Source organism: Paraburkholderia unamae (assembly GCF_003096875.1).
GTDB lineage: Bacteria > Pseudomonadota > Gammaproteobacteria > Burkholderiales > Burkholderiaceae > Paraburkholderia > Paraburkholderia unamae.
Map to the genome: position 1 here is coordinate 344,940 of NZ_QEOB01000004.1, position 180,880 is coordinate 525,819.

A 180,880-nucleotide genomic window follows, 5' to 3' on the forward strand; every position below is an offset into this window, starting at 1 on the left:
CAATGAGATGGGGCCGGTCCCATCTCCCTTCAAAACCCGGAACTACCGCTTCCGTGCGAATGAGCGTGCGGACAGCCGTTTCCAAGTCGATGTTGACGTGAGCTATGTGGAGCCACCGGACAACGCGCCAGCAGGTACGCAGCCTACGCTCTGGATGGTCGATATTACCCGCGCCTATCCGTACCTCACCCCCGAGATGCGCAAGAAAAAGCGTGAGGAAGAGCAGTTCAAGAAGCGCGAGAAATACGGCTACATGAACCTGCGTACCGGCATGACGTGTCCCGAGACGGGATTATGGGAAGGCTGGACGAAGGAATGTGGCGCGACCGACATTCTTCAGTTGGAGAAAGGCCAGAAGTTCGACATGGTGCGCACGGTGCCGGTGTACAAGGACCGCTCATCGTGTCCGATGGTCGAAGGCCAATGGATGTGGCTGTGCTCGCTGGCGGAGTTAAGCGGGTTCTCCTGGTACGGGATCACGCTCAAGAGCTAGACGGATGACTCCCCGTTCCAGCAGGGCAGTTTCAATCATCCCTGGTTTGATATTCAGGAAAGGAAATCAATATCCAGATGAAAGGAGAGAACGTAACCCACGAGGACATGTCGAATTTCTCAGCCCCCCGACTGGGGCTCGCCCGTTATTCGCGCGAAGCGGCCGGCCCACGTACAATCGATATCAAGTCAAACAATATCCCATTAGTCCCTGACACTGCGGGCTACTTCGCGCCGGTCACTACCTTGAGTGGGATGTGACGTACACCTATCCAGCGCTCAGGACGGCGTTGGATCACTGAATCGGGCGATGGCGGACCCGGCGAACGCCTCGCATATCGCACTCTTTGACGCCGAAGCCATGGCGTGGCGCATGGTGACTCGACCGCGATATTTGTGGTCGTGCCGGAAACGAATTCCCCCTTCACACGGCCTGCAAAGCCTCGCCGGTGAAGGCGCTGCGTGCGCCAAACAACGAAAGCCCGCGCACTTTTCCACAAAAAAGACAAACCCACCCCCCCCACCGTCCGTTTCTCACCAAATTCCGCAAAAATCCGTCAGGAAAGACGAATGCCGCCGTAAGCCCTAGGAAATGTCGTAAGGGTTTGTTAGTATCGCGCGCTGAGTGAAAATGAGAATGCTTCTCATTGAGAAATTCCGCGAGACGACCCTTCCCAAAACGACATGAACCATCGAGAACCCGCGCGCCGCGCGCGCCGCACGCTGCATCGCCCGTTGCATATTGCCGCCTGGCTGACTTTCGCGGCGGCCCAGGCCGCCGTTGCCCAGACCTCGACGCAGGACGGCGGGGCCCAGAAAACGCCGTCCCAGAACACGAGCGCCACGGGCAACGGTGCCGCGGGCACCGACCAGGCGCTGCCCGCGGTGAGCGTGAGCGCGAGCACGGTGCCGAACTCGCCGCTGAACCTGAGCGCGCCGGTGAACAGCGGCGCGCTCGGCACGCGCTCGCAGCTCGACACGCCGTTCTCGACCACGGTGGTCACGGGTGAGGATCTCGCCGACCGCCAGGTCTACAAGCTCGGCGACGTGTTCGCGGGCGACGCCTCGGTCACCGACAACAGCAACGCCTATAGCGCCTGGGCCACCTACATCACGATTCGCGGCCTGCCCATCGACTGGCAGAACGGTTTTCGCATCGACGGCAATCCGTTCATTTCGTACGGCATCACCATGCCCTACGAACAACTGGAGCGCGTCGAACTGCTCAAGGGCCTGGGCGGCTTCATGTACGGCTTCGCGCAGCCGGGCGGGCTCGTCAACTACGTGACGAAGCGGCCGGGCAAGGACCCGGTCACGAGCCTCGACGTGGGTTATCGCATGGACGGCCTGCTGAGCACGCACGTCGACCTGAGCCGCCGCTTCGGCCCCGACGACATGTTCGGCGCGCGCCTGAACTATACGAAGGAAGCGGGCAAGACCTATAACGCCGGCGACTACAACCGCAACTCGGTTTCGCTCGCGCTCGACGGCCAGCTCACGCGCGACCTCCAGGTGTGGTTCAACGCGCTCTACCAGACGATCCGCTCCAGCGGCCAGACGCCCGCGATCTACACGGGCAGCTACACGGCGTCGAGCCTGCCCGCCGTGCTCAGCGGCGGAACCAACTGGCTCGGCAGCACCGACCAGCATCTGAACACGAACCTGCAACTCTACACGGCGGGCGTGCGCTACCAGATCGCACCCGACTGGTCGTTCACGACCTCGGGCAGCTACAGCAAGTCGGCGCGAGATCGCAACGAAAGCACGCTCACACTGCTCAATCAGGCCGGCGACTACCAGGACGCGCGCTGGAACGGCGACGAAGGCCACCAGGACATCTACTGGCAGGGCATGTTCGAAGGCAAGGTGAAGACCGGGCCGTTCACGCACCAGCTCGTGATTGGCGGTGCGTACCAGCATCAGACCAACGACTACTCGTCGGTCTCAGTCTATAACGTGCTCGGCATCGGCAACCTGTACCAGCCGAATCCGTTCCGCTACTACTCGGGCAGCGGGCTCGAAACGTACCGCGCGAGCGATATCACGCAGACATCGGCGTTCGTGAGCGACACGATGGAGATCACGAGCCGCTGGTCGCTGCTCGCGGGCCTGCGCTACACGAACTATAGTCAGAACACCTATTCAACCACGGGCGCGAAAACGGCCGCGTACAGCCAGAACGGCGTGGTCACCCCGACCGCCGCGCTCATGTACAAGCTGGAGCCGAACACGACGCTCTATGCGAGCTACGTCGAGGCGCTGGAGCAGGGCGCGATCGTGGACAGCATGTACGCGAACGGCGGCTCGTTGCTGCGCCCGCTGCGCTCGCGCCAGTACGAGCTGGGCGTCAAGAGCGAGCACGAGCGCTGGAGCGCGACGGCGGCGCTGTTCCGCATCGAGCGCGGCGCGGCCTATGCCAATAGCGACAACGTCTACGTGCAGGACGGCGATTCGATCTACGAAGGGATCGAGGCGGGCGGCAGCGTGCGCCTCGGCCGTAGCTGGCAGGTGGCGGGCAGCGTCACGCTGCTCGATACGTGGTACGCGAAGGGCCAGTCCTTCAACGGCAACCGCGTGGCGGGCGCGCCGAAGTTCGTGGCGGCGGGTCGCGTGACCTATGACATGCCGTACGTGCCGGGCCTGCAACTGTCCGCCGACGCGAAGTTCACGGGCAACACGGAAGTGCGACCGGCCGGCAATCTCCAGACGGGCGGCTACCTGCTCATGAACGTCGGCGCGAACTACTTCACGCGCATTGGTGGCCACGACGTCACGCTGCGCGCGGCGATCGACAACATCACGAACCGCCGCTACTGGATGTTCCAGTACTCGGACTACATCGCGCCGGGCGATCCGCGCACGGTCAGCCTGAACGCGAAGATCGACTTCTAAGCGTTCAAGCGGCTTGCCGTAAGCCGCGCCGCGAGCGGGCGCATTCCGTTGACCGGGATGCGCCCGTTTTGCGTTCAGGAGATCGGTTGCGAACCCGGCGCGGGGTTGCCGAGATCGTCGGTCGGCACGTATTGCTGGTCGAACGCCGCCGCATACAGGGCCCATTCGGGCTCGCCGAGATCGACGAGCAGCGCGCCGTCCTGCCAGATGTCGTTGTGGTCGTTCGAGTCGTCGCCCGCGTGGTGAATGAATTCGCCCCTCGATCCCTGATTCATGTGGACGTCGTGCACGCCGTCGCCTTCGCTGTAGAAGCGGCCGAACACGTACACGTCCAGCGAGGATTGTTGCGCGCGCAACAGAAGGCGCTGCAACGAGGCGACGGGCTCGACCTGGTCGGAGCCGTCCATTACGTCGCTGTTGCGCCACGCGCCGGTCTTGGCGAGGAAGTCGCTGCGCAGGAAGTCGAGCGCGGGCAGCGCATCGGTGCCCGTGAGGTCCGTCGATCCGGGCGACGTGCTCTTGAGTGTGGTGAGCACGCTGTGGCGGAAGTCGAAGACGAGCTGGTACTTGAGCAGATCGTCGGCGTCGGTGGTGCCCACGTTCACGGCAATGTCCCACGGCGCGCCGTTCACGGTGATGCCGAAGTGCAGGTGGTACTGCACTTCATGGGGCCGCCGCGTGGACTTCAGTTGCGGTGTGGAAACGATCTTCGCCTTGACGAAGCCGTAAGGAAGGGCCATCGCGCGCTCCTTGCAGTTCAGGTGGAGCGGCTCATTGTGCCGCCCGAACGTGAATATGCGCTTACAGCGAGGCCGGGCCGCGCGCCCGTGCCTGGCTTCTTGCGCCGCGTGGCTTGTGCGCCGCGCGCTCGACGAGATGCTCGACCATGCGCTGGGCCGCGGGCTGGAGCGCGTCGAACGCGCGAAAGCAGACGATGAAGCGCCGCCGCGCCCAGGCGTCGGTAAGCGCGATGGTGCGCACGTCCATGATGCGCCCGTATGTGTTGCCCACTTCCTCGGGCACGACGCTGATGCCGAGATTGGCGGCCACCACGCGAAAGGACGCGTCGAAATTCGACACCACGGCGCGATAGGTGACGGTGCGCCCGCTGCGCGCCGCCGACTGGCGCAGCATCGTATGAACGGCCGTGGAAGGCGGCAGCCCAACGTGCTCGTAATCGAGCGTTTCTTCGAACGAGATCGAGCGGCGCTTCGCAAGCGCGTGCTCGGGATGCACGGCGAGCACGAGCCGGTCTTCGCGCCAGGGGCGCGCTTGCAGCCCGCCAAGCTCCACGTTGTCCCAGCACACGCCGAGCGAGGCCGCGCCGTCGCGCACGCGCTCCACCAGTTCGCGCGAGGTGCGCTCCTCCACGTTCACGCGAATGTTCTGGTGGGCGGGCAGCCGCATGAAGGAGGCGAGGTCGTCGAGCAGCGCCTCGGCGATCGCGGAGGCCGAGGCGCACACGCTCACGCTGCCGGAAAGGCCGCTGCCCAGTGCCGCGATGTCGCTCGCCGCGCGCTCCAGCGTGAAAATCACGCTGCGCGCGTGCTCGACGAGCGCGAGTCCCGCCGCCGTGGGCTGCACGCCGCGCCGCGAGCGCGTGAGCAGCGGCACGCCGAATTCGCTTTCCAGTTGGGCAATGCGCTTGCTGATGGCCGAGGGCTCGATATGCTCCTCGCGCGCGGCGCGGCCCATGTTGCCGTGCTCGCACACGCTCACCAGCAGGCGCAGGGTTTTGAGGTCGATGTCGCGCACGGCGTCTCCTTTCTGTGTTTCCGGTTTGGAATCTTGAAGCTTCCAAAATACCGCTTTATGTATTTCATGGAATGCCTAAAGTTAGCACATCGCTGGAGACAAAAACGGAGACACCTTCATGCCCCCATTACCCCTGCGGGCCCAGATCCGCGAGGTCGGCCTGCGCGACGGCCTGCAAAGCATCCAGAGCGTGCTGCCCACCGCGCACAAGATCGAATGGATCCGCGCCGCGCACGAGGCCGGCCAGCGCGAGATCGAAGTGGGCTCGTTCGTGCCCGCGCGCCTCTTGCCGCAACTCGCCGACACGGCGGAACTCGTGGCCTTTGCGAAGACGCTGCCGGAACTGTTCGTTTCGGTGCTCGTGCCCAATCTCAAGGGCGCGGAGCGCGCGCTGGAAGTGCAGGCGGACCTGATGCTCGTGCCGCTGTCGGCAAGTGAGGCGCACAGCCTCGCGAACCTGCGCAAGACACCCGATGAAGTCGTGGCCGACGTGGCCCGCATGCGCGCCGCGCGCGACGCGAGCGGCGCGAAGACGCTGATCGAAGGCGGCATCGGCACGGCGTTCGGCTGCACGCTGCAAGGACGCGTGGAGCCCGCGCAGGTGCTGCGCTGCATGCAGGCGCTGCTCGACGCGGGCGCGGACCGCGTGAGCCTCGCCGACACCGTGGGCTACGCGAACCCCGCCGCCGTGCGCGAACTCTTCGAGGCGGCGCGCAAGATCGCGGGCGAACGCCTCTGGTGCGCGCACTTTCACGACACGCGCGGACTCGCGCTCGCCAACGTCTACGCCGCGCTGGAAGCCGGTGTGACGCGCTTCGACGCCACGCTCGGCGGCATCGGCGGCTGCCCGCATGCGCCGGGTGCGAGCGGCAACGCCGCGAGCGAAGACCTCGCGTTCATGCTCGCCGACATGGGCATCGACACCGGCATCGACATCGAAGGCCTGCTCGCGCTGCGTGCGCGCGTGGCGCAATGGCTGGAAGGCGAAACGCTGCACGGCACGCTCTGGCGCGCCGGCCTGCCGAAAACTTTCGGCGCCGCCGTCCATCACGCTTTATCTGTTTGAGGTCCTTATGAATACTGCCAACCGGCTCCCGCTCGAAGGCGTGCGCGTGATCGAATTCACGCACATGGTCATGGGCCCGACCTGCGGGATGATCCTCGCGGACCTCGGGGCCGAAGTCATCAAGATCGAACCGCCCGGCGGCGACAAGACGCGCAATCTGCCGGGCCTCGGGATCGGCTTCTTTCGGTCGTTCAATCGCAACAAGAAGAGCGTGGTGCTCGACATCAACACCGCGGCGGGGCAGGCTGCCGCCGTCGAGCTGATCGGCCAGTGCGACGTGATGCTCGAAAACTTCCGGCCCGGCCTCATGGAAAAGCTCGGCCTCGATTACGCCACGCTCGCGCAACGTTATCCGCGCCTCATCTACGTCTCGCACAAGGGCTTCTTGCCCGGTCCGTACGAGAAGCGCCTCGCACTCGACGAAGTCGTGCAGATGATGGGCGGCCTTTCGTACATGACGGGGCCCGCCGGGCGTCCGCTGCGCGCGGGCACGTCCGTCAACGACATCATGGGCGGCATGTTCGGCGCAATCGGCGTGCTTGCCGCGCTGCGCGAGCGCGACGCAACCGGGCGCGGCCAGGAAGTGCAGAGCGCGCTGTTTGAGAACTGCGTGTTCCTGAGCGCGCAACACATGCAGCAGTACGCGATGACGCACGAAGCGCCGCCGCCCATGCCCTCGCGCGTTTCGGCGTGGAGCGTGTACGACGTGTTCACGCTGGCGGACGGCGAGCAGCTTTTCATCGGCGCGGTGAGCGACAAGCAGTTCGTGACGCTGTGCGATGTGATTGGCTGCCCGCAGCTTGCCGACGAACCGCACTTCGCGAACAACGCACTGCGCGTGGCGGTGCGGCCCGAACTGCTGGAGCGGCTCGCGCAGGTGCTCGCCACGCACCAGGTGGCCGAACTCACGCCGCGCCTCGAAGCGGCCGGCATTCCCTACGCGCCTATCGTGCGCCCTGACCAACTGCTGGACGACCCGCACCTGAAGGCGAGTGGCGGACTCGTGCCCATGCAGACCGACGACGGCGGCACGACCGAAGTCGTGTTGCTGCCTTTGCTGATGGGCGGCCGCCGCCCCGGCGTGCGCCAGCCGCTCGCGCGCGTGGGCGAGCATACCGAAGAGGTGCTGGCGGGCCTGAAGGCGCACGCCTCGCCCTGAAGCACGGGCGAAGCGCACGTTAGCGGTTCCAGTGCCGAGGTAGTCGGATCGTGGCGCGCGCAACGCGTTGCGCGCCGCGCGGACACGCTCGGCTTTTCAGAAGAAAGACGCCTAACGAGGCGTCATCACGGAGACAAGCATGCAACGAACCCTGGGCGCGGACGATCCGCTCGACGCTGTCACGGCCATACCCGTTGGCAATCGCGCGGCGGCGGCGCTTTCCGCGCGCCTCGACCGGCTGCCCGCCACGCGGCAGCTCTGGATGCTGGTGCTGCTGATATCGCTGGGCGGTTTCTTCGAGGTCTACGACCTCATTTTCACGGGCTACATCGCGCCGGGCATGGCGAAAAGCGGCATGCTGCAAACCACGACCTCCGCGTTCTTCGGCTTCAACGGCATTGGCGCGTTCGTGGCCGCGACGTTCGCGGGGCTGTTCATCGGCACGTTTTGTCTCGGCTGGCTGCCCGACCGGTTCGGACGCCGAAGCGTCTTCACGTTCTCGCTGCTCTGGTATTCGGTGGGATCGGTGGTGATGGCGTTCCAGCACAGCGCGGAAGGGCTGATTCTCTGGCGCTTCATCACGGGCATCGGCGTGGGGATCGAGATCGTCACGATCGACAGCTATGTGACGGAGATGGTCCCGCAGCGCATGCGCGGCCGCGCGATGGCGTTCAATCAGGCCATCATGTTCTCCGCCGCGCCCATCGCGGCGCTGCTCTCGTGGTGGCTCGTGCCGCTGGCGCCGTTCGGTCTCGACGGCTGGCGCTGGGTCGTGCTCGCGGGCTCGCTTGGCGCGGCGCTCGTGTGGTTCGTGCGCCGCGCGGTGCCGGAAAGCCCGCGCTGGCTCGTCTCGCACGGCCGCACCGAGGCGGCGGAGCGCGTGATCGCGCGCATGGAGGAGCGGGCCGTGCGCGAGAGCGGCAACGCGCTGCCCGAACCGACGCCTTCGCTCGTGCTGCCCGCGCACCGGCGCGCTTCGCTCGCTGAATTGTGGCAGCCGCCGTACCGCTCGCGCCTCATCATGCTGATCGCGTTCAACCTGTGCCAGGCCGTTGGCTACTACGGCTTCGCGAACTGGGTGCCGACGCTGCTGATCGGGCAGGGCGTGACCGTCACGAAGAGCCTGCTCTATGCGGTTGTGATCGCCGTCGCGCTGCCTTGCGGACCGTTGCTCGCCATGCTCGTGGCCGATCGCATCGAGCGCAAGTGGCTCATCGTCGGCTCGGCGTTCGCGGTCGTGGTGTTCGGGCTGCTGTTCGCGCAGGCGCGCGGTCCCGTTGCGCTCATCGCGCTCGGCGTGCTCATCAGTCTCGCGGGGCAGACCATTTCGGTGTGCTATCACGCCTATCAGGCCGAACTGTTTCCAACGGCCGTGCGTTGCAGCGCCAATGGCATCGTCTATTCGGCGAGCCGGGTGGGCGCGATGATGTCGGGCTTCATCATCGCCGCGCTCTTGCGCGACTTCGGCGTGAACGGGGTGTTCGCGGGCATCACCGTGTGCATGCTCGCGGTGATGATCTCCATAGGCGGCTTCGGACCGCGCACGAATGGCGTGCGGCTCGAGGAGCTTTCCGGGTGAGCGGCGGGTTGCTCTACTTATTTGCGCTTCATGTCGCCGGGCGCGCGCGGATCGAATTCCATGAAGCGCGCGGCCAGCATGGCATAAAAGAATTGACGCAGGCGGGTGGCGAAGGGCGTAGGCATGGCGGTTTCGAGTGAATGCATGAGCGGGTGGGTAGACCTGCATGCCAACGCAATTCGTATGCCATTGGCCTGGCCCGCCTTGCGCGTGCCTTCGCGCCCGCATTGAATGCACGTGATGCCCCGTCACGGTGCTTGACCTCGCAACGTGGTGCACGCGCTGCACTGCGATTGCGCGCACGCGGCGCCCTGAAGCCCGCGTGGCCCGCCATCTCGCGCCGCTACGGCGCATGCAGCCTCGTTCATCCCCATTCGCAGCACGCCTGGCACAGAACTCGCTAATTAGCCTGGCGAGAGGTGCGAAGCAATTTGCATCATCTTAGGATCGCTAGGGTTCCGGTCGGCGTAATGCACGAGTCCGTGCGGCGTGTTCGATGCCTGGTCCGAGAGCAATCCGGTCTCGTCTCCCACCTTGCCTGCAAGGCGGCGATGAGGCTCCACGGAGGGATAAAAGCCCGGGAGGTCGCGATGTCGTTCGGTCGCCCTCTCACGCCCCATCCCTTCGCAACCAGGAGCCCTCATGCCGTCAAGCTTCTCTTCCGCCACCGCGCAGCCTGATCTGCCGCCCGTCGACGTGTTGTGGGAAACCGTGATTCCCGCGGGCACGCACTGGTCGGGCATCCTGCGCCGCGGCCTCGCGCTGCGCGTGATCGACCTCGAAGGCGGCGCGAACCTCGCCGCCGTGTTTCACCGCCAGGAAGATCCGCTCGAACGCTACAACATGGCCGACACGCTCAAGGCGCAGCACACGGCCCATCTCACGCGCGGCCATGCACTCCATACCGACATGGGCCGCGTGATCGCCTCGATCACGGCGGATACGCTCGGCTGGCACGACCCGCTCGGCGGCGTGGGCGACGCGGCGCTGTTCGCGCGCAAGTATGGCGAGAAGCGCTACCAGGCGCATCGCAACGAGATGATCCGCAACGGCCGCGACAGCCTCGTGCTCGAACTCGCGAAGTACGGCCTCGGCGCGCGCGACCTCGTGGCCAACGTGAACTTCTTCAGCAAGGTGGCCGTGGGCGACGACGGCGCGCTCGAATTCGTGCCGGGCCACTCGCGCGCGGGCGCGGCGTTCGACCTGCGCTTCGAAATGAACACGCTGGCCGCGTTCTCCACGGCGCCGCATCCGCTCGACCCGCACGGCGAGTACACGCCGAAGCCGGTCAAGCTCGTGGCATGGCGCGCCTATGCGGCTGACGCCAGCGCGAGCGCCGACGACCTGTGCCGCAACGCCTGCGCGGAAAACCAGCGCGGCTTCATCAACACCGACCGTCTGTTCGCCTGAGCGCAAGGAAGCCGTCATGCCGATCATCGAAAGCGCGCTCGACGCGTGCAACGCCCATACCGATTTCACGCTGCCCGCGGGCGAACCGTGGATGCACGACATGAAGCGCGGCGAAACGCTGCGCATTGTCGATCTGGAAGGCAACCAGGCCGTGGACACGCTGTTCTACAGCAGCGCCGACCCCACGGAACGCTATAGCGCGCAAGACACCATCCGTGCGCAACGCAACCTCTACCTGAGCGCGGGCAGCGTGCTGATGTCCAATCGCGGCGCGCCGCTGCTCACTATCACCGCCGATACGTGCGGCCGCCACGACACGCTCGGCGGCGCTTGCGCGGCCGAGAGCAATACCGTGCGCTATGCGCTCGAAAAGCGCCACATGCATAGCTGCCGTGACAGCTACCTCAATGCGCTCGCGCACTGCACATGCGGCGTGGGCGCGCTGCTCGGCAAGCGCGACATCGTCAGCAACATCAACTTCTTCATGAACGTGCCCGTGACGCCGCTTGGCAAGCTCACCTTCGAAGACGGCATCTCCGCGCCCGGCAAATACGTGGAAATGCGCGCGGAGCAGGACGTGACGGTGCTGATCTCGAACTGCCCGCAACTGAACAACCCGTGCAACGGCTATAACCCGACGCCCGTGCGCTTGCTGGTGTGGGGGGCATGACGATGGCGTTCGACAAGATCCTCATTGCCAATCGCGGCGAAATCGCCTGCCGCGTGATCCGCACGCTCAAACGCCTGGGCATCGCCTCGGTCGCCGTGTATTCGGAGGCGGACCGCCACGCCATGCACGTCACGCTCGCGGACGAAGCCGTCTGCATCGGCCCCGCGCCCGTCGCGCAAAGCTACCTCAATGCCGAAGCGATACTCGCGGCGGCGCGCAGCACGGGCGCACAGGCCGTGCATCCGGGCTACGGTTTTCTTTCGGAGAACGCAGCGTTTGCGGGGGCGTGCGAGCGCGCGGGCATTGTGTTCATCGGCCCGCGTCCCGAGCAGATGACGGATTTCGGCCTCAAGCACACGGCGCGCGAGATCGCGCGCGCCAACGACGTGGCGCTGTTGCCCGGCACGGGCCTGCTGCCCGATGTCGCGAGCGCGCTCGAAGCCGCCGCCACGCTGGGCTACCCCGTGATGCTCAAGAGCACGGCGGGCGGCGGCGGCATCGGCATGTCGCTGTGCCGCGACGCCGCGCAACTGGAAGCCGCGTTCGCCTCGGTCGCGCGCCTGGGCGAAACCAATTTCGCGAATGCGGGCGTGTACCTGGAAAAGTTCGTCGAGCATGCGCGCCATATCGAGGTGCAGGTGTTCGGCGACGGCCGGGGCGAGGTGATCTCGCTGGGCGAGCGCGACTGCTCGGTGCAGCGGCGCAACCAGAAAGTGATCGAGGAAACACCCGCGCCGGGGCTGAGTGACGACGAGCGCCGTGCGCTGCATGCCACCGCCGTGCGGCTCGCGAAGGCGGTGAGCTACGCGAGCGCGGGCACCGTGGAATTCGTGTTCGACACGCAAACGCGCGCGTTCTACTTCCTGGAGGTGAACACGCGCCTCCAGGTGGAGCATGGCGTGACGGAGGAGGTGTACGGCGTCGATCTCGTCGAGTGGATGATTCGCCAGGCCGAAGGCACGCTCGCGCCGCTCGATACGCTCGCGCCGGCCAATACGCTTGCGCCGCGCGCGGCGAGTATCCAGGTGCGCGTGTATGCGGAAGATCCGAACCGCCAGTTCCAGCCAAGCTCGGGCCTGCTCACGCATGTCGAGTTTCCCGCCGACGCGCGCGTGGACACCTGGATCGACGCGGGCACCGAAGTCAGCGCGTTCTACGACCCGCTGCTCGCCAAGGTGATCGCCACGGGCGCCACGCGCGAAGCCGCGCTCGCGAAGCTCGGATCAGCGCTCGCGCGCACGCAGCTTTACGGCATCGAAACGAACCTCGACTACCTGCGCGCGATCGTTGGCTGCGCAACGTTCGTGGCGGGCGAGCAGACCACGGGCTTTCTCGGCCGCTTCCTGTTCGCGCCGCACACCATCGACGTGCTCGACGGCGGCGTGCAGACCACCGTGCAGCAGACGCCGGGGCGTCTGGGCTACTGGGACGTGGGCGTGCCGCCGTCGGGCCCGATGGACGACCGCTCGTTCAACCTCGCGAACGCATTGCTCGGCAACGCGCCCGACGCGGCCGGGCTCGAATTCACGATGGTCGGCGCCACACTGCGCTTCAACATGGAAACGCTGTTCGTGCTGGGCGGCGCGCCGCTGGCCGCGACGCTCGATGGCGCGCCGGTGCCGTACTGGGAAGTGGTGCGCGCGGGCGCGGGCATGGTGCTCAAGCTCGGCGGCGTGACGGGTGCAGGCGTGCGCGCGTGCCTCGCGGTGTTGGGCGGCTTGCAGGTGCCCGACTATCTGGGCAGCAAGGCGACCTTTACGCTAGGCCAGTTCGGCGGTCATGCGGGCCGCGCGCTGCGCAAGGGCGACGTGCTGCATCTCGCGCCCGGCGCGGGCAAGGGCGAGGCGGGCGCGAAGCTCGCGCAGGAGCGCGTGCCCGCGCTCACGCACGAGTGGGAACTGGCGGTGCTGGACGGCCCGCACGGCGCGCCCGATTTCCTCACGCGTGAAGACATCGCCATGCTTTACGAGGCGCGCTGGACCGTGCACTACAACTCCAGCCGCACGGGCGTGCGCCTGATCGGCCCGAAGCCGCAGTGGGCGCGCACGGACGGCGGCGAAGCGGGCCTGCATCCGTCGAACATTCACGACAACGCCTACGCCATCGGCGCGGTGGACTTCACCGGCGACATGCCCGTGATTCTCGGCCCGGATGGCCCGAGCCTGGGCGGCTTCGTGTGCCCGGTCACGGTGGTTGGCGAGGAGTTGTGGAAGCTCGGGCAACTGCGGCCGGGCGATACGGTGCGCTTTGTGCCGAAGTTGCCCGCCGCTGCGAGTGAAAACGCGCACGAGTGCGTGCTTTACCGCGACGACGCGGCCGACGTGAGCGTGGTTTACCGCCGCTCGGGCGATCGCAATCTGCTGATCGAATATGGCCCGTCCGTGCTCGACCTGAAGCTGCGCTTTCGCGTGCATGCGCTGATGAACCGGCTCCTTGAGCATCGCCTGCCGGGCATCGTCGACCTCACGCCGGGCATCCGTTCGCTCCAGGTGCATTTCGATCCGGCCGTGCTCACGCTCGATCGCCTGATCGCTCATCTTCAGGATGCCGAAGCGGTGTTGCGCGCCGTCGACGCCATGCGCGTGCCCAACCGCATCGTGCATTTGCCGCTCTCGTGGGACGACCCGTCCACGCGCGTGGCCATCGAGCGCTATATGCAGTCGGTGCGCCCCGACGCGCCGTGGTGCCCGAGCAATATCGAGTTCATCCGCCGCATCAACGGGCTCGAGAGCATCGACGACGTGAAGCGCATCGTGTTCGACGCGCGCTATCTCGTGCTCGGTCTCGGCGACGTGTATCTGGGCGCGCCTGTCGCGACGCCCGTCGACCCGCGCCATCGCCTCGTCACCACCAAGTACAACCCGGCGCGCACCTGGACGCCGGAAAACGCCGTGGGCATCGGCGGCGCGTACCTGTGCGTGTACGGCATGGAAGGCCCCGGCGGCTATCAGTTCGTGGGCCGCACCGTGCAGATGTGGAACCGCTATCGGACGACGGCCGAGTTCACGCCGGGCAAGCCGTGGCTGCTGCGCTTTTTCGACGAGATCCGTTTTTACGAAGTGAGCGAGGCCGAACTCGCCGAATGGCGCAGCGAATTCCTCGCGGGGCGGCGCAGCCTGCGCATCGAGGAATCCGTGTTCGATCTCGGCGCCTACGAGCGCTTCCTGCGTGACGAGGCCGCCTCCATCGCGGCGTTCAAGACCACGCAGCAGGCTTCGTTCGAAGCGGAGCGCGAACGCTGGCGCGAGGCGGGGCAGGCGGAGTACGTGGCCGAAGGCGCGGCGGACGATGCCGCGAGCGCCGCGCGCGCCGCCGAGGCGCTGGACGAAGATTGCCGCGCGATTGGCGCCGATGTCTCGGGCAGCGTGTGGAAACTGCTCGTCGCTGAGGGCGAACGTGTGGAGGAAGGCCAGGACGTCGCGATTCTGGAGTCGATGAAGATGGAAGTGACCGTAAGCGCGGGCGCGAGCGGCGTGATCGAGACGCTCGATTGCGCGGCGGGCGACGCCGTAACGGCAGGGCAACGTTTGATGGTGATTCGTGTGGCATCCGAAGCATCGGCGCACGCCTTGCAAGCAACCGCCGTGAGCGGCGAGGAGGCGGCATGTCAATGAATCCGCACAACGACGATCTGCCGATGACGATCGAGGCGCTACGTGCGCGCTACCTCGACGGCAGCCTCACGCCCGCGCAACTGGTCGAGCGCATTGCCGCGCGCACCGGCGGCGACGATCCGCATCGTGTATGGATTCGCGCCCTGACGCGCGACGAGATGATGCGTTACGCCAATGCGCTGGCGGACCGCGATCCGGCCACGCTGCCGCTCTATGGCGTGCCCTTCGCGATCAAGGACAACATCGACCTCGCGGGCGTGCCGACCACGGCGGCTTGCCCCGCCTATGCGTATACGCCGCAGCGCAGCGCGCCCGTGGTCGAGCGCTTGATCGCGGCGGGCGCGATTCCCGTTGGCAAGACCAATCTCGACCAGTTCGCCACGGGACTCTCGGGCCAGCGCTCGCCTTATGGCGCGTGCCGCAACGCGCTCGACCCGGCGTATGCCTCGGGCGGTTCGAGTTCGGGCTCGGCGGTGGCGGTGGCGCTTGGCCTTGCCGCGTTCTCGCTCGGCACCGACACGGCGGGCTCGGGCCGCGTGCCCGCCGCTTTCCACGGGCTCGTGGGGCTCAAGCCGACCAAGGGCGTGCTGAGCACGCTGGGCGTCGTGCCCGCGTGCCGCTCGCTCGATTGCGTCTCGATCTTCGCGCAGACGGCCGACGACGCGCAGCGCGTGTTCGAGAGCGCGCGTGGCGTGGCGCAGGACGACCCTTACGCGCGCGCCTGGCAGCCCACGGGTCGCGCTCGCGCCTCGCTCGCCGGTGTGCGCCTCGGTGTGCCGCGTGCGACCCAGCTCGAATTTTACGGCGATGATTCGTATGCCGAATCATTCTCCGCAGCGCTGGAAAAACTGCGTGAAGCAGGCGCGGAACTCGTGGAAATCGATTTCGAGCCGTTTCTCGCCACGGCGCGGCTGCTCTACGAAGGACCGTTCGTCGCCGAGCGGCTTGCCGCGATCCGCGCGTTCTTCGAAGCGCAGCCCGAGGCGCTGCATCCGGTCACGCGCGAGATCGTGGGCGGCGCGGCGCGCTGGAGCGCGGCCGATGCGTTCGCGGCGCTCGACCGCCTGGCTGCGCTGCGCATGGAGAGCGAGCGCGTGTGGCCGCATATCGACGCGATCGTCACGCCCACGTCGCCCACCACGTCCACGGTGGCCGAACTGGAGGCGGACCCCATCGGCGTGAATGCGCGTTTTGGCTATTACACCAACTTCGTGAACCTCCTCGACCTGAGCGCGCTTGCCGTGCCGGCGGGCCAGTGCGCCACGGGAACCCATGCGGGCAAACCTTTCGGTATCACGTTCGTTGCGCGTGCACACGACGACGCGTATCTGCTCGATCTGGCCCGCGCATGGCTTGGCGAAACGCAAGCGCCTGCGCGCGACGCTGCACCATCAACCGTGCGCGTGGCCGTGGTCGGCGCGCACTTGAGCGGCGAACCGCTCAACGTGCAATTGACCGAACGCGGCGCGCACCTCGTCGAAACCACGACGACCGCGAACGCCTATCGCCTTTACGCACTACCGCAAGCGCAACCCCAGGCGCCCGCCAAGCCCGGCCTCGTGCGCGTGAACGAAGGCGGCTCGGCAATCGAAGTCGAAGTCTGGGAGATGCCGACTGCCGCGTTCGGCTCGTTCGTCGCGGGCATACCGGCGCCGCTTGGCATCGGCACGCTCGAACTCGCGAGCGGGGCCACGGCGCTCGGCTTTCTCTGCGAGAGCGCCGCGCTTGCCAACGCCCGCGACATCAGCGCCTTCGGCGGCTGGCGCGCCTATCGTGCCGCGGGTGCCGCTGGTACCGCTGTTGCCGAGCGCGCAGAAGCATGAAACCCCACGCCATCACATCAAGCAAACCGTTGCACCTTTACTCCTGGAGATCCGCCATGAAGACGATGCCCCTCTCGTTCGCAAGCGAGCCCCACGCCACCACGCCGCTGCGCCGCTGGGCGCTGCGCGCCGCCAGCGCGCTTGCGCTCGCCACCGGCCTGTTCGCGGCAGGCGTGCAGGCCGCGAGCGCCGCGCCGCTGCGCATCGGCTATAGCGACTGGCCGGGCTGGGTCGCGTGGCAGGTCGCGATCGACAAGGGCTGGTTCAAGGAAGCGGGCCTCGACGTGAAGTTCGACTGGTTCGACTACGCGGCCTCGATGGACGCCTTCGCGGCCAACAAGCTCGACGCCGTGCTCGTGACCAACGGCGACGCGCTGACCATGGGCGCGAACGGCGCGAAGAACGTGATGGCGCTCATCACCGACTATTCGAACGGCAACGACATGGTCATCGCCAAGCCGCCCGCGCGCAAGATCCAGGACCTCAAGGGCAAGAAGATCGGCGTGGAGTTCGGCGTGGTCGATCACCTGCTGCTGCTCGACGCGCTCCAGCGCGCGGGCATGAAGGAGAGCGACGTCACGCTCGTGAACGCCAAGACCAACGAAACGCCGCAGGTGCTCGCCTCATCCGACGTGGCCGCCATCGCCGCGTGGCAGCCCAACGCGGGCGAAGCGCAGCGCGCCGTGCCGGGTGCGCGCCCCGTGTTCACCTCCGCTGACGAGCCGGGCCTGATTTACGACGTGCTCGCCGTGAACCCCGTGAGCCTCGCCGCGCACAAGGCCGACTACGAAAAGCTCGCGAAAGTCTGGTATCGCGTGGTGAAGTACATCGACGACCCGGCCACGCAACCCGACGCCGTGAAAATCATGGCCGCGCGCGTGGGTCTCACGCCCGCGCAGTATCTGCCGCTCCTCAAGGGCACGAAACTGCTCACGCTGCCCGAGGCGCAACAGGCCTACGTGAAGGCCGACGGCTTTCGCTCGCTCTACGGTTCGAGCCGCGCCGCCGACGCGTTCAACGTGAAGTACCAGGTCTACAAGAGCGCGCAGGACGTGAGCGCGTACGTGGACCCGTCGCTTACCGGTGCGCTGAAGTAAGCGGCCTTTCCCGACCGTCGATGCGTCGATACGTCGATACGTCGTCATCCAGCAGGAGAACATCATGGCCGAAATCAGCCAGACCGGATGGTTCGCGGTGCGCCGCGAACTCTCGCCGCGCGGCAAGTGGATGTTGGGCCTCGGCTCGTTTTTGTTGCCGGTGCTCGTGTGGTGCGTGGTGAGCTACGTGCCATTCGTGTGGCATCCGCAGGTGTTGATCACGCAGCCGGGCAGCGTGGACTATTTCCAGTCCGGCATGCGTGTGGACAAGGCCGTGTTCGCCGACGAACTCGCGCATGCGCGCGAGACCCACGCCGCGCTGCCGGCGGGCCAGCCCGCGAACCCGGTGTATCTGCCCGCGCCGCACGAGGTGCTGCGCGCGTTCTACACCGCGTTCGCGACGCCCCCCGCCGCGCAGGACGGCATGTGGCTGCACCAGAGCCTCTGGCACAGCGTGCAGATCATCTTCTGGGGCTTCGTCGTTTCCTCGCTGATCGGCGTGCCGCTCGGCGTCGTGTGCGGCACCTATAGCGCGCTCGCGCGCTTGCAGGAGCCGTTTTTCGAGTTCTTCCGCTATTTGCCCGCCCCGGCGTTCGGCGCGCTGATGGTGGCCGTGCTCGGCATTTACGATGCGCCGAAGATCGCCATCATCGTGATCGGGACGTTGTTCCAGCAGGTGCTCATCATCGCCAACACCACGCGCAAGCTCGAATACGGCTTGCTGGAAGCGGCGATGACGCTCGGCACCTCGCGCCTGCGGCTGCTCACGCACGTGGTCGTGCCCGGCATCCTGCCCGACCTCTACCGCGATCAGCGCATCCTGCTCGGTTGGGCATGGACCTACCTGATCGTGGCGGAACTGGTGGGCACGAGTTCGGGCATCACCTGGTACATCACGCAGCAGGCGCGCTACCAGCATTTCGACAACGTCTACGCGGCGATCATGATGATCGGCATCATCGGCCTTGGCACCGATCTCGTGCTCGCGTTCCTCGGGCGCAAGCTGTTCCCGTGGGACCGCACGCTCAAGGCGTGACGTTTTTACCCGCGTTCGCCACATTCGCCAGCCTTCGTCCGCCTCGAAAACGCATCCGGTAAATCAAGGACCGCATCATGTTCAATCCGCAAACCGTCCCCGACTATCTCCTCCAGTCCGATGCGGTGCGCGCGCGCTTCGAACGCCTGAAAGCGCGCGAGCCCATTCTCGAAGTGCGCAACCTCACGAAGCGCTTCGTCACGCCGCAAGGCGAGCACACGGCGCTCGCCGACGTGAGCTTCACCACGCACCGGCGCGAGTTCGTGTGCGTGATCGGACCTTCGGGCTGCGGCAAGTCCACGCTCATCCGCATTCTCGCCGGGCTCGAAGCGCAAACCTCGGGCGAAGTGCGCGTGAACGGCAAGACCGTGAACGGTCCAGGCGCGGACCGCGGCATGGTGTTTCAGGGCTATACGCTTTTCCCCTGGCTCACGGTCAAGAAGAACGTGATGTTTGGACTGCGAATGAATGGGCAGGGCAGCGCGCAGGCCGAGCGCGAGGCGCTGCAATGGCTCGATCTCGTGGGTCTGGAGAAGTTCGCGAACGCGTACCCGCATCAGCTTTCCGGCGGCATGAAGCAGCGCGTGGCGATTGCGCGCGCACTCGCCAACCGGCCGGGCATCCTGCTCATGGACGAGCCGTTCGGCGCGCTCGACGCGCAAACGCGCGCGAAGATGCAGGCGCATCTGCTCGACATCTGGCGCAACGTCGACATCACGATCTTTTTCATCACGCACGATCTGGACGAAGCCATCTATCTCGCCGATCGCATTCTCGTGCTCAAGCCGCATCCCGGCGCGGTGCAGGAACTGATCGAGGTGCCGGTGCCGCGCCCGCGCAGCTACGCGCAGTTCAACTCGCCCGAGTTCCTCGCCACGCGCGCGCGGCTCGACGCGCTCATTCATCCGCCTGCGCAGGAGGAGCCCGAGGACGAAGCGCGCGTGCGCCCGCACATGATCCGCCTGACCGACGTGAACGACACGGTGGAGTGAACGGGCCGGGCGCGGATTTATCCCTCTGGGTGAGCGCTCCGACTCCCCCCGATACATAACCTTGTGTTATATGTTGCGGGATCAACGAGAGGGGAGCGCGCCATGCGCCTGCGCCATATCGAGGTGTTCCATGCGATCCGGCAGACCGGCTCGATCAGCCAGGCGGCGAAGCTGCTGGGCGTCACCCAGCCCGCCGCGAGCAAGGTGCTGCAACACGCCGAGCGCACACTGGGCTTCAAGCTGTTCGAGCGCGTGAAGGGCCGCTTGCATCCCACTGTGGAGGCGGACATTCTCTATGTCGAGGTGGACCGGCTGCACCAGGGGCTCGACCAGCTCAAGGCGCTCGCGGTGAACCTGCGGCGTTATCCCGAAGGGCGGCTGCACGTGGGCTGCCTGCCCAGCATGGGCCTGTCGATCCTGCCGCGCGTGATTCGCGCGTTTCGGGCGCGCTACCCGTCGGTCACCTGCGAGGTCGAGACCAATCACCTCGACGCGCTCGTTTCCGGCCTGCGCAGCCGTCAGCTCGATCTCGCGGTGATCTACGGCGAGGAGACGTTTCCCGATCTGCGCTCGCAGGCGCTCGGCGAATGCGAGCTCGTGTACCTCGGGCCACAGGCGGGCGGCGACTTCGCGCTGGAGGCGCTCGACGGCGAGGACCTGATCGGCATCGTGGCCAACGACAGCATCGGGCGCATCATCGCGGGGCGCTTTACGCAGCTCGGTGTGAAGCCAAAGCCGCAGATCGAGGTGCAAACTTATTACGTGGCGTGCGCGATGGCGGCCGAAGGGTGCGGGGCGACCATCGTCGACGAAATCACGGCGCGCAGCATGCAGCGCGAGGGCCTGCATATTCGCCCGGTGCGGCCCGCCATCACCACGCCGCTCGCCGTGCTCACGCACGAGCGCAACGTGATACGCGGGTTCTATGACGGTTTTACCGCGCTGCTTCAGCAGGTCGTGCTGGAGATTCAGGGCCCGGGCGCGCCGGCGCGAGGAAGGGGAAAAGACGGCCAGCGTTGCGGGCCGCCTTGAGCCCGGGTGCGCCGAGGCTTAAAGCCCGGCGAACCCGGTGAACCCGGAGCCCGGCTCAGGCTGCCGCGGTGACGTCGATGCGCAGCGCCGCGCCGCCCGAAGCGACTTCGAGCAGGCGGTCGACGTTCGGGTGCGCGCCGGGGCGGTTGCGCGCGTCGGCGGTGTGTTCGGCGAAAACGGCGAGGCCGTGCTCGGCGGCGTTGGCGTCGAGCGTGCCGAACGCTTCGCGCAGATAGTGGTAGACCGCGAGCGAGCCTTGCTTGCCGGGCTTGTTCTCGATGCTCGCCACGACGCTGCCCTGAGCATCCACGAGATCGATGCGCTCGATGCCGTCGATGCCCGGCAGCAGTGCGAGATTGTCCTTGAAGACGGCGCCCGGTTGAATTGCCTGAATCACTGAAAACACTCCGTTGGTTCGATAGCTGGAGCCGTATCTTAGCTGATGCGACCGGGCGGAGCCGCCGTCACCCCGCGCTCGCGCCCTCGAATGCCCTCTGCAACACGCCTTCGATCGCAGCCGCCACGCTCAGCACATGCGCATCGCTCTCCGCGAGTCCCGCCACGCTCAGGCCCACTGGCGCCGCGCCGCGCCGCGCGCACGGCAGCGACACCGCGCAGCCGTCAAGGAAGTTCACCACCGAAGGGTTGCGCAGCACGAGCGCGTTGGTTGCCGCGAAGTGCGCCGGGTCGGCTTCGAGCGCCGCGATGGCGGGCGGCGCGATCGGCACGGTCGGCATGAGGAAGGCGTCGAAACCGTCCAGCGCCGCGCGCGCTTCTTCGATCGCCGCAGCGCGCGCCGCGAGCAGGTCGATATAGTCGGCGGCGTTCGCCGTTTCGCCCACGCGAATGCGCGCGAGCACGCGCGGGTCGTAGCGCGACGCCAGCGCGTCGAGACGGCCGCGATGCGTGGCGTAGGCCTCGATCGGTGAGAAGCCGAAGCGGTTGATCGCGGGCAGCCGCTCCAGCAACGGCAGGCGCAGCGGCGTGAGCTGCACGCCCGCACGCGAGAGGCGCGCGAGCGCGTCGTCCCAGGCGCGCGCCACATGCGCGTCCATGCCTTCGGTCACGTAGTTCGAGAGCACCGCGAGGCGCAGGCCTTTCGGCGCGGCCGGGCGCACGCGTGCGGCGTCGCCGTCCACGGGCAGGCCCGCGAGCACGCGGTCGACGAGTGCGCAGCACGCCACGGTGGGCGCGATCGCGCCGGTGGAGTCGAGCGTGGTGGAGAGCGGGAACATGCCGCGCGTGGGCACGCGGTGCGCCGTGGGCTTGAAGCCGGTGAGGCCGCAGAACGCGGCGGGAATGCGCAGCGACCCGCCCGTGTCGCTGCCGAGGCCCGCCGCCGCCATGCCGCCCGCAACCGAAGCCGCCGCGCCCGACGAGGAGCCGCCCGCCACGCAGGCCTCGCCCGTCGCGGCGTCGCGCCACGGCGAGCGCGGCGTGCCGCGCCACGGGTTGAGGCCGAGGCCCGAGAACGCGAATTCGCTCATGTTGGTGCGCCCGAGCGGCACGGCCCCGGCGCGCCGCACGCGCGCCACGGCGGGCGCATCGGCGGCGGCGGGCGGCGCGTCGTCCAGCACGCGCGAGCCCGCGCGGGTGCGCTCGCCCGCCACGTCGAACAGGTCCTTGATCGAGAGCGGCAGGCCCGCGAGCGGCGAAAGCGTCACGCCCGCGCCGCGCAGCGCGTCCTGGGCGTCGGCCTCGCGCCGCGCGCGTTCGGCGTCGACGCAGATGAATGCGTGGCCGCCGTTGCCGCCCTCGGCGGCGATGCGCTCCAGCGCGGTTTCCACGAGCGCGCGGCTCGTCGAACGGCCCGCGTCGAGGTCGGCGGCCAGTTGCAGCAGGGGCGTGGCAGGGAGAAATGACATGGGGTTCCTTGCGTGAATGCGTGGGACGTTGGCGGCTTCAGGCGGCTTTATGCCACCACCGGCAGCGCGCGAATGACATAGCGTGCGCGCAGGCTGCGTTCGAGCACCGGGTCGTGCAGTTCGAGTTCGAACGCATCGCCCGATTCCATCGCGGCCATCTCGCCCTGCACGGCAAGCGTGCCGCTGTACATCGCGCTGCCCGGCGGCAGCACGCCCGCTTCGGTGTAGCGCTGCCACAGGTCGGCGGGCGGCAGCAGGCCGTCCACGGCGCCGCGCTGGTAGGCGCGCGTCGCGCCGTTCGCGCTCACGAGCGTGGCGCGCATCGTCAGGCGGTCCCAGTGGCCGGCCACGTCTTCATAGCGCCACGCCTCGCGGCCGAGCGGCTTCGGGCACACCTGCTTCGACACGGCCACGCTGTATGCCTCGGCCTTGCGGTCGGTGTGGTCGGAGCCGATTGTCACCAGCGTGCCCAGCGGGCTTGCGATGAGCACGCACTCGATCTCGCCGCTCGTGTGGGTGCCGAGCACGTCGACGGTGGCGTCCTGGTTGAGCTGCTCCGCGCCCACGCGGTAAAAAAGCGGTGTGCTCGAAGGCGGCGCCACGCCGAGCGCGGCGAGTTCGTCGATGTGATGCTGGATCGCGTGGGCGTCGCGGCCGGCCCAGCCGGCGATTACGAGCGTGTCGATGTCGAGCGTGAGCGGCGTGGCTGCGCCGCCGGCCGGAAGGACGGTGAAGGAAAGCGTCGTCATGATGGTGGTTCGATGAAGTGGGAGCGAACCCGGCGCGCGGCCGGGTCCGGTGCGCCTGAGCAGGCGCACCGGGGAAAAGCACAGGTCAGTCTTCGAGCGGGCGATGCGCGGTTTCGCGGGCGGCGAGCAGCGCAATGCCGGTGACGATCAGCGCGCCGCTCACGTAGAGCGAAACGGCCGTCGAGGCGTGCCACGAGCGGAACAGCGCGACGATGATGAGCGGCGCGAAGCCGCCGCCCAGAATCCCGGCGAGTGTATAGGCGAGCGAGGAGCCGGCGTAGCGCACGCGGGTGGGGAACTGCTCGGTCACGAAGGCCGCCTGCGGGCCGTACATCACGGCGTGAATCACGAGGCCGATGACCACGGCGAGCACGATCAGCGCGGGCTGCGAGGTGTCCATCAGCATGAAGAAGCCGAACGCCCAGACGATGGCCGCGAGCACGCCGCCGAGGTACACGGGGCGCCGCCCGAAGCGGTCGGAGAGCGCGCCGAAGAACGGCACGGCGATCGCGTTGCAGGCGGTGCCCGCGAGCACGGCGGTCAGCGCGAGCGAGCGCGAGAGGTTGAGCACCGTGGTCACGTAAGTCAGCGTGAACACGACGAGCAGCGCATAGAGCACGTCGGAGCCGATGCGCGCGCCGCCCGCCACGATGAGGCGGCGCCAGTGCAGCGAGAACACTTCGAGCACGGGCACCTTGGCCGTGGCGTGCGCTTCGCTCAACGCTTCGAACTGCGGCGTCTCGCCCACGCTGTTGCGCACCCACAGGCCGAAGCACACGAGCAGCAGGCTCGCGAGGAACGGCACGCGCCAGCCCCAGGAGAGGAAGGCGTCGGACGAAACCGAGAGCGTGATGATGGCGATGAAGCCCGTGCCGAGCAGCGTGCCGAACGAGGGCCCGACCTGCGCCCACGAGGCGTTCAGGCCGCGCTTTTTCTGGTCGCCGTGCTCGACCGCGAGCAGCACCGCGCCCGCCCATTCGCCGCCGAGCGCGATGCCCTGCACGAAGCGTAGCGCGACCAGCAGCATGGGGCTCAGGATGCCGGCCGTGGCGTACGTGGGCAGCACGCCCATCAGCGCGGTGGTGATGCCCATGAGCACAAGCGTGAGCATGAGCACGGCGCGGCGGCCGAGGCGGTCGCCGAGGTTGCCGAAGATAAAGCCGCCGAGCGGCCGCGAGACGTAGCCCACGGCATAGGTCGAGAACGCGAGCAGCGTGCCCGCGAGAGGATCGACCGAAGGGAAGAACAGGTGATTGAACACCAGCGCGGCGAGCGTGTTGTAGACGGTGAAGTCATACCATTCGAGCGAGGTGCCGATCATGCTGGCGCCCGCAAGACGGCCGCGTCCGGCGCGCGTGCGCCCGATCGTCGGGGCTTGGGCGAGAGAGTTCATCGGGTTCTCCATAATCGTTGAGCGGGGCGCGCGGCCGTGTGCGGTCCGCGTGCGGCCTCCGTACGTCAGGCCGCGAGGCGCCAGAGCATGTCGAAGCCGCGCACGGCGTCGCGCGCCACGCCGGCCGCTTGCGCGAGCTGTTCGGCCGCTTCGCGCGCCGCCGCGTTCGAGCTGCCTTCCACGAACACGACGGCGTCTTGCGCCGCGGCGCGCGCGTTGTCGTTATCGGCATCGCTGCCGTCGCCGCCGGTCGCGAGCGGCGCGGAAAGCGTGGCTTCCGTGCGGAACACGCGCACCGCGTGCACGCCGGGTTGGTGCGTGGCTTCGTCGGCGGCGTCGCGCCAGCCCGCGGCGGCGAGCGCCTGCGGCGCGGCCACGAAGATCGCGAGATGCGCGCCTTCGCCTTCGCCCGCTTCGAACGCCAGTTCGCCCACGCGGCGCTGCGTGTCGCTCATGCGCGAAAAGTTGCGCAGCGACCAGTCGGTCTGTGCAGTGAACGCCTGGTGGTAGGCGTCGCTGCGAAACACGTCGAGCGACTCGGTCACATAGAGCGCGAGATAGCGGCGCGCGTGGCCGTCGTTGGCGAGAAAGCGGCGCGCATGGCGAAAGCCGCGAATGCCCACGCGCTCCTGCATGTGCTCGCGGTCGTACCACGCGTTGAAATCGGCTTCGGCCTGCGGGTCGGTGTCGGTCCAGATGCAAAGCTGGCCGGGTTGGGCGTTCGTTGTCGTGCTCATCGGGTCTTCCTGCGCATATGGGGTAACGGATAGCGCAGTGTGGCGAGAGCGGGCCGCTTCGGTCCAACAAGAAAAAAAATACACAGTGAACAGGTTTTTTTATCGCTGCGTTTTTCGCTTCCTTGCAGGCCGCGCGGGCTTGCCCGCCGCCGTGCCTTCGAGTTCCGGCCCCAGTGCGAGCACGAACGCGCGCGCCTGCTCGGCCGCGAGTTCGGCGATGCGGGCGGGCAGCGGGTGGCTCTGTAGCCGGTAGCTCGCCACGAGCGGCAGCGGCGCGAAGCCGCTTTCCACGTCGAGCACTTCGAGCGAGCCTTCGCGCAACTCGCGCTGGATGATCGCGGGCGGCAGCACCGTCACGCCGAAGCCGTCGGCCACGAGCCGGATCATCGCCGCCACGGAGCTGATGCAGTTGATGCGCACCGGCCGCTCGACCGCGCGCGCGAACTCGCGCTCGAGCGCGATATGCGGCCCCGAATGCCGCGAGAAGCTGATGACGGGAAATTCGGCGAGCCGGCTCAGATCGACGCTTTGGCCCGACAGCCCGAGCACGGGGCTCGCGACCCAGCGCATGGGGAATTCGCAAAGCGCCTGGTTGGCGAATTCGCGGTCGCCGAGCGCCTCGGTTTGCAGGATCAGGTCCACGGCGTCGGCGCGCAGCAGTTGCGCGAGATGGATCGTGGTGTCGCTCGTGACCTCGATCTCCAGATGGGGAAAGCGCTCGCGCACGCACGCCATGAGCGCGGGAAACCAGCTATGCACGATCGACTCGACCACGCCGATGCGGATCAGGCCGCCGTCGCCGCTCGAGTCCTCGACTTCGCGGCGCATCTCCTCGCCGAGGTTCACGATGCGCTCGGCGTACGCGAGCATCTTGCGGCCCGCGGGCGTGAGCGTGGCCGAGCGCGAATTGCGGTCGAACAGCCGCACGTCGAAGCTCTCCTCCAGCGAGGCGATGCGGCTCGATACGGCCGCCTGCGTGGTGTGGAGCTTTTCCGCCGTGAGGCGGAAATTTTGCAGACGCGCGAGCCAGATGAATGTTTCGAGAAACCGGATATTCATGATTCTGTGTAGGGCCAGACGGCGAGGTCGCATGATAACGCGTTGTCACGGCTGAAGAATTCGCGCCCTGCGAGCGGCGCGCAAGCGGCTGCGCCGCATGCGTTGCCCGCGCGGCGATAACAAAACCTTTTCGGCACGAATTTATTTTCTTGTTGGACCGCTCCACCCCGGTCTCGCAACACTCTCGCATTCGACCAGCCAGGCATATCGATCGCCACCGCCGTGCGAATGCGCGTGCCCGTTTGCGCATTTGGATCGGCATGCTAAACAAAACGAGGAAAATAATTGAGGACGTCTCTCGCATCGCGCGGCGCGCTTCGTGGCGCCGCCGCAGCCGCATTCATCGCCTTCTCCACCTTCTCCGGCGCCGCACACGCGCAGTCGAGCGTCACGCTCTACGGCACCATCGACACCGCGCTCGTCTACGCTAACAACGCGGGTGGCAAGCACCAGGTGGAGATGAACAGCAGCAACGTGCTGGGCAACCGCTGGGGCCTGCGCGGCCAGGAGGACCTGGGCGGCGGCCTTGCCGCGTTGTTCCTGCTGGAAAACGGCTACTCGTCGAACACGGGCGGCTTCCAGCAGGGCGGCGACCTGTTCGGCCGCCAGGCATACATGGGGCTCGCGTCGAAGGAGGCGGGCACGCTCACGCTCGGCCGCCAGTACGATTCGGTGGTGGACTTCATCACGCCGCTCATCGCGGGCGCGCAATGGGCGACCTACCTGGGCGGCCACCCCGGCGACCTCGACAACACCAACAACGACTACCGCTCGAACAACTCGGTGAAGTACACGAGCCCCACGTGGAAGGGCCTGCGCATGAACGCGCTCTACAGTTTCGGCGGCGTGGCGGGGCAATTCGGCCGCAACGCGATCTGGTCAATGGGCGCGGGCTATACGAGCGGGCCGCTCACGCTCGGCGCGGCCTACGTGCACGTGAAGGACCCGAACTTCTCGTACTTCGGCAACAACGCCAACTCAAGCGCCACGGGCAACAACATGGCGGCCAGCCACGTGTATTCGGGCTACGCGTCGGCGGGCAACGAGCAGATCGTCGCCGTGGGTGGCTACTATGTGATCGGGCGGGCCACGCTCGGCGCGGTCTACACGAACACGCAGTTCCGCGACCTCGGCGCGCACGAGAGCCTCAATCCGCTGGGGTACAGCGGGGCCGCGAAATTCCACAACGCCGAGGTGAACGCACGCTACTTCGTCACGCCCGCGCTGCTGCTCGGCGCCGCATACGACTACACGCACGGCTATGGCGTGAACCGCGTGAATTATCAGCAGGGCGATCTCGGCGCGACGTGGATTTTATCGAAGCGCACGCAGGTGTATCTCGTGGGGCTTTACCAGCATGCCTCGGGCACCGATTCGACGGGGCAGCCGGCCGTGGCCAACCTCAACGGTCTTTCGGCTTCATCGTCGCCGAATCAGGTTGCGGTGCTGACGGGCATCACGCACCGGTTCTGAGCGGCCCGCGGCCTCACTCGTCGCCGACCGCCGAAAGCGGCGCGGCGACGTGCTCCAGCGACTTGCGCTCGGCATCCACGCCCCAGATCGCGGCAACGAGCCCCGCGCCGAGCATGAGCGCGGAGCCCACGAGATAGCCCGTGAACACCTCGCTGCGCTGGTGCGTATCGATCAGTCGTCCGAAGAAAGCCGGTCCGATGATGCCGCCCAGCGCCGTGCCGAAGGCATAGAACACGGCGATGGCGAGCGCGCGAATCTCCAGCGGAAACGACTCGCTCACGGTCAGATAGGCGGAGCTGGCCGCCGCCGAGGCGAAGAAGAAGATCACCATCCACGCAACGGTTTGCATGGTGACCGTGAGCACGCCCTGCTCGAACAGCCAGCCGCTCACAGTGAGCAGCACGCCCGAGAGCGCATAGGTCGTGGCGATCATCGTGCGACGGCCGATCACGTCGAACAGCCTGCCGAGCATGATCGGCCCGAGAAAGTTGCCGAGCGCGAACGGCAGCAGGTAGAGGCCCACTTCGCCGCCCGGCACGTGATAGAACTCCGTGAGCACGAGCGCGTAGGTGAAAAAGATCGCGTTGTAGAAGAACGCCTGGGCCGTCATGAGCGAGAGGCCCACCAGCGCGCGCCTGCGGTGGCGCACGAAAATGGCGTGCAGCACGACGCGCAAGGGCGTGTGGCTGCGCGCGTGCAGGCGCAGCGGGTCGCCGGGCGGCTCGTCGAGCGTGTGGCCCACGGCGCGAAAGCGCGCTTCGATGTCCTGCACCACGCGCTTCGCCTCGTCGTGCTCGCCGTGCGTGAGCAGCCAGCGCGGGCTTTCGGGAATCCAGCGGCGCATCGGCAAGATGATGAGCGCGAGCACCGCGCCGATGAAAAAGCACACGCGCCAGCCCACGTCGGCGGGCAGCAGATGCGGGTCGAGCAGCACGAGCGAGCCCGCCGCGCCGATGCCCGCGCCCACCCAGAACGTGCCGTTGATGCTCAGGTCGGTCCAGCCTCGCACGCGCGCGGGCGTGAACTCCTGGATGGTCGAGTTGATGGCCGCGTACTCGCCGCCGATGCCCGCGCCCGTGAGCGCGCGAAACGCCACGAAGCTCGCGAAGCTCCACGAGAGCGAGGTGGCGGCCGTGGCGAGCAGGTACACGGCGAGCGTGATGAAAAAGAGCTTGCGGCGGCCGAGCCGGTCGGTGAGCCAGCCGAAGCCCAGCGCGCCGCACACGGCGCCCGCAATATAAGCGCTGCCCGCGAGCCCCACCTGCGCGTTGTCGAGATGCAGCAGCGGACTCGTTTTCAGCGCGCTCGCCACCGCGCCGGCCAGCGTGACTTCCAGACCGTCGAGCAGCCAGGTGACACCCAGCGCCACCACGATCAGCACATGAAAGCGGCCCCAGGGCAACCGGTCGAGACGAGCGGGCAATGTGGTTTCGATTATGGCGGGTGAGGCGGGTGGCGCTGCGGTATGGTCTGGATTCATCGGCTTGGGCGGGTTTGCACGCGCGCTCTGGCTTGAGCCTGGCAGAAGTCTGCCGGGCAGCATGCGCCGTTCCCGAAGGACACACACGCATGAAAAACAGAAAAATCAGCCTGTGGGCGAAGGCCCTCGCTGACGTATCATCGTATTCATACAAAAGCGGTTGACCCGACGCGCAAGGAGTCCATGTTGCGAACCCGTCGTGACGGGCAGTGACGTGCGCGCGCAAGCCGTGCATTCGGTGTGCCCATGATAAATCGAGCCTCTCGTTCCCCCGCGCGCCACATGCGCCTGGCGGGCCTGAAGCCTACGTTCGCCCTCATCGCCATGCTGGCCTGCGCCGCCGGCGTGCTGCTCTGCGCGGTCGTGGCGGGCGTGCGCGAAGGCGCGCAGCAAATCCGCCAACGCGAGGGCCTGATCGCGAGCGACATGGTGTCGGCGGTCGAGCGCGTGCTCGAACGCGTGCGCAGTTCGCAAAGCGATGCGCTTGCCGCATTGCCGGGCCAACCGTGCGAGCGCGTTGCGTTGCCGTTCGCCGAATTGGGCACGCGTGTGAACTATGTGCGCGGCATCAATCTCGTCGCGAACGGGCGTCTCTATTGTTCGTCGGCGGTCGGTCCTGTCGACTTGCCGCTCGCGCCATTCTTCACGCACGAACCCGCAGCGACGGCGATCAACCTGATCGGCGGCTCGCCGTGGCAGCCGCGCGAGCCGGTGCTGCCGCTCTACGTGCCCACCGGCGAAAAGCTCGGCTTGCTCTACGTGATCGAATCGACCTACCTCACCGACGCGCTCGCGCACGGCGTGCGCTACGGCGCAGGGCGCGTGACGCTCTCGGTGCCGGGCGCGGCGGCGCTCGACGATCGCGGCGTACTGCTCGCGCAGGACGACCCCGCGAGGCATGCGGGCGCGCGCGCCACGTCGCCGCGCTGGGGCTTTTCGGTCGATGTGACATTCGCGCCGCAGGCCTACGCGCAGGCGCGCTGGCAATACGGCCTGATGTTCGGTGCGGCGGCGTTGCTCGTCGATCTGCTGATCGGCGCGACGTGGCTGATCGCGTTCGCGCCGCGCCGGCTGCTGCTCTCGGCGGTGCGGCGCGGGCTTCGGCACGGGCAGTTCCATGTCGTCTACCAGCCCGTGATCGAACTGGCCACGGGCCGCGTGGGCGGCGTGGAAGCGCTCATTCGCTGGACCCATCCGAAGTTCGGCGCGGTGAGCCCGGCCGTGTTCATGGCCGAGGTGGAAGGCAGCCGGCTGCTCGGGCCCGTCACGCGCTTCGTGCTCGAACGCGCGACCACGGAAATCGCGCAGGCCACGACCGTGCGTCCGTTCCATCTTGCGATCAACGTCGCGCCGCTGGACTTCGAGCGCAAGGACTTCGTCGCCGACGTGCTTGGCGTGGTGGAGCGCCTGCCGCCCTGCGTGATCCTGATCCTCGAAGTGACCGAGCGCTTCCTGCTGGAGAAGCGCGCGCATACCGAAGCGATCTTCGCGACGCTCAAGGCGCGCGGCGTGAAGTTCGCCATCGACGACTTCGGCACCCATCACAGCAACCTCGATCTGCTCGCACGCTTTCCATTCGATTACGTGAAGATCGACGGCCAGTTCGTGCGCCAGCTCGAAAAGCGCGGCGACCAGCTCATCAAGGGGATCGCGGCCGTGGCGAAGCACTTCGACATGGAGATCATTGCCGAAGGCGTGGAGACGGAGGCGCAGCACGAGATCCTATGCCGGCTGGGTATTCCCTACGCGCAGGGCTATTTCTACCGGCGGCCGGGGTCGGCGCAGAACGTGGCCGAGATGCAGCACGACGCCGGGCTTGTGCGTTACGCGTTGTCCACGCCGCTGGCGTCGCGTTAGCGCACGCACGTGCGCAATCCTGATTGATCCGGATTTAAATGACTCGCGAGCGATTAAGGAAATTCGCTCGCGGCCGGATAAAAGAACCGATAAAAAATCATGAATAAAAGCGCAATTAAAACCCATGCCGCACGGTAACGGTTGCCCCTGTGTCATGCGAATGGAGAATGGCGACGCGCGCCGTGGCGGAAAATACCCAGTCATCCACGGTCAGCGAGAGTCTGCGTTGTGGCTGCGCGCCAAGTGTGAGCGTGGCGTTGGGAATCTGCATGATCGAGATTTGCGGGGCCGTTGAGGGGCCCATCTGGAGATAATCGCCCGAGGGCGAAGCCTGCTGCGAAGGCGAATTGCCATTCGGCGCGGCCTTTACGAAATGATAGTGATAAGTGTCATTCGCCATTGGCGCGCTATAGAAGTGTTCGATTTGCGCGTAAAACGGCTTTTCCTGATCCTGCTGATATTCCATTTCATAACGGTGCAAATATGCCTGTGGTTCCGGCAGGGCGGGCACGACCTCCATGGGCATGGGCGAGATATTCGCCAGCGTCATGGTTTCGGGCGCGCTCATGGCGGTGCCATCGGCGAACGCATGGCCGCTCAGCATAAGAAAGACTGCACCGACAATCTTTTTGTTCAGGCATGTCATGAGCACACCTCCATGACTGGACTCTAAACGTCACACTCTCAAACGTTCTGGCCGAACAGACTGCCTTTGCTTCAGTTGCATCAATGCATTCTAGTACCTCATTTGTTTCCTGCTAGCCGAATGTGTGCAGAGCTTCGGCAGATCGATGCATTGTCCACCAGCGCTTGCCTCGTCTGCGGAATGCGTGTGAGTCATCGCGCATTTTGTTGTCTAACATGAGCGTCGATTTGACCGGTCGCGACGTGTCGCGACCAGTCCGTGACGGAAAAAATGGCGTACTGGGTAAACGCGGAGTCAGGCGCGCTAGATCGTGCCGAACAGCGCGCTTGGGCGGTCTTGCAGCGTGCGTGCGAGCACCTTCAATGCGCGCGCCAGTTGTTCGCGTGAAGTGGCGCATGCGAGATTGATTCGCACTCCGTGCTCCACGGTGGAGCGGTCCACGGCGAACGCGGAGGCGGGCATGGTGTTCACGCCGCGCGCGAGCGCGTTGGCGGCGAAGTCGTCGGAGCGCCACGGCGCGGGCACGCGCAACCAGACGAACATGCAGGCCGGGTCGCTGTTGAGCAATTCGCTCGGCGGTGGCAGGCGGCTGCCGGGCGGGTAAAGTCCGCGCGCATTCGCTTCACCGGATTGCGCGGGACTTCCAGGTGGCTCGAAGACATTTTGTCAGGCTATTGTCTTCCGCTTTGCCTGGTTGTCGTCGACTTTCATAGAAGTTACGCCTCCATACAAAACTCGATCGTCCGCCACGTCGTGTTCCTGTCACGGCACGCGGGCCAAGCGCAGCCCAGCCATCCTTCGCGCAATGGCTCGATGTATGCCAACGTGCCCGGCACTCGTGTGCCAGGGATATTCCTGGTCCTCACACTCGCTCTGCTTTGTTGCGGACAAAACGTCTGCGGTGTTCGAGGCGATACGCGGCAAGGGCAGGGGAAGCGTCTCAGGACGCCAGGCGGCAATGGCGTATGAGAGGGCGGTGCACGGGTTTAGCGCGCCGTCAGCAACTCGATCAGCGTTTTGAAATCCACCGGCTTGGTGAGATGCGAGTCGATGCCGCTCATGCGCGAGCGCAGCCGGTCCGCGTGCTGGCCCCAGCCGGTGAGCGCGATGATCTGCAAATCGGCGAAACTCGGATTCTGGCGGATCTGGCGCGCCGTTTCGTAGCCATCCATGCCGGGCATGCCGATGTCGAGCACCATGGACTGCGGCGTGCTCTGTTCGAGCGCACCGAGCGCGGCGGCGCCGTCGTAGACCACGCGCACCTGGGCGCCTTCGTTCGTCAGCACCATGGCGAGCGAGTCCGCCGCGTCGTGATTGTCGTCCACGATGAGAATGCGCTTGCCTTCCAGCGGTTTCGCGCCCTGCGCAACCACAGGCGACGTCTCTTGCGTTTGCGCCGGAGCCTGACGCGATAGCGGCAGCCGCACCGTGAACGTGCTGCCTCTGCCGGGGCCGTCGCTCGCGGCCTCGACGGTGCCGCCGTGCATGCGCACGAGATGGCGCACCATGGTGAGCCCGATGCCGAGACCGCCCTGGCTGCGCTCCGCGAGGCGATGCATCTGCGTAAACATTTCGAACACCTCATGAAGTTGTGCGGCCGTCATGCCGATGCCCGTGTCGCTCAGCGTGACGATGGCCCAGTCGCCCTCGCGCCGGGCGTCGAGCCGGATCTGGCCGCCCGTGTCGGTGTAGCGGGCCGCGTTGTTGAGCATGTTCGCGAAAACCTGGGTGAGGCGCACGCGGTCCGCGTCGAGCACGAGCGGCGCGCCGGGCAGCGTGACGGTGAGCTGGTGGCGCGCCTGGTCGATCACGGGGCGGCTCGTTTCCACGGCGTTCTCGACGATCTCGGCAAGCGCCACCGGCGCTTTCACGAGGCCGATCTTGCCGCGCGTGATGCGCGAGACTTCCATGAGGTCGTCGATCAGCCGCACCATGTGATGCACCTGGCGATCGAGCATGTCGAGGATCGGCATCGAGGCCGCCGGGAAGTCGCCACGCCGGACCAGATGCAGCGCATTGGCGATGGGCGCGAGCGGGTTGCGCAATTCGTGGGCGAGCGTGGCGAGAAATTCGTCCTTGCGGCGGTCGGCTTCCTTGAGCGCGTCTTCGGCGCGCACGGCTTCGGTGATGTCGATCGACACGCTCACGTGGCCGCGAAACTCGCCCCCGGCCGAGCGCCACGGCGCGCAGCAGGTTTCGAACCAGTGCCAGCTTCCATCCTTCACCCTCACGCGCAGGCGGATCTGGAACGCGCTCTGCTCGCGCTGTGCGTCCTGCATGCGCGAGAGAAAGCCGGGCAGGTCGAGCGGATGCACGATCGTGTGCCAGCCCGCTGCGAGTAACGCTTCCGGCGTGAAACCGGTGGCCCCGAGGTGGCGACGGTTCAGGTAGACCGTGTTGCCTTGCGTGTCGATTTGCCAGATCAGCGCGGGCGAGGCGTCGGCGAGCGCGCGAAAGCGCGCCTCGCTCTCGCGCAAGGCTTCCTGGGCGCAGCGCCGGTCGTCGACGTCGATGTTCATGCCCACCCACTTGCGGATCGTGCCGTCCGGGTCCCAGATCGGCGCGGCGCGCACGTTGGTCCACCTCCAGCCGCCCGTGGCCACGCGCAGGCGGAATTCGGTGTTCACCACACGTTGTGCCGCGACCGCTTCCTTCCACTGGCGCAGCGCCTGGTCGCGGTCGGCGGGATGCACGGCGTTGGCCCAGCCTTCGCCCAGCCATTCATTGCCGGGCTGGCCCGTGTAGGCCGACCAGCTCGGCGAGACCGCGGCGGTTTGCCCCTGGGCGTCGGCTTCCCATACCGCCTGGGCGAAGCCTTCCACGAGCGCGCGAAAGCGCTCCTCGCTTTCCACGCATTCGGTTTCCGCGCGCTTGCGCTCGGTGACGTCGAGCACGAACTCGGCGCACTTCGAGGTCATGCCCGCGCCCGAGAGCCGCGTGGGTGCGAAAAGGCCCCACCAACGCTTGCCGTCCTTGCGGATCAGTTGCCGCTCGTAAGGTTGCGTGCGCCCCGAAGTGGCGAGATCGGTGACCGCGCGCGTGGTGACGCCGAGGAATTCGAGCGGCACGAGCCGGTCCCAGTGCGTGGCGGAGCGCAGGTCGGCGCGGCTGTAGCCGCTCATCTGCTCGAATGCGTCGTTGGCGTCCACCATGCTGCCGTCGAGATTGAAGAACAGCACGCCCACGGTTTCGATGGAAATCGCCGCTTGCAGGCGCGCTTCGCTCTCGCGCAGCGCGTGCTCGATCTGCTTGCGTTGCGCGGCCTCGTCGCGCAGCTTCGTGTTGATGTCCTGCAAGATGCGCGTGCGATCGGCGACCTGCTGCGTGAGATTGCGGCCGGCGTTCTGGGCGTCGCGCAGCGCGTTCGTCATCTGCTGCGCGGCGCTCGCGCAGGTGGCGAGGCTTTGCAGCAGGCGCGCGTCTTCGGCGTTGAAGTGCCGGGCGGGGTCGTGCGCGTACGCCCAGACGGTGCCCACGGCCAGGCCGTTCACGCGCCAGGGCATATGCAGGGATTCGTGTATGGGCGGATCGATCTCCCGGCACGACGCGAAGCAGCGCGCCGGACGGTCGAACAGCAGCATGGCGTTGCGCTCCTGCGCGGCGCCGCTCGGGCAGTCTCCGGCGGGCATGGTGCGGCCGAGATCGCCGGCCAGTGCGCCTTCCACGGCGCACCAGCGGTACACGGCTGTCGCACCGTTGCCTTCGGGCAAGCTCACGCCCGCCGAACCGGCGCGGCACAACGTGAGCGCGAGCTTGGCCAGCATCGGCAGGACACCTGATGGATCGAGCGCCATTTCCTGCGACAGGGCCGCGAGCGCGCGGCTCTCGCCCTGGTAGTCGGGCAGGCGGTTCGGCCGGCTTTCGAGTGCTTCGTTGATGAGCGCCTCGTCGACACTGAGCGCGGGTGCGCCGTTGTCCTGCATGCTCCCTCCGCTTCGATCGTGGGCGTGGCTCGCGCCTCGCGTGAGGCCCGGGCGATACCAACCTTTCATGAGAGCAGCATTGCGTATGCCCGTTCGAAAAAACGTGGTGCGGCGCGCAAGTCGGTTAGGTCCCGTTTAGACCCTGTTTAGACCATCTGCGCGGCGAAGGCGCCGGGCATTGCGCTTGCGCGAATCCTGCACCATGTGCAGTACGCAATGCGTCTTACGCAGTGCAACAAGGAGGCGATCATGCCGCGCGCGATCTGGAAGGGCGCCATCAGTTTCGGGCTGGTCTACGTGCCGGTGGAGGTGATCCCGGCCACCCAGAGCGAGCGCACGGGGTTCAATCTGCTGGACCGGCGCACGCTGGACCCGGTCGGCTACCGGCAAATCAACAAGCGCACCGGCAAGCCCGTGGAGCACGACGACATCGTGCGCGGCTACGAGTACGAAAAGGGCGCCTATGTCGTGATTGCCGACGAGGAGATCAAGGCCGCGAGCCCCGAGGCCACGCAAACGGTGGATCTGCTCGGATTCGTCGAGGCCGCCCAGGTGTCGTTTCTTTATCTCGACACGCCTTACTGGCTCGCGCCCGACAAGCGCGCCGGCAAGACCTATGCGCTGCTGCGCGACGCGCTCGCGGCGAGCAGCAAGATCGGCATTGCGAACGTCGTGCTGCACAGCCGTCAGCATCTCGCGGCGCTCGTGGCGGCGGGCCCCGCGCTTGCGCTGCAAACGCTGCGCTGGTCCACCGAAGTGCGCGAGTTCGACGCGGTGCAGAGCTTGCCCGCAAGCGCGAAAGCGGCGGGCGTGAGCGCGCATGAGTTGCAGATGGCGCGCAAGCTCATCGACGACATGAGCACGGACTGGCAGCCCGAAGCGTATCGCGACACCTATCGCGACGCGATTCTCGAACTGGCGGAGCGCAAGGTGCGCGAAGGCAAGGCCCACGAAGTCACGCATGTGGAGGCCGCGACGCACGAGCGGCGCAGCGCCGACATTGTCGATCTTTCCGAACTGCTCAAGCGCAGTCTCGGCAAGCGCGGCGGCAGCCGCGGCCATACCGGCGAGACCCGCGACGGCGGCGCGCCGCCTCACGGGAGCACGCCGAAGCGCAGCCGCCGCGCGGCGTGACCCGCGCGTGCATCGACATGCGTGGAATCTGCGTGGAACAGGCATGGCCATGCGCGCACCCGCACAGGAGCGCCGATGAAACCCCGGTTGCAAGACTACGAAGCGAAACGCCGTTTCGACGTCACACCCGAACCGCGAGGTCGCGCCGCGCGATGGTCCGCGAGGCTCCCCGACGGCGCGGCGTCGTTCGTGATCCAGCGGCACGACGCACGGCGGCTGCACTACGACTTTCGCCTCGAACTGGACGGCGCGCTCAAGTCATGGGCCGTGCCGAAGGGGCCGAGCCTCGACCCGGCCGTGAAGCGTCTGGCGGTGCACGTGGAGGACCATCCACTCGACTATGGGACGTTCGAAGGGCGCATTCCCGAAGGCAGCTATGGCGCGGGAACGGTGGCGATCTGGGACCACGGCGTGTGGCGTCCCGAGGGCGGCTTGCGCGGCGCGCGCGAAGGCTATGCGCGCGGCGTGCTCAAGTTCATGCTGGAGGGCGACAAGCTGCATGGCGGCTGGGCGCTCGTGCGCAGCCCCATGCATGACGGCAAGCACGAAAACTGGCTGCTCATCAAACAGCGCGACGAAGAGGCCGTGAGCGAGGAGGTATTTCACGTGGTGGACGACGCGACGAGCGGCAGCGCGCATGCGGGCCGGGGAGCGAAAGCGAAAACAAAAATGAAGGCGAAAGCGCAGGACGCGCCGCTGCCGGCCACGCTCGCTCCGCAACTCGCCACCCCGGCCGAAGCCCTGCCTCACGGAGACAATTGGTTATACGAACTGAAGTTCGACGGCTACCGCGTTCTTGCACGCATCGAGCGCCAGGCGCGCGGCAAGCACGATGTGCGCATCTTCACGCGAACCGGCAACGACTGGACGGCGAAATTCCCGCGCCAGGTTCAGGCGTTGCACGCGCTCGACCTCGATTCGGCGTGGCTGGACGGCGAGGCCGTGGTGCTCGACGCGAACGGCGTGCCCGACTTTCAGGCGCTACAGAACGCCTTCGACGCGGGCCGCGCCGACGCCATCACGTTCTGGCTTTTCGATGTGCCCTGGCTCGACGGCCGGGACCTGCGCGGGGCGCCGCTCGACGTGCGGCGCGCGAAGCTCTCGGCGCTGCTGGCCGCGCAGCCGCACGACGCGCTGCGTTTTTCCGAAGCTTTCGAAGGCGAACCGCAGACGCTGCTCACGGCCGCCTGCGAGGCGAATCTCGAAGGACTCGTCGCCAAGCGGCGCGACAGCCGTTACACGTCCACGCGCAGCGCGGCCTGGCTCAAACTGCGCTGTGCGCGGCGGCAGGAATTCGTGATCGGCGGCTATACGGCGCCGAAGGGCGGCCGCGAAGGGTTCGGCGCGCTGCTCATCGGCGTGTACGACGGCGAGGGCGCGTTGCAGTACGCGGGCAAGGTGGGCACGGGCTTCGACGCGACGCGGCTCGATTCACTGGCGGCCGAACTGCGCAAGCGTGAGCGCAAACGCTCGCCGTTCGCGGCCGTGCCCGCTGCCGGGCAGCGCGCAGGCGCGCATTGGGTGCGCCCGGATCTCGTGGCTGAAGTGCGCTTCAAGACATGGACGAGCGCGGGCGTGGTGCGTCAGGCGTCATTCGCCGGGCTGCGCGAGGACAAGCCTGCGCGAAGCATCGTGCGCGAAGCGCAGGTGCAACCGGTGAGCAAGGCGTCGGGGGCAAGCAAGGGCGTTGGGAATGGGGCGAGTCACGCGCGCTCGCGCAGTCCAGGCCGCGCCGCGCACGATGAAGCCGAGGTGGCCGGCGTGCGCATCACCCACCCCGAACGGGTGATCGATGCGCGCAGCGGGCTGCGCAAGATCGACCTCGTTCGCTACTTCGAATGGATCGCGCCATGGTTGCTGCCGCAACTGAAAAGGCGGCCCGTCGCGCTTGCTCGCGCGCCCAGGGGCGTGGGCGGCGAGCTGTTTTTCCAGAAACACGCCAAGGCATTGCAGATTCCGCACGCCACGCAACACGCGGGCCTCGACCCTGGCCACGCGCCGCTCTTGACGCTGGACTCCGCAAGGGCGTTGGTGGGCGCGGCCCAGATGGACGCCATCGAACTGCACACCTGGAATGCGCTCACCACGAACATCGAGAAGCCCGACCGGATCGTGTTCGATCTCGACCCCGGTGCGTCGCTCGCCTGGGAGCGCATGCTGGAGGCCGCGCAACTCACGCATGAACTGCTCGAAGCGCTGGGCTTGCGCGCCTGGTGCAAGACGAGCGGCGGCAAGGGGCTGCACGTGGTCGTGCCGCTCACGCGCCACGCCGGCTGGGACGAGGTGAAGGACTTTGCGCGCGTGGTGGCGAACTACATGGCCGCGACGCTGCCCGAGCGCTTCAGCGCCAGGATGGGCGCACAAAACCGCAAGGGCCGGGTATTCGTGGATTACCTGCGCAATGGGCGCGGGGCGAGCACCATCGCGGCTTACGCGCCGCGCGCCCGGCCCGGTCTCGGCGTTTCCGTGCCGGTCGGATGGGACGAACTGCATACGCTCACGAGCGGCGACCAGTGGAACGTGGCGAACCTGCGCGAGCGGCTGGAGGGGCCGCGCGCCGATGCGTGGCGCGATTACGGCGCGGCGCGCCAGCGCATTACGGCTTCGATGTGGCGGCTGCTCGGAACGAAGTGAGCGACTTTGCAGCGAAGCACAACGCCGAGAGCCGACCGGCGCGCGCCGCCGCGAGGCCCGAAAGCCCGAGGGGGCGCGCGGCCGGACCAGCCGGTTGCGTCCCCCGTTTGCCTGGCTCCTGCTTTTCTCCCTTGACAACGTAAATTTGTCTTGAGACGGTATACAAAATACTATCGACCAAGGCAAAGCCATGTCCGAGTTCCTGGCCGCCGCCCGCCCCACGGGCGCGGCCCCGCAAACCCAGCCCGGCGCAGCGCCGTGGCGTCATGCCACGATTGCGGCCGCCGCTGCCGCGATGCGCCGTCAAGAGGTCAGTTCGAGCGCGCTGGTCGCCGCCTGCGAGGCGGCGTGGCGCGAGCAGAACCCGACCATCAATGCCGTCGTGGTCAGCGATTTCGAGCGCGCGCACGCCGTCGCGCGCGAGCGCGACGCCGAACTGGCGGCAGGGCGCTCGCGCGGTCCGCTCCACGGCGTGCCGTTCACGATCAAGGAGTCGTTCGACGTGGCGGGCTGGCCCACCACGGTGGGCGACCCGGCGTTTCGCGGCAATCTCGCCGCGCGCCACGCGAGCGTGGTGCAGCGCCTGTGCGACGCGGGCGCCGTGCTGCTCGGCAAGACCAACGTGCCGCTGTGGCTGCGCGACTGGCAGAGTTACAACGACCTCTACGGCACTACCCGCAATCCGCACGACCATGCCCGCACGCCGGGCGGTTCGTCGGGCGGCAGTGCGGCCGCGGTGTGCGCGGGCATGGCGTACTTCGACGTGGGCTCCGATATCGGCTCATCGATCCGCAATCCCGCGCACTATTGCGGCATCTTCTCGCACAAGAGCACGCACGGCCTCGTTTCGCTCGAAGGGCACGGCTTGCCCGGCGGCGTCGCGCTGCCCGACATCAATGTGGCGGGGCCGCTCGCCCGCAGCGCCGCCGACCTCGAACTCGTGCTGGCCGCCATCGCGGGGCCGGACGCCGAGGCCGCCTGCGCCGTGCACTACGCGTTGCCCCGTTGCGAGGCGATGGATTTGCGGCAGATTCGCTTCGGCATACTGAGCAATCATCCGGTGGCGGAAGTGGATGCGGAAGTGGAGCGCTGCATCGTCGCGCTGGGGCAGGCGCTGGAGCAGCGGGGCGCACGCGTGGTCTGGGACGCGCGACCGCAACTGGACGCCGCCGAGCTTTTGCGCACTTATACGTTGCTGTTGCGCGCCTCGACCTGCGGTTATCTCGGCGACGACGCCTACGCCGCCTCCGTGCGCGCGGCCGACGTCGCGCCGCCGCACGACACGAGTTACGCCTCGCTTCAGCATGTGGGCGCGGCGCTGCGCCATCGCGACTGGCTCAAGCTCCAGCCGCTGCGCGAGCGCTATGCCGCCGCGTGGCGCGCGCTGTTCGAGCACGTGGACGTGCTGCTGTGCCCGGCCGCCGCCACGGCGGCGTTCCCGCTCGACGAAGCGCTCGCGCCGTGGCAGCGCACGCTGAGCGTCAACGGCAAGCCGCAGCCGCTTACCACGCAACTCTTCTGGGCAGGGCATTCCGGCCTGTGCGGCCTGCCTTCGACGGTCGCGCCCGCCGGGCGCACGGCGCTGGGCCTGCCGGTAGGCGTGCAGATCGTGGCGCCCCGCTATCACGACCTGCGCTCGATTCGCGTGGCGAGCCTGCTCGAAGCCGCCGGCTACGCTTACGCGCCGCCCGCGTGCTGACTCCATTTCCCGACTGCTAACGGAGCTTACGCTCATGTCCTGGCTTACCTCACTGTCGAAAAACGAAAAACGGGCTTTCGCCGGCGCCTTCGTCGGTCATGCCGTGGACGTCTACGACTTCATGATCTATTCGTTCCTCATTCCCGTGCTGCTACAGACGTGGAACATGAGCAAAGCCACGGCGGGCAGCATCGTCACGTGGACGCTGATCGCCTCGCTCGTTGGCGCGATAGGCGCGGGGCTGCTGGCGGACCGCTACGGGCGCGTGCGCATCCTGCGCTGGACCATCGCGCTGTTCGCGATCTCGTGTTTCGCTTGCGGCTTCGCCAATTCCCCCACCCAGTTCGCGATCCTGCGTGCGGTGCAGGGGCTGGGCTTCGGCGGCGAGTCGTCGCTGTGCATGGTGCTGGTGACGGAGATGATTCGCAACCCGGCGCATCGCGGCAAGTTCTCGGCCTTCACGGCGAGCAGCTATTCGTTCGGCTGGGCCGCCGCCGCGCTCGCCTACAGCGCGCTATTCAACTGGCTGCCGCCGCAGTGGGCGTGGCGCGTGTGCCTGTTCGTGGGCATCCTGCCCGCGCTGCTCGTGATCTGGCTGCGGCGCAATCTACAGGAGCCCGAATCGTTTTCGCGGACGCTCGCGACGCGCCGCGCGGCCGGTCCCGGCAGTGCCTTGCGCACAGTGCTGAGCGGTCGCCTTGCCGCACGCACGTTCTGGTGCAGCCTGCTTTCGGGCGGCATGCTCGGCGCGTACTACGCCATCGCCACGTGGATGCCGATGTGGCTCAAGACCGAGCGCGGCCTTTCGGTCACGGGCACGGGGCTGTGGCTCGCCGTGACGATAGGCGGGTCGCTCGCGGGCTATGCGCTCGGCGCGTGGTGCACCGATCGGATCGGCCGCCGCCCGACCTACATCATCTTCGCGCTTGGCGCGTTCGTTCTGAGCATCGCCTACATGCAGGTCGACGCGCCCACGCCGGTCATGCTCGTGCTGGGCTTCCTGCTGGGCGTGCTCATGCAGGGCACGTTTTCGGGCGTGGCGGCAACCATCGCGGAGACCTATCCGCATGCGGTTCGCGCGACCGGCTATGGCGTCGCGTACAACGTGGGACGCGTGATCGGCTCCGTGTTTCCGTTCACGGCGGGCTGGCTCGCGAGCGGGCATTTCACGCTCACATTCGCAATACCGCTCGTGGCGGGGGTGGGCTACGTGTTCGTCGTCCTCGCCGCATGGGTGTTGCCCGAGACGAACGGGATCGCGCTCGACGACATCGAAGCCGTCGAGCCCGCCGAAGCCGAGCCGCATGCGCAGGCGGGCGCCCCGGCGGTCGCGCAAGCGGTGCCGAACGCGCCGCGCTGAACTTTCACGCAAAAGCCCGGCTAAGGCTTCGAACCGAAGCCTCAGCGCCGGCTTGCGCCGCGTAGAGTGTCGCCCGTTCGCGGTTGCGCCTTCCGCTGTCTCCCCCCGTGGTGCCAAAAGCGAAGTCTTTTTTTGTCGAATTGCGCTTTGCTTTTTTGTATACAGAATACTTATGAATGTGGAAGCGCCTTGGAGCGAGGCGCTTGCGTCCTGTTACCGCTCATCTTTCAACGAAAAAGGAATCCCGGATGAAAAGGACTTTCTGGCGTCAGGCAGGGCTCGCGTGCCTCGCGGCAACGCCGTTGGCGTCGACGACGGCGCACGCGCAGAGCAGCGTCACGCTGTATGGCTTGATCGATGTCTCGGCGATCTACACGAGCAATCAGGGCGGCGGCCGCTCGTACGCGATGGCGAGCGGCACCACGCGGGGCAGCCGCTTCGGCCTGCTCGGCACGGAGGACCTGGGCGGGGGCACGCGGGCGATCTTCCGGCTCGAAAACGGCTTCGACGTGACCGACGGCTCGCTCGGCCAGGGCGGCCTGATGTTCGGCCGCCAGGCGTATGTGGGTCTCGAGAACGATCGTCTGGGCCGCCTCACGTTCGGCCGCCAGTACGAGTCGATGGTCGATTACGTGGCACAACTCACGTCCGCCGACTGGTCCGTCTACATGGAGCACCCCGGCGACATGGACCTGACGAACCGCGGCGTGCGCGTGAACAACGCGGTGCGCTACGCCAACAGCTACGGCGGCTTCACGGGCAGCGCAATGTACAGCTTCGGCGGCGTGGCGGGCAGTTTCGGCAGCAACAGCATGTGGAGTCTTGGCGGCAGCTATGCGGACGGGCCGCTCTACGCGGGCTTCGGCATGACTTACGCGCGTCAGCCCGGCAACCTCTCGCCGGGCACGTTCTGGAAGGAGACGAACTCGGCCGTGGGCGAGTTCGCGCTCGCGGCTCACTCGTTCTTCACGGTGGGCGGCGGCGCCTCGTATCAGTTCGGCAAGGTGAAGCTGAGCGGCGACATCACCCATGTCGAATACAAGCAGGGCTTCGAAGGGCAGGACGTCAACTTCATGAACTACGAAGTGAACGGCATGGTGTTCTTCACCCCGGCGCTCTCGGCGGGGCTGGGCGTGACCTACACGGACGGCTCCGTGGACGCGAACGACGGCGACCCGCGCTACCTCCAGTACAACGCCGTGCTCAATTACGCGCTCTCGAAGCGCACGCAGCTCTATGCGTTCGCCACGATGCAGCGCGCGCTGGGCGACGCGCAGGTCGCACAGGTCACGCAGTTCATCGCAGCGTCGAGCAGCAACATGCAGTCGGCAGTCGGGATCGGCTTGCGCCACGCGTTCTAGCCGCACCTGGGATTTTTGCGGGGTTGGCTTTCCCAGAAATGTTGTATACAGTGTACTGAAACGAATCAAACCACTGATCCGCTGCCATTGCGCGGCGGATTTCCAACCCTGAACGAAGGAGTCACACATGGCAGAGCTGATGGACCGCGAGACCTTCCGCGCGGCACTCGAAGAGGCAATCAAGGGCAAGAGCGCCAACAAGGCGCCATTCAGCATCGCGTGGGCGAGCGGCAAGCTCACGCGCGCGCATCTCGCCCGCTGGGCCGAAAACCATTACCACTATGTCGGGCCGTTCGCCGACTACCTGGGCTACCTGTATGCGCGCACGCCCGACCACATGACCGAGGCGAAGGACTTCCTGCTCGCCAACATGTACGAGGAAGAGATTGGCGGCGACCGCCACACCGACTTGCTGATCCGTTTTGCCGAAGCGTGCGGCACGACGCGCGAGCGCGTAGTCGACCCCGACAACATGTCGCCCACCACGCGCGGCCTCCAGGGCTGGTGCTATTCGGTGGCGATGCGCGAGGACCCGGTGGTGGCGGTGGCGGCGCTGGTGGTCGGGCTCGAATCGCAGGTGCCGTCCATTTACCGTAAGCAGACGCCCACACTGCGCGACCTGTACAAGTTCACCGACGAGGAAGTCGAGTTCTTCGATCTCCATATCGTTTCCGACGAGATTCACGGCGAACGGGGTTATCAGATCGTGCTGGAGCATGCGAACACGCCGGAGCTTCAGCAGCGCTGCCTGAAGATCTGCGAGGTGGGGGCGCAAATGCGTCTGCTGTACACCACGGCGCTCTATTACGACTACGTCGAAAAGGAAATTCCGCTGCCGGAACTGGGCCTCGCGGCCTGAGCGCCACGCACGCGCCGGGGCGCCCACGCGCCGCGCCATTGCGGCGCGGGCAGCGGCGGCCCGCGCGCGGTCAAGACCTTAACTAGCAGGACCGTTGCATTCATGACTAACGTTCCCACGTTTCTGAACTACATCGACGGCGAATGGTGCGCGAGCCTCGCGGGCGCCACATTCGACAACGTCAACCCCGCCGACACGCGCGACGTGGTGGGCCGCTTTCAGGCCAGCACCGAAGCGGACGCGCTCGCAGCCGTGCGCGCCGCGTCTTCGGCTTTTGGCGCGTGGAAGCGCCTGGCACCGGCCGCGCGCGCGAAGATCCTGCTCGACGCGGCGGCCTACCTCGAACGCCACGCCGACCGCTTTGGCGAAGAACTCACGCGCGAGGAGGGCAAGCAAAAGGCGCTCGGGAAAGACGAATTCGTGCGTGCCGCGCAGACCCTGCGCTTCTATGCCGTCGAAGCGCAGTCATACGGCGGCGAAACTTATCCGAGCGACGACGGGGGCATGATGGTCTATACCGTGCGCGAACCGCTCGGCGTCGTGACCGTGATTTCGCCGTGGAATTTTCCGGTGTCGATTCCCGCGCGCAAGATCGCCCCTGCGCTCATCTGCGGCAACACCGTGGTGTTCAAGCCCGCATCGGACGCGCCGCTGAGCGGGCTGCGCCTCGCCGAGGCGTTCGTTGAAGCGGGCATTCCGAAGGGCGTGCTCAATTTCGTCACGGGCAGCGCAGGCGCGATCGGCTCCGCACTCGTCGGTGCGCGTGAAGTGCGGGCGATCTCCTTCACGGGATCGACGGCGGCGGGCGAGCAGATTCACCGCGCGGCCTCGCTCTCCACGCGCACGCAAATGGAGTTGGGCGGCAAGAATCCGCTCATCGTGCTCGACGCGGACGAGATCGACCGTGCCGTCGATCTCACCATCAAGGGCGGCTTTTCGCTCGCGGGCCAGGCCTGCACGGGCACGAGCCGCGTGCTGGTGGCGCGCGCGATCCGCGCCGGGTTCGTCGAGCGCCTCGCGGCCAGGGCCGCCGCGCTGGTGGTCGGCAACGGCATGACGCCGGGCGTGGACGTGGGCCCGCTCGCCACGGCCGGTCAGTTGCGCACCGTGCTCGACTATATCGCGGTCGGCAAGACGGAGGCCACGCTCGTGTGCGGCGGCGAGCAGTTCATGCACGGCGAATACGCACACGGCTATTTCGTTATGCCGACGATATTTTCCGGCGTGCCCCGCGACGCGCGCATTGCCCGCGAGGAGATCTTCGGGCCGGTGATCGCCGTGATCGACGTGGACGATTACGACGACGCCATTGCCGTGGCGAACGACAGCGAGTACGGGCTTGCCGCCGCGCTCGTCACGCGCGACGCGCAACTCATGCACCGCTTTGCGAACGACATCGAGGCGGGCACCGTGAAGATCAACCGCACGACCACGGGCAACCTCGTCAACGCGCCGTTTGGCGGGCTCAAGCGTTCGAGCACGGCCACGTTCCGCGAGTCGGGGCGCGACGGGCTCGAGTTCTACTTCCAGACCAAGACCGTCTATCGCGGCGTGTGACGGTGCGTCTGACACGGCGCGTCACTCTTTTTCTCATCGATATCGTTACCCTGCCATGAAAGCATTTTTCAAACTCGAACTGGCCGAAGCCCGCCACATGATCGCTGCGGCTATCGCACGCTCGCAGCAGATCGGCGTGCTGGAGTCGATCTGCGTGGTCGACGAAGGCGGCTTTCCGCTCGCGCTCGAACGCATGGACGGCGGCCGCATCACCGGTCCGCAGATCGCCTGGAACAAGGCCTTCACGGCCGCAGGCCACAAGCGCTCCACGCATTTGTTCACCACGCCGCCCAACGGCCCCGCGCTGCCCGGCAACGAGGCGTTCGGCATTCAATGGAGCTTCGAAGGGCGCTTTGCGGCCTTCGTGGGCGGCTTTCCGATTGTCGTGGACCAGCAGGTGGTGGGCGGCGTGGGCCTCTCGGGCGGCAACGGCGAGCAGGACACGCAGGCGGGTCTCGCCGCGCTCGGGGCGCTGCGCGACCTGTTGCGCGAAAGCGGCCGCGAAGTGCTCGTGCAACCCGACATCAAGCTCTGAGAAGCGAGGCCCGACGTGACGTCCACGAGCTTTCGTGTCACATGGATCGAGGCGCAAAGCAGTTTCGTTGCGTGCGCAACGGAAACGGTGCTTGAAGCCGCGCGGCGCGCGGGCGTGACGCTGCCGGCCGAATGCGAGTTCGGCGGCTGCGGCACCTGCCGCGTGAAACTGGTGCAGGGGAGCGTGCACTACGACGAGCCGCCGCTCGCGCTCGCACCCGAGGAGGCGGCGCAAGGTTACGCGCTCATGTGCCAGGCCCGCGCGCAAGCGGATCTGGCGATCAGCACCGAGCGCATGCTCGACGCTCCGGCGCCCGCGCGGCGCCGCCGCGCAACGGTGGTGCGCACGCAAAAGCTGTGCGGCGACGTCACGCGCCTTGTGCTCGCCTTCGACGATGGCGCGCCTTTCGTCTTTCGGCCTGGCCAGTATCTGAATGTGCTGCTGGGGGAGGCCGGCTCGCGCAGCTTCTCGATGGCCTCGCAGCCCGGCGACGCCCACGTCGAATTGCAGATTCGCGAGATCGAGGGCGGCTACTTCACGCAAACGCTGCTCGGCGCGCTGCGTGAGGGCGACGCGCTCGATGTCGAGGGACCGCTCGGCGGCTTCGGCTATCACGACGAGGACTATCGCCCGATCGTGATGGCGGCCACGGGCACGGGCGCGGCGCCGCTCGCCAGCATGCTCGCCGCGATCCTCGCCGCGGGCGACGCACCGCCAGTGGATCTTTACTGGGGCGCGCGCACGCAAGCCGACCTCTATTTGCACGAGCATTTCTCGCAACTGGCCGCGCGCCACGAGGACTTTCGTTATGTGCCCGTGCTCTCGCGCGCGGGGGAAGCGTGGGCCGGCGCGCGCGGCTATGTGCAGGACGCCGTGCTCGCCGATCACGCCGATCTCTCGGAGCACGCGCTGTACCTGTGCGGCTCGCCCGGCATGATCGCCGACGCGCGGCGCGCGTTTCTCGCGCATGGCGCGAGCGTGCGCTACCTGTACGCGGACAGCTTCACGTTCCAGCACCCGCAGCCCGCACCCGCCGGGATTTGACACACCGCGCGCGAAACACGAGGCACGCTTCACGAGGCGCGCTTCGCGCGGGCGCGCCTTCGAATAAACACAGTCCGCACGATTTTTCCGGCCGTTTTTTTGGCCACGATGCAATGCCCATAGTATTGAATCCACGCTCCATCGTCCCCGACACCATCACGAGCTGAGGCATCCCATGCATTCCATCGCAGTCCTGACGCCAGCCCACTTTTGCTATCTGGCTGGCGTCGTCGCGATCATCGCGACGATGATCTTTCGCGCCAACGTCGTCGTGCCCGCGATTCTCGCGACCTTCGCGGTGGCGTTCGCATGGTCCGGCAAGCTGCTCACCGGCTTTCAGGCCATCTTCATGGGCAGTCTGATCGCCGCTCACGAACTGTTCAATATCTTTCTCGTGATCGCGCTCATGACGGCGCTGCTCAACGGCCTGCGCGCGCTCGGCGCCGACGTGCGCATGGTGCGCCCATTCAAGCGCATCATGGTCAACGGGCATGTGGCGTTCTTCATTCTCGCGCTCATCACCTACCTCATCTCCCTGTTCTTCTGGCCCACGCCCGCCGTGCCGCTCGTGGGCGCGATCCTGATTCCGGCCGCCGTGTATGCGGGCTTGCCGCCGCTCGGCGCCGCGGCTGCCATCGCGATCGCGGGGCAGGGTATGGCGCTCTCGTCCGACTACGTGATCAAGGTCGCGCCCGGCATCAGCGCGAAAGCGGCGGGCGCCGACATGCTCGCCGTGGCGAACACCGCATTCGGCCTCTCGCTCGTGGTGGGCGCGGTCGCGCTCACGCTCACGTGGTTCTTCGTGGTGCGCGGCCGCGTGAATGCGCCCTCGGCGGCCAACCTCGTCGCATGGGAGGCGGAAGATGCGGTCGATGAAGCCGCTCAGGAGCATCAGGGCAGCTTCGCGAAGGCGGAACTGGCGCGCGGCACGAGCGGCGCACTCGAAGAAGATCGCGATGCTCTGGAAGATCGCGGCGGTCAGGATGCCCGTGACGGACATGCGCCGTTCAGGCACGGCGACGCCGCACCGGCGCTTGCATCGCTGTCGATCGCGCCCCAGGCGCTCGGCGGCGCGGCGCTCCAGATGACGCCCGTCGCCGCGGGCGTGCTGATCGATCGCCGCGAGTTGTGGTCGAAGGTGTTCGCACTCGTCACGCCGCTCGCCTTTCTCGCGGTGGTGGTGGTGATGATGCGCCCCGACATGATCGGCTCCGGTGCGATTCGCGGCGGCGACGCGGCGGCGCTGATCGGCGGCATGGCGGCGGTGCTCATGATGCTCGCCACGCTTTCGCACGGGCGCAAGGGCTTTCTCGACCGCACGGCCGAGCACATCATCGACGGCTTCGTGTTCGCGTTCAAGGCGATGGGCGCCGTGCTGCCGATCGCGGGCTTCTTCTTCGTGGGCGACGCGAGCACGGCCGGTCCGATTCTCGGCGTGGCCGCGGGCGCGCACGTGCCGTCGTTCCTGTTCGAACTCGTGCAGGCATGCAGCCAGGTCATACCGCAGAATCCGCTGTTCGTTTCGTTCGGTGTCCTGCTGATGGGCATGATTACCGGCATCGACGGCTCGGGTTTCGCGGGCCTGCCGCTCACCGGCTCGCTCGCGGGCGCGCTCGCGCCGATGGTGCATCTGCCCGCCGCGACGCTTGCCGCGATCGGCCAGATGGGCGCGGTATGGACGGGCGGCGGCACGCTCGTGGCGTGGTCGTCGCTCATCGCGGTCACCGGCTTTGCGCGCGTGCCCGTGCTCGACGCGGTGCGCGCGCTGTTCCTGCCCGTGGTGTGCGGTCTCGTGGTCGCGACGCTCGCGGCCGTCGCGTTCGCGTGAGGGCACGCTCCGATGCAAATGGCTGCACTCATGCAGGACCTTCCGGCGGATTTCGGGCATCACGCGCTCGCCGTGTTGCAGATCGTCTTCATCAACCTGCTGCTCGGCGGCGACAACGCCATCGCCATTGCGATGACATGCCGCTCGCTGCCGCCGCAGCAGCGGCGTGCCGGCGTGTGGCTCGGCACGGGGCTCGGCGTCGTGCTGCGCTTCGTGATGGTGTATGCGATCGGCTTTCTGCTCGCGATTCCGTATATGCATATCGTTGCGGGGCTGTTGCTCGCATGGATCGGCATGCAGTTGTTGCGCGAGGATCACGCAGCCGATGCACAGCCCGACGCCGCGCCCGGCGCGAAAGCACTCTGGCGCGCCGTCATGCTGATTCTTTTCGCCGACTTCGCGATGAGCCTCGATAACGGGCTCGCGACGGCCGCCGTGGCGCAGACCCTGCCGGAGGCCTCGCGCATGCCGATCGTGCTTGCGGGGCTCGCCGTGGGCGCGCCCGCCATCGTCCTCGGGAGCACGGTGATGCTGCGCGTGATCGAGCGTTTTCCGCTGACGATCTGGCTGGGTTCCGCGCTGCTCGGCTGGATCGCGGCCGACATGCTGCTCGCCGATCCTCATGTGGCGCAGGCGCTGCGCGCGGGGGCGGACGTGCTCGGCGACGGTGCCGGCAACGAGCGTTTCGCGCACTGGCTCCTGAGCATCGCGATGGCCGCGCTGGTGGTGTTCGTGCCGTTCGCGCAGCGCCTGGGCTTGCGGCGCTCGCGGGCGGGATGAGGGGGCGTTAGTGTGATCCAGGGCCGGCGGAAACCGCCGGCCCGCTGCTTTTCAATTTTTACTTCGCGCGCGCCTCAAAGGCGCGATACGCCAGCGCCGCGAGCGCCGCATCCTGAAGCCCGATCCCCACCGCCTTGTAGACGATGATTTCATCATCGCGCTGCCGGCCGCGCGCGGCGTTCTCCAGCACGTCGCCTAGCTCGGCGAGCTTCGAATCGTCCACCACACCCGGCGCGGCCAGCACGAGATCGCCGGCTTCCTCGCGCGCCTGATCGCGCAACTCCACCACGATACGGCTAGCGCGCGCGAGCGTCGTGTCGTCGAGTTCGCGAGCGTGCGGCAGGCTGGAGCCGATGGCGGCAACGAATGCGCCCGGCTTCAGCGCCCGGCCGTCGAAAAGCGGCGTGGTGGCGCGCGTGGCCGTGATGATGACATCGGCGTCGTCGAGGGCCTCGGCTGCGCATCCGGCTTCGATCGCGCGGGCCTGCACGCCTTGCGCGCCATAAGCGTCGTTGAGCGCGTGAGCCAGTTCGGCGTGGCCTTCCATGCCGACAATGCGCAGCGTCTTCAGATTCGTGAAGCGGGCAATCGCATGCGCGTGGGCGCGCCCTTGCACGCCGGTGCCGAAGATCGTCGCGGTTTGCGCGTCGGTGCGCGCAAGGCGCTTGACGGCAAGCGTGGTGGTGGCGGCCGTGCGCAAGCGCGTGATGGCGTTCGCGTCGAGCGTGGCGAGGCATTGGCCGTCGGAGGCGCGAAACAGCACGATCACGAAATTGAACTGGCCGCGAAGGGTCGTGTAGACCTTGGCGGCCGCCACATCGGCTTCGGGCAGCACCGCGCCCAGTGTGGAGAGCTTGGTCGCGCCCGCCTCGGTGCGCACGCGACGCTGTATCGCGGCTTTGCCACGGGCCTGCTCGCGAAAGGCGCTGGCGAGCGCTGGCATGGCTTGTTCGAAATCGATGAGTTCGTCGATCTGCTGATCGGTGAGGTGAATCATGGGGCGTGTCCTTGATGGTGGGTGAATAAAGCGTGCATCATGCGTGTAGATGAGTATACGGTATACGTAAATGGATTCACTGGCCAGAGGCCGTGGAATCCGGAGTGCTGATTTGCGTATCCGCGCCACTTTTATCGTGCGCACTCTGGCGTGTTTTTAAAACGGTATACAATGTTCAAAAATGAGTTACACTGCATTCATGGCCCGAGCAACGGTGCGAGAAGGCCAGCCGCTTAGGTCAGAGGAGGATGCATGCCAGTCGTCGTGTTCCACAGGAACGGGGAAGCCCACCGGGGGGAAGTCAAGGAAAACACCAATCTGGTCGTTCGCGCGGGCATCAAGCAGTTTCCGTTTCCGCATTTGCGCTACGAGTGCGGCATGGGCAAATGCGCGCGCTGCGCGTGTCGCGTGCTCTCCGGCGGCGAGCAGTTGCCGCCGCCCAACTGGAAGGAGAAAAAGCAATTGGGCGAGCGGCTCGAAGCCGGTTACCGGCTGGCGTGTCAGCTATGGATCGAACACGACATCGAACTGGAACAGGACGAACTGCCCGTCGAGGCCTGAGCGCCGGGCGCGCGGGCCCACAAGAACAGCGCAAGAGCGCAAAACCGGAGAGCACATGTATATCGTACTCACGAGCCGGCCCGGCCAGTACCACAGCGAGCCGACCGAGGGCATCACGCCGATCGAAACGCACGACTACTTCTACGGCGCGCGCCACGTGGCAGCGTTCATGGTGGCGCGGCTGGATGGCGAGGCGCGTGTGCGCATCGTCGAGGAATCCGCGCCTGGCAGCGGCGCGCAGGGCGTCAACCTCGTGCCCACCCGTTTCTTCGAGAAGTTCGCGAGCTTGCGCGAGGCGTTGGGCTCCATCCAGGATCTCACCGGACACGGGCACAACGAGGCGAAGCTGATTCGCCGTGAAAATTAAGGATTCCGGATTAGCAATGGTTCAGATTACTTTCCTGAGCAATGGCGGCAAGACGGTCGAGGCGCCGGAGAACAGCAACTTGCTGCGCGTGTCGCTGCGCGAGCAGGGCGGCATTCCGTTCAAGTGCGGCGGCGGCCTGTGCGGCACCTGCAAGTGCCGGGTCGAGGCGGGCCGCGAGCATACCGACGAGGTCAAGCAAAAGGAGCGGCGCCACCTGAGCGCCGAAGAACTGGCGAGCGGCTACCGCATGGCGTGCCAGACCTTCATCAAGGGCAATGTGAGCGTGTCATGGTGACAGACGATCGAGACGAACGAAGCGAATTCGCCGCGCACGAGCCGTTCAGCGCGCTGAGCGAAGCGCAGCGCAAGCAGTTGCTGGAACTCGGCCCGCGCTGGAATGACGACATCGTCGGCCACCGCAAGATCGTGATCGATTGCTATACGCCTGTCGTGGCCGCCGCGCCGAGGGCAGGCACGCAGGTGGAGCGCGAGATCGCCTACGGGCCGAATGCGCGTCAGGTGCTCGACGTCTTTGCGCCGGAGTACGCCGCGCACGAGGGCGGCGCACTGCGCGAGGCGGTGCTGTTCGTGCACGGCGGCGCGTTCGTGCGCGGCAGCAAGAGCGTGAACGGCGAGATTTACGACAACGTCTGCCACTGGTTCGCCCGCCAGGGCTGCGTGGCGGTGAACGTGGAATACCGGCTCGCCGACGAGGCCCCCTGGCCCGGCGGCGCGCAGGACGTGGCGTTGGCGCTGGCGTGGATGCGCGAGCATGCCGCGCGCTGGCGTATCGACACGTCGCGTATCTTCCTGATCGGCCATTCGGCGGGCGGCGCGCACGCGGCGAGTTGCCTGTTCGATCCCGCGCTCGCGCCCGGCGTGCCGCCGCAGAGCGTGGCGGGCCTCGTGCTCATCAGCGCGCGTTTGTTCGCCGATGTCGATCCGCGCAATCCGAACGCGGGCCCCGTGCGCCGGTATTTCGGCGACGACGAATCGCGCTATGCCGAGCGCTCGCCGCTCACGCATGCGGCCCGCTCCACGGTGCCCGTGATGATCGCCGTGGCCGAGTACGAAAACCGCTTCCTCGATGACTACGGGGCGGCGTTTTTCCTCGCGCTGCTGCGCCATCGCGGCGCGCCGCCGCGCTTCGTGCAGATGCGCGGTCACAATCACACGTCGATCGTCGCGCACTTCAATTCCGGTGAGGAGACGCTCGGGCGGGAGATACGCGCGTTCATGGCGTCGACGCGGCGCGCAACGTAAGTGGAAGAAGGAGAAAAAGCGGACCTCGCGTGCCGGCCCGCGCAAAATTGACGTCGCGCAGGCAGCGCGCGTTTCGTATCATGTGTACAGTCTACGAAAACCCGGGCACTGCTAGAATTGCGCCAACAGTGCGGGTGCAACAGCGCGAGTGCAACAGTCTGATCGTGGATCGTGGAGAAAGGAACATGGTGCGGGGAGCCGTCGGGGCAAACGGTGCGGGTGGGGCGGGCGGCCGCGAGCCGATCATGCACAAGCAGCTTTCGGAGCTGGTGATCGCCCGCCTGCGCGAGTCGATCACCTCGGGGCAGTACAAGCCGGGCGACCGGCTGGTCGAGGGCCGCATTGCCGAGGAACTGGACGTGTCGCGCGTGCCCGTGCGCGAGGCGCTGCGCGCGCTCGCCGCCGAAGGGCTGGTCGAGGTGCGGCCGCGCCACGGCGCCGTGGTCGCGTCGCTCGACCCGTCGGCGGCGCGCGAAATGGTGCAGATCCGCGCCACGCTCGAAGGGCTCAACGCGCGGCTCGCCGCCGAGCATTGCACGCCAGAACTGGTCAGGCAGATCGAAGAGGTGCTTCAGGCGGGCAACGCCAAGGTGGCCGCCGGCAATCCCGCGGGCCTGCTGGAATTGAACGCGCGTTTTCACGACCTGCTCTACGCGGCGGGCGCCAATTCCATGCTGTCGGACCTCATGCGCTCGCTGCGCGATCGCACGCGCATGCTGTTCGTCAACGCCACGGACGAAGAAGTGCGCCTCACCTGGGACGAGCACGCGGCCATCCTGCGCGCCGTGCAATCCGGCGACGCGGCCCTCGCGGCGCTGCTGGCCGAGCGCCACGTCACGCGCGCGGCGCAGTACTACCTCGACCACGTCGCCCGCTGAAGCGCAGCCTGCCCGCTGCTTTTCGCCGCCTTCCGCCGATTGTCCTGGGGCCGTTATTTTGCGTCCCGTTGTTGAGCGACCATGAGCGCTTGCGAATGAGCGGATCGCGACGGTGCGGCATGCCGCACGGCGACATCCTGAGTTTCGCGCCGCTGCTCGTCATGGCCCGCGCAGAAGCAGAGGAAATCGTGGGGATCGTCAAACAGGCTGTGTACGAGGTGGCCGAGCGCAACCTCGTCGCGGCGGGGTAAGCACCGCAAGCCGTTAGCGGTTAGCCGTCAGGCTGCTACCCGCAAACCCGACCGACCAGCGCGCAAACGATTCACGGCTTTGCACCACGCGCCGCCGCACGCCAGTGCGGCGGTTTTTTTGCATTCGTGCAACGGCTTCGGCGGTGTTGTTTTTTCGACATCTTGACCGCCGCTAAACCCCGCAAAACCGCCAAGTGACAAGACGCAATGCCCCCTCGTTCTGATGCGCGGCATTTTGCCACCACATTGACGCACGCGCATGGTGTGACAATGCGTCGAAATCTCAAAAAATGTTAAGGAAGGAGTCGTTCGATGCTGTCACCTCTCGCAGGATCCGCTATCGTCGTACGCCCGGCCAGTCGTGCTCCTATCGGGGGAACGCAACCCAATGCGCGCTGCTCGGGTTGCGCCATGCGTCATCTTTGCATGCCTCAGGGCTTGCCCGCCGAAGACCTGCCAAGGCTCGAGGCGCTGATCTGCGGCGCGCGCAAGGTGCGCCGCGGCGAAGCGCTGTATCGCTCCGGCGACCGCTTCGACAGCCTGTTCGCCGTGCGTTCCGGCTCGCTCAAGACGCTCATTGTCAACCGTGACGGCCGTGAGCAGATCACCGGCCTGCGCCTCGCCGGCGACGCGCTCGGGGTCGACGGCATCGCCACCGACGTGCACGCGTTCAGCGCGGTTGCGCTGGAAGACAGCTCGATCTGCACGCTTCCTTACGCCGCGCTCAAGACCCTCTGCCGCGAAAGCAGCACGATGCAGGACCGCCTGCACCGGCTCATGGGCGGCCAGTTCAACCAGGAAGCCTCGCAGATGATGGTGCTCGGCTCGCTCACCGCCGAGGAGCGCGTGGCCGCCTTCCTGCTCGATGTGTCGTCGCGCAACTGGGAACGCGGTTACTCGCAGGCCGAGTTCCGTCTGCGCATGTCGCGCGAGGACATGGGCAGCTATCTCGGCATCACGCTCGAAACCGTGAGCCGCATTCTCTCGCGCTTCCAGAAGCGCGGCCTCATCGACGCGCAGGGCAAGCTCATCCGTATCGTCGACATCGACGGCCTGCAAACGGTTTGAGTATTTGATGTGTTGAGCCGGGCGGGGCGCGCTTTTGGGTCCCTCGTGCGTCCCTCGTGTGTCGCTCACACGCTGGTCATGCGCCGGTCATGCGTCCGCTGCGCGAACGTCCGCCCTCGCAGGGCGCCCTGACTCCTGAGGGCGCCCTGCCTCTGCCACCTCCATGCATCTCGTGCGCATCGCGCTCAGCACGGCCTTACGCTGGCGGTCCTCCAGCTTCGCGCGTTCGCGCTCCTCGATAAAGCCCGGCGTGTTCCACAGGGCGTAAGCGATTGCGGTCAACGCGATGGCGGCCAGCGCTAATACGATTTGATGCACGGTATCCCCCGAGGTGTGGCTATTTAGTCTTTCATATAGCTTTCCATAACCATGCAATTCGCTATGTGGGTTGTCGCACGTTCATCGACAGTCATTTGTAAGCATCTGAGGAATAGCGGCGAGCCGCGTTGAAGCAACGCTCGGCCCATGCAGGCGAAAAGCCCGGCGCGAGGCCGGGCGGAACAGGGCGGCTCGTAGCGCGCCCCAGGGCCGAACGCGGTGCGGCGTTCGGCCTGGGACGACGAACGTCGCGCTTTAGCGTTCGAGACCGAGTCCCGGCAGCATGGGCGTGCCTTCGATCTGCACCGCGTGCAGCAGTTGCGGGTCGAGGTCGAGCGCGCGCAGGATGGTCGGGGCGACCTGGGTCGTGAAGACGTAGTGGTCGTCCGTGCGGCCGGCGTGACGGATGCCGGGGAACGACACGACGAGACCCAGATGGCTGTCGTCGGGCGCATTGCCGCCGTGTTCCTCATCCTTGCCCGTGCTCGACGTATAGATCACGCCGGGGTTCGGCTGCACGATGATGTCGGGCGTGCGGCCGTTCGAGGGGGAGCCGAACCAGTCGGTCAGGCGGTCGCCTTCGAGGATGTACGCTTGCGGGCCGTCCGCGCAGATGCCCGGCGCGTTGCAACCCAGGTTGGCCTTCAGCGTCTTCACCACGGCCGCCTTCTGGCTCGGGTCGCGCAGCCAGATCAGGCCGACGTCGTCGGTCTGCACGAAGCCCGTGCCCGGCAGGCCCGAGCCGTCGTTCAGGTTGCCCGTCTTCGTGTTGTTCTGGCCGAAGTTGCCGCCCGAGTCCAGATAGTTGCTGGTTTCGAGCAGTTTCGTGAGCGTGTCGCCGTTCTTCACGAGTTTCGTGTGGTCGGTGGGCGACTGGCCGTGCTTGGCCGTCACGATGATGAGCGTCGACGCATACAGGTTGCGCTGCTTGAGCTCCTGCACGACGCGCCCGAGCGCGCCGTCGAGGTAGGTGATCGCGGCGCTCACCTGCGGGCCCGGCGTGAAGTCGGCGTCGAGATAGCCGCCTAGCTTGGCGACGGGCGACTTCTGCGCGACGCTGAGCGTCTGGAAGTTCGTGCCGAACACCGTGGGCACGGGCGCGCTCGTCTGCCCCGTGGAGTCGAGGCCGTCGATCTCGTTGATGAGCGCCTGCACGTGGAGGTTGTCGAACACCTCCGTATGCGTATAGGAGTCCAGATAATAAGTGTTCGTCTTCGGATCGATCGAATTGATCTCGGTGCGCGCGAGATCGTCCACGCCCGTGCCGGACGGCCCGTTCACCCAGTCGTAGCCCCACGCGTGCTTGTCGGCCCATGCGGTGCGCGCGCCGTGAATGTGCTGCTTCACGACTTCGAACACCGTGTTGGTCTTGATGTAGTTGTGCGGGTACACGGGCTTGCAGACGCCGTTCACCTTCGCATAGGGAATCGCGTCCGGATTGAAGGCGCCGCCGCCGTTGAGGTGGACGAGCGCGCCGCCGCCCTGTGCGTCGATGCCGGTCGTTTCGTCGAACACGACATTCCAGCCCTGCGCTCCCGTGCAATTCGAATCGAGCGGCGCGTAAAGCGTGCGGTCATAAGACACGTCATAGAAGAGGCCCGCGCTCCTGGGCGAGCCGCCCGTCACCAGCGCCGCGAGGCCGGGGAACGAGTCGGACAGGTGAGGCGTGTGGGCGTTCGAGTAGGTCACGCCCGACTTCGCGAGCAGCGCGAGGTTGGGGCACGCGTTGCTGCCGATACAGCGGGCCACGTCCTGTTCGTGCAAGCCGTCGAAACTGATGAGCAGTACGTGCTTCACGTCGTTCATGTCGGCCGCCTGCGCCGGGGACTGCACGCCCGCCATCGCCATGACGGCGGCTCCCGCGACTGCGCTTACGCGCGACCACTTCGGTGTCTTCTCCATGTTTCACCTCGTTGTATTGCGTGGATGGACTTGCGCACAACCCAAGCAATGTGGCGGCTAACGACGAACCTGTGATGACGGCGCGCTTTCATCTTGCCGTCAGTGGCGCGGCGAAACCGGCGGCAGGCCGCGTGGGCCACGCATTGCGCAGGTGTAAACTGGCGCGGCCGCAGGGCTGCGGCGCACGCATTCCGGCTCGAACCGTCCGCGCAAATACAACGCGCAAGGGGATGTCATGGCAAAGGATGAAATCGTCTGGGGGATACTCGGCACGGCGAAGATCAACGACAAGGTCGTCGTTCCGATGCACCACGCGCCCAGGTGCCGCGTAAAGGGCATCGCTTCGCGATCTGCGCAACGGGCCCATGAAGCCGCCGCGAAATACGGCCTGGCGCACGCCTATGAAAGCTACGAAGCGTTGCTGGCCGACCCGGAAATCGATGCGGTGTACATATCGTTGCCCAATCACCTTCACGTGGAATGGACCATCAAGTCCGCCGAGGCGGGCAAGCACGTGCTGTGTGAAAAGCCCATCGGGCTCGACGCGCAACAGGCGCAGCGGCTCATCGCCGCGCGCGATGCGAGCGGACGCTATATCCAGGAAGCCTTCATGGTGCGCACGCATCCTCAGTGGCTGAAGGTGCGCGCCTTGATCGACGAAGGCGTGATCGGCGAATTGCGCGCGGTGACCGGAGGCTTCACGTACTACAACACCAATGCGCACGACATCCGCAACCAGCGCGAACTGGGCGGTGGCGGCTTGCTGGACATCGGCTGCTATCCGATCACGACTTCGCGCTTTGTCATCGGGCGCGAGCCGAGGCGGGTGGTCGCGCTGATGGAGCGCGACCCGGCGTTCGAAGTGGACCGGCTCGGCTCCGTGCTGATGGATTTCGAAGGCGTGCAGGCAAGCTTCTTCTACTCCACGCAAGTCCATCCCTATCAGCGCATGCAGTTTCATGGCACCCAGGGGCGGGTGGAAGTCGAGATTCCGTTCAACGCGCCCAATGACCGGCCAACGCGCCTGTGGGTGAGCGGACAGACGAGCGCAGGCGTGCATGCCGATCGCTGGGTGGAGCTTGCGCTTTGCGATCAATACGGTGTGGCCGCGGCCGTGTTTGCCGAGGCGATCCTGACCGGCGGCCCGCAGGCCATCGCGCTGGAAGATGCTTGCGCAAACATGCGGGTGATCGACGCGGTGTTTCGCTCGGCTCGCGAAGGGAACTGGGTGAGCCTGAACGAGAATTAATGTCGATGCGGCATGCGCGTAGCCCCCTTGCCCCATGACATTTCGTGGGGCGTTACGCCGCACGAAATCCGCGTGTTGACGGCTTGATCTCAAATCTTACGAAATGTAAACTAGCCGTAAGCTTTGAATCCGGAACAAGCCGTCCTCAGGGTCTCCTTCGACCTTGAGTCGATCTACGGATAACTTAGTTATCCTTTATTTTCATGCCAGGGAGAACACCGTGAAAACGTACTTCGAGCGACTCAATGCCACGATGGCTATCGCCGGTCTCCTCGTCATGGCGCCGCTGTTCGCGTGGGCCCAGATGACGCCGCCCACGCATGCCCCGCATAGCCCGCCGGCCACCAAAAAGCGTGCGGCCACCGGCGCTGCGGGCGCAGGGCACCGCGCCACGCCATCCGAAGCAGGCGAAACCGGCGGCGAGCACACCGGCCGCTAGATTCACCTCAGTCCCCCAAACGATCATTCGAGGCATCACCATGAAATCGAAAGCCACCACCTTACTCGTCATTGCCGCACTGCTTGCCACCACATCGAGTGTGTTCGCCGCGCAGCCCGGGCACGGTCCTGCCAGCCAGGCGAACCCGTCGATCGAGCGGGCCAATCGCGCGGTCGGGGCCATTCCGCATCAAGACTGGCATCGCGGCGACCGGCTGCCGCCCGAATACCGCGACCGCATCTTCGTCGTCGACGACTGGCGTCAGCATGGCCTGGAAGCGCCTGCGCGCGGCTACCACTGGGTTGGCGTGGCGGGCGACTACGTGCTCGTGGCGAGCGCGACGGGCGTGATCTCGAAGGTGCTGCCGGGCGGTGCGCGCTAAATGGCCCCGTTCACTGCGGCGATCCGACGCAAGTCCGGTCGCCGCCCGAAGCACGCGGCGACGCCCGCCACGAGGCGCTGACCGCACGGATTGAGGCATTCGACGTAACGGGCAAAATCAACGAAAATGCCCGGAAAGCCACGCTTTCGAGTCCCGCTCCCGCATCGGGGCGGCCGCCCAATCTGGAACGCAACATGAAACGACTGTTATTCGCCGCGCTCGCGGCCGTCTCGTTCGCGAGCTTCGCGCATGCGCAAAGCAACGCAACGGGCGAGTTCACCACCCCTTCCGGCACCATGCAGTTCGTGCGCGACGACCGCGATTTCGTGGCCATGCTCGACAAGGATATCTTCGACCGCTTCGACGCGAAGACGCTCGCGCATTTCGACGAAACCGGCCGCGACAACGCCACGGTCACACGCATGCTCGTGCAGACCGCCTTTGGTCCCGTGCTGTACGACTTGCGCCACAAGCCGCCGCTCGTGCAACGCGTGAACGCGCGCCTGACGATCAAGCGCGTATTCTGGCAACCCGACGAAGTCGTGATGCAAGGCGCCGACGGCTGGTACCGGTTCAAGGACGGCACGTTGACGAAGCTGCAATCTTCGACGACCACGTACCGCTGACTTTTCCTTCCGGCGTTGCGCGAGGTTCGAAAACCTCCTGACTCACCGCGCGCAACGCCTGTCGCTTCACATCCCCCGCTTCATCTCCTCCCTTCACATCCTCCTTCCTTCGCGACATCGTCGCGCCGCTTCGAGCCCCGCGCGCACGCGCTGGCGGGCCGTGTGCAATCTCTCCTGGTATCCGCGATCAGGATGTCCTAATGTCCAGTGGCGCCGCGACGCGGCGCGGCAGAACGGTATTGCCGATGCAGTGCGACTTGTCCCGACAACAAACAAGGAAACACGATGAGAGACACCCCGTTCGCAGTCCGATGTAAAACCGTGCGGCTCGGCGCCGCGATGGCGATAACGGCCGCGGCGCTCGTGCCGGGCGCGCAAGCCGACATGCAGTCAGGCGATCACAACGGCGGCCGCCCCGCGATGAACAGACTGCCGTCGTTCGTGGTGGCGAGCAGCCTGAGAACGACGAGCTACGACGGCATGAGCGACGACCTGCTCACCGCCGGTCTCGGCAAGACCGGCCTGGCGGGCGCGCAACCGGCGATCGGGAACCCGGCTGCGCCAACGGCGGCCGAGTTGCGCAGGCTCGCGATCTGGTCGAACTATCGCGCGCTCGTGGACATGAGCGTGAACGGCGGCTATGGGCGCTTCTGGGGGCCCAACGTCGACCTCTACGGCAACGACACGCTCGGCGAAGGCAAGATCGCGGGCGCGGAATATCTGGCGTATGCCGACGACGGCTCGGGCCGCCAGAACGTCAGCCTCCTCGTTCAGGTGCCGACGAGCTTCGACCCGGCGAACCCCTGCATCGTCACGGCGACGTCGTCGGGTTCGCGCGGCGTGTACGGCGCGATCTCGGCGGCCGGCGAGTGGGGACTCAAGCGCGGCTGCGCGGTCGCATACACCGACAAGGGCTCGGGCAACGGCGCGCACGAATTGATGACCGACGCGGTCACGCTGATCGACGGCCTCACGGCCAACGCCGCAACGGCCGGGCGCACGAGTCTTTTCACCGCGAACGTGCCTGCCGGCGCGCTCGCCGCGTACAACCAGAAGTACCCGAATCGCTATGCGTTCAAGCACGCGCATTCGCAGCAGAATCCGGAAGCGGACTGGGGCAAGGACACGCTCGAAGCCGTGCAGTTCGCGTACTGGGTGCTCAACCAGCAGTTCGGGCCGCGCGTGGACGCGTCGAATCGCGGCGTACGTTACGCGCCCGGCGACATCACGACGATCGCGGCTTCGGTGAGCAACGGCGGCGGCGCGGCGCTCGCGGCGGCCGAGCAGGACCCCGGCAAATGGATCACGGCGGTGGTGGTGGGCGAGCCGCAGATCAACGTGCGCATGCCCGGTGACGCGCAGGTGAGGGAAGGCGGCCAGCGCATCGCCGAAGCGGGCAAGCCGCTCGCCGACTACATGACGCTCGCCAACCTGCTGCAACCTTGCGCGGCGCTCGCGGACGCGGCCACCGGGGCCCCGTACCTCACGGCGCTGCCCGTTGCGTCGACGACCGCGATTCGCGAGGCGCGTTGCGCCTCGCTGGCGGCGGCCGGCTACGTGCACGGCGGCGACACGCAGGCCCAGGCGAACGACGCGCTCGCGCGTCTGCATGCAGCCGGTTACGAAGCCGATTCGGACCTGCTCCAGGCGCCCATGTGGGACTCGCAGGCCGTGCCGGCCGTTGCCGTGACCTACGCGAACGCGTACATGCGCGCGAGCGTGGTGGACAACCTGTGCGGCTTCAGTTTCGGCACGACCAATGCGTCGACGGGAGCCGCGGGCGTCGCGCCCGCCGTCTCGCCCATGCTGACCGTGTTCGGGCTGGGCAACGGCGTGCCGCCCACCAATGGCGTGAGTCTCGTCTACAACGTCACGCCGCCGGGCGGCGCCGATCATCGGCTGGCGACGCCCGACGCGAGCTTCGCGGGCGCGGTGTGCCTGCGCACGCTGTGGACGAACCGCGACCCGCGCATGCGCCAGAGCGTGCAGGCCATCAGCGTGAATGCGAACCTGCACGGCAAGCCCGCCATCATCGTGCAGGGCCGCAGCGACGCGCTGGTGCCGATCAATCATGCCTCGCGCGCGTATCTGGCGGCGAACAGCGAGCGCGAAGGCTCGCGCAGCCAGTTGTCGCTCTACGAGGTGATGAACGGTCAGCACTTCGATGCGTTCCTCGGCGTGCCGGGCTTCGACAACCACTTCGTGCCCGTTCATTACTACAACCTGGAGGCGCTCAACCTGATGTGGAATCATCTGAAGAACGGCACGCCGCTGCCGCCGTCGCAGGTGATCCGCACGATACCGCGCGGCGGCAGTGCGGGCGCCGCGCCTGCGCTGAGCGTGAGCAACCTGCCGTCCATCGTCGCGAATCCGGGCAGCAACGCGATCCAGGTGCGCGACGGCGTGGTGAACGTGCCGCATTGATGAATGCGCAGGCACGCAGCATCCCGATAATGTTGCGCACGCAACAGAGTGGCAAGCGTTGCAGCGTATGCTGAAAAGAAAAACGCCCGGCGCAACGCCGGGCATTTCCTCAAAACAACGCCCATCCGATCAAGCCCTCACGCCCTCTCTTTGCCCGGAACCTGATGTCCGCGCAACGAGCATCCCTTCGTCTCGATCACGAAAAAGAGTGCGATTGCGCCCACCGCGCAGGCGGCCAGTCGAACCATGCGATCGCGTTGCCAAGCGCCGCCACGGCAATCGCCCGGCTTGGCAGCGTGTGCGCGTCGCCGGTGGGCGCGGCGTGCCCCTCGTGCTCGGGGCATGGCGTGTCGTCCCCCAGGGCCCGGCCCGGCGTGGGGGACGGCCATGACTCGGCGTATCGCATAAGACATCCTCGTCCACCTCGTCCAGGAACCGCGGCCCGGGTGGCGCGCTTCTTTTCACGCATTCGCCGCAGTGCGCAAATTTCGCCTAATGTGGGAGTCGACGCGCCGCTTCCACGCCCCGCGTGCGCGCTTGCACACGGGCGGCGGCGCGAGGCGCGCGGCCCACGCGCGCCGCTCATTGCCGGTCTTCCCCGAATCCCCGTCTGGAGGCATGAAATGTCAGCCTTGTTCAGTCCGTTCAAACTCAAGGACGTTACGCTGCGCAACCGCATTGCGGTGCCGCCCATGTGCCAGTACAGCGCCACCGAAGGCGTGACGAATGCGTGGCACCAGGTGCACTATCCGGCCATCGCGCGCGGCGGCGCGGGCCTCGTCATCGTCGAGGCCACGGCGGTGTCGCCCGAAGGCCGCATCACGCCCGCCTGCACGGGCCTGTGGAACGACGGGCAGGCCGAGGGCATGGCGCGCATCGCCGCGTCGATCAAGGCCGAGGGCGCGGTGCCCGGCATCCAGATCGCGCACGCGGGCCGCAAGGCGAGCGCGAACCGGCCGTGGGAGGGCGACGACCACATTCCCGAGGGCGACCCGCGCGCGTGGCAGCCCATCGCGCCTTCGGCCATTGCGTTCGGCGCGAATCTGCCGCGCGTGCCGCGCGCGATGACGCTGGACGATATCGCCCGCGTGAAGCAGGGCTTCGTCGATGCGGCCCAACGCGCGCGTGCGGCGGGCTTCGAATGGCTCGAATTGCACTTCGCGCACGGCTATCTCGCGCAGAGCTTCTTCTCGACGCACTCGAATCAGCGCACCGATGTCTATGGCGGCAGCCTCGAAGGCCGCAGCCGCTTTCTGCTCGAAACGCTGGCGGCCGTGCGCGCGGTGTGGCCGGGCAATCTGCCGCTCACGGCGCGCTTTGGCGTGATCGAGTACGACGGGCGCGACGAAGAAACGCTCACCGAATCGATCGCGCTCACGCGTGCGATGCGCGCCGAAGGGCTCGACTTGCTCAACGTGAGCGTCGGTTTTTCGATTCCAGGCGCGAAGATTCCATGGGGCCCCGCGTTTCTCGCGCCGGTCTCGGCGCGTGTGCGGCGCGACGCGGGCCTGCCGGTTGCGTCGTCGTGGGGCGTGGACATTCCGCGCGTGGCCGAGCGCGTGATCGCCGAGGAGCAGATGGACCTCGCCATGATTGGCCGCGCGCATCTGGCCGATCCGCATTACCCGTACCGGGCCGCGCAGCATCTGAAGATCGAGCGGCCATCGTGGGTGTTGCCCGCGCAGTACGCGTACTGGCTGGAGCGCTATCAACCCGACCCGGCGGCGCGCGATTGCGGCGATTAGCGTGGTGAGTAGTGTGGTGACAGGCGGGTGAAAAGCGCGGCGGCGGTGACATGCGGCAATAGGGCTGTTGCTTTGCACAAAAGTTGACTTTCCATGCCCGCGAACCGGCTAAGGGCTAACCCGAATGCAAAAAAGTATCAGCCGGTAGTCTGATTTTCAGTGGTGAAAGGGGCGCGTCGCGATTACTTTTCAGTCATGGCGGCGCGCTGCCAGGCAGGGATCAAAGAGGCATGGCGCAAGCTGCCGCAAAACAAGAAAAAACCGGTGCAGGAGGAGGACAGATGCAAACCATTGGGGCTGCCACGACGCAGGCGCACACGCCATCGCACACGCAAGCGCACACGAACACGCAAGCGCGCCGGGCCACCCATTCCCAGCCGGACCTGGAACTGGTCGCCGTACCGCGCGACGAGTCGTTCAAGGTCTGGTCGCATGGCTACCCCTATCGCACGGTGCGCTGGCACTTCCATCCCGAGTACGAGATTCACCTCATCACCTCGACCACGGGCAAGTATTTCGTGGGTGATTTCATCGGCGGCTTTGCGCCCGGCAATCTCGTGATGATCGGCCCGAATCTCCCGCACAACTGGGTGAGCAGCGTGCCGCACGACGAGCAGGTGGACGAGCGCTGCCTCGTCCTGCAATTCGACGCGGAATTCATTGCGCGTGCGATGGAGGCGTTTCCCGAGTTCCGGCGCGTCGAGCCGCTGCTCGACGCCTCGCGCTGGGGGCTGCTGTTCACGCCGGAAACGGGCGCGGCGGCCGAACCGATCCTGCGCGAGATGCTGGGCGCGCAAGGCATGCGGCGCGTGACGCTGTTTTTCTCGTTGCTCGACCTGCTCGTGCAGAGCGCGGGGCCCGCGCCGCTCGCGAGCGAGACGTATCGCGCCGACCCCGCGCGCTATGCGGGCACGCGCATCAACCACGTGCTGACGTTCATCGGCAAGAACCTCTCGCAGGAGTTGCGCGAGACCGAACTCGCGGAACTGGCGGGGCAGAGCGTGAGCGCGTTTTCGCGCTATTTCCGCCGCCATACGGGCGTGTCGTTCGTGCGCTATGTGAACCAGTTGCGCATCAATCTGGCTTGCCAGCTCCTGATGTCAGGTGAACTGAGCATCACGGACATCTGCTACCAGGTGGGCTTCAACAACCTCTCGAACTTCAACCGCCAGTTCCTGTTGCTCAAGGACATGTCGCCGTCGCGCTGGCGGGCGTATCAGCAGCTCAATGCCGCGAGCGCGGCGAGCAAGGACGAAACGCTGCACGGCGTCGAAGCATCCGGCTAGCGCCGCGCTTCGCACGCTTTCCTTCACCTGGCACCCTCAGTTCGCCTAAGTTAGCTTCAGTTGTCGCAAGCGCACGGCAGTACCCGCACGGACATTCCACCAAATAGACGGAGACACGCAATGAACAAGCTTCCCACCCGACTGATCGGCGCAGCCGCGCTCTCCCTCGCGCTCGCGGGTATCACGTCGGCCTACGCCGCGCCGAGCGGCACCGTGGCCTTCCTGATGCCCGACCAGGCGTCCACGCGCTACGAGCAGCACGATTTCCCCGGCTTCAAGGCCGAAATGGCGAAGCTTTGCCCCGACTGCAAGGTGCTCTACCAGAACGCCAACGCCGACGCCTCGCAGCAGCAGCAACAGTTCAATTCGGTGATCGCGCAGGGCGCGAAAGTGATCGTGCTCGACCCGGTGGACTCCACGGCGGCCGCCTCGCTCGTACATATGGCGCAGAGTCAGGGCATCAAGGTCATCGCCTATGACCGGCCCGTGCCGTCCACGCCCGCCGACTATTACGTTTCGTTCGACAATGAGGAAATCGGCAAGTCCATTGCGCTCTCGCTCGTGCAGCACCTGAAGGAATCGGGCGTGGCGGCGAGCAAGGGCGGCGTGCTTGAAGTCAACGGCTCGCCCACCGACGCGGCCGCCGGGCTCATCAAGAAGGGCATCCACGAAGGCTTGCAGGGCAGCGGCTACAAGACCCTTTCGGAGTACGACACGCCCGAGTGGGCGCCGCCCAAGGCGCAGCAGTGGGTGAGCGGGCAGATCACGCGCTTCGGCCCGCAGATCGTGGGCGTGGTGGCCGCCAATGACGGCACGGCGGGCGGCACCATCGCGGCGTTCAAGGCCGCGGGCATGAACCCGGTGCCGCCGGTCACGGGCAATGACGCGACCACGGCGGGCCTTCAGCTCATCATCGCGGGCGACCAGTACAACACGATCCTCAAGCCCAGCGAGATCGTGGCGGGCGCGGCGGCGAAGGTGGCCGTGGGCTTCCTCAACGGCCAGCCGGTGAAGGGCGAGACGACGCTCTTCAAGACGCCCTCGCAACTCTTCAAGCCGGCTGTGATCACGCAGAAGAACATCAAGGCCGAAGTGGTGGACAAGGGCTTCGCGAGCACTAAGGATCTGTGCACGGGCCGCTATGCGGACGGTTGCAAGAAGCTCGGCATGGCGAACTGACGCGCGGCTGGAATGCGCGCGAGGGAGCCCGGCGCACGCCGGGTTCCACTGAAACATAGAGGTACTGATTTCATGACTGAGCCATCCACGCAATCCACGCGTTCCACGCATACCTCCACGCGCGCGCAGCCCGGCGAACTGGTGCTGAGCCTGCGCGGCGTTTCGAAGCACTTCGGCGCGGTTTCGGCGCTCACCGACATCGAGCTCGACGTGCATGCGGGCGAGGTGGTCGCCCTCGTGGGCGACAACGGCGCGGGCAAATCGACGCTCGTGAAGATACTTGCGGGCGTGCACCAGCCGAGCGCGGGCACGATCACCTTCGGCGGCCAGAGCGTCACCTTGTCCGATCCGGGCGCGGCGCTCGATCTCGGCATCGCGACGGTGTTCCAGGACCTCGCGCTATGCGAGAACCTGGACGTCGTGGCGAACATCTTCCTCGGCCGCGAGTTGAGCCCCTACCGGCTCGACGAAGTCACCATGGAGGTGAAGGCCTGGACGCTGCTCAACGAGCTTTCGGCACGCATTCCGAGCGTGCGCGACGTGGTCGCGTCGCTCTCGGGCGGCCAGCGGCAGACCGTGGCGATTGCGCGCTCGTTGCTGCTCGACCCCAAGCTCATCATGCTCGACGAGCCCACGGCGGCGCTCGGCGTGGCGCAGACCGCCGAGGTGCTGAACCTGATCGAGCGCGTGCGCGACCGCGGGCACGCCGTCATCATGATCAGCCACAACATGGAGGACGTGCGCGCCGTGGCCGATCGCATCGTCGTGCTGCGCCTCGGGCGCAACAACGGCATTTTCTATCCCGACTCCTCCAATGCGGAACTCGTGGCCGCGATCACGGGCGCGACGGAAAACGCGGTGTCTCGCCGCGCGGGCCGCCGCCAGGCGCAACAGGACGTGCAATGAAAGGAACGATCATGAGCAAGACCATCCATGGCGCTCCGCAGCCCGCCAACCAGGACGCCGCGAAAGACGCCACGAAGGGCGACGCGAAGCCTGACTCGCTGCTCGACCGCAGCGACGTGCGCGTGAAGCATGCGAGCGGCGTGGGCGAAAGCCTGTCCGCCTTCGTGGACCGCGTGCGTTCGGGCGACCTGGGGTCGCTGCCGGTGATCGCGGGCCTCGTCATCATCTGGACCGTGTTCACGAGCCTGAACCCTGTGTTTCTCTCGGCCGACAACCTCGTGAACATGCTGTTCGACTGCTCGACGGTCGGCGTCATCTCGCTTGGCATCGTCTGCGTGCTGCTGGTGGGGCAGATCGATCTCTCGGTGGGGTCGATGAGCGGCTTCGCCTCCGCGCTCGTCGGCACGCTGTGGGTCAACGACGGCTGGCCCGTGCTGCTCGCCATCGTCGCGGCCATCGCGGTGGGCGCGGTGATCGGCGCGCTCTATGCGCTGCTGCTCAACTGGATCGGCATGCCGAGCTTCGTGTCGACGCTGGCGGGCCTGCTCGCCATCCTCGGCATGCAGCTTTACGTGCTCGGCTCGACCGGCTCGATCAACTTGCCCTACGGCTCGACGATGGTGAATTTCGGGCAACTGATGGTCATACCGGCGCTCGTCTCGCACCTCATTGCGCTGCTGCCGGGCCTCGTGCTCCTGCTGCTCGGCATGCGCACGCGCGCGCGCCGTCACGCGGCGCGGCTCTCGGCTTCGTCGGTGGGGAGTCTGATCGCACGCGCGCTCGCCATTACCGTGTTTCTGGAGATCGTGGTGGCTTATCTGAACCGGGGGCGCGGCGTGCCCCTGATGTTCGGCCTGTTCCTCGGCCTGGCGGTCGCCATGCAATATGCGCTCTCGCGCACGCGCTGGGGCCGCTCCATGAACGCCGTGGGCGGCAACCACGAAGCCGCGCGGCGCGCGGGCATCAAGGTGGGCGCGATCTACACGAGCGCCTTCGTGCTGTGCGCGAGCCTGGCCGCGCTCGGCGGCGTGCTCACGGCCGCGCGCCTGGCCTCGGCCAGCCAGCAGGCGGGCACCGGCGACGTGAACCTGAACGCCATCGCGGCGGCCGTGATCGGCGGCACGAGCCTGTTCGGCGGGCGCGGCAGCGCATGGTCGGCAGTGCTTGGCATTATCGTCATTCAGTCGATCGCGAGCGGGCTCACGCTCCTGAATCTGTCGTCGTCGCTGCGCTTCATGATTACCGGCGCCGTGCTCGCCATTGCGGTGATCGTGGATTCGCTCGCCCGCCAGTCGCGCGTCACGCATGGCCGCGCCTGATGGGCCCGGCGTGCCCGGCGTGCCCGATGCACTCGATGCACCGCTGAATTCCGCTTCAAGGAGAGAGTCACCCATGTCCGAATCCATCAAGGGAAAGGTCGCCGCCATTACGGGCGCGGCGTCCGGCATTGGCTTCGCGTGCGCGCGCGCGCTGATCGAAGAAGGCGCGAAGGTCGTGCTGATCGACCGCGCCGAGGACCGGCTCGCGCAGTGCTGCGCGCAACTGGGGCCCAACGCGTTCGCGCTCGCCATGGACTTGCTCAGGCCTGCCGACTATTCGGCCATGCTGCCGAAGATTCTCGATCTCGCGGGGCGTCTCGACATCTTCCACGCGAACGCCGGGGCCTATATCGGCGGCGAGGTGGTGAAGGGCAACCCCGACGACTGGGACCGCATGCTCAACCTCAACATCAACGCCGCGTTCCGCTCGGTGCATGCGGTGCTGCCGCACATGGTCGCGCAGAAGGCGGGCGACATCGTGTTCACGAGTTCCGTGGCGGGCGTGGTGCCGGTGGTGTGGGAGCCGATCTACACGGCCTCCAAATTCGCGGTGCAGGCTTTCGCGCACACCACGCGCCGCCAGGTCGCCCAGCACGGCGTGCGCGTGGGCGCGGTGCTGCCGGGCCCGGTCGTGACGGCCTTGCTCGACGACTGGCCCAAGGCGAAAATGGACGAGGCGCTGGCCCAGGGCAGCCTGATGCAGCCCAACGAAGTGGCCGACGCTGTGGTATTCATGCTCACGCGGCCGCGCAACGTCACCATACGCGACCTCGTGATCCTGCCCAGCAGCGTCGATCTCTAACTCGCCATGGCGCGCGAGCGCGCCGCCGCAACGCCAACCCAACCATGGAACGAGCCATGACCTCAACCAATCCGGCCGGCGGCGCGCGCTACGCCATCGGCGTAGACGTGGGCACCGGCAGCGCCCGCGCGGGCATTTTCGACGCCGTCGGGCGCATGGTGGCGTCGGCCAAGCGCGACATCACCGTGTTCCACGAGAGCGGCGCCATCGTCGAGCAGTCGAGCACCGAGATATGGCACGCCGTGTGCCACGCGGTGAAGGAGGCCATGGCGCAGGCCGCCGTTGCGCCGGAGCGGATCGCGGGCATCGGGTTCGACGCCACTTGTTCGCTCGTGGTGCTGGGCGAGGGCGGCAAGCCGCTGCCGGTCGGCCCCTCCGAAGCGGCCGAGCGCGACATCATCGTGTGGATGGATCATCGCGCGCTGGAGCAGGCCGAGCGCATCAACGCCACGGGCCACGACGTGCTGCGCTTCGTGGGCGGCAAGATCTCGCCCGAGATGGAGACGCCCAAGCTCCTGTGGCTGCTCGAAAATCGCCCGCAGGTGTTCGCGGCGGCATGGCAGTTCTTCGACCTCACCGACTTCCTCACGTGGCGCGCCACGGGCGATGTGGCGCGCTCCACCTGCACCGTCACCTGCAAGTGGACCTATCTCGCGCACGAAAAGCGCTGGGACGAGAGCTACTTTCGCACCGTGGGCCTCGGCGTGCTGGCGGACGAAGGTTTCGCGCGCATCGGCCAGACGATTGTCGAGCCGGGCACGCCGCTTGGCCAGGGCTTGACGCAGGAGGCCGCCGCGCAGCTCGGTCTGCTGCCCGGCACGCCGGTCGCGACGGGCGTGATCGACGCGCATGCGGGCGGCATCGGCACGGTCGGCGCGCAGGGGCGGCCCGAGTCGTGCCTCGCCTATGTGTTCGGCACGTCGTCATGCACGATGACCACGACGCGCGACCCCGTGTTCGTGCCCGGCGTGTGGGGACCGTACTATTCGGCGATGGTCCCGCAGGCGTGGCTCAACGAAGGCGGGCAGTCGGTGGCGGGCGCGGCCATCGAGCGGCTGCTCGCGATGCATCCCCTCGCGTCCGAGGCCGCAAGCCGCGCCGCGCGCGAAGGCCAGTCGCTGCCGGCCATGCTCGCGGCGCTGGCGGGCCAGTGCGAAGAAGGGTTGTCGGGCGCGGTGCGTCTCGCGCACGCTCAAGGCCTGCATGTCGTGCCGGAGTTTCTCGGCAACCGCGCGCCGTTTGCCGATCCGCATGCGCGTGCCGTGATCGCGGGCCTCGGCATGGAGACGGATATGGCGAGTCTCGTCGCGCTCTATGTGGCGGGTATGTGCAGCATTGGCTACGGGCTGCGGCAGATCGTCGAGGTGCAGGCGCAGGCGGGTGCGCCGATCGAGCAGGTGGTGATCAGCGGCGGCGCGGGGCGGCTCGACCTCGTGCGCCAACTGCTTGCGGACGCAACGGGCAAGCCCGTGCTCGCCACGCATGCCGAGGAGCCCGTGCTGCTCGGCGCGGCGATGCTGGGCGGCGTGGCGGGCGGCCTCTACGGGAATGTGCGCGAGGCGATGGCCGCGATGTCGCAGATCAGCAAGGTCTACGCGAGCGCCACGGGCGAGATCGCGGCGCTGCACGACGCGCGCTACCGCGCCTTCACGCAGTTGCAGGACGTGGCGCGCGCGATACGCTAGGCCGCCATGTCGTCACGCGGTGGTCGTGACGCTGGCGGCGGCCTGATTCTGCGCGAGGTGGCGCAAGAGCTTCGTCACCATCGCGACAACCGTGAGCGCGAGCAGCACGAAGAACACCGCGAGCGGCGTGAGCACGTGCACGGAAACAAAACCGGCCAGCCCCATCATCGCCGCCGAAACGAGCAGCAGCGCGCAGCCGAGAATCGCGCTCGTCAAGCCCGCGATATGCGGGAACAGCGAATTGCCCTTGGCCATCAGCGTGGGATACATCGCGCCCGCGCAAAGACCCATCACGAGCACGGGCACGGCGAGCGTCCAGACGCGCAGGCCAACGGTGAGCGAGAGCACGAGCATGGCGATGGCCGCGCCGGCCATCACGCGCGCGCCCAGGCGCAGGCGCTGTTCCGGCGTCGGCATGCGCGGCCCGTGCAGGCGGTTCGACAGGCCGCCGAGGAAATACATGAGGCCGATGCCGAGCGCGAGATAGCCGAAGTAGGTAGGCGGCTTGTGCAGCGTGTTGAGCACCATGAACGGCCCGACGATATTGAACACGAGCAGGATGCTGTAGCACAGGCCCTGGGCGAGAAAGCAGCTCTGGAACACGGGGCTCGCGAGCACCTTGCCCGCGTTCGCGATCAAGGTGCGCGGCTCCAGGTGCACGGGGTGCCGCAAGGTCTCGCGAAAGCGCCACAGCAGCGCCCACATGAAGAGCGAATAGACGAGCAGAAACACGAGGCAGGATTTCCAGCCGAACCACTCCTGCAAATGCGCGCCGATCACCGGGGCCACGATCGGCGCGAGCCCCCAGGTGATCGACATATAGGTGAACGCGTGCATGAGCGCGACGCCCGCGAACGAATCGGTGATGATCGCCTTCGCGAGCAGATTGGTCGCGGCGATGCCGAAGCCCTGAAGGCAGCGCGCGAACACGAACGTCTCCAGGTTCGGCGCGACGAGCGAGAGCACGCAGCCGAGCGTGTAGATCACGAGCCCGAAGGCGAGCACGCGCTTGCGGCCGAAGGCGTCGGCGATCGGCCCGAACACGAGCTGGCCGAGCGCGTAGGCGGCCATATAGACCGACACGCTCGACTGGATCGCCTGTGGCGAGGTCGCGAAGTAGTGCGCCATGGCGGGCAGTGCGGGCACGTAAATGTCGATGGCGAGCTGCCCGGCGGAGGCGAACAGGCAGATCAGCAACAGCAGGAAGCGCGGCGAGTTCGGCGGGCGTGTGGCAATGGCTGGGCTTGCAGGACGATCTTGGTTCATGACTGCTGGAAAAAGGCGGCTGGCGGTGCGGCGGCATCGAACTGTTCGCATATCGAACACTACGTTCGTGCGGCGGCGTAGGCGCGTATTGTGCCTGTTATCGGGAACAACGGCGCGAAAGCCTGGTGCGCGTGGGGGCGGCAGGCGCGCCGCTTGCTGGAATGGCGCGCATCTTGCCCACGGCGACCACGGAGTGCCCCATGCCAGAAAAGAGCCCGAAACCCGCCGCGCGCCGCCCGACCACGGCCGAGGACTACGAGGTCTTCTGTGGCGAGCAGATCGACGGTGCGGGCCGCTACTACGGCGTGTTGCGTATTCGCCGCAGGACCGACGGGCGGCTCATCTATCCGTTCGAAGGCTGCTCGCGGCCGGGGCCGTGCGCGACCGGCGCGCAGGCCCGCGACGTGGCGCTCGCGCTTGCCGACGAATTGATCCGCGCCGACATCGCGTTGCCGGAGGGCTGATTCGCCCTGTCGTGCGTTAAAACCCAAGGCGAAAACCGGGAATTGACGTTTCGAGCGGATTTTGCCACAGGCAATGACGTGTTGCCTGAAAATCGCAATGTAAATGGTTCAGGAAATTTCTGATTTGAAATTAAAGCCCGATAGCCAGAATTCGGCGTAATTAAATTAAATGCGGGTGATTAATTTAATAGCGGGCGCGACTTGTTTATAAACACTGCGCCATCGCCCGGTGACGCGCACCAGGACTGCGTGCGCGCTTTCTGATTGAGGGGCGGAATGGAAATACTTACCGTCTTGAAAGTTGATGGTCTTGTGCTACGCTACATTAATTCCGAAAGAAATGATCATTGTCGCAGTCGCGCGATTATCGACCGGATATTGCGCGGGTGAAGCTGTTGGCGTCATTTAAGCTTCACACAGGCGGCTATCGAACAAGAACCGGTTTGGAGCGGCGAGACGATTCCCGGTATTCCTCACGGTCCGGCGCATGAGCGCCGCGGGTTTCCTCGTCCTGGCGAAAGCCGAACCGCGCTTCGGTCAACGGAAGAAGACAAATGGACAGGCTCAAGTGCGGCGTGAGCGCCGTGGGGGACGCCCAGGCAGCCGGGCGCAATGCCTGGCGAGCGTTGTGCGCGCAACTTGGCGCGCGGCTCGACGTGCTCTGGCTTGCGCCGCAGGAGGCGGGCGGCGCGTGCGACCTGCTCGTGCTCTGCGTCGATGCGGGCGCGCAGGCGCTCGCGGCGAGCCATATCGCGCAACTGCGCAGTGCGAACCCGGCGTGCTGCGTCATCGTCGTGTGCAGCGGCCTGGGCGCTCAGGACGTGGCCGCGCTGCTCGGGGCGGGGGCGTTCGACTTCGTGTGCGCGCCGTATCGCGACGGCGAACCCGGCATGCGCGTGGAGCGGGCGGCCGGGCTGCTCGCGCGGCCCGCGCTCGACGCCTGCGAGGCTATCCGCTGCGCGCGCGCGCACGACCTGATCGGCACGAGCGCGCCGTTCGTGCGCGAACTCGCGCGCTTGCCGCTCACGGCGCGCAGCGACGCGAGCGTGCTGATCCTCGGCGAAACCGGCACCGGCAAGGAGATGTTCGCGCGTGCCATCCACTATCTCTCGCCGCGCGCCGCGCGCGGGCTCGTGGCGGTGAACTGCGGCGCGATTCCCATCGAGCTGATGGAAAGCGAGCTGTTCGGCTGCGCGCGCGGCGCGTACACCTCGGCGCACGCCGCGCGCAGCGGGCTCGTGCGCGAGGCTGAAGGCGGCACGCTGTTTCTCGACGAGATCGACGCATTGCCGCTCGGCGCGCAAACCAAGCTGCTGCGGTTTTTGCAGGAGATGGAATACCGGCCCGTGGGCAGCGACCGGCTCTGGCATGCGGACGTGCGCGTGATCGCCGCGAGCAATCACGACCTGGCCGCGCTCGTGGAACGGGGCGCGTTCCGGCGCGACCTCTACTTTCGGCTGAACGTGCTGAGCCTGAACCTGCCCGCGCTGCGCGAGCGCGCCGAGGACGTGCCCGCGCTCGCCGGCCATTTCGCGCAACTGTGCTGCCGCAAGGCGCGCCGCCCCGCGCTCGGCCTCACCGCGCGCGCCACGCGCAAGCTGCTCGCCTATGCGTGGCCCGGCAATGTGCGCGAGCTGTACAACGTGATCGAGCGCGCCGTGCTCTTTTGCGGCGGCCCCGTGATCGACGCCGACGACCTCGCGCTGCCCGAGCCGCGCGGCCCCGACATCGCGCCCGAATCGTTTCGCGACGCCAAGGCGCGCAGCGTCACGGCGTTCGAGCGCGACTATATCGAGCGGCTGCTCGCCACGCATGCGGGCAACATCACGCAGGCGGCCACGGCGGCGCGCAAGAACCGCCGCGCGTTTTTCGAGCTGATGCGCAAGCACGCCATCGCGCCCGAGCGCTTTCGCCAGAGCGGCCGCGCGGAGGACTGAAACCGGCCCGGCGCGCACGCAAGCGATCGATTGCTCACGCAAACGCGCCTTGCGCGAGCCGTGCGCCGAGCCGCACGCAACGCTCGTAGCAGTCGCGGTCCTCGCCGCGCACGCGCTGTTCGAGCCGCTGCGCGACGGCCGCATTGCGCTTGCTGTCGCCCAGCAGGTGCGTGTAGCCCGCTTGCGCCGCGCGCGCGGGATCGAACGCGCCCGCGAAGTCGGGAAAGAGATAGCGGATGCGCACGCCGTGCCACGGCGAGCCCGGATGCGAGCGGTGATAGTCCACGCAGGCCGCGAGCATCATCTGCTCCACGCGCATGTTGTAGCCGTCCTTGCAGGGAATCTCGCACCATGCGCGGCGGTGCGCGGGGTCGCGCACGAGCCGCAGCGCGCTGTGCGCGTAGTGGCGCAGGAAGCCCACGTCCTGGCCGCCGACCACGCCGCAGTTCTCCTCGCGATAGACCTCCGAGCCGAACGAGCGCGCCCACTCCCACTCCACCGGCAGACTGAGCCCGTGCTTCGCGAACGCGGCCTCGATGTCGCGCGGCGGCGACCAGGTGTCGAGCGGCGGATGCAGTTCGGGGCACTGCGCGAACACGGGCGCGTCGGTCATGTTGCGCGGCAGCGGCTTCCAGAGAAATACATCGCTGTCGATATGGACGAAGGGCGCGTCCTGCACGCTGTACGCGTAGAGCTTGCCGAGCGCCCACCAGCCCGCGTCTTCGTCGCGCAGGGCGTCGAGTTCGGTGCTCACCTGGGAGAACGAAAGACCGAGGTGATCGACGAGGATGGCCTTGCCCGCCGTGTCGGTCACGAGCGCGGTGTCGGGATAGTGCGCGCGCGCCACGCGCAGCGACAGCGCCCACGCGAGCAGATGATGATGGGGCGCGCGCCAGACGCCGCCGCGCCCGGCCAGGTAGGGCTTGCTCCAGAACGACCAGACGGCGCGCATCGCCTTATCCCTTTCCCGACGATTTCGTGCTCGCCCGGCGTGTCGTGGCGCGCTTGATTTTTGTCGCGGCTTTTGTCGTCGCTTGCGGATCGAGCGTCAAGGGCGTGGTCTCGACGGGCTGGCGGCCGCCGCGCCCGCTGATCGTGAACGACGCGCTCTGCGAACTCGCCTGGCCGAGCGCCGAGGGCAGCGAAGCCGTCAACGTGTAGGTGTGCGCCGCGCCCGCGGCGGGCAGCGCGTTGATCGACACGTTCACGCTCACGCTGCTCTCGCCCACGTTCACGGCCACGCTGGAGGGCACGCTCGCCACGTTCGCGTCGCCCGTCAGCGAAAGCTGGAGGGTCGTGGCGGCGACGGCCGCGTAGTTGAGCGTGATGGTGGCCTGCTGCACGATGGGTTGCGTGGTCGCCCCGGGTTTCGTCGCGACGATGGTGGGCGCGCCGTTGACCGACGCGACCACGAGCGCCTGATATGTAAAGGCAACGCTTTGCACGGCCAGCGCGGGATACAGATAGAACCAGCTTTCGAAGTCGCTTGCGCGTGCGCCGTCGCCGCTCGGCAGGCCGAGATCCACGCGCTCGCCGTTGCCCGAAGCGGGCGTGCCGGTTTGCCCGAACGCCTGGCCGTCGAGCCAGATCGGCGCGCCCTGCGCATTGAGCCCGTAGATGGCGTGGCCGGGCAGCTTCACGCGCGCGCGGGCGGGCGCGCCCATTTGCGCGAAGGTGGTGAGCGAGCGGTCGATGACGGCCAGTTCGCTGATCTGGCGTTTTCCCGCGCTTGCGCCTGGCAGCGTCCACGAGAGCGTGTCGCCGTTGAGCGCGACGGCCGAATCGAGAATGAACGGATAGCGCACGACGGTCAGGCCCTGGAGCGACGCCGCGCCCGCCGCAAGGTTGCTGGCCGTGTCTGTCGCGGTGCTGGTCGCGCCGAGCGGCAACGGTGTTTCGAGCGTCACGATGAAGTTCGCGGGCGAGAGCGGCCCGGTGGGCGCGCCGTCGAGCTGCACTTGCAGGCCGTTGGCGACGAGCGTGTCGAAGGTCATCACGTCGTCGTTGGACCAGTTGATGCCGGTGACATGCAGCGCCTGCGCGTTCACGAAGCGGCTCAGGTCGGCAAGGTCCGGGAAGAGGCGGCGGCAGTCGTCGATGAGGAAGGGCGAGTAGTTGGACAGGCGCGCGTCGGAGCGGCGCAAATTCGCGTGGATGCAGGCGAGCGGCGCACGGAAGACGTGCGTGTAATGCGGTGGCTGGAACGGGTTGCCGTCGCTGCCGCAAGGCGGCCAGTCGATCTGGCCGGTGGCCGTGCGCGCCGCGATGGTCCACGCGTCGCCCGCGTAGTAGGCGCCCGCGCCGAAGCACACCTGGATGCCGTTTTCGAGTGCGATCCAGCCCGGGGAGAGCGGCACGCCGCTGGCGCCGGCGCTCGCGCCGCCCTGGTCCCAGCGGCGCATGCGCGCATGGCGCGCGGGGTCGACGCTCTGTACCGTCGTGGTCATGGTGAGCGTCATCGATGGGCGGTCGATCTGCTGGATCTGATAGAGCAGGCCTGGCTGGTCGGGCGTGTCGCCGAACTGGTCGGTGTCGTCGGCGAGTTCGATCCACTGGCCTTCCTGGAAGCCGAGGTTCGCGTCCATGCCGAGGCTCGCCACCTTCACCTTGTTGCCCGACACGCCGAGCACGGCCACCTCGACCGAGCCGTTCTCGCGCGACCACTTGAAGGTGGCCGCGCCGAGCGCGCCGCCGCGCTGGATCTCGATGCGATAGAGCTGGTTTTCGAGGCCCGTATAGCCCGCGGCGGGGATGGGCTGGCAGCCGCAGTCGGCCCCGCCCGTGGAGACCTGGGCGCTCAGCGTGCCGCTGTGCACGGGCGGCGTGGCCGCGTACATCGCGGCGCAACTGCACGTGGCGGGCGATTTCGCAGCGCCGCTGCCCGCCGCCGTGGCCTGGGCGCCGGACGTGGCGCTCGCGCCGCTTTCGAGTGCAAGCGCCGCCGCGAGCGCTGCGGGATTCAGCGCGAGGCCCGCGCTCGCCCGCGCCGCGCTCGTGGTACTCGCGGCGCTTGTACCGCTCGTGCCGCCCGCGAGCGAGAGCGACGCAAGGGCGGCCTCGTCGCGGATCAGCGCCGCGCGCGAGGCCGTGGATTCGAGCGCTTGCGCCTCGCGCGCGCCGAGCAGCGTGAGGCTCGATTGGGTACCCGCTTGCGCGCTGGTCGAGAGCGTCGCGCCGCTTTGCGAGGACGACTGCGAGGACGACTGCGGCGTGACAAGATTCGCCACCACCCGCCACACCGTTTGCAGGCGCACGGTCGTATCGGCCTGGCCGAGCGCGGGCTCGCCCAGGCACGCGTCGTCGAGCGCCGTGACCATGCGCTGCCACACTTCGAGAAACACCTGCACGCAGCCGCCGCCCTGCGTGCGCCACAGCGCTTCGAGCATGCCCGTGAGGTCGGCGGGCGCCATCAGGAACGGCTGCTCGTCGTAGGCGAGCGCGGCATCGTTCTCGCACAGCAGGCCGTGCACGTAATAGCGCCCCGCGCCGATGGAGAGCGTCGTGCCCGCCAGGCTGATCGCGAAGCCCGCGTCGTCCATCGGCGCGCCGTACTCGCCGATCACGTCGATGGTTTCGATGGTGCGGCGGCGCCGGTCGATGAAGCGCTGCTCGTTGTGGTCCGCGTCGAAGGCCACGCGCCCCTGCTGATCGAGGACGTCGGTGTAATGCTGCTGCGGCTCGAAGCGAATACGGCTGAAATCACCTTTCATGGCCTGCTCCTCGTTGCCTCTCGCGTCGCCACGTCTTTCGATGGTTGATGGGTCTACAGCAGTCCCGCGCCGATGCCGGGCAGCCACGCGTCGGCGTCGTCTTCGTCGCCGCAGCAGCTCGGCCGCGCGCCGTAATAGCTCGCGGGCGGCGGCGCCGGGCGCGGCTCGGGCCGCGCCGGATGCACGAACACGCCGCCTTCGAGCAGCACGGGCAGATACTCGGGCAGACGGATCTGCACGTTCGAAACCGCTTCGGTTTCCTGAATGCCGTAGTACACGCCGATCTGCGAGCCGTTGTCCGCGCCTTGCCAGATCGCGAGCGGCACGTCGCCCGAGAGCAGCGCGTAGCCGGGCCGCCCATAGCGCAGCGTGACGAAGGAAGGCGCAAACCGGGCGACGCTCGCGGGGTCGGCAAGGTCGGGCGGCAGGCACTCGTAGCGGCGCGGCGTGATGGCGTTCTGCGGCAGCGAGCAAAAGCGCACGCAGCCGGTCTGGCGGCGGCTGCACCAGAGCGCGGCGGGCCACGGATCGTGCCGCCCCGTGCGCCCGAAGAAGATCGTGTTCGAAGCGAGCGTGAGCGTGCGCGTGCGCACCTTGCCGATCACGGTGCTGTCCTCGATATGCAGGTCCGCGCCCGCCGAGTAGCCGTCCGCGCCCGCGTAGGCCACGCAGCAAGGCGAATTCGCATCGACGATGGATTCGCTCACGCGCACCGAGCCCGCCGTGCTCGCGGCAATCGGGCCGCTGATGCAGCGTGCGAGGCAAAGCGTGGTGTCGTTCGTGAGCACGATGCCGGGTTCGCATTGCGAAAGACCGTCACCGGCCGCGCCGAGGCCCGGCAAGAAGGTGCAGTCGGAAAGCTGCGCGGTGAGCGGCGCGCCGCCCAGAGTCAGTTGCCCTTCGATCAGCACGCCGTTGATGACGAGTTGCCCGGCCGCAGCGGGGTCGCCGTTCGGGAGCGGCGGCGCGGCGAGCCCGTTGATGTCGAGGTTGCCGCTCAACGTGGCGCACGCTTCGTCCCATTCGAGCGCGCGCGGGCCGCCTTGCGCGAGCGGCGTGGCGGAAACGACGGCGAGCACGCTGGCCGAAGGCAGGGCGATGGCGTTCGGCCCGGTGAGGTCGATCACGTGGCGCTCATAGCGGGGCAGCACGATGACGCCGGTCGAGCCCGGCGGTTGCGCGTTCCATTGCGCGACCGCGCTCGCCAGGTCCGGGAACGGGCTCGTGCCGACCAGCGCGTAGAAGTCGGCGGCGGCGAGGTTCGCGGTGGGCGCCTGCGCGTCGAGCGTCGCGCTGCGATCGTAGGGGCCGCCGCCCAGTGCGGCCGCAAAGCCGTATGCGTAGCTCACGCGCACGCTGGCGGGCGCGGGCAGATCGGCGGCGAACTGGATGCGGCCGAGTTCGGGGTCGATCGCAATCTTGCCGGGCGGCACGACGCACCACGGGCCGCCCGTCGCGCTTTGGCGGTCGGCGAGATTGGCGCAGCAGATTTGCGTGACGGGCACGGCCACGCCGTCGGCCACGAGGGCGAGGCTCGCGCCGTAGAAGCGGGCGGGCTGGCGGCGGAACTCGCCGCGCCGGATCGGCTGGGGCACGTCGAGGCGCGTATGCATGCGCGAGAACGGCGCGCCGCTTGCGGGCGGCACGCTGAACAGCGGCATGTCGAGGCCGATGGGGCTGAAGCGAAAACGCCGCGCGTCCACCACGAACGCAGGCGCATCGCCGATCCACCACGGCTGGCAGCGCCACAGGTGGACGGCCACATCGGGAACGTTGATGCGCCCCGGCCCATGCAGGCCGATGTCGAGCGGCGCGGGGTCGGGCAGCGCCACTTCGCGCACGCGCGGCGCGATGCGGCGCACGTCGAGCGTGCGGTTGCTGCGATCGAACGCGGTGTCGTTCAGCGTATCGAGCACGTCGTTGCGGCGCAGGTCGAGGCACGCCACATGGTGCGGACGTGGCAGGCGCATGCTCTGCGTCGTGACGATGCGGCGAAATTCCTCGACCACGATGGCGGGCCGCCCCGACACGTCGCCGGCCACCTGTTGCAGGCACACGGGCGTGCCCTTGCGGCGGCGATAGCCGATCGTGTTGGCCACTTCCGCGCGGCTGTCGAGCCCGGCGGCCGTCTGATAGATCGAGTTGTAGCCGATCAGGTCGCCGATATACGGAATGACCCACGGCATGCACGTTTCGATGAACTGATCGTCGTAAAGCTGTTCGATGTTCTCCTCGACCACGTCGAACTGGCTCGCGGCGATATTCATGAGCGCCTGCAACGGGCCGCCCGCGAGTGCGTCGCGCGTGCGGTAGACGGCCGGCAGCAGCGCGAACAGCGTTTTGGCGTCGAGGCTCATGACCAGACTCCGATGGCGTGCTCGCTCGCCGGATCGATGAGCAGCATCTGCGCGCCGAGCGGCGGCTGCGGACCCGCCGCGCACAGCAGCGGCGGCACGGTGAGCGCCGCGTCGCCGCTCGGGCAGAGCGCCGTGAGTTGCATGGCGAGCACGCCGGGCGTGAGCTGCACGATCGAGACCACGTCGCTCGCGGCCACGCTCTGGCCCGGCTGGCGCGCGGCGAACGAAAACGCGGCGGCCAGGTTTTGCCACGCGGCGGCGAGCACGAGCGTCGTGTCGTAGGCGGGATCGACGCGCACGTTCGCGGCCATCTCGAACGGCACCGGCTCATACGAGGCGACCGTGAGCGGCACATACGGATTGCCGTACTGCCGCAGCGAGGCGATCAGGTTGAGGATCGTGTCGTCGGTGGGCGCGAAGGTCGCGCCGTTCGCGCCCGCCACCGTGAGAAATACGCCGCGCCGGCCGCGTGCCCACGTCCACGAGGCGATGGCCTTGGCGATGCCCGCGAAGTTCAGCGCGTAATTCTGGTAGTCCTCCAGCGACACCACGCGGCCGATGGTGAGCGTGGGCAGCGGCGCGCGCGCGCGCGCATCGGCGGCCGTGGCCGGATCGGCGCCGCCCGCCGCCGCCGAAGGATTGACGGCCGAGCGCAGCCCCTGGGGCCGGTCGATCGCCTGCGAAAGCTGGCCCGAAGCCACCATGCCCGCGCTGCCGATGCCCTTGCGATAGACAGCGCGGATGTTCATCTGCCCGGTGGGCGGCCGCGCGCCGTTCACGCCGTCGCCGAACTGGATCACCGTGAAGCCCGCTTCGTTCACGCGCGTGACGAACACGCGGTCGGCCGGGCCGGAAGCGAGCAGGTTGGGCGCTTCCTGCCAACGCAGATTGTTGACCCACACCTGTAGCGTGGATTGCGTGCCGTTCTGTGCGGTCGAGGAAACGTAGGTGAGCGGCGACTGCTTGAGCGTGAAAGTGAGCGCCGGGTTGGTCGCGTCGCCGGAACCGAGGATCTCCTGCACGGTTTCGCCGTGCGTGGCCCAGACGGCGTTGGCGTTGACGGTCACGGTGGCGGCGTCGTAGAGCCGCGTGAGCGGGCCGCCCAGGCTCAGCGTGGTCACGTCGCCCTGAACGGCCACGCCAGCGACATCGGAGGCTTCGCGCACCGGCGCGTCGCCGCTCGCGGCGGGCAGCAACTGCACGAACGCGTCGGGCACGAGCAGCGCGCCCGCCACGCCGCTCGCCGTTTCGACGCTCCAGAGCGGCGTGCCGCTGCTTTCGTCCACGAGCGGCGGCCACGCATCGACGAGGAACACCTGGTTGTCGGGCACGGCCGTGGCCGCGAGCGAGCCTTCCGGCACGAACTGCGCGGCGGCGCCCGGCAGCACCTGAAGGCGCACGCGCTGGCCCGCCACGCCGATCGCCTGGCCGAGCGCGATGCGCTGGCCGCCGACGAGGCTCACGCTGCTCCCGCCCACGGGGGCGATGAGCGCCGGGTCCATCCAGTAGCCGGGGTTGGCGTCCCACTCGGTGAGCGGCAGCGCGGCGGGCTGCAACTGCGCGCTGTCCACGTAGACGGTGACGTTGCGCGTGTCGTTCTCGAACGCGGCCAGCGCGGTATCGAGATCGTCGGACACCGTGCCGCCGAGCGGCGCGCCCCACGCGAAGGTGAGACGGGTGGTCTTGGTGGTGAGCGTGTAGCGGTTCGGGTTGGATTCGTCGGCGGTTGTCACCAGCAGGCACGCCGAGCCCTGGGTGCCGTAGAACACGGCCCATTCGTCCACGCCCGCGGCGGGCGCGAGGCCCGCATAGGCGGCGTCGAGATTGAGCCGCCAGGAGCCGGGCACGTAGCTCGAATAGCTCCAGTCGGTCGAGCCGCCGAAGAAGACTGGCGGGATGATCTTGACGGTTTTGGCTTCCAGCAGCACCGGACCCGAGGAGGGTGCACCGCCGATATTCGACAGGTTGTTGGAGAGCAGCGCCGGGTCGGGCGCCTGCACGCCATAGAGCGCGGCCTTTTTGTGCAGCACATAAAGGCACACGGCGTCGGCCGTCGTGCCTGCGGGAAAGTCGCTCGACAGCGCGCTGTCCCACTGCAACTGCGTGACGCCGCGCTGCGCGTCGGCGTTGACCGCCGTGACGAAGTGCGCGTCGGCGGGGCCGCTCTGCACGGGCTGGCTGCCCGCCGCGGCCACGAACAGCAGCAGGTCGCCCACGTTCACGTTGTTCGCGGTGCCCGCGATCCACGTGGCGTTCTCGCCGGTGAGCTGCCACGCCTGGGTGGTTTGCGCGGGCAGCGCGTTATAGCCGATCTGCGCGACGAGATCGGCCGAGGTCTCGAACATCTGCGCCGTTTGCCCCGGCCCCGGCACGCTCTGCACGCGCGTACCGGCGGGGATGAGCACAGGGTCGGGAGAACCGGGCGCGTCCGCGAGCGTGAACGCGAGCACGTCGCTTGCCGCCACGCCGGGCGAAGGCACGTAGCCGATCAGCCGCGCCAGTTCGAACACCGAGCGCGTGTCGAGCGCGGTGCGCAGGAACGCCTCGTTGGCGAAGCGCTCCTGGTAGAACGTGAGGATGTCGAGCGCGACGGCCCACGCGTCGAGCAGCGCGATGCTGAAGTCGGTCGACTCGCGCGTGCGCAGCAGGCCCATCGGCGTGTAGGCGGATTGCGAGAGACTCGCGAGCATGCTGGCGTTGAAGGTCGCCCAGCGGCCCACGCGATAGCCGATCGCGGCGAGCGCGGGCGCGTTGACGATGCGCTCGGGCGTTTCGAGCGCGATGCCCGTGCAGCAGTCGCACAGGGTATCGGTCGTGGTCGGGCAGACGCTCATTTGCCACCGTCCAGCAGTAACGTGAAGGTGCCCCGGTCCAGATGATTGGGGTCGTTGTCGCAACGCGCGATTTCGAGGCGCCCGAGCGTGAGATAGCCCTGCGCGACGCCGTCCACCCAGGGCGCGTCGAGCCGCCCGAACTGCGCGAGCGTGGCCGAGATCACGCCGTCCACGGCCTGCGCGGCGGCCACGAGCGGGCTCGCGTAAATGGTCTGGCCGAACACGAAGTTCGCCGCGTTCAGCAGGCCCGGCTGGCCGTCGCACTGGTCGCCCGTGATGAAGCGGCGCATCAGTGCGCTGTACACGTCGCCGCGAAAGTGATCGGGCGCGACGCAAATGCGCAGCACGATGGCGAGGCCCACGATGCGTGCGGCCTCGGCCGCGACGTCCACGCCGAGCATGCGCAGCAGGTCCAGGCGGCGGCGCGTGTCGGCGGCGAGTTGCGGCGTGAGCGTGGTGTCCGGCTCGATCGAAACGAAGGCGCTGTACCAGCTGCCGGTCCAGCGCAGCGTGCCGCGCGCCTCGCTGATGCCGGGGAACGTCGAGGCCTGCGCGCCGTAATCGTCCTCGGTCACGCAGCGCGCCTGGGTCTGGAATGAGAACGGCGCGTACTGGCGGATAGTCTCCATGCTCTCGGCATCGACGCCGCCCGCAGCCGCCAGCGGATTGCGCACGATCGTAATGAACTGAGGATTCCAGATCATATGGACGATGCTGTCGCGGCCCACGTTGCCCGCGCTGCCGTTGCCCACGCGGTAGCTCGCTGTGAACTGGAGGCCGGGGGCGGGCGCGGCGCCGTACTGGCCGTCGCCAAAGCGCAGGTGAACCGAGCCGTCGGCTTCTATCTCGGGCACGAACGCCGCAGCCTCGCCGGGGCTTTCCAGCAGATCGGGCACGGCGCTCCAGTGGCGCGCGTCGTCGCTGCTCACTGTGATTTGCGGCACGGCCGCGTCCGGGCCCGCGCTCTGGAACGCCGAGGCGGGCGCGGTGGCGTCGTAGGGCGGCGCGAACGTCAGCAGGGTTTGCGCGAGTTCGGGATAGAAGCGCGCGTGGGCGGTGAGCGCGACGGCGGTGCTGGTGCCGTCGTCGCAGGTGCAGCCGGTCGCGGCCTGGGCGGCGAGCGGCAGCTTCGGCACTACGCCCAGCGCTTCGCCCGTCACGGCCACGCCGTGGTCGGCGGGCACGAGGTTGCCGCGCGCGAGGCTCACGTCCGCGATGGGAGCGGGTGTGCCGTCGTCGTTCGTGAGCGTGACGGACAGGCAAAGCGGAAACGGCGGCGCGTCCTGCGCGGCCCACGTGATTTCGGTGATGGCCTCGCCCGTGAGCGGGTCGGCAAGCGTGGCACCGCCGTCGTCGAATAGCCGTACGCTCGTGAGCCGTACGGCCCAGCGGTGGGTGGGATCGGCGTCGGCGGCCGCGCCCGTCAGCGGGCCCAGCACCTCCTCGAACATGAGCACCGTGCCCGTATTCAACGTGGCGCAGTGGCCGCTTAGCGTGGCCTGCGTCGCGCCGGCGGGCAAGCAGCAGTCGGTGTCGCTCCACGTGTAGAACGAGAGGCTGTTTTGCTCGGTTTGCAGCGTGACGTCGCACAGGCTGCTGAACACCGGCTGCGTGCCGGCCTGCAACGCGGCGACGTGCGGCAGGTCGGTGGGCCTCACCACGGTAGGCTCACCCGGCGTGCGCACGTAGAACGCCGTGCCCGCCGGCACCGGTTGATCGTCCTTCGTGGTGTTCAGAAAGATCCACGCGCGCGCGTTGCAGCCTTCGCCAATCGCGTAGTCCACGAGCCGCGCATGGCGGCGCAGCGAAATGCGGCTGCGCGCCGTGCCGAGATACGCCTCGGTGCTCACGGCGTCCTGCTGGTAGCTCAGGTGGTCGGCGGCGTAGGCCAGCGCTTCGACGAGTGCCACGCCCATGTCCGCCGCGTGGGTTTCGCTCCACGCGGGCATGAGCGCGGCCATGCGGTCGAGCATGACCTGCACGAATCCTGGGTAGTCCTTGGCAAGATAGTTGATGTCGGGCGGCGGCGCGGCGGGCGTCGCGCAGCAGGTCGTGGCGAGGCAGTCGGCGGGCGAGGGGCAGTCGGCCTTGAACGAGAATGTGATCGAGGAGAGCGCCGGGTCGAGTCCCGCCGGTGCATCGTTGCCGCCGGGCGTGGCGACGAGCGTGAGCGTATAGGGCGAGAAGTCGCCGGTGCCCGAGAACGTCACGACGACCACGAGCGGGTCGGCGTCGCTCGCCGCGTCCACGCCCGTCACCGTGATCGCCGTGCCGCCGCTCACGCTCACGTTGTTCACGCCGAGTGCGAGACCGCGTGCATCCTTCAGGAACGTGATGGCGAGTTGCGTGCCGCAGCCGGGGCGCTCGCCTGGCAGTTCCGCGTAGTCGATGCCGTTCAGCGGCGAGCGCGTCAGCACGAGATCGCGGCGCGACTTCTGCGCGCAGAAGTAGATCACGATGCGCCTCCCGTGGCGAGCGCGCCATACACCACCTGCTGCGTTTGCTGCTGCTGCGTGGCCAGCACCACGTAGACCACGGTGATGAGCAGCGTGGCGTCCTCGGCGCTCACGCTGACCGACTGCACGCGGATCAGGTCCGATAGCCACATCTGCAAGCTGGCCTGGATCACATTCTGCTGCGCAGCCGCGAGCATGTCGCTATTGGGCGCGAACACGAGCTGCGCGGTGCCGCTGCCGAAGGTCGGACGGTTCACGCGCTCGCCGGGCGAGGTGAAGAGGATCTGCTCGATCATCTGTTCGATATGCGCGACGAGACTCGTCTGGGCCGTGTGGCCGTTCGGGTCGAGGGCGTAGGGGAAGGCGAGGTTCATGGCGGTTCGGGCAACGCTCATTGGGCGGCCACGCGCGTTTGCGCGACGATCGGCATGAGCGGCAGGCCGCTCGGCGCGCACACCGACGTGCCGCTCTGCACGACGAACGGCTGGCCGAACGAGGTCACGCGCAGCGTGCCGAGCAGCCATGTGCCGGTGATGCAGGGCGGGTTCAACGCCGCCGCCGCCGGGCATCCCGTCACGATCCACGGGAACGGCAGCAGCGCCGAGGGCATGCCGCTCAGCATGACAGCGGGGTTCGGCACCGTGGGCATGGCGGGCGCGCCGTGGGCGCAGGTGACGGTCGCGCCTTGCTGGAGGAGAAAGCCTGGCATCGCATTGCCTCTTCAGATCACTTGCAGCGCGCCTTCGTTGATGGTGACGGCGGGCCCCGTCATGACGATGGTCGCGCCCTGGCCGTTGCTGATCGTGATGCCCGTCTCGCTGATCGAGATCATCGCGCCCGTGGCTGTTTTGAGCAGGATGCCGCCCGTGGGGCCCGGCACGTCGCTGATCATCAGCGTGTTCTGCATGGTGGTCTGCACGACCATCTGCTGGAGGCCCGGCGGCGCGGCGAGCGCAAGCGCAGGCACCTCGGCCGCCGAGCCCCAGTAGCAGCCCACCCACACGGGGTAGTCGAGGTCGCCCTGCTCGAATTCGATCCACACCCCCGAGCCGATCGCGGGCGTCACGTAGAGGCCCGCCTGAATGCCGCCGAACGGCAGGCACGGCATGGCCCACGTGGAGGGCAGCACGTTGGAGACGGCGGCCACCTGGACCATGAGCCGCCCCATCTGCATGGGGTCGACGTTGTCGAGTACGGTGCCGCGAAACTTGCCGAAATGCTTGCTCGATGGCTTGCTCATGATCGGGTTGCCTGGGCGTTAGAAGGGCATGGCGGGAACGACGGGCGTGTTCGCGATCAGCGCGTTGCGCTTGAGCACGAAGCTCTGCTTGTACTCGCCGGGCTTCACCTGATGCGTGGTGCTGTCGACGTAATAGATGCCGTCGAACGCCACGCCCGCGCCGCGCATGCCCACGAGGCTGCGCGCGCGCAGGATCTGGCCGTAGCGCTGCACGTCGAGCGAGCCCTGGCCCGTAATGATGTCGGCCGTTTCCACCGCGCGCGCCATGCCGCGCATGAGCGCCTGGCCGATGGGCAGCTTGGCGGTGTCCTCCAGCGGCTCGACCTTCTGCGGGATGGGCGGCATGAGGCCGAGCGGCGGATTGAACGGCGTGACGGATGGAATCGGAATCGGCACGACGGTGTTGACCACGGGCACCTGCGTGAACACGACGGGCGTGACCGCGCCTTGCGGCTCGTAGCGCAGGCTCAGGCTTTCGACGTTGGTCCACGCGTCGAGATTCACGTTCAGGCACGGTTGCGGCATGCCGAAGCGGATCTGCGGGCCCCAGTACGCGGCGCTCGTGCCGGGCGCGGGGCCGGGAATCATGTAGAACACATAGCCGCACAGGCGCGCGAGTTCCTGAATGTAGTCGAGGTCGGTGCCCTTCTGGCCGGGCGTGCGGTCCGTGGGTACCTCGATGTCGGGCACCGGCACGGGCGTGACGGCGGGCACCACGCCGAACGCCGCATATTTCGCGAGGATCGCGGCCACGCGCACGTCGGGGCTCGTGCCCGGATACGGCAGGCCGGTGAAATCCACGAAGCCCATCAGCGCGGAAAGATCCTCGCCGGTGACCACGAGTTTCGACGACCCCTGCATGGCCTCGGGCGATACTTCGCAGTGCATCACAATGCCGTCGATCACCACTTGCGGCAGGCCGCCGAAGGTCGCCATCAGCACCACGCGCAGCACCGGCACGGGCGAGGAGGCGGCGAGCACGAAAAAGGTTTGCAGGATCGAGTCGTCGGCGAGGGTGAAGGTGAGCTGAAAGCCGCTCCTGCCGGTCGCCGATTCGGTCACCTCCGCCGAGACCAGCGCGTCGATGAGCGGCTTGGGCACCGGCACGGCGATCACGGGCCCGGCCAGCAGCGTGAGATAGAGCGGGCTAGCCATTGCGCGCTCCGGGCGGGATGTTCGACGAAAGCGGGATCAGCACGGCGCGGCCCGCCTGGGCGGTGAGCGCGTCGGGGTCCACGCTGGCGTTGGCGTCGCAGATCATCCAGTAGAGCAGCGGGTCGCCGAGAAACTTCGCGGCGAGGTTGTCGAGGCGATCGCCCTCGCAAACGGCGTAGCCTTGCGTCGCGGGATAGATCGTCGGCTGCGGCACGATGCGCCGCGCGAGATAGCGCACGGCCACGCCGTTGGCCAGCGTGTACGGCAGCGTGGCCGCGCCGTAGTAGCGGCTCGAAGGCAGGGTCGGCGCGCCGGTGCCGGCGGCGGAGCGGATCAGCGCACTGAGGGAAGCGTCCATGATCGTCGTGCCTTCGCTGTGGGTAACGTGCGGGTGTCGGGTTCAGGCAAGCGACGCGAGCGCGAGCCCTTCCTTGGTCGTCTGGTAGACGAGGTAGAGCGCGCCCGCCGGGGTGAGGAAGCCCACGTCGTTCACGCTCAGCACGCGCATGCCGAGCGACACCTTCGCGTGAATGGGGTTGAGCTGCGGGTCGAAAAACTGCTCGGTGATCTCCATGTCGGTGAGGCGCACGGGTGTCAGGCGCGTGGCGTTCCAGGCGAACACCGTGAGCGCCGATTGCATCGGCAGGATCTCGATCGTGCCGATCAGCGAGAGCACTTCGTTGGCGATGAGCGTGACGCTCGACGGGTAGATCAGCAACTCCAGCAGCGCGAGCTGCGGCTGGATGCCGAGCGCGAGCGCGATGGCGTCGCCGGCGGCGAGCGCGTCGGTGGCGTCGATCTCGATCTCGCACTTGATGGTCTCGATCGGCGGGCCCTTCAGGCGCAGGACCTCGGTGCGGTCGGGCTCGTCGCCCACGGCCTGCGGCTTGAGCGAGCGCGTGAGCGTTTCGGGGTTGTACTGCAAGGGGATCGAGCCGAGCGGCACGCCGAGCGTCGGTTCGAGCATCAGGATCGCGCCCTTGCGCAGTCGCGGCGAAATGTCAGGCATGGCGGCGCTCCGTGGCAGCGGTGGCGGCGGTGTCGGCAGTGGTCTGTGCAGGCAGGCGCGCGAAGAGGCGCCGCGCCAGTTCGCGCGCGGCCTCCTCGGGCGTGCTGCCGGGGCGCACAGTCAGCGGCGCGACATGAGCGAGGTGCTGTGCGCCGCTTGCGGCAAGCGAGGACCAGTCGCGCGGCTGCGCGGCCAGTGTGCGCAGCGCGGCCTCCAGCGTGCGCATGAAACGCGCGTGCTGCGCGGCTGTGTAGCCTTCCACGCTCAGATGCGAGATGTCGAGGCGCACGTTCGCGGGGGCCGTGCGGGCCTGCGTTTGCGTGGTGGATTGCGCCGCTTTGCGCGCCTTTGCCGCCGCTTGCCTCATGACCATCCCCTCGTTTCGGCGGCCGTGAGCGGCCGGTCCATCTTCGCGTACTCGGTGCGCGAGGCCGCGAGGATCTGTGACGCGCCGATGCGCGTGCCCGCCTCGGCCGCGAGAAAGGCCGCGTGCACGGCGATATTGCGGATCACGCCGCCCGGCACGTTGAGCTGCGCGAGTTGCTCGAAGTCGAGCGCCGCGTCGAGCGGCGCTTCGGCCGGGAAAATGCCGCGCCAGATGCGCGCGCGCGAAGGCGCGTCGGGCAGCGGAAACTGCACGATGAAACGGATGCGCCTCACGAACGCGGGGTCGAGCGCGTGGCGCTGGTTGGTCGTGAGGATCGCCATGCCGCGATAGCTGTCCATGCGTTGCAGCAGATAGCTCACTTCGAGGTTGGCGTAGCGGTCGTGGCTGTCGCGCACTTCGCTGCGTTTGCCGAAAAGCGCATCGCACTCGTCGAACAGCAGGACCGCGCCGCTTTGCTCGGCGGCGTCGAACACGGTGCGCAGATTCTTCTCGGTTTCGCCGATGTACTTGCTCATGAGCGCCGCGAGGTCGATGTGATAGAGGTCGAGATCGAGTTCGCGCGCGAGGATTTCGGCGGCCATGGTCTTGCCGGTGCCGCTGCCGCCGTAAAAGAGCGCGGTGAGGCCATGTCCGCGGCTATAGCGCTGCGCGAAGCCCCAGCGCTGGTTGACCACGGCGCGCTGACGCAGATGGATGGCGATCTGGCGCAGCGTGTCGGTTTGCGTGGGCGGCAGCACGAGCTCGCCCCACTGCGCGCGCGGCTCGACGCGCTGCGCGAGCGTGTCGAGCGCGCGGCGGCCCTGCTGGCGGCAGACCTGCCAGGCGACGTCGCCGAGATCCGGCCCGGCTTGCGGCGCGCCGCGCGCGAGGGCGGCGGCGTCACGGATCGCCGGTTCGTCGAAGTGGAAGTAATCGACGATGCGCTCCAGCGCGCCGTTCATGCGCGCGGCGTCGTCGCCGAGCGCGTCGAGCCATGCGGTGCGGCGTTCGTCGGGCGTCAGCGCGGGCACGTCCACGCGCAGCCCCGCGAGCCGCTCCACGCGCGAGCCGGGCGGCGCGTCGAGCGCCACGGGTGCGCTCACGCGCGCGAGCCAGCTTGCGAGCGCGGCGGCCGCTTCGTCGCTTTCGTTGTCGCTGCGCACGTAGAGCGCCGCGTGCTGCAAGGCCGCTTCGCGCGTCCACAGGCGTGCGAGCGTGTTGCGCTCCTCGGCCGTGGCGGGCAGCTCGCTCGCGTTCAGTTGCCACGGGCGCAATCCGGATCGTTCGCATAACCAGGCGAATGCGGATTCGCGCGCGGCGGCGCGCGCGCCGCAGAGCAGCAACGGCCGGTCCGCGCCGCGCGCGTCGCGCCACTGGTGCAGGCCGCTTTCGAGCGCGCGCTCGTAGGCATCCAGTTCGGCCCCGGCGCGCACGTGCGCGTGCGTGGGCGCAAGCGGGAGGATCGTCGCTTCCAGTTGGGCGTCGATGGCGGGCACGCCCAGCACGAAGTGCAGGATGCGTTCGTTCACGCGCAGCGGCGCGTGCAGCAGCGCTTCGGCTGCGCCGCTCACGCGGATCACGTCGATCAGGCTCCAGTAGCGCAGCGGCGTCGAGCCGCTCAGCGCGCTCCAGTGTGCGCCGTCGAGCGTCGCCAGCGCGAGCGCGAAGCTTGGCCACGGGCTGCGCGCGTCGCCCTGCGCGGCGGCGCATGCGTTCGCGAAGCGCGCTTCGAGGCTTGCGCCGAGGCACAGCACCAGCACGTCGAGTTCGAAGGCGCTGAGCGAGAACACGGATTTGAGGCGCGCGAGGGTGTCGTCGGCGGAGGCGGCTTCGAACGACGAAGCCGGGGCCGATGGCGTTGGCTCGGGGCGCGCTTCGCCGGGCCGCTCGCCGAGGCCGCGCACCAGTTGCGCATACACGCGATCGAGCGCTTGCGCGAGCGTTTCGGTTGAGGTTGAGGGCGCGGGTGAGGGCGTCATGACGGCTGCCGTGCTCATGGCGTCACCTCCAGTTGCGGCAGCCATTGCCCGTAGGTCGGACTGCCGTTCGTGGTGTCGAGCGCAATGCGGCTTTGCGCGCCGTCCACTTCGATGCGCACGGGCCACTTGCCCGTTGCGAAGCTTGCGGGCACCGTGAGCGCGAGCTGGCTCACGGGCGGGTTGCCGAGCGCACGGGCTTCGATCGGCAAGGCCGTGTCGCCGAGATAGAACACCACCTGCTGGGCGCTGCCCACGGCGGGCGAGATCGAGAGCGTGGCCGCGCTGCCGCGCGCGACGCTCGCGGGATTGACCTGCGTGATCACCGGCAGCAACTGGAACGGCATCGGGCTCGAACTGAAGCCCGCATGCGCGGCGGGCGAAATCGGGTAGGTCACGGTGCGCTGCACGCGCAGCGTGCGGGTGCCGGCTTGCAGCGTGGCGGGCACGGCGATGCGCAGCGTCGTGCCCTGCACCGTGTCGGGCGGCAGGCCCGCCGCGTTGTCGAACGACACGAGCGTGCCGCCCGGCGTGTCGCCGGTGAAGGCCTGGCCGAGGATCGTGAGCGTGCCGCCCGCGAGCACGGGGTTCGGCGCGACGCTCGTGATGACGGGGGCCTGCGAGGGCAGCGCGAGCACGCCGCGCCGCTGCACGGGGCGATTCGACGCGTAGCTGGCGGTGTCCTGGATCACCACCACCGAGACCTGATACGACGTGGTGGGGCGGTAGCTGGTCTGAAAGGCCGTCCAGAGGCGGTAGATTTCCTCGGTCGTGAGCGCTTCGGGCGTGATGCGGATGTGCTCGAACTGCGTGGCGAGCAGGCAGCCGCTGATGAGCTGGCCTTCGGGCGTCACGTTGTTGGTGCTGAGGTCGGTCATTGCGCTTTCGATCATCGCGCGCGGCACGACCGGCGTGTCGTGAAAGACCTTCATGGCCCAGCCGAGCAGGATCTCGGGATCGAACTGGCCCGCCCCATAGGCCGTCACGAGGTAGTGCAGATTCAGCGCGAGCGGCGGATTGCTGATGGCCTCGCCGCGCGCGTTGCGCGAGGGCTCGGACTCGTTGCGCAGCGCGGGGTTCAGGCTCGCGTAATACATGAAGATGTTGAGGTGCGGGGCTTCGTCCGCGCCGGTTTGCACGAGGTCGGGCGAGGTGGCCGTGATGCCGGGCGAGCCGCCGCCGAGCAGCGTGGTGGGGCCGTTCGGCGTGAGGGCGTTGCTGAGCAGCCAGCGCAGCAACGCGCTCACGCCGCCCACGGCGAGATAGCTGCTCATCGCGTGTTGCCTCCGCCACGGCGCAGGAAGGCGTCGAGGCTCACGGCGGGCCGGAACGGCGCACGCGGCGGCGCGGGCGGTGCGCTGGCGGCGCGCACTTCCACGCGGCCGAAGTTGATGGTGACAGTGGGCGCGGCGGCCGGCGGGGGGGCGGCGCGTGGCGGCGTGGGTGCGCGTGCGGCCGGTGTGGTCGGTGTGCTCGGCAGGGCGACGCGTTCCCTGTGTTCGGTATGCGCGGCGTGTTCTGCGAAGCGCTGTTCCGGCGCAAGCGGCGGCGTGGCGAACTCGTTGTCGCGGCGTGTGTTCCGGGCGGGCTCATGCGCCTTCGGTGGGGCCGAAGGTTTCGCACTGAGCAGCGGATCGATTCTCGCTTGCGAGGTGCGACGTTGTAGCGCGTGTGCAGTGCCTGGCGCCTGGGCCGGCGCGATATCGCCTGCTTCTTTCGTTGCGTGAACAACGACATGGGCCGGGCGCGCGGGCGCTTGTGTGGCATTCGCGCCTGGCCGTTGTGGCGTCGCATCGGCGCTTGTGCGGCCGACCTCGCTTGCGTGGACTCCGGGCGCTGCGGCATGCAGGACGCCTGGTTCACGCGCTTCCACCTCCCGATGCTCCTCGAAAACGCCATCCACGGCTTCGCCCGCGCGCGGCGCGAACGACGTGCGCAGCAGCGGTTCGATCCGCGGCGTGGGCTCCAGCGGGCTTTCGCGCGCGCGGCGCGCCATGCGTTGCAGCAGCGTGCTCATGCGTCCAGCAACTCCAGGTAGGCGTCGCGGCGGGCCTGGCTCATGGCGGCGATGGCCGCCTCGCTCCAGCCATAGTGCAACGCGAGGGTGTGAATGTCGGCGAGCAGGCGTCGCGCCGCATGGCGCGCCTCGCGCCAGACGAAGTCCGCGAGGTCCAGCTCGTGATGGGCGGCGTGGCCGCATTGCGGGCATGTCAGCGCGCAATGCAGTTCGGCGGCCGCGTGTATGCGTTCGAATTCGGCGAGGGCGGCGGGCGTGGCGGTCGTCACTTCATTTTTTGCATTCGTTGCGCTCTCAACCAGACAGCGCCGCAGCAGTTCGCGCTCGGCCGCCTCATCGTCGGGCATGCGGGACGCCGCGAGCAAGTCGGCCGTCGTCGCCTCGCGCACGCGCCATGCCGCATCGTCGGGCACGCTTGCGGCGCACGCATCGAGCGATGCGAGCGCGTCTTTCACGGCAAGGTGGAACGTCATGGGCGCGCCGCACGCGGCGCATTCGGCGTACCCCTCCAGCACGGGCCCGAAGCTCAGTGCGCGCAACGCGAGCAGCGCGCGGTTGCGCTCGGCAAGCGGCTGGTCGAGCAGCCTGTCGCGCTCGCAGCCGGGCCACGCGGCGGCCAGCAGCGTGAGCGGGCGCAGCAGCGCCGGCTCGCGCCGCGCCGCCTCGCACGCTTCGACGAGGCGCAGGCCCGCGAGCGGCTGCATCGCGCCGGAGGGGTTCATCGCCATTGCCGGCTCCCTGGTGTGCTCCCTGTGATCGTCATGCTGCTTTCACGTCACGCTCACGCGGCCGTCGAGTTGTAGGTCGGCTCGGTCGGCTCGGTGACCGAGGTATCGCGCTCCCAGCCCTCGTTTTCGAGCTTGATATGCTGGATCGCCACGGCGTTCGCGTTGGCGTCGAGGTCGGGCAATGCCTGGTACTCCGAAACCCATGCGCGATAGATCTTGTAGCTGATGGCAAGCTGCCCCGCCTCGTTATAGAAGTCGAGGATCACGTCCTTGCGAAAGTCCGCGAGCGACACTTCGCTGCCGAGCGTCGCGCCCAGTTGCCACACTTTCGCGGCCCAGGCCTCGAAGTCGGTGTCGTGCGTCACGCCGCGCTCCAGCGTGATCGCCTCGAACTCGGTGCGGCCCGGCGACTTGCGCGAGGTGCTCGGGTCGCCGCCTTCGCGATGCTTGACCACCTCGGTGGTGCGCTTGAGCGCCGAGACCTTGCTGACGCCGGCCACGTAGCGCCCGTCCCACTTGAGCCGGAATTTGAAGTTCTTGTACGGGTCGAAGCGCTGGGGGTTGACGGTGAACTCTGCCATGACTGATCTCCGCCGCTAGGGCACAGGTAAGTAAGAGCACGCGCGGGTGCAGGCCGGCTCAGGTCGGGTCAGGTCGGGTCAGGTCGATTGCGCGCTGATCTGCTCGATCTGGATCACGACGAACTCCGCGGGCTTGAGCGGCGCGAAGCCCACGAGTATGTTGACGATGCCGTTGTCGATATCGGCCTGCGTCGTGGTTTCGCTATCGCATTTGACAAAGTAGGCCTGGCTCGGCGTGCTGCCCTGGAACGCGCCCTTGAGGAACAGGGTCTGCATGAAGCTGCCCACGTTCAGGCGGATCGACGCCCATAGCGGCTCGTCGTTCGGCTCGAACACCACCCACTGCGTGCCGCGGTACAGGCTCTCTTCGAGAAAGAGCGCCATGCGCCGCACCGGCACGTACTTCCACTGGTTCGCCATGGCGTCCGCGCCGACCAGCGTGCGCGCGCCCCACAGCACAGGGCCGTACACGGGGAAGGTGCGAAAGCAGTTCAGGCCGAGCGGATTGAGCACGCCGTTCTCGGGGTCGCTCAACGGGTAGACCATGCTCTGCACGCCATTGAGCGTCGCGGCCGTTCCCGCCGGAGCCTTCCATACGCCGCGCGAGCTGTCCGTGCTCGCATACACGCCCGCCACCACGCCGCACGGCGCGAAGGTGCGCAGGTTGTAGCCGTTCAGCGGATCGGCCAGGCGCAGGCGCGGGAAGAAGGCCGCGCCGTTCGCGTCCACCACGGCGAGCTGGCTGCTTTTCCAGTCCACCGCGCCCGCCACGGTCGTCACGTCGGGCGGCGGGTCGATCAGCAGGAATGCGCGGCGCAGCTTGCACAGCGCGATGGCGGCGCTGTAGACCGCGTTCGCGTTGACGTTGATGTCGAGCGCGTTGGGGTTGCTCGCGTTCGCGCGCGTGGCGTCGGGAATGCAAAGCAGGTTGAAGAGATCGACTTTCGAGAGCGCGTAGACGCCGGTGAAGCTCGCCTCGTCGCCGATCAGGTCGGCCGTGGCGGGCAGACCCGTGGTGGCGGGCGAGGCGAAGTCCGTGCCCGCAGTCGAGGTCGCTTCCTGGCCCCAGGCGGTGTGACCGGTGCCGAGCGCATAGTGCGCCGCGTTGGCGCTCGCGCTGCCGCCCGTGAGGCCGAGCAGGCTCACGCAGGTGGTGAGCGGCGCGGCCGGGTCGGCAATCGAGAGCACGGCGTCCGGGTTGCCGGGCAGCAGTGCGTTGATGCGCAATGCCTGGGTGGCGGGATTGGCGGGCAATGGCGTGACGCCCACCTGCACGACCGCGCCCGGCATCTGCACGGCGAGCGCGGCGTTGACGGCCTGCTGGATTTGCGTGGCGAGGCCGCTGAGCGAGGCGGGTACCGCCGTGTTGCTGGCGATGACCTTGACCGAAAGCGGCAGGCCCGCGGGCGCCGGATTCGGGTTCGTCGTGCTGAGCGTGAAGCCATAGTCCTTCGTCGCGACCGGGCTCGCGAGCGTGAAGGCGGAGTTCGTCACGCCCGGGCCCGTGTAGTTCTGCGCGAGCGTGAGCGTCGTGTCGTTCGTGATGGAGAGCACGCGCCACGCCGTGTTGCTGGTGTCGCCCGCCACGAGAATCGACTGCCCGAACTTCAGCGTGGTCGTGAAGGTCGTGCCGTTGCCCTGCACGGTAGCGCTGCCCGTGGTCAGTGTGACCGCGCCCGCGAGGTTGCCGCCGATGTCGGTCGCGACCGAGTAGGGCGAAATCGCTGTGCCCACGTAGCCGGTTTGCGCGATGCTCGCGAGTGCCTCGATCGCGGTGAGGTCGGCGGTGCCCGGCGCGTCCATCTTCACGAGTTGCGAGCCGTTGTCCGGGTCGTTGACGACGTTCTCCACCCAGTTGCTTTTCGTGTTGTCGTAGGTGACCGAAGGGAAGCTCTCCACCGTGCCGCCCGCGAGATCGGTCACGGTCAGGTTGAAGGTTTTCGGGTCTGCGCCGGGGCTCGGGCCGCCCGGCGTGAGGCCCACGTAGTCGATGTCGATGAGCAACTGGCCGTTCGGGATCGTGCCGCTGCTGAGCGCCTCGAACGTGAACGACTGGAACTGCACCTTCGCCGCGGCCGCGCCGAGCGAGGTGGCCGGCGTGCGCACGATCCACGCCTGCGCGCCGCCGTTCTGGAAGAACTGCTGCACCGCGTAGCCGAGTTCGCTGTTCGAGGCGAGGCCGCCGTAGAGCCGCTCAAAGTCGCCGAAGCTGAAGATCTGCTGCGCGCGATTGTCGATGCCGCTCTTCGTATAGCCGACGAACGCCGCGATCGAGGTCTGGACGCCGGTGATCGGATGCGAGGCGCTTTGCTGCTCCTCGATATAGACGCCGGGATAGGTGTAGGTCATCGCCATGATGCGTACCTTGCAGACGTTGAGGGAGTGCGGCCATCGGCGCGCGGCGCGCGGTCATGGCCGCGGCGGCGGGCGGGCGCGGCCGCCGGGCGGGAGCGCGGGGGGCGCGGCGCACAAACGGTCGAGCGCGGCTTCGATCGCGGCGGCGTCGGCCGGGGCGTCGGGCACGCGGCGGCGGTAGTGGATGCGGCCGTCGGGCGCGCGTGCGCCCACGACGACGCCGGCCTCGCGCAGCACCTCGAGCGCGCGCTCGACGAGGCCGACCGAGTCCGGCGTGAGGTTGAGCCACCACTGAGCGATGCCATCCACGCTGTCCCCCGCATGCGGATGCCCACGCAGGTAACGGGCAAGCTCTCGCACCACATCCTGCAACGATGGGTCCCGCACACCTGGGTGACGTCCAGCTACGTTCATGGGTGGCGAAACGCAAGGTCGGTGCCAACGCGCGCGCGGCGCGCAAGCCCCGCGCGGCGGGGCGGGCGCGGCGTGGCGCCTGGGGCGGGGTGGACATTTTTGTCCGGGCTTGTGCGGGCCGGGCGGCGCGTGAAGGCGTGCATGCGCGCGCCGGGGCGGCTTTGCGCGGGCGCACGCGAGGGTGGACGGATTTGTCCTCGGGCGACGGTAAATGTCCTGGGGCGAATCCTGGGTGGGTCCTGGGTTTGTTGGGGGACGGCGTGGCGCGATCAGAAATAAATTTTCCCGGATGAATCAAACGCAGAATCAGATCCTCTGCTCAAAGCGGAAGTCGCGCGAATTTGGAAGCATTTTTTAGGGCGCGCAGCGTACGATTTCTCCGATTCCGACGTGCGAGAAAGCAAAAATGAGCGAGAAGGGCAATTTGCATTACTTTGATTACGCCGCGACCACCCCGGCCGATCCGCGGGTGATCGAGGCGATGGGTGGGTGCCTCGGCATCGAGGGCGACTTCGGCAATCCCGCGTCGAGCTCGCACGACGCGGGGCAACGCGCGCGGCGGCTCGTCGAGCAGGCGCGCAAGGATGTGGCCGCGCTCATCGGCGCCGATGCGAACGACATCGTCTGGACCTCGGGCGCCACCGAATCGAACAACCTGGCGTTGAAGGGCTACGCCGAGCGGGCCACGCACAAGCGCCATCTGGTCACGAGCCAGCTGGAGCACAAGGCCATTCTCGACACGATGGCGAGCCTGGAGCAGCGCGGCATGGCCGTGACGCGGCTCGCGCCCACAGCCGATGGCGAAATCACGGCCGAGGCCGTCGCGGCGGCGCTGCGGCCCGACACCGGGCTCGTATCGCTCATGCTGGTCAACAACGAACTGGGCACGCGCACCGACGTCGCGGCCATCGCGCGCGTGGTGCATGCGGCCGGCGCGCTGCTGCACGTCGACGCGGCGCAGGCGCTCGGCAAGACGCCCATCGACGTGAAGGCGGCGGGCATCGATCTGCTTTCCATGTCGGCGCACAAGGTGTACGGACCGAAGGGCATCGGCGCGCTCTACGTGAGCCCCGAGGCGTTCGCGCGCATCGCGCCGCAGATGCACGGCGGCGGCCATGAGCGCGGCCTGCGCTCGGGCACGCTCGCCACGCACCAGATCGTGGGCATGGGTGTGGCCTGCGAGCTTGCGCGCACCGCGTTGCACGAAGACGGCGAGCGCATCGCGCGCCTCGGTGAACGCCTGCTGGCCGGCGTGCTGGCGCTGCCGGGCGCCACGCTCAACGCGGCGCGCGCGCCGCGCATCCCGCATACGATGAGCCTCACGTTCGATCTGCCGGGCTTTTTCCCGTTTCTGCTGACCGGCGACCTCGCGATTTCCTCCACCTCGGCGTGCAACTCGGCGGCGGGCACGCCGTCGCATGTGCTCACGGCCATCGGCCTGGGCGAGGAGGCGGCGAGCCGCACGGTGCGCTTGAGTCTCGGGCGCTTCACCACGCAGGACGACGTCGATTTCGCGGTGGCGTGCATTCGCCGCGCGCTCGCGCCGTGCGGCGAGGTCGCGGCGGCGATCTAGTTGCGGCCGCGCCGGGCGCTCAAGGCGGTGGCGCGAGGAAGAGGCGGATTTCGTCGGCGAGCCAGTCGCGCAGGGCGCGCACCTTCGGGTCGTCGCGGCTGCCGATGCGATAGACGAGGTCGTGGCCGCGCTCGGATTCGAGGCGAAGCTGGGGAAAGGGCGCCACGAGCCGGCCGGCCGCGATGTCGTCGGCCACGATCACGCTGCGCCCGAGCGCCACGCCTTCGCCGCGAATCGCGGCCTCGATGGCGAGGCTGCCGTGGCTGTAAGCGGTGCCGCGATCGCTGCGCACGCTGCTCAAACCGGCCAGCGCGCACCATTGCTCCCAGTTCGCCAGCATGCCTCCCTCGTGCAGCAAGGTGCAGCGTGCGAGGCTCTCCACCTGGGCCATGCCGCCCATTTTCTCCCGATACTCAGGACTGCAAACCGGCGTCACGGTTTCGTCCAGAATGCGCTCGGCCAGCACGCGCGGATAGCGGCCGCTGCCGTAGCGGATCGCCACGTCCACATCGGAGTCATTCAGGTCGACGTACTTGTCGGTCACGTCCAGGTGCACGTCCAGCTCCGGGTGGCGCGCCTTCAGCCGGTGCAGGCGCGGCGCAAGCCAGCGGTTCGCGAACGACACGCTCGCGTTGATTTTCAGGCGCGTCACGCTGTCGTGGGCGCGCAGCCGTTCGGACTCCTTGGTGAGTTCCGCGAGCGTGCGGTTCACGGCCAGCAGGAACTCGGCGCCCGCCGCGGTCAGCACGATGCGCCGCGTGAGGCGCTGGAACAGCGCCACGCCCAGATGGGTTTCGAGCGTCTTGATGTGCCGGCTCACCGCGCCGTGGGTGACATGCAGTTCCTGCGCCGCGAGCGTCATGCTCAGGAGCCGCCCGGTCGCCTCGAAGGCGCGCAGCGTTTGCAGAGGGGGAAGCCGGTCGAACATGGGCGAGGTCGCGCAATACGTGTGAGTTTTACTCACGCATTATATGACGACAAATGGTTTGTCAGCCAGTCAGGCCACCTTCAAGATGGTTGGGCAGCCGCGGTGCGTCGCGCTACGCGGCTCGCGCATTCGTCAGCGTCGGCATTTTTCGCTTCATCTTGCTCGTCATGGAACTTCTGGTTTTCAAGCTCGTTCTCACGCCGTTGTTGTTGCTCGCCGCGAGTCTCGCCGCGCGCCGTTGGGGCGAAGCGGTCGGCGGGCTGCTCGTCGGGCTGCCGCTCACCTCCGGGCCGGTTTCGGTGTTTCTCGCGCTGGAGCACGGCAGCGCGTTCGCGGCGCAGGCCACCTCGGGTTCGCTCACCGCGACCGCCGCGCAGGCGGCGTTCTGCGTGGCCTATTGCCGACTCGCGCCGCGCGGGTGGAGCGTGGCGCTCGCGGGCGCGGGGCTCACGTTCGCCGTGGTGGCGGGGTTTCTGCAATGGAGCGCGTTGCCCGCCAATGGGCTTTACATCGTCGCTATCCTGACCGTCGCGCTCGCGCTCAACCTCATTCCCAACAAGCCCGCCCGCACCGCGCGCCTGAATGCGCCCTGGTGGGATCTGCCTTCGCGCATGGCGCTCATCGCGGGCCTCGTGGTGGGCGTGACGCTGATCGCGCCGTACGTCGGCCCCGAGGCGAGCGGTGTGCTCGCGTCGCTGCCGTTCATGGCGATCATCCTCGCCGTCTTCGCCCATCGCATGATCGGCCACGAAGCCGCCCAGCAACTCATGCGCGGCATGGCGGCCGGGCTGCTGGGCTTCGCGTCGTTCTTCTACGTGCTGAGCTTGACGCTCACGCGCTGGAGCCTCCCGTCCGCTTATGGCGGCGCGATTCTCTGCGTGCTCACGATCCAGGCGATCTCGCTGTACCGCATGCGGCTGCCCGCGCCCTGCCTGCACGCCAAGCCCAAGGCCGAAGGCAGCGCGTCCTGAGAGCGGCGGCACGTCCCGCCGCCCAGCGCCCGCGGCGAATGGCCTAAACTACAAGACCAGCGGATGCGGCCACTTCCGCACCGCGGGCCCGCCATGGCGCACATCTTCTTCGCCGCCTCGATCCAGCGGCACGTCGCGATGCCCGAGCGCGAGATCGACGCGCACACGCTCGGCGAAGCGCTCGAAGCCGTCTTCACCACGCAGCCCCGGCTGCGCGGCTATATCCTCGACGACCAGGGCGCGCTGAGAAAGCATCTGGCCGTGTTCGTGGACGGTCGGCGCGTGCGCGACCGGGAACGCTTGTCCGATGCGATCGGCGAGCAAAGCCGCGTTTATGTCGTGCAGGCGCTCTCCGGCGGGTAAGCAAGCAGAAGGGAGATGAAGGGAACAGGCCGCCAGGGCGGCGTCATGCGCGCAAAGGTGAGGAGACACGCGAGATGAGCGATCGACTGCTAGTCGCGACCCGCAAGGGACTGTTCACGCTGCAAGCCGACGGCGCGGGCGGCTGGACGCTCGGCGAGCCGGAATTCGTCGGCGAGCCGGTGAGCATGGTGTTGCCCGACGCGCGTGACGGCACGCTCTATGCCGCGCTCAATCTCGGCCATTTCGGCGTGAAGCTGCACCGCCGCCGCGCGGGCGAGGCGGACTGGGAGGAGTGCGCGGCGCCGCTCTACCCGCCGCAACCCGCCGACGAACCGCTCTCGAACGCCGCCGCGCCGGGCCAGGCGAACATTCCCTGGACGCTCCAGCAGATCTGGTCGCTCGAAACCGGCGGCACCGACGAACCGGGCGTGCTGTGGGCCGGCACGATACCGGGCGGTCTGTTCCGCTCCGGCGATGGCGGCGCCACCTGGACGCTCAACCGCGCGCTATGGGATCGCCCGGAGCGCCGCGAGTGGGCGGGCGGCGGCTACGACGCGCCGGGCATCCACTCCGTGATGGTCGATCCGCGCGACAGCCGGCACGTGACGGTAGGCGTATCGTGCGGCGGCGTGTGGCAGACCTCGGACGGCGGCGCGAACTGGCGTCTCACGGCCGAAGGCATGGAGGCCGACTACATGCCGCCCGAGCTGCGCGGCAGTGGCAACGCGCAGGACCCGCACCGTATCGTGCAGTGCGCCGCGAACCCCGACGTGCTGTGGACCCAGCATCACTGCGCGATCTTCCTCTCGACCGACGGCGCGGCGCACTGGCGGCGCATCGAGGCGCAGCCTTCGAGTTTCGGTTTCGCGGTGGCCGTGCACCCGCGCGAGCCCGACACGGCCTGGTTCGTGCCGGCCGTGAAAGACCAGTACCGCGTGCCTGTGAACGGCGAGTTCGTCGTGACGCGCACGCGCGACGGCGGGCGCACGTTCGAGCGCTTCTCGAATGGCTTGCCGGCGGCCCCGGCGTATGACCTCGTGTACCGCCATGGCCTCGCCATCGACGACTCCGGCGAGCGCCTCGCCATGGGCTCGACCACGGGCGCGCTCTGGACTTCCGGCGACGGCGGCGAAAACTGGCGGCTGGTTTCGGCGCACCTGCCGCCGGTTTATTGCGTGCGCTTCGCGTAAGGACGCCGCGCCATGCAAGCGCGGCACCGCCGCGCCTTGTGAAATTTCGCTCCCCTATACTGCCGTGGCTCGCCGTACCGTACGGCGCCATAAAGGAGAGAGCGGAAATGCCGGAAACAATCGATGCACGTCGTCGCAGTTTGCTGGGAACCGGAGCCCTGATGCTGGCGGCCGCGCAGTGGGGCGCGTCGGGCGCCGCGCATGCGCAGACCCCGGCGGCCAAGCCCGCGCCTCTGCCGCCTCTACCGCCGGTGAAGCCGGGCAGCCACACGTCGTTCGCGGCGCTCAAGCAGGTCAACGCGGGCCTGCTCAACGTGGGCTATGCGGAGGACGGCCCGGCCGACGGCCCTCCCGTGATCCTGCTGCACGGCTGGCCTTACGACATCCATAGCTTCGTCGACGTCGCACCGCTGCTCGCCTCGCGCGGCTACCGCGTGATCGTGCCGTATCTGCGCGGCTACGGCAGCACGCGCTTTCTCGCCGCCGACACCTTGCGCAACGGCCAACCCACGGCGGTGGCGACCGACATCGTCGCGTTCATGGACGCGCTCAACGTGCATCAACCGGTGATCGCGGGCTTCGACTGGGGCGCGCGCACCGCCGACATCATCGCCGCCTTGTGGCCGCAGCGCTGCAAGGCGCTGGTTTCCGTGAGCGGTTATCTGATCGGCAGCCAGAAGGCGGGCATGACGCCGCTGCCGCCCGAGGCCGAGTTCCAGTGGTGGTATCAGTTCTACTTCGCGACGGACCGGGGCCACGCCGGCTACCAGAAGTACACGCACGACTTCGCGAAGCTGATCTGGCGGCAGGCCTCGCCGAAATGGCAATTCGACGACGCCACGTTCGATCGCAGCGCAACCGCCTTCGACAACCCCGACCACGTGGACATCACGATCCATAACTACCGCTGGCGTCAGGGCCTGGCACCGGGCGAAGCGAAGTACGACGAGTACGAGGCGAAACTCGTGCCGGGTCCGGCCATCGGCGTGCCGGCCATCACGCTCGAAGGCGATGCGAACGGCGCGCCCCATGCGCCGCCATCTGCGTATGCGAGCAAGTTCACGGGCAAATACGAGCACCGCGTGATCACGGGCGGTATCGGCCATAACTTGCCGCAAGAAGCGCCGCAGGCCTTCGCGCAGGCCGTGGTCGACGTGGACCGCTTCTAGCGCCCCTGGCCGCGCGCCCATACGGCGCGCGCGGCCTTCGCGGCGGGATTTTCGTATCGTTGTGTATCCACCGTGCAAACGGACAAAAACGCTTGCAAAGCCGGGCGTTGTGGAAACAAGCCGGATACGTGCGAGGGGTTAAATACACCCATGCCAGTCAGCGATGTCGCAAACCGATGTCGAAGCGACTGGAAGCACGCGCCACGCAACCGTGGTCCGAACCATTTTCCTGCTTACAGGTGGATATCATGAATCTCGTCAAGTCGCTGATCGTTGCCGCTGTCGTCGCTGTTCCCGTCGCCGTTCCCGCTGTTTCCTTCGCGCAATCCAGCGCGCCGGTCACGCGCGCCCAGGTGCGTGCGGAACTGGTCCAGCTCGAAAAGGCCGGCTACAACCCGGCGGCCGATTACGTGGACTATCCGCAGAACCTCCAGGCCGCGGAAGCGCGCGTGAGCGCACAGAACGGCGCGGTGGCCTCGGCGTACGGCGGGGTCGCCGGCGGCGCGTCGGCGGCGGGCGGCGCGACGGTTGCCGCGGCTGCGCAGGATATTCCCGGCCTCGGTCCGATCTATGCGCATCCGTGAGAGCCGGGTGGTCTTCTGCGGAGTTGATACGGAATCCTCTGCAATCGTCGACTGTGCCTCGCCGGATGCGTATGCTCGCGCGGGAAGGGGCGAGGAGGGCGACTTGCATTCGCCCCTCGCTCCGATCTAAGCTGCGGGTGATACATGAGACGGATACCCGCATGCAGATCCATCCCGTTCGGCTGTCTCCGGGCGACGACGTGCGCCTCGCCGTGGAAGCCATACTCAGCCGGTGCGCCATGCGCGCCGGCTTCGTCATTCAGGGCATCGGCAGCCTGAGCGTGGCCCAGTTGCGCTTCGCGGGCGCCGAATCGCCCACGGCGCTGCACGGCGACCTCGAAATCCTGACGCTGGCCGGCTCGGTGTCGCCCGACGGCGCGCATCTGCATATGTCCGTGGCCGACGCGCACGGCCAGGTGTCCGGCGGCCATGTCGCGCGCGGCTGCATCGTCCGCACCACGGCCGAATTGCTGCTCGCGCTGCTTCCCGAACATCGCTTCTCGCGCGAGCTCGACGCCGCGACCGGTTACGCGGAACTGCATATCCGCCACGAGCCGCGTTGATCCTGGCGCGCCGCAAGGCGTTTGTCAGCACGCGCCGTCACAAAACTTAAAAGCGCCTTCGCTATCCTCCTGCGTTGCCTTGATGCCGCATGCTTCGTGCGCGCGAGGCAAAGCTCGGGCCGCCTCCTCGAGCCGTTGTTGTGCCTCTGTTGTCCCTCTATCTGGACGGAGACTTCGATGACGGTCGATTCCGCGCCGGTGCGTCTGCTATCGCAGAGCGCGCCGCGCAAACGTTTGGTCGCGCCCGCTGCATTCATCACCTGGCGCTTGCCCGCCACGCTGCTCGCGTGCGCGGTGCTGGGCTGCGCGCTCGGCGCATGTAGTGAGCGCGACGCCGACGCGCGCGTGGCGCTCTCCACGAACGCCGCGCGCGAGCTCGCGCAGGCGCAGCCCGGCCATGCGCCGAGCCCGCCGCTTGCCAACGCGATCAATCAGGAGGCGCAAGCCTCCCCGTCGATTCCCCCGGATGGTGCCGCTTTGCCCGCCGACACCGTGCGCTCGCCGGCCAGACCATCGGACGACACCGGCGCAGAGTCCGCACAGTCCGCACAAGCCGCACAAAACGAACCGCTCGCACCACCCGTCATTCACACCGTCGACTGACGACCCGGCCGCGCGGTCTTGCCGACTGCCGTCCGTCCAGACGGCGGCGTGCCGCGCGCGCCATTCTCAACCCGAAGATGGAAACCACAAGATGACATCGAGAAGCCGCCGTGACTTTCTCCGCACCGCCGCGATGAGCGCCGGTTCGGCCACCGCCCTGACGATGCTGCCGCTGGGCATTCGCAACGCGCTCGCCATTCCCGCGAACAATCGCACGGGCAGCCTGCGCGACGTCGAGCACATCGTGATCCTCATGCAGGAGAACCGCTCGTTCGACCATTACTTCGGTACGCTGCGCGGCGTGCGCGGCTATGGCGACACGCGCACGATCACGCTGCCCAACGGCAAGCCCGTGTGGAACCAGCCGCTCGCGGCGGGCGTGGGCGAAGTGCTGCCGTTCCATCCCACGGCGGCCAATCTGGGCTTGCAGTTCCTCCAGGATCTGCCGCACGACTGGCCCACCACGCACGCGGCGTGGAACGGCGGCCGCTACGACCAGTGGGTGCCCGCCAAGGGCACGACGACGATGGCGTACCTCACGCGCGACGACATCCCGTTTCACTACCAGCTTGCCGATGCCTTCACGATCTGCGACGCCTACCACTGCTCGACGATGACCTCGACCGACCCGAACCGCTACTACATGTGGACGGGCTGGGTGGGCAACGACGGCAGCGGCGGCGGCCCCGTGATCGACAACGCGGAAGCGGGCTACGGCTGGTCCACGTATCCCGAAGTGCTGCAAAACGCGGGCATTTCGTGGAAGATCTATCAGGACGTGGGCGAAGGGCTGGACGCCAAGGGCTCGTGGGGCTGGACCGGCGACAATCCGTATATCGGCAACTACGGCGACAACTCGCTGCTGTACTTCCACCAATACCAGAACGCGCAGCCGGGCAACCCGCTCTACGACCGCGCACGCACGGGCACCAACGTGCTCGCGGGCGGCGGCTATTTCGACGTGCTGAAACAGGACGTGGCGAACAACGCGCTGCCGCAGGTATCGTGGATCGTCGCGCCCGAGGCGTACTCCGAGCATCCGAACTGGCCCGCGAACTACGGCGCGTGGTACGTCGATCAGGTGTTGCAGATCCTCACGTCGAACCCCGACCTGTGGAGCAAGACCGCGCTGCTCGTGAACTACGACGAGAACGACGGCTTCTTCGACCACCTCGCGCCGCCGTTCCCGCCCGCATCGAGCGCAAACGGCCTCTCGACGGTCGATACCACCAACGAGATTTTCCCCGGCAACAGCAAGTACGCGGCCGGCCCCTATGGGCTCGGCACGCGCGTGCCGATGCTCGTGGTCTCGCCCTGGTCGCGGGGCGGCTGGGTATGCTCGGAAACGTTCGACCATACCTCGGTGATCCGCTTCATCGAAAAGCGCTTCGGACTGCATCACGATTTGCGCGAAGCGAACATCACCCCGTGGCGGCGCGCCGTGTGCGGCGACCTCACGTCGGCGTTCGATTTCGCCACGCCCAACGCCGCGCTGCCTTCGCTGCCGTCCACCACGAGCTATGCGCCGCCCGACCGCACGCGTCACCCCGACTATGTGCCCGTGCCGCCCGCCGTGGGCAGCGTGCCGAAGCAGGAGCCGGGCGTGCGCAACGCGCGCGCGCTGCCCTATGAGCTTTTCGTGCGCTTCGACGTGAACGGCAATTCGGGTCACGCCAACGCGCATTTCGTCAACACGGGCCGCGCCGGCGCGGTGTTCCTCGTCTACACGGCGGGCAGCCTCGACGCGCCGCGCACCTATACGGTCGAAGCGGGCAAGCGCCTGGAAGACCAGCTCACGCTCGCCGCGAGCGGCGCTTACGACTTCAGCGTGCACGGCCCCAACGGCTTTTTGCGCCGCTATGCGGGCAAGCAGGTGAAGCCGGGCTGGTTCGGCGGCAACGAAACGGCGCGGCCCGAGGTGGCCGAAGGCTATGACGTGGCGAACGGCAACCTGCAACTGCGCCTGCACAACACGGGCAGCGCGCGTTGCCAGTTCACCCTCGTCAACGCCTACGACGCGGGCGCGACGATCCAGCGTACGGTGCGCGGTGGCGACACCGAGCACCTCTATCTGGACCTGCGCAATGCGCACGGCTGGTACGACCTGACGATCACGGTGGACAGCGATTCGACCTATGTGCGCCGCATCGCGGGCCACGTCGAGACGGGCCGCCCGAGCTACAGCGATCCCGCGCTTGGCGCTTGAGGGTATCCGGTATCGCGGATGGTGTTTGACGCGCTGAGATGAGCCACGGCTTTGCGAGCCTCGCAAGCCGTGGCTTTTTTGTTTATCGCATCATCATGCGGGGCGCATCTAGCGCCAGCGCGGCGGCGGCGGTCCCCAGCCGGGGTGCCGGACGTGTCGCGGACCCATGAAATGCGGTGGATGGTGCCAGGGAGAAAAGCCGTGGCGCGTGTACACGACCGGAGGCGGCCACATGGGCGCGGGATGCATGAAGACGACGGGCGGTGGCGGCGCGTAGAAGGCGCCCGGAATGCCGATGCCCACGCCCACGTTGACGTTCACGCGCGCCTGCGCCGCCGGCATGGCGCAAAGCGTAGTCAGCGCCGAGACGAAAGCAAACTTCAACAGGCAGGGTTTCATCGTCGTGCCTCACGTTGAGTCGGGTCGAGCCAGGTCGAGTCGTGCGGTCCCCGGTGCGCGCGGCGGCTTACTTCGAGTGCGCTTCGGCGGGACGGAAAGCGGCGTCCGCAAGCTTTTTCTGCGAGTCGGGCATGCTCGTATAGAGCGCCGCGAACGCATCGAGCATCGCCTTGCTGCCTTCGGCGTTGGCCTGGGCGATCTCGTTCCACGATTGCAGGTTCTCCACCGCGGTCTGCTTTTGCGCGTTGTCGTGCCTTTGCTGGATCAGGTCGTCCACCGATTTGGCGTTATTACGCATCACGTCGGCCACTTTCGCCCACTGCTCTTCTTCGGCGGGAGTAATCTTCAGTTCGGCATGCAATTCTTTCACCCGGTCGTCGACCGTTTCCTCGTGATGCGGATGCGACGACGCGGCTGGCGCGCTGGCTTGCGCCCAGCACGTGGAAGCGCCCAGCATGGCTAGCGCAAGCAGGACAGGTTTCATTGTCAGTCCTCGCGAAAAGCGTTCGCCGGCCGTGGCCGGCAAGTCGGAACGAACCATTTTGATCATAGCAGCGCAAGCAAACAATTCAATTCTGGCGGCCTGTCTGTAACAGGGAATCGGGCACGATTCCCGAAAGCACCACGCTTCACTCGTAACGAGCATCGGCTGGATTCGTCGCGCGGCGAATCATTCTGGCGATACAAGGAGGCAACGTGGCGATTCGAATGGCATCTTGCGGGGAAACCTTTTCGTGCTCCGAACCGGGGCTGCGTCCGCCGTGGGCCAGGCTGGCGTGCATGGCGCTGGCCGTGGCCACGCTGGCGGGCCATGCGCCGGTGAGCCGCGCGGCCGTGTCCTTCATGCGCCCGCCGCGCGAGGCGCGCTCCGACGAGCCGCTCGTCGTGACGATCGTGTACACCGGCGACGCGCCTTCGGGCACCACCATCGACGTGCCGCGCAACCTGACCATTACGCTCACCAACGGCGAGGCGCTGCCCAAGGCGGTGCTGCTCACGCGCGATGCGAGCGCGCCCGAACACGTGCGGCTCGAAACGGGCGAAATGAAGGCGGTCAGTTATCGCGCGCCCTGGCCGGAGTGGGCGCGCGGCGCGGTGCGCATCGACGTGCCCGACGTGGACGTGTCGCCTTCGGTGGTCCTGCTCACGCGCAAGCCGGCAACGGCCACGGCGAGCGCGGGGACTTCCACCAACGCGTCCGCCAATGCGCCGGGAAGCTCACCAGGAAGCACGCCTGGAAGCACGCCCGCAGCCGTTGCGCCCGCATCCACAACGCTCGCCATCGCGCCCGCCGAAGGACCGATGGCGGGCAACGCGTCGCTCGCGGCCCAGATGCCGCCTTCGAGCGTGACGCCTTCGAATTCGCTTGTGCCGGATCTCACCACCTTCCTCAAGGGCCGCTTTTCGTTCTACCAGCCCACGTATTTCGCGGACGGCTGGGCCTCCAACGATTCGGATCTCGCGAAATTCCAGATCAGCTTCAAGTTCCGTTTTGTATTGCCCGATGATCCGCGCTCGCGAGGTTTCGTCGACAACCTTTATTTCGCGTATACGCAAACGTCGCTGTGGGACATCAACGAATATTCGGCGCCGTTCCGCGATACGAGCTACATGCCCGCGCTGTTCTATTACCTGGAGGACACCGGGTGGCGGTCGAAGTGGTTCACGCGCATGGGGATAGAAGCCGGTTATGAGCACGACTCGAACGGGGAAGATGGACCGGAGTCGCGCGGCCTGGATTATTTTTACGTGAAGCCGATCTGGGACTTCGGCGACATCAACGCGAACCATCTGACCATTGCGCCGAAAATCTATGGGTACACGCATATCGCCGGAGAGAACTCGGATATCGCGGACTATCGCGGTTACGTCGACTTGCTGATCAAATACGGCAGCCCGGATGGCTGGCAACTCGCGACCACGCTGAGAAAGGGCACGAAATCCTGGTACGGCAGCGTCGATGCGCAATTTACATACCCGCTCGCCAAGCTGTTCGGCAACGCCTGGGGCGGCTATTTGTGGGTCGGGTATTTCAACGGCTACGGCGAGGATCTGCTCGATTACAACCAGCACCGCTGGTCCGCGCGCATCGGCTTTGCCGTATCGCGCTGATATCGCGCTGATTTTCATACGATTCTATTTGCCTGATGGCCAACGGACTCGCGCCTGTGCTCGATCTGGCTTCATCGCACGGAGCGCCGTGAGGCGCAAGCGCTTTGCGCCGGGCACCGCGATTGCGCGCGTTTCCCGGCGTGCGTCAACGGCAGCGGGTGACTTCGAATCGTTCGCCGCGGGCGCGCGCACACCGGAGGGAACGACCATGAATGACGACCGCGAAGAGCGCGTCCGGCGACGCGCATACCAACTCTGGCAGGACGACGGCGCGCCGCAAGGCAAGGCGGACGAATACTGGAGCCGCGCGGAGAGGCAAATTGCCGCCGAATCGGACGCCGACGGCGACGGCGCCCATATCGCCAGCGATCAGGCGGGCAAGCGCCGGATCGTCGGCGAACCCTTGCAGGAAAGCAACACGATGCCGCCCAACGAACTGGCACGGGACAAGCGGCGCGGCTGAGGCTGCGCGCGTTTGAAGCGTGCCCGCCCGGGCGGGTGCGCTTCAGAAAAGCTGCCGGACCCCGAGATTGACGGCCGTGGTGGTTCCCGCCGGTGCGAAGAGCGTGTTGGCCGACGAAAGCCCTTCGCCCGCAACGAGACCGAGGCGTGCATTGCCGTCGTTGTGCACGACGCCCACCTGCGCATAGAGCGACGTGCGTTTGGACAGCGAATACGACGCGCCGATCGAGCCGAGCACCGCGTGGCTCGACGTTTCGTTACGGTCGGTCATGTACCACACGCCGCCGTTCACGTCGATGGCTGGCGTGATCAGATAGTCGAGGCCGCCGCCGTACAGGTTGTTGCTCGGGCCGCCGCTCGCGCGAAAGCTCGTGAACGACGCCTTTGCCGTCACGGTGCCGAACCGGTACGTGGCGCCGAGCATGCGGCCCTGAAAAGGCACGGCCGTGGGCGGCACGGTGTCGGCGGCGGGGCTCGCGTTGCTGTCGAACCAGGCGGCCTCGACCATGAGGTCCTGCCATTGCCACTTGAGGCTTGCGGAAACCTGCTTGCCCGCCTGGAAGTCGCCTGGCACATTGCCGAACGCATAGAGCACGCTGCCTTGCAGGCCATATAACACCGGGCTCGTGTACGAAACGGCGTTGCGCGTGAAGATGCCCGTGGCGGCCACGGTGTTCAGCCACGGCAGCAGCGAACTGCCCGTCATGGATAGGCGTGGGTCCAGGTCGTAGAGCGCGAAGAAGAAGGGCGAGAACTGCAAGCCGAGTTTCACGTCGCCAAAACCGCCGCTCATGCCCACCCAGGCCTGGCGGCCGAAGAGATTGCCGTTCGAGTCGTTGAAGCCGCCCGTGCCCATGTTGATGCCGCTTTCAAGTGTGAAGTTCGCTTTCAGGCCGCCGCCAAGGTCCTCAGTGCCCTTCAGGCCGAACACCGAAGGTGAGAGTCCGCTATCGCCGAAGCCGATGAACTTGCCGCCGTTCGTGTCCGTGGCGGGGTTCAGTGTCTTGCTCAGATACAGCACGCTGGCGTCCAGCACGCCATACAGCGTCACGCTGCTTTGGGCGTGCGCGGCCCCGGCGAGCGACAAACCGGCCGCGATAGCCGTGAAATTGCGCGCAAAAGAAAAGCGGTTCATATGTCTCCTTCTATTTATAAAGTAATACTAAATAAATGGTCCGGCGAACGGATTTCGAGACACTCGATCGCCGAAGGCAGCAAACGACAGCGATGCGTGATAAGCACGGGCGGGAGGCGCACCCCGAACTGCGGGTGCGCGCGCCCGTGCCGTTGTTCCCGCTTGCGGCCCGCCGAGACTCAAATCGACTTGAAAAGCGGGCTGCGCGCCGCGCCTTGCTCGCCGTCGGCGTGGGTGAGGAACTTCTCCGTGTAGATGTCGCGTTCGAACAACTGGCCCTGCATGAGCGTGCGAATCGCCGCTTCGATCATGACCGGCGGCCCGCAAAGGTACGCCTTGTGGCCGCGGAAATCGCCCGCGAAATGGCTGCGCGCCGCTTCGTGCACGTAACCGCGAAATCCGTCCCAGCCCGAGTCGGCGGGTTCGTCGGAAAGGGCCGGCACGTAGCTGAAGTTCGCATGACGCCCGGCAAGCGCGAGGAACGCATCGTGGTAGTAAAGCTCGCTGCGGCTACGTGCGCCGTAGAGCAGGGTGATGGGCCGCGCGTCGCCTTGCGCGAGCAGATCGAGCAGCATCGAGCGCGGGCTCGAAAGGCCCGAGCCGCCCGCGATCAGGATGATGGGCTGCGGGTCGGAGGCGCGCACGAAGAAGCGCCCGAACGGCCCGGCAAAGCGCAGCGTGTCGCCCACATTCAGTTGCTCGTGCAACCATGTCGTGCCCTTGCCGCCGGGCACGCGCCGCACGTTGAGCTCGATGCGCGCCGCGCTGCCCGGCTCGCCCGCGAGCGAAAACGCGCGGGGCATGCTCTCGCCCGGTATCTGCACGTTCACGTACTGGCCTGCCTGGAACGCGATGCCTTCGCCTGGCAGTTCGACGAAAATACCCTTGATGGTGGGCGTGAGGTCGACAACCTCGGCCACGCGCCCCACATGGTCGCGCACCGGGAAATGGCGCGCATCCGGGTCTTCGTCGATATCGGCTTCGATCGTCACGTCGGACTGCACGCGCGCGCAGCAGGCGAGGCACTTGCCTTCGTCGCGCTCGAAGTCCATGAGCGCGAACGGGGACGCCTCGCCGTGCTCGATCTCGCCGTCGCTCACCTGCACCTTGCACGTCGCGCACAGGCCGTGGCAGCACGCATGCGGCAGCCACACGCCCGCGCGCAGGCACGCGTCGAGCAGCGTCTGGTCCTCTTCGATCTCGATCGTCTGGCCGATCGGCTCGATGGTCAATTGATAGCTCATGATGCTTGCCTCCCGTGCTAGCTGTGCGAGCCGCCGATGCCCGTGAGCCCTGGCGTGCGCAGGCGCAGCAGGGCCTTGTGGCCCAGACCGTTCTCCACGAGGCTGGCGTTGAAGTCGGGCGTGAAGCGCTCGCGCGAGCGGAACCATTCGATGCTTTCGGGTCGCACCGCGTGCCAGTCCGGATGCATGCCGTACATGGCCGCAATGACTTCCTGCGCGAGCGTGGCGAAACGCATGCCGGGCGCGACGGCGATGCAATGCGGGGCGCAGAACATGAGGTGATCTTCCCAGCCCACGTAAAGCAGATGGTTGCCGTGGAAGTTCTCCACGCTATCGCGCATCGGCCCGCTGTAGCCTTCGTTCAAAGCGACGACTGCCATGATGTGTCTCCGTGTGTTTGTCGTGGTTGCGGCAGGACCTACGCTGCGCGCCGTGTGGGTTGGTCTTCGCTTGCGGCTTCGTTACCCGTTTCCCTGGCGACCTCGCCGCCATACGCGGGCTTGCCGGTCCACTGCCGCCAGTTCGCGCAATCGGGCGAGTCCTCGAACTCATGGCCGTCCGCGCCCGGTTCGATGTGGTAGTAGCGCAGCACTTCGCGCATGGGGTCGAAGCCTGGGGCGGCCGGATCGGCGTCGGCTTCGAAGCAGTTGCCCTGGTAGATCTGGTGCACGGGCAGCCACGCCTGCACGTACTTCTCGGGCTCGTTGTCGAAGATGTCCTTGCAGCCGTCGGAGCAGAAGTGGAACTTGTTGCCGAGGTAGTCGCTCTCGCGATAGCAGATTTTCGTGGGATCGTCGGGCTCGGTGAAGGCCATGGGAATCTGGCACACCTGGCACAGCATGGGCAGCGAGTTGTTGTAGAAGCGCTTGCCTTCCTGCTGCTGGCGACGCCAGTATTCGAAGCGCGGACGATAGAGCGTGTCGAAGGTCGCCGGGTACTTCTGCGCGAGCCAGTCCATCTCGTCGTCGGTGGGAATCCACGTGTGCATGGCGGCGGCGTGCGTGTAGTTGTAGAAGATGCCCCACGCCTCGTGCGAGAGACGATCCTTCTCTTTGGTCGCGACGTCGTGATACTTCGGCAGGCGAATGCCGTAGCGCTCCAGATCGTGAAAGAGCGCGCCGCCGTTCTGCTCGAAATAGGTTTCCCATGCTTCCTGCCACGACATGATGCGTTTGGGCAGCATGTAATCCATCATCATCGCGACGAGCGTGAGCAGGCGGTAGCCGCGCCAGAACCACTTGTCGATCCACTTCTGGATGATCGGCACATTGCCGGGGTCCTGTTCGAGCAGGAACTTCACGACTTCGAGGCCGAGCGTCATGTGGCGCGACTCGTCCGACTGCGCCGAAAAGCCGAACGTGACCGTCGCCATGTCGCCGTTGAACGCCGCCCCCGACATGAACGGCATGAAGAGCAGATTCGTGAGCACATATTCGAATGAGAACGAGATGGCGGTGACGAACTCGAACGGCCCGGCGCTCATGGCGTCTTCGAAATACGACTTCGGCACGGACAGATACCAGACGCGGTCATGCATGTGCCGGAAGTCGTGAAAGCCGTTGAAGAACTTGTTGTACTGGCTGATCGTGTGCACCTGGGTCTGGGCGTGGCGCAACTCGTCGATGGCCTGCATCTGGCAGGCGATGCGCGCGCCCGCGCCGCGAAAGTTGCGGCCCGCGAGCGCAAAGCCGCGATGCGCCGCGTATTCGAGCGGGCTCACACCCGTGAGGAACAGCTTGAGCGCATTGATGTAGCGCGGGTCGGTCACGTTGAACTGGCCGTTGTTCTGCTGGAACGCGTCGATGATCGCGTAGAGCTTGCGCTCCTTTTCGCCCTGGTATTTCCAGTAGGCGTCCATCGTGAGGCGGAACGGGTCTTCCCAGCGGTCCCAGTCGTGGACCTTGATGCCCTCGAAGCGGTCGTACGGGAAGATCGCGTCCATCGGTTGATAGGTGCTCTCCCACGCAAGGCCGCGCGTGAGCATTGCATAGTTTTCCTTAATACTCAGTTTTTTGGGCGAGGATGCCGGCGTGCTCATGGTGTGTCTCCGTGTCGTTTTGGGCTCAGGCGTTCCACGCCAGGATGAATTCGTCGTCGGTTTCGTCGATGTTGCCGGAGAGCGAGATCAGGTTCAGTTGCAGCTCGCGCAGGTCGAACGGACGGCCGATGCGCGCCTCGATCGATTCGCGCTTGATGACGAGGCGGCCCTGCGCATCGATCTTCACCATGGCGGGCAGCGCGTTGACCACGGCGTGCGGGTTGTCTTCGGCAATGGCTTCGACGATCGGGCGCGAGTCGTCGTTGGTCTGGAAGGCGATGAATACGGTGTCAGCCATGTCGGGCCTCCGTGCGCGTGGCGCTCTCGCCGATCGCGATGCCGGTCTTCGTCATGCGGGCGGTGAAAGCCGTGTCGATTTCCGCAAGTGCGGTTTCGGCGTCCTGCTCGCCGAGCGCATGCTGAGCGAGCGGACGCAACGCTTCGAGCGCGCGTGTGCGCCATATTTCGATCCAGCACGCGAGCAGCGCCGTGTTCTCCGGCGACTCCGCCGCGGCGGTCTTGAGCGTGGCGTCGACCCAGCGGCTCGTTTCGTCGAACCAGGCAATCGCGAACTCGTTGAGCATGCCGAGCCCCGCGCCGCATTGCGCCGAGAGCCGCGCATCGATATGGCGATAGACGAGCGGGTAGAGCAGGCCGTCGAGCACGGCGTTTTGCGCGGTGAAGGTTTCGAACCAGTCCTGCACGACCATGAGGTCTTCGACCAGGCGGCGCAACGGCTGCCACATGGGGGCGTCGAGCCAGGCCGCCTTGCCCGCCACGAGCGAACTGCCGAGATTGCCATCGAGCACGAGGCCGATGCGCGAAAGATACTGCGCGAGGCCGAGGCGATCCATGCTGTGATACATCGTGGCCTGCGTGATGGCGGTGCCCCAGCCGTAGGCGGTGACGAAGCAGTTGTTCGTGTTCGCGGCCCACTCCACGTGGCGCAGCGGCACCATGATCGAGGCGATGCGTTCTTTCTGTTCGTCGGGCAAGCCGGAGAGCAGCGCACGCCGCGTGACGAACTCGATGTTCTTTTCCATCGTGTCCTGCTGGCGCGCGCGGGCGATCGTATAGGCGCCGTAGTAGTACTGGCGCGGATCCTTGAACGCGTACCAGTCGTTCATGCGGATCGCTGTGCGCGCCTTGTCGTAAAGCTCGTATTGCGGCTGCCACAGCGGGCGGTAGTGGAAATTGACCTCGGGTTGCAGGTCGAACGTCGCTTCCTGATAGCGCGACGCGGGCTTGTCCGCGCCGAGCCGGCGCGCGATGTGCGAGAACGTCTGCCGCACCGGCTGCACCGCCGAGGTCTTGATGTCGATTTGCATCTGTTGCTCCTCCTTGTCATCGATTGCGCATGCAACGTTGTTTATTCGGCGAGGCCGGGTTGGCCATAACGCCACTTGAGTTCTTCCGCGTCGAGCGCGGCGGCTTCCACGGCGGAAAGCCGCACGACGTCGTGCGTCGCGCAGAACGCGCGATAGTCGGACTCGCGCATCACCAGTTCCACGCAAATGCGCGGGTCGCCAATCGAGAATTCGAACTCGACGAAGCCGTCGGCGCGATGCGCCTTCGTTCGCACATAGCGCCGCGCCACATCGAAGGGCCGTTCCAGCGCGGTGACGAGCGATTGCGGTTTGCTCATTGCCTCCTCCGTTTTGATCCACGCGGCGCTTCGATGTGCTTCGATCTTTTCGTGCAATGCGCCGCGTGGTGTTCCCTATATGCAATGAGCGGGCCAGGGCGCAGCGGGTGGCGAGTGGTGGGCGTAGCGCCGTGAGGGCGAGGCCTTGCGCGTGCGGCGTTTGGCGCGATCGCGCCGCTTGGCGATGGGCGGCGGCAGCCGTCGCGAGGCATGCGGACGGTTCGACCAAATGATCGAATGCCCGGCGTGAGGCCCGAAACCGCTTGCTCAAACGAGCATCGGGGATTACCCGCAGCGCCGGCGGCGGCGCGCGATTGCGTCTTGCGCGGCCAGGCGGCTTCCCCTATCGTGTGGCCGTTCATCGAAGCGGAGAGCAGCGCAGCATGGGTACGCAACACAAGGCGGAGCCAGCGAGGGACCGCACGGGGGATCAGACGGGCGATCAGGCGGGCGATCACACGGGCGGACAGATGAAACTCGTGACGCCCAAGGGCGCGCGCGTGGACAGCCTGCGTTATCCCGACATCGCCGACCTCATGTCGCGCCTGCGCTTCGCGCCCGGCAACGGCCGCATCTGGCTCGACGATCAGCGCATGGTGCTGCTGCACGCACAGTCGCTCGGCACGCTGCGGCGCGAACTCATCGACAGTCTCGGCATCGACGCCGCGCGCGGGCTGCTCACGCGCATGGGCTACAACTCGGGCGCGCGCGACGCGGAACTCGTGGGCAAGGTGCGCGCCGCGAACGACGTGGCCGAGATGTTCGCGGTAGGGCCGCAATTGCACATGCTCGAAGGGCTGACCGAGGTGGAGCCGGTGCGGCTCGAAATCGACGTCGAGAAGGGCCACTACTACGGCGAGTTCCTCTGGAAGGGCTGCGCCGAAGACGAAGAGCACGTGCGCATTTACGGCATTGGCGCGGAGCCCGCGTGCTGGACGCAGATCGGTTACGCGAGCGGCTACACGAGCGTGTTCATGGGGCGGCCGATTCTTTATCGCGAGGTGGAGTGCCGCGCGCTCGGGCAATCGTATTGCCGCATCATCGGCAAGCCGATCGAGGCGTGGGGCGACGAGGCCACCAACGATCTGCGCTTCCTGAAAGCGCAATCTTTCACGCAGGGGCTCGCCGCGAGCGACGAGCACACGCATGCGCTGAGCGGTTACGGCGCGCTCGCGCCGCGCGAAACGCCCACGGCGTTCGGCGACGGCAACATGGTGGGGGCGTCGCCGGGCTTCAATGCCGTTTGCCACATGATCCGGCGCGTGGCGGGCACGCGCGCGACGGTGCTCTTTCTCGGCGAAAGCGGCGTGGGCAAGGAAGTGTTCGCGCGCACGCTGCATCGCATCAGCAAGCGCAGCGAAGGCGCGTTCGTCGCGATCAACTGCGCGGCCATTCCCGAGGCGCTCGTGGAGTCGGAACTCTTCGGCGTCGAGAAGGGCGGCTTCACGGACGCCACGCAAAGCCGGCCCGGGCGTTTCGAGCGCGCCAACGGCGGCACGCTCTTTCTCGACGAGATCGGCATTCTCACCATGACGGCGCAGGGCAAGCTGTTGCGCGCGCTACAGGAAGGCGAGATCGAGCGCGTGGGCGACACGCAAACGCGGCGTGTGGACGTGCGCGTGGTGGCGGCCACCAATCTCGACCTGCGCGACGAAGTGCGCGCGGGGCGCTTTCGCGAGGACCTCTTTTTCCGGCTCAACGTGTTTCCGGTGCGCGTGCCTTCGCTGCGCGAGCGCAAGGAAGACTTGCCGGTGCTGCTCAATCACTTCCTGCGCAAATACCGCGAGCGCCACGGGCGCAACGTCACGGGCTTCACGAGCCGCGCCATCGACGCGATCCTCAGCTACAACTGGCCCGGCAATATCCGCGAACTGGAGAACATCGTGGAGCGCGGCGTGATACTCGCCGCCGACGACGGCGCGATCGACGTGGGCCATCTCTTCATCAGCGGGGAAACCTTCGATCTCTCGGTGTTCGGCGTGGACGAGCACGGCGCGCTGCTGCCCTCCGACAAGCTCAATTTGCTCGCGGGGTCGGAGGACGAAGCGGGGCGCGTCACGCGTCAGGTCACGAGCCTGTTGATGGGCACGGAAAACGAAGGCCCGCCGCTCTCGCTCGACGACATCGAGTCCGCGTTGCTCAAGAGCGCGGTGCGCCAGGCGTCGGGCAACCTCTCGGCGGCGGCGCGCAACCTGGGCATCACGCGCGCACAACTGGTTTACCGGCTCAAGAGCCGCGGTTTGCGGGTGTGATCGAACCGCAGGGGGCGCGCGGCCGAAGCGCCCGCGCTCAATGGTGCGCGAAGAGGCCGTTGCGACCCTCGTTGTGCATGTTCGAGGCATGGTTCGACGCTTGCGTGAAGGCGCGAGACGAACCGGACACCGAAGCATTCGAGGTGCCGCCGCCCTCCATGCCATAGCCCGATGAGTCATTGGCGCGTTGCGTGCCGGACCCCTGCGAAGTGTGTTGCGGCATTTGCGCCGGGGTGGTGCTTTGCGCGAAGGCGGCCGGGGTCAGCACAACGCCGAGCGAAAGAATGGCGGAAACGAGTAGTGCTTTCATGATGTGGACTCCATCGTAGATATTGATTCGTAATCCTGATAAGTGATGCCAGACTGGACACGCCAGGCACGACGCTTGCGGAACGACACGCCATGCTTTTCTGCACGACGTATGTCCCCAGCGTACGCAACCAACCTTAGAGTTTGCTTATGCACAAGCAAGTGGCTCAACTCCGCCTTCAAAGGGCCGCATTCATGCAGCGTGGGTATTCAGCTAAGGTTTAGCTAAGGAAAGGAGCCTTATAGTCGCAGACTGTTCCATTTCGCCCGTCATGTGGCGCAAGGAGTGTCCAATGACTTCCGCTTCACGAACTTTTATCGACCACGCGGTGAGCAAGGTTCCCGCGGTGACGCTCGGCTTCTGGATCATCAAGGTGGCGTGCACCACGCTCGGCGAAACGGGCGGAGACTGGGTGACGATGTCACTGAACCTGGGCTACCTGGTCGGCTCGCTCATCTTTCTCGCGGGCTTCGTCGTGCTGGTTTCGGCGCAGATTCGTGCCCGCAACTTTTATCCCTGGCTCTACTGGGCAACCATCGTCGCCACGACCACGCTCGGCACGACGCTGGCCGATTTTTTCGACCGCTCGCTCGGTGTCGGCTATCCCGGCGGCGTGTCGATCATTCTCCTGTTGCTGATCACGAGCCTGGGCGTCTGGTATCGCGCGGAAGGCACGGTGTCGATCGAGAGCGTCGCGAGCGCGCGCGTCGAATGGTTTTACTGGACCACGATCCTCTTTTCGCAAACGCTGGGCACGGCGCTGGGCGACTGGGTCGCCGGTGAGGATCGCGGCGGCCTGGGCTTGGGCTACGAAATGGGCGCGGTGATCTTCGGCGCGGCACTGGTCGTCGTGGGCCTGCTGTGGCTGTGGCCGCGCGTGTCGCGCACCGCGCTCTTCTGGTTTGCGTTCGTGCTCACGCGCCCGCTCGGCGCGACGCTGGGCGACCTGCTCGACAAGCCCGTGGCGCAAGGCGGCCTGGAATTCAGCCGGCTTTATGCGTCCGTGCTGCTGCTCATCTTCATCGTCGGCTGTATCGCCGTGCTGCCGCAGCGCGCCGCGCGACGCGCAAGCGCCGCCTGAAGCCGATTTTCCATGTCATCTCGAAAACATACTATGATTCGGCTTACGCCGCGCTTGCGGTTAGAACGACAAACGGTGACCCGCGCAACGTAGCCGCATCCCGCCTCAGCTTGCCTCGTCACCCAGAACACGCATATTCGGGGGAAAGCTGTGACAGGCGTATTGCTGATCGATGACCACGCGATGTTCCGTGAGGGCTTGCTGCTCACGATCGCGAAGGCGGACCCGGAACTCACGGTGCACGACGTGGCCAGCGGCCACGCGGCGCTCGCCGCCGTCCACGAGCACGCGGACATCAGCAGCGTGATCATGGACTACTACCTGCCCGACATCGGCGGCGCGGCGCTGGTGAAGGGGCTGCGGCAGTTGCGCCCCGGCGTGCGCATTCTCGTGCTCTCCGCTTCCGAAGACCCCGACGACCGGCAAAACGCGCTCGCGGCGGGCGCGCATGCGTTCGTGCACAAGTCGGCGGACAGCCGCACGCTCGTGAACGCGCTGGCGTGCGTGCGGGCGGGCATGCCGTGGCACGAGGGCGCGACAACGGTCATCCGGGTGCCGCCGCTGACGCCCATGCGCAGCGCCGCGCACACGGACGAGGCCACGCTGCTGAGCACGCTCACGCCGCGCCAGGGCGAGGTGCTGCGCCTCGTGTGCAACGGGCTGCGCAACCGGGAGATCGCCGATCATCTCGGCATGACCGAGCGCACCGTGAAGGCGCACGTTTCCGCCGTGCTCACCGCTCTCGGCGCGCTCAACCGCACGCAGGCCACGCTCATCGCGCGTCGCGGCGGCCTCTTCGGCAAGCCCCAGTAAGTCCCCGCAGTCATCCGTCACGCCTTATCAGGGCCACTACAGGCCAGCGAAGGCCTGTCCACGGCCTTTCCACACGCCTCCCATGCGCTCGCCGATTTTTTTCGGCGACCTGTACTTTAGGCCAATGCGGCCCAAAAACATTCTTCGTAAGATTGCCTGCGCTGCCAGCCAACGGCCAACGCCGGCGGTTTCGGCTTCTTTACGGAGACCAGCATGTCCAATAGCCTGCAAAAGTGGGTGGGACGCAATCGCCCGCCACGTGTTCAGATCACCTACGACGTCGAGACCGGCGACGCGATCGAAAAGCGCGATTTGCCGTTCGTAGTGGGTCTTTTCGCGGATCTTTCGGGTCATCCCGCCGAGCCGCTGCCCAAGCTCAAGGAACGCCGCCTCGTCGAGATCGACCGCGACAACTTCGACTCGATCATGGGCAAGATCCGCCCGCGCCTCGACCTTTCGGTGCCCGACACCGCGAAGGGCGAGGGCAGCCTGCGCCTCGAACTCACGTTCGACAAGTTCGCCGACTTTCATCCGGAAGCCATCGTGCGCCAGGTGCCGCGCCTCGCGAAGCTGCTCGAAGCGCGCCAGCAACTGCGCGACCTGCTCGCCAAGCTAGACGGCAACGACGAACTCGACTCGATGCTCGAGCGCATCGTGCAAAGCTCGGAAGAACTGAAGCAGGTGCAAAGCCAGGCACAGTCGGGCGAAGGCCTCGCGGCCCACGCCGTGCCGGAAGCGCCGGCCGCATAACAGGCACAGCCACGGTCGTTGCGGGCGCAACGGCATCAATCGGGGGTAGGGAAATGACCAGCAACACGGCGGCCGATATTGCGGCCAGCGAAGGCACAGTCACGCTCGAAGCGGCCGGAGAAAGCGGGCTGAGCCTGCTGGAGCGCATCGTTCAGGAAGGCAACATGGCGGTCGAGCCTTCGCAGCGGGTGTATGCGAAGCAGTTGATCGGCCAGCTCGCCTCGCAGATTCTCGACGAAGGCATGCGCACGAGCCCGGACAAGAGCGTCGTGGCGATGATCAACGAACGCGTGGCCGAAATCGACGCGCTGCTCTCGGACCAGCTCAACGCCATCATGCACGACCCGGCGTTCCAGGCGCTGGAGGCTTCGTGGACCGGCCTGCACGACATGGTGTACGGCACGGAAACGGGCAGCAACCTCAAGCTGCGCCTCCTGAACGTCACGAAGAAGGAACTGCTCAAGGATCTCGAATCCGCCGTCGATCACGACATGAGTCTGCTGTTCAAGAAGATCTACGAAGAGGAGTACGGAACGTTCGGCGGTTATCCGTATTCGCTCCTGCTCGGCGACTACACGTTCGGCCGCGACCCGCAGGACATCGCGCTGCTCGAACGCATGTCGAAGGTGGCCGCCGCTGCGCACGCGCCGTTCATCGCCGCCGCCGCGCCGAGCCTCTTCGACCTCAAGTCGTTCACCGACCTGGGCGTTACGCGCGACCTCTCCAAGACCTTCGAGAGCGCCGAGCTTGCGGGCTGGCGCGGTTTTCGCGAGACGGAAGATTCGCGCTACGTGTCGCTCGTGCTGCCGTCCTATGCGGCGCGCCAGCCCTACGGCGCGAAGACGAATCCGCTCGAAAACCTGAATTTCGAGGAGGACGTGGACGGCACCGACCACAGCAAATACCTGTGGGCGAACTCGGCGTGGCTGCTGGGCCTGCGCATCACCGACGCCTTTGCGAAGTACGGCTGGGCCACGGCAATTCGCGGCGTGGAAGGCGGCGGCCGCGTGGAAGGGCTCGTTGCGCACACGTACACGACGGGCGAGGGCGACGTGGTGCTGAAGTGCCCGACCGAAGTGACGATCACCGACCGCCGCGAGAAGGAACTGAGCGACCTGGGCTTCATTTCGATCGTGAATTCGAAGGGCTCGAACTCGGCCACGTTCTTCGGCAGTCAGACCGTCAACAAGCCGAAGGTCTACAACAAGGACGCGGCGAACGCCAACGCGCAGCTTTCCGCGCGCCTGCCCTATGTGCTGGCCGCTTCGCGCTTCGCGCACTACATCAAGGTGATCATGCGCGACAAGGTCGGCTCGTTCCAGTCGCGCGCCGATATCGAGAACTACCTGAACAACTGGATCGCCGACTACGTGCTCATCAATCCGTCGGCATCGCACGCGCAGAAGGTCAGTTATCCGCTGGGAGAAGCGCGTGTGGACGTGACGGAGGTGCCGGGCAAGCCGGGCGCCTATCGCGCGACCTGCTTCCTGCGTCCGCATTTCCAGATGGAAGAACTGACTGCGTCGATCCGGCTTGTCGCCGAATTGCCCGCAGCGGCCGCCTAAGCCGCGCCACGAACGAGGGTTGGACGCTGCACGGTTGCGCGGGGGCGCGCCGTGTGGGGCCACGCATCATAGATTGAACGGGGGACCACATGGATACGATTCTGCTTGAACTGAAGGACATCAAGGGCAATTCCAGGCTCGACGAGCACACCGACAAGATCATCATCGAGAGCTTTTCGTTCGGGCTCGCCCTGCCGATTTCGCCCGATCCGGCCAAGAGCGAGCGCACGCTCGGCCGGCCGTCGTTCAACGAGGTGGGGATCGCCAAATACTCGGACCAGTCCACGCCCGCGCTTTATAGCGCCTGCGCGGCGGGCACGAAGCTCGGCGACGCAACGGTGCTCGTCGGGCGCAACGAGGCCGGCAAGTTCATGCTGCACATGAAATACGTGCTCAAGAACGCGATGATCTCCGTGATCAACAGTTCCGCGGGCGGCGCGATGATGGACAACCTCTCGATCAACTTCACGCAGGTCACCGCCGAATACACGCAGCAGGACACGACGGCGGACAAGAAGGGCACCGCCGCCTTCGGCTGGGATCTGGCAACCAACAAGGCCATCACGCCGCCCAAGAGCTGAAGCGTGCGGCGTCGCGGGGCGGATCGTGAGCGATCGGTCCCGCGCGTCGTGAAACGCACGAGCACGAGCGTCATCACGAGATGTCGGCCATCGACAACGGTACACCCATGCCTCTTTTCGACCGGCTTGGTGCGCAAGGCGAAGCGTACCTGCCGGACGAGGACGCGTTGCGCGCGTCGATCGCACGCGATCTGGCGCGGCTCCTGAACACGCGCGCACGCCAGCCTTACGAAGCGTGGCTCGCGGGAGACGGCAGCGCGATCGACTATGGCTTGCCCGACTTCTCGGCGCGCACCTTGCGTTCGGGCGCGGACCGCGAAGCCATCGCCGCCGCGGTCGCGCGCGCGATCGCGTGGTTCGAACCGCGCCTCGTCGACGTCGCCGTGGGTTTCAACGAAACGGATCGTCATGCCAACGATGCGGTGCTCGCCATCCGCGCCACGATGCGCGCGGGCGAGCGCATCAGTCATGTCGCGTTCGAGCTCGCCGGGGGCGCGCTTTCGATCGCCGACCCGTCACCCGACCCGCGCAACGATCATGGCTGAAACCGTGTCCGACGACATTCTCCATTACTACAAGCGCGAACTCGCCTATCTGCGCCACGAAGGCGCGGACTTCGCCGCGCGCTATCCGAAAGTCGCCGCACGCCTGGGCCTGCACGGCGCGGAATCGCTCGACCCGCACACCGAACGCCTGATTGAGGCGAGCGCGTTTCTCGCCGCGCGCGTGCACCGCGATCTCGACCAGACGTTCCCGCAAGTGGCCTCGGCGTTGCTGGAAAACGTATGTCCCTCGCTCGTGCAGCCGGTGCCTTCCATGACGATTGCGCAATTCGAGCTCGACCCGAGCCAGGGCAAGGTGACAGCGGGCTTTCCCGTGCCGCGTCACACCGGGCTGCACGCGCGCGCCGAAACGGGTGACGTGTGCCGCTTTCGCACCGCGTGGGACACGACGCTGTGGCCGCTGCGAATCGCCGACGCGAGCCTGGGCGACGACGCCACGCTGCGCCTGCATCTCGCCTGCGAGGCGGGCGTGCACTGCAACGAACTGGAACTCGACAGCCTGCGCATTCACCTGCACGGCGACTGGATGACGACGATGCCGCTCTATGAGTTGCTCGCGCCAGGCGTGTCGGACATCGCGTTGCGTGAGCCGAACGGCGCGGCCGTGCCGTTGCGCCGCGCGGCGTGGTGCGAAGTGGGCTACGCGCCCGAGCACGCCGTGCTGCCGCTGCCGCCCCACGCGCAGCCGGCATACGGACTCATGCAGGAGTACTTCGCGTTTCCACGCAAGTTCCACTTCTTCGACCTGCTGTTGCCCGACGGCTTGCCGGTAGCGGGCCCAGGCTGCGAAATCGTGCTCCGCCTCAACGGCTCGCCGCGCGGGCTCGCGGCGATCGGCGCGCAGCATTTCCGGCTCGGTTGCACGCCCGTGGTCAATCTGTTCGCGCAGACGAGCGAGCCCATCGCTATCGATCATCGTCACTACGAGTACCGGCTCGTGGCGGACCGGCAGCGCGAGGCGGTCACGGAAATCCACTCGGTCGTTTCGGTCGTGGCAAGCGATCCCACCAGGGCGAGCGCCGAGACGATTCCCTCGTTTGCCGCAGCCGATTACACGGATGCCCATGCGGGCGCGAACGGCGCGACGCCCTGCTGGGTGGCGCGGCGCGAGCGCAGCCTGCGCGGTGACATCGCGGGCACGGACACGTATCTGAGTTTCGTCGATGCGGGTCCCCGCTGGCGCTCGCCGCAAGGCCCGGTCGTCTACGCGAACGTGCTGTGCACGAACCGGCGCCTCGCGCAGCAGTTGAGCGTGGGCGCGCGCATGAGCGTGGAGCGCGCCGCGCCGAACGTGCGCGTGCGCTGCCTTTACGAGCCCACCGCGCAGCGCACGCCGCCGCTCGGCAGCGAAACGCTATGGCGGCTCGTCTCCCTGCTCACGCTCAATCACCAGTCGCTCGTGAGCGGCGCGACCGGGCGGCGCCAGGTGCAGGACCTGTTGCGCCTGTTTGCGTCCGATCGCGCGCGCGAACAGGACCAGATTCGCGGGCTCAAGAGTCTGCATGCGCGCAGCGTGAACGCGCATCTGGGAACCGAGGCATGGCGCGGCTACTGCCGGGGCACCGAAGTGGCCGTGGAGTTCGACGCCGACGCGTTCGTCGGCGGCTCGCCGCTGCTGATGGGCGCGGTGCTCGCGCGCTTCTTCGCGCTTTACACATCGATCAATTCCTTCGTGCGGCTCGTGGTGCGCCGCGGAGACGAGACATGGAAGCAATGGGAACCGATGACCGGCTGCCAGCCGCTCGTCTGATCGCCCGCCTGCGCGCCCACCCTCAGGGCTTCGACCTGTTCCAGGCCATCAACCTGCTGGAGCGGGCCACGCCGTGGGCCAATCCGCCCGGACATGGTGACGGCGCGCGCGAAGCGATTCGCCTCAAGGGGCATGTGTCGCTCGCGTTCGAGGCGAGCGACGTGCGCCGCGTGCGTGAGCGTGGAACGAGCGCACACGCGCGCGGCGAGAGAATCGATGATACGGATAGCGAATCAATTGGCGGGCGCGAAGGAAAGCCGGAATACGTGCTTTCCACGCCCGCAATGACGCTCGCCGGAGCGGGCGGACCGCTCCCTTTGCCGTTCACGGAGATGGTGCTCGCTCACCGCGCGGCGCGCGACGAGGCGAGCGCCGACCTGCTCGACATCCTGAATCACCGCTTTCTGTCGTTCCTTTACCGCAGCCGCAAGAAACACACGCCCGCGCTCAATTGGCGCTCACCGCTGGCTTCGCCGCTCGCCGCGTGTCTCGACGCGCTCGGCAATCTCGGGCTCGATGCACAGGGCCAGGGCCAGGGCGAGGCTGGCGGCTCCGGACGCGCGCAGCTCTGGCTGCGTCACGCGGGGCTTTTCAGCGCGGCGCCGCGTTCGATGAGCGGCCTGCTCGCCGTGCTGGGCGACCGGCTCGGCCTGCGCGTGACGGGCGAATCGTTCGTGGGCCGCTGGCGCGAGGTCGAAGCGCAGGACGCGTTGCGGTTGACCGGTTCCACGCGCAGCGGCCAGGCGCCACGGCTTGGGCGCGCCTGCGTGCTTGGCCGCCGCGCGTGGGATCAGCACGCCGGTATCCGCATGGCGTTTTTCGATGTGCCGCCCGAACGCTTCGCCGCGCTGCTGCCGGGCGGCGAGGCGCACGCGCTGGCTGTCTGGCTCGTGCGGCGTCACGCGCAGCAGGACCTCGACGTCGAGTTCGTGCTGCATGCCGCGCCGCGCCGCGCGGCGTGCACGCTCGGCGGGCATGAGGCGGCACGGCTTGGCTGGACGTCGTGGCTCGGCGGTGCGGCGCGAGCCAGCCAACCCGCACCCGTGAGATTCAACGCGCGCGCCGCTGGCGGCGCGGCACACGCATAACCGTTAGGCGACCCCGGATGGAAATCGATATTCGCACCTTGCTCAGCCGCCTGAATCCCGCATGCAAACATGCGATGGAGCAGGCCGCCCAACTGTGCGTGCGGCAGACACACTTCAGCGTGGATATCGAGCACTTGCTGCTCACGCTGCTCGAAACCGAAGCGCCGGACCTGCGGGCGATCCTCGCGCATTTCGGCGTCGGGCGCGCGGGCCTCGTTTCGCATCTGCAAAAAACGGTCGAATTGTTCAAGCGCGGCAACGGCCGCACGCCTTCACTCTCGCCGAACCTTTCGCCGCTGTTTCAGGAAGCGTGGTTGCTAAGCTCGATGCTGCTCGGCGAGCAACAGATCCGCTCGGGCACGCTCACGCTCGCGTTGCTCGAAGTGGACAGCCTGCGCGGCTTGCTGCTCGAATCGGCGCCCGCGCTGCTGAAGATTCCGCGCGCGCATCTGCGCGAAGGCCTGCGCGGGATTCTCGCGGGTTCGGCTGAAGATGCGGGAGGCGCGTCGAGCGATCTGCCTTCTGCGGGGACGCAGGCCGCTCAAAGCGGTGAAGTTCCGGCCAGCCAGACCATGCCGACACTCGGGGCCGGCCCCGCAATCCACTCGCAGCGCGCGCTCGATCTCTACGCGGTGGACCTCACCGCGCTCGCACGCGCGGGCGCGATCGATCCCATTCGTGGCCGCGACGCTGAAATCCGGCAGTTGATCGACGTGCTGCTGCGCCGCCGCCAGAACAACCCCATCCTCACGGGCGAGGCCGGCGTGGGCAAGACGGCCGTGGTGGAGGGCTTCGCGCAGCGCATCGTGCAGGGCGAAGTGCCGCCCGCGCTGGCGAACGTTTCCGTGCGCTCGCTCGATCTCGCGCTGCTACAGGCGGGCGCGGGCGTGAAGGGCGAGTTCGAGAGCCGCCTGAAGTCGGTGATCGCCGAGGTGAAGGCCTCGCCCGCGCCGGTGATCCTCTTTATCGACGAGGCGCATCAACTGATCGGCGCGGGCGGCAGCGAAGGGCAAGGCGACGCCGCCAATCTGCTCAAGCCGGCGCTCGCGCGCGGCGAGTTGCGCACGATCGCGGCCACGACTTGGGCCGAATACAAGAAGTACGTGGAACGCGACCCCGCGCTTGCGCGCCGTTTCCAGGTGGTCAAGGTCGAGGAGCCGGGCGAGCCGGCGGCCGTGGACATGCTGCGCGGCATGGTGGACAAGCTCGAAGCTCATCACGGCGTGGAGATTCTCGACGACGCCGTACGCGACGCCGTGCGGCTCTCGCATCGGTATATCTCGGGCCGCCAGTTGCCCGACAAGGCGATCAGCGTGCTCGACACGGCCTGCGCACGCGTGGCGATCGGTCAAAGCGGCGTGCCCGAGGAGATCGAGGCACTCGGCCGCTCGATCGAGACAGCCGAGAACCAGTTGCGCATTCTGCGCCACGAGGCGGCCACGGGCGCGATGCGCGCCGAGGCGATGGCGGCCACCCAGCGGCAGTTGCGCGACGAGCGCGAGCAGCATGCAAGGCTCACCGAAAAGTTCGGCACGGAAAAGCGCGCGGTGGACGAGATTCTCGCGTGGCGGCGCAAGATCGCCGAACAGTTGGCGAGCGTCACGGATGAAGGCACGAGTGACGACCATGAGGATGCCGAAACGTTGGCCACCACGTTGCGCCGGCTGGAGAAGGGCCTCGAAGCCGTGCAGAACGACGAGCCCTTGGTGCCCGTGTGCGTGGACTCGGCCGTCGTGGCCGAGGTGATCTCGGGCTGGACCGGCATTCCCGTGGGCCGCATGCTCGCCGACGAACTGCATACCGTGCTGCACCTCCAGGAAAAGCTCGCCGAGCGCGTGGTGGGCCAGGACGAGGCGCTCGACACCATTGCGCGCCGCGTGCGCACGTTCCGGGCCGACCTCGACGATCCGGGCAAGCCCGTGGGCGTGTTCATGCTCGTGGGGCCGAGCGGCGTGGGCAAGACCGAAACGGCCTTCGCGCTCGCCGAACTGCTCTACGGCGGCGAGCGCAACGTCATCACCGTGAACATGTCCGAGTTCCAGGAGGCGCATAGCGTCTCGGGCCTCAAGGGCGCGCCGCCGGGCTATGTGGGCTACGGGCGCGGCGGCGTGCTGACCGAGGCGGTGCGGCGTCGCCCGTACAGCGTCGTGCTGCTCGACGAAATGGAAAAGGCGCACCCGGACGTGCTCGAACTGTTCTTCCAGGTGTTCGACAAGGGCATCATGGAGGACGGCGAGGGCGTGCCCATCGACTTCAAGAACACGCTCATCCTGCTCACCTCGAACGCGGCGCAGGACGTCATTACCGACGCGTGCCACGGCGGCCGCAGGCCCGCGCCGCAGGCGCTCGTCGAACGGCTGCGGCCGCCGCTGCTGCGCCAGTTCAGTCCGGCGTTTCTCGGTCGGCTCGCGATCGTGCCGTACTATCCGCTCGGCGACGCGCAAATCGCCGCCATTGTCGAACTCAAGCTTGCGCGCATCGCACAACGTTTTGAGCGCAACCATCACGCAACGCTCACGTGGGACGATGCGCTCGCCCAGGAGATCGTGCAACGCTGCAAGGAAGTGGACAGCGGCGCGCGCAATGTCGATCACATTCTGGCCCAGGCCGTGCTCCCCGAACTGGCGCAGCGTGTGCTGGAGCGCATTTCGCTCGCGGAGCCGTTTGGCGGCGTGCATCTCGCGCTCGACGCGGTGGGCGGCATGGCGTTCCACTTCACCGACGCGCGCGGAGCATGATGGCCATGGCGCGCACGATCACGCAGGCGGGTTCGTTTCTCTCGGTCTCGACGCCGTTTGGCGAAGATGTCCTGCTGCTCGACGGCTTCAGCGGACGCGAGGCGATCTCCGAGTTGTTCCGCTTCGAGTTGCGCATGCGTTCGCTGAACAAGGCGCTCGACGCCGCGCGCATTGTCGGCCAGATCGTGACGGTCACGCTGCAATCGCCGGGCGGCCCCGTGCGTTGCTTTAGCGGCATGGTGGTGCGCTTCGCGCATGCGGGCACGGACTCGCAGCACGGCTTCTACTCGGCCGAGCTTGCGCCGCGCGTGTGGCTGCTCACGCTCGGGCGCGACCGCGTGATTCATCAGCATAAAAGCGTGCCGGAGATCGTGAAGACCGTGCTGGACGCAGCGGGCGTGCAGTACGAGTCGCGCTTGAGCGGCACGGCCTACGCACAGCGCGAATACTGCGTGCAGTACGACGAGAGCCCGTTCGCTTTTATTTCGCGGCTGATGGAAGAGGAAGGCATTTTCTACTTCTTCACGTTCGCGAACGGCGCGCACACGCTCGTGCTGGCCGACAGCGCCGCGGCCCACCACACCGACGCGACCAGCGCGCGACTCTACTTCTCGACCACCGCAAGCGCGAGCGGCGAGCCGAACCGCGTGAGCGAGTTCGAGATGACGCACCGACTCGTCGCGCACGATCACGTGCTCGGCGACTACGATTTTGCCAACGCGTCGCCTTCGAAGACCGGGCCCGTCACGCCCGCGACGGCACCGGAGGGACGCCGCTACACGTTCCCCGGCAAATACGCCGATGCGGCCGAAGGCGAGCGCAAGGCCGCCGTGCGACGCGCGGCCTGCGAGGTCGCGCAGCAAGCGGGCAGCGGCGCGTGCGACTGCTACAGCCTCGCCGCGGGCACGCGTTTCACGCTGGCGGATCATCCCGGCGGCGACGCGCTCAATACGGGCTACGTCGTGCGCGCGGTGACGCACGACGCCTCGCACCACGGCTACGTCAATCGCTTCGAGGCGTTTCTTCAGGCCACGCCGTTTCGCGCGCCCTGCGTGACGCCGCTGCCGGTCGTGGCGGGCACGCATACGGCGAAGGTCGTGGGCCTGGCGGGCGAGGAAATCTGGACCGATGCCTACGGCCGCGTGAAGCTCAAATTCCACTGGGACACCACGCCGGACGCCGATCAGGACAGCTCATGCTGGGTGCGCGTGCAGCAGGCGTCGGCGGGCAATGGCTGGGGCGTGCTGTTTTTGCCGCGCGTGGGCCAGGAAGTGGTGGTGAGCTACGTGGACGGCGACCCCGACCGTCCGCTCGTGACGGGCGCGGTCTACAACGGGCAGAACGTCACGCCGGTGGCATTGCCGGACTCGCATACGCAAAGCGTGCTGCGTTCGCGTTCGTCGAAGAACGGCGCGGCGGGCAACGAGATCCGCATGGAAGACCGCATGGGCGCGGAGGAACTCTATCTGCATGCACAGCGCGATATGAACGTCGCGATCGAACAGGCGCTCACGACCACGGTGATCGCGGGCGCGGAAACGCACGTGGTGAAAGCGGGCGATCGCAGCGTCGACGTGCAAACGGGCAACGAGCGCCACACGGTGAAGGGCCAGCGAACGCTCGAAATCGGCGCGGAGGAAACGCACACGAACCACGCGAGCTACACGCAGGAGACCGGCGGCGACCATACGCTGCGCGTGAGCGGCAATCTGGTGATCGACGTGAGCGGCTCGATCACGATCCAGTCGGGCGGGGCCTTCACGTTGAAATCGGGCGCGGCGTTCGCCGCCGAGGCGGCGACCTCGTTCGGCCAGAAAGCGGGCACGAGCCTCACCGTGGAAGGGCTCACCATCGAACACAAGGCGTCGGCCACGCAGACGGTCGACGGCGGTGGCCTGCTCGCCCTCAAGGGCGGCCTTGTGAAGCTGAATTGAGCGCGCGATGAGCGAGATCCACACCACCGTGAAGCCCTTGAATCCGCATGACGATGGCGCAACGCAGGCGCGCGAGGCGTCGACCGTGGTCGAGGAGCGCGACGCCGCAGGCCGGCTCGTGAGCCGCACCACGTTCGCGGGCGGCGTGCCGCACGGGCCCATGTTGCGCTATCAGCAGGACGGCTCGCCGCACGTGGAAGCCGGCTTTGCGCACGGCTTGCTCTCGGGCCCGTTCCGGATTTTCGATGCACAAGGCACGCTGTTGCAGGAGTCGCACTACGAGGCGGGCAAGCTGCACGGCGTGGTGTCGCGTTACCAGGACGGGCGGCTCGCGAGCCAGCAGCATTACGCGGGCGGCGTGCTGCACGGCCCGAGCCTCTGCGTGTGCCCGGCCGGGCTGGTGAGCGCGCGCCTGCACTACGAAGCGGGGCAACTCACGCGCGAAGCCGTGTTCCTGCACGACGGCGCAGTGGTGCGGCGCGCGCCCTATGCGCATGGGCGGCTCGATGGCGAGGCCGGCGACTACGCGCGCGACGGCAAGCTCATGCAATCCACGCCGTATCGCGCGAACCTGCTGCACGGCACGGTGCGCCGCTACGCACAGGACGGCAGCGTGCAGGAATCGCGCCGCTACGACATGGGCAAGCCTCAGGAGGCATGGCAAGCGGCGGACGCCCCGCGCGAGGCGGCAAGCCATGAAGCGGCTGACAAAGCCTCCGCACCGATGCTGCGGCAGTTCGAGAAATGGGTAAGGGGCTAACCATGGCGATGCTCGTGACGGCCGGCTCGGCCTTGCAATGCAGTTTCGGCACCTCGCCCGCCGCGCTTGCCGTGCTGCCGGTCAGCGGCGTGACGGCGGGCACGCCCGCCGCGACGGTCATGGACCACGCGGCCATTCTCAACGTGCTGCCGTTCGGCATGTGCTGTTGCGCAGCGAATCCGGCCGTGATCGGTGCGACGGCCGCCGCGCTCGGGGTGTTCACGCCCATGCCGTGCGTGCCCGTCACGCCCGCGCCGTGGCTGCCGGGCTCGCCCACGGTGCTGGTGGGCGGCGTGCCTGCCTTGCAGAACGATTCGAAGCTCATCTGCGCATGGGGTGGCGTGATCCAGGTCGCCGCCCCGGTGCAGTTTTCCACCCAGCTTCCATGAGGGCGATGGTGAACCCGTACGTTTTCTCGATGACCTCGCGCATGGTGACGATCGTCGCCGCCTGCACGCTGCTGCTGTGCGCGTTGCTGTTCCTGCTGGGTGTCCAGATCGGCGCGCGGTACTTCTCGCAGCCGGCTCCGGTGGCATCGTCGGCGGCTGCTCCCACGGCCGCTTCCTCTTCTTCAAGCAATCCCTGATATGCGCACCATCCTTGACGTGGCGGTCTCGTTCGCCGCCTCCCGATCCGCTTCACGATCCGCTGCGCGCCTCGCCTGCGCACTGAGCGTGATGCTCGGCTTCGCGCTGTCCGCATCTGCATGGGCCGGTGCCGCCGCGCCCATTTCCGTGGGCGTGATCGCGGCCGTGCCCGCCGCGAGCGCCGCGTTGCCCGCGCCGGTGCAGGTGCAGCGCGTCACCTCGACAGGCCTCGTGCAGTTGCCGGACGGCCGCCTGCTCGCCCCCGAATTCGCGCGCATCGCGCAACGCGGCGAACTGGTGGTGGCGGTGCTGGGCATCGACCAGCCGCCGTTCTTCGAGACGCGCGAAGGGCAGTTGAGCGGCCTCGACATCGATCTGGCGCACGAGATCGCGCAAAAGCTCGGCGTGAAGGTGCGCTTCGACCGCGACGCGAACAGCTTCGACGGCGTGGTGAACCTGCTGGCCACAGGTCAGGCCGACCTGGCCATCAGCAAGCTCTCGCGCACGCTGCCGCGCGCGCAGGTCATCAGCTTCAGTACACCTTATCTTCGCCTGAAGCGCGCGCTGCTGCTCAACCGCGTGAAGTTCGCGCAACTCGCGCAAGGGCGCGCGGTGCCCGACGTGATTCGCGCCTACGACAGCACGATCGGCGTCGTCGCGCGTTCCTCATACGCGGAATACGTGACGACCAATTTCCCGCACGCACAGGTGCGCACCTATCCCACCTGGGAGGCGGTGCTCAAGGCGCTCGACAGCGGCGAGGTGACGGCGGCGTATCGCGACGAGTTCGAAGTCAAGCGCGTGCTGAAGCGGGACCCGACCGCTTCGCTGCGCCTGCGCGTCGTCACGCTAGACGACCTCGAAGACTCGCTCGCCATCGGCGTGAGCATTGCCGACACGGCGCTGCTTGCGTTCGTCAACCAGTTTCTCGCCGAGCGCACGAGGCGCTTCGACATCAGCACCGTGCTGCAATCGACCCACCGCCCGTGATGCGATCCACCCGAGTCCCGCGATGAACTTCAGCAGAATCTACGCTTTCGTATTGAACCCCTGGGTCGTGATCGGCAGTCTCGCGCTTGGCGGCGCGCTCGGGCTCGCGTTGCCCGAGGCGTCCCAGAAGCTCGCCCTGATCGGCGATATTTATGTGGGACTGCTCAAGATGACCACGCTGCCGTTCATGATATCGGCCGTGATCTTCAGCCTGCAACGGCTCTTTCGCGACGGCGGCGCTTCGCGCCTGCTCGTGCGCGTGGTGGGCGTGTTCGCGGGCGCTTCGGCCATCGTCGCCCTGGTGGGCGCGGCGGTGCTGCTCGTGCTGCATCCGGGCGCGAATCTCTCCAGCGCGACGATGCAGGCGTTCGGCCTGATGATCGGCAACGACCCCGCCGCCGGCGACACGACGATGAACCTCTACGGCGCGGACACGCCGCCGACGTCGCTCAGCTTCTCCGACGTGCTCACGAGCCTCGTGCCGACCAATATCTTCGCCGCGCTCGCGAGCGGCGACGCGCTCAAGACGCTGGTGTTCGCGCTCTTGTTCGGGTTGGCGGTCGGACGCGTGCCCGAGCGCATCTCGACGGGCCTGAGCCAGTCGCTCGAAACGATCTATCACGCGTGCCAGAAGCTCATGCACTGGTTGAGCTACCCGCTGCCGCTCATCCTCATCTGCATGAGCGCGGCGCAGCTCGGCAAGTCGGGCGTGGGGCCGCTGCACGCCATGCTCCAGTTCGTAGTGGCGTTCTTCGTGGCTTCGGCCGTGCTGGTCGTGCTGGCGGCGGCCATCATCTGGAAGCGCTCCACGCACGGGCTGGGCGCGACGCTCGACGCGTTGCGCGCCCCGTTCGCGCTCGCGCTCGCCACGCGCAACAGCGCCGCCTGCATGCCCAGCATGATCGAAAGCCTGGTCGACGGACTGGGCTTCGCGCGCGCACGTGTGGAACTGCTCGTGCCGCTCACGGTGTCGCTGCTGCGCGTGGGGCCGATGGTCTATTACGTGTGCGCCACGCTGTTCATCGCGCAGCTTTATGGCCACACGCTCGGCGTGGTCGAGGTGGCCACGGTGCTGCTCGCTTCGGTGCTGGCTGGTTTCGCTTCGGCGGGCATGACGGGCCTCGTGACCGTTTCGCTGGTGGGGATGACCTGCGCGTATCTGCGCTTGCCGTTCGAAGCGGCGTTCATCCTGTTCCTGGCAGTGGACCCGCTGTGCGACATGCTGCGCACGCTCATTCTCGTGATCGGCAACGCGGCGGCCGTCGCCGTGATCTGCCCGCGACCGTTGAAGATATAGGAGACCGCAATGGCGCTCATAGGCGTGCTGGGCGGCATGGGACCGCTCGCCACCGTGGATTTCCTCGATCAGGTCGTGCGCCTGACCGGGGCGTCCTGCGACCAGGAACATCTGCCGATGGTGGTCGCGAACCTGCCGCATACGCCCGACCGCTCGCGCGCGATCATCGACGGCGCGGCGGACCCGCTGCCCGCATTGATTGACGGCATCGACCTGCTCAATCGCAATGGCGTGGCGCTGATCGTCATCCCCTGCAATTCCGCGCATCACTGGTATGCACAGCTAAGCGAACGCAGCGCCGCGCCGATCCTGCATATCAGCGAGGCGAGCGTGGCCGCGCTGCCGCGCGAGGCGCGGCGTGTCGCGTTGCTGGCGACGGGCGGCACGCTCGCCTCCGACTTCTATCAGAGCGCGCTCGGCGTGCGCGGCATGGAGCCGGTATTGCCCGGCGCGGCAGCGCAGGCCGACGTGGCCGCGTGCATTGCTGCGGTCAAGGCGGGCGACATCGACGAAGCGGCGGCGCACCTCGGGGCCGCGCTCGCGGCGCTCGCGCAAGAGGACGTGGATGCCGCGTTGATGGCGTGCACGGAAATTCCGCTCGCCGCCCGCGCGCTGCGCGACGCGGCGTTGCCGCTCGTGGACAGCACGCGTGCGCTCGCGCGGGCGACGGTGGATTACGCGCTCGCGCGTGGCTGGAACCGGCCGGTATGAACGTGCTCAAGCCCCTCTCGGGCAGCACGCTCGCGTTGCTCGCGTGCATGGCGGCGGGCGCGCTCTGCGGGCTCGTGGCCGAGCCCGCCGGGGCGCTGGCGTATCTGTTCGGGCAGCTTTATCTCGCGGTCGTCAACATGGCCGCGATGCCGCTGCTCGTGGTCGCGACGTTTTTCGGCCTGCGCCAGGTGTGCGAACTGCCGCGCCCCGCGTGGCGCGTGGGCACGATCGGCGCGCTGGCGCTTGGGCTCATGGTGCTGTGCGGCGTGGCGGGCACGCTCGCAGGGGCGCTGGCGATGCCGGGCGCGCATCTGCCGGAGCACGCCTATGCGACCTTTGGCGAACGCTTGCTCCAAAGCGCGGGCGACGCGCAGGAAGTGGGCGTGACGCTGTTCGACGGCGCGGACGCGGCGGTCTCGCAAACGAGTGCCTATGGCTGGCGCGAGGCCGTGCCCGATAACTTCTACCGCGTGCTGGCGCAAGGGCATCCGCTCGGCATTCTCGCCGGCACGCTGCTGTTCGGGCTCGCGTTCGCGGCGCTCTCGCGCGAACAAACGTCGATGCTCGGCAATGTGTTCGAGGGCGTGTATCGCACGCTCGAAATCATCATCGAGCGCGCCAACCTGCTCATTCCGGTGCTCGCGTTCGGCACGGCCGCGTGGGTGAGCGCGCATACGCCGCCCGCCATGCTTGCGGCGATGGGCAGCTTTCTGGTGTGCTTTCTCGCCTGCGCCGCCGTGCTCGGCGGCGCAGCGACGGCGCTCACCGCGCGGCGTGCCGGGCTGCCGCTCGTGCAGATCGTGGCGAGCCTCAAGGCGCCGCTGCTCGTCGGCCTCACCTCGGGCAGCGCGACGGCGTCGATTCCGCACACCATCGAGGCCATGAGCGCACGGCTCGGGTTCAGTCGCGGCATTGTCGAGCTGATCGTGCCGTTCGGCGCGGTGTTCGTACGCGCGGGCTCCGCGCTCTATTTCTCGCTCGCCACCGTATTCGTGGCGAACCTGTATGACCGGCCGCTCGGTGCGGGCGACTTCGCTGTGATCGCGTTCGCCTCGGTCGGGGCCGCGTTTCTCTCGTCGGGCAAGAGCGGTGTGGCGACCGTGGGTTACATGGGCGTCGTGCTCTCGCTGCTGCAATTGCCTGCCGAAGCGGCGAGCGTGCTGTTCGTCACCATCGACCTGATCTGCGAGGGGCCGCGCAACGTGGTGAGCCTGCTCGCCGTATGCGCCGTGATCGCGCTGGTCTCCGCCGGGCTGCCTTCGGAGCGCGTGATGCCGGAGCCGTTGCGCGCGCAACCACAAGTACGTGCACCGCTGCGCTTCGCGCTCTCGCGCGGGCAGCTCGCGCTGGTGGCGGGCTGCGCGATGACCGTCGCGTCGCTGATCGTTTTGATGGGAATTGGAGTGGGGGCGAAATGACGTTTTGGCATGACCGGTTCGCGTGGTGTGTCCGCCTGCGTGGCATGTGCCTTGGTGTCTGCCTTGGGGCCGCGCTTTCGGGCTGCTCGGTGCTGGGGATGAGCGGCGAGAAGGCCGCGTGGTCCACGCTCACGCTCGCGGCCAGCAACGACGCCAACAACAACAGTCCCGTGGCCGTGGATGTCGTGTTCGTGACCGACGACGCGATGCTCGCGCGCGTGGCCGAACTGCCGGGCGCGAAGTGGTTTGCCTCGCGCGCGACGCTGGCCGCCGCGTTCCCCAAAAGCATTCGCTACAGCAGTTGGGAAGTCGTGCCCGGACAACGTCTGGAAATTCCCGGCGACGCGCTGTCCGGCCCGCGCGTGAAGGCCGCGTTTGTCTTCGCGAGTTATCCGGACCCGGCCGCGCACTGCGTGCGCATCGAAACGTTCAGTGGCCGCCTCGTCGTGCAACTGGACGATCACGCTTTTACCGTATCGACCGCTCAATGACCGTTCAACTTCTCTTTGCCCCTTGCGCCTTGCGTGCCGTGACCGAAGCGGGAGGACGCCATGTCTGATGCGATGTCCGGCGTGGTGGATCGCGTGGAGTGGTTCGAGGGCATGCTGCTCTCGCCGCAGCATTTCCAGTTGCTCGACGCGCGCATCGACTCGCTCGTCGCCTGGCAAACCCTCGCGGCGGCGCCGTTCGCCTGGGGCGTGCGGCGTTTGACGCTCGATCAGGGCCTGCTGGCGGCGGGCCTCGTGCGCGTGCTCGAACTCGAAGCCATCATGCCCGACGGCACCGCCGTTTCGTATCACGCCGGGACGAACCCTCAGGACCGGCTCGAACTCGCGCTCGAACCGCACGCGGCGCAGCTCGCCAACGGGCCGCTCGACTTCTGGCTCGTGCTGCCGGGGCCCGGCGGTCTGCGGCGCGATGCGCCCGTGCGCCGCTTTCGCTCGGCGGCGGGGGCGCCCGTGGACGATCAGGTGTCCGATGCACCACCCGCCGATATCGCGCGCCGCCTGCCGAACCTCGCGCTCGCGGCGGGCGAGCCGCCGGCGGCCGCCTGGGTCGCATTGCGGCTCGGCTCGGTCTACAAGGACAACGACGTGATCCGGCTGGGCGAGCGCCTGCCGCCGCTGCTCGAAATCGCGCATGACAATCCGCTCTGGCGCGCCACCTCGGCGCTGCTCGGCCAGTTGCGCGGCAAGGCGGCGTTCATCGCGCGTCAAACGGCGAACCCCTCTTCGCAGGTGGACGACCGCCTCGCGCAACTCGAACTGAAGGACCGGCTGCGCAGCCTCGTGAGCGCGTTGCCGCTCGTGGAAGCGGTATTGCGCACGCCGCGCCTGCATCCGCTCGCGCTCTTTCTCGCGCTCGCGCAGCTCACGGGGCCGCTCTCGCTGCTGCGCCCCGGCGGCCTGCCGCCCGTGCCGCCCGACTACGACCACGCCGATCCGCGCGCCGTATTCGAGCCGCTGCTGCGCGCGCTGCGCGAGGCGACCTCCGAGGTGAGCGAGGCGTATCGCGAGTGCAAGTTCGATTTCCGGCATGGCGCGTTCGAACTGGGCCTGCGCGACGAATGGGCCGGCGAGCGGCTCGTGGTGGGCTTGCGCGGGCAGTCCGACCGCGACCTGCTCGCGTGGATGGAAGGCGCCGTGATCGGCTCGCAAACGGTCTACCCGTCGCTGCGCAGCCGCCGCGTGCTGGGCGCGGCGCGACGGCCCATCGACTATGCGGAGGAACTCGGCGTGCGCGCGGGTTCCGGCTATCTGCTGTTCGAGATCCGCTGGGAGCCGCCGTTCACGGCCCCGAACGAACCGCTCGTGATCGGCAATCCCAACGAAGGCGAGCGCGCGCAACGGCCGCAGGAAATCCTGCTGTTCGTGAAGGGCTGAGACAGCGATACCCGAGGCAACGGACCCAGCATGCTACGCAACCGAATCGACACCGAAGAAGAAGACCTCCTCACGCAGCAGTTCCGCGCGTTTCTCGACGAACTGGTGAGCGCGCAGGCGCGCTATCCCGCCGCGCCGGAAATGGACGGCGGCACGCACGCGGAGGCTGCCGCCCAGGCCATGAGCCGGCATTTGCTGAACCTGCTCGAAGTGCAGACGCTCCAGTCGCGGCGCGAAAGCACGCGCTTCGAGATGGAGAACATCGCGGACTCGCGCTACCTCAAGGCAGTGCTCGCCGACGAGATCCTGCTCAACACGCCCTGGGGCGGCCGCGAACGCTGGACCGCCTGGCTGCTCGAATCGACGCTCTTTCGCAGCAATATCGCGGGCGACCTGGTGTTCAGTCGCATCGAGCAGTTGCTTTCCGAGCGCGAGCCCTCGCGGCGCACCATCGCGCGGCACTATCTGTTCGCGCTTGCCATGGGCTTCGAAGGGCGCTTTCGCGGCGCACTCGCGCAAGAAAAGCTGCGCGGCTACCGCGAGGAACTCTATGAGTTCATCTACCAGCGGCGGTCCGATCTGGGCGGGCGCGAGCGCGTGTTGGCCGAAGCCGCCTATGCGAACACGCTCTCGCACATCGCGCCGCGCAAGCTGCCCACCGTGAGCCGCTGGGCCGTGATGGTCATGCTCGCGGCTGTTTCGTTGTGTGCGATCTCGGAGGTGCTGTGGCTGTGGCAGTCGTGGCCCGTTCGCGAGGCGCTTCACGCCGACGCCGTGGCGGGGGTGGGGCGATGAAGCGGATTCATCAGGCATCCTTTGTAATGGGCGGGCGGAGGGTGCGATGCTGACCAGCAATCTCTTCCTGCTCTCCATTGCCGCGCTCACGCTCGTGGTCTGCGCGGTACTCGGCGCCGTGCTGTATTTCGCCATGCGCCACGGGCAGCCAAAGCCCGCCGCCGATCGCAAGGTCGTGCGGCTGCGCGCGGACTCGCTGCGCAGCACGTTTCACCAGGCGGTGGAACTGATCGAGGTGAACATCGCCTCGCGCGCGGAGCGCTACAACATTCCGTGGGTCATGGTGCTCAACGAAGGCGACGACGCGCGCACGCTGCCCATCGCTCAGGCGGGCGTGTCGAGCGCGCTGAGCGCGGAGGCCGCGAGCACGGCGGCCACGCAGGGCATTTCGTGGCACTTCTTCGATCGCGGCGTGGTGATCGACATTCAGGCCGTGTATCTGGGCTCGCCCGACGAAGACGGCGACGAAAAGCCCTGGGACGAGTTTCTTGGCCTGTGCCGCAGCTATCGCGAGCAACGGCCGTTCGACTCGGTGGTGATCACCGTGCCCGCGGCGATGCTGCTCGCGCAAGACGCCGACGCGCGCCTCGAACTCGTGCGCCGAGCGAAGCTTGCGCACCGCCGCCTCTGGCTCGCGCAAAACCGCTTTGCCATGCGCTTTGCCGTCTACGTGGTGGTGACGGGCTGCGAGGCGCTCACGGGTTTCGCGGCCTTCGCGCGCGCGTTGCCCGAGCCGCTGCGCGCGAGCATGCTCGGCTGGTCCTCGCCGTACGATCTCTCGACCACCTATCAGTCGGACTGGGTGGGGGCGGCGATGAGCAGCATCGAGCGCGCGGTGTCCGACACGGGCGCGGAGCTGTTCGCGCTCGACACCGGCCATCTGGATGCGCGCGAATGCCTGCTGCTGCCTTCGCGCATCGGCGCCATGCAGGCGCAACTCCAGCTCTACGTGGACGAACTGCTGCGGCCGAGCGCCTATCACGAGCCGTTCTTCTTTCGCGGCATCTACCTGACCGGCGACAGCAGCGAGTTCGCGCAGCGCGCACCCGAGGCCGCAGCGCAGGCGCGCGAAGCGGCGGCTTTGCCGTGGGTCGAGCCCGAGGCGCTGATGGCAGCCGGCTTCGCGGCCGAGTTCGCCACGGGCGAGACGGCGCAGCGCGACGCGGACGAACGCACGGACCGCACGGACCGCACGGACCGCACGGACCGCCATGAACCGGGCGGCCCGCTCGACGCGTTGATGTTGCAGCCCGCGTTCCTGCGCGATCTGTTCGACCGCAAGATCTTCCTCGAATACGGCCTCACGCGGCCCTCGCGCACGCAGCACCTCGCACGGCCCGTGCTGAACCGGGCCGTGCGCTGGGGCGGCATCGCCGTGCTCGGCGTATGGGGCGTGGGCCTCGTCGTGGCGACGGTGCAACTGGGCCAGCGCAACGGCGAACTCGTCGCGGCGCTCGGGCAATTGCGCAGCGACGCCGCCGAGCGCGCGGCGGCGGCCCAGCGCGGGCTCGACTTGCCCGCCGACTGGTACCGCGCGAAGGCGCTCGCGCTGATCGGGCTGAACCAGCAGTTGCGCGCCCAGCCCGGCGCGACGGTGTTCATGCCCGGCTCGTGGCGCGTGGTCGACGCGCTCGACGCGCGCGTGCGCGAGCGCTTCGAGCGCGAGTTCGGCGAGATCGCAGTGAGCGCGCTACAGCGTGAGATGTTCGCGCGCGTGAGCCAGTTGACGGGCGTCGCGCTCGACCCGAGCACGGGTCAACTGATCATCGGCGACGACTGCGCGCCGCCGGGTACGCGTGCGGATGCGCGGGTGCCCGGTGCGGGCGGCCTTTCCATCGACGATCTGCCCGAGATGCGCACGCTCCAGCAATACGTGGGCGCGGTCGATCAGTTCGATACGGCGCTCGCGGCCCTGCAAAGCCTGCGGCGGCCCGCCCCCGGCAATGCCGAGGCGCTGCGCACCGTCGTGCGCTATGCGCTTGGCGCGGAGTTGCAAGGCGACCTGGCGGGCACGCTGCCGTACTTCTACCGCGATGCCGGCGGCCGTGCGCCGTATCGCGGCGACACATCGGCGGCGCTCGCGCTGCCGCCGCTCCAGCAGGCGCTGCGCTGCACGCTCGGCAAGGGCGCGGCGCAACTGGACACGCGCCTCTTCACGAACAATCCGCTGCTCGCGGCCGAGCGCACGGTGACGTCCAACCTGGGCGGGCTCTCGGGCGCGGACGCCGCGATGGGCAATTTCACGCAGTTGGGCGCGCACGCCCGCGCGATCGTCGAGGGCATCGACGCGCAGCAGGACCTGCTCGCCTCCGGCAAGGGCAACTGGATGCGCCAAGCCACGTTCACGCCCGGCCCCGTGTACGAGCGCACGCTCGCGCGCGTGGCCCAGAATCGCCTGCTCGGCCCCGACGCGGCGGCCGACATCCGCACGCGCGACGCGGCGGCGTTCCAGGGACTCCGAAGCGATCTCGCGCTGCGCTTCGGCGGCGTGGACAGCGGCGTGGTCTGGAGCGACAAGGACGTGCGCTATACGCTCGCGCCCGCGCGCCTCGCCTTGCGCGACAGTCTCGCGGCACTGCTGAACCAGCCCTTCATGGTCGCGCCGCGCGGCCTCGCCATGCCGTCCGTGCCCGCGGGTTCCACGCTCGTCTGGGACCGCGCGCAGCTCGACCAGGCGCTCGCGCTCGGCGACGTGCGCAAGCGCTTTCTCGACGAAGGACTCGCCAAGGTGCCCGAAGCCGTGAAGCCCGCCATCGGCCGCGCGCTCGACCTCCAGTTCGCGCGGCTCGTGAGCGACCAGACCGCGGCGGCGGCGGTCGTCACGCCCGTGATGGGCGAGGCGGACAGCGCCGCGTTCGACGCCGTGCGACCGCGCCTCGTGCGCATCAAGGCGTTGCTCGCGGAGATGGGCGCGAACGCGCAGGCCGAGGATCTCGACACGCTCGTTTCGCAGGACGCGATGGCGCACCTGCAACTCGTCGATCAGGCGCTCACGCGCTCCGAACTCTACGCGACGCGCGCGAGCGGCGGGTGGGAAGCGCCGCGCACCGCTTCGCCCGTGCTCGCGGCGCTCGGCGTGCCGGACGGCGGTGCGGTGGGACCGTATCTGGAGCAGCAGGCGGCGCGCGCGCAGGCGCTAGGCCAGCAGGCGCAGCGCTACCTCGCCGCGCTCACGCCCGCCGACGCCGCCACGCCGCTCGCGCAGCGCTGGCAGGCCATCGACCGCGACCTCGACCGCTATCGCCTGAAGAACCCGAACAGCAGCCTGCTGATGCTGGAGCAGTTCGTGCAGGCCGTGTCGGCTGAGAACGGCGCGGGCGGTTGCATGGCGAAGTTCGGCGGCCGTGCCTCGGGCAATGCGGGCGACGACTATTTCGCCGCGCTGCACGCGCGGCTTTACACGAGCCTGCTCGCGCGCTGCACGCAGGGCTATGCGCTGGAACTGCGCCAGCAATGGGGCGGCTTTGCAACGGCGTTCAACCAGAGCGTGGCGGGGCGCGCGCCCTTCGCGGGCACGAGCGCGAGCATGATGAACGTGGCGAACCGCGCGGACCCCGGCATGGCCGACTATGGCGAACTGGGCCAGGTGCTGCGCCGTTACGAGCCGATCTCGGTGCTGCTGCGCGACGCGGGCGCGAACGGCCGCAAGCTGGCGACCACGGCCAACGTGCGCCAGTTCGTCGACGACTTCGATCAGGTGAAAGCGCTGCTCGCGCCGCTGTATCCCGCCGACGACGGCGCGAGCGCCGGTTACGACGTGAACGTTGAGTTTCGCGCGAACCGGGGCGGGGAAGTGGCTGCGAACCAGTTGATCGACTGGACGCTGGCGAGCGGCGCGCAAAGCGTATCGACGGCCGAAGGTTCGCATGCCTTGCACTGGGACTACGGCTCACCCGTCACGCTCGTATTGCGCTTTGCGAAGGACTCCCCACTGACCGCCGTGGCCGATGCGCAGCAGCGCCCGTACACGACGGACGGCCGCACGCTCACCTGGCAGTTCAACGACCCGTGGGCGCTGATCACGTTCATCGCGCGCCAGCGCGTGCCCGATGCGAGCGCGCGCGGCGCGGGCGCGGCGCAACTGCTGCGCTTCGATTTCCCGCTGGGCGTGGCGAATCCGGCCGACCTCGCGGCATTGCCGAAGGACGCGCGCGGACGCGTGTATCTGCGCATCACCCTCATGCCGGCCGGCAAGAAAACGCCGTTGCCGTGGCCCGGCGGCTTCCCGGCGCGCGCGCCGGAATGGACCGTGCTATGAACCAGCCTTATCCGATCGAAACGGCGCCCGATTTCGCCGCCCAATTCGAGGCCTTGCTCGCGCCGCTGCCGCAAGAAAGCGGCGGCGGCGCGGGCGTGGCGCTGCGCTACACGCCCGTTTATCAGCGCATACGCGAGGCTCGCCACGAAGACGACACGACGCTGCCGATGGGCGAGTGGGAGCGTCCGCTCGCGAAGGCGGACTGGCAGACGGTGGCGGCGCTGTGCGGCGAAGCGCTCGCCGCGCGCAGCAAGGACTTTCAACTGGCGGCGTGGCTGTGCGAGGCGTGGACGCGTCTTCACGGGCTTGCGGGTTTCGTGGCGGGCACGCGGCTCCTGATCGCGCTTGTCGAGCGTTACTGGGACACGGCGTGGCCGCAGATCGAAGCGGGCGACATCGACGCGCGTATCGCGCCGTTCGCGTGGATGAACGACGCGTTCGCGCTGCTGCTCACGCTGCACGTGCCGCTGCTGCATATCGAAGAGCGCGATCCGCCCGCCGTGAGCCTCGACGAATGGCAGCGCGCGACGACGACCGTCTATGCGGACGACGAGATGGACGGTGCGATGGGCGGTCCGCTAACCCGCGCTGTGCTCGCCCGCCATGCGTCGCGCGGCGGCAATGCCGCGACGCTCACCGTCATGCATCGGCAGGCGCAGCAGGCGATCGACGCATGGCGCGACTTCACGTGCGCGCTCGACGAGCGGCTGGGGTATGACGCGCCTTCGCTCGCTCGCGTGGCGCATGCGTTGTTGCAGCTTGAGCGGGTGGCGCCGGGCCTGCTCGGCGAACGGGTGGTCGCGCGCGAGGAAGCGAGCGGCGGCGTGTTGTCCCTCCCGGAAGCGGCCGAACCTTCACCCGTGCACATACGCGCGCAGGCGCAGAGCGTACACGCCACCTGCGCCACCAGCGCCACCAGCGCTGCCGGTGAAATCGCAAACCGCGAGCAGGCGTACCAGCAACTTCAGGCCGTCGCCGACTACCTCGCGCAGCACGAGCCGCATAGCCCCACGCCTTATCTGCTCCGGCGCGCGGTGTCGTGGGGGCACATGTCGCTCGCTGAACTCATGCGCGAAATCATTCGCGAAGAAGGCGACTTCACGCGCTATATCGCGTTGCTCGAACGGCAATAACCGAGCGCTGCCGCATCCTTCCAGCAGGAGACAAAACATGTTCACCTCGGCCCATCGCCAGAACAACACCGCGTCCGCCGACGCTTTCACGGGCTGGCGCTTTTACCAGGAACTCCACATCCCCGAGGACGGGGGCAAGGGCGGCACCGCGCGCTTTCGTCTTCGCGATGGCACGATGCGGTTCATCAAGGGCTGCACGGGCAGTCCCGCTCGCGTGCTGTTCGCCGAACGTCTGCTCGCGCGCTTTGGGCAGGCGCAAACGCCCGAAAGCCGCGTGATCCTGCGGGACAGCGACGAGTTCCGGGAGATCGGCGAGATACTCGCCTACCACTTCGACCGGCAACTGAAAAGGAATCCGAATGATGCTGCGACCCTGACGGTTCGACGCAACAGCTACGTGAATGCGGACTACCTGATCGTGATGCAGGCGGCGCAAGGCGCGTCGATGTCCGAACTCACGGACAAACGCGAGCCGCCAGACAAGATCGAGTTCCTGCGCGAATGCCTGACGAACGACGATTTCCTTCGGCTCATGGGAAAGATCCTCGCGGTCGATACGCTGCTCGGCAACGCCGACCGTTTCGAAACCGTGAACGGCGGCAACGCGTTCATTTCGCGGAGCGCAACGGGACAGATCGCGATCAGCGCCATCGACAACGACACCGTTCTGCCTTCGCTTGAGACCAATCAGGCCTACAAGCCGCGCACCTACCTGGCACCCGCGAATTTGACGGCACGCAGGGAATGGGCTTTGGACATCATCCAGAACGATTTCGCGCCGACTCCGGGTTTGAAGAAGGACGAGTATGACCTGATGAGCAGTCCCAAAAGGGTAATGGGCACAAAGTTCTCGTTTGCCGCGAACCTCAAGAACGCCATCGGCAAGCACGCTACCCGTGAGATCGCGCAGGGGCTGGACGCATTCGCCGACTGGGGGAGCATCGACAAGCGGGTGCAAGAGGGAGTCGCGATGTGTGTGGACTCCATGCTCAAATCGCGCTATGGATTCGAGGAACTCAAGATGGAGTTCCGCGAGCGGCTCGCGCAGTTCGGCGGCGTGGACAACGCCATCCGTAACGGCCTGTTCGATCTGGACGCACTGCGCATTCGCAGCAAGTACATGGTTGCGCGCAACAGCGGCGCAACGCATGAGGCCGCGACGAGCATCGTGCAGGACTTCGCGGAAATCCGCGGCGTTCAACCGAAGCAGTTCGTGGGCGACGTGGAAGCCCGCGCGCTCAAATTCGGTTCGGTGGGCGCCGCCGCCTTGAAATTCGCCGGCAAACTCGCGAACCCTGCGCAGTACGAGCAAAAGCACGGCGAGATTGCCCGTCTTCGCAACCTCGACGCGCGGGACAGCGCCGCGATCCGTAACGAGGTACTTGCGGCCTTCAGGCTGATGCACGTCACAAGCCCGGCCGACGTCACGAAGTTGAGCGACCATGAGTTCAAGCTGGCCGTCATTGCCCTCACACGCCTCGCGCAGTCGGGCCTTGAAAATCGCGTGCTGAAACTGAAGACGTTCATTCGGGAGATCAACGCGAAGCCGGGGAGCGCCGTCGCGGCGCAGCTATGCCGGGCGGTATGCCAGAACGCATCGGAGGCCGTGACGATCGCGGGGCGCTATCGGGCCGTTTGCAACAAGGTGAATCCGGGGCAGTACACGTTCCTGCCGACCCTCGAAACGTCCATCGCCAACGTAGAAGGATTAATCAGGCAGGTCGAAGCCATCGAACGCCGCCCGCCCGTCGTCGGATAGTCGTACGCCGCGCGCCGCGTAGCCAATCCCTGAGCGCCGCGCTTCACGACGGTTGCCTCGTTGCGCGCGCAACCAGGCGACGCCGATGTGCTATAAGGTTGCGTAAGAAACCTTACAGACGTCGTACAGCGCCGCCGGATGGCCTTCGGTTCGCGGCAGCGCCTCTTTTCCCGGACAGGAACAACCATGATGGAGGACGCCCAACGGCCCGGCGACGCGCCCGTGCCCGCCGGTTCCCGTTACCGCGCCGCCGCCGAAACCGGCGGCGTGCCGACCGAGCGCGTGCGCGCAATCCAGGTGGCCGCGTTGCGGCGCAGTTTTCCGTTTGCGCTGGCGGGCTCCGTCGTTTCCGCGTGCGTGAGCGCCTATGTGATGAGCGGTGCGGTGGCCCTGCTGCAAGTGGGGGTCTGGATTGGCGCGACGCTCGCCGTGGCCGCATGGCGCCTTGCCGCCATGCTCTGGTTCGACCATACGCGCGAGCAGCCCGGCGCCGCCGCGCGCTGGCTGCGCCGCACGATCGTCGGCAACCTGCTTTCGGGCGCGCTATGGGGCTTTCCGTTCGCCTGGTGGTCGTTTGTCGTGCCGCTCGAATTCCAGTTGTTTTTCGTGGTGATCCTGCTTGGGCTTGGCACGGGTGCGATCTATTCGAACTACATGAAACTGGAGGCCGCTTACGCGTTCGAGGTGCCCGCGTTCGCGCCCGTCTTCATCGCCTTCGCGCTGAAGCCGTCCGCCATCCACCTCGCGATGCTCGCGGCAGGCGGCTCCTATCTCGTCGCGACGCTCGCCTTCATTCACCGCATGCACCGCACGCACGTCGACGCGTTGCGTCTCGGCTATGAAAATCTCTCGCTGCTGGAGCAGGTGCGGCTCGAAAAGGAAGCGGCGGAGCGCAGCGACCGCGAGAAGTCGCGCTTTCTGGCCGCCGCGAGCCACGATCTGCGCCAGCCGGTGCATGCAGTGAGCCTCTTTCTCGGCTTGCTCGCCGACGAGCCGCTGACCGAACGGGGCCGCTATCTCGTCGATAACATTGCGCGCGCAACGACTTCCATGGGCCAGTTGTTCGACGCGCTGCTGAATCTTTCGCGGCTCGAAGCGGGCGTCGTGCAACCGCGTGCGCAACCGTTCGCGCTCGCCAGGGTGCTGGACCAGCTACGCGCCGAGTACGAGCCACAGGCGCAGCACAAGGGGCTGGACCTGCGCATTCGCCCAAGCGGCGCGTGGCTGCATTCCGATCCCGTGCTGCTTGAGCGGACCTTACGCAATCTCGTGAGCAATGCGATCGTCCATACCGAACGGGGGCGCGTGCTGGTGGGCTGCCGCATGCGCGGCGAGCAGGTGCGCATCGAGGTGTGGGACACGGGGCCCGGCATTCCGCTTGCCGAGCAGGAGCGCGTGTTCTGGGAGTTCCATCAATTGCGCAACCCCGAGCGCGACCGCAGCAAGGGCCTCGGTCTTGGCCTGTCGATCGTGCGGCGAACGGTGACGCTGCTCGGGCATACGCTGCGCTTGCAGTCGATCGAAGGCAAGGGCACGGTCTTCGCCTTGAGCGTGGCGCGCGGCGACCCGAACGCGGTGCGCGCGGGCGCGGCGCAAGACGCGCCGCCTCGCGAGTTGCCGCCGCGGCCGGTGCTCGATGCGACGCAAGGCAGCCTGATCGTGGTCGTCGACGACGATGCGCAGAACGAAACGGGCATGCGCCTGCTGCTGGAAAACTGGGGCTATCGCGTGGTGAGCGGCGCGAGCCGGGCGGTGCTGCTCGAACGCGTGGTCGGGCTGCCCGAGAAGCCCGCGCTGATCGTGAGCGACTACCGGCTGCGCGACCACGAAACGGGCGTGCATCTGATCGAGGCCCTGCGCGACGAGTACAACGATCCTGACCTGCCCGCGTTGCTCGTGAGCGGCGACACCGACCCGAACCGGCTCGTGGATGCCGCCGCGCACGGCATCCCCTTGCTGCACAAGCCGATCGAGGTGGACGTGCTGCGCGAGTGGGTGCGCAAGCTCCTCACGCGCGAGACGCAGTAAGCGCGGGCGTTGGCGCTGCGCCTGCGCGCCTAGGCGCCGATCCGCACGCGCGCGGCGCGGCACGCCGCGAGGTCCCAGGCCGCGCAGCCAACGCTCTTGAAGAACACCGGGGCGGTGGGCGCGAGCTTGCTATCGAGCGCTTGCGCCAGCGCATGCACCTGGCTCCAGTCGTAGCCGGCCTGAATGATGTCGCCCGCTTCGTGCCGCGCGCCGAGTGGATCGTCGACCACCACGAAGCTGCCGTCGACTGTTGCCTTGCCCACTTCCGCCGCATCGGGCGTGAACGCGCCCACGCCCACGACAAGGCGGCCGGCGCGCGCGGGCAGGGTGTAGACCGGCGACTTGCTCGTCGTGGCCGTCACGACCACATCCACGAGATCGGGCACGTCGCCTTCGAGCGCGCGCAGATTCGGCGCGGCTTCGGCGTGCGCATCGACGAAGCGTTGCGTGCTTTCCGTCGTCTTTCCCGCGACGAGCAGGCGGGCCTGCGGAAACAGCGTCGCGAACGCTTCGACGTGATTGGCGGCCTGTTTGCCGGTGCCGATGATCAGGATGGCTTGCGGTGCCTGCGCGTGCAGGCACAGGATGCCCAGCGCGCTCACGGCGGCGGTGCGGCGTCCCGTGACCGTCGGGCCGTCGAGCGAGAACAGCATTTCGCCCGTGATCGAGTCGTAGGCGACGACCTGGCCGTGGATGGTCGGAAGCTGGCGTTTGCCGTTGCCGGGGCACACATTGACGAGCTTGTGGATGGCGATGTCGGCGGCCGTGGCCGGCATCGAGAGCATGACGCCGCCTTCCTGCAAGGGCACGACAAGGCGCTCGGGGCTGACGATTTTCCCCTCGGCGTAGTCCACGATCGTGTCGCGCAGCGATTGCACGAGCGTTGGGTAGTCCAGCAGCGCGGCCGTGGCCGCTGCGTCGAAGGCGTTGAGGGGGAGCGAGGACATGTTGGCGTCGGGAGTCGTGTAAGTGGATTGAATTTAAACCACGCGTGGCGGGAATTCAACCCAGAAAATAAACCGATGTCCGTATTGTGGTCTATAAAAGATCCATGGGATGATGGCATGCCGCCCCCAGCCGCGCGCGGTTTGGGGCCTTCATCGAAGTGGTATATTGCCGACCAACATTTCCAACGTTCTGCCATGGCTTCCGCACGCAACGACTTCTCCGCGACCTTCCGTCCGCTTCAGATCTACGAGCAGGTTTCCGAAAAGATCCGTGCGGAGATTCGTGCAGGCCGATATCTGCCCGAGTCGCGCCTGCCATCCGAGCGCGAACTGGCGGCGCTGTTCGGCGTCGGGCGTCCGGCGGTGCGCGAGGCGATTGGCGCGCTCCAGAACGAGGGCCTTGTCGTCACGCGCAGAAACTCGGGCACGTATGTGTCCGGGAACGCGCCCGACGTGCTCGCGCGCGCCACGGCTCCCGAAGATGCAGCGAACGATGGCGCCGAGGCCGACTACAGCCCCTCGGCCACGCTGGACGTGCGGCTCATCCTGGAGCCCGCCATCGCGCGCCGGGCGGCCGCGCACAAGCAACGCGATCCGCTCGCCGAGTACTATCTCGCGCAAATGGAAACGCTCACCGATATCGCCGACGCCGAGCAGCGCGCGCTCTGGAACAACAGCGACCGGCTGTTTCATCGGCAACTGGCGGTGATGACGGGCGACGCGCTGCTCGTGAAACTCGCGCAGGAAATCGCCGACACGATGGACCAGTCGCTGTGGAAGCGCCTCAAGGACGACGGCATTTACGATCCCGCGCGCATCCGGCTGTATGTCGCCGAGCACCGCCTGATTTACGAAGCCATCGTCACGGGCGACGCGGACGCAGCCGCGTTTTACGTGGAGCAGCATATTCACCGCGTGCAGCGAGACATCGCGCCGGTGTGAGCGGCGCGCTGCGCGGCAAGGCCGCAGCGTGAAGCGTCAGCGCACGAGAAACCCGTAAGTCAGCGGATCGCGCTCGTCGATCACCCACTGCGCGAACCCGCAGATATAGGCTTCGCCTTCGACCTCCGGTATCACCGCCGGCATGCCCTTTACCAAGGTTTCGCGCAGCACGCGGCCTTTGAACACCGTGCCGACGATGGATTCGTTCACGAGCGTTTCCCCGGCCTTCAGTTCGCCGCGCTGATAAAGCTGCGCGACACGCCCGCCCGTTCCCGATCCCGTGGGCGAGCGATCGACCTCGCGATCCGCGAACACGCAGCAGTTGGCCTGGGTCGAGCCCGCGTGGCGCGGTGCGTTGGCGATGATCGTTCCGTAGATATGGTTGATCTCGGGAATTTCGGGGTGCTGAACAGGGAATGCCTTGTTCGCCGCTTCCTTCACTTCCGCGCCGAAGCGAATGAGCTTTTCGACCGCCGACTCACGCACGGGCAGATCGAACGGCGCGCCGTCGACGTAGAAGTAGAAAGCGCCGCCGTAGGCGATATCGCCGGTGACCGTGCCGAAGCTCGGTGTTTCAACGCTCACGTCGCGCTTCCAGAGAAACGACGGCACGTTCACGAAGCGCACCGTGCCCGCGTGCTCGCCGTCCCACTTCACGAAGGCCTCGATAAAGCCGCAAGGCGCGTCGATGCCGACGCGCGTTTCGGGTATCGTCCGCTGGACCCAGCCTAGCTCGACCGCCGCCGTGGACAGCGCGATCACGCCGTGGCCGCAGTGGTCGCTATATCCTTCGTTATGCAGAAAGATCACGCCAAAGTCGGCGTTCGGCGACACCGGCTCGGTGAGGTAGCCGCCGTACATGTCGGCGTGCCCGCGCGGTTCGAACATCAGCGCGCGGCGAATCTCGTCGGCGTTCTCCTTGAGCCACGCGCGGCGTTGCACGATGGTGTCGCCGGGCAGGCGCGGCAGGCCGCTCGTGACGATGCGAAATGCCTCGCCGCCGGTGTGGACTTCCACGGTCGAAATCGTTCGGGTGGGTTTCATGGGTATCGGGTGGCTCCGGCCAGGCAGGGCGAACCAGTGACTTTCTGATTGGTTCGAAAGAAACCAATGTATTTTATAAGTGGTTCTGGGGCAAGCACTTTATCAAAATGATCCGCGCAGTGGTCGCCGCGCGGGACCAGCGTTGCCGGTCACGGCATCGTGCAGGTGAAACTGGTCGCGCTATTCAGGTTGCCCTTGCCAAGATAGCGCGGGAAAGCGGGGTAGCGGCACAGCGGCCGCGTGCGGCCGTTGGTGGCCGGCGCGATGTCGGTCGTGAACAGCGTTTCGGGGGCGTTGCCGTGCGTGACCCAGTCGTCGAGCGCGCCGAGCAGGTCCACCGAGGGAATGAACACGCCGTTGCCATGCTGGTAGCCCGGCACCATGTAAAGGCGCATGAAACTGTCCACGCGCTCCTCGCCATAGCGCCCGATCAGGCCCTGGTAATAGGCGATCGTCTGGTTCGGGCTGATCACTTCGTCGGCCAGCCCCTGCAAGGTGATGAGCTTGCCGCCGCGCGCCAGGTAGCGCGACACGTCGGGGTTCATCGCGCCGATCGTCGCCGAAAGCGCGACGAGCCGCTCGCGATAGCGGCCGGGGCGCGCGGCGTCGAAGTTCGTCGAATCGAAGGTGGGATCGTGCGTGACGAAGTACTTGAGGTAGGCGTCGCCCTGCGCGTACAGGTAGCCGTTGGACACGAAGCCCAGTTGCGGCTGCCGTTGCGGCGAATGCGCGAGCCCCAGCATGCTCGTGAAGCGCGTGCCCTGAAACACGTTGTAGCCGCGATAGCTGTCCACGTTCCAGGCGAGCGGGTACGGCAGGTGCAGTCCGTCGCGCAGGCTTTCGAGCGTGGCGATCTGTGGCGGCGTGAGGCAGCCGGGCTCGCTTGCGGGCGCTGGTTGCGCCGTGCAGCGCAGCGAGTCGATGATCTCCGGCTCTTGCGCGCGGCATGCCTCCACGTCGCTGACGATGCCGTCGGCGGCGCCGTCCAGCGTGTCGCACACCTGCATCACGCGCGCGTACACCTGTTCGAGCAGTGGCGGCGAGAGATAGCCGCCGGGCGTGCGGTATTCGTGCTGACCGACCACCACGCCGATCAGCCGCACGCCGGAGAAGTTGAGTGCGGGCGCGTTGGCGATTACGCCGTCGTAGTCGTCGGGATAGCGCTGGATCACCGTGTACCCTTCGCGCCCGCCCGTCGATCCGCCCGCGAAATACATGTGCTCCGGCGCGCGGCCGTAGCCGAGCGTAATGAGCGCGAGCGCGACATCGTGCGCTTTCTTCAGGTGCGCGTAGCCGAAGTTCGTCACGGCTTCTTCGAGCAGGCCGAAGTTCGCCTCGGAAGACGTGCCGTTGTGGCCGGAGTCGTCGCCGAAGGTGGCGTAGCCGCGCCTGAGCGGGGCGTTGTCGGGCGAAAAGGGCATCGGGCCGGTGCCCGTCACGACCACGCCGCTGTAGCCGCCGCCGCCGAATTGCAGCGCGCGGCCGTTCCAGCGGCTCGGCAGGTTCACTTCGAAGCGGATGTCCGGAGTGCCCGCGCTCTGCGCGCGGATCACGCCGGTCAGGCGGCAATAGTCGCCGTTGAGATTGCCGTTTGCGGTGGCGGAGATCATCGCGGCGCTCTGCACGAGCGCGCCGTTGGTCGGCAGGCCGATGCGCGCGGGCGGCAGCAGCGCGCCGGCGAGGTCGGTGCAATGCAGCGGCAGCGCGCCCGGGCGCTGGGCGAGTGCGTGGCCGCTGGTGGCGAGAATGAGCGCGGCGAGCGCCGGCGCCTTGAAGGTCGCGAGTACGCCGCCGCCCGCACGGCTCATCCGCAACCGGCCCCGTTCACGGCCGCGCGCGCCTTCTGGCGCCCGAGCGTGCCGCGCCAGGCCTTGGCGAGCATGAGCGTCGCGCCGATCGCGACGAGGTCGCCGGCCAGCGCCGCCGCAAACGCGGCCGCGCCGTGCAGCGCGCGCGGCGTGGCGGTGTCGACAGCCACCGAGATCAGCGTGCCGCCCACGAAGCAGACGAGCCCCGTGCGGCCCACGGTCACGACGGAGGGCAGGCGCGCGGCGAGGCGCGCGATGGTGCCGCGATGCACGAAATACGCGGCCACCATCGCGATGACGATGAAGTTGACGACACGCGCGAACGCCAGATGCTGTTTCATTTCCCCGGGCATGGGTTGGGTCAGGATGAGGAGCTTTACCGCCGCGAACGCCACCGCCGCGGCGAAGGCGCACCGTACGAGCCAGCGCGCCGTTGCCGAGCCCTTGAAGCCGGGCGGCGCGGGGTGCAGGCGGCAGAGCATGCCGAACACGAACATCAATTGCCACGCGAACGGATCGAACGGCCAGTTCGCGACGACGTTCGCGCCGAACAGCGTGCCCAGCAGCGTAGCGAACAACGGCGCGAATGCCCAGACCATGAGGCTGCCGCACAGCGCCGCGAACGGCGCACGGCGGGCCAGAGGCACCACGGCGGGCACGCAAAGCGCAAATATGACATACATCGGCAGCACGCTGGACAAATAGGGCTGGCGCGCGAGCAGCAGGATATGGAGCGTTTCGCGCACGGGATGCGTGGCGAACGGCGCCCAGCCGCTCAGGTCGGCGGCGGACGGATTCAGATGCAGGAGCGCGAGCAGCGCGCCCGTGAGCAGCGTGAGCAGGGCGGTGAGCAGATAGGCGCGATAGATCTCCCAGCCGCGCCGCAGGAACCGGCCTTGCGCGGCGCTCGCGCCGCGGCGCGCGAGCACGGCCATATAGGCCGCGGCCGACGCATAGCCGCCGAGAAACACGAACACTTCGGCAGAGTCGCATAGCGCATAGGCGTGCAGCATCACATGCGAAAGCGCGCTGCCCGGAATGTGATCGAGCACGATCACGATCAGCACGATGCCGCGGAAAAAATCGACTTCGATCGAACGCCCCTGGCGAGAATCCATGTTGCCCCCGCAAGCATGGCGATGCGCACGGCGTCGAATCCGTGCGAACCGCTCGATGAAAGCAGGGCAGGCGTGACGAGGGTCGTCAGTGTTCGTTACGGCGCTCGCCGGTTTGCGCTGCCCATGCGCGTACGAGCGTGTCTCGCCGGTATCGTTCCCTGCTCGCCGCGTGCGGAGCGCAAAAAATGCGCGATATGACGCGCGCGCCATCTTGCGGTCATCGGCTTGCCAGTTTGGGCTTTCAGCGGCGTTGTGGACGCCGCGCCGGCTATCCCGCCGCCGCGCGTTCGATTGCGGCGATGTCGATCTTCTTCATGGTCATCATCGCTTCCATCGCGCGCCGCCCGGCTTCGCGGTCGGCGCCGCCGACGAATTCGAGCAGCCGTTTGGGCGTGATCTGCCACGAAAAGCCCCAGCGGTCCTGGCACCAGCCGCACTCCGATTCCTGGCCGCCATTGCCGACAATGGCGTACCAGTAGCGGTCGGTCTCTTCCTGGTTATCGGTCTCGACCATGAAGCTGACCGCCTGGTTCGGCTTGAAGTTGGGCCCGCCGTTCAGGCCCACGAATCGACGGCCGAGCACGACGAATTCGACCAGCAGTTCCGCGCCCACTCCCACGCCCGGTATGGGCGAGACGTGGCCCGTCACGACGCGGCTGTCGGGGAACGTGGCGGCGTAGAATTGCGCCGCTTCGCGCGCCCGGCCTTCATCGAACCACACGCAAGTCACAAGCTCGGCCATTGTTGTCTCCTTTGATCATCGTGCGTTACCGGCCGGCGTCGCAAGCGTTCAAAGCCTGGTTGAACGCCTGGCGGTACGCGTTGGGCGCGGCGCCGAAGGCATCGCGAAAGCGATGGCTGAAGTGGCTCGCGTTGGCATAGCCGCAGTCCGCGGCAACGCGCGCAAGCGGCAGATCGGTCGTGCGCAGCAAGCGCCGCGCCCGCTCGAGACGCTGCGCCGCGATCCACGCATGCGGCGGCTGCCCGAACGAGGCGCGGAACATGCGCGCAAGGTGGTACTCGGAAAGGCACGCCACGTCGGCCAGCGCGCCGAGCGTCAACGGCTCGCTCAGGTGAGCGTCGATATGGTCGCGCAGACGCCGTCGCGTGGCGACCGAGAGGCCGCCCTTGAACGCCACGCCCGGCCGCCGCACGCCCTGGCTGCGCAGCAGCAGGCTCAGCACTTCATGGGCCGTTTCGTTGCTGCGCAGGAGTCCTTCGGGATTCGCCCAGTCTTCGTTGGCGAGGCGCTGGCACAGCTCGGCGATACGTCCGTCCTCGAAATACGTGCGGTCGGCCAGCGTGAGTTCGCGCGGCTCCTGGTCGAGCTCGCGCACGGCGCGCTGAGTGAAGTGCTCGGGCAGGAAATAGAGGTGCATGAAATGCATGTGGCCCCGCACCCACCAGCGCGATTCATGATCGCCCGGCAGCGCGCACAGGCGGCTTGGCGCGCCGTAAATGCCGGGCAGTTTCTGCCGTTCGGTGCGGTAGCCGCCGTCGAGATAGCACGATAGCGTGTGGTGGCCCGGCTGCGCGTAGACGGTCTCGGCTTCGCGCGTTTCGCGTGTCCAGACGGCCGCCGCGAGCCGGTCGCCGAGCCACGCGAAGCGCTCCAGCGTGGCGTTGGCCGCGCTCAGCGTGCGGCACACCGAATGGAGCCCGAACGGCGGCGCGGCGAGATCGAGCGCGGGGATGGGCACCTGGGCATTCATGGTCGGTTCACGAACAGACGGGCGTTGAGGGATTAGGGGGCGCGACGGTCGAAGCGCTGGTCGAAGTATACGCCGCGCTCCAGGGGCCGCACCGCGCCGCCCGAAATGAAAGCGCAATTTTGGACAAGCGCCGGGCGGCGCAGCGGGCCATAGTGAGCGCATAGAACCCACGCTTTCCCAAGTCCATGAATCTTGCGCTTTACTTCGTCACCGTGCTGATCTGGGGTACGACCTGGATTGCCATCAAATGGCAACTCGGCGTTGTGCCCGCGCCCGTTTCGATCGCCTGGCGCTTCGGGCTCGCGGCGCTCCTGATGTTCGCGCTGCTGTGCGCGATGCGCCGTCCGCTCTGGCCGCCGCGCGCGGCATGGCGCTATCTGGCGGCCCAGGGGCTCGCGCTGTTCTGCCTGAACTTCTTGTGCTTCTACTATGCCGAGAACATCGTGCCGAGCGGGCTCGTCGCTGTGGTGTTCTCCACGGCGCCGCTGCTCAATTCGATCAATGGCCGCCTGTTCATGGGGCGGCCGCTGCAACCGGCGGCGGTGGGCGGCGCGGTGCTGGGGCTGATCGGCATCGTGTGCCTGTTCGTGCAGCAGATGGCCGGGCATCTCGGCGAGCCGGCCGTGTGGCTCGGGCTGGCGGTCGCGTTTCTCGGCACGATGTGTTTTTCCGCGGGCAATCTGCTGTCGAGCCGCATGCAGTCGATGGGCCTGCATCCTCTCGTCACGAACGGCTGGGCCATGCTGATCGGCACCGCGGTGCTCGTGGCCGGCAGCGCGCTGGCGGGCCTGCCGTTTCGCATCGAAATGGACGCGCGCTACCTCGGCGCGCTCGCCTGGCTCGTGGTGGCAGGCTCCGTGATCGGCTTCACCGCGTACCTGATGCTGGTGGGGCGCATCGGGCCCGAGCGCGCGGCCTATTGCACGGTGCTGTTCCCGATCGTGGCGCTCGCGGTTTCGACGGTATTCGAAGGCTACCGATGGTCGTTGCTGGCCGTGGTCGGCCTGTTGCTGGTCGTGTCGGGCAATCTCGTCGCGTTCGATCTCACGCGGCGCGTGTTCGCGCGGCGCGCGCCGGCTTCGTGAGGGGCGCAGCGTAGCGCCTCTGTGGCCTGCGTGACGTTAGGGCTCCAGCAAACGAATGAGCCGCATCTCCTCGAAATCGAGCTCCGATTCGATGCGATGGAGCACGGCGTCATCCACCCGGCCGTTGCGATGCAGATCGAGCAACGCGCCCCGCGTCACGCCGACGAGTTCGAGTTCCATGCGCAAGAGCTGCGCACGCTCCTCGATCCGCAACCCGCCGGTGAGGTGCGCGCCCTTGTTCGCCGTCACGCGAACCTTGTATTCGGCGATCAGGCGATCGAGCGTGGCGCGCGGAATATGGGGCCCTTGTTTCGCCATGTCCTTCGCCGCGTCGAGCGCCGCGCCGAACGAATGCGCGCGCGCTTCGTGCTCGGACATCGTATGGCGCGCGGCGGGGCGCAGCTTGAGCCAGCGGATCAACGGCGCGAGGCTGCCGCCCTGCACGACGAGCGTGGCGATGATGAGCAGGAAGGTGCTGAAGACGATCACGTCGCGGCCCGGAAAATTCTCCGGCAACGCAATCGCCGCCGCGAGGCTGACCACGCCGCGCATGCCTGCCCAACCCATGACGATGGCCTCGGCGAACGACCATGCCTCGCCGCCCGAACGGCGCGCGCGCAAACGGCTCGGCAACCAGACTGCGGCGAGCACCCAGACCAGCCGCGCGACGATGGCGGCCGCCGTTGCCGGCAGCGCGACCCGCAAGCCGGCCATCACCACGGCGCTTTCGTGATTGACGCGCGCGAGGATCTCGTGCAGCACGAGGCCGATCATGATGAACACCAGCGCGTCGAGGATGAACACGACCGCTTCCCAGGTCGCTTTCGCCTTGATGCGCAGATCGGCGCTGAACACGCGGTGCTGGCGGATGCCCAGCACGAGCCCGCACGTCACGACCGACAACACGCCCGAGCCGCCCACGGCTTCCGCGATGCCGTAGCTCGCCCACGCCATCACGAACGTCACGACGATGCCCAGCATGGGCTCGCCCAGGCGCGGCAGCGCCCAGCACATGACGTGGCCGCACAGCAGCCCGACGATGATGCCGATGAGGATCAACTCGAAGAACAGGCCCGTCGCGCTGGCGAACGTGATGGTGGCGGCGAGCGCCGCCGACACGGCCATTTGATACAGCAGCAGGCCCGAAGCGTCATTCACAAGGCTTTCCCCTTCGAGCACGGCGACGAGCCTGGCGGGCAGGGGATAACGTTGCAGAATCGCTTTCGCCGCCACGGCGTCGGGCGGCGAGACGATCGCGCCGAGCGTGAAACAGGCGGCCCACGGCAACGCCGGGTTGACGGTGTGGACCGTGACCGCCACGGCAACCGTCGTGAAGGTCACCGCGCCCAGCACGAGCGAAACGATGGTGCCCAGTTCCCCGCGAAACTCCTTCCAGGCGGTGTAGAAAGAACTCGACATCAGAAGCGGCGGCATGATGGCCGCAAGCAGCAGATCCGGGTCCGTTTGCGGCACGCGCTTGCCCGCGATCGCAATCACGCAGCCGCCAAAAAGCAGCACGACCGCCGGAGGAATGGCAATGCGATCGGCAAGCCATGTCAGCGCGCCCGCCCCACAGATCAACAAGAGCAGATAGTGGAAAAATTCGACGTTGGTCACGATGCCGGGTTCCAGGGTGCGATGAGTGAGCGGGAGAAGCGCAAAAGAGGGAAAAAAGGACGCCGATGGTTGGGGCCGAACGGCAGCATATCCGACTTCAAATTAGCGTGTCGTTAAGCGAAGGCGACGGCTCGCGGCGTTGCGGTTAAGCCGTTATACGAAGGTTTCGGTCACTCCATCTTTTTCGTGAAACCGCCATGCGATTGCATGATTGCCTGGCCGTCGAGTCGGGCGATATTCTGGAACGCATCGGTTGCCGTGCCATGCGGCAACTCACCGAAGCCCATCAGGAGCGTTCCAGAACATGAACACGTCGCTTGCCGAACATCACGCCTCACCGCTACCGCCCGGCGCGCAAGCGCCGGACTTCACGTTGCCGGCCACGCCGGACCAGAAAATGTCGTTGTCGGAGTTGCGCGGCGCGCCGGTCATTCTCGCCTTCTATCCGGCCGACTGGAGTCCGGTTTGCGGCGACGAACTGGGCTTGTTCAATGCCGCGCTCGACATGTTCAAGCGCTATCAGGCGCAGTTCGTTGCCATCTCCGTGGACAGCGCGTGGTCGCACGCCGCCTTTGCCGCGCAGCGCGGCTATCACTTTCCGCTGCTCGCGGACTTCGAGCCCAAGGGGGCGGTCGCCAAACGCTACGGGGTCTATCGCGCGGCGGAAGGCGTGAGCGAACGGGCGCTTTTCGTGCTCGACGGCGAAGGCGTCGTGCGCTGGTCGGAAGTCTCGCCGATCAGCATCAATCCGGGCGTGGACGGCGTGCTCGACGCCCTCCAGCGCCTCGCCTCCACCCCGCAACAGGATCTGTCATGAGCCATCTCACGGTGCCCGTGGGGCACGCCGATCATGTGCAGGGCGCCGCGGACGCGCCGGTCACGCTCGTCGAATACGGCGACTTCGAATGTCCGTATTGCGGCGCGATGTATCCCGTCATCAAGGCGATTCAACACGCGATGGGCGAGCGTCTGCGCTTTGTGTTCCGGCAATTTCCGCTCACTTCGATGCATCCTCACGCGCTTCATGCGGCCGAAATGTCGGAGGCCGCGGCGGCGATCGGGCGCTTCTGGGAGGCGCACGACGTGCTCTATGAAAACCAGAGCGCGCTGAACGACGGGGCGCTCACGACCTACGCCGCGCATCTCGGACTTCGCGCGGGTGACTTGAAGTCGGCGTTCGAAGGCGCGTATGACGAGCGCATTCAAGGCGATTTCGACGGCGGCTTGCGCAGCGGCGTCAACGGTACGCCCTCGCTGTTCATCAACGGCCGGCGTTATGACGGCGACCGCGACGCCGAGAGCCTGCTCGAAGCGCTCAACGCCGTCGCGGCCGGCAAGTGAGCGGGTAGCGCGTCAAGCCGGGTCGAGCGCCCGGCCCTGGCTTGCCGCGAAGGGCCACGCCTGACTGGCGACGATGCGCATCTTCGCGGCAGGGCCGTCTTGCTCCCTGCGCAGGCGATCGAATTTTCGCTGCATGTCGGCCACTTCGCCGCACGCCGCGAGCCGCTCATGGGCGAAGATTCTCGTCAGCGTGAACATTTCGAAGCGTGTTTTCATGCCGTCTTGCCGGCGCAGCAAAAGCGATTTTTCCGCAAGCAACGCAAGCGCATGCTCCACGGACGCCGCGTCATGCCGCGAATCGGCGGCGATCCGAACGGCTTCGCTCGCATCGAAAGCGCGCGGAAAAACGGCAAGCCGCCGCAGGACCACGCGTTCCAGGTCGCAGAGCGTAGTTTCGCTGCGCAGGAAATTCGCGCTCAGCGTGCGCTGATGCGCGGGCAAATCCTTCATGCGCGACTCGAACACCAGGATGCGCCGCTCGACGTCGTCCGCGAAAGCGTCGAGTCCGACTATCGCAGCGGTTTCGGCGGCGAGTTCGATGGCGAGCGGCACGCCGTCGAGCGAATTGCATACTTTTCGCACGGCAGCCATGCCGGCTTCGCTCATGTTATGGCCTCCGCACAAGGCAAAAAAGCGCGCGAGGAATAACTCGACCGCTGCGCATTCAGGGGCGTGTTTCGCTTGCACAACCGGCGCTAAAGACGTGAGCGGCGGGACGATCACGCGCGCTTCATAGGAGAGATTCAGCGGCGCGCGGCTCGTGACGAGCATGTGGATGCCGGGGCAGTCTTTCAGCACGGCGTCCACGCAGTGCGCCACCGCATCCACCAGAAGCTCGCAGCCGTCGAGTATCAGGAGCGCCTTCTTTGCGGCGAGCGCCTGCGTCAACGACGCCAGAGACTGCGCACGGTGCACCGAACCCGCAAGCGTTGCGTCTGCGATCTTCGCGATCATTTCCTTGCTGCACGAAACGGAATCGAGCGAAACCATGAATACCCCGTCGCTGAAATTATCCAGCGCTTCGAAGCCCAACGCCACGGCCAGGCGCGTCTTGCCGATGCCGCCCGTTCCCAGCAGCGTGAGCAGGCGTGTTTCGCCCACGCGCGCCGACAGCGTCGCCACGGCTTGCTCGCGGCCCAGCAGATTGGCGGGCGTGCGGGGCAGGTTATGACGGTTTTCCTCGGTGTTCGCGCGCGTGGCTTCGCCGGTTGCGGGCGTGGCTTCGCCATGCTTCAAGCGGTAGCCGCGCCGGGATACGGTCGTGATCAGATCGCGGTCCTTCCCAAAGGCCCGGCGAATGGCCGACATGTGTACGTGCAGGCTGTTTTCCTCGACCACGCAATCCGGCCACACCTTACGCATGATTTCGTCCTTGGAAACGAGCTTGCCTTCCGCGAGAAGCAGGACTTCGAGAATATCGAAAGCGCGTGTTCCCAGCGTCATATCCAGTCCTGACCGATAGACTTTTCTTGCCACGAGATCGATTTCGACATTTCCGATGCGTTTCATTATTCCACCCGGTCCGGTTTGCCATATCCTTTTCACGCGCCCGCGTCCCAATCCTGATACTCACGTGCGGTATTCGTAAGACTATCGATCTCGAAGCACACCGTGAATATCAACAGAATCGGTCATGAGGTTGCGTGGCGCGCAATACGATTAAAGGAACTCATAACGGGCTCCTTAAAGCGGCTTGCGTCGCATTGCTCATTACACGCATTCAACAACCGCGCGGCGTTAGGGTGTAACCTCCCCATCACAATGTCATCGCGCCACACGCGCATCATGGAGCCATGGATAAACTCGTAGCCCTCAAGACCCTGCTGGAGGTCGCAGACGCCGGAGGATTCGCCAAGGCGGCGAAGCGCATGGGGGTCGCCACCTCGTCGGTGGCGCGCCTGATGGACGCCCTCGAAGCGCAACTCGGCACGGCGCTGCTCACGCGCACGCCACGCCGCGTGAGCCTGACCGACGCGGGCGCGAGCTATGTCGAGCAGGTATCCAAGGTGCTCGACGGATTGACCGAGGCCGACGAAAGCATCCTCGACAGCGGCGCCGCGCCTATCGGCACGCTGCGCATCACGGTGCCCACGGCCTATAACCGCGTCGTGCTCGCGCCGCACCTCGCGGCGTTTTTGCGCGAGCATCCGAATGTCGCGCTCGATATTGTCGTTGCCGATCATATGATCGACCTCGCGCTGGAGCGTATCGATATCGCCATCCGGATCGGCCTGCCTTCCGATAACCCCAACCTCATTGCCAAAAAGCTGGCGGAAAATCCGCGCGTGGTGGTGGTGAGCCACGAGTATCTGGAGCACAACGGCGTGCCGCTCACGCCCGCCGAACTGACCGACCATCAATGCCTGCGCATCGCGTACGGCGGCAGCTATCGCGCCCGTCAAACATGGACGTTCGTGCGAGCGGGAGAGCAGGAACGCATCAACGTGCGCGGGCGGCTCGTTTCCAATAGTCTCGACATGCTGCTCGAAGCCGTGCTCGCGGGCCAGGGGCTCGCGCTATTGCCGGAATGGCAGGTCAGGGAGCACATCAACGCGGGGCGGCTCATGCATCTGTTCGCGGACTACCGCGTGACGCCGCAGGGCGACGAGGCCGTCGCTTATGCGGCGTATCTGCCCAACCGGCGGCTCTCGCGAAAAGTGCGGGCGTTTCTCCAGTTCATCGAGGGCCGGGTGGAATAGGGCATCGAGCGACTGACGCGACTGCATCATGCGGTTACATGCTCACGCTATTGCGTGATTGCACCGAGCCCGAACGACTGCGCCAATTGCTTGCCCTTTGCGATGAGCGGGCCGAGCGCCATGCGCCTCGCCGTTGACCACGTGGCCAGCGCGCCGTCGATATCGTCGGCGGGGTTCAGGCCGCTCAAGGCTTGCGCAAGCGTGATCGCGTCGTCGGCCGCCTTGGAGGTGCCGGAGGCCGTGTGAGGGCGAACCGTGCACGCGGCGTCGCCCACCAGCGCGACGCGTCCCACGGCAAACGACGGACTCGATGCGTCGAAGATCGCCTGGAGGAATGGCGCCTGCGTGTGCGTCATCAATTGCTGCAAGGCAGGCGGCAGCCTGGCGCGCGCGCAATCGTGCAGATACGCCGTTGCTTCGGCCGAAAGCCCGCCAGGGCTCACGGAGGCATGATGACGATGTCCCTCGCGATCCGTTAGATGGCGGCTCAGCGTCGCCGCGTCGGGTTCGTTTCGATACCACAGCCAGTTGAATCGCCGCTTGCCGGGTTCGATCGCCCCATCCAGCGCGGGAATGGGAAACGTCATGAACAACGCATCCCGTTCGCGCAGGAGCGTGATGCTGTTATCCAGTTCGGCGACGAGCGGCGCCGGAAGCCGCGCTTCTTCCACCACGCCGCGCCAGGCGAGATAGCCGGCATACGACGATCGATAATCGGGGAACAGCATGGCGCGCATGCCGGAGCCCGCGCCGTCCGCCGCAATGAGCAAATCGGCGGCGAGCGTTTCACGTCCGTTGATTTCGATTTCCACGCCGCCTTGCCGGTTTCGCAGGTTCGTGACCGCTTCGCCATAGCGAACGACATCGGGCGGCAGCATCTCGCTCAACGAGCGATAGACCGCGTCCCAAGACGAAAACGGCACGATTTCGCGGCTTTCTTCGATGAGAGAGCCGTCCGAAGCCAGCCATCGCCGCCACTCGACCGGCACGGCAAGCGTCTTGCGCGTGGCGTGACCATGCTGCTCCAGAAAACGCATCATCTGGCGCAGGACCGCCACGCCCCCACCGTGGCCGCGCATGCCGGCGGCCGTGCGTTCGAATATCGTGACCTCGTGGCCGACGCAACGCAGCGTCAGCGCGGTCGCCAAACCCGCAATCGAGCCGCCGACAATGGCAATTTTCATGGGCTTCACGCGTCCGGTCGTTTAAACGCTGTGCGCGGGAATGCGCATCAACTGGTTGCCGAGCATGATGCCTCGCGTTGTCATGGCGCGGCCCACGCGCAGTTGCTCCGCGTTCCAGCGCGAGAGCGCCCGGTTGAGCGCACCTTCGCCCGCGTGTTGCGGTTGCTGCGCCGCCTCCAGTTCGAGCGCCAGGGCGTAAGCGTTGGCGGCCGCCTTGGCCGTGCTGCCGGCAGTGTGGGGACGCGGAACCGAAGCGGCGTCGCCCGTGAGCAACACCCGGCCGTAGCGCATCGAACGCGTCTGCACGTCGACAATGGGCTGCATGAACGGAACGTCGGTGGCATGCACGAGCGCGCGGAACGTCGGCCCGAGCAGCGTTTGCGCTTCATCCTTCAGGCGGTCGATGACCACTTGCCTGGCAGTCCCAGGCGGCAGCGAGAACGGCCGTTGCACGCCGTCGCGATCCACGAGCAGGTCTTGCAGTTCGTCGGTGTCGTAGCGGCGATACCAGACCCAGTTCCAGCGGCGGCGGCCAGGCTCGGTCGAGTCGTCCTCGCCCGGCACCATGTAGGCGAGCGCGGAGTGCCCCACGCCGTCCGAGAACGCGAAGCGATCGCGCAGCTTATCGGCGGCGAAGGCGGGCAGGTCCGGTTCTTCGATCAGTCCGCGCCACGCGACATAGCCGGCATAGTGCGGTTGCGTCTCGGGTTCGAGCAGCGTGCGCAGCGTCGATCGAACGCCGTCCGCGCCGATCAGCAAATCGGCCGTGTGCTGGTGGCCGCTTTCGAAGTGCGCCGTGACGCGCTCGCCATCGTCCTCGAAGCGGGTGAAGCGCTCGCCCGCGCGCAAGCCGCCGTCCGGCTGCGCGCGCTTGAGCGCCTTGTAGAGCAGGCTCCACGACGTTTGCATTTGCGGCATATAGAAGCGGCTGACGATGCGGTCCGATTCATCGAGGTAGATCCGGTCGCCGGAGAGCACGCCGGGTGGATGCGGCACGGCGACGCCCGCGAATTCGAAGGCCTGCGTGACATCGGGCTGCAACACGACGCCGCCGCCGCGGCTTTCCAGTTCGTGCGCCGAAGCCTCGTAGACAGTCACATCCCAGTTGGCCGCGCGCAGCGCCGCTGCGGTGACGAGTCCGCCCAGCGATCCGCCCACCACGACGGCGTGTTGTTGAGTATCACGGTTCATGCGAATCTCCCTTGAAGCGCCTTGGCGAACACAACCGGCGGTTGTGCGCCGTTCACGATGAATTTGTCCACGACTATCGTCGGGACCGAGCGGATGCCGAGTGCGTCGGCTTTCACGCGCGAAGCCTCGATGTCGATGTCGCCCGCGTCGGAGCCGAGGTAGGCGCGTGCCGCCTCGGCGTCGAGGCCCTGGCTCGCCGCGAGATCCACCAGCGTGTCGAGGTCGCCGATATCGCGGCCCTGCGCGAAGTACGCGCGGAAAATCGCGTCGTAGAGGTGTTCGGCCTGTTCAGGCGTGCCCGCGCCGAGCGCGTGATGGATCAGGCGATGAGCGAGGCGCGTATTGGGCGTGCGTTCGATGCGGCCGAAGTCGAAATGAACACCGGCGGCCACGCCCGCCGCCGTCACGGTCGCATCGAGCATGTCCGAATGCGCGAGGCTGCCGAACTTGCGCGTGCGGTAGGCGCGGCGGTTCATGCCGTCACGCGGCATGCCCGGGTTCAGTTCGAATGGCAGAAAGGTGATGTCGTAGCGGTTCTCGCAATCCGCTATCTTTGCGCCGGCCTTCAGGTTGCGATGGCCGATCCAGCACCAGGGGCAAATGAAGTCGTACGCAAGGACGAGTTGTGTGCGTTCCACGAAGCGTGCTCCAGACAAAAATATGTCATGAGCAGGCTATACGGGAAGGCGTGGGAACAGAATGCCATGACCGCGCAACACCAGATTGCGTGGCGCGCAACTTCGCGCGTGCGAGCGGGCCCGAGGCCCTAGCGCCTCGCGGCGCGCCGCCACGCGCCGGGCGTGGCGCCGCATAGCTTGAGGAACACCCGGCTCAGGTGACTTTGATCCGAAAAGCCGCAGATCATGGCGATTTCCGCGAGCGGCTTTTCCGTGGATTCGATCAGCACGCGCGCTTCGGTAACGCGCTGTTCGAGCAGCCATTGATGCGGCGTGCGGCCCGTGGTCCGGGCGAACGCGCGAATGAAATAGGCGCGCGAGAGGTGGCATTCGCTCGCAATATCGCCGATCGAGTTGCCGCTGTCCGAGCGCAGCAGCAGAAGCTCCTTTGCGCGTGCTTCCTGTGCGGGCGTGAGCGTGCCTTTGGCCTGCGTTTCATGGTGCGCGAAGTTGCCGTATTGACGGGCGATATGGATGCCGATGCACAGGCCGACGTGGTCGACGAACAACTTGTTCAACGGTCCGGAAGCGTCGGTGGTTGCGGCCAGCGCGCTCGCAAGATGATAGAGGACGGGGTCTTTTTTCCGCGGCGAGCAGGTGAGCCCGCGGATCACGGGGCTATCGTGTTCGTCGGCGAGACGGGTGAGGAATTCGGGCGACAGCTCGACCAGAACGAAATCGAAATCGCCGTGAAGTTCGGCGGAATACGGCTCGGAAAAGTCGCGCAGATAAATCGAGCTCGAATCGAAGCGGCGCTCTTCGCTGCGCGCGCCGCGAAACAGATGGCGCCGATGCCCGCCCTGTAACGCAATGCCGGCCAGAAAGCCGCGATCGCTGGCCTCGGTCGAGACGCGCTCCGCCCGGGCGTCGTCCATCCCCTTGCGGTAGATCTGGAGGTCGCCGCTGCCGATATGCAGGTCCTTGCGCAACCGGCTCGCGGTACAGCCGAGCCCGTCGCGCTTGATCGGCGCAGTGGCGGGAGACGGGCTGATTTCGTTAGCGAGCGACATTGGGCGGATTTTCGTGCGGAATGGCTCGTACGGTTGCGCAACAGCGTGAAGTCACCACGCTCGCGGCAATCGTCACATGTCAAAAACAATTCGCATGATTATATCGTAACGCGCGATTGGCGTTGCAAGCGCTAAAAAACATGTCTGAGGATAATGGCATTTAAATTCGCACGATCACGCTAATTGCCATCCAATAAGACAATTCGATGGCGATTTGATGGTAATTGGGGGCAAGTTGGAGGGAATTCAGGCCGTTGGGCAAGGCCGTTCGAACCCATCTTAACCCAGGCGCATCCCGTTAATTCTTAATCCGTCTGCGCAGCCGGATAAGACGCCGTTTGAGCAGTTTTGTCCAAAGGCCATCGTATCCTGCATCAAAACGGTGCATACGATGCTTTTATTCGCTGTTTCAAGCGGGTTGGCCTGGCAAGCGCGGCCGGCACTCAGTGTGCATTTTTCTTCAAGACTCGTGCGTCACGCCACGCTTACAATCCAGTCGCGTGATCGTTGATGGCAGGCTTGACCAGTCAGTATTGGCAGTAATCGCGCCGCTTCGTCCGGCGGCTCAAGGGAACGTCCATGATCAAAATTGGCGCCTTGCTCGTGAACTTCGAGCAGCGTGAGATTCTGCGCAACGGCTTGCCGCTGCGCATCAGCGCGCGTGCGTTCGACATTCTGGAAGTGCTCTTTCGGGCCAATGGCTCGATCGTGACCAAAGACGACATCATCGACTCGGTCTGGCCCGACCAGATCGTCGAGGAAAATCGCCTGCAAGTGCATATCGCGGCGTTGCGCAAGGCGTTGGAGGCCGATCGCGAGCTGATCAAAACTGTCACGGGCCGCGGTTATATTCTCATTCCTCAAGCGCCGCTCGCGCAGCAGGGCACGCTCGCCTCGAATCTGCCGGGCCGCCCCACGACGCTGGTGGGCCGCGACGCGGATGTCGAGAACGTGGTCGCGAAGCTGGCGGAGTCGGCCGTCGTCACGCTCGTCGGCGCAGGCGGCATCGGCAAGACCGCGCTGGCGATTCGTGTTGCCGAGATGGCGCAAGCGCATTTCGCGCGCACCGTCTGCTTCGTCGAACTGGCCTCCGCGAGTTCGCGCGAGTCCGTGCTGGCTACAATGGCCCTGGCCCTTCAGGTGGGGCCCGCCGAAGTCTTGCAGGACACGCGCGCGCTGCTCGCGAGAATGCCGCCGGAAGGCGTGCTGCTGGTGCTCGACAACGCCGAGCATGTGGTCGATGAAGTGGCGGAGCTTGCCGAGAATCTCGTCGCGCACGCGCGTTGGCTGCGCGTGCTCGTCACGAGCCGCGAGCCGCTCACCATCCGTGCGGAAACCGTCTATCGCGTCGAGCCGCTGGCCGTGCCCGCCACGGAGGATACCGTCGAAGCCATGCTCGATCATGGCGCGGTTCAGCTCTTTCTTCAGCGCGCACGCGATATCGCGCCGCGCTGCGCGGCAGACGAAGCCAGCGTCCGGGCGGTGGCGGACATCTGCCGTCAACTGGAGGGCCTGCCGCTCGCGATCGAACTGGCGGCGGCGCGCGTGGCGACGCTCGGCATCGAGGGCGTGGCGGCGCGGCTCGACGACCGGCTCGATCTTTTGAGTGGCGGCTTGCGTCTTGCACTGCCGCGCCACCAGACCCTGCGGGCCACCTTCGACTGGAGCTACGCGCTGCTCGACGCCGAGGCGAAGGGGCTGTTCCGCAGCCTCGCGTTCTTCGCCGGCACGTTCGCGTTCGACGCCGTTTGCGCCGTGGCGACCGAGCCCGGCGTGCCGATCGCGGCAGCGATCACGGCGCTCGGCGAACTGGCCGCGAAATCGCTGCTCACGGTTGAGTTTCACGGTGCGATCGCGCTGTACCGGCTCACGGAGTCGACCCGCGCGTATGCCATGGAAAAGCTCCAGGACGAAGGCGAAGTCCAACGTGTCGCGCAGCGCCATCTACGTTATTTGCAGCGGCAGATCGAAGATCGCTCGGCCCTCGTGCCGCATCGAAGCAAGAGCGCGCAAGCGCATTCCTCGCTCGACGCGGCGCGCAGTGCGTGGGATTGGGCGTTTTCATCCGATGGCGACGCGGCGCTGGGCGTGGCGCTGGCGGGCTCGCTGGTGGGCACGCTGCTCGACGCTTCGCTGGTGCACGAATGCCGCGAGCGCGCACAGCTTGCGCTCGAAACGCTCGACGCATTGCCCAAGGGCGCCGTGGATGCCACCTGCGAAATGCGCGTGTGCTCCGCGTACGCGGCCGCGCTCCTGATGACGGATGGCGCGGCCGCCGACGCCGCCGCGCTTTGGCGCCGGGTGCTGGAGCGGGCCACGGGCTGCGCGGACGCCGTTTTCGAGGCGCGCGCCATGTGGGGCCTGTGGAACGCGGCCATGACCGCGGGCGACATTCATGCGTCGCTGCGCTTTGCCACGCGTTTCGAGGCGCGCACGCAGCGGGGTGGTTCGGCGTGGCAAAAACTCTGTGCGAGCGCGACGCTGGCGGCTTCGCTGCATTGCTTCGGCGAACTCGAACAGGCGCGCGAGCGGCTGGAGCGCACGCTCGCGTCGCTGGAGGTCACGGGACCGCAAAGCCGTGCCGACTCCGACCTCGGCATGGAGCCGCGCATCTTCGGCACGGGCACGCTCGCGCGCATCGTGTGGATGCAGGGGGAAACGACGCTCGCGCTCGACCTGATCGAGCGCGCGATCAACCTCGTGCGCGCGGACATGCTGGAGCCTTCGCTGTGCCATCTGCTCGCGGTCGTGGCGGTGCCCATTGCGCTGGCGTGCGGGGAGTCGGAACTCGCGGCGAGCCATCTGGCGTTGCTGCGCTCGCAAGCGGCGCTCAACCGCTTCGACGCGTGGCAAGACTACGGCGAATGCCTCGCGGGTCAGCTCGCGCTGGACGCGGGCCGCCACGAGGAAGGGATCGCCCGGCTCGAAGCGGGGTTGGCGAGCCTGGAGGCTCGCGGGTTCCGCAGGCTGACCTCGCCGCTGATCGTGTCGTACGCGCAAGCGCTGGTGCGGGAGGGGCGGCTCGACGAGGCGCTCGCGACGATCGACGAGGCGCAGCGGCGCACCGCCTCGGATGGCGACCACGCGTTCGACGCCGAACTGATGCGCACGAGCGCCCAGGTGGACCTCTCTCGCGCGCGCGGGGGATACGCAGCCGGCGACAAGACGCGTGCGCGCCTCATCGAGGCGGGGCATCGCAAGCTGGCTCAGGCGATGGCGCTGGCACGCGAGCAGGGTGCGTGGCTGTTCGAATTGCGCGCGGCGCTCGATCTCGGCGAGTCGCTGGCGCAGGACGGCGCGCCTCGCGAGGCCCGCGCGTTGCTCGCGCCGTTCGAGCGCTTCGGTGGGGAGCATGCGGCGCAGGGACAGGAGGGCGAGCCCCCGTCCTTGCCCGAAATGCGCAAGCTGGCCGCATTGCGCCGCGAACTCGACATGCCGGGGCTGCGCGACATCGACATGGCCGACGTCATATAGCGTGTGGGGAACACCCGCACTCAGCTTTCTAAAGTTCTGTTTCAGGATTCTTCAGGTTTCACAAAAGACATGGCTTTTCCGCGTCGCTAAGCTGCGGTAGCGAAATCGGGGTGCAGACCGCTCGACGTTTCACGGTTTGTCCGCCCATCGCTTATCAGCCTGAACGCAGTGAGCTCGCCCGGGCCTTCCGCGGCGAAGCAACGACGGAGAACACATGACTACGCAGCAAACCAATACGGATACCATTCTCACCTCGCGCCGCCGCATTCTTTCCGCGGGCGCGGGCATGGCCGGCGCCATGGCCGCCATGTCGAGCCTGCCGGCCGTAGCGGCCACCACGGCCGGTGCGCCTGCGCACGCGCACGGCACGGGTCATCATCACGGCGGCAACTACGTGAGCGCCAAGGACGGCACGCAGATCTACTTCAAGGACTGGGGCACGGGCACGCCGGTGGTGTTCTCGCACGGCTGGCCGCTGTGCGCCGACGCCTGGGACGCGCAAATGCTCTTCCTCGTGAACCAGGGCTACCGCGTGATCGCCCATGACCGCCGCGGCCACGGCCGCTCGGGCCAGCCCTCCGAGGGCAACGACATGGACACCTACGCCGACGACCTGGCCGCCGTGCTCGACGCGCTCGACGTGAAGGGCGCGATGCTCGTGGGCCATTCGACGGGCGGCGGCGAAGTCGCGCACTACATTGGCCGCCACGGCGAGAAGCGCGTGGCCAAGGCCGTGCTGATCGGCGCGGTGCCGCCGATCATGGTGAAGACGGCCAACAACCCGAACGGTCTGCCGATGTCGGTGTTCGACGGCATTCGCGCGGGTGTGGCCGCGAACCGCTCGCAGTTCTACCTCGATCTCGCCACGCCGTTCTACGGTTTCAACCGCCCGAACGCGAAGGTCTCGCAAGGCCTCGTGCAGGAATTCTGGCGCGAAGGCATGGCCGGTTCGATCAAAGGCCAGTACGAGTGCATCAAGCAGTTCTCGGAAGTCGACTACACCGACGACCTGAAGAAGATCAGCGTGCCCACGCTGATCCTGCACGGCGACGACGACCAGATCGTGCCGATCGACGACTCGGCGAAGCTCTCGGCGAAGATCGTGAAGAACGCCACGCTCAAGATCTACCAGGGCGCGCCGCACGGCATGTGCAGCACGCACGTCGATCAGGTCAACGCGGATCTGCTCGCCTTCCTCAAGGCCTGACGATCATCGCGCCGACTGTGCGCGACGATCCCGGCTGAACAGCGCAAGGGAAAGTGATTCAAGCCGCGCCGCCAACACGGCGCGGCTTGAATTGCGTCGTCTCGTGCTCAGAAAAGCCATCATAAATCTTCAGGCTTTACACAGGACTTTCAGGTGCGGATTCCATAAAGTGAACCCTTTGCGAAGTCCTTGAAAGCCGAAGCGATATTCCGGATGCGGCGCATGGCGAAGCAGTCTCCGCAAGCTACTGCACGCCCGAGACCGAACGCTCCGGTGCGGGGTGTGACGCGTGCGTGACGCGAGTGTTACGCGCGATTCGGACTACAAAAGAATTCACTCAAGACACAGGAGAGCGTCGATGAGCGCATCCGATCAACCTCAGCGTATTGCCGACCTCGTGATCTACAACGGCAAGATCGCGACCCAGGACGAGCGCCGCTCGTTCGCCACGGCGCTCGCGGTTGCCGACGGCAAGATCGTCGCGTCCGGCAACGAGCGCGATGTCATGCAATGGGCGCGCGACGACGCGCGCCGTATCGACCTCAACGGCCGCACTGTGATTCCCGGTCTGAATGACTCGCACTTGCATGTGATTCGCGGCGGCCTGAACTTCAACATGGAGTTGCGCTGGGACGGCGTGCCGTCGTTGCAGGACGCGCTGGAGATGTTGCGCGCGCAGGTCGCGCGCACGCCCGCGCCGCAATGGGTGCGCGTGGTGGGCGGCTGGAACGAATTCCAGTTCGCTGAAAAGCGCGGCCCCACGCTCGACGAGATCAACGCCATCGCGCCGGACACGCCGGTCTTCATCCTGCACCTCTACGACAGCGCGCTGCTGAACGCGGCGGCGCTGCGCGCCGTCGGCTACACGCGCGACACGCCCAATCCGCCGGGCGGCGAGATCCAGCGCGACCGGCGCGGCAACCCCACCGGCATGCTGATCGCGCGGCCCAACGCGGGCCTGCTGTACGCCACACTTGCCAAGGGTCCCAAGCTGCCGATCGACGACCAGATGAATTCCTCGCGCCAGTTCATGCGCGAGTTGAACCGTCTGGGCGTGACGAGCGCGATCGACGCGGGCGGCGGCTACCAGGCCTACCCCGACGACTACGCCGTCATCATGGAGCTGGCGCGCCGCGAGCAGCTCACGATCCGCATCGCCTACAACCTCTTCACGCAGAACGCGAAGCGCGAGATCGAAGACTTCGCACGCTGGGTGAAGGCCACGCGGCCCGGCGACGGCGACGACTTCCTGAAGGTCAACGGCGCGGGCGAAATGCTGGTCTTTTCGGCCGCCGACTTCGAGGACTTCCTGGAGCCGCGCCCCGATCTGCCCGAGGAGATGGAGAAGGAACTCGAAGGCGTGGTGCGCCTGCTGGTGCAGAACCGCTGGCCGTGGCGCCTGCACGCGACCTACGACGAGTCGATCAGCCGCTTCCTCGACGTGTTCGAGCGCGTGAACGCCGACACGCCGTTCAACGGCCTGCGCTGGTTCTTCGACCACTGCGAGACGATTTCGGAGCGCAACATCGAGCGTATTGCGGCGCTGGGCGGCGGCATTGCCGTGCAGCATCGCATGGCCTACCAGGGCGAGTATTTCATCGCGCGCTACGGCGCGGAGGCCGCGGCCCACACGCCGCCCGTGCGCAGGATGCTGGAAGCGGGCCTGCCCGTGGGCGCGGGTACGGACGCCACGCGCGTGGCGAGCTACAACCCGTTCGTTTCGCTCTACTGGCTCGTTTCGGGGCGCACGGTGGGCGGCACGCCGATGTACGCGCAGCGCGACCGGCTCGAACGCATGGAAGCGCTGCGCCGTTACACGGTGGGCAGCGCGTGGTTCTCGAACGACGAAACGAAGAAGGGCGCGCTCGTGCCGGGCCAGTTTGCCGATTTCGCCGTGCTCAGCGACGACTTCTTCACCATCGAGGAAGAGTCGATCAAGCATCTGACTTCGGTGCTGACCGTCGTGGGCGGACGCATCGTCTATGCCGACGCGGAGTTCGACGCCCTGAGCCCGCCTGCGCTGCCGGTGAGCCCCTCGTGGTCGCCCGTGGCCGAGTTCGGCGGCTACGCGCGCTACAAGCCTGTCACCGCGCTCCATGCCGCCGTGCCCGCGCAGTCGTGCAGCGACGCCTGCGTGAACCTGTGCGGCATTCACCAGCACGCGCACGGCCGGGCGTGGCGCAGCAATGCCCCGGTATCGGACCAGAACGGGTTCTGGGGTGCGCTGGGTTGCAGTTGCTTCGCGTTCTGAACCGGAGCACGCGGCCATGAAACGCATCGACGCCGCGCGCGCCGCGCTCACGTCGATAACCGTCAATAACGATCGGGATATCCGGAAGGACTTCTATGCAAACAGCGTCGTGGTGCACGGTCAGCGAAGTCGCTGGCGTGCGGATTCCGCGTACGCCTGTGGCGACCGCGGCCGTCGAAAGCGCATGCGCCACGTTGCCGCCCATCCTGATCGGGCACGCCAACCGGGTGTGCATGTTCGCGATGCTCAGGGCGCAGCGCGGCGGCATGGAATGCGACACGGATTCGCTTTACGTCAGTGCGATGTACGCGAACATGGGGCTGAGCCCCGCGTATTCGCATTCGACCATGCGCTATGAAATCGACAGCGCCGACGCGGCCCGGCATCTGCTGCACCACTATGGCGCGAACAGCCAGAAGCAGCATGATGCGTGGCTGGCGATCGCCCTGCATACGTCGCCTGGCATTCCGGCACGGGTGACGCCGCTTTCGGATCTGCTCGCGGCGGCGGTGCGCACCGATCTGATCGGCACGAACCTGCATCTGTACACGGAGCACGAGCGGGCAAGCGTGCTCGCGACGTTTCCTCGCGGGAAGGGCTACAAGCAGGAGGTCATTTGCGCCTTCGGGCGCGGGCTCGCTTTTCGGCCACAAACGACCGTGGGCAATCAGTGTGCCGACGTGCTGGACCGGATCGATCCCGACTACCGCCGCATCAATTTTTGCGGGCAGATCCTGGGTTCGCCCTGGCTGGAGTAGGGGATGCAGGGGCTGCGTCGTTTTTAGGCCTCATTTTTTAGTCCGCATCGCCGTTCACCGGCGACGCCTGGAGAGTGCTACATGTCGTATCTGATCTCGTTGGGGACCGCACTGGTGGCGGGCCGGTCCCGCCACTTCTCGTGTGCGTCGCACGCCCCGGCGTCGAGCGCACAGCACGGCACCGTGAAAACCACCACGCCCGCAAGCGACGCATCATGCAGCAACAAACACTAAACGCGCGAGCGCGATTCGTTGGAAGCGTGCTCGATTCGCTACTGGGCGAGAACGGCGTGCTCGCTTTCGTCGCGGGCTATGTCGACACGCTCGGCTTCGTGGCCCTGTACGGGCTTTTCACCGCGCACGTCACGGGCAACTTCATCCTGATCGGCTCGGGGCTCGCGGGTGCGGGCAACGGCCTGTCGATCAAGCTGCTGGCGTTTCCCGCGTTCGTGAGCGGCATTGTCGTCGCGCGCCTGCTCGACGACAAGTTGCGCACCCGCCCCGAAAGCACGCGCGCGGTCGGGCTTTATATCTTGCAGATCGCCTTCCTCGTTGCCTTCATGGTCGCAGGCATTGTCGCCGCGCCCATCACCAACTCGAACGCGCCCCTGACCATCGTTTGCGGGTTGCTGGGCGCGGCCGGCATGGGCGTGCAGAACGCACACGCGCGCCTCGCGACGCGCAGTGTGGCCGCCAATACGGTGATGACGGGCAATGTCACGCAGGCCGTGATCGATGCGTTCGATCTGCTCGCGCCCGGCACCGCGCACGTGGACCGGGGCGAAGCGCGCACGCGGCTCGTGCGCACGCTGCCGCCGGTGCTCGCGTTTGCGCTGGGCGCGGGCGGCGGGGCGCTGGGCTGGCTGGTCGGCGCGTTCTGGGCGTTGATCGTACCGCTCGTGCTGCTTGGCGTGCTCGCTTGCGGCGCGTTTCGAATCGGGCGTGAAAGCGCGTGACGGCGGGCCGTCACGCTTCACCCCCTTCATTTTCTCTGGATCACCAAGGAGTTTGCGTTGAGCTTCATTTCATTTAACCGTTCGCTGCGGGCGCTCGTTGCGGCAAGCATCGCCGTGGGTCTGTCGCTGCCTTTCACGGCCGCGATGGCAGACGACGCGACGTACTCGTACTATCCGCAGCCGGTCGAGGCGCCCGATGTTTCCGTTGGCGCGCAATACGACACCACGCACGTCTATGTTTCGGGCAACGACATCGACGCCTTCGTGAACAGCTTTCTCGCGACCTTCGGCGGCAAGGCTTCGCCGCGTGCCGTGTTCACGGTCACGCCCACGCCCAGCAAGACGGCTTCGCAATACGTGCAGACGCCGGTGGGCATGCTCTCGGTGTTCGCGTTCGAGACGCCCGTTCCGTACCCGTTCGGCAACGAGCGCACGGGCTATCTCGTGACCGACATCGACAAGGCGGTGCGCGCCGCACGCGCGGCGGGCGCGGACGTGCTCGTCGACACGTTCGACGACCCGATCGGCAAGGACGCCATCATCCAGTGGCCGGGCGGTCTCACGATGCAACTCTATTGGCACACCAAAGCGCCTTCGTATGCGCCGCTGGAATTCGTGCCCGACAATCGCGTGTATGTGTCGAAGTACGAGGCGCAGAACTTCATCAAGCGCTTCGTGCGCTTCTCGCACGGCAAGATCGTCTCCAATAACCGCCAGGCGGACGGCGCTGAAATCGGCAAGCCTGGTGAAACGATTCGCCGCGTGCGTCTGCAATCGGGCTTCGGCAACATGCTGGTGTTCGTGACCGACGGCAAGCTGCCTTACCCGTATGGCCGCGAAACGACGGGCTACGAGGTCGCCGATCTCGACGCCACGCTCGCAAAGGCGCAGGCCGCCGGCGTGAAGGTGCTGGTGGCGCCCGCGCAGAATGCCGAAGGCCGCACGGCCATGGTCGAGTTTCCCGGCGGTTACGTCGCGGAGATTCATCAGCGCGCGAAGTAAGCGGCATGCGTAATCGAATCGCAAGCGCCATGAAGCGCGTGACGGGGCGAACCCGGTCGCAAGCGTGCAGGCCGACGCGTCGTTACGCGAGCGTGGCGCTTGCCACGCTCGCCGCGCTCCAGGTAAGCGCGGCGTACGCCGACGACGCACCCGCTGGCGCATGCGACGTCAAACGCCCCGTGCCCGGCTTCAACCGCTGGCAGGAAAACTGGGGCGTGCTCGCGAATCCGTGCCTGCCGCGCAGGACGTTTGACGGGCTTAAGTACATCCCGCTTTCGAGGAACGATCCCACCTGGTATCTCTCACTGGGCGCGAACCTGCGCGAGCGTTTCGAACTCAACAACACGCCGCTTTTCGGTCTTGGCAGCGCACGGCTCGACAACTGGGTGATCCAGCGCGCCGAAGTCCACGCCGATGCGCGCTTCGGCGAGCACGTGCAGGCATTCTTCCAGCTCGAAGACGCGCGGCCCTTCGGTAAGGACTCCGTCACACCGGTGGACAAGAACCCGCTCGACATCGAGCAAGCGTTCGTGGCGTTCGTCTACGGCGTGGGCGGCGGCACGTTCAAGGCGCGCGTGGGCCGCCAGGAAATGGCGTTCGACTTGCAGCGTTTCGTTTCAGTGCGCGACGGCCCGAACGTGCGCCAGGCGTTCGATGCGCTATGGGCCGACTACGAGATCGGCAAGTGGCGCTTCATCGGCTACCTCACGCAGCCCGTGCAGTACCGTGACGCGGCCGTGTTCGACGACGTCTCGAACGGCCACCTCACGTTCAGCGGCGTGCGCGTGGAGCGCGTGAACACGGGACCGGGCGATCTTTCCGCGTACTGGTCGCGCTACGAGCGCGACAACGCGCGCTTTCTCGATGCGAGCGGCAACGAGCGGCGCGACGTGTTCGACGCGCGCTACGCGGGCAAGCAGGCGCAGTTCGACTGGGATGTGGAAGGCATGGTGCAGACCGGCCACGTGGGCGCGGATACGGTGGGTGCGTGGGCGTTCGGTGCGCTGGGCGGTTATACGTTCGCAGCGCTGCCGGGCACGCCGCGCCTGGGGATCCAGGTTGACGGTGCATCGGGCGACCGGCATCCCGGCGACGGCCGCGTGGAGACGTTCAATCCGCTTTTCCCGAATGGCTACTACTTCACGCTGGCAGGCTATACGGGCTACAGCAACCTGATTCACGTGAAGCCTTCGCTCACGTTCAAGGTGACGCCCAAGGTGACGCTGCTCACGGCACTGGGTTTCCAGTGGCGCGACACGACGGCGGATGCCGTCTACGGGCAGGGCATGGCGGTGGTGCCGGGCACGGCGGGCAAGGGCAACCGCTGGACGGGCATGTATGCGCAGGTGCGCGCGGACTGGCTGGTCAGCGACAACGTGGCGCTCGCGCTCGAAGCGGTGCATTTCGAGGTGGGCGATTCGCTGCGCTCGCTCGGCGCGCGCAACGCCGATTATGTCGGCGTGGAAGCGAAGTTCGGCTGGTGATGAAAGGTATCGACAAGGGGAACGTGATGAGCACGCATCTG

The 180,880-nt window shown here is 67.1% G+C and carries 150 protein-coding genes, 2 pseudogenes and 1 riboswitch (1 of these 153 running past the window's edge); of the genes and pseudogenes, 95 read left to right on the plus strand and 57 right to left on the minus strand.

What is annotated here, in order from left to right:
* Positions 1 to 493: the 3' portion of a hypothetical protein gene (locus C7402_RS10970; protein ID WP_116610663.1), read on the plus strand. 344 nt of this gene lie to the left of the window's left edge; 493 of the gene's 837 nt are visible here — the last part of the coding sequence; the start codon falls outside the window, past its left edge; its stop codon occupies positions 491 to 493.
* 683 nt (positions 494 to 1,176) lie between these two features.
* Positions 1,177 to 3,384, plus strand: a complete 2,208-nt coding sequence (locus tag C7402_RS10975; protein WP_208948925.1) for a TonB-dependent siderophore receptor — start codon at positions 1,177 to 1,179, stop codon at positions 3,382 to 3,384.
* 74 nt (positions 3,385 to 3,458) lie between these two features.
* On the opposite strand, the gene C7402_RS10980 is transcribed toward C7402_RS10975, so the two are convergent.
* Both C7402_RS10980 and C7402_RS10985 read right to left on the minus strand, forming a co-directional pair.
* Positions 3,459 to 4,124 carry a DUF2278 family protein gene (locus C7402_RS10980; protein WP_116610664.1) on the minus strand — a complete coding sequence of 222 codons (666 nt, stop codon included), beginning with the start codon at positions 4,122 to 4,124 and terminating at the stop codon, positions 3,459 to 3,461.
* A gap of 61 nt (positions 4,125 to 4,185) precedes the next feature.
* Positions 4,186 to 5,139, minus strand: a complete 954-nt coding sequence (locus C7402_RS10985; RefSeq protein WP_116610665.1) for a LysR family transcriptional regulator — start codon at positions 5,137 to 5,139, stop codon at positions 4,186 to 4,188.
* A gap of 118 nt (positions 5,140 to 5,257) precedes the next feature.
* Here C7402_RS10985 and C7402_RS10990 point away from each other — a divergent pair, with 118 nt between their 5' ends.
* From C7402_RS10990 to C7402_RS11040, 11 genes are all read left to right on the plus strand, one after another.
* Positions 5,258 to 6,205, plus strand: a complete 948-nt coding sequence (locus C7402_RS10990; protein WP_116610666.1) for a hydroxymethylglutaryl-CoA lyase — start codon at positions 5,258 to 5,260, stop codon at positions 6,203 to 6,205.
* Positions 6,206 to 6,212: 7 nt separating this feature from the next.
* Positions 6,213 to 7,364, plus strand: coding sequence for a CaiB/BaiF CoA transferase family protein (locus tag C7402_RS10995; RefSeq protein WP_112170440.1), 1,152 nt, complete (start codon positions 6,213 to 6,215; stop codon positions 7,362 to 7,364).
* Between the two features lie 139 nt (positions 7,365 to 7,503).
* Positions 7,504 to 8,943 carry an MFS transporter gene (locus tag C7402_RS11000; protein WP_116610667.1) on the plus strand — a complete coding sequence of 480 codons (1,440 nt, stop codon included), beginning with the start codon at positions 7,504 to 7,506 and terminating at the stop codon, positions 8,941 to 8,943.
* Positions 8,944 to 9,382: 439 nt separating this feature from the next.
* A riboswitch (guanidine-I (ykkC/yxkD leader) is annotated at positions 9,383 to 9,529 on the plus strand.
* 56 nt (positions 9,530 to 9,585) lie between these two features.
* Positions 9,586 to 10,353: an urea amidolyase associated protein UAAP1 gene (locus tag C7402_RS11005; protein ID WP_112170438.1), complete on the plus strand. Its 768-nt coding sequence runs from the start codon at positions 9,586 to 9,588 to the stop codon at positions 10,351 to 10,353.
* A 16-nt stretch (positions 10,354 to 10,369) separates the two neighbouring features.
* Positions 10,370 to 11,023, plus strand: a complete 654-nt coding sequence (locus tag C7402_RS11010) for an urea amidolyase associated protein UAAP2 (RefSeq protein WP_116610668.1) — start codon at positions 10,370 to 10,372, stop codon at positions 11,021 to 11,023.
* A 2-nt stretch (positions 11,024 to 11,025) separates the two neighbouring features.
* A complete protein-coding gene (locus C7402_RS11015) occupies positions 11,026 to 14,637 on the plus strand; it encodes a 5-oxoprolinase/urea amidolyase family protein (protein ID WP_116610669.1) in 3,612 nt (1,203 codons plus the stop codon).
* Positions 14,628 to 16,460, plus strand: a complete 1,833-nt coding sequence (gene atzF, locus C7402_RS11020; RefSeq protein WP_116610670.1) for an allophanate hydrolase — start codon at positions 14,628 to 14,630, stop codon at positions 16,458 to 16,460. The genes C7402_RS11015 and atzF overlap by 10 nt, the downstream gene beginning before the upstream one ends.
* Positions 16,461 to 16,516: 56 nt before the next feature.
* The gene (locus C7402_RS11025; RefSeq protein ID WP_425273773.1) at positions 16,517 to 17,557 is read left to right on the plus strand and encodes an ABC transporter substrate-binding protein; all 1,041 of its coding nucleotides are present in this window, start codon (positions 16,517 to 16,519) and stop codon (positions 17,555 to 17,557) included.
* 64 nt (positions 17,558 to 17,621) lie between these two features.
* On the plus strand, positions 17,622 to 18,593 hold the full coding sequence (locus C7402_RS11030; protein ID WP_112170433.1) for an ABC transporter permease: 972 nt from the start codon (positions 17,622 to 17,624) through the stop codon (positions 18,591 to 18,593).
* Positions 18,594 to 18,670: 77 nt separating this feature from the next.
* On the plus strand, positions 18,671 to 19,585 hold the full coding sequence (locus C7402_RS11035; protein WP_116610671.1) for an ABC transporter ATP-binding protein: 915 nt from the start codon (positions 18,671 to 18,673) through the stop codon (positions 19,583 to 19,585).
* Positions 19,586 to 19,687: 102 nt separating this feature from the next.
* Complete coding sequence (locus C7402_RS11040) at positions 19,688 to 20,617, plus strand: LysR family transcriptional regulator (protein WP_116610672.1); 930 nt, start codon at positions 19,688 to 19,690, stop codon at positions 20,615 to 20,617.
* A 55-nt stretch (positions 20,618 to 20,672) separates the two neighbouring features.
* Here C7402_RS11040 and C7402_RS11045 read toward each other — a convergent pair whose 3' ends face one another.
* The 6 genes from C7402_RS11045 to C7402_RS11070 form a co-directional block, all read right to left on the minus strand.
* The gene (locus tag C7402_RS11045; protein WP_244314819.1) at positions 20,673 to 21,011 is read right to left on the minus strand and encodes a DUF2322 family protein; all 339 of its coding nucleotides are present in this window, start codon (positions 21,009 to 21,011) and stop codon (positions 20,673 to 20,675) included.
* 70 nt (positions 21,012 to 21,081) lie between these two features.
* Complete coding sequence (locus tag C7402_RS11050; protein ID WP_116610673.1) at positions 21,082 to 22,482, minus strand: amidase; 1,401 nt, start codon at positions 22,480 to 22,482, stop codon at positions 21,082 to 21,084.
* A gap of 47 nt (positions 22,483 to 22,529) precedes the next feature.
* Positions 22,530 to 23,231, minus strand: coding sequence for a DUF2848 domain-containing protein (locus C7402_RS11055; RefSeq protein ID WP_112170427.1), 702 nt, complete (start codon positions 23,229 to 23,231; stop codon positions 22,530 to 22,532).
* A gap of 85 nt (positions 23,232 to 23,316) precedes the next feature.
* Entirely contained in the window at positions 23,317 to 24,624 is a 1,308-nt protein-coding gene (locus C7402_RS11060; protein WP_116610674.1) for an MFS transporter, read from the minus strand.
* Between the two features lie 65 nt (positions 24,625 to 24,689).
* Positions 24,690 to 25,361 carry a DUF4286 family protein gene (locus tag C7402_RS11065; protein WP_116610675.1) on the minus strand — a complete coding sequence of 224 codons (672 nt, stop codon included), beginning with the start codon at positions 25,359 to 25,361 and terminating at the stop codon, positions 24,690 to 24,692.
* A gap of 99 nt (positions 25,362 to 25,460) precedes the next feature.
* Complete coding sequence (locus C7402_RS11070; protein WP_112170424.1) at positions 25,461 to 26,420, minus strand: LysR family transcriptional regulator; 960 nt, start codon at positions 26,418 to 26,420, stop codon at positions 25,461 to 25,463.
* 285 nt (positions 26,421 to 26,705) lie between these two features.
* Between C7402_RS11070 and C7402_RS11075 the strand changes: the two genes are divergently transcribed.
* Positions 26,706 to 27,893, plus strand: coding sequence for a porin (locus C7402_RS11075; RefSeq protein ID WP_116610676.1), 1,188 nt, complete (start codon positions 26,706 to 26,708; stop codon positions 27,891 to 27,893).
* 13 nt (positions 27,894 to 27,906) lie between these two features.
* On the opposite strand, the gene C7402_RS11080 is transcribed toward C7402_RS11075, so the two are convergent.
* On the minus strand, positions 27,907 to 29,373 hold the full coding sequence (locus C7402_RS11080; RefSeq protein ID WP_116610774.1) for an MFS transporter: 1,467 nt from the start codon (positions 29,371 to 29,373) through the stop codon (positions 27,907 to 27,909).
* A gap of 246 nt (positions 29,374 to 29,619) precedes the next feature.
* On the opposite strand from C7402_RS11080, the gene C7402_RS11085 reads away from it, so the two are divergent.
* Positions 29,620 to 31,230 carry an EAL domain-containing protein gene (locus C7402_RS11085; protein WP_224038485.1) on the plus strand — a complete coding sequence of 537 codons (1,611 nt, stop codon included), beginning with the start codon at positions 29,620 to 29,622 and terminating at the stop codon, positions 31,228 to 31,230.
* A 115-nt stretch (positions 31,231 to 31,345) separates the two neighbouring features.
* Here the strand turns inward: C7402_RS11085 and C7402_RS11090 are convergent, their stop codons facing one another.
* The 3 genes and pseudogenes from C7402_RS11090 to C7402_RS11100 all read right to left on the minus strand — a co-directional run bounded on the left by C7402_RS11090 (position 31,346) and on the right by C7402_RS11100 (position 35,799).
* Complete coding sequence (locus C7402_RS11090) at positions 31,346 to 31,876, minus strand: hypothetical protein (protein ID WP_116610677.1); 531 nt, start codon at positions 31,874 to 31,876, stop codon at positions 31,346 to 31,348.
* A gap of 303 nt (positions 31,877 to 32,179) precedes the next feature.
* Positions 32,180 to 32,452: pseudogene (locus C7402_RS11095) on the minus strand (aminotransferase-like domain-containing protein); the annotation flags it as partial.
* A 410-nt stretch (positions 32,453 to 32,862) separates the two neighbouring features.
* A complete protein-coding gene (locus tag C7402_RS11100) occupies positions 32,863 to 35,799 on the minus strand; it encodes a PAS domain S-box protein (RefSeq protein ID WP_165841863.1) in 2,937 nt (978 codons plus the stop codon).
* 249 nt (positions 35,800 to 36,048) lie between these two features.
* Here C7402_RS11100 and ku point away from each other — a divergent pair, with 249 nt between their 5' ends.
* From ku to C7402_RS11155, 11 genes are all read left to right on the plus strand, one after another.
* Positions 36,049 to 36,933, plus strand: a complete 885-nt coding sequence (ku, locus tag C7402_RS11105; protein WP_116610776.1) for a non-homologous end joining protein Ku — start codon at positions 36,049 to 36,051, stop codon at positions 36,931 to 36,933.
* 75 nt (positions 36,934 to 37,008) lie between these two features.
* Complete coding sequence (gene ligD, locus C7402_RS11110; protein WP_116610679.1) at positions 37,009 to 39,567, plus strand: DNA ligase D; 2,559 nt, start codon at positions 37,009 to 37,011, stop codon at positions 39,565 to 39,567.
* A gap of 190 nt (positions 39,568 to 39,757) precedes the next feature.
* A complete protein-coding gene (locus tag C7402_RS11115) occupies positions 39,758 to 41,266 on the plus strand; it encodes an amidase (RefSeq protein WP_116610680.1) in 1,509 nt (502 codons plus the stop codon).
* A 34-nt stretch (positions 41,267 to 41,300) separates the two neighbouring features.
* Positions 41,301 to 42,626 (plus strand): MFS transporter, encoded by a 1,326-nt coding sequence (locus C7402_RS11120; protein ID WP_112170418.1) that lies wholly within the window; start codon positions 41,301 to 41,303, stop codon positions 42,624 to 42,626.
* Between the two features lie 248 nt (positions 42,627 to 42,874).
* Positions 42,875 to 43,987 (plus strand): porin, encoded by a 1,113-nt coding sequence (locus C7402_RS11125; protein ID WP_116610681.1) that lies wholly within the window; start codon positions 42,875 to 42,877, stop codon positions 43,985 to 43,987.
* 127 nt (positions 43,988 to 44,114) lie between these two features.
* Complete coding sequence (locus C7402_RS11130; protein WP_116124107.1) at positions 44,115 to 44,846, plus strand: iron-containing redox enzyme family protein; 732 nt, start codon at positions 44,115 to 44,117, stop codon at positions 44,844 to 44,846.
* A gap of 102 nt (positions 44,847 to 44,948) precedes the next feature.
* Positions 44,949 to 46,403: an aldehyde dehydrogenase family protein gene (locus tag C7402_RS11135; RefSeq protein ID WP_116610682.1), complete on the plus strand. Its 1,455-nt coding sequence runs from the start codon at positions 44,949 to 44,951 to the stop codon at positions 46,401 to 46,403.
* A 55-nt stretch (positions 46,404 to 46,458) separates the two neighbouring features.
* Positions 46,459 to 46,938 (plus strand): GlcG/HbpS family heme-binding protein, encoded by a 480-nt coding sequence (locus C7402_RS11140; RefSeq protein WP_092003706.1) that lies wholly within the window; start codon positions 46,459 to 46,461, stop codon positions 46,936 to 46,938.
* A gap of 15 nt (positions 46,939 to 46,953) precedes the next feature.
* A complete protein-coding gene (locus C7402_RS11145; protein WP_112170414.1) occupies positions 46,954 to 47,982 on the plus strand; it encodes a 2Fe-2S iron-sulfur cluster-binding protein in 1,029 nt (342 codons plus the stop codon).
* Positions 47,983 to 48,157: 175 nt separating this feature from the next.
* Positions 48,158 to 49,810 carry a hypothetical protein gene (locus C7402_RS11150; RefSeq protein ID WP_116610683.1) on the plus strand — a complete coding sequence of 551 codons (1,653 nt, stop codon included), beginning with the start codon at positions 48,158 to 48,160 and terminating at the stop codon, positions 49,808 to 49,810.
* A gap of 30 nt (positions 49,811 to 49,840) precedes the next feature.
* On the plus strand, positions 49,841 to 50,590 hold the full coding sequence (locus C7402_RS11155) for a YjbE family putative metal transport protein (protein ID WP_116610777.1): 750 nt from the start codon (positions 49,841 to 49,843) through the stop codon (positions 50,588 to 50,590).
* 58 nt (positions 50,591 to 50,648) lie between these two features.
* Here C7402_RS11155 and C7402_RS11160 read toward each other — a convergent pair whose 3' ends face one another.
* Positions 50,649 to 51,587: an ornithine cyclodeaminase family protein gene (locus C7402_RS11160; protein WP_116610684.1), complete on the minus strand. Its 939-nt coding sequence runs from the start codon at positions 51,585 to 51,587 to the stop codon at positions 50,649 to 50,651.
* A gap of 252 nt (positions 51,588 to 51,839) precedes the next feature.
* On the opposite strand from C7402_RS11160, the gene C7402_RS11165 reads away from it, so the two are divergent.
* From C7402_RS11165 to C7402_RS11190, 7 genes are all read left to right on the plus strand, one after another.
* The gene (locus C7402_RS11165; RefSeq protein ID WP_116610685.1) at positions 51,840 to 52,148 is read left to right on the plus strand and encodes a 2Fe-2S iron-sulfur cluster-binding protein; all 309 of its coding nucleotides are present in this window, start codon (positions 51,840 to 51,842) and stop codon (positions 52,146 to 52,148) included.
* Positions 52,149 to 52,203: 55 nt separating this feature from the next.
* A complete protein-coding gene (locus C7402_RS11170) occupies positions 52,204 to 52,515 on the plus strand; it encodes a hypothetical protein (protein ID WP_112170410.1) in 312 nt (103 codons plus the stop codon).
* Between the two features lie 16 nt (positions 52,516 to 52,531).
* The gene (locus tag C7402_RS11175) at positions 52,532 to 52,810 is read left to right on the plus strand and encodes a 2Fe-2S iron-sulfur cluster-binding protein (protein ID WP_092003720.1); all 279 of its coding nucleotides are present in this window, start codon (positions 52,532 to 52,534) and stop codon (positions 52,808 to 52,810) included.
* Positions 52,804 to 53,778 (plus strand): alpha/beta hydrolase, encoded by a 975-nt coding sequence (locus C7402_RS11180; protein ID WP_116610686.1) that lies wholly within the window; start codon positions 52,804 to 52,806, stop codon positions 53,776 to 53,778. The genes C7402_RS11175 and C7402_RS11180 overlap by 7 nt, the downstream gene beginning before the upstream one ends.
* A gap of 185 nt (positions 53,779 to 53,963) precedes the next feature.
* Positions 53,964 to 54,656: a GntR family transcriptional regulator gene (locus tag C7402_RS11185; protein ID WP_112170408.1), complete on the plus strand. Its 693-nt coding sequence runs from the start codon at positions 53,964 to 53,966 to the stop codon at positions 54,654 to 54,656.
* A gap of 95 nt (positions 54,657 to 54,751) precedes the next feature.
* Positions 54,752 to 54,907: a hypothetical protein gene (locus C7402_RS46900; protein WP_165841847.1), complete on the plus strand. Its 156-nt coding sequence runs from the start codon at positions 54,752 to 54,754 to the stop codon at positions 54,905 to 54,907.
* 312 nt (positions 54,908 to 55,219) lie between these two features.
* Positions 55,220 to 55,975, plus strand: a complete 756-nt coding sequence (locus C7402_RS11190; protein WP_112170407.1) for a helix-turn-helix domain-containing protein — start codon at positions 55,220 to 55,222, stop codon at positions 55,973 to 55,975.
* A gap of 573 nt (positions 55,976 to 56,548) precedes the next feature.
* Here C7402_RS11190 and C7402_RS11200 read toward each other — a convergent pair.
* A complete protein-coding gene (locus C7402_RS11200; protein WP_116610688.1) occupies positions 56,549 to 58,195 on the minus strand; it encodes an alkaline phosphatase family protein in 1,647 nt (548 codons plus the stop codon).
* A 235-nt stretch (positions 58,196 to 58,430) separates the two neighbouring features.
* Between C7402_RS11200 and C7402_RS11205 the strand changes: the two genes are divergently transcribed.
* From C7402_RS11205 to C7402_RS11260, 12 genes are all read left to right on the plus strand, one after another.
* Complete coding sequence (locus C7402_RS11205) at positions 58,431 to 59,444, plus strand: Gfo/Idh/MocA family protein (protein WP_116610689.1); 1,014 nt, start codon at positions 58,431 to 58,433, stop codon at positions 59,442 to 59,444.
* A gap of 220 nt (positions 59,445 to 59,664) precedes the next feature.
* Positions 59,665 to 59,883: a hypothetical protein gene (locus C7402_RS11210; protein WP_116610690.1), complete on the plus strand. Its 219-nt coding sequence runs from the start codon at positions 59,665 to 59,667 to the stop codon at positions 59,881 to 59,883.
* A gap of 40 nt (positions 59,884 to 59,923) precedes the next feature.
* Positions 59,924 to 60,265, plus strand: coding sequence for an RcnB family protein (locus C7402_RS11215; RefSeq protein ID WP_116610691.1), 342 nt, complete (start codon positions 59,924 to 59,926; stop codon positions 60,263 to 60,265).
* Between the two features lie 194 nt (positions 60,266 to 60,459).
* On the plus strand, positions 60,460 to 60,891 hold the full coding sequence (locus tag C7402_RS11220) for a hypothetical protein (protein WP_116610692.1): 432 nt from the start codon (positions 60,460 to 60,462) through the stop codon (positions 60,889 to 60,891).
* A 285-nt stretch (positions 60,892 to 61,176) separates the two neighbouring features.
* The gene (locus tag C7402_RS11225) at positions 61,177 to 63,315 is read left to right on the plus strand and encodes a D-(-)-3-hydroxybutyrate oligomer hydrolase (protein WP_116610693.1); all 2,139 of its coding nucleotides are present in this window, start codon (positions 61,177 to 61,179) and stop codon (positions 63,313 to 63,315) included.
* 623 nt (positions 63,316 to 63,938) lie between these two features.
* Positions 63,939 to 65,060: an NADH:flavin oxidoreductase/NADH oxidase gene (locus C7402_RS11230; RefSeq protein WP_116610694.1), complete on the plus strand. Its 1,122-nt coding sequence runs from the start codon at positions 63,939 to 63,941 to the stop codon at positions 65,058 to 65,060.
* Positions 65,061 to 65,341: 281 nt separating this feature from the next.
* Positions 65,342 to 66,346: an AraC family transcriptional regulator gene (locus C7402_RS11235; protein WP_116610695.1), complete on the plus strand. Its 1,005-nt coding sequence runs from the start codon at positions 65,342 to 65,344 to the stop codon at positions 66,344 to 66,346.
* Positions 66,347 to 66,466: 120 nt separating this feature from the next.
* Positions 66,467 to 67,525, plus strand: coding sequence for an ABC transporter substrate-binding protein (locus C7402_RS11240; RefSeq protein WP_112170396.1), 1,059 nt, complete (start codon positions 66,467 to 66,469; stop codon positions 67,523 to 67,525).
* Positions 67,526 to 67,597: 72 nt separating this feature from the next.
* Positions 67,598 to 68,431, plus strand: coding sequence for an ATP-binding cassette domain-containing protein (locus C7402_RS11245; RefSeq protein ID WP_116610696.1), 834 nt, complete (start codon positions 67,598 to 67,600; stop codon positions 68,429 to 68,431).
* An 11-nt stretch (positions 68,432 to 68,442) separates the two neighbouring features.
* The gene (locus C7402_RS11250) at positions 68,443 to 69,750 is read left to right on the plus strand and encodes a sugar ABC transporter permease (protein WP_116610697.1); all 1,308 of its coding nucleotides are present in this window, start codon (positions 68,443 to 68,445) and stop codon (positions 69,748 to 69,750) included.
* A gap of 73 nt (positions 69,751 to 69,823) precedes the next feature.
* On the plus strand, positions 69,824 to 70,552 hold the full coding sequence (locus tag C7402_RS11255) for an SDR family oxidoreductase (protein ID WP_112170393.1): 729 nt from the start codon (positions 69,824 to 69,826) through the stop codon (positions 70,550 to 70,552).
* Between the two features lie 56 nt (positions 70,553 to 70,608).
* Positions 70,609 to 72,237: an FGGY-family carbohydrate kinase gene (locus C7402_RS11260; protein WP_116610698.1), complete on the plus strand. Its 1,629-nt coding sequence runs from the start codon at positions 70,609 to 70,611 to the stop codon at positions 72,235 to 72,237.
* Between the two features lie 12 nt (positions 72,238 to 72,249).
* On the opposite strand, the gene C7402_RS11265 is transcribed toward C7402_RS11260, so the two are convergent.
* Positions 72,250 to 73,503 (minus strand): multidrug effflux MFS transporter, encoded by a 1,254-nt coding sequence (locus tag C7402_RS11265; protein ID WP_112170391.1) that lies wholly within the window; start codon positions 73,501 to 73,503, stop codon positions 72,250 to 72,252.
* A gap of 200 nt (positions 73,504 to 73,703) precedes the next feature.
* Between C7402_RS11265 and C7402_RS11270 the strand changes: the two genes are divergently transcribed.
* Both C7402_RS11270 and C7402_RS11275 read left to right on the plus strand, forming a co-directional pair.
* Complete coding sequence (locus C7402_RS11270; protein ID WP_133254461.1) at positions 73,704 to 73,967, plus strand: DUF6723 family protein; 264 nt, start codon at positions 73,704 to 73,706, stop codon at positions 73,965 to 73,967.
* 554 nt (positions 73,968 to 74,521) lie between these two features.
* Positions 74,522 to 75,904, plus strand: a complete 1,383-nt coding sequence (locus C7402_RS11275) for a sigma-54 interaction domain-containing protein (RefSeq protein WP_116610699.1) — start codon at positions 74,522 to 74,524, stop codon at positions 75,902 to 75,904.
* A 34-nt stretch (positions 75,905 to 75,938) separates the two neighbouring features.
* Here C7402_RS11275 and C7402_RS11280 read toward each other — a convergent pair whose 3' ends face one another.
* The 19 genes from C7402_RS11280 to C7402_RS11370 all read right to left on the minus strand — a co-directional run bounded on the left by C7402_RS11280 (position 75,939) and on the right by C7402_RS11370 (position 98,998).
* A complete protein-coding gene (locus tag C7402_RS11280) occupies positions 75,939 to 76,856 on the minus strand; it encodes a DUF6734 family protein (protein ID WP_116610700.1) in 918 nt (305 codons plus the stop codon).
* Between the two features lie 4 nt (positions 76,857 to 76,860).
* On the minus strand, positions 76,861 to 79,614 hold the full coding sequence (locus C7402_RS11285; protein WP_116610701.1) for a DUF6519 domain-containing protein: 2,754 nt from the start codon (positions 79,612 to 79,614) through the stop codon (positions 76,861 to 76,863).
* 53 nt (positions 79,615 to 79,667) lie between these two features.
* Positions 79,668 to 81,971, minus strand: a complete 2,304-nt coding sequence (locus C7402_RS11290) for a hypothetical protein (protein ID WP_116610702.1) — start codon at positions 81,969 to 81,971, stop codon at positions 79,668 to 79,670.
* Complete coding sequence (locus C7402_RS11295; protein ID WP_116610703.1) at positions 81,968 to 84,805, minus strand: putative baseplate assembly protein; 2,838 nt, start codon at positions 84,803 to 84,805, stop codon at positions 81,968 to 81,970. Before C7402_RS11295 ends, C7402_RS11290 begins: the two co-directional genes overlap by 4 nt.
* Positions 84,802 to 87,261, minus strand: a complete 2,460-nt coding sequence (locus C7402_RS11300) for a baseplate J/gp47 family protein (RefSeq protein WP_116610704.1) — start codon at positions 87,259 to 87,261, stop codon at positions 84,802 to 84,804. The genes C7402_RS11295 and C7402_RS11300 overlap by 4 nt, the downstream gene beginning before the upstream one ends.
* Entirely contained in the window at positions 87,258 to 87,635 is a 378-nt protein-coding gene (locus C7402_RS11305) for a GPW/gp25 family protein (protein WP_112170383.1), read from the minus strand. Before C7402_RS11305 ends, C7402_RS11300 begins: the two co-directional genes overlap by 4 nt.
* A 17-nt stretch (positions 87,636 to 87,652) precedes the next feature.
* A complete protein-coding gene (locus tag C7402_RS11310) occupies positions 87,653 to 87,970 on the minus strand; it encodes a hypothetical protein (protein WP_112170382.1) in 318 nt (105 codons plus the stop codon).
* A gap of 12 nt (positions 87,971 to 87,982) precedes the next feature.
* Positions 87,983 to 88,501 (minus strand): phage baseplate assembly protein V, encoded by a 519-nt coding sequence (locus C7402_RS11315; protein WP_112170381.1) that lies wholly within the window; start codon positions 88,499 to 88,501, stop codon positions 87,983 to 87,985.
* An 18-nt stretch (positions 88,502 to 88,519) separates the two neighbouring features.
* Positions 88,520 to 89,656, minus strand: coding sequence for a hypothetical protein (locus C7402_RS11320; protein ID WP_112170380.1), 1,137 nt, complete (start codon positions 89,654 to 89,656; stop codon positions 88,520 to 88,522).
* Positions 89,649 to 90,014, minus strand: a complete 366-nt coding sequence (locus C7402_RS11325; RefSeq protein WP_116610705.1) for a LysM peptidoglycan-binding domain-containing protein — start codon at positions 90,012 to 90,014, stop codon at positions 89,649 to 89,651. Before C7402_RS11325 ends, C7402_RS11320 begins: the two co-directional genes overlap by 8 nt.
* A gap of 42 nt (positions 90,015 to 90,056) precedes the next feature.
* Complete coding sequence (locus C7402_RS11330) at positions 90,057 to 90,665, minus strand: hypothetical protein (protein ID WP_112170378.1); 609 nt, start codon at positions 90,663 to 90,665, stop codon at positions 90,057 to 90,059.
* Positions 90,658 to 91,032: a hypothetical protein gene (locus C7402_RS11335; protein ID WP_116610706.1), complete on the minus strand. Its 375-nt coding sequence runs from the start codon at positions 91,030 to 91,032 to the stop codon at positions 90,658 to 90,660. Before C7402_RS11335 ends, C7402_RS11330 begins: the two co-directional genes overlap by 8 nt.
* Positions 91,029 to 93,029: an ATP-binding protein gene (locus C7402_RS11340; protein WP_244314813.1), complete on the minus strand. Its 2,001-nt coding sequence runs from the start codon at positions 93,027 to 93,029 to the stop codon at positions 91,029 to 91,031. The genes C7402_RS11335 and C7402_RS11340 overlap by 4 nt, the downstream gene beginning before the upstream one ends.
* A complete protein-coding gene (locus C7402_RS11345) occupies positions 93,026 to 94,282 on the minus strand; it encodes a Pvc16 family protein (protein WP_112170376.1) in 1,257 nt (418 codons plus the stop codon). The genes C7402_RS11340 and C7402_RS11345 overlap by 4 nt, the downstream gene beginning before the upstream one ends.
* Positions 94,279 to 95,025 (minus strand): hypothetical protein, encoded by a 747-nt coding sequence (locus C7402_RS11350; RefSeq protein WP_112170375.1) that lies wholly within the window; start codon positions 95,023 to 95,025, stop codon positions 94,279 to 94,281. Before C7402_RS11350 ends, C7402_RS11345 begins: the two co-directional genes overlap by 4 nt.
* The gene (locus C7402_RS11355; RefSeq protein ID WP_116610707.1) at positions 95,022 to 95,753 is read right to left on the minus strand and encodes a hypothetical protein; all 732 of its coding nucleotides are present in this window, start codon (positions 95,751 to 95,753) and stop codon (positions 95,022 to 95,024) included. Before C7402_RS11355 ends, C7402_RS11350 begins: the two co-directional genes overlap by 4 nt.
* A 53-nt stretch (positions 95,754 to 95,806) precedes the next feature.
* Positions 95,807 to 96,334: a phage tail protein gene (locus C7402_RS11360; protein ID WP_112170373.1), complete on the minus strand. Its 528-nt coding sequence runs from the start codon at positions 96,332 to 96,334 to the stop codon at positions 95,807 to 95,809.
* A 78-nt stretch (positions 96,335 to 96,412) separates the two neighbouring features.
* On the minus strand, positions 96,413 to 98,689 hold the full coding sequence (locus C7402_RS47660) for a phage tail sheath family protein (protein WP_116610708.1): 2,277 nt from the start codon (positions 98,687 to 98,689) through the stop codon (positions 96,413 to 96,415).
* 54 nt (positions 98,690 to 98,743) lie between these two features.
* Positions 98,744 to 98,998 carry a hypothetical protein gene (locus tag C7402_RS11370; protein ID WP_112170371.1) on the minus strand — a complete coding sequence of 85 codons (255 nt, stop codon included), beginning with the start codon at positions 98,996 to 98,998 and terminating at the stop codon, positions 98,744 to 98,746.
* A 511-nt stretch (positions 98,999 to 99,509) separates the two neighbouring features.
* On the opposite strand from C7402_RS11370, the pseudogene C7402_RS11375 reads away from it, so the two are divergent.
* Positions 99,510 to 100,670: pseudogene (locus C7402_RS11375) on the plus strand (cysteine desulfurase family protein); the annotation flags it as partial.
* Positions 100,671 to 100,695: 25 nt separating this feature from the next.
* Here C7402_RS11375 and gcvA read toward each other — a convergent pair.
* The gene (gene gcvA / locus C7402_RS11380; protein WP_224039881.1) at positions 100,696 to 101,640 is read right to left on the minus strand and encodes a transcriptional regulator GcvA; all 945 of its coding nucleotides are present in this window, start codon (positions 101,638 to 101,640) and stop codon (positions 100,696 to 100,698) included.
* Positions 101,641 to 101,771: 131 nt separating this feature from the next.
* Between gcvA and C7402_RS11385 the strand changes: the two genes are divergently transcribed.
* The 8 genes from C7402_RS11385 (at position 101,772) to C7402_RS11420 (ending at position 109,253) form a co-directional block, all read left to right on the plus strand.
* The gene (locus tag C7402_RS11385; RefSeq protein ID WP_116610779.1) at positions 101,772 to 102,575 is read left to right on the plus strand and encodes a hypothetical protein; all 804 of its coding nucleotides are present in this window, start codon (positions 101,772 to 101,774) and stop codon (positions 102,573 to 102,575) included.
* 93 nt (positions 102,576 to 102,668) lie between these two features.
* Positions 102,669 to 102,938, plus strand: a complete 270-nt coding sequence (locus tag C7402_RS11390) for a MoaD/ThiS family protein (protein WP_112170368.1) — start codon at positions 102,669 to 102,671, stop codon at positions 102,936 to 102,938.
* 74 nt (positions 102,939 to 103,012) lie between these two features.
* Positions 103,013 to 104,128 carry a WD40/YVTN/BNR-like repeat-containing protein gene (locus tag C7402_RS11395; protein ID WP_116610711.1) on the plus strand — a complete coding sequence of 372 codons (1,116 nt, stop codon included), beginning with the start codon at positions 103,013 to 103,015 and terminating at the stop codon, positions 104,126 to 104,128.
* A 107-nt stretch (positions 104,129 to 104,235) separates the two neighbouring features.
* Complete coding sequence (locus C7402_RS11400) at positions 104,236 to 105,297, plus strand: alpha/beta fold hydrolase (protein ID WP_116610712.1); 1,062 nt, start codon at positions 104,236 to 104,238, stop codon at positions 105,295 to 105,297.
* A gap of 248 nt (positions 105,298 to 105,545) precedes the next feature.
* Positions 105,546 to 105,881, plus strand: a complete 336-nt coding sequence (locus C7402_RS11405) for a DUF4148 domain-containing protein (protein ID WP_116610780.1) — start codon at positions 105,546 to 105,548, stop codon at positions 105,879 to 105,881.
* Between the two features lie 161 nt (positions 105,882 to 106,042).
* A complete protein-coding gene (locus tag C7402_RS11410; protein WP_116610713.1) occupies positions 106,043 to 106,444 on the plus strand; it encodes a PPC domain-containing DNA-binding protein in 402 nt (133 codons plus the stop codon).
* A 177-nt stretch (positions 106,445 to 106,621) separates the two neighbouring features.
* Positions 106,622 to 107,047, plus strand: a complete 426-nt coding sequence (locus C7402_RS11415; RefSeq protein WP_116610714.1) for a hypothetical protein — start codon at positions 106,622 to 106,624, stop codon at positions 107,045 to 107,047.
* Between the two features lie 91 nt (positions 107,048 to 107,138).
* Positions 107,139 to 109,253, plus strand: coding sequence for a phosphocholine-specific phospholipase C (locus C7402_RS11420; protein ID WP_112170363.1), 2,115 nt, complete (start codon positions 107,139 to 107,141; stop codon positions 109,251 to 109,253).
* A 108-nt stretch (positions 109,254 to 109,361) separates the two neighbouring features.
* Here the strand turns inward: C7402_RS11420 and C7402_RS11425 are convergent, their stop codons facing one another.
* Entirely contained in the window at positions 109,362 to 109,652 is a 291-nt protein-coding gene (locus C7402_RS11425; RefSeq protein WP_116610715.1) for a hypothetical protein, read from the minus strand.
* Positions 109,653 to 109,719: 67 nt separating this feature from the next.
* Positions 109,720 to 110,136 carry a Spy/CpxP family protein refolding chaperone gene (locus tag C7402_RS11430; protein WP_224039889.1) on the minus strand — a complete coding sequence of 139 codons (417 nt, stop codon included), beginning with the start codon at positions 110,134 to 110,136 and terminating at the stop codon, positions 109,720 to 109,722.
* Positions 110,137 to 110,432: 296 nt separating this feature from the next.
* Here C7402_RS11430 and C7402_RS11435 point away from each other — a divergent pair, with 296 nt between their 5' ends.
* Positions 110,433 to 111,764: a phospholipase A gene (locus tag C7402_RS11435; RefSeq protein ID WP_112170360.1), complete on the plus strand. Its 1,332-nt coding sequence runs from the start codon at positions 110,433 to 110,435 to the stop codon at positions 111,762 to 111,764.
* A gap of 208 nt (positions 111,765 to 111,972) precedes the next feature.
* Positions 111,973 to 112,227 (plus strand): DUF2934 domain-containing protein, encoded by a 255-nt coding sequence (locus C7402_RS11440; RefSeq protein ID WP_116610782.1) that lies wholly within the window; start codon positions 111,973 to 111,975, stop codon positions 112,225 to 112,227.
* Positions 112,228 to 112,269: 42 nt separating this feature from the next.
* On the opposite strand, the gene C7402_RS11445 is transcribed toward C7402_RS11440, so the two are convergent.
* The 7 genes from C7402_RS11445 to C7402_RS11475 all read right to left on the minus strand — a co-directional run bounded on the left by C7402_RS11445 (position 112,270) and on the right by C7402_RS11475 (position 118,288).
* Positions 112,270 to 113,361, minus strand: a complete 1,092-nt coding sequence (locus C7402_RS11445; RefSeq protein ID WP_116610716.1) for a porin — start codon at positions 113,359 to 113,361, stop codon at positions 112,270 to 112,272.
* A gap of 179 nt (positions 113,362 to 113,540) precedes the next feature.
* Complete coding sequence (locus tag C7402_RS11450; protein ID WP_112170358.1) at positions 113,541 to 114,605, minus strand: NADH:ubiquinone reductase (Na(+)-transporting) subunit F; 1,065 nt, start codon at positions 114,603 to 114,605, stop codon at positions 113,541 to 113,543.
* A gap of 17 nt (positions 114,606 to 114,622) precedes the next feature.
* A complete protein-coding gene (locus tag C7402_RS11455; protein ID WP_116610717.1) occupies positions 114,623 to 114,985 on the minus strand; it encodes a phenol hydroxylase subunit P4 in 363 nt (120 codons plus the stop codon).
* 38 nt (positions 114,986 to 115,023) lie between these two features.
* Complete coding sequence (locus tag C7402_RS11460; protein WP_112170356.1) at positions 115,024 to 116,643, minus strand: aromatic/alkene/methane monooxygenase hydroxylase/oxygenase subunit alpha; 1,620 nt, start codon at positions 116,641 to 116,643, stop codon at positions 115,024 to 115,026.
* Positions 116,644 to 116,668: 25 nt separating this feature from the next.
* Entirely contained in the window at positions 116,669 to 116,941 is a 273-nt protein-coding gene (locus C7402_RS11465) for an MmoB/DmpM family protein (RefSeq protein WP_028208985.1), read from the minus strand.
* Positions 116,934 to 117,971, minus strand: a complete 1,038-nt coding sequence (locus C7402_RS11470; protein ID WP_116610718.1) for an aromatic/alkene monooxygenase hydroxylase subunit beta — start codon at positions 117,969 to 117,971, stop codon at positions 116,934 to 116,936. Before C7402_RS11470 ends, C7402_RS11465 begins: the two co-directional genes overlap by 8 nt.
* A gap of 41 nt (positions 117,972 to 118,012) precedes the next feature.
* Positions 118,013 to 118,288, minus strand: a complete 276-nt coding sequence (locus tag C7402_RS11475; RefSeq protein WP_112170693.1) for a phenol hydroxylase subunit — start codon at positions 118,286 to 118,288, stop codon at positions 118,013 to 118,015.
* Between the two features lie 383 nt (positions 118,289 to 118,671).
* Between C7402_RS11475 and C7402_RS11480 the strand changes: the two genes are divergently transcribed.
* Entirely contained in the window at positions 118,672 to 120,540 is a 1,869-nt protein-coding gene (locus C7402_RS11480) for a sigma-54-dependent Fis family transcriptional regulator (RefSeq protein ID WP_244314814.1), read from the plus strand.
* A gap of 37 nt (positions 120,541 to 120,577) precedes the next feature.
* Here the strand turns inward: C7402_RS11480 and C7402_RS11485 are convergent, their stop codons facing one another.
* Entirely contained in the window at positions 120,578 to 120,850 is a 273-nt protein-coding gene (locus C7402_RS11485) for a hypothetical protein (protein ID WP_116610719.1), read from the minus strand.
* 292 nt (positions 120,851 to 121,142) lie between these two features.
* Between C7402_RS11485 and C7402_RS11490 the strand changes: the two genes are divergently transcribed.
* The 24 genes from C7402_RS11490 (at position 121,143) to C7402_RS11605 (ending at position 151,332) form a co-directional block, all read left to right on the plus strand.
* Positions 121,143 to 121,931: a COG4705 family protein gene (locus tag C7402_RS11490; protein WP_116610720.1), complete on the plus strand. Its 789-nt coding sequence runs from the start codon at positions 121,143 to 121,145 to the stop codon at positions 121,929 to 121,931.
* A gap of 150 nt (positions 121,932 to 122,081) precedes the next feature.
* Positions 122,082 to 122,744, plus strand: a complete 663-nt coding sequence (locus C7402_RS11495) for a response regulator transcription factor (protein WP_112170351.1) — start codon at positions 122,082 to 122,084, stop codon at positions 122,742 to 122,744.
* A 213-nt stretch (positions 122,745 to 122,957) separates the two neighbouring features.
* A complete protein-coding gene (gene tssB, locus C7402_RS11500; RefSeq protein WP_116610721.1) occupies positions 122,958 to 123,494 on the plus strand; it encodes a type VI secretion system contractile sheath small subunit in 537 nt (178 codons plus the stop codon).
* A gap of 53 nt (positions 123,495 to 123,547) precedes the next feature.
* On the plus strand, positions 123,548 to 125,059 hold the full coding sequence (tssC, locus tag C7402_RS11505) for a type VI secretion system contractile sheath large subunit (RefSeq protein ID WP_112170349.1): 1,512 nt from the start codon (positions 123,548 to 123,550) through the stop codon (positions 125,057 to 125,059).
* A gap of 89 nt (positions 125,060 to 125,148) precedes the next feature.
* A complete protein-coding gene (locus tag C7402_RS11510) occupies positions 125,149 to 125,640 on the plus strand; it encodes an Hcp family type VI secretion system effector (protein ID WP_112170348.1) in 492 nt (163 codons plus the stop codon).
* 80 nt (positions 125,641 to 125,720) lie between these two features.
* A complete protein-coding gene (tssE, locus tag C7402_RS11515; RefSeq protein ID WP_116610722.1) occupies positions 125,721 to 126,185 on the plus strand; it encodes a type VI secretion system baseplate subunit TssE in 465 nt (154 codons plus the stop codon).
* Positions 126,178 to 127,953 (plus strand): type VI secretion system baseplate subunit TssF, encoded by a 1,776-nt coding sequence (tssF, locus tag C7402_RS11520; protein ID WP_116610723.1) that lies wholly within the window; start codon positions 126,178 to 126,180, stop codon positions 127,951 to 127,953. The genes tssE and tssF overlap by 8 nt, the downstream gene beginning before the upstream one ends.
* Positions 127,908 to 129,041: a type VI secretion system baseplate subunit TssG gene (gene tssG / locus C7402_RS11525; RefSeq protein ID WP_116610724.1), complete on the plus strand. Its 1,134-nt coding sequence runs from the start codon at positions 127,908 to 127,910 to the stop codon at positions 129,039 to 129,041. The genes tssF and tssG overlap by 46 nt, the downstream gene beginning before the upstream one ends.
* A 17-nt stretch (positions 129,042 to 129,058) precedes the next feature.
* Positions 129,059 to 131,779 (plus strand): type VI secretion system ATPase TssH, encoded by a 2,721-nt coding sequence (gene tssH, locus C7402_RS11530; RefSeq protein ID WP_116610725.1) that lies wholly within the window; start codon positions 129,059 to 129,061, stop codon positions 131,777 to 131,779.
* 5 nt (positions 131,780 to 131,784) lie between these two features.
* The gene (tssI, locus tag C7402_RS11535; RefSeq protein WP_116610784.1) at positions 131,785 to 133,713 is read left to right on the plus strand and encodes a type VI secretion system tip protein TssI/VgrG; all 1,929 of its coding nucleotides are present in this window, start codon (positions 131,785 to 131,787) and stop codon (positions 133,711 to 133,713) included.
* Positions 133,714 to 133,720: 7 nt separating this feature from the next.
* Positions 133,721 to 134,473: a toxin-antitoxin system YwqK family antitoxin gene (locus C7402_RS11540; protein WP_244314815.1), complete on the plus strand. Its 753-nt coding sequence runs from the start codon at positions 133,721 to 133,723 to the stop codon at positions 134,471 to 134,473.
* A 2-nt stretch (positions 134,474 to 134,475) separates the two neighbouring features.
* Positions 134,476 to 134,862 carry a DUF4280 domain-containing protein gene (locus C7402_RS11545; RefSeq protein WP_112170343.1) on the plus strand — a complete coding sequence of 129 codons (387 nt, stop codon included), beginning with the start codon at positions 134,476 to 134,478 and terminating at the stop codon, positions 134,860 to 134,862.
* Between the two features lie 8 nt (positions 134,863 to 134,870).
* Positions 134,871 to 135,059: a hypothetical protein gene (locus tag C7402_RS11550; RefSeq protein ID WP_208948932.1), complete on the plus strand. Its 189-nt coding sequence runs from the start codon at positions 134,871 to 134,873 to the stop codon at positions 135,057 to 135,059.
* A 1-nt stretch (position 135,060) separates the two neighbouring features.
* Positions 135,061 to 136,050 (plus strand): ABC transporter substrate-binding protein, encoded by a 990-nt coding sequence (locus C7402_RS11555; protein ID WP_112170341.1) that lies wholly within the window; start codon positions 135,061 to 135,063, stop codon positions 136,048 to 136,050.
* A gap of 22 nt (positions 136,051 to 136,072) precedes the next feature.
* Positions 136,073 to 137,347, plus strand: coding sequence for a dicarboxylate/amino acid:cation symporter (locus C7402_RS11560; RefSeq protein WP_116610726.1), 1,275 nt, complete (start codon positions 136,073 to 136,075; stop codon positions 137,345 to 137,347).
* Between the two features lie 9 nt (positions 137,348 to 137,356).
* Entirely contained in the window at positions 137,357 to 138,058 is a 702-nt protein-coding gene (gene cuyB / locus C7402_RS11565; protein WP_116610727.1) for a cysteate racemase, read from the plus strand.
* Positions 138,055 to 139,476, plus strand: coding sequence for a dicarboxylate/amino acid:cation symporter (locus C7402_RS11570; protein ID WP_116610728.1), 1,422 nt, complete (start codon positions 138,055 to 138,057; stop codon positions 139,474 to 139,476). The genes cuyB and C7402_RS11570 overlap by 4 nt, the downstream gene beginning before the upstream one ends.
* The gene (locus C7402_RS11575) at positions 139,473 to 139,967 is read left to right on the plus strand and encodes a hypothetical protein (RefSeq protein WP_244314816.1); all 495 of its coding nucleotides are present in this window, start codon (positions 139,473 to 139,475) and stop codon (positions 139,965 to 139,967) included. The genes C7402_RS11570 and C7402_RS11575 overlap by 4 nt, the downstream gene beginning before the upstream one ends.
* A 60-nt stretch (positions 139,968 to 140,027) precedes the next feature.
* Positions 140,028 to 141,359, plus strand: a complete 1,332-nt coding sequence (gene tssK, locus C7402_RS11580; protein ID WP_116610729.1) for a type VI secretion system baseplate subunit TssK — start codon at positions 140,028 to 140,030, stop codon at positions 141,357 to 141,359.
* A 30-nt stretch (positions 141,360 to 141,389) separates the two neighbouring features.
* The gene (locus tag C7402_RS11585; protein WP_116610730.1) at positions 141,390 to 142,154 is read left to right on the plus strand and encodes a DotU family type IV/VI secretion system protein; all 765 of its coding nucleotides are present in this window, start codon (positions 141,390 to 141,392) and stop codon (positions 142,152 to 142,154) included.
* 46 nt (positions 142,155 to 142,200) lie between these two features.
* Positions 142,201 to 146,412, plus strand: a complete 4,212-nt coding sequence (locus tag C7402_RS11590; protein ID WP_116610731.1) for a type VI secretion system protein — start codon at positions 142,201 to 142,203, stop codon at positions 146,410 to 146,412.
* Positions 146,409 to 147,545, plus strand: coding sequence for a type VI secretion system protein TssA (gene tssA, locus C7402_RS11595; RefSeq protein ID WP_116610732.1), 1,137 nt, complete (start codon positions 146,409 to 146,411; stop codon positions 147,543 to 147,545). The genes C7402_RS11590 and tssA overlap by 4 nt, the downstream gene beginning before the upstream one ends.
* A 37-nt stretch (positions 147,546 to 147,582) precedes the next feature.
* A complete protein-coding gene (locus tag C7402_RS11600) occupies positions 147,583 to 149,304 on the plus strand; it encodes a protein kinase family protein (protein WP_116610733.1) in 1,722 nt (573 codons plus the stop codon).
* Between the two features lie 186 nt (positions 149,305 to 149,490).
* On the plus strand, positions 149,491 to 151,332 hold the full coding sequence (locus tag C7402_RS11605; RefSeq protein WP_244314817.1) for an ATP-binding response regulator: 1,842 nt from the start codon (positions 149,491 to 149,493) through the stop codon (positions 151,330 to 151,332).
* A 29-nt stretch (positions 151,333 to 151,361) separates the two neighbouring features.
* Here C7402_RS11605 and lhpI read toward each other — a convergent pair whose 3' ends face one another.
* Positions 151,362 to 152,279: a bifunctional Delta(1)-pyrroline-2-carboxylate/Delta(1)-piperideine-2-carboxylate reductase gene (lhpI, locus tag C7402_RS11610; RefSeq protein WP_116610734.1), complete on the minus strand. Its 918-nt coding sequence runs from the start codon at positions 152,277 to 152,279 to the stop codon at positions 151,362 to 151,364.
* Positions 152,280 to 152,474: 195 nt separating this feature from the next.
* Between lhpI and C7402_RS11615 the strand changes: the two genes are divergently transcribed.
* Positions 152,475 to 153,221, plus strand: a complete 747-nt coding sequence (locus C7402_RS11615) for a FadR/GntR family transcriptional regulator (protein WP_116610735.1) — start codon at positions 152,475 to 152,477, stop codon at positions 153,219 to 153,221.
* 36 nt (positions 153,222 to 153,257) lie between these two features.
* Here the strand turns inward: C7402_RS11615 and lhpH are convergent, their stop codons facing one another.
* The 5 genes from lhpH to C7402_RS11640 all read right to left on the minus strand — a co-directional run bounded on the left by lhpH (position 153,258) and on the right by C7402_RS11640 (position 158,903).
* Positions 153,258 to 154,265: a trans-3-hydroxy-L-proline dehydratase gene (gene lhpH, locus C7402_RS11620; RefSeq protein ID WP_116610736.1), complete on the minus strand. Its 1,008-nt coding sequence runs from the start codon at positions 154,263 to 154,265 to the stop codon at positions 153,258 to 153,260.
* Positions 154,266 to 154,414: 149 nt separating this feature from the next.
* Entirely contained in the window at positions 154,415 to 156,073 is a 1,659-nt protein-coding gene (locus C7402_RS11625) for a tannase/feruloyl esterase family alpha/beta hydrolase (protein ID WP_116610737.1), read from the minus strand.
* Positions 156,070 to 157,191 carry an OpgC domain-containing protein gene (gene opgC, locus C7402_RS11630; RefSeq protein WP_112170327.1) on the minus strand — a complete coding sequence of 374 codons (1,122 nt, stop codon included), beginning with the start codon at positions 157,189 to 157,191 and terminating at the stop codon, positions 156,070 to 156,072. The genes C7402_RS11625 and opgC overlap by 4 nt, the downstream gene beginning before the upstream one ends.
* A 268-nt stretch (positions 157,192 to 157,459) precedes the next feature.
* Positions 157,460 to 157,933, minus strand: a complete 474-nt coding sequence (locus C7402_RS11635; protein WP_116610738.1) for a VOC family protein — start codon at positions 157,931 to 157,933, stop codon at positions 157,460 to 157,462.
* Positions 157,934 to 157,958: 25 nt separating this feature from the next.
* Positions 157,959 to 158,903: a helix-turn-helix domain-containing protein gene (locus C7402_RS11640; RefSeq protein ID WP_112170325.1), complete on the minus strand. Its 945-nt coding sequence runs from the start codon at positions 158,901 to 158,903 to the stop codon at positions 157,959 to 157,961.
* 185 nt (positions 158,904 to 159,088) lie between these two features.
* Here C7402_RS11640 and C7402_RS11645 point away from each other — a divergent pair, with 185 nt between their 5' ends.
* The gene (locus tag C7402_RS11645) at positions 159,089 to 159,988 is read left to right on the plus strand and encodes a DMT family transporter (protein ID WP_116610739.1); all 900 of its coding nucleotides are present in this window, start codon (positions 159,089 to 159,091) and stop codon (positions 159,986 to 159,988) included.
* A 36-nt stretch (positions 159,989 to 160,024) separates the two neighbouring features.
* On the opposite strand, the gene C7402_RS11650 is transcribed toward C7402_RS11645, so the two are convergent.
* On the minus strand, positions 160,025 to 161,605 hold the full coding sequence (locus C7402_RS11650; protein WP_116610740.1) for a cation:proton antiporter: 1,581 nt from the start codon (positions 161,603 to 161,605) through the stop codon (positions 160,025 to 160,027).
* A gap of 304 nt (positions 161,606 to 161,909) precedes the next feature.
* Between C7402_RS11650 and C7402_RS11655 the strand changes: the two genes are divergently transcribed.
* Positions 161,910 to 162,422, plus strand: coding sequence for a redoxin domain-containing protein (locus C7402_RS11655; protein WP_112170322.1), 513 nt, complete (start codon positions 161,910 to 161,912; stop codon positions 162,420 to 162,422).
* Positions 162,419 to 162,946 carry a DsbA family protein gene (locus tag C7402_RS11660; protein ID WP_116610741.1) on the plus strand — a complete coding sequence of 176 codons (528 nt, stop codon included), beginning with the start codon at positions 162,419 to 162,421 and terminating at the stop codon, positions 162,944 to 162,946. Before C7402_RS11655 ends, C7402_RS11660 begins: the two co-directional genes overlap by 4 nt.
* A 12-nt stretch (positions 162,947 to 162,958) precedes the next feature.
* Here the strand turns inward: C7402_RS11660 and C7402_RS11665 are convergent, their stop codons facing one another.
* Positions 162,959 to 164,389: an ATP-binding protein gene (locus C7402_RS11665; RefSeq protein WP_165841864.1), complete on the minus strand. Its 1,431-nt coding sequence runs from the start codon at positions 164,387 to 164,389 to the stop codon at positions 162,959 to 162,961.
* 350 nt (positions 164,390 to 164,739) lie between these two features.
* Between C7402_RS11665 and C7402_RS11670 the strand changes: the two genes are divergently transcribed.
* Positions 164,740 to 165,645, plus strand: coding sequence for a LysR family transcriptional regulator (locus C7402_RS11670; RefSeq protein WP_116610743.1), 906 nt, complete (start codon positions 164,740 to 164,742; stop codon positions 165,643 to 165,645).
* Positions 165,646 to 165,692: 47 nt separating this feature from the next.
* Here the strand turns inward: C7402_RS11670 and C7402_RS11675 are convergent, their stop codons facing one another.
* From C7402_RS11675 to C7402_RS11690, 4 genes are all read right to left on the minus strand, one after another.
* Complete coding sequence (locus C7402_RS11675) at positions 165,693 to 166,829, minus strand: FAD binding domain-containing protein (protein ID WP_116610744.1); 1,137 nt, start codon at positions 166,827 to 166,829, stop codon at positions 165,693 to 165,695.
* A 21-nt stretch (positions 166,830 to 166,850) separates the two neighbouring features.
* Positions 166,851 to 168,020 carry an FAD binding domain-containing protein gene (locus tag C7402_RS11680; RefSeq protein ID WP_116610745.1) on the minus strand — a complete coding sequence of 390 codons (1,170 nt, stop codon included), beginning with the start codon at positions 168,018 to 168,020 and terminating at the stop codon, positions 166,851 to 166,853.
* Positions 168,017 to 168,658, minus strand: coding sequence for a DsbA family oxidoreductase (locus C7402_RS11685; RefSeq protein ID WP_116610746.1), 642 nt, complete (start codon positions 168,656 to 168,658; stop codon positions 168,017 to 168,019). The genes C7402_RS11680 and C7402_RS11685 overlap by 4 nt, the downstream gene beginning before the upstream one ends.
* Positions 168,659 to 168,786: 128 nt before the next feature.
* Positions 168,787 to 169,707: a helix-turn-helix transcriptional regulator gene (locus C7402_RS11690; protein WP_116610747.1), complete on the minus strand. Its 921-nt coding sequence runs from the start codon at positions 169,705 to 169,707 to the stop codon at positions 168,787 to 168,789.
* 579 nt (positions 169,708 to 170,286) lie between these two features.
* Between C7402_RS11690 and C7402_RS11695 the strand changes: the two genes are divergently transcribed.
* The 7 genes from C7402_RS11695 (at position 170,287) to C7402_RS11725 (ending at position 180,839) form a co-directional block, all read left to right on the plus strand.
* Positions 170,287 to 173,181: an ATP-binding protein gene (locus C7402_RS11695; protein ID WP_116610748.1), complete on the plus strand. Its 2,895-nt coding sequence runs from the start codon at positions 170,287 to 170,289 to the stop codon at positions 173,179 to 173,181.
* A 214-nt stretch (positions 173,182 to 173,395) separates the two neighbouring features.
* Entirely contained in the window at positions 173,396 to 174,388 is a 993-nt protein-coding gene (locus C7402_RS11700) for an alpha/beta fold hydrolase (protein ID WP_112170313.1), read from the plus strand.
* A 358-nt stretch (positions 174,389 to 174,746) separates the two neighbouring features.
* Positions 174,747 to 176,639, plus strand: coding sequence for an amidohydrolase (locus C7402_RS11705; RefSeq protein WP_112170312.1), 1,893 nt, complete (start codon positions 174,747 to 174,749; stop codon positions 176,637 to 176,639).
* Positions 176,640 to 176,734: 95 nt separating this feature from the next.
* A complete protein-coding gene (locus C7402_RS11710) occupies positions 176,735 to 177,397 on the plus strand; it encodes an HD domain-containing protein (protein ID WP_116610749.1) in 663 nt (220 codons plus the stop codon).
* Positions 177,398 to 177,612: 215 nt separating this feature from the next.
* Positions 177,613 to 178,353, plus strand: a complete 741-nt coding sequence (locus C7402_RS11715; protein WP_116610750.1) for a YoaK family protein — start codon at positions 177,613 to 177,615, stop codon at positions 178,351 to 178,353.
* A gap of 144 nt (positions 178,354 to 178,497) precedes the next feature.
* On the plus strand, positions 178,498 to 179,355 hold the full coding sequence (locus tag C7402_RS11720) for a VOC family protein (protein WP_373864425.1): 858 nt from the start codon (positions 178,498 to 178,500) through the stop codon (positions 179,353 to 179,355).
* A 5-nt stretch (positions 179,356 to 179,360) separates the two neighbouring features.
* Entirely contained in the window at positions 179,361 to 180,839 is a 1,479-nt protein-coding gene (locus C7402_RS11725; protein ID WP_425273775.1) for an alginate export family protein, read from the plus strand.
* The last annotated feature ends 41 nt before the right edge of the window (positions 180,840 to 180,880 follow it).

What these genes read in the sequence shown, in the direction of transcription:
- C7402_RS11600 (WP_116610733.1), top strand. Translation starts at nt 147,583, where the DNA reads ATGTTCACCTCGGCCCATCGCCAGAACAACACCGCGTCCGCCGACGCT.
- C7402_RS11430 (WP_224039889.1), bottom strand. Translation starts at nt 110,136, where the DNA reads ATGAAACCTGTCCTGCTTGCGCTAGCCATGCTGGGCGCTTCCACGTGC.
- C7402_RS11425 (WP_116610715.1), bottom strand. Translation starts at nt 109,652, where the DNA reads ATGAAACCCTGCCTGTTGAAGTTTGCTTTCGTCTCGGCGCTGACTACG.
- C7402_RS47660 (WP_116610708.1), bottom strand. Translation starts at nt 98,689, where the DNA reads ATGGCGATGACCTACACCTATCCCGGCGTCTATATCGAGGAGCAGCAA.
- C7402_RS11710 (WP_116610749.1), top strand. Translation starts at nt 176,735, where the DNA reads ATGCAAACAGCGTCGTGGTGCACGGTCAGCGAAGTCGCTGGCGTGCGG.
- C7402_RS11665 (WP_165841864.1), bottom strand. Translation starts at nt 164,389, where the DNA reads ATGACGCTGGGAACACGCGCTTTCGATATTCTCGAAGTCCTGCTTCTC.
- C7402_RS11675 (WP_116610744.1), bottom strand. Translation starts at nt 166,829, where the DNA reads ATGAAAATTGCCATTGTCGGCGGCTCGATTGCGGGTTTGGCGACCGCG.
- tssK (WP_116610729.1), top strand. Translation starts at nt 140,028, where the DNA reads ATGTCTGATGCGATGTCCGGCGTGGTGGATCGCGTGGAGTGGTTCGAG.
- atzF (WP_116610670.1), top strand. Translation starts at nt 14,628, where the DNA reads ATGTCAATGAATCCGCACAACGACGATCTGCCGATGACGATCGAGGCG.
- C7402_RS11655 (WP_112170322.1), top strand. Translation starts at nt 161,910, where the DNA reads ATGAACACGTCGCTTGCCGAACATCACGCCTCACCGCTACCGCCCGGC.
- C7402_RS11395 (WP_116610711.1), top strand. Translation starts at nt 103,013, where the DNA reads ATGAGCGATCGACTGCTAGTCGCGACCCGCAAGGGACTGTTCACGCTG.
- C7402_RS11130 (WP_116124107.1), top strand. Translation starts at nt 44,115, where the DNA reads ATGGCAGAGCTGATGGACCGCGAGACCTTCCGCGCGGCACTCGAAGAG.
- C7402_RS11155 (WP_116610777.1), top strand. Translation starts at nt 49,841, where the DNA reads ATGCAGGACCTTCCGGCGGATTTCGGGCATCACGCGCTCGCCGTGTTG.
- C7402_RS11265 (WP_112170391.1), bottom strand. Translation starts at nt 73,503, where the DNA reads ATGAACCAAGATCGTCCTGCAAGCCCAGCCATTGCCACACGCCCGCCG.
- C7402_RS11250 (WP_116610697.1), top strand. Translation starts at nt 68,443, where the DNA reads ATGAGCAAGACCATCCATGGCGCTCCGCAGCCCGCCAACCAGGACGCC.
- C7402_RS11285 (WP_116610701.1), bottom strand. Translation starts at nt 79,614, where the DNA reads ATGAAAGGTGATTTCAGCCGTATTCGCTTCGAGCCGCAGCAGCATTAC.
- C7402_RS11690 (WP_116610747.1), bottom strand. Translation starts at nt 169,707, where the DNA reads ATGTCGCTCGCTAACGAAATCAGCCCGTCTCCCGCCACTGCGCCGATC.
- C7402_RS11400 (WP_116610712.1), top strand. Translation starts at nt 104,236, where the DNA reads ATGCCGGAAACAATCGATGCACGTCGTCGCAGTTTGCTGGGAACCGGA.
- C7402_RS11060 (WP_116610674.1), bottom strand. Translation starts at nt 24,624, where the DNA reads ATGAACTCTCTCGCCCAAGCCCCGACGATCGGGCGCACGCGCGCCGGA.
- C7402_RS11355 (WP_116610707.1), bottom strand. Translation starts at nt 95,753, where the DNA reads ATGGCGATGAACCCCTCCGGCGCGATGCAGCCGCTCGCGGGCCTGCGC.
- C7402_RS11245 (WP_116610696.1), top strand. Translation starts at nt 67,598, where the DNA reads ATGACTGAGCCATCCACGCAATCCACGCGTTCCACGCATACCTCCACG.
- C7402_RS11480 (WP_244314814.1), top strand. Translation starts at nt 118,672, where the DNA reads ATGGGTACGCAACACAAGGCGGAGCCAGCGAGGGACCGCACGGGGGAT.
- tssE (WP_116610722.1), top strand. Translation starts at nt 125,721, where the DNA reads ATGTCGGCCATCGACAACGGTACACCCATGCCTCTTTTCGACCGGCTT.
- C7402_RS11180 (WP_116610686.1), top strand. Translation starts at nt 52,804, where the DNA reads ATGGTGACAGACGATCGAGACGAACGAAGCGAATTCGCCGCGCACGAG.
- C7402_RS11190 (WP_112170407.1), top strand. Translation starts at nt 55,220, where the DNA reads ATGCTGTCACCTCTCGCAGGATCCGCTATCGTCGTACGCCCGGCCAGT.
- C7402_RS11010 (WP_116610668.1), top strand. Translation starts at nt 10,370, where the DNA reads ATGCCGATCATCGAAAGCGCGCTCGACGCGTGCAACGCCCATACCGAT.
- C7402_RS11225 (WP_116610693.1), top strand. Translation starts at nt 61,177, where the DNA reads ATGAGAGACACCCCGTTCGCAGTCCGATGTAAAACCGTGCGGCTCGGC.
- C7402_RS11320 (WP_112170380.1), bottom strand. Translation starts at nt 89,656, where the DNA reads ATGGCTAGCCCGCTCTATCTCACGCTGCTGGCCGGGCCCGTGATCGCC.
- C7402_RS11545 (WP_112170343.1), top strand. Translation starts at nt 134,476, where the DNA reads ATGGCGATGCTCGTGACGGCCGGCTCGGCCTTGCAATGCAGTTTCGGC.
- C7402_RS11120 (WP_112170418.1), top strand. Translation starts at nt 41,301, where the DNA reads ATGTCCTGGCTTACCTCACTGTCGAAAAACGAAAAACGGGCTTTCGCC.
- C7402_RS11235 (WP_116610695.1), top strand. Translation starts at nt 65,342, where the DNA reads ATGCAAACCATTGGGGCTGCCACGACGCAGGCGCACACGCCATCGCAC.
- C7402_RS11590 (WP_116610731.1), top strand. Translation starts at nt 142,201, where the DNA reads ATGCTGACCAGCAATCTCTTCCTGCTCTCCATTGCCGCGCTCACGCTC.
- cuyB (WP_116610727.1), top strand. Translation starts at nt 137,357, where the DNA reads ATGGCGCTCATAGGCGTGCTGGGCGGCATGGGACCGCTCGCCACCGTG.
- C7402_RS11575 (WP_244314816.1), top strand. Translation starts at nt 139,473, where the DNA reads ATGACGTTTTGGCATGACCGGTTCGCGTGGTGTGTCCGCCTGCGTGGC.
- C7402_RS11340 (WP_244314813.1), bottom strand. Translation starts at nt 93,029, where the DNA reads ATGAGCACGGCAGCCGTCATGACGCCCTCACCCGCGCCCTCAACCTCA.
- C7402_RS11065 (WP_116610675.1), bottom strand. Translation starts at nt 25,361, where the DNA reads ATGAGCACGACAACGAACGCCCAACCCGGCCAGCTTTGCATCTGGACC.
- C7402_RS11270 (WP_133254461.1), top strand. Translation starts at nt 73,704, where the DNA reads ATGCCAGAAAAGAGCCCGAAACCCGCCGCGCGCCGCCCGACCACGGCC.
- C7402_RS11025 (WP_425273773.1), top strand. Translation starts at nt 16,517, where the DNA reads ATGAAGACGATGCCCCTCTCGTTCGCAAGCGAGCCCCACGCCACCACG.
- C7402_RS11635 (WP_116610738.1), bottom strand. Translation starts at nt 157,933, where the DNA reads ATGGCCGAGCTTGTGACTTGCGTGTGGTTCGATGAAGGCCGGGCGCGC.
- C7402_RS11560 (WP_116610726.1), top strand. Translation starts at nt 136,073, where the DNA reads ATGAACTTCAGCAGAATCTACGCTTTCGTATTGAACCCCTGGGTCGTG.
- C7402_RS11510 (WP_112170348.1), top strand. Translation starts at nt 125,149, where the DNA reads ATGGATACGATTCTGCTTGAACTGAAGGACATCAAGGGCAATTCCAGG.
- C7402_RS11705 (WP_112170312.1), top strand. Translation starts at nt 174,747, where the DNA reads ATGAGCGCATCCGATCAACCTCAGCGTATTGCCGACCTCGTGATCTAC.
- C7402_RS11475 (WP_112170693.1), bottom strand. Translation starts at nt 118,288, where the DNA reads ATGAGCAAACCGCAATCGCTCGTCACCGCGCTGGAACGGCCCTTCGAT.
- C7402_RS11080 (WP_116610774.1), bottom strand. Translation starts at nt 29,373, where the DNA reads ATGAATCCAGACCATACCGCAGCGCCACCCGCCTCACCCGCCATAATC.
- C7402_RS11670 (WP_116610743.1), top strand. Translation starts at nt 164,740, where the DNA reads ATGGATAAACTCGTAGCCCTCAAGACCCTGCTGGAGGTCGCAGACGCC.
- C7402_RS11215 (WP_116610691.1), top strand. Translation starts at nt 59,924, where the DNA reads ATGAAATCGAAAGCCACCACCTTACTCGTCATTGCCGCACTGCTTGCC.
- C7402_RS11085 (WP_224038485.1), top strand. Translation starts at nt 29,620, where the DNA reads ATGATAAATCGAGCCTCTCGTTCCCCCGCGCGCCACATGCGCCTGGCG.
- C7402_RS11140 (WP_092003706.1), top strand. Translation starts at nt 46,459, where the DNA reads ATGAAAGCATTTTTCAAACTCGAACTGGCCGAAGCCCGCCACATGATC.
- C7402_RS11450 (WP_112170358.1), bottom strand. Translation starts at nt 114,605, where the DNA reads ATGAGCTATCAATTGACCATCGAGCCGATCGGCCAGACGATCGAGATC.
- tssH (WP_116610725.1), top strand. Translation starts at nt 129,059, where the DNA reads ATGGAAATCGATATTCGCACCTTGCTCAGCCGCCTGAATCCCGCATGC.
- C7402_RS11035 (WP_116610671.1), top strand. Translation starts at nt 18,671, where the DNA reads ATGTTCAATCCGCAAACCGTCCCCGACTATCTCCTCCAGTCCGATGCG.
- C7402_RS11305 (WP_112170383.1), bottom strand. Translation starts at nt 87,635, where the DNA reads ATGAACCTCGCCTTCCCCTACGCCCTCGACCCGAACGGCCACACGGCC.
- C7402_RS11220 (WP_116610692.1), top strand. Translation starts at nt 60,460, where the DNA reads ATGAAACGACTGTTATTCGCCGCGCTCGCGGCCGTCTCGTTCGCGAGC.
- C7402_RS11415 (WP_116610714.1), top strand. Translation starts at nt 106,622, where the DNA reads ATGACGGTCGATTCCGCGCCGGTGCGTCTGCTATCGCAGAGCGCGCCG.
- C7402_RS11030 (WP_112170433.1), top strand. Translation starts at nt 17,622, where the DNA reads ATGGCCGAAATCAGCCAGACCGGATGGTTCGCGGTGCGCCGCGAACTC.
- C7402_RS11050 (WP_116610673.1), bottom strand. Translation starts at nt 22,482, where the DNA reads ATGTCATTTCTCCCTGCCACGCCCCTGCTGCAACTGGCCGCCGACCTC.
- lhpI (WP_116610734.1), bottom strand. Translation starts at nt 152,279, where the DNA reads ATGTCCTCGCTCCCCCTCAACGCCTTCGACGCAGCGGCCACGGCCGCG.
- ligD (WP_116610679.1), top strand. Translation starts at nt 37,009, where the DNA reads ATGAAACCCCGGTTGCAAGACTACGAAGCGAAACGCCGTTTCGACGTC.
- C7402_RS11100 (WP_165841863.1), bottom strand. Translation starts at nt 35,799, where the DNA reads ATGCAGGACAACGGCGCACCCGCGCTCAGTGTCGACGAGGCGCTCATC.
- C7402_RS11260 (WP_116610698.1), top strand. Translation starts at nt 70,609, where the DNA reads ATGACCTCAACCAATCCGGCCGGCGGCGCGCGCTACGCCATCGGCGTA.
- C7402_RS11680 (WP_116610745.1), bottom strand. Translation starts at nt 168,020, where the DNA reads ATGAACCGTGATACTCAACAACACGCCGTCGTGGTGGGCGGATCGCTG.
- C7402_RS11465 (WP_028208985.1), bottom strand. Translation starts at nt 116,941, where the DNA reads ATGGCTGACACCGTATTCATCGCCTTCCAGACCAACGACGACTCGCGC.
- C7402_RS11640 (WP_112170325.1), bottom strand. Translation starts at nt 158,903, where the DNA reads ATGAATGCCCAGGTGCCCATCCCCGCGCTCGATCTCGCCGCGCCGCCG.
- tssB (WP_116610721.1), top strand. Translation starts at nt 122,958, where the DNA reads ATGTCCAATAGCCTGCAAAAGTGGGTGGGACGCAATCGCCCGCCACGT.
- C7402_RS11555 (WP_112170341.1), top strand. Translation starts at nt 135,061, where the DNA reads ATGCGCACCATCCTTGACGTGGCGGTCTCGTTCGCCGCCTCCCGATCC.
- C7402_RS11695 (WP_116610748.1), top strand. Translation starts at nt 170,287, where the DNA reads ATGATCAAAATTGGCGCCTTGCTCGTGAACTTCGAGCAGCGTGAGATT.
- C7402_RS11335 (WP_116610706.1), bottom strand. Translation starts at nt 91,032, where the DNA reads ATGAGGCAAGCGGCGGCAAAGGCGCGCAAAGCGGCGCAATCCACCACG.
- C7402_RS11405 (WP_116610780.1), top strand. Translation starts at nt 105,546, where the DNA reads ATGAATCTCGTCAAGTCGCTGATCGTTGCCGCTGTCGTCGCTGTTCCC.
- C7402_RS11605 (WP_244314817.1), top strand. Translation starts at nt 149,491, where the DNA reads ATGATGGAGGACGCCCAACGGCCCGGCGACGCGCCCGTGCCCGCCGGT.
- C7402_RS11540 (WP_244314815.1), top strand. Translation starts at nt 133,721, where the DNA reads ATGAGCGAGATCCACACCACCGTGAAGCCCTTGAATCCGCATGACGAT.
- lhpH (WP_116610736.1), bottom strand. Translation starts at nt 154,265, where the DNA reads ATGAAACCCACCCGAACGATTTCGACCGTGGAAGTCCACACCGGCGGC.
- C7402_RS11585 (WP_116610730.1), top strand. Translation starts at nt 141,390, where the DNA reads ATGCTACGCAACCGAATCGACACCGAAGAAGAAGACCTCCTCACGCAG.
- C7402_RS11150 (WP_116610683.1), top strand. Translation starts at nt 48,158, where the DNA reads ATGCATTCCATCGCAGTCCTGACGCCAGCCCACTTTTGCTATCTGGCT.
- C7402_RS11135 (WP_116610682.1), top strand. Translation starts at nt 44,949, where the DNA reads ATGACTAACGTTCCCACGTTTCTGAACTACATCGACGGCGAATGGTGC.
- C7402_RS10995 (WP_112170440.1), top strand. Translation starts at nt 6,213, where the DNA reads ATGAATACTGCCAACCGGCTCCCGCTCGAAGGCGTGCGCGTGATCGAA.
- C7402_RS11170 (WP_112170410.1), top strand. Translation starts at nt 52,204, where the DNA reads ATGTATATCGTACTCACGAGCCGGCCCGGCCAGTACCACAGCGAGCCG.
- C7402_RS11455 (WP_116610717.1), bottom strand. Translation starts at nt 114,985, where the DNA reads ATGGCAGTCGTCGCTTTGAACGAAGGCTACAGCGGGCCGATGCGCGAT.
- C7402_RS11645 (WP_116610739.1), top strand. Translation starts at nt 159,089, where the DNA reads ATGAATCTTGCGCTTTACTTCGTCACCGTGCTGATCTGGGGTACGACC.
- C7402_RS11470 (WP_116610718.1), bottom strand. Translation starts at nt 117,971, where the DNA reads ATGCAAATCGACATCAAGACCTCGGCGGTGCAGCCGGTGCGGCAGACG.
- C7402_RS11230 (WP_116610694.1), top strand. Translation starts at nt 63,939, where the DNA reads ATGTCAGCCTTGTTCAGTCCGTTCAAACTCAAGGACGTTACGCTGCGC.
- C7402_RS11325 (WP_116610705.1), bottom strand. Translation starts at nt 90,014, where the DNA reads ATGGACGCTTCCCTCAGTGCGCTGATCCGCTCCGCCGCCGGCACCGGC.
- C7402_RS11700 (WP_112170313.1), top strand. Translation starts at nt 173,396, where the DNA reads ATGACTACGCAGCAAACCAATACGGATACCATTCTCACCTCGCGCCGC.
- C7402_RS11390 (WP_112170368.1), top strand. Translation starts at nt 102,669, where the DNA reads ATGGCGCACATCTTCTTCGCCGCCTCGATCCAGCGGCACGTCGCGATG.
- C7402_RS11125 (WP_116610681.1), top strand. Translation starts at nt 42,875, where the DNA reads ATGAAAAGGACTTTCTGGCGTCAGGCAGGGCTCGCGTGCCTCGCGGCA.
- C7402_RS11070 (WP_112170424.1), bottom strand. Translation starts at nt 26,420, where the DNA reads ATGAATATCCGGTTTCTCGAAACATTCATCTGGCTCGCGCGTCTGCAA.
- C7402_RS11090 (WP_116610677.1), bottom strand. Translation starts at nt 31,876, where the DNA reads ATGACATGCCTGAACAAAAAGATTGTCGGTGCAGTCTTTCTTATGCTG.
- C7402_RS46900 (WP_165841847.1), top strand. Translation starts at nt 54,752, where the DNA reads ATGAGCGGATCGCGACGGTGCGGCATGCCGCACGGCGACATCCTGAGT.
- C7402_RS11160 (WP_116610684.1), bottom strand. Translation starts at nt 51,587, where the DNA reads ATGATTCACCTCACCGATCAGCAGATCGACGAACTCATCGATTTCGAA.
- C7402_RS11725 (WP_425273775.1), top strand. Translation starts at nt 179,361, where the DNA reads ATGCGTAATCGAATCGCAAGCGCCATGAAGCGCGTGACGGGGCGAACC.
- C7402_RS11185 (WP_112170408.1), top strand. Translation starts at nt 53,964, where the DNA reads ATGGTGCGGGGAGCCGTCGGGGCAAACGGTGCGGGTGGGGCGGGCGGC.
- C7402_RS11410 (WP_116610713.1), top strand. Translation starts at nt 106,043, where the DNA reads ATGCAGATCCATCCCGTTCGGCTGTCTCCGGGCGACGACGTGCGCCTC.
- C7402_RS11040 (WP_116610672.1), top strand. Translation starts at nt 19,688, where the DNA reads ATGCGCCTGCGCCATATCGAGGTGTTCCATGCGATCCGGCAGACCGGC.
- C7402_RS11315 (WP_112170381.1), bottom strand. Translation starts at nt 88,501, where the DNA reads ATGAGCAAGCCATCGAGCAAGCATTTCGGCAAGTTTCGCGGCACCGTA.
- C7402_RS11625 (WP_116610737.1), bottom strand. Translation starts at nt 156,073, where the DNA reads ATGAGCCGTGCGGGCGGCGGCGTACTCGCGACCTTCAAGGCGCCGGCG.
- C7402_RS11570 (WP_116610728.1), top strand. Translation starts at nt 138,055, where the DNA reads ATGAACGTGCTCAAGCCCCTCTCGGGCAGCACGCTCGCGTTGCTCGCG.
- C7402_RS10980 (WP_116610664.1), bottom strand. Translation starts at nt 4,124, where the DNA reads ATGGCCCTTCCTTACGGCTTCGTCAAGGCGAAGATCGTTTCCACACCG.
- C7402_RS11200 (WP_116610688.1), bottom strand. Translation starts at nt 58,195, where the DNA reads ATGGAGAAGACACCGAAGTGGTCGCGCGTAAGCGCAGTCGCGGGAGCC.
- C7402_RS11420 (WP_112170363.1), top strand. Translation starts at nt 107,139, where the DNA reads ATGACATCGAGAAGCCGCCGTGACTTTCTCCGCACCGCCGCGATGAGC.
- C7402_RS11055 (WP_112170427.1), bottom strand. Translation starts at nt 23,231, where the DNA reads ATGACGACGCTTTCCTTCACCGTCCTTCCGGCCGGCGGCGCAGCCACG.
- C7402_RS11115 (WP_116610680.1), top strand. Translation starts at nt 39,758, where the DNA reads ATGTCCGAGTTCCTGGCCGCCGCCCGCCCCACGGGCGCGGCCCCGCAA.
- C7402_RS11310 (WP_112170382.1), bottom strand. Translation starts at nt 87,970, where the DNA reads ATGCCAGGCTTTCTCCTCCAGCAAGGCGCGACCGTCACCTGCGCCCAC.
- C7402_RS11385 (WP_116610779.1), top strand. Translation starts at nt 101,772, where the DNA reads ATGGAACTTCTGGTTTTCAAGCTCGTTCTCACGCCGTTGTTGTTGCTC.
- C7402_RS11660 (WP_116610741.1), top strand. Translation starts at nt 162,419, where the DNA reads ATGAGCCATCTCACGGTGCCCGTGGGGCACGCCGATCATGTGCAGGGC.
- opgC (WP_112170327.1), bottom strand. Translation starts at nt 157,191, where the DNA reads ATGGATTCTCGCCAGGGGCGTTCGATCGAAGTCGATTTTTTCCGCGGC.
- C7402_RS11275 (WP_116610699.1), top strand. Translation starts at nt 74,522, where the DNA reads ATGGACAGGCTCAAGTGCGGCGTGAGCGCCGTGGGGGACGCCCAGGCA.
- C7402_RS11000 (WP_116610667.1), top strand. Translation starts at nt 7,504, where the DNA reads ATGCAACGAACCCTGGGCGCGGACGATCCGCTCGACGCTGTCACGGCC.
- C7402_RS10975 (WP_208948925.1), top strand. Translation starts at nt 1,177, where the DNA reads ATGAACCATCGAGAACCCGCGCGCCGCGCGCGCCGCACGCTGCATCGC.
- tssG (WP_116610724.1), top strand. Translation starts at nt 127,908, where the DNA reads ATGGAAGCAATGGGAACCGATGACCGGCTGCCAGCCGCTCGTCTGATC.
- C7402_RS11240 (WP_112170396.1), top strand. Translation starts at nt 66,467, where the DNA reads ATGAACAAGCTTCCCACCCGACTGATCGGCGCAGCCGCGCTCTCCCTC.
- C7402_RS11490 (WP_116610720.1), top strand. Translation starts at nt 121,143, where the DNA reads ATGACTTCCGCTTCACGAACTTTTATCGACCACGCGGTGAGCAAGGTT.
- C7402_RS11445 (WP_116610716.1), bottom strand. Translation starts at nt 113,361, where the DNA reads ATGAACCGCTTTTCTTTTGCGCGCAATTTCACGGCTATCGCGGCCGGT.
- tssF (WP_116610723.1), top strand. Translation starts at nt 126,178, where the DNA reads ATGGCTGAAACCGTGTCCGACGACATTCTCCATTACTACAAGCGCGAA.
- C7402_RS11290 (WP_116610702.1), bottom strand. Translation starts at nt 81,971, where the DNA reads ATGAGCCTCGACGCCAAAACGCTGTTCGCGCTGCTGCCGGCCGTCTAC.
- C7402_RS11360 (WP_112170373.1), bottom strand. Translation starts at nt 96,334, where the DNA reads ATGGCAGAGTTCACCGTCAACCCCCAGCGCTTCGACCCGTACAAGAAC.
- C7402_RS11345 (WP_112170376.1), bottom strand. Translation starts at nt 94,282, where the DNA reads ATGAGCAGCTATCTCGCCGTGGGCGGCGTGAGCGCGTTGCTGCGCTGG.
- tssA (WP_116610732.1), top strand. Translation starts at nt 146,409, where the DNA reads ATGAACCAGCCTTATCCGATCGAAACGGCGCCCGATTTCGCCGCCCAA.
- C7402_RS11165 (WP_116610685.1), top strand. Translation starts at nt 51,840, where the DNA reads ATGCCAGTCGTCGTGTTCCACAGGAACGGGGAAGCCCACCGGGGGGAA.
- tssI (WP_116610784.1), top strand. Translation starts at nt 131,785, where the DNA reads ATGGCGCGCACGATCACGCAGGCGGGTTCGTTTCTCTCGGTCTCGACG.
- C7402_RS11485 (WP_116610719.1), bottom strand. Translation starts at nt 120,850, where the DNA reads ATGAAAGCACTACTCGTTTCCGCCATTCTTTCGCTCGGCGTTGTGCTG.
- C7402_RS11715 (WP_116610750.1), top strand. Translation starts at nt 177,613, where the DNA reads ATGCAGCAACAAACACTAAACGCGCGAGCGCGATTCGTTGGAAGCGTG.
- C7402_RS11005 (WP_112170438.1), top strand. Translation starts at nt 9,586, where the DNA reads ATGCCGTCAAGCTTCTCTTCCGCCACCGCGCAGCCTGATCTGCCGCCC.
- C7402_RS11205 (WP_116610689.1), top strand. Translation starts at nt 58,431, where the DNA reads ATGGCAAAGGATGAAATCGTCTGGGGGATACTCGGCACGGCGAAGATC.
- C7402_RS11175 (WP_092003720.1), top strand. Translation starts at nt 52,532, where the DNA reads ATGGTTCAGATTACTTTCCTGAGCAATGGCGGCAAGACGGTCGAGGCG.
- tssC (WP_112170349.1), top strand. Translation starts at nt 123,548, where the DNA reads ATGACCAGCAACACGGCGGCCGATATTGCGGCCAGCGAAGGCACAGTC.
- C7402_RS11015 (WP_116610669.1), top strand. Translation starts at nt 11,026, where the DNA reads ATGGCGTTCGACAAGATCCTCATTGCCAATCGCGGCGAAATCGCCTGC.
- C7402_RS11255 (WP_112170393.1), top strand. Translation starts at nt 69,824, where the DNA reads ATGTCCGAATCCATCAAGGGAAAGGTCGCCGCCATTACGGGCGCGGCG.
- C7402_RS11280 (WP_116610700.1), bottom strand. Translation starts at nt 76,856, where the DNA reads ATGCGCGCCGTCTGGTCGTTCTGGAGCAAGCCCTACCTGGCCGGGCGC.
- ku (WP_116610776.1), top strand. Translation starts at nt 36,049, where the DNA reads ATGCCGCGCGCGATCTGGAAGGGCGCCATCAGTTTCGGGCTGGTCTAC.
- C7402_RS11440 (WP_116610782.1), top strand. Translation starts at nt 111,973, where the DNA reads ATGAATGACGACCGCGAAGAGCGCGTCCGGCGACGCGCATACCAACTC.
- C7402_RS10990 (WP_116610666.1), top strand. Translation starts at nt 5,258, where the DNA reads ATGCCCCCATTACCCCTGCGGGCCCAGATCCGCGAGGTCGGCCTGCGC.
- C7402_RS11615 (WP_116610735.1), top strand. Translation starts at nt 152,475, where the DNA reads ATGGCTTCCGCACGCAACGACTTCTCCGCGACCTTCCGTCCGCTTCAG.
- C7402_RS11435 (WP_112170360.1), top strand. Translation starts at nt 110,433, where the DNA reads ATGGCGCTGGCCGTGGCCACGCTGGCGGGCCATGCGCCGGTGAGCCGC.
- C7402_RS11460 (WP_112170356.1), bottom strand. Translation starts at nt 116,643, where the DNA reads ATGAGCACGCCGGCATCCTCGCCCAAAAAACTGAGTATTAAGGAAAAC.
- C7402_RS11720 (WP_373864425.1), top strand. Translation starts at nt 178,498, where the DNA reads ATGGCAGACGACGCGACGTACTCGTACTATCCGCAGCCGGTCGAGGCG.
- C7402_RS11295 (WP_116610703.1), bottom strand. Translation starts at nt 84,805, where the DNA reads ATGAGCGTCTGCCCGACCACGACCGATACCCTGTGCGACTGCTGCACG.
- C7402_RS11330 (WP_112170378.1), bottom strand. Translation starts at nt 90,665, where the DNA reads ATGCCTGACATTTCGCCGCGACTGCGCAAGGGCGCGATCCTGATGCTC.
- C7402_RS11350 (WP_112170375.1), bottom strand. Translation starts at nt 95,025, where the DNA reads ATGAGCACGCTGCTGCAACGCATGGCGCGCCGCGCGCGCGAAAGCCCG.